The organism is Janthinobacterium sp. GW822-FHT07H10 (assembly GCF_058798675.1).
This window is the reverse complement of sequence record NZ_JBXAKS010000008.1, coordinates 18,627-246,980: the sequence shown is the minus strand read 5'-3', so window position 1 is coordinate 246,980 and position 228,354 is coordinate 18,627. Positions and strand designations below refer to the sequence as shown.

Genomic DNA, 228,354 nt, shown 5'->3' with positions numbered 1-228,354 from the left:
GTGGGGAGCGGCATGCAGGAAATCGGGGCTGGAACGGCGGCCCCGGGGCGACGCCGGTGAAGAACCGGCCGGCGCGCGCCATGCAGGCAGGCGCGGCAAGGCCATGGCGCGCAGGGCGCCCGTCGTGACGGCGGCGGCGCAGGTGCTTGGGGGGCGCCGGCCAGGCCGGCGCCCAGCCGTTAAAACACCCAGAGCTTATCGGCGGGCATATGCAGCCAGTACTTGCCCGCTTCCAGCTTGTGGCGCGAATACGCGCGCAGGCTGATGTTCTCGGCGCCGCCGCGCTCGAAAAGGCATTCCCAGCGGTCGCCCAGGTACATACAGGTCAGCAGCGGCAACTCGATGGCGTTGTCCACCGGGGTGGCGCTGATTTTCACTTCCTCGACGCGGATCATGGTAGTTACTTCGGTACCGACGTTGGCGCCGCGCGCCACGCCCTGCATGGCGGCGCCGTCGACCAGCAGGCGCACGGCGTTGCCGTCGCGCTGCACCACCTTGCCGGGCAAGCGGTTGTTACTGCCCATGAATTCCGCCGTGAACAGGGTATCGGGCGTTTCATACATGCTTTGCGGCGTGCCCTGCTGCTCGATCTTGCCGTTATTGAGCAACAGGATGCGGTCGGAAATGGCCATCGCCTCGCCCTGGTCATGCGTCACCATCAGCGCGGACAGGCCCAGGCGCACGATCAGTTCGCGCAGGAACGCCCGTGCCTCCTCGCGCAGCTTGGCATCGAGGTTCGACAGCGGTTCGTCGAGCAGGATCACGGGCGGGTTGTACACCAGCGCCCGGGCGATCGCCACGCGCTGCTGCTGGCCGCCGGACAGCTGATGCGGATAGCGCTCGCCCAGATGTCCCAGGCCCAGCTGCGTCAGCACTTCCTTCACGCGCCCGGCGATATCGGCCGTGCCCATCTTGCGCAGCTTGAGGCCGTAGGCGACGTTGTCGAAGACGGTCTTGTGCGGCCACAGCGCGTACGACTGGAACACCAGGCCCAGGTTGCGCTGCTCGGCCGGCATCTCGAAATGTTTCGCGCCGTCGTAGACATTGCGCTCGCCGATCTCGATGGTGCCCGCCTTCGGGCTTTCCAGTCCGGCCACGGCGCGCAGCAAGGTGGTCTTGCCGCTGCCCGAAGGCCCCAGCAAGGCGACCACTTCGCCTTTTTTCAGGTGCATCGAGACCCCCTTCAGGATGGGGTTGGCGGAGGCGCCGGTGCCATAGTCCAGATGCAGTTCATTGACGGTCAGTTCATTCATGATCTTGTCTCAGTCTTTAATTAGTTATGTAACTTCACGCCAAAGCGCAGCGCGATGCCCAGGCCGATGGCCACCAGGGTGATGTTGATGAAGGACAGCGCCGCCACCAGGTCGGTCGAGCCGCCCGCCCACAGCGATACCAGCATGGCGCCAATCACTTCCGTGCCCGGCGACAGCAGGTACACGCCGGTCGAATATTCGCGCTCGAAGATCAGGAACACCATCAGCCAGGCGCCCAGCAAACCGTACTTGATCAGCGGCAGGGTGACGTCGCGCGTCACCTGGCCGCGGCTGGCGCCGACGGCGCGCGCCGCCTCTTCCAGTTCCGGCCCCACCTGCAGCAGCGCGGTGGAAATCAGGCGCATGCCGTAGGCCATCCACACCACCGAATATGCGAGCCACAGGGCGAAGATGGTCGAACGCAGTTCGCGCAGCACGGGAATCACGTGACCGCTGAGCCACAGGGCCACGCCGTTGTCCATGCCTTTCAATATGCCGTCGAGCCAGGCCGGCACGAACAGGAACACCCACAGGAAGGACAGGCCGGCCAGCAGGCCCGGCACGGCGCGCGGCACCAGCACGCTGTAGTCGAGCAGGCGCGTGATGCCATCCTGCTTGCGGTGCATGGCCAGCGCGATGAAGCTGTAGCAGCCCACGGCCAGGGCGCCGCCGACGACGCCGATCAGGATGGTGTTGACGATGCCGCGCACCAGCGACGGCTGGTCGAAGATATCACGGAAATGCTGCAGGGTCAGCACGTCGGCCAGGTGCACGCCCTCGCCCCAGTACTGCACGAACGAGCGCAGCACGATGCCCGTCAGCGGCAGGATGATGGTGAAGATCAGCCAGCCGGCCAGCAGCGCGAACGCCAGCCACTTCCAGCGGCCCAGCGGCATGGCCTTGCTGCGCGCGCCCTTGCCCTTGATCGACACATACTTGTTGGCCGACTTGAGCAGCCAGCGCTGTATCATCACCAGCGGCATGGTCACCATCACCAGGCAGACGGCGACGGCGGCCATCAGGTGGTACGACGGCGTGCCCAGCTTGTTCGTCAATTTGTACAGATAGGTCGGCAGCACCAGATGGCCTTCCGGGTCGCCGAGCACCAGCACCAGGCCGAACACCTCGAAGCCGAGGAAGAACACCAGCACGCCCGCATACGCGAGCGCCGGCATGATCATCGGCAGCGACACGTTCATCATCACCTGCACCGGCGAGGCGCCGGCCACGCGGGCCGCTTCTTCCACGTCCGAGCCGAGGCTTTTCAGGGCCGACGAGGCGTACAGGTAGACGTGCGGCACGTGCGTCAGGCCGGCGATGATGACGATGCTGGTGAATGAATAGATATTCCAGGGCACGAAGCCCAGCAGCTCCTTGGCCCAGGTCGAATAAAAGCCCACGGGGCCCATCGAGACGACGTAGCCAAAGCCCATCACCATCGGCGACACAAAGATCGGCACCAGCAGCATGGGCGCTACCCAGCCGCGGCCGGGCAGGTCCGTGCGCACCATCAGGAAGGCCAGCATGCCGCCCAGCGGCACGGCGATGACGGTCAGGCCGAAGGCGAGCATCAGGCCATTCTTGAAGGCCATCGAAAAATCGGGATCATCGAAGATGAAACGGTAGGAGTCAAAGCCGAATTCGCGCACCGGCATGAAGAAGGGCGCGTTCAAAAAGCTTTGGTAAAAAATCAGGAACAGCGGCAGGAAGATGGCGACCAGGGTGATCGCCACGACCACGCCGCGCGGCCAGTTCAGGCGCGACAAGGGAGAACGCGACCGTGCAGGCAGCGGCAAGATAGCAGTTTGCATGATGAATCCAATGAATGAAGGGTGCGGCGTGCGCCCGCAAGCCAGGCTCGCGGGCGGCTAAGACGGCCTGGGAACTCCAGAAACCCGTGGCGAGCGGCGATGAGGCTCGGCGCCCCCGTTGGCCCGAGAAGCGCAGCTGTGCGAATGCACAGTGAGCATCGGAGGCCGCAAATCGCGACGCGCAATGGGTTTTCGGAGGTTCCTACTTCTTGCCGGCTGTTTCTTTCCACTGCTTCAGGAAGGCCATGCGCTTGGCAGGTCCCAAGAATTGCAGGATGATCGGATGCACGGGGATCGGCTTGACGTTGGCCGCGCCGATTTCCTTGATCAGGTCAGCCGACGTGGTCTCGCCCGTGACGTCGGCGCGGATGGCAAACAGCTTGGCGCCGTTCGAGATGATGGTCTGGCCGCGGTGCGACAGGATGTAATCGAGCCACAGCTTGCTGGCGTTGACGTTCTTCGCGTTCTTGTTGATGAACTGCACGCGCGACAGGATCAGGGTGTAATCCTTGGGCAGCACCACGCCGATCGACGGGTCGGTCTTGGCGCGCACCAGGGCATAGGAGCCCAGCACGTTGTAGCCGATCAGGTTTTCACCCGAGGAGATGCGCTCCATCATGGTGCCCGTCGATGACTGCACGCGCACCTTGGCCGTGCCAAACGCATTTTGCAGCGCCAAAAATTGCGGGTACTCCTTGGCATCCTGCGCCATGAACATGAAGCCCACGCCCGATTTTTCAATGTCGTAGGTGGTGACCTTGTCCTTGAATTTCGGCGTGGCGATCAGCTTGGCGAAGTCGTCGTGGTTCTTCGGTACTTCCTTCGGATCGAGCAGTCGCTTGTTGTAGACGATGGCGGCCGGCTCGAACGTGGTGCCGTAAGCCTGGTCGTCCCACATCGCCCAGCCGGGAATCTTGGCCGCTTCCACGGACTTGTACTTCAGCGCATAGCCGTCCGAGGCCAGGCGCATCTGCAAGTCCATCGCCGACGACCACATCACGTCGGCCGTATTGCCGCCGGCCGCCACTTCGGAAATGAAGCGGTTGTACACTTCGGTGGAATTCATGTCGTTGTATTCGACCGAAATGCCTGGATACAGGGCGCTGAAATCCTTGATCAACGGTGCGGCGGCCTTGCTGTCGGTGGCGCTGTAGATCACTACCTTGCCTTCCTTCTTGGCCGCGTCGATGATTTTCTGGTAGTCGGCCGGATAGCCGGGCGGCACTTGCGCGAACGCGGCGCCGGCCAGGCTGGCAAATGCGGTGGCGATGGCGGCTTGAAGCAGGATCTTGGTTTGCATGGGGTTGTCTCCGTCTGTGAAATAGATTTTTTTAAATGGAATGGCGGTCAGCGCATCAGGCCAAGCTCGGTGGCTTGCCTGGCATACTCATCGACCGCTTTCCTGACATACGCCGTCAGCTTCGGCCCCGTCAGGGCGAATGGATACAGGCCGGCCTGCGCGCGCCATTCGGCGAACTGCGGCGTGGCCATGGCGCGGTCGAACGTGGCCACCCAGCGCTGGTAATCCGCCTCGGGCACCTGCGGCCCCATCCACACGCCGCGGATGATGGGCCAGACCACGTCGACGCCCTGCTCGCGCGCCGTCGGCACGCCGGCCAGCACGCCGGGCAGGCGCTTCTCCGACAGCACCGCCAGCACGCGCGCATGGTTGGCGCTGGCGTTCAGGGTGGCTTCCGACGTGTCGCCCGAGACCACCTGCACGTAGTCGGCCTGCATCGCCGTGAAGACTTCGCCGCCGCCTTCGAGCGCGACGAAGCGCAGCACTTTCGGATCGATGCCCGCATGGCGCGCCACCAGCGCCATCTTCAGCCAGTCCTGGCTGCCGATGGTGCCGGAAACGCCGATCAGCACCGTGTCCGGATGCTGGCGCAATGCGGCGATCAGGTCGCCCAGTGTCTTGTACGGCGAATCGCTACGCACGGCGATCATGCCGTAGTCGGCGCCCAGCGCCGCGACCCAGCGCACGTCGCCCGCCTTGGCATTGCCGAACTTGCCCTGCGCCAGATTGAGCAGCGAGCCGCCCGAAAACGCCACCAACGTGTTCGGCTCCGCGCGGCGGCGCTGCGACACCATCGAGTGCCAGGCCACCGCGCCGATGCCGCCGGGCAGGTAGCTGATGCGCATGGGGCTTGCCACTGCCCCGGCCACGCCCGCTGCGCCCTCCTGCGCCAGGCCTTTCTTCGCCAGCTTGCACGTCAAATCCATGGCGCCGCCCGGCTTGGACGGCACCACGCATTCGGCCGGGGCGAGCGCCTGCGCCGCCGCGACGGCGGGCAACAGGCACAGCAACGACAGGAACAGGGAGCGCAGCATGGTCATGCCTTAGAAGCGGTGCTGGATGCCGGCGATCAGGCCGCGCTGCGTGTCGCCGAAACCGGCGTCGTCACGCGACAGGCTGACCAGCTGATTGTGCTTGGCCTTGGCATAGGCGCCAGCGACGTACAGGTCCGTGCGCTTGGACAGCGCATAGCGCACGCGCGCCACGTACATGATCGGATCCGCATCGAGGTTGGCCGCCACGTTCTTCACGTCCTGGTAGTAGATCACGCCGGTCAGGGTGATCACCGGCGTCGTCTTGTAGCTGACGCCGCCCCAGTACAGGGTGCCGCGCACGTCGGCCTTGCCGGCAGCGGCCGGATCGAGCTTGTAGTCGCGCGCCGCCGCCTGCACCTTCCACGGGCCGTCGTCATACATGGCGCCCAGGTGGTACACGGTGGTCTTGTCGCGCGCGCCGCCGGCGATGGCATTGCCGTTGACCTGCTCATACGTGGCCAGCAGGCTGACGGGACCCGTCTTGTAGGTGAGCGCCGTCGACAGCTTGGCGCTGTCCGAGCTGCCCGTCGTCTGTTCGCCGAAGCCGTACGACGCGCCGTAGCTGAAGTCGCCGGTCTTGCCCGAATACTTGACCATGTTGTCGAAGGCGGTGGTCATGCCGTACTTGCTCGGGCCTGTCGCATGGGCCGAGGTGGCCCACGAATAGAACGGCGCATAGGCCATCGGATCGAACGGCAGCACGAAGTCGTACACGGTGGTAAACGAACGGCCCAGCACGACGCGGCCAAACGCGCCTTCCAGGCCCACATTCGCCTGGCGCTTGAACAGCGCGCCGTCGGCGGCGCCCGTGTCGACGAGGATGCCGCCTTCCAGATTGAACACGGCCTTCAGGCCGCCGCCCAGGTCTTCGCTGCCCAGGATGCCCCAGCGCGAGGTATTCATGCCGCCCGAGCTGACTTGCGTCATCGAGCTTTTGTTCGGACCGGCGTTGCTGGTGTTGCTGATGCCGGCATCGAGGCGGCCGTACAGGGTGACGTTCGACTGGGCCTGGGCGCTGCCGGCGGCGGCCAGGACTGCCATGGCGGCCAGCGAGAATGCGGATTTCTTCATGTAACGTGTCTCCCTTAGATATAGTTATTAGTGATATGCCTGATCAATTTCATGAATCAGGATCACACTATATGAGCGCGATCCTTTCAATTCGCTTTCAGACTGACAGGTGTCGCCGGCCAGCCACAAGGGGCACAAACATATTCATCGCCGCCCCTGTCGGCGGCGCGCCGACAGGCTTACACTGCAACCATTCAAACGAATGGCGGAGACCATGCGCATATTATTAGTGGAAGACCATCTGGAGCTGTCGCACTGGCTGGCAAAGGCCCTGCGCGACGCGCACCTGACGGTGGAGACCGCCCACAACGGCGCCGATGCCGACGCCCTGCTGCACACGCAGGAGTACTCGCTGGTGCTGCTCGACCTGACCCTGCCCAAGATGGACGGCCTGGACGTGCTGCGCCGCCTGCGCGCGCGCGGCGGCACGCGCGGCAAGACTCCCGTCATGATACTCACGGCGCGCGGCGGCCTGGACGAAAAAGTGCAGGGACTGAACCTGGGCGCCGACGACTACATGGCCAAGCCGTTCGAGCTGGCCGAACTGGAAGCGCGCGTGAAGGCCCTGCTGCGCCGCAGCCAGGGCAACGAGGCGCTCGTGCATAGCTGCGGCGCGCTCAGTTTCGATACCGTCACGCGCATGTTCAGCTATGGCGGCGCGGCGCTGGCCCTGACGCCGCGCGAACACGCCGTGCTCGAGGCGCTGATCACGCGCTCGGGCCGCGCCGTCTCGAAGGAAAAGCTGTTCGACGAAGTCTTCGCCCTGGCCGACGACGCCAACCTGGACGCCATCGAACTGTACATCCACCGCGTGCGCAAAAAGCTCGAGAGCAATGCGGAAGGCGGCGTGGAAAGCGGCTCGCCCGACGGCGCCGTCATCACCACGCTGCGCGGCATCGGCTACCTGCTGCAGCCGCGCAGCGCCATGGCGCCTGCCGCGCCAAAATGAGCGCCACGGCGCCACGCCTCCCACTGCTCGAGCGCCTGCGCCGGCGCTGGGCGCAAGGCCGGCCGCTGGGCAGCCTGCGCAGCCAGCTGCTGCGCTGGCTGCTCATTCCGCTGGTCATGCTGGTGCTGCTCGATGCCGTTTTTGTTTACCGCAACGCCCTCGACGCGGCCGACATGGCCTACGACCGCTCGCTGCTGGCGTCGACGCGCGCGCTGGCCGAGCGCGTCTCCATCGTCGGCGGCAAGGTGGTGGCCGAAGTGCCCTACGTGGCGCTCGACAGCTTTGAAACCGATACCCTGGGACGCATCTACTACAAGGTAACGGGCATCAACGGCGAGCTGGTCTCCGGCTATGGCGACTTGCCGCCCGTGCCGAAGAACGTGCCCCGTTCGCAGAACTACCCGGCCCTGGTGCGCTTTTACCATGCCGACTACCACGGCAAGCCGATACGCATCGCGGCCTTGCTGCAACCCGTGTACGACGACTCGATGCGCGGCATCGCCCTGATCCAGGTGGCGGAAACCCTCGATGCGCGGCGCGGCCTGTCGAACCAGATCCTGTTCGATACGCTCAGCTGGCAGGCGGCGATGATACTGGTGATGGGCGCCCTCGTGTGGTTTGCCGTGCGCCTGGTGCTGCAGCCGCTGATGCGCCTGAAAACGGAAGTCGAGACGCGCGCCCTGTCCGACCTGTCCGACGTCGATCCCGCACTCGTGCACAAGGAGATGCGCCCGCTGGTGAGCGCCATGAACGGTTCCATGTCGCGCCTGCAGCAGCTGATCGCCAGCCAGCGCCGCTTCATCGCGGACGCCTCGCACCAGCTGCGCACGCCCCTGACGGTGCTGAAAACACAGGCCGAACTGGCCTTGCGCGAGTGCGACCGCCAGGCGGTCGGGCCGCCCGACATGGCGGCCCTGCGCGACATCGTGCGCTCGATTGCCGTCACGACCGATTCGACCGTGCTGCTGGCGAACCGGCTGCTGACCCTGGCGCGCATCGAGCATGGCGGCGACACCCTGGCCATGGACACCGTCCCGCTGCGCGACGTGGCGCAGCAGGTGGGCCTGGAAATGGCCATGACCGCCGTCGGCAAGAATATCGACCTGTCGCTGGAAGCGCCCGACGAAGCGCCCGTGCATGGCCAGGCGCTGCTGCTGCACGAACTGGTGGCCAACCTGGTCGACAATGCCCTGCGCTACACGCCGCAGGACGGCAGCGTGATCCTGCGCGTGCGCGTGGCCGAGCGTGACGGCGATGGCAATGAAACGGTACTGGAAGTGGAAGACAGCGGCGCCGGCATCCCGCCCGCCGAACGCGAACGCGTGTTTACGCCGTTTTACCGGGTCGGTGCGGCACTCGAGAGCAATCCTGGCGGCGCCGGACTGGGCCTGGCCATCGTGCGCGACATCGCCGCCCTGCACGGCGCCCGGCTGGAACTGGCGACGGCCGCCAATGGACACGGGCTGAAAGTCAGCGTGCATTTCAGCTGCGTAACATGACGGCTTGCACAAATGCCTCTTTGGCAGCAATCGTTGCCCAAAAACAACACATGATATATTTTTAATGCTTTTAAAACAGTTGCCTTACATAAACATATTCATCCCTATACAATTCGGCTCCCATTAAGCGGCGAGACAGTCTCTCCGCATTAATTACCTAGGATTAATATGAAAAAGCAATTGTTTGCAGCAGTCGTTGGCGCCGCCCTGGCATTCCCATTGTTCGCCCAAGCCGAGAGCATCTACGCTGGCGCGAATATCGGCCGCGCGGAACTGAAAGTATCTGCAGATCAAGGAAGTTCGCGCAAGGACAACGATACCGGCTACAAAGTCTACGCTGGCTACGACTTCACGCAGAACTTCGGCGCGGAAGCCGGCTACGTCGATTTCGGCAAGCTGTCGCAAAACATTGAAGACATGAAATCGGCAATCAAGAACCATGCATTCTACGTCGCCGCCACCGGTACCCTGCCGCTGAACGAACAGTTCTCGCTGTTCGCCAAGGCTGGCGTTGCGCAAAACCGCGCCAAACTCACCATCAACGCATTGAATTTCAGCAAGAGTGAATCGCACAACAAAACCTCCGCCCTGTTCGGTATCGGCGCGGCTTACCACTTCGACAAAAAACTGTCGCTGGTTGCGGAATACGAAAACTTCGGCAAGGTAGCGAGCGAAGACGGCGCCACGCTGAAAGCGGACCTGCTGTCGATCGGCCTGCGCTACAAGTTCTGATACGCGCTTGCGCGTCTCAGTATCCTGTCGTTGCAAGGGTGGATAAGAAAAGCCGGCTGCAAAGCCGGTTTTTTTATGGGCGCATGGCGCGCCATGGGCACCGATGTTAAGATCGCGCCCTGAGATTTTAATGAAGGCAGACTGCCATGATGACCAAAGAAGACGTAAGCGACCTGTTCGCCAATATCGCCGAGAACGCGCCGTGGGACTTGACCCAGCCGCTGCTGTGGGGCTATTACTTCACCAACCCCACGTCCGAGCCGCTGGAGCAGGCCGCTTCCCTGCTGGCGCTGCAGGGCTATCGTCCCGTGGAACTGTACCAGCCGGAACTCGACGATCCGGCGGCGCCGCCCGTGTGGGTGCTGCACGTGGAAAAAGCCGAAGTGCACGGCGTCGACAGCCTGCACGCGCGCAATGGCGAACTGATGGCGTTTGCCCAGGAAAACCAGCTGGCCAGCTATGACGGCATGGACGTGGGACCCGTCGGCGCGCCGGATGTTGCGCAGCTGTAAGGCTGTTCCAGAATGAAAAAACGGCGCCCGCGGGCGCCGTTTTGCATGGATCGCCGAAGCTGGTTAGCTGAGGTTTTCCAGGCGAATCTTCGTGACGGTACCGACCACGCTGCTCAGCGCTTCCATCTTGCCGATGGCGGCCGTGACGTTCTTTTCCTGCGTCTGGTGCGTCAGCATGATGATGTCCGTATGCGTCTCGCCTTCGGCCGGTTCCTTTTGCAGCATGGCGTCGATCGAGATGCCGCGCTCGGCCAGGATGCGCGTCAGGTCGGCCAGCACGCCAGGCTGGTCGGCCACATGCATGCGCAGGTAGTAGCTGGTGGTGATTTCCGACATCGGCAAAATTTCAATGTTGGTCATCGCGTTCGGCTGGAACGCCAGGTGCGGCACGCGGTGTTCCGGATCGGCCGTGGCCAGGCGGGTGATGTCGACCAGGTCGGCGATCACCGACGAGGCGGTCGGCTCGGCGCCGGCGCCACGGCCCGAGTACAGGCTGGCGCCGACGGCGTCGCCGTGCACCAGCACCGCGTTCATGGCGCCTTCCACGTTGGCGATCAGGCGCTTGGCCGGGATCAGGGTCGGATGCACGCGCAGCTCGATGCCTTCCACGCCGTTGACGGTGGTGCGTTTCGTGATGCCCAGCAGCTTGATGCGGTAGCCCAGCTGCTCGGCATAGCGGATGTCGACGGCATTGAGGTTGCTGATGCCTTCGACGTAGGCCTTGTCGAACTGCACCGGGATGCCGAAGGCGATGGCCGACATGATGGTGGCCTTGTGCGCGGCATCGACGCCTTCGATGTCGAAGGTGGGATCGGCTTCCGCGTAGCCCAGTTCCTGCGCCTGTTTCAGCACGGTGGCGAAATCGAGGCCCTTGTCGCGCATCTCGGACAGGATGAAATTGGTGGTGCCGTTGATGATGCCGGCGATCCATTCGATGCGGTTGGCCGTCAAGCCTTCGCGCAGCGCCTTGATGATGGGGATGCCGCCGGCGACGGCCGCCTCGAAGGCCACCATCACGCCCTTGTCCTGGGCGGCGGCGAAGATTTCATTGCCGTGCACGGCCAGCAGGGCTTTGTTGGCCGTGACCACGTGCTTGCCGTTGGCGATCGCCTGCATCACCAGGGTTTTCGACAGGTCGTAGCCGCCGATCAGTTCGACGACGATGTCGATCTCGGGATCGTTGACGATCAGCATCGGGTCATTGACGACCTTGCAGGCGCCGGCGATCAGCGCCTCGGCGCGCGCCACGTCGCGCACGGCGACGGCGACGACTTCAATGCCGCGGCCAGCGCGGCGCTTGATTTCTTCCTGGTTGCGTTGCAGGACGCTGAACGTGCCGAATCCGACATTGCCCAGGCCCAGCAGGCCGATCTTGATGGATTTCATAGTTATGCTTGACTGCTCATTAAGTGGCGCCGCCGAGTGCGGCGCCAGGTTGATCGAGATTGCTGCTGGCCGGTTCAGCCCCGGCTGTGACGCTTGCGGTAACCTTCGAGGAAGCGCGCGATGCGGCCCATGGCCTCGGTCAGGTCATCGGAGTTAGGCAGGAAGACGACGCGAAAATGGTCGGGCGCGATCCAGTTGAACCCCGTGCCCTGCACGATCAGGACCTTGGCTTCGGCCAGTAATTCATAGGCAAACTGCTGGTCGTCGGCGATCGGGTAAATCTCCGGATCCAGACGCGGGAACATGTACAGCGCGGCCTTCGGCTTGACACAGGTGACGCCCGGAATATCGGTCAGCAGCTTGTGCGCCAGGTCGCGCTGTTTCAACAGGCGCCCGCCAGGCCCCACCAGGTCTTGTATGCTCTGGTAGCCGCCAAGCGCCGTCTGGATGGCAAACTGCCCCGGCGCGTTGGCGCATAGCCGCATCGAGGCCAGCATGTTGAGGCCCTCGATGTAATCCTTGGCGTGCCGCTTTTCGCCCGAGACCACCATCCAGCCGGAGCGGTAGCCGCAGGAGCGGTAATTCTTCGACAAGCCGTTCATGGTGATGAACAGCACATCGTCGGCCAGCGAGGCGATCGACACGTGCTCGGCTTCGTCGTACAGCACCTTGTCGTAGATTTCGTCAGCGAAAATGATCAGCTGGTGCTGGCGCGCCAGTTCGACGATCTGCAGCAGCACGGCCACCGGGTACAGCGCGCCCGTGGGGTTGTTCGGGTTGATGACGACGATGGCCTTGGTCTGCGGCGTGATCTTGCGGCGCATGTCCTCGATGTCGGGATACCATTCGTTCTGCTCGTCGCACACATAATGCACGGGATTGCCGCCCGACAGGCTGACGGCGGCCGTCCACAGCGGGTAATCGGGCGCGGGCACCAGCACTTCGTCGCCGCTGTTGAGCAGCGCGTTCATCGACATCACGATCAGTTCGGAAGCGCCATTGCCCAGGTAAATGTCGTCGATGGTCACGCCGGCGATATTCTTGCCTTGCGTATAGTGCATGACGGCCTTGCGCGGCGCGAACATGCCTTTCGAATCCGTATAGCCGGCCGCGTTCTGCAGGTTGAGCATCATGTCGCGCACGATCTCGTCGGGCGGATCGAAGCCGAATACGGCCAGGTTGCCGATATTGAGCTTGGTGATCTTGTGGCCTTCTTCTTCCATTTGCCTGGATTTTTCCAGGACCGGGCCGCGGATGTCGTAGCAGACGTCCGCCAATTTATTCGATTTCTGAATCGGTCGCAAAATAAATCCCTGTCGTGATGCGGCGCTGCCGGCCTTACGCTTGCGGCGTATGGCCCGCGCCAGAACTATGAACCCATGAGACTGCAATACGAGAGACTGCAAGGCGAAAACAACCATTCTCGCCGAAAGCAGGCCATTTTATCAAATTAAACATGGCGGACTGCAGCATTTAGAGCCAATTCTGCCACGCCGGCCCGCCCGGCGGACATTTCCCGCCCCGCCTCCTTCATCTTCCCTTAATCTTTACCTATTACCATGGCGCCAACGCCCTTGCATGCGGCCACGCCAAACATTGCAAATTGGAAAGGATGTTGCTTTACAGTCGCTCTTTTCTGTCATTTATGGCATGCTAACGCCCTTGGCCGCAGCGCACCTCCGCACGGCGCGCGCACCGATCAACCGACACCCTCAGCCCCATCGCCATGAAACTTCATGCCAGCAGCACCCAACAATACCAAACCGTCACCGGCTACGATGTAAACGGCGTGGAAATCAATGCCCAGCCTTATGACTATAGCCTGATCGTCATGCCGGAAATGCCGCCGCGGGCCTGGGATGTGGGCAGTTTTGAACAGTTGAGCGAAGCGCATTTTGACCAGATCCTGGCCGATGCCCCCGACGTGGTCATTCTCGGCACCGGCGAGCGCCAGCGCTTCGTGCATCCGAAGCTGACGGCCGCGCTGACCATGCGCCGCATCGGCGTCGAATGCATGGATAGCCAGGCCGCCTGCCGCACCTACAACATCCTCATGGGCGAAGGCCGCAAAGTCACGCTGGCCCTGATCCTGACGCCTGGCACAGGCAGCGCCACATGAAAATCAACGTCAATGAGCTGCACAGCTCGCGGGTGCTGATGTGGTCCCTGCTGGGCATTTTCATCGTCGTGACCCTGTATGCGCTGGGCGTCCGCACGCTGGTGCCGCCCGACGAGGGCCGCTACGCCGAGATGGCGCGCGAGATGTTCGTCAGCGGCGACTGGATCACCACGCGCCTGAACGGCATCAAGTACTTTGAAAAACCGCCGCTGCAAACGTGGATGAACGCGCTGACCTTCGCCGCCTTTGGCCTGGGCGAGTGGCAGGCACGCCTGTGGACGGGCCTGTGCGGCATCCTCGGCGTCTGCATGACGGCGTATGCGGGCAAAAAGGTCTTCGGTCCGCGCGTGGGGCTGTATGCCGGCCTGGTGCTGGCATCGAGCCTGTTCTGGCTCGCTTCCGGCCAGATCAATTCGCTGGACATGGGCCTGTCGGGCATGATGACCCTGACCCTGACCAGCCTGTTGATCGCCCAGCGCGACGAAGCCACCCACGCTGAACGGCGCAACTGGATGCTGGTCTGCTGGGCCGGCATGGCGCTGGCCGTGCTGGCCAAGGGCCTGATCGGCATCGTGCTGCCCGGCGCCGTGCTGGTGCTGTACTCGCTGTGCGCGCGCGACTGGCGCATCTGGACGCGCTTGCACCTGGTCAAGGGCTTGCTCGTCTTCTTCGCCATCGCCACGCCATGGTTCGTGCTGGTGGCCCTGCGCAATCCGGAGCAGCCGCATTTCTTCTTCATCCACGAACACTTCCAGCGCTTCCTGATGAAGGGCCACAAGCGCGAAGGCGCCTGGTATTACTTCCTGCTGCTGCTGATTCCCGGCATCCTGCCATGGATAGGCGTGCTGCCGCAAAGCCTGGCGGCCGCCTTCAAGCGCCAGGACGGCGCCTTCCAGCCGCGCCTGATGGTGCTGATCTGGGCTGTCTTCATCTTCTTCTTCTTCAGCTATTCGACCTCGAAGCTGCCCGGCTACATCGTGCCGATCTTCCCGGCGCTGGCGCTGCTGGTGGCGCTGTACCTGGAATCGGCCTCGCGCCGCCAGCGCATGCTGGCCGCCGGCCTGCTGTGCGTGCTGGGCGCGGCCATCCTGATCGGCGGACCGATCGCCTTCGGCAAGGCCAGCGCGCGCGATCCCGCCGCCCTGATCGCCTTGAAGGGCTACCAGCCATGGCTGATGGCGGCCGGCTTCTTTGCCCTCGCCGGCGGCGCACTGGCCCTGCTGCATGCGCGCCAGTTACGCCGCGACATGACCGTGCTGACCATCGCCGGCGCCGGCTTCCTCGCCACGCACTGCATCCTGGCCGGCTCCGAGCTGTATGGCCAGAACCGCGCCGGCACCGATTTGCTGCCGCAGATCCAGGCCGAACTGACGGCCGATACCAAGCTGTATTCGGTGGGCATCTATGAACAGTCGCTGACGTATTACCTGCAGCGCCCCGTGATCCTCGTCGATTACTGGGATGAGTTCACGTTTGGCCTGAAGCAGCAGCCGGAACTGTCCATGCCGACCATCGAGCCTTTCATCGCGCAATGGACGCGCGATGCCGACGCCGGCGTGCACGACATGGCCATCATCAGCCTGGACCGTTACAAACAATTGCAACAACGTGGCGTCCCCATGCGTGTCATTGCCGAGGATGCGCGCCGCATGGTCATTGTGAACAAATAAACATTTTACAGGGGCGCGCGGCAAGGCCGATCGCGCCCCCGGCCAGCTTGCCCCATCCCCGCATCAACGGGATTTTTCCCGCTGAACCGGCTGCGCCGCCAGATTAACGCTTTAGAATAGTCATGCCAGCCAGCGCACGTTGATCGCGTCGGCGGCTTCCGCGACTCCGATACACCGACACACTATTACCCAAGAACAAGACGAGCGACCCATGACCTCTCCCCTGCCCTTTTTGCCTTTTTCCAAACCCACCATCGATGAAGCGACGATCGCCGCCGTCGGCGAGGTGCTGCGCTCCGGCTGGATCACCAGCGGCCCGAAAGTCCAGGCCTTCGAAGCCCAGCTGTCCGAGTATTTCGGCGGGCGTCCCGTGCGCACCTTCAATTCGGGTACCTGCACCATGGAAATCGCGCTGCGCATCGCCGGCATCGGCCCCGGCGACGAAGTCATCACCACGCCCGTGTCGTGGGTAGCGACGGCCAACGTCATCATCGAAGTGGGCGCCACGCCCGTCTTTGCCGACATCGACCCCGTCACCCGGAATATCGACCTCGACAAGCTGGAAGCGGCCATCACGCCCCGCACGAAAGCCATCATCCCCGTCTACCTGTCGGGCCTGCCCGTCGACATGGACCGCCTGTACGCAATCGCCGACAAATACAAGCTGCGCGTCGTGGAAGACGCGGCGCAGGCATTCGGCTCCGAGTGGAAAGGCAAGCGCATCGGCGCATTCGGCGATTTCGTCTCGTTCAGCTTCCAGGCCAACAAGAACATCACCACGGGCGAAGGCGGCGCACTGGTGCTGAACAACCTGGAAGAGGCGCGGCTGGCCGAGAAATACCGGCTGCAGGGCGTCACGCGTAGCGGCGTCGACGGCATCGACGTCGATGTGCTGGGCGGCAAATACAACATGAGCGACATCATGGCCGCCATCGGCCTGGGCCAGTTCGCCAATATCGACGCCATCACGGCCCACCGCCGCGCGCTGGCACGCCATTATTTCGAACAGTTCGGCAGCGACTTCGAAGCGCTCAGCGGCGCCCAGCTGCCCGTGCAAGACTTTGACAACAGCAACTGGCACTTGTTCCAGATCATCTTGCCCGACAATGGCCCCGGCACGCGCGCCACGTTCATGCAGCAAATGGCGCAGCAGAACGTGGGAACGGGCTATCATTACGCACCGATCCACTTGTTTACCATGTACCGCGAACGCGGCTTTACCGAAGGCATGTTCCCTGTCGCGGAAAAAATAGGCCGCCTGACGGTGACCCTGCCGATGTTCTACGCCATGACGCCACAGGACGTGGAACGCGCCGTCGCCACCGTCAAATCCATCCTCATCAAGTGAGCAGTGCGCCGATGAAACCTGAACTGTCCATTATCATTCCTATCTACAACGAGCAGGATGGCCTGGCCGCCCTGTTCGCCCGCCTGTATCCGGCGCTCGACGCCTTGCAGGCGAGCTACGAAATCATCTTCGTCAACGACGGTAGCCGCGACAACTCGGTCAGCATCCTGGCCGAGCAGTTCCGCCAGCGGCCCGACGTCACGCGCGTCGTCTTGTTCAACGGCAATTACGGCCAGCACATGGCCATCCTGGCCGGCTTCGAGGCTTCGCGCGGCCAGATCATGATCACGCTCGACGCCGACCTGCAGAATCCGCCCGAGGAAATCGGCAACCTGGTGGCGAAAATGCGCGAAGGCTACGATTACGTGGGCTCGATCCGGCGCAAGCGGCAAGATTCCGCGTGGCGCACCCTGGCCTCGAAAATGATGAACCGCCTGCGCGAGCGCATCACCAACATCAAGATCACGGACCAGGGCAACATGCTGCGCGCGTATGGCCGCAATGTGATCGACCTGGTCAACCAGTGCGCCGAAGTGAACACCTTCGTGCCGGCGCTGGCCTACACGTTTGCCCGCAAACCAACGGAAATCATCGTCGAACACGAGGAACGGGCCGCCGGCGAGTCGAAATACTCGCTGTACAGCCTGATCCGCCTCAATTTCGACCTGGTCACGGGCTTTTCGCTGATTCCCCTGCAAATCTTTTCCATGCTGGGCATGGCCTTGTCGCTGGGCTCGGCGCTGCTGGTGCTCTTCCTGCTCGTGCGCCGCTTCCTGCTGGGCGCAGAAGCCGAAGGCGTGTTTACCCTGTTTGCCATCGCCTTCTTCTTCATGGGCGTGATCCTGTTCGGCATCGGCCTGGTGGGCGAATACGTGGGACGCATCTTCCAGCAAGTGCGCGCCCGTCCCCGCTATGTGGTGCAAACCATTCTGCAGGACGGCATGACCCAGGCGGAAGCCGAGGCGCCATCGTATGTGCGCCTGGAAAAACGCCAGGTGGGCCGTTGATGGCCGCCCCGCGCGCCGTCGTCTTCGGCTACCACAATGTCGGCGTGCGCTGCATCAAGGTGCTGCTGGCGGGTGGCGTCGATATCGCCCTGGTCGTCACGCACGAAGACAACCCGGCGGAAAACCTGTGGTTCGAATCCGTCGCCAGCCTGTGCCAGGCCGAAGGCATCCCCTACATCACGCCGGGCGACGCCCGGGCGCCGGAACTGCTGGCGCAGGTGCAGGCGGCCAAACCGGACATGCTGTTCAGTTTTTACTACCGTCACATGTTGCCAGCTAGCATCTTGGAAGTCGCTCCCGCCTACAATATGCACGGCTCGCTGCTGCCGCAGTTCCGCGGCCGCGCGCCCGTCAACTGGGCCGTGCTGCATGGCGCCACGCAAACGGGCGCCACCCTGCATGAAATGACGGTCAAGCCGGACGCCGGCGCCATCGTGGCGCAGACGGCCGTGCCCATCCTGCCCGACGACACGGCCTTCGAAGTCTTCGGCAAGGTCACCGTGGCCGCCGAGCAAACCCTGTGGGGCGTGCTGCCTGCCCTGCTCGATGGCACGGCGCCGCGCCAGCCGAACGATTTGCGCCAGGGCGGCTACTTCGGCGGGCGCAAGCCCGACGATGGCCGCATTGACTGGGGCTTGCCGGCGCAACAGGTTTACAACCTGCACCGCGCCGTCGCGCCCCCTTATCCTGGCGCGTTTACCGAAATCAATCATGTCGTTTACACCATCGTCACAGCCCGTTTGAGCAAGCAGACTGCGGGAAGTTTGCCAGCGGGCTTGGCGGTGGTGGATAATTGCATCTTTGGCGTCTGCGGTGACGGCCGCATGCTGGCCATTTCCGCACTGAAGGCCGGTGATGAGACGATTTCGGCCAAGCAATTGCAAGAAAGACTGACCACCAGCGTCAGCACACACTGAACATCACATACGAGAATCTCACATGAAAAAAGTCCTCATCTTAGGCGTCAACGGCTTCATCGGCCACCACCTGTCCAAGCGCATCCTGGAAACCACCGACTGGCATGTCTACGGCATGGACATGAACACGGACCGCATCACGGAATTGCTGGACAATGAAAACTACAAGTCGCGCATGCACTTCTTCGAAGGCGACATCACGATCAACAAGGAATGGGTCGAGTACCACGTCAAGAAATGCGACGTGATCCTGCCGCTGGTGGCCATCGCCACGCCGTCGACCTACGTCAAGCAGCCGCTGCGCGTGTTCGAGCTGGACTTCGAAGCCAACCTGCCGATCGTGCGCTCGGCCGCCAAGTACGGCAAGCACCTGGTCTTCCCGTCGACTTCGGAAGTGTACGGCATGTGCCACGACGAGGAATTCGATCCGGAAAACTCGGAACTGATCTGCGGCCCGATCAACAAGCCGCGCTGGATCTATTCGAACGCCAAGCAGCTGATGGACCGCGTAATCTGGGGCTACGGCATGGAAGGCCTGAACTTCACGCTGTTCCGTCCATTTAACTGGATCGGCGCCGGCCTGGACTCGATCCACACGCCGAAAGAAGGTTCCTCGCGCGTGGTCACGCAATTCTTCGGCCATATCGTGCGCGGCGAAAACATCTCGCTGGTCGACGGCGGTGCGCAAAAACGCGCGTTCACCTACATCGACGACGGCATCGATGCGCTGATCCGTATCATCGCCAACAAGAACGGCATCGCCAGCGGCAAGATTTACAACATTGGCAATCCGGTCAACAATTACTCGATCCGCGACCTGGCCGGCATGATGCTGACCCTGGCTGCCGAATACCCGGAATACGCCGAAGGCGCGAAACACGTGAAAATCGTGGAAACGACCTCGGGCGCCTACTATGGCGCCGGCTACCAGGACGTGCAGAACCGCGTGCCGAAAATCACGAATACCTGCGAAGAGCTGGGCTGGGCGCCGACCACCACCATGGCCGATTCCCTGCGCAATATTTTTGACGCCTACCGCAGCCAGGTAGCCCAAGCCAAAGCCTTGATGGATTAATGTTGAGCAAGCCGTTCCTGACCCTGAAAATCGACGTCGATACCTATCGCGGCACCCGCGAAGGTATGGGCAACCTGGTGCGCATGCTGGGCGCGCACCAGGCCAACGCCACCTTTCTGTTCTCGCTGGGCCCCGACCATACGGGCTGGGCCTTGCGGCGCGCCTTGCGGCCCGGCTTTTTCAGCAAGGTGTCGCGGACTTCCGTGGTCGAGCACTATGGCTTGAAAACATTGATGTATGGCACCTTGCTGCCAGGCCCCGATATCGGCAAGCAATGCGCGGCGCAACTGCGCGCCGTGCGCGACGCCGGTTTCGAGTGCGGCATCCACACGTGGGACCACACCTTGTGGCAAGACAACGTGGCCAAGCGCAACGCCGCCTGGACCATCACCATGATGCGCAAGGCCGCCAACCGCTACGCGCAGGTGTTCGGCGTCAAGCCGCACACGCATGGCGCGGCCGGCTGGCAGATGAATGTCAGCGCCTTTGTCGAGCACGACACGGCCGGCTACCGCTACGCTTCCGATGGCCGCGCCATGCTCGACGCGCGCGGCGCCATGGCGCAGCCGTCGCAAGGTCCGCATCGCGTGCGCAATGGCAACACGGTACTCCAGTGCGTGCAATTGCCAACCACCTTGCCCACCCTGGACGAGCTGCTGGGCTGCGAAATCGACGGCAAGCTGATCACGACCGGCAATGTGGCCGCGCATATCCTGTCGCTGACGGCGGACATGCCGCGCGACCACGTGTATACCTTGCATGCGGAACTTGAAGGACAGAAACTCGCCCCCATTTTCGAACAATTGCTGACTGGCTGGAAAGCCCAGGGCTACCAGTTCGCATCGATGGGCGATTATTATGAAAAGATAAAAAATACCGACCTGCCCGTTTGCCCCATCACCTGGGATGAGCTGCCAGGCCGTTCGGGACGCCTGATTGTGCAGGGCAAAGCGGCCTGAATGCTGTATTGTTGCACCTGGATGCGTTGCCAGTTTAAAAACAGCGCTGATGATCACCGTTCAGGAGAGAACCTGTGGCTGATAGCCAATCCCTCGTTAGCATGCCCGACTTTAGCGCCGCAATGACCAGCGGCAAAACCTTTCAGTTGCTGGGCCGTCCGGCCAAGGCCACGGTCCTGTTTTTCTATCCGAAGGACAATACCCCGGGTTGCACCACCGAAAACATCGCGTTTCGCGACGCCTATCCGCAATTCGTCGCCGCCGGCGTGGAAATCTACGGCATCAGCCGCGATTCCCTGCGCTCGCACGAAAGCTTCAAGGCCAAGCTGGAGCTGCCATTCGAGCTCATTTCCGACCCCGACGAGGCCGTTTGCCTGCTGTTTAACGTCATGAAGATGAAACAGATGTACGGCAAGACCGTGCGCGGCGTCGAACGCAGCACGTTTGTGATTGACGCCCAGGGCCGATTGGTGAAAGAATGGAGAGGCGTGAAGGTCGCAACTCACGTGGAAGAAGTGCTGGAATTCGTAGCGCATCTGAATTGATCGTCTGTTTTGATCCAATGCGCGTTGTCGGCTTCCAGCGAGCCTGGTTCAACCGCAGTTCAGTTCACGGTATCTATCGCCATTTTGAGTCAACGAAGCGCCTCTACCCACTCCGCCAGGCGGGCCTGTAGCCCGCCGATGGCGTCCATGACCGGCCATGCCGCCGGCCTTCCGGCAGTTATTCGTCCTGTAGCATTGTTGTTTCCCCCGCATCCACCCCATGAGAAGTGCCGCCAGAAGCTGGCTGCCCATGGGCGATTCATTCCAGAAATTTTTTGATTGAGATCCTGATGCCACTGCCAAAATTACCGAGCAAGCCAGCCACCATCCTGGCCACCCAAGATTACCCAACCGCAGGCGCAGCGCGCCCGGCCACCAAAACCCCGGCAGCCAAGAAAGTGGCCGCACCAATTATTGAAGCGGCGATCGCCGAAGTAGCCAAGCCGGTCCGCAATGCGGCCACCAAGATCAAGCAAGTGGCGGCCCTGATGGTCGCCAAGCCCGTGCCTGCGCCAGTGCCGGTGGCAGCCGCGCCTGCCGCCGCCCCCAAGGCCAAGCCGGCGGCGAAAGCCAAGGCCGAGGTGCCGAGCGCCAAGGTCACGCCGATCAAGTCCGTCAAGCAAGAGCAGCCGCATCCGGCCAAGCACAAGGCGGTCGAAGTACAGCTCAAGTCGTCCGTCAGCCGCGCCGCCGACCAGCGCGGCCTGTCCAAACTGTTCGTGCTCGACACCAACGTGCTGATGCACGATCCATCGTCGCTGTTCCGCTTCGAGGAACACGATGTGTACCTGCCGATGATGACCCTGGAAGAGCTGGACAACCACAAGAAGGGCATGACGGAAGTGGCGCGCAATGCCCGCCAGGTATCGCGCACCCTGGACGCCCTGATCAGCAACACGGACGACGACGCCATCGAACACGGCATCCCGCTGTCCAAGCTGGGCAACAAGGACGCCAAGGGCCGATTGTTCTTCCAGACGCGCCTGCAAAGCGCCGACCTGCCGGCAGGCTTGCCAGTCGGCAAGGCCGACAACCAGATCCTGGCCGTCGTGCGCTCGCTGGAATCGGAACAGGAAGGCCGCCCCGTGGTGCTGGTGTCGAAAGACATCAACATGCGCATCAAGGCGCGCGCCCTGGGCTTGCCGGCCGAAGACTACTTCAATGACCATGTGCTGGAAGACACGGACTTGCTGTACTCGGGCATCGTGCAGCTGCCGGACGATTTCTGGAACAAGCACGGCAAGGACATGGAATCCTGGCAGGAAAGCAAGAATGGCTACAGTTCCACGTTCTACCGCGTGACGGGCCCGTTCGTGCCGTCGATGCTGGTGAACCAGTTCATCTACCTGGAACCGAAAAACGGCGAAGCACCGTTCTACGGCCAGGTAAAACAGATCAACGGCAAGACGGCCGTGCTGCAGACCCTGCGCGACTTCAGCCACACGAAGAACAATGTGTGGGGCGTGACGGCGCGCAACCGCGAGCAGAATTTCGCGCTGAACCTGCTGATGAATCCGGAATGCGACTTCGTCACCCTGCTGGGCCAGGCCGGCACCGGCAAGACCCTGCTGGCCCTGGCCGCCGGCCTGGCGCAAGTGCTGGAAACCAAGCTCTACAATGAAATCATCGTCACCCGCGTGACGGTGCCTGTCGGCGAAGACATCGGTTTCCTGCCGGGTACGGAAGAAGAAAAGATGTCGCCATGGATGGGCGCCTTCGACGACAACCTGGAAGTGCTGAACAAGTCCGACTCCGATGGCGGCGAATGGGGCCGTGCGGCAACGCAGGACCTGATCCGTTCGCGCATCAAGATCAAGTCGCTCAACTTCATGCGCGGCCGCACCTTCGTCAACAAATTCCTCATCATTGACGAAGCGCAAAACTTGACGCCGAAGCAAGTCAAGACCCTGGTCACGCGCGCCGGTCCCGGCACGAAGATCCTGTGTCTGGGCAACATCGCGCAGATCGACACGCCGTACCTGACGGAAGGCTCGAGCGGCCTGACCTACGTGGTCGACCGCTTCAAGGGCTGGTCGCACAGCGGCCACGTCACCCTGGCCCGCGGCGAGCGTTCGCGCCTGGCCGACCACGCCAGCGAAGTGCTGTAAGTTTTACCCGGCGGCGCCAGCCGCCTCCCTATCAGAAAGCCCCGCCTGCAGTGCTGCAGGCGGGGCTTTTTTCATGTGCGCGCCGTTTCCTTGGCGACATGCTTTAATACCGCTCCCTGTCCTTCACGATACCGTATCCGATGCCTCCCGCTCTGCAGTTGCTGCTCTGCTTCATCATCTTCATGCTCATCCACATTTCCGTCATGGCGGCCTGCGCCAGGCTGTTCGGCATCACGGTGCGCAGCGTCAGCTATGGCGTGGGGCCAACCTTGCTGGCGTTGGGGCAAGTAAAGATCAGGCTGCTGCCCCTGGCCGGCAGCGTGGTGCTGAAAGATACGCGCGAAGAAGAGTTGTATGACGACGATCCCTGTCTCGACGCCTATAACTTCCAGCCCCTGTGGAAGCAGTGGCTGCTGCCGCTGGGCGGCGTGGCCGTGCTGCTGGCACTGGCGCTGGGCATCCTGGGCATGCAGGGCTGGGACAGCTTCATGGCCGCGTTCACTCAAATCGTCGAAGGCGCGCTGGCTCCCATGGGCACGGCGCAAGAACTGCTGGGGAAAGGCGAAACGTTTGCGCGTACGCACAGCTTTGCCACGGTATTCGCCTTGTTCGCCGTCAAACTGTGTGCATTCAACCTGCTGCCGTTTGCCGGCTTGAACGGCGGCCAGGCGCTGCTGGCCCTGCTGCGTGGCGGCAAGCCATATGTGGCGTGGGAAGAGAGCGTGACGAAGTGGCTGCTGCTGCCGGGACTGGCCATCGTGCTGGCGTGGCTGGCGGCGTTCGGCTGGTATGGCTGGAAGGCGGCGGGAGCGTAAGCCCCACCGCCAAGACGATGCCTGCCGCCAGCATGCGCTGGCCGGCAGGCAGGGGAACGACGCTCAGTTCACGCGCCTGGCCGGCATGTCCTGCCCTTCCTGGCGCAATACCAGCTGCTCGGCCTTGCCGCTGGCATCCTTGCTGAAACGCACTTCCGCATCGACTTCATTCGAAAAGAAAGCCGTATCGCTCATCGGCAACATGCTCAGCTTGCGGAAACCCGTCACCTGGGCGAAGAACTTGTCGCCTTCGCGCGTCACTTCCAGGAAAACCTCGGGCGCCAGCGCGTACTTGCCCACGTAGGCATCGAACTGGGCAGGCGTCATGGCGACCACGGCACGCGCCGGCTTGGCGGCGCTGGCGCGCTCGTGCACCGACTTCGATTCGCCGCCGTCATTGAGGATCAGCTGCGCCTCGCCCTTCGGTCCCCGTTCGAATTCGGCTGTGGTGAGCGTATTTTCAATCAGGAAGCCATTCGGCGAGTACGCCAGCAGGCGTTGCGCGGGGCGGCCCGTGCGCTGCAACAGCAGCTGGCCCTCGAAATTGCGGATCGTGTAGCCTGCCTTCTCGTTGATGGCGTACACGCCCGCATAGGCGTCCAGGATGGCGGGCTTGAGCGTGATGACCTTGATCTCGGGATATGGCCGGCCGACGGCGACGGCGGCCGCCTTGCGCGCCACCACGTCAGGGTCGACCAGGCCCGTATCCGAGTTTTCCAGCACGGCCACGTAGACTTTTTCCTTCGGTAAACGCATGGCGAACGTGGCAAAGCCATTGATGCCGCCGCTATGGTAGATGAAAGGCGTGCCTTGCCATGTGCCCACCTTCCAGCCGTAGCCGGAACGGGTCGCCGTGCCGTCGTTCAGCTTGGCCGGCGTGAACGCCTGCTCCCAGGTTGCCGCCTTGAGCAGCTTGCCGTCGGAGATGGCCGCATCCCAGCGCGCCAGGTCGTCCACGGTGGAAACGAGCGCGCCGGCCGCATAGGGCTGCGTCATGCTCAAGGGCAAGTTCGGCGCATAGGCTACGCCCGAGCGGACATGCCCGGCCGCGCGCTTGGCGGGCCGGCGCTCGTGGCCTTCATACGCTGTGTCGTTCATGCCCAGCGGCACAAAGATCTGCTGTTCCATGAAGGTGGCGTACGGCTGGCCCGAGGCCTTTTCGATGATGGCGCCCAACAGAAAATAGCCGGAGCTGCTGTAGCGCCACTGCGTGCCCGGTTCGAAGTCGAGCGGATCGTTCTTGAAGAAATCGATCATCTGCGCCACGCTCAGGTCTTTCGTGCTGTTGGGCACGAATTCCGGCTTGCGTGTGTAGTCGTGGATGCCGGACGTGTGCGCAAGCAACTGCGCGATCGTGATCTGCTTGCCGTGGGTCGGATAGTCGGGCAGGAATTTGCTGATGTCATCGGTAAGGGCCAGCCTGCCCTGGTCGGCCAGCAACAGGATGGCGACGGCCGTGAATTGCTTGGAAATCGACCCCAGGCGCAGCGACATGTCGGGCGTCAGCGGCTGGCCATCCTGCACGCTGGCCAGGCCATACGCCTTGCGCAACAGGGGCTGGCCATCCTTGACGACGATGACGACGGCGCCGGGTTCCGTGGCCTTGTAATACGGCGCGATGCTGGCGTCGATCTGCGCCGCCAGCGCTTGCTGCCGCTGGCTCAGTGGAGCGGGCTGGTCGGCCCAGGCGGACGGTGCTTGCAACAGGATCAGGGTAGCGAGGCAGATGCTGGAAACTTTAAACATGTAGACCGCTTTCCAAAGAAGGATGAACGTGCAGGACCAGGCCCCTGGCGGCAGCTATCGGGCGGGAGGGTTTGCCATAGGAAATATTTCCAAATCGCTCATTCAGCCTAACAGACGCAGACTGGGCAATTCTATCCATTTGTCACATTGATAATTCATGCTGGCCCAGCGCTATGCATTTCGGCATAGCTGTCGTATGCTCGGAGCACTGTCTGACGGCCATCGCAAAGGAGGCATCATTCTCACGCTCGATATCTGTGGCAAGCACCTGGCCCTGTGGGCCATCCGTACCTACCGGCGCCGCTTATCGCCATGGAAAGGGTTTTCCTGCGCCTACCGCGTGCTGACGGGGCGCGACAGCTGTTCCGCCTACGGCTACCGGGTCATCGCCCGCCATGGCTTGCGCACAGGCTTGCCCTTGCTGCAACGGCGCCTGCGCGCCTGCGGAGAACGGCACCGCCAGCACCTGGCGCTGCCGCTACCGGAACGGCGCAGTGCGCGCCGCCAGGCACAGGCGGGGTATTGCGACTGCGACATCCCCTTGCTCGACTGTGCCTGCGACTGCGCCGACGTAGCAAATGTGCTCAACTGCAACTGGCCGGGCCGCAGCAAGACCCCGAAGTGGTTCCGCAACGATTATGCCGCCAGTGCCGCATTGAAGCGGCAGCAGGAAGAACACCGCAAGAGGCTCCGGCAAGGACGGGATGCAGGCCATTGAAATTCACACACTAACTTACAAATGAAATATTCATTCATGAAATGAATAATACCCATTATCACTGTGAATTGGCCGGCAGCGGAACGGCGGCCTATACTCATTCCGTCTCCCCTACACTGCCTCCCATGCACACCCAGCTCAGCCCGCACACACTGCGGGCTTTTTGTCCCCGGTACTTGCCTCTCTGCCATTCCACACCATGGTTTTTCAATAACAAGAACAGGGCGCGGCATGTACCGCCGGCCCGGCCCGCAACGGGGAGCGCATCATGATCGTGCGCGAGCGTCCTTCGGCGCTGCGGCTGTTCCTCGTCGTGCGCGGCTCCGTCCTGCCGCGCATCCGCACCACCCTGATCGTCAATACCCTGATCGCCACCCTGGTCACCTGGTGCCATGGCACGCTGTTCGACCACAAGGTCATCCTGACCACCATCCCGTTTACCCTGATCGGCTTGCCGCTGGCCATCTTCCTCGGCTTTCGCAACACGGCCGCCTACGACCGCTATTGGGAAGCGCGCAAGCTGTGGGGCGAATTGGTCTTGCGCAGCCGTAACTTCTCACGCCAATGCCAGAGCATGATACGCAGCGACACGGTGGCCCACGCCAGGCTGGGCCTCGATGACGTGCGCGTGCGCATGATTTACCGCACCATCGCCTTTTGCCACGCCCTGCGCCACCAGTTGCGCGACACGCGCGGCCCGGCCGACCTGCAACCGCTGTTGCGCCCGGCGGAATGGGCGGCCGCATGCCAGTCGTCGAATCCGTCCGACTATTTGATGCTGCAGATGGGCCACGACCTGGCCGACTGCGTCAAGCAGGGGCGGATCGACAGCATCCTCGCCGCCCAGCTCGACAATACGGTGTCGGCCATGGTGGGCGCCGGCGCCTCGTGCGAGCGCATCCGCAGCACGCCGATTCCGTTTTCATACTCGCTGCTGCTGCACCGCACGGCCTACCTGTACTGTTTCCTGCTGCCATTCGGCCTCGTCGATTCGCTCGGTTTCATGACGCCGTTCGTCGTCGCCATCGTCGCCTACACCTTCTTTGGCCTCGACGCCCTCGGCGACGAGATCGAGGAACCGTTCGGCGAGGATGCCAACGACCTGCCCTTGAGCGCCATGTGCCGCGCCATCGAGATCAGCCTGCGCGAATCGCTGCACGACACGCCGTTGCCGCCGCCCATGCAGCCGGTCGACTACCTGCTGGCCTGATGCGCACGACTGAGTTTTTCCTTGACCTTACCATCGGGGGAAGGCTTACAGTGGGACCACTTAATCATTCAAGGAGTGCTTGTCATGTATCAGTTACAAGTTGAAAACATGAGCTGCGGCCATTGCGTCGGCTCGGTCACGAAAGCGGTGCAAGGCATCGACCCCGCCGCCCAGGTGCAGGTCGACCTGGCCAGCAAGAGCGTCACGGTGGAATCGTCGAGCGAACTGGGCGCCATCAGCGCCGCCATCGTGGACGCGGGCTTCCCCGTCACCCGCGCGCAGTAATCGCCACAGCAGCATCGCGACAGCCGGCCCAGCGCCGGCTGTTGTCGTTTACCCGTCGAGTTCCGGATAATGGCGGAAGATGCCTTCCTCACTGAAAGCAATGCGCCGCTGCGAGCGCAGGTAACGGGCAATGTTGGGCCGCGCCGCCACGGCGTCGTGCAAGTCGGACAAGGCGGGATAGGCGGGCGCCAGGCGCGCCATGGCTTGCGGAAACGCATAGCGCAAACCGGCCAGCATCTGGAACAGCGACAGGTCGCCATACGTGAGTTTCGCCCCCACCAGCCAGCCGCCCCGGCGCGGATTGTTCGCCAGCACCTGCGTAAAGTAGCCGAGGAACTTGGGCAGGCGCGTGGCGCGGAAATCCGCGCTGCGCAGCATGGCCGCCTGCTTTTGCTCCGCATAATATTGATTCATCGACAGCGGGTGGTGCGTGTCGTGCACTTCCGTCAGCCAGTCGGCCATGGTCAGTTGCAACTGGTTCAGCCACAGCCGGCCCTCTTCCGCGCGCGGCGCCAGGCCCAGGCGCCGGCCCAGGTAGTACAGGATATTCGGCGTCTGGCCGATCAGCCGTTCGCCATCGCGCAGCACGGGCGGCGCGTAGGCCGCATGGGGCGTGCTGTCGCCATCGAGGCAGGCCAGCATGGCGGACATGCCCTGCCCCTGGCGTTCAGGCAGGCGGGCGATATCGCGGTAATCGGCGCCCGCCTCTTCCAGGGCCAATCGGATGAATTCGCCGCGCCCCTGTATCGTGGGCCAGTAATACAGTGCGTAAGCCATGCATCCTCCTGATGTTGTTTTACCTCAATGGCAGCACGCCTTGGCGTCGGCGGCTTCCTCGCCCGCCAGCCCCAGGCTTTGCAGGATCGGGCAATCGGGCTTGTCGTCGCCGTGGCACGATTGCGCCAGGTGCGCCAGGGTGTCGCGCATCTCCGTCAGTTCGGCGATGCGTTTATTCAAATCCGCCACGTGCGCCAGCGCGATGCCCTTCACGTCGGCGCTGGCGCGTTGGTCGTTCTGCCATAGCGACAGCAACTCGCGTATCTGTTCCAGCGAAAAGCCCAGCACGCGGCCCCGTTTGATGAAACGCAAGGCGTGCAAGTCGTTCGGCGTGTAGATGCGGTAGCCCGCGTCGCTGCGCGCGCTGGGTTTCAGTAATGCAATGCTTTCGTAGTAGCGTATCATTTTCGCCGATACGCCCGTTTCGCTGGCGGCCTGTCCGATATTCATAGTACTGACTCCTTGGTATGCGCGCTGCGCGCTTTCCAGCGGCGCAGCAACAGGGCATTGCTGATCACGCTGACCGAACTGAAGGCCATCGCCGCGCCCGCCACCATGGGATTGAGCAGGCCGAAGGCGGCCAGCGGAATGCCGATCAGGTTATAAATGAATGCCCAGAACAGATTCTGCCGTATCTTGCTGTAGGTGCGGCGCGAGATATCGATGGCGTCCGCCACCAGGGCCGGATCGCCGCGCATCAGGGTAATGCCGGCCGCGTGCATGGCCACGTCGGTGCCCGTCGACATGGCGATGCCCACGTCGGCGGCCGCCAGCGCGGGCGCATCGTTGATGCCGTCGCCCACCATGGCCACCTTGGCGCCGTCACGCTTGAGCGCTTCGATTTTAGCGGTTTTATCGGCGGGCAGCATTTTCGCCGCCACCGTATCGATGCCCAGTGCCTTGCCGACAGCGTCGGCGCTGCCTTGATTGTCCCCCGTCAACATCACCGTCTGGATGCCCAGTGCATGCAAATGGGCAATGGCCGCCTGCGCATTCGGCTTGACCTGGTCGCTGAAGGCAAACAGTCCCAGCAACTGATCGCCCGACGCCAGCCAGGAAATCGTGTTGCCCGTGTTTTCCAGCGCCAGGGCCTGCTGCGCCAGCGGCGCCATGTCCACCTGCAAATCCTGCATCAGGCGCGTGCTGCCCAGTTTCAAGTCCAGGCCGTCGACCTGCGCCGCCAGGCCGCGGCCCGGCAAGGCCGACAGGGCCGTCGTGGGCAAGGGTTCGATGTGGCGCGCACTGGCCGCATCGAGCACGGCCGTAGCAAGACTGTGTTCGCTACCGCGCTGGATACTGGCCGCCAGCTGCAGCAGCCGTGTTTCCTCGATGCCGTGCGCATGCAGGGCCGCCAGCGCGGGCTTGCCCACCGTCAGGGTCCCCGTCTTGTCGAACACGACGGTGGTGACGGCGTGCGCCACTTCCAGCGCTTCCGCGTCCTTGATCAGGATGCCGTAGCGGGCGGCAACGCCCGTGCCGGCCATGATGGCCGTCGGCGTGGCCAGGCCCAGCGCGCACGGGCAGGCGATGACCAGCACGGCCACGGCGTTGATGATGGCGTTCTCCAGCTCGCCGGTGGCGAACCACCAGCCCAGCATGGTCAGCAGCGCCAGCACCAGCACCACGGGCACGAAAATCGCGCTGACCTTGTCGACCAGGTGCTGGATGGGCGCCTTGGCCGCCTGCGCATCTTCCACCAGGCGGATGATGCGCGACAGCGTCGTCTCGCTGCCCACGGCCTGCGTGCGCACCAGCAGCAAGCCGTCCGCATTGATGGAACCGCCCGTGACCTTGTCGCCCACATGCTTGTCGACGGGCAAGCTCTCGCCCGTGATCAGCGATTCGTTGATCTGGCTGGCGCCCTCCACCACCACGCCATCGACGGCCACCCGTTCGCCTGGGCGTATCACCACCAGGTCGCCCAGTTTCACCTGTTCCACGGCGAGATCGAGTTCGACGCCGTCGCGGCGCACGCGGGCCGAATCCGGACGCAGCACTTGCAAGGCGCGGATGGCCGACGCCGTCTGGCGCTTGGCGCGGCTTTCCAGCCATTTGCCCAGCAACACCAGGGTGATGACGACGGCCGACGCCTCGAAATACAGGTGCGGCAGCATCTCGCCCGCCGTCAGCCACTGGTAGACGGACAGGCCGTAGGCGGCGCTGGTGCCAAGCGCCACCAGCAAGTCCATATTGCCGCTGCCGGCGCGGGCCGCCTTCCAGCCCGCCTTGTAGAAGCGCGCGCCGAAATAGAATTGCACGGGCGTCGCCAGCGCGAATTGCAGCCAGCCGGGCAGCATCAGGTGGATGCCGGCCCACTCGACCAGCATGGGCAGCATCAGCGGAAAGGCGAGGATGGCGGACAGCGCCACTTTCACGCCATCGCGGTTCGGCGCGGCAGCGTGCGCGCCGGCCTTGCTGGCAGCGGGCACCTTCGCCTCGTAGCCGGCCTTGTCGATGGCGGCGACCAGGGTGGCCGCATCGACACCGCCCGTGACCTTGACGCGCGCGCTTTCCGTTGCCAGGTTGACGCTGGCCGCCAGCACGCCGGGTACTTTCAGCAAGGCTTTTTCCACCCTGCCCACGCAAGAGGCGCACGTCATGCCGGCGATAGCCAGGTCGATGTCGCGCTGCGCCACGCTGTAGCCGGCCTTTTCCACGGCGGCCTGCAGGGTCGCCAGGGGGATGGGCGAGTCGGACGTGACCTTGGCAATTTCAGTGGCGAGGTTGACGCTGGCCTGGCTGACGCCGGGCACGGCGGCCAGGGCTTTTTCCACGCGGCCCACGCACGAGGCGCAGCTCATGCCTTCGATGGCCAGCGCCTGCGCGTGCGCGGCGGGAATTGGTGACGGTGATGCGGGAGCAAGTGCGGTCTGATGCATGGCAGATCCTGTACGGTAAATGAACTAATGCGGTCAGGATCTGCTATCCAACGATGGGAAGGTCAAGCCCTATTTCTCGCGTGCGGGGCTTGCCATATCAACACCTCAGCGCACGACGCAATCGATGGCTGCCGGCCTGGCGCCGCCTGCGGATGCGCCGGAAGAAAGCGGCGAGGCCGAGAAGACCGGCGGCGGCGTGAATGGCAGGCCTGGATTGACGGGCAGCATCACGGGCGGCTGCTTGAAGCTGGGGGTAAAGCCGAACTGGCCAGGGGCAAAATTGAGCGCGCCAGACGGATTGCTGACCTGAATCAGGCCATCGAGCACGTGCACATACAGGCCGGGCGCCACTCCCTGTCCTGGCGACGGCGGCAGCGGTGTTGCCGATGGCGCGACGTAGCTGGCAATAAACGTCGTGCCGCGGATGCCGATGGTGGCGGCCGGCGTCTTCATCTCGAAGCGTTCCTTGTTGCGCTTGCCGAGCAATCCCGTCACGGAACGCAAGCCGCCTTTGAGCAGGCTGAAGACGGCATGGTCGCCGTCGGGCTGCTCGGCCGTGTACGTGAATTGCTCGATCACAAAGCTGGTATTCGGCTTCAGCGTGATTTCACTGTTGTCGATCAGCTTGATCAAGGCATAGGTGTCCTTTTCCGTCAGCAAGGTATCGCCCTGCTCGACTTCGGACTTGATGGCCAGCAATTTCACCTTGCCATCGGCCTTCTTGACCATCAGCGGGCCGCTCAATTGCAGCACCGTGCCCGCCACCTGCCCTGCCCAGGCGTGCGCGGCCGTGCAGCTCAGCGCCAGCCACAGCAGTGCATGGCTCAGCCATTTAGTTGCAATAGGTTTTTTTGACTGCATCATCGTATTTGTATCCTGTAGATTTATCTGTGGCGCCGGCAACATCCTTGCTGTCCGCTTTCTTGTCATCGGTCTTCTGCACCGGAGACGCCGAGGCCAGCGGTGCATTTGCGCGGTCCGCCTGCTTGATGATGCGCAAGGCTTCGTCGATGGCGGCACTCACGCTGCTGTCGATGACGGCCGTGGTGGCGGGCAGGAAGATGGCATCGGGCACGTCCACCGTGCCGCCGGGTGCCAGCAAGCTCACGTCGGCGCGCTGGCGCGCGATGCGCACGCCGGAGGCAGCCGTGATGCCGCCCGTTTTTGCCAGCAAGCTCATGCTGGCCGCCGCCGGCACGGCGAAGCTGGCCGTGCCGCCCAGGCGCACGTTGGCGCCGGCTTGGGCGGCAAAACTGCCGCCGCTGGCGATGCGGGAATTGCCCTCGATATTGATGTCGCGCCCTGCCGTCAAACTGATGTCGCGCGCCGCCAGCAACTGCGCGCCATCGCCCAGCACCACGTCCGTGCTGGCATTGAGCGCAATATCATTGCCCTCGATCTTGCCGTTGACGGTGACGGGGCTGTGCGCCGTCAGCGCCACGTTGCCGCCATGCGCATTGATGTTGCCAGCCGAGATGGCACCGGTATTGTCGATGGCGATATTGCCCGCGCCCGTGACGAGCGTGCCCAGCGCCAGGCTGCCGGGAGCGGAAGTATTCTTCAGCGTAATGCCGCCACCCGCGCTATTGCTGGCGCTAAAGCTGCCCACCCGGTTGCCCGCATGGTCCAGCACCACGCCGTTCTGCGCCTGCGTGTCCAGGGTGGCAGCGACGATGGCGCCGTCCTGGCCGATGGCGCCGTTCAGGGCGCTCAGGCGCACATCGCGCGCCGTCACACTGGCAAAGCGCAGGTCGCCGCTGGCCTGGCTGATGGCCAGCTGGCCCGCCAGGTTGATGGCGCCGGCCGCCTGGCTGAAGCGGTTGGCGATGGCCAGGTTGCCGTTGCCGCTCAACAAGCCGCCGCTTTGCGCATAACGGTCGGCCGACAGGCTGCCGTTCAGCAGCAAATTGCCGCCGCTGATTTCCAGGCCGGCCAGGCCGCTCAGCACGGAGCGGTCCAGCACGCTTTCACCGAGGGTCAGGCTGCCGCCCGTCAGCAGCAAGCCTGACGCCGAGTTCAGGTTCTTCAGGACGGTGCTGCCGGCTGCCGCGCTGTAGGTAACGATGCCCTTGCTGTTCGAAAAGTCGACGGCCAGCACGTTCGCGCCTTCCGGCACCACGCCGCCATCCCAGTTGGCCGCATCGCTCCACAAGCCGTTGCCGCTGCCTATCCAGGTCGACAATTGTTTTTGCGCAATCGTCGCCTGCGTCGTGCCGCCCGCCGACGTCAGCACGTAATTGCCCGCATCGGCGCCGTCCAGGCCCAGGTTGGTCACGGACACGCTCTTGCCCACGCCCGCATTCTTGTCGCCGAAGCGGGCCAGGGCCGACACGTTCAGGCTGTCGCCAGCGATGCGGTCATCGCCAAAATTCAGCGTGGCGCCCGTTGTGCCGTCGTAGGTCTTGTTGACGCCGTTGAAATGCACGTTCAGCGCGCGCGGCGTGATATCGGCCGTCGTGCTGCCGCTACCGCTGGCCAGCACGTAATTGCCCGCATCGGCACCCTGCAGGCTGCCGCTGCCGTAGCTGTAACTGACGTTCTTGCCGGCACCCACGTTCTTGTCGCCGAAGCTGGCCAGCGCGCCGGACAGCACCACCTGGTCATTGCCAACCAGGCCTTCCAGCAGGGCGCTGATGCTGGCGCTGGTCGTGCCGTCGTACACCTTGCCGGCCGCGCTGACGTTGCCCACGTTGAGGATGGCGCGGCCGATGTCGGCAAAGCCGCTGGCGCTATCGGCAACGCTGTAATTGCCCAGTTCATTGCCGGCCAGGCTGATGCCGCTGGCGTTGACAAGCTTGCCGCTGCCCGCGTTCTTGTCGGCAAACAGCGCCGTGCCCGTGGCGCTGACGCTGTCGCCGTTGACTACGTTACCCAAGATAAAGGTGGCGCCGCCGAAACCCAGCTGTCCATCGTAGACCTTGCCGCCGCCTATGCTCACCGTCAGCATGCGCGGCGTGATGGCCAGCGTCGTCGTGCCGCCCAGGCTGATGTCGTACTTGGTCGACCACAAGCCCGTCAGGCCATACGTGCCGACGTTGCGCGCGCTGCCGTAGCCGAGGCTGCCGTTGGCGCCCGTATCGCCATCGAGCAAGCCGACATAGCTCAGGCTGCCGAGGAAGCTGGCCAGCTGGCCATCGTAGACCTTGCTCGTAGCATTGCCCGACACGTTCACTTGCAGCGGTTTCAGGAAGGCTTTCAGCATCGGCGTCGTGTAGCCGTCGTAGATGCGCCAGACGCTGCCGAAATTGAAATCGTTGAAACTGCCCTGCTGCTGCATCTGCGCCGTCGTGCGGCCCGTGGCGCCGCCCTGATCCATCTGCGTGCCGGCCGTTTCATAGTTCCAGTAGCCATACGCCACGCCCGCGCCCGCGTCGGCCCGGCCCACCAGGCCGCCCACCGTGCCGCCGGCAAAGCCGCCGCCGGCCACCGCGCCGCTGCTGTAGACGTGGCTGGCGCTGCTGCCTGCCACGCTCCAGCCGATCAGCCCACCCAGGTTTTCCTTCGTCACGATGGGATCGCTATTCACCGACGCACCGACGGCACCCGTGGCGTAGGCATCGCTGATGCTGCCGCCATTGCGCCCCACCAGGCCGCCGATAGCCGCCGCGCCGCGGGCGGCGCCCGTGGCGTAGGCCTGCGAAATCGCGCCGTCGTTGTTGCCCACCAGGCCGCCGACCTTGTCGCGCGCACCCGTGACGTCGCCCGTGGCATAGGCGCCGTCGATGCTGGCGCCGGCCAGGTTGGCGCCGGCCAGGCCGCCGATGCTGCCTGCGTTGTCCGCATTGAGGCCCGTGACATTGCCGCTGGCGCTGGCATTGCGCAGCGTGCCGCCGTTGCTGCCGACCAGGCCGCCGACCGCGTTGGCGCCGTTGACCGTGGCGCCGCTGTGCACATTGTCCAGCGTGCCGCCCACGTTCATGCCAACCAGCGCGCCGACATTGTTGCTTCCCGTCACGCTGCCATCTTGCAGCGTGACGTTGCGCACCGTTCCGCCCTGCACCTTGCCGAACAGGCCCACGCCGGACGTCGTCGTCGCATTGCTGGTGTTGATGTACAAGCCCTGGATGGCGAAACCGGCGCCGTCGAACGTGCCCGCATAGCCGGCGCCGTTACCGCCGGCGATGGCGGCAAAGCCGGCGCCCTGGTTCCAGGCGGTCGTGCCGCTGGCGTCGATATTGCCGGCCAGGCGGTAGCTGTTGCCCAGGCCCAGGCTGCCGATGCCTTGCAAGCCGTAGATATCGGCGATCAGGTAAGGCGATGCGGTACCGCCATCGCCGCCCGTCGCGCGCAGGAAGCTGGCGCCTGGCGCGATGGCGAACTGGCCGGCGGAGAACGCGGCCAGGTTCGGCCCGTTCTGCGTCCAGGCCCCGCCGTCGAGGAAGAAACGGCCGCCGACGGTGACGGCGCCCGTGGCCGTGATGGCGGAAGCTGAATTGACGTGCAGGTCGCCCGCCACGGCGAGCGCATTCGAGATGTGGATGCCGCCCGTATTGCTGCCGTCGCCGATGCTCAGCGATGCCGCCGCAATGCCGGCCAGCTCCGCCGCGTCGAGGCCCAGGGCGCCGCCCGACTTCGTGCCCAGGTCGATGCCGCGCGCACTGCTCAGCGGCTTGAGCGTCACGCTGGCGCCGGCGCCGCTGCCGCCGAAATTCAGGGTGCCGCCGAGCGTGATGCTGTCCGCCTGCAAGGTGACGCTCTGGCCGGCGACGCCGCTGCCGACCAGCCGCGCGCCGCCGCCCGTCAGGTTGATTTCGCCGCCCGCATGGTTGGCGCGCAGGGACAGGTTGCCGTTGCCGACATCGACCACGCCGGTGCCGGCCACGCTGGCGCCGGACAGCGACACGCTGCCGCCATGCGTCGTGATCGCCGCATTCAGGTGGACGTTCGAGCCGGGGCCGTATGCGCCGCCGCTGCTGGCGTCGTTCGCCGACAGGGTCACGCTGCCGCCGTTGGTGCTGATGGCCGCGTACACGTTGATGGTCTCGCCGGCCGTGGCGCTCAGGCCGATGCCGGGATTGACCATGTTGACGGCGCTGCTGAAATTGATGCGGTGCTGGGCCTGCAAGATCACATTGCTGCCGGCGCCCGAGATCACGTCGGCGCCGATGCTGGTGCTGCTGGCAGGCGGGCCTTCGGCAAACTCGTCCACGTCGCCGAGGTTGCCGCCGCCGCCCTGCACCACGTCGATATCGTAGGGGTCGAGCAGCCAGGTACCGCGCTTGCCGCGCCCCGCGCGTGCGCCCGTATCGACGCGGATGCCGTCGACGGCCAGCGCATGGCCCGACGTTTCCACGAAGCCGCCATCGCCGCCCTGCACGCCGCCGCGCGCGGAAATGCTGCCGTGCACCTGGGCCGTGTCATTGCCCCAGGCGATGACACGGCCGCCATTGCCGCTGCCGGTGGCGTCGGCCGCGATGCTGGCGTCCTTGCCGACAAGCACCTGGCGCGCATTCTGCACGGCCGCATTCTTGCCCTGGTAGTCGCCGCCCAGCAAGACCGTGCCGCCGCCCGTGGCGCCGCTGGCATCGATTTTCGCGTTGCCCAGCAAGCCCACCTGGTCGCCCAGCACGCGGATCTCGCCGCCCTTGCCGGCCGCGCCCGTGGCGCTGGTGACGCTGCCCGCCTCGAGCAGCGCCTTGCCGCTGGCCTTGAGCACGATCTTGCCGTTCTCGCCGACGACGGCGCTGTTCGCGTTGAGCACGCCGCGCTGGCTGAGCAGGGCGCCGGCCATGCCGATGCCGCCACCCTGGGCGATGATCTGGCCCAGGTTCAGCGCCCGGTCGTCGGGTGCCGACACCAGCACGCGCAACTCGGGGTTGCCCGGGTCGGCCAGCTGCACGCTGCGCCCGGCCGCCAGGATCACTTCGCCATTCGGCGCCGTGATGAGGCCCGTGTTTTCCACGTTTGGCGCGATCAGCAGCACTTGCCCGCCCTTGCCTGCATTGATCACCCCGGCATTGCCGACGGCGCCGGCCACGCTGCCGGCCGTAAATTGGCGCTTGCCGGCCAGGAAATCCTCGTTCGACATGCCCAGACTGGACGCCACCAGGCCATGCACGTCGACGCGCGCGCCCTGGCCGAAGACGATGCCGTTCGGATTGATCAGGAAGACCTTGCCGTTCGATTCCAGGCTGCCCAGGATCTTGCTGGGGTCTTGTCCCGTGATGCGGTTCAGCACGGCACTATTGCCGTTTTGCTGGATGAAGCGCGTGATCTCGCCCGCATGGATGGAAAAGCTTTGCCAGTTGATGATGGTATTGGGCGTGTTCGTGATCGAGAAGACGTTGCCCTGCTGGTTGAACGTGGCTTGTCCGCTGACCACTTGCGGCAGGGTCGGGTTGGCCTGCGCCGCGCCGAAGCAGCCGGCCAGCAGGAGCGCCAGCGCCGTGCGGCGCAATGGCGGCCCGTACGGCGGCGGGGCGGAAACGGAAGCGGGGTGGACGTGATTGTGCATGGTGTTCATCCTGATACTAGTAAGCCAAGGCGAGTCGGAAATGCAGGCGGTTGGCGCCGCGCTGTCCCGTGTCGCCGCCATTGACGACATGGGCGTAGTCGAGTTGCAGATTGGCGTAGCGGTTCAGCATCAGGCGCAGGCCGAGTCCCGCGCTGCCTATGCCCTGGGAAGCGCTTTCGCCGGGCAGCGCATGGTTGCGGCGCAGCCATGCCGTGTCGTAGAAAGCCAGCGCGCGGCATTGGTAGCCGAGGGCCTGGCCGCACCAGTTCGGCGTGTACAGTTCCAGGTTCAGGCTGGCGCCGGAGTCATTCGACACCTCGCGCTCGGCAAAGCCGCGCACGGACGCTGCGCCGCCGGCGCCGAACTGCTCGCCGGGCACCAGCGCGTCCGGCGTGGCCTGGACGTTGAACAGGGCACGCCACTGCCAGTCGTTGCTCAGCACGCGCGCCGTGCTGGCGCTCAGGCGCAAGGTGTTGTAGCCAGCCTTCGCATGCGCGCGCACGCGGTCGAAATCGGCTTGCGCGCCATGCTTCCCGCCGGGAATATTGTGCGCGAACGTGACGGCCACGCTGGTCTCGCCCGTTGGCAGGGTCCAGTTGCCGATGTAGCTGACGCTGAGCGGATGCACGGTGACGTCGGCGCCCAGTTCCATGCCGAACAATTGCACGCTGTTGCGGTAGGCCTTGTAGTCGATGCCGTACACGAGCTTGGGCTCGAAATCGTCGCGGCGGGCAAAGTTCTGGTTGTAGCGGATGCCGGCCATGCTGCCCTGGCCGCTGACGGCCAGGTCGAAAATGCCGGCCGAGACGCTGCCCGAGTCGACATTCGAATAACTGGCGAAAAAGTCCATCGAGTCGCCCAGCGCATACAGCGGCAAGTGGTAGCCGGCGCCATACACGCCGACCTTGTCCGGCTTTTCCAGGCTGCTCGTGTATTGCAGGCTGGCGACATGGTCGCGCCCCCACAGGTTGGCATGCTGCAACACTACGCCCACGTGCGTCTTGCCCGTCTGCGCGTTGCCCGTGTTATCCACGTTGAGCATGGCCTTCCAGGCCTTCTCGTCGGCCACCGCGACGATGGCGTCGATGGCGCCCGCCTGCTCGTCGGCCTGCAGCCGTACTTCGATCTTGCGCGCCGGGTTTTCATTGGCCAGCCGCAGGCTTTGCGACAGGGCGTTCAAATTCGGTGTCTCGCCTTCGCGCAGGGCCGGCAGCGCGCGCCGCACGTTGGCCTCGTCGACATGCACGTTGCCGCTGATGGCAACCTTGCCCAGCGGCGTTTGCAGCACGCTCAGGCGCACCACGCCGCGTTCCAGTTCCTGTTCCGGCAGCTGCACCTGCACGGCGCCGTAGCCACGCGCCCGGTAGGCGGCTTCCAGCGCCTCGACGGCACGCGCCAGGTGGGAAAAATCGCGCTGCGGTCCCGTAAACGGGGCCAGCAGCGCCTGTACCTGGGCGTCGCCGAGCAGGGTATTGCCCTGCACGTCAAAGCGGCTGATGTCGAAATGCGGCACGCCATTGTCCTGCGCGGCCGGCGTGGCCTCATCCATGGAAACGGCGGCGCCGACGGCGCCGACGGCGAACAGCAGCGCGGAACCCGCAAGCAGGTGCACCAAACGATATGTCATGTGAAGGATTTCTTGTGTAACCGGACAAGCGCTTGGCCCCGCAGGCGCCAGCGGCACTCTATCCGGCAATGGATTGAAGACAAATTTTAGACGGCTTTTAGTTTCCAGTCAGAAATTTCTGACGTTTTCTTGCGAATTTCATGGCGTTGCTGCCTACATCATGCAGACAAACTGGAAAGATGATGGAATTGACAGCAGTTTGCAAGGCAAATCAGATGGTTACTTGCTATTCAAGACCGTCACGCCATCCCAGCCGGCCGGCGGCGGCGCGGCGCGGTAATGCGCCAGGCGCGCCGCATACAGCCGGTACACGCCGTCTTCGGGGAAATCCGCCTGCAGGCTGGCGACCTCGGCCGCCGCCGCTTCCCAGTCGCGCGCGCGCAACAGGGCCAGCGCGGCATGCCAGCGCGCCAGCTGCGCCAGCTCCTGCGCATCGGCGTCGGCCAGCAAGCCGCGCGGCTCGAAGATGGCCACCGCCTGCTGCTTGCCCTGCACGCGCACCAGGTCCAGTTCGCGGTACAGGAAGTCGCCCGCCGCCGCGCGCGTGGCCGCCCCCGCGACGATGCCCACGCCATCCAGCTTGCTGGCGCCTTCCAGGCGCGCGGCCAGGTTCACGCTGTCGCCCATGACGGTATAGGCGCGGCGGATGCGCGAGCCCATGTCGCCCACATGCATGGCGCCCGTATTGATGCCGATGCCGATGCGCAGCGGCGGCCAGCCGCGCGCGGCGAAGTCCGCATTCAGTCGCGCCGCGCTGCGCTGCATCAGCAGCGCGCTGGCCACGGCCCGGCTGGCGTGGTCGGCAAAGGCCACCGGCGCGCCCCAGAAGGCCATCACGGCGTCGCCGATGTACTTGTCGAGCGTGCCGCCATGGCTGTCGCGGATATCCTGCGACATGGCCGTCAGGTAGGTATTGATGTATTCGCGCAGCGCGGCCGGCGCCAGCTGCTCGGAAATGGCCGTGAAGCCGCGCACGTCGGCAAACAGCACCGTCAATTCGCGGTTCTCGCCATCCATGGTGTAGCGCTGCGGATTGTCCGCCATCTCGGCCACCAGTTCGGGCGCCACGTATTCGCCGAAGCGCGCCACCAGCGCGCGCCCCTTGCGCACTTCGAAGAAGTAGCCCCAGGCCAGGTTGACGATGAACAGCGCGACGATCAGCAGCAGCACCACGGCGCCGCCCAGCACCAGGTCGCGCGCCGCATACAGGTACAGGTTGACGGCGATGGCGGCGGCCATCGCCCCCAGGGTCAGCAGTATCACGCCGGCCGGCGGCAGCACGGCCAGCGCGCCGGCCAGCAGCAGGCCCACCGCCAGCACCTGCAGCAGTTCGAGCGCCAGCGCGTAATCGGGCCGCGACTTGAAGCGTCCGTCGAGGATGGACTTGATCAGGTTGGCGTGCACTTCCACGCCCGGATATTCGGCGTTGACAGGCGTGGCGCGGATATCGTTGAGGCCGGGCGCCGTGGTGCCGACCAGCACGATGGCGCCCCGCAGCAGCGCGGGCGGCACGCTGCCGGCCAGCACGTCGGACGCCGAGACATAGCGGAAGGCGCCACCGGCGGGGCCGCCCGTGCCGCGGTACTGCACCGTGGTGGTCAGCGCCTCGCCCACGGGAATGGCCGTCGCGCCGCGCGGCGCGAACAGCACGATGTGTTCGAGCCCGCCGTTGGCCAGTTCGCGCGCCGACAGGGTATCGGCCGTGGCCGTGAAGCGCGGGGCGATGGCGCGCGCCTGCAGGTAGACGGCGGCCGTGGCCAGCGACAGCGAGGGATAGTAGCCGTCGCCGATGCGCTGCAGCAGCGTCGAGGAGCGCACCACGCCGTCGGCGTCCGTCAGCGCCGTGAAGATGCCGGCGCCGCGCGCGGCCGCCTGCAGCGGCGCGATATTGGCTTCGTAGCCGGGCGCCGTGTAGGCCGTCACCGTGCGCCCGTTCAGGTCTGCCACGGTAAATGCGGGGGCCGGCAGCACGCCCTTTTTTTGCCGCTCCGAGACGCTGTAGCCGAGCACCACGGGCTGGCCGCGCATGGCGTCGGCGAACTGGCCGTCGTAATCCATCGCCGGGCGCAGTTTTTCCAGCTGCGCCGGCAAGCCCGCCACGCCGGCCAGTTCGCCGCGCGCCAGCGTTTCGAGCACGGCATAGCCGGAACTGGTGTCCGCTTCGGGAAACGAGATATCGAAACCCAGCGCCGCCACGCCGTAGTGGCCGGTGAGCTGGCGCACCAGCTTTGCCTGGATGTCGCGGCTCCAAGGAAAACGCCCCACCCGGGCCAGGCTCTTTTCATCGATGTCGACGATGACGATGCGGCTGTCGAGCTGCGGCGCCTCGGCGCGCATGCGCCAGTCGCCGAGCATGGCGTCGAGCCGCGCGATATTCGCGTTGCCGGCCAGGCACAGGATGGCGGCGGCCACGGTCAGCGCCACGCCCAGCAGCCAGCGCGCGCCATGCTTGCGCAGGGCCGGCGCCAGCTTCAAGGGGTATAGCCCGGAATGGAGGCCTCGTCGACGGCATCGATCTGGCTCGGATGCATGTGCTTTTCGGCGAAGGTCAGGTAGACCTTGCTGCGGATGAAGACGTCGAACAGTTCCGGGTCGATATGCCCGTTCAGGCTGAAATTGCCGAGGATGCGCAGGGATTCGGACAGCGACTTGCCCTTCTTGTAGGGCCGGTCGCGCGCCGTCAGCGCCTCGAAGATATCGGCGATGGCCATCAGGCGCGCCGGCACCGACATCTGCTCCTTGGTCAGGCCGCGCGGATAGCCCTTGCCATCCATGCGTTCATGGTGGCCGCCCGCGTATTCCGGCACCTTCTGCAGGTGCTTCGGCCATGGCAGCGCTTCGAGCATGCGGATCGAGACGCTGATATGGTTGTTGACGATGGCCCGCTCGGCCGCCGTCAGCGTGCCGAAGCGGATGGTCAGGTTTTCCGTCTCGTCGGCATCGAGGAAGTCGCGCAGCTCGCCGTCGGCCGCGCGCCAGCGCCGGCGCGCGATCTGCCGCACGCGCTCCTGGTCGGCCGGCGCCATGCCTTCGCCGCCCACGTTGGCGCGGCGGATGAAGTCGCGCTCCTCGCGCAGCGCGGCCTGCTCCTGCTCCAGCGCCTGCGCGATGGCGTCCTGCTGCTGCGGCTGCGCCGCCTGCTGGCGCAAGGCCGCGATCTCGGCGTCGCGCAGCAGCACTTCGTAGCGCGTGTCGATCAGGGCGATGCGGTCGAAGATGGTTTCCAGCTTGGTGGCCTTGTCGACCACGTGCACGGGCGTGGTGATCTTGCCGCAGTCGTGCAGCAGGCCGGCCAGCCACAGCTGCTTGCGTTCATTGTCGCTGAGACGAAACTGGGCCAATGGCCCGCTGTCGGTCGCATGCGCGGCGTCGGCCAGCAGCATGGTCAGCTCGGGCACGAACTGGCAATGGCGCCCGGTGTACGGCGACTTTTCATCGATGCCGATATTGATCAGGGTAACCAAGGACTCGAGCAGCTCTTCCAGCTGGGAGATCAGCAGCTGGTTCGTCAGCGCCACGCCCGCCTGCGCCGCCAGCGCCTCGATGAAACGCTGGTCGGTGGAAGAAAACGCGCGCACCTGGCCCGTCTCGGCATCCTTGGCGTTCACCAGCTGCAGCACGCCGATCAGGTCGCCCTCATGGTCGTTCATGGGCACCGTCAGGATCGACTGCGTGTGATAGCCGTGGTGGCGGTCGAAGGCGCGCATGCCGGAGAAATTGAAGGCCTCGTCGCGGTAGACGTCGGCGATATTCACGCTGCGGCGCTGGTTGGCCGCATACGCGGCCACCGAGGCCAGATTCGGCTGCCCGGCGCCATCGAACAGCGGCACGCCTGGCAAGCCGATGTCGTTGCCCTGCCCGATGCCCAGGCTGTCGTTGACGCTGATGTGGAAATCGAGCTGGCGTCCGTCCGCGGCGGGCCGGTACAGGGTGGCGCCATCGGCCCCGCTCATGCTTTTTGCCAGCAGCACGATGCGCTGCAGCAGCGGTCCGATGTCGCGCCCCTGACCGCCCAGGCCATCGCCTAGCGCGACGCTGAGCTCGGTCAATTGCTCCAGTCTGTGGGCGATTTTCTCAGGGTGCAGCTGAGGCATATGGGACGCGATCAGGTAAGGAAAAAGGGAAGTCGGCAAGCGCCAGTGTAACGGCCACCCCGCGCACTGTACATTACTCAATTACATCAAAATGAAATAAATTGCCGTGTTGCAACACACACAAATGTTGCCGCCAATCTCATTAATTAGAATAGAATCAACAATAATTACACAGTAACAAGGTACTGAATGAAATTCACGTTCAGGGGCGTGCGCGGCTCCATCCCCTCCCCCGGTCCGCGCACGGCCCGCTATGGCGGCAACACCACGTGCATCGAAGTGCGCACCGACGACGACAGCCTGATTATCCTCGATGCGGGCAGCGGCATCTTTTCGCTGGCGCAGCAACTGCCTGCAGGCCAGCGCGTCGACGCGCATGTCTTCATCACGCACAGCCACTGGGACCACATCCACGGCCTGCCCATGTTCTCGCCCCTGTTCGTGGCCGGCAACCGCATGCGCCTGCACGGCGCGTTCGACGCGCGCAGCGGGCGCGGCATCGAGCACGTGATGGCGGTGCAGCTGCAGGACAGCTATTTCCCCGTCAGCGAGGCGGCCATGGCGGCCAGCATCGAATACCGCACCCTGGCGCCCGGCGAAGCCGTCGACGTGGGCGGCGCGCGCGTCCGCGGCGCGGAGATGAACCACCCGGTCGTCAACCTCGGCTACCGCATCGACTGCGCTGGCGCCTCGCTGTTTTTCAGCGGCGACCATGAACCGTTCTACAACCCGCATCCGCCCGGCCACGCCGAACACGCGGCCTGCGCGGCGCGCAATGCGCAGCGCCAGGCCAGCATCGACGCGCTGGTCGACGGCGTCGAGGCGCTGATCATGGATTGCTCGTACACGCGCGAGGAATACCCGGGCAAGCAGGGCTGGGGCCATGGCACTTTCGACGCCGCCTTCGAACTGGCCCTGCGCTGCGGCGCGCGGCGCCTGTACTGTACCCACCACGAGCCGACCCGCAGCGACGAACAACTGGAAGCCGTGTTTGCCGACGTGATGGGCCGCCATGCGGGCCGCCTGGCCGGCCTGCAGGTGTTCCTCGCCTACGAGGGGCTGACGGTGGAACTGGCCGGGGCATGAAAAAAGGGAGCCGCAAGGCTCCCTTTTTACTGGCGTTGGCTATCCATTACATGATATGGCGGCCAATCCACCATGCGATGGCGGCGACAAACGCGGAAGCGGGGATCGTGAAGATCCAGGCCCAGACGATGTTGCCCGCCACGCCCCAGCGCACGGCCGACATTTTCTGTGCCGAGCCGACGCCGACGATGGCGCCCGTGATGGTGTGCGTGGTCGACACGGGGATGCCCAGCGCCGTCGAGACGAACAGGGTGATGGCGCCGCCCGTTTCGGCGCAGAAGCCGCCGACCGGTTTGAGCTTGGTGATCTTCTGGCCCATGGTCTTGACGATGCGCCAGCCGCCGAACAGCGTGCCGAAGCTGATCGCCGTGTAGCACGAGATGATGACCCACATCGGTGGCATGGCGTCCGTCGTGCTCGAGTAGCCGGCGGCGATCAGCAGCATCCAGATGATGCCGATGGTCTTTTGCGCATCGTTGCCGCCGTGGCCCAGGCTGTACGCCGCGGCCGACACCAGTTGCAGGCGGCGGAACCATTTGTCGACGCGGCGCGGCGTCGAGCGCACGAAAATCCACGACACCAGCAGCATGATCAGCGAGCCGAACAAAAAGCCCAGGACCGGCGACAGCACGATGAACAGCACGATCTTCCACAGGCCGGCCGAGATCAGCGCGCCCGTGCCCGACTTGGCGACAGCGGCGCCCACCAGGCCGCCGATCAGGGCGTGCGAGGACGACGATGGAATGCCGTAGTACCAGGTGACGAGGTTCCACACGATGGCGCCCATCAGGGCGCCAAATATCACATATTGGTCGATCACCGCGGGGTCGATCGTGCCCTTGCCCACCGTGGCGGCCACGGTCAGCTGGTGGAAGACGAAGATGGCGACGAAGTTGAAGGTGGCAGCCATGGCAACCGCGGTCTGCGGTTTCAATACGCCCGTCGAGACCACCGTGGCGATCGCGTTGGCGGCATCGTGGAAGCCGTTCATGAAGTCAAATAGCAGCGCCAGGATGACAAGCAGGCCTAGCACGTAGATGCTCATTTGGATGGTTTGCATGGATTTTTCTTTTCTGATTCTGTTTCAGGACAGACGCTGTTACGCGTTTTCGACGATGATGCCTTCGATAATGTTGGACACATCTTCGCAACGGTCTGTCACGGTTTCCAGAATTTCATAGATCGCTTTGAGCTTGATCAGGTTGCGCACGTCCGGCTCGTCGCGGAACAGCTTGGACATGGCGGCGCGCATCACGTGGTCGGCATCCGATTCCAGGCGGTCGATCTCTTCGCAGATGGCGACGATCTTGCGCGAGTTATCCATGTTGTGCAGCATGGCGACGGCGTCGCGCACTTTTTCGGTACACGCCAGCACCAGTTCGGCCAGGCGCTTGGCTTCGGGCGTGACGGCTTTCAGGTCGTACAGCGACACGGTCTGCGCCGCGTCTTCCAGCAGGTCGAGGATGTCGTCCTGGCGCGTGATCAGCTGATGGATGTCGTCGCGGTCGATCGGCGTGATGAAGGTCTTGTGCAGCATTTCCACGGTGGCGTAGGTGACTTTGTCCGCCTGTTTCTCGATGCTTTCAATCGCATGCACGCGGTTTTCCAGGTCGTCGAAATTGGTCATCAGGCCGAGCATCTCTTTCGCGCCCTTGACGCACAGTTCCGCGTGCTGGTTAAACAATTCAAAAAACTTGCCCTCAGTGGGCATCAAGCGTCCAAACATGTCATTCTCCGTTAAGCATTGAGTCGTGTTATTTACTACAGAAAGCCGCCCCCTTGTCGGGGGCGGCCGATGGAATTGCCAGTGCTGCTGAGTCTTAGTCGCCTTGGTAAAGCGCCAGGCCACCACTGTAATTGCCAAATTTGGTGTACTGCCCCATGAAGGTGAGGCGGATGCTGCCGATTGGACCGTTACGTTGTTTACCGATGATGATTTCGGCCGTTCCCTTGTCCGGCGAGTCGGGGTTATACACCTCGTCGCGGTAAATGAACAGGATCACGTCGGCATCCTGCTCAATAGCGCCCGATTCGCGCAAGTCGGACATGACAGGACGCTTGTTCGGGCGTTGTTCCAGCGAGCGGTTCAGCTGGGACAGCGCGATCACGGGACAGCCGAGTTCTTTCGCCAGGCCTTTCAAGCCCCGCGAAATCTCGGAAATCTCCGTGGCGCGGTTGTCGCCGGGAGTATTGGCCGACATCAGCTGCAAGTAATCGACGATGATCAGGCCCAGCTTGCCGCATTGACGCGACAGGCGGCGCGAACGGGCGCGCAATTCGATGGAATTGAGCGCCGGCGTTTCATCGATGTACAACTGGGCGTCGTTCATCTTTTGAATCGCATTCGTCAGGCGCGGCCAGTCTTCGTCGTTCAGGCGGCCCGTGCGCAGGCGGTGCTGGTCCAGCTGACCAACCGAGCCCAGCATACGCATGGCCAGCTGGGCGCCGCCCATCTCCATCGAGAACACGGCCACGGGCAAGCCGCTGTCGATGGCCACGTTTTCGCCGATGTTGACGGAAAACGCCGTCTTGCCCATCGAAGGACGTCCCGCCACGATCACCAGGTCGCCCGGCTGCAGACCCGAGGTCATGCGGTCGAGGTCGATGAAACCGGTGGGCACGCCCGTGATTTCACTCTGGTTGTCGCGGCTGTACAGTTCGTCGATGCGTTCGACCACTTGCGTCAGCAGCGGCTGGATGGCGGTCCAGCCCTGGGCGCCGCGCGCGCCCTCTTCGGCGATGGCGAAGATCTTCGACTCGGCCTCGTCAAGCATCTGCTTGACTTCCTTGCCCTGCGGGCTGAAGGCCGTGCCGGAGATATCGTCGGCGACGGTGATGAGTTTGCGCAGCACGCCGCGGTCGCGCACGATCTCGGCGTAGCGCCGGATGTTCGCGGCCGATGGCGTGTTTTGCGCCATGGCGTTCAGGTAAGCGAGTCCGCCCACATCCTCGGCCTTGCCGAGCTGGGTCAGGGTTTCAAAAACAGTAATGACATCGGCTGGCTTGGAAGCGTTAACCATCTTGACGATTTGCTCGAAGATGATGCGATGGTCATAGCGATAGAAATCCTCCGCATGCATGAAGTCGGCAATGCGGTCATAGGCGGCATTGTCGCGCAGCAGACCACCGATGACGGATTGTTCTGCTTCGATCGAATGCGGCGGAATACGGAGGGAATCCAGTTGCGGATCAGAGGGGGCGTTCATGGCGCGAATTATACCCGCTTCGGCGTGTCGGCAAAAATAAAGGGCTGAAATTGAGCGAAAAAAAGGCCACAAAAAAGCCGGGCGAACCCGGCTTTTCATAGTGCGGCAACGCTTGCGGGCCAGGCCCGCAGACGATTACGCGTTCGCGTCTGGTACGACAGCGATAACGACTTCCACGACCACGTCGGTGTGCAGAGCAACCGAAACGTTGTGCTCGCCAACGATCTTCAGCGGGCCGGTAGGCATGCGGATTTGTGCTTTTTCAACAGCAAAACCTTGCTTGGTCAGCGCTTCAGCGATGTCGAAGTTGGTGACGGAACCGAACAGACGGCCATCGACGCCAGCTTTTTGAGCAACTTGAACGGTCAGGCCGCTCAGTTTTTCGCCCTGGGCTTGCGATGCGGCCAGTTTGGCGGCAGCAGCTTTTTCCAGTTCGGCGCGCTTGACTTCGAATTCAGCCACAGCGGTTGCCGTAGCACGACGTGCCAGGCGTTGCGGGATCAGGAAGTTACGTGCGTAACCGTCTTTGACTTTGACGACTTCGCCGAGGTTACCGACGTTAACAACTTTTTCTAACAGAATGATTTGCATAGTTCTTCTCCAGGAATATCTGACCGATTAAGCGTGGTGCAGATCGGTGTATGGCAGCAGCGCGAGGAAGCGGGCGCGCTTGATTGCGGTGTCGACTTGGCGCTGGTAGTGCGCTTTGGTACCGGTCAGGCGTGCTGGCATGATCTTGCCGTTTTCCTGGACGAAGTCTTTCAGCGTGTCGACGTCTTTGTAGTCGACTTGCTCAACGTGAGCTGCCGTGAAGCGGCAGAACTTCTTACGTTTGAACAAAGGGTTTTGCTGTTTGCGTTTTTCTTTAAGCTTGAGCTTATTTTTGTCGAACTTTTTACCGAATGCCATGTCAGGCTCCTGTATCTAAAATGCGCTAGTCGGGGTGACTGCACTAAAATCAATGATGTGAAACACCAAACTCTTGCTGTTGCGGCTTTTCCTGGCCAGGAAACCCGTGAACTGATATACCCCGCCCAAGCTTGCCTGGCTGAACCGGCCTGAGATTTCGCCAGCGGCAAGCGCGGCAACATCAAACTCGGTCAAACGGGCAATTCCTGCTTCCATCTGCTGCGAACTGTGCTGCAATACTGCATTCACAATCGGCAGCCCTGCCGGGGTATAGCGCAATATTTCGCGCTCGGCAATGATGGCGGTTACTTGTAGCTGGTTCAGCGCACGATCCTGGTCAAGAATTAAGCTGCTGCGGCTGGAGCGGCTGCTGGTGCTTCGGTGCGGTGGCTTTTGGCCGCGTCTTCGCGTTGTACCGATTTCATCATCGGCGAAGGAGCTGTTTCAGCTTTCTTCATTTTAACGGTCAGGTGACGCAACACGGCATCATTGAATTTGAATGCTGTTTCCAACTCGACCAGGGTCTCGTTGTCGCATTCGATGTTCAGGCAGATGTAGTGTGCTTTAGGCAGCTTTTGGATCGAGTAAGCCATTTGACGGCGGCCCCAATCTTCCACGCGGTGAACCGAACCGCCGCGGGTGGTTACGCTGGCTTTGTAGCGTTCGATCATCGCGGGCACTTGCTCGCTTTGGTCCGGATGGACGATAAAGACTATTTCATAATGACGCATGCAAACTCCTTCAGGTCGGATTGATAATCGCCCACCCCGGCGTCAAGACAGGTGTGGGAAGGTCAGCCGGAGAGTATAGCCGGTTTTACGCCAACGATCAAGCCCCCGCGCATGCTGGCGCGGGGGCCTGGCCGCTAGTCCAGCAACAACTGCAGCACGGGCACGATCTTGATGCCCTGGCAAGCCTGGTCCGCAGCGCTGTCCGGGAACGGATATCCGCTGCAAGGGCGGTAAGGATAGTCACTTGGCAACAATGTCGGGAAGCCCAGCTCGCCAGCCACGTCGATACCGGACGACAGCGGCCCCTTGAACAAGCCGCGGAACAGCGCGCCGCGCACGGCGGGACGCCATGGCACGAAACCGGCCGCGGCGGCGTAGGACGCCGGCTGCGCATACGGCGCGCCCACGGCGTTCGGACGCGGCGGCGGCACGGCCATCCACTGGTGATTGCCGTCGATGCTGGCGATGGCGTCGGCGATGACGTTATCGGTCTGCGCAAACACGGAGCGCCCCGCTTCCGGCGCCGCCCCAGCGAGTTGCCCCAACGCCACCAAACCCGCCGTATCGAGCAGCGACAGCTTGGCCAGCACGACGGCGTTATAGGCCACCGCATATCGCTGCGGATCGAAGGCGCCGTCCGTCACGCGCATCTCGGCGCGCACGCGCGCGGCAAGGTCGGGAATCATCAGCAGATTCTTGTCATTATGGCGCTCGGGGCGGCTGAAATAGTCGTTCAGGGCGGCATCGTCCATGTCCTTGCTGAACAGCGCCAGGATATCCTGCAATTCGCGCGGCAGCAGGCGGTCGAAGATTTCCGCCACCAGGCGGTCCTTGGCGCTGGCAATCTGCTCGTCGCGCCAGGCGCGGATCTCGGAAGGCGTCGGCAAGCCGAGCAGGTCCCCGGCAAACGCCAGGTCCTCGGCCAGCTTGAGCGCCCGGTCCACCGCCCAGACCACATTCCTGGCGCCGTCGCGCAGCTCGCACCCGGACAGCTCCTGCGCCACACCGAGAATACTCATGTGATAGCAATCGAACCAGCGCGACAACGGCTCGGTCGCGCTGGCCGCCCGGTCCGTGGAATTGAGCAATGACTGGCTCGTCGCCTTCACATATTCGCGCATGGCAACATCGACATCATTGCGCCAGCCCATCAGCGGCCCCTTGATCGGCGACGTGTTCTGCCCCATGCGCTGGCTGAAATCAATGGCGGCATTGCTGACGATCTGCACCAGCTTTTGCGATGCCACCGCAGCATCGCGCACGGCGATGCTGGCCTGCAACAGCTGCTGCCGCTTGGCCGCCAGCTTGCCATTGAGCGAGCCCAGGGCCGCATTGACCGAGCCATTGATGGAGTCGATCACATCGTTTGCCTTTTGACATGCATGATAGCCGAACGGATCCTGCCATTTTTTCGGGCAACTTGCCTTGCGGCGCAACTCGCTTTCCTTGCTGGAAATCTGCAGGTGCAGCTGGAGTATCTCCTGCTCGACACTGAACACGGTCTGCGTGGCCTTCTTCACGCCGCTGAACAGGGCATCGTCAAGATGCTGCGTGGCATTGACCAGATCGTTTGCCAGGGACTGGATGCGGTCCTCGCCCGCCTGTACCTTGGGGATGATGACATTGGCCTTGTCGATGATCTTTTGCGCGTCGTTCGACGACAGCGCCACGCCCCAGTTCGACGCAAACAGCCGCACGACCGCGACGTCGAGCTGGTTCCAAGCAGGATTGACCACCATCGCGTCGATGGATTTGCGGTAGGCATGGTAGGCCGCCAAATGCCGTCCATACTTGCCGCGGCTGTATTGCTCCTGCACCGTATCGTTGAGCACCAGCGTGTCGCGCACAAACGTGCCGAATGCATCGCTGGGCTTGATCAAGGCGCGCACGGCGCCAAGCTGCCTGCCCGTGTGGTCGCGCAACGGCGGCGTCAGCCTCCCGATAAAGCCCTCGAGCGCAATATGCCGCTGCTCCACCAGCGTTTCATCGGCCAGGTCAAAGATGTCTCCCGCATACTGATTGACATACGTATGGGCGAACATGTCGGCCGAGGCATGCCCCAGGTAGCCATAGGCGTATGCCGTGCCCGCGGCGTTGCCCCTGGCGCTGTTGAGCAGGAAGCGCAGCCAGTCGTTGGTCTTCCAGCCGTCTTCGATGCCGGGATGGACGATGGTTTGCCCGACGAGAATGTCCGGCGCCGAGTCGGGACCTATATTCCCCAGCAAGAACTCCGTCTGGTTCGCCAGGATGGCGCTGCGCACATGCGCGGGCACTTCGAGGGTGACGGGCTTTCCCTGCAATACAATAGTGATCTTGCCATCGTCCGCCAGATCGTTGATGACCTGCTGCCCCACCCAGACATGCGTGCCCAGGGTAAAGGCGCACGCATTCCCGGCAAACAAGATGCCCAGCAAGCCAGCCAGCAAGGTGAAACGCTTACCACATCGGTCGATCATGGAATCCTTTTATAGTTTTACGGATGAAGAGAGGCACACATGGCCCGGATGCCACATTGCCAAAAAAATATCATGCGCATACTAGCAGAGAAAATTGCAAATTGGCAATAAATTGAAGTGATCGCGCCAGGAACAAGCCGATCGTTGAATTATTTTGCGAAATGGTGAAATTGGGCTTGCATAGTCGGCGATACTGTACAAAAATACAGACTGTTCATATAGACAGCATTTTAGTATGCACCCACCGCTCATGATCAAGCTGACAGCACGACAAGAACAAATCCTGAACCTGATCAAGGACGCGATTGAAAATACGGGCTTTCCTCCCACCCGCGCCGAGATTGCCAATGAATTGGGTTTTAAATCGGCCAATGCGGCCGAAGAGCATTTGCAGGCCCTGGCCCGCAAGGGCGCGATCGAGATTTCGCCAGGCACGTCGCGCGGCATCCGCCTGATCGGCGCGGCGGCCGAAACGCTGCCATCGAAGGTGCCGGCAGCGCTGCTGATGTCGCTACCGCTGATCGGCCGCGTGGCGGCCGGTTCGCCCATCCTGGCACAGGAAAACCTGGAAGCGAGCTACAACGTCGACCCTGCCCTGTTCTCGGCCAAGCCCGACTTCCTGCTGAAGGTGCGCGGCTGGTCCATGCGCGACGCCGGCATCATGGATGGCGACTTGTTGGCAGTCAAGAAGGTCGACAGCGCCAAGAATGGCCAGATCGTCGTCGCCCGCATCGGCGACGAAGTCACCGTCAAGCGCTACAAGAAGACGGGCTCCGTCATCGAACTGCTGCCGGAAAACCCCGATTTCAAGGTCATTACCGTGTCGCCGGAAGACGAATTCGCCCTGGAAGGGCTGGCAGTTGGCTTGATGCGCAGCTGGCATTGATTTTTCCTGGCAGCTGTCGCACGTAAAACGCAAAAAGGGCCGCAACAGTCATGCTGTTGCGGCCCTTTTTTATCGCCCGGGCGTTTTATGCCTCCAGCGCATTACGGAAATCCTCGAGCAGGTCCGCCTCGTCCTCGATGCCGACGGAGACGCGGATCAGCGATTCGGCGATGCCCATGCTGGCGCGGCGCTCGGCGCCCATCTCGTAAAAGATCGTGTGGGCAACGGGAATGACGAGGGTGCGCGTGTCACCGAGGTTGCTGGCCGGGATAGCCAGGTTCAGGCGATTGAGGAAATCGAAGCAGTCGATGCCGTCTTTCAACTCAAAGCTGAACAGGGAGCCATAGCTGCGGAACAAGTCCGTTGCCAGCGCGTGCTGCGGATGCGAGGCCAAGCCCGGATAATGCACGGCAGCCACGCGTGGATCCGCCTGCAGCATGGTCGCCAGCGCCAGGGCGTTGGAGCAGGTACGGTCCATGCGCAGGGCCATGGTTTCCGCGCCGACGGCGATATGGTGCGCCGCTTCCGGTCCCAGCGAGGCGCCGAAGTCGCGCAAGGCCTTGGCGCGGATTTGCGCGATGCCCCACTGGGCCGGCGCCGCCTTTTTATAATTGTCAAAGATGTTCGGATATTGCGTCCAGTCGAACACGCCCGTGTCCGTCAAGCTGCCGCCCAGTGCATTGCCGTGGCCGCCGATGGACTTGGTCAGCGCATTGACCACCAGGCCCGCGCCCACGGCTTTCGGGCGGAACAAATACGGCGTCGTCATGGTGTTGTCGACGATATACAGGATGCCTTTTTCGCGGCACAACTCGCCGATCTTCGCCAGGTCGGCGATCTGCGTGCGCGGATTGGCGATGGTTTCGACAAACACGATGCGCGTGGCCGGCGTGATGGCGGCCGCCACGTTGGCCACATCGGTGGCGTCGACGAACGACACGGCCATGCCCTGCCCCGTCACCGTCTGCCACAGGCTGTTGGTGTTGCCGAATAGAAAAGCCGACGACACGACGTGGTCGCCCGCGCGCAGCAGCGCCTGCACGACGGCGCCGATGGCGCCCATGCCGGTGGCGAAGCACAGCGTGGCCACGCCGTCTTCCATCTTGTTGACCTTGTCTTCCAGCGCGGAAACGGTCGGATTGCCCTGGCGGCCGTAGCGGAAGCCGGGCTCCTTGCCCTGGAACACGGAAGCGAGCTGGCGCGCATCGCCGTAGCCGAACGCGACGGACGTGTGCACGGGCTTGTGCAGCGAACCGTGTTCGATGCCCTTGCGACGGTCGTTATGCAGGATGGTGGTGGTAAAGCCGTAAGTCTTGTTGTCGCTCATGGTCGGGTGGTGCGCAAGGCAGTGAAAAAGTCAGACAAAAAAAAGCCCGGCGCAGGCCGGGCTGGACGATTATGCTTCCGTCGTCGCCAGGTTCAGGTTCAGCTGGGAACGTGGCGTATCCTCGGGCGCTGCCGCCTTCGGATGGTGGCGCGCGTACTCCAGGCGGTCCAGGTATTCCTGCGACACGTCGCCCGTCACGTACACGCCATCGAAGCACGACGCCTCGAAACTGGTCAGGGCCGGGTTGACGTCGGCAATCGCCTGCTTCAGCGCACCGATATCCTGGTACACCAGGTAATCGGCCGTGATTTCGCGGCACACTTCTTCCGTCGTGCGGCCATAGGCGATCAGCTCGTCGCGCGTCGGCATGTCGATGCCGTACACGTTCGGGTAAATCACCGGAGGCGCGGCCGAGGCGAAGATGACTTTCGTCGCGCCCGCTTCGCGCGCCATCTGCACGATTTCACGGCTGGTGGTGCCGCGCACGATGGAATCGTCGACCAGCAGCACGACCTTGTCCTTGAACTCGGACGGGATCGCGTTGAGCTTCTGGCGCACGGATTTCTTGCGCGCCGCCTGGCCCGGCATGATGAAGGTGCGGCCGATGTAGCGGTTCTTGATGAAGCCTTCGCGGTACTCGATGTTCAGCGCCATGGCCAGCTGGATGGCGGCCGGACGCGAGGAATCGGGGATCGGCATGACCACGTCGATATGCACGCCGGGCAATTCGGTGCGGATCTTTTCGGCCAGGTATTCGCCCATTTTCAGGCGCGTGGCGTACACGGAGGCGCCGTCGATGACGGAATCGGGACGGGCCAGGTAGACGAACTCGAACACGCACGGGTTCAGGCTGGCGTTGTCGGCGCACTGGCGGCTGTGCAATTGCTTGTCGGCATCGATGAAGACGGCTTCGCCGGGGCCGATGTCGCGCACGAAGCGGAAGCCCATGCCTTCCAGGGCCACGGATTCGGACGCGATCAGGTATTCGGCGCCCTGCTCCGTTTCATTGATGCCCAGGCACAGCGGACGGATGCCGTGCGGGTCGCGGAAGGCCAGCAAGCCCACGCCGGCGATCTGCGCCACGGCAGCGTAGCCACCCTTGACGCGACGGTTCAGCACGGTCACGGCCTTGAAGATGGCGTCCGGGTCCAGGTTCAGGCCCGTCGTCGCTTCCTGGATTTCATGCGCGAGCACGTTGAGCAGCACTTCCGAGTCGGAATCGGTATTGATGTGGCGGCGGTCGTTCTTGAACATTTCCTGTTTCAACTGTTCCCAGTTGGTCAGGTTGCCATTGTGCGCCAGCGTGATGCCGAACGGCGCATTCACATAAAACGGCTGTGCTTCCTCTTCGCTCGACGAACCGGCCGTCGGGTAGCGACAGTGGCCGATGCCCGTTGTGCCTTGCAGCGAACGCATGTTGCGCGTACGGAAGACGTCACGTACGAGGCCGTTGGCCTTGTGCATGGAAAACATACTGCTGTGATTGGTCGCAATCCCTGCCGCGTCCTGGCCGCGATGTTGCAAGAGCAACAATGCGTCATAGAGCAATTGATTGACAGGTTGATGGGAAACGACGCCGACGATGCCACACATGGTGTGCTCCTAAACTGTGCTACTGATTTTAAAAAAATTTCAAAATTTCACATGCTGCGCGTAGGCGGCAGGCAGATAAGGCTTGATGGCGCGCGCGCCCTGTTCCGCGACCGGGCTGAGCAGCGCGTTTTTCCAGAATGGCTGCTGCGGGATGGACGTCATGCCACACAAGATGACGGCGGTCAGCACGATCACAAGGCCCCGCGCCAGGCCAAACAGGCTGCCCAGGGTGCGGTCGGCCAGGCTCAGTCCCGTCACCTTGACGAGCGCATCGACCGTCATGGACAGCAATCCCATCAGAATGCGCACGCCGATGAACAGCACCACGAAAGCGAGCAACAGGCGGATGGCTTCGCCCGGCACGGTTTCCGGCAGGAATTTCGCCAGGGTGGCGCCATACGCGTTGGCAATGACGAAAGCCACGATCCAGCTGACCAGCGACAGTATTTCCTTGACCAGGCCACGCATCATGCTGATCAGCACGGACGTCACCAGCACGAACAGCACCAGGTAATCGAAGATCGTCACGCGCGTTCAGCCTTGCATCATCACGCCGGCACCAGGCTACCGCCCAGGCCCAGCTTTTGCAGCTTGGCGCGCGTCTTTTCCGCATCGTCGCGGCTGCCGAACGGCCCCACTCGCACGCGGATGCGCTCGCCTGCAGGGCTGGAGACTTTCTGCGTATACGACTTGATGCCCGCTTCGCGCAGTTTTTCCTGCAATTCGTCCACCTTGTCCTGCGTCGCCAGGGCCGCCACCTGCACCACGAACTTGCCGCTGCCGGCGTCGTGCGCCTTCTCTTGCGGCTTGTCCAGCGGCTTGCCTTCCAGAATCGCCAGGGCGCGCGCCGCATCGTCGGCAGACTGCGCCGGCTTGGCCGGTTTCGCTTCGGGCTTGGCTTCCGGCTTCACTTCATGCTTGGGCTCGGGCTTGGCTTCAGGCTTGGGTTCGTGCTTCGGTTCCGGCTTCGCTTCATGCTTCGGCTCGGGTTTCGGTTCGGGCTTGACGGGTTTCGGTTCCGCTTTCGGCTCCACATAGGCGGGCTTGGCCGGCACGGGCTGGGCCGCGGCCAGCACGGGCGCCGGAGCAGGTTTGGCTGCCGGAGGCAGCGGCGCATCGACGATTTCCTCGGACTGGTCGAGGCCATTGTTCGCTGCCGACGCCTGGGCCGGTACGGCCTGCACGGGGGCGGGCGCGGGCGCGGCGGCAACCTTCTCTTTCGACGGAATGTCGATGGCGATATCGTTGACGGGCGCCTTCGGCTCGGAGTCGAGCAGCATCGGCAAGCCGACGGCCACGCCCAGGGCCAGGGCGATGGCCCCGACCAGGCGGCGGCGCGCGCGTTTCTTTTCAGGCAAGACCGGATCCGGCGCTTCCTTGCCGCCACGGCGCGAACCACCGCCACCGGCAGTGTTGGCGGCGCGCTTGCGGGTCGGCGACTGTGCTTCGCCAGGGACATAAAAGCCGCTGTCTTCGCCAGAGGATTCTTGCTTGTTTTTAAACAGTTTCGAGAACAAGCCCATGCGTGATTTTCAGTCGAGTGCGTTTCAGTGAAGTGAGGATTTTCGGGCCTTCATCACGCCGGCAACGGTGAGGAAAGAACCAAAGACCACAATTCTATCATTCTCACCGGCCCGGCTCATTGCATTTGCAAAAGCTTGTGCCGGATCATCGAAAATAGACACAGTATGCTCGCTGCTGTCGGGCTTATCTTCGAGCATGATTTGCACCTTGGCCGCCAGTTCCGATGCCGTGGCCGCACGCGGCGAAGGCAGGCCTGTCAGGCACCAGTGGTCGACATGTTCGGCCATTGCGGCCAGTACGCCATCGATATCCTTGTCCTGCATGGAACCGAAGACGGCGTAGGTGTACGGGTGAAAACCCATATTGCCCAGGTTCTGGTTCAGCGCCGAGGCCGCGTGGGGGTTGTGCGCCACGTCGAGGATCACGCTGGGGCGGCCAGGCAAGACCTGGAAGCGGCCCGGCAATTCCACCGTCACGAGGCCCGTGCGCACTTCCTGCGCACCCACCGGCAGTTTCAGCTTCAGCACTTCCAGCGCCGCCAGCACGGCCGTCGCGTTGAGGATCTGGTTGGCGCCGCGCAAGCTCGGGTAGGCCAGCGAATTGCGGCGCTGTTCGCGCCCGCCATAGTTCCACTGCTGCTTGTCACCCGAATAATTGAAATCGCGGCCCATCAGCCACAGGTCGGCGCCGATGGCTTCGGCATGGTCGATCAGCGACTGCGGCGGCACGGGGTCGCTGCAGATGGCCGCCTTGCCCGGGCGGAAGATGCCGGCCTTTTCAAAGCCGATGGCTTCGCGCGTGTCGCCCAGGTAATCCGTATGGTCGATATCGACGCTGGTGACGATGGCCACGTCGGCGTCGATCACGTTGACGGCGTCCAGGCGCCCGCCCAGGCCCACCTCCAGGATGGCCACGTCCAGCTTTGCTTGCGACAGCAGCTGCAAAATGGCCAGGGTGGTGAATTCAAAATACGTGAGTGGCGTGTCGCCGCGCACGGCTTCAACAAAGTTGAAGCTGGCGACGAGCTGTTCGTCGCTGGCCATCTCGCCCAGCACGCGCGCGCGCTCGTTGAAATCGAGGAAATGCGGCTTGATGTACAGCCCCACTTTGTAGCCGGCACGCAACAGCACGGATTCCAGCATGGCACAGGTGGAACCCTTGCCATTCGTGCCCGCCACCATGATCACGGGGCAGGTAAAAGCCAGCTGCATGCGCGCCTTGACGGCTTGCACGCGGTCCAGGCCCATGTTGATCTGGGTTTCCGAATGCCGGGTTTCCAGCATGGCGAGCCAGTCTGGCAGGGTGATGGGGAGGTTTTGCATGGGAGACTTCTTGATGAGGATGCGATGCGCCGGGCGCGGAGACGGTAGGACGTGGCAACCGGGCGGGTCCAGGGGACACCGCCCGGCCTGTTACTTTGGCGAATTACGCCAGGACTTCGACGGCCTGGTTTTGCAGCAAGGCCAGCAGGCGGGCGATTTCTTCGCGCATCTTGCGGCGGTCGACGATCATGTCGACGGCGCCCTTGGTGACGAGGAATTCGGCGCGCTGGAAGCCTTCCGGCAATTTTTCGCGCACGGTGTTTTCAATCACGCGCGGGCCGGCAAAGCCGATCAGCGCCTTGGGCTCGGCAATGACGACGTCGCCCATGAAGGCGAACGAGGCCGATACGCCACCCATGGTCGGGTCGGTCAGCACGCTGATGAATGGCAATTTCTTTTCCGACAGCTTGGTCAGCATGGCCGTGGTCTTGGCCATCTGCATCAGGGACAGCAAGCCTTCCTGCATGCGCGCGCCACCGGTGGCGGTGATGCAAATGAACGGCACTTTCTGTTCCAGCGCGATCTGCGCGCCGCGCACGAAACGCTCGCCCACGACGGAGCCCATCGAGCCGCCCATGAATTCGAATTCGAAGCACGCCACGACCACTGGCAGGCTCATGATGGCGCCGCCCATGACGACCATCGCATCCGTCTCGCCCGTCGCTTCCATGGCGGATTTCAGGCGGTCCGGGTATTTCTTGCTGTCCTTGAACTTCAGCGTATCGACGGGCAGGATTTCCTGGCCGATTTCATAGCGGCCACCGGCGTCGAGCAGGCTGTCGAGGCGTTCACGGGCGCGGATGCGCATGTGATGGTCGCATTTCGGGCACACGTGCAGATTCGATTCCAGGTCCGTACGGTACAGCACGGCTTCGCAGGACGGGCACTTGACCCACAGGCCTTCCGGCATGGTCTTGCGTGCGCCAGCATCAGAGCGCTGTATGCGCGGTGGCAGCAGTTTTTCCAACCAACTCATATTTTCTCCTTGGGCCCTTGTAGGGGTGGCGTCGGTGGACGCCCCCGGCAGACGGTAAACGGCAGCGCCCCGCAGGACGCCGCCAAAAATTTTATCTATTGCACAATGACAGGCAAATCAGTGGCCGAAGTGTAGCCGTTTATCGCCGGGCTGTCGAACTTTGCCACCACCTTGATGGCATAAACGACAAGCTTGCTCAGGCATCCAGTGCGGCGCGGATACCGGCCGTAAAGCTGCGCACGGCGTCCACGGCGCCGCCTTCCGGCGCATTTTCAATTTCCTGGATGATGCGGCTGCCGATCACGACCGCATCGGCCACCTTGGCAACGGCCTGGGCCGTGGCGCCATCGCGGATGCCGAAGCCTACGCCGATGGGTAATTTTACATGCTGGCGGATGGCGGCGAGGCGTTCTGCCACCTGTTCCGTATCAATGTTACCGGCGCCCGTGACGCCTTTCAGCGACACGTAATAGCTGAAGCCGCCGCCGACCTTGGCCACTTGCGCGATGCGCTCCTCGGTCGAGGTGGGCGCCAGCAGGAAGATCAGGTCGAGGCCCGCCTCGCGCATGGCGGCGGCGAATTCCTCGCACTCTTCCGGCGGATAGTCGACGACGATGGCGCCGTCGGCGCCGGCCGCTTGCGCCGCTGCAATAAACGCGGCGCTGCCGATGCGCTCGATGGGGTTCGCATAGCCCATCAGCACCACGGGGGTCGTCTGGTTGGTCTCGCGGAACTGGCGCACATAGCCGAACACGTCGTGGATGCCGACGTTGAATTTCAAGGCCCGTTCGCAGGCGCGCTGGATGACGGGGCCTTCGGCCATGGGGTCGGAAAACGGCACGCCCAGCTCCAGCACGTCGGCGCCGCCCTCGACGAGCGCGTGCATCAGCGGCACGGTGGCGTCGGGGCCGGGGTCGCCGGCGGTAATAAACGTGACCAGTGCGGTCTTGTTGTGGGATTTTAAGTTGGCAAAGGTAGTGGCGATACGGGACATGGGATGCTTTCGTGTAGTCAGTGAGAAATGTCGGGTGAGGCGCCTGCGCGCCGACCCGACCTGCCAGGGCTTGTCAGCTGCTTAACTGAAATTCAAACCCATGCGTTCCGCCACCGTATGCATGTCCTTGTCGCCACGGCCCGACAGGTTGGCCAGTACAATTTTGTCTTTAGGCAACGTGGCCGCCAGCTTGGCCGCGTAGGCCAGCGCGTGCGACGATTCCAGGGCCGGGATGATGCCTTCGATATGGCAGCAGTCGTGGAAAGCCTGCAGCGCCTCGTCATCCGTGATGGACACGTATTGCGCGCGGCCCGAATCTTTCAGCCACGCGTGTTCCGGGCCCACGCCCGGGTAGTCGAGGCCGGCCGAGACGGAATGCGTCTCGATGATCTGGCCATTCTCGTCCTGCAACAGATAGGTGCGGTTGCCGTGCAGCACGCCCGGGAAGCCGGCCGTCAGCGAGGCCGAGTGCTTGCCCGTGTCCAGCCCTTCGCCGGCCGCTTCCACGCCGATCAGCTTGACGTCCTTCTGGTCGATATACGGATAAAAGATGCCCATGGCGTTCGAACCGCCGCCGATGCAGGCCAGCACGTAATCGGGCTGGCGGCCCGTCATTTCCGGCATCTGCACCAGGCATTCCTCGCCGATCACGGACTGGAAGTCGCGCACCATCATCGGATACGGATGAGGGCCGGCCACGGTGCCGATGATATAGAAGGTGTTTTCAATATTGGTGACCCAGTCGCGCATGGCTTCGTTCAGCGCATCCTTGAGGGTCTTGGAGCCGGATTCGACGGGTACGACTGTGGCGCCCAGCAATTTCATGCGGTACACGTTCTGCGCCTGGCGCTTGACGTCTTCGCTGCCCATGTAGACCACGCATTCGAGGCCGAAGCGGGCACAGATGGTGGCCGTGGCCACGCCATGCTGGCCGGCGCCCGTCTCGGCGATGATGCGCGGCTTGCCCATGCGCTTGGCCAGCAGGGCCTGGCCGATGACGTTATTGATCTTGTGCGCGCCCGTGTGGTTCAAGTCTTCGCGCTTGAAATAGATTTGCGCGCCACCCGCCATCCCGGACCAGCGCTTGGCGTGGTAAATGGGCGACGGACGGCCGACGAAATGCTTCAGCTCGTATCGGAATTCTTCGAGGAATTCCGGGTCGACGCTGTAGCGCGCGTAAGCGTCTTTCAGCTCGGCCAGCGCGTGGGTCAGGGTTTCGGCGACAAACGAACCGCCATACGGGCCGAAATGGCCGCGCAGGTCAGGAAATGGGTAGTCGGTAGCGTGGAACAGTGCGGCGGCGGCGCCGGGCGCGTTGGTACGGTCATTCATGGTGGTTTCCTCTGGCAATGATGGCATCGGCATCCTGCACCGCGGCGATGAACGCGCGGATGCGGGATGCGTCCTTGATGCCCTTGGACGCTTCGACACCACTGCTGATGTCGACGGCGTAAGGGCGCACGCGCACCACTGCGTCAGTCGCGTTTTGTACGCTCAAGCCACCACTTAAAACGACCCGAGGCGCGAGTTCTTTTGGAATGAGGGACCAATCAAATACCTTTCCTGCACCGCCATACGCATCCACATAGGTATCCAGCAAGAGGCTGGCAAACAAGGGACTGGCGGCGCGATAGCGCTGTTCGTATTCTAGCAAATCTTCAAAGCGGGTGTCGGGTTTGACGCGGAACACTTGCGTAAATGGCATATTCACGACGCTGGCGAGCGCGGCGCTGTGCTCGGGCGTCTCGTCGCCGTGAAATTGCAGCAGGGACAAGGGCGCCACAGCCTTTGTCGCCCGCACCTCTTCCACGCTGGCATTGACGAACAGCCCCACCGTCGTCACGTACGGCGGCACGGCGGCGATCAGGGCGGCAGCCTGCTCCGGCGTCACATGGCGCGGGCTTTTCGGATAAAACACGAAACCGATGGCATCGGCGCCCGCCGCCACAACGGCCTGGATATCTTCAACGCGGGTCAGCCCGCAGATTTTGATGCGTGTGCGTGGCATGTTGTTCCTCTATTCGACTTGATATCAATCAAAACCAGGGCAAGGCGCTGCTGCCATCTTGCGGCAAGTTCCACTTCGGGTCGTAATCGATCTTCGCCAGGTACAGGCCGTCCGGCATGAAGGTGGGCGCCGCCGCATGGCGGTCCTTACGTTCCAGCAACTGCCCCAGCCATTCCGGCTTTTCACGGCCCGAGCCCACATACACGAGCGAGCCCACCAGATTGCGCACCATGTGGTGCAAAAAGGCGTTGGCGGTGATGCTAAAGACGATCAGTTCGCCACGGCGCTCGATCTGGATGTCATGCATGAGCTTGACCGGCGACTTGGCCTGGCATTGCGCGGCGCGAAACGCCGTGAAATCGTGCCAGCCCAGCAAGGGCTGCACGGCCTGGCGCATCAGTTCCACGTCCAGCGGGCGGAAAAAGAAGCCGGCGCGCCCTTCCACCAGCGGCGAACGCGTGGGATTGTTATATAACACATAATGATAGGTGCGGGCGCGCGCGCTGAAACGGGCGTGGAAGAAATCATTGACCGTCGGATCGCCATCGAGTTCCTTGGCCCAGCGCACGGCGATGGACTTGGGCAGGAAGGCGTTGACGCCGCGCACCCAGGAGTGCACGTCGCGATTGAGCTCGGTATCGAAATGCACGACTTGCTCGAGCGCATGCACGCCCGTGTCCGTGCGGCCGGCGCACGTGGTGGCCAGGCGCACGCGGGCAAACTTCTCCAGCGCATTTTCCAGCTGGTCTTGCACCGTTTGCCCATCTTCCTGTTTCTGGTACCCATGCCAGGCCATGCCGTCGTATTGCAGACCCAGGGCGATACGCTTCAATGGTGTTGCTGTCGTAATATTTTGCATCAAAGCATTATACCGGCGCCGCAGCTTGCCGCGCCGGCGGGTATCACTAGCTCAACAGCGCACGCATGGTATTGGCTTTTTTCACCTGCTCTTCGCTGCCGCCCTTGATGACTTCATCGATCAGCTCGCGCGCACCTTCCTTGTCGCCGATTTCCTGGTAGGCGATTGCCAGGTCCAGCTTGGTATCCATTTCCATATGGATGGCCGACAGCGGGTCATCCACGCCGGCGCTGGCCGTCTTGGCGTCGTTCAGGTCCAGGTCGATGCCGGACAGGTCGAACTCCTGTGCGGCCGGGATGGCTTCCGGCGGCGTGGCCGGTGTTTGCGCTGCATCAAACAAGTTGTCGATCGATGGCTCGGCCGCCGCTACCGGCGCCGCCGCCGGCGCCACCGGTTCATCGAGGTCGAAATGGGCCAGGTCCACGTCTTTCAATGGATCGGGCAGCGGCGTCAGGCCCGCGCCCACGCCATTCACGGGGCCGGCTGGCGGCTCCAGGTCCAGGCCGAAATCCATGCTGGCGTCGTACTGCGCATCGTGTGCAGCCGTTGCCGGCTTGGCTTCAGGCCCGGGCATGACGATGGGGTCGCTGGTGGAGACGGGCTCGAAATCGAGGCTGTCGAGGTCAAAGTCGAGCGGATCGCGGGCATCGCGCGCGGGAACGGCCGCCGGCTCGGCTGGCGCCAGGTCGGCCAGGGCCGTATCGTCAGGCAAATCCATGCTCTGGCCGCGCAAATCATCGCCGGCGCCCTTGCTCAGGCTGACGACGGCGTCGCCATCCGTATCGCCATACAGCGGGTTGGATGGATCGAGCGCCAGGCCCAGCGCCGCGGCTTGCGGCCACTCCTCGCCCTGGCCCCGCGTCAGGCTGTACAACTCGCTGGCCTGGTCTTCAAACGCGCGCACGTCATTGCGCGCCGAATAGATTTCCAGCAGTTTCAGGCGCGCCGCATGGCGTTCGGGATGGATGCGCAAGGCTTCCTTGAGGATATCTTCCGCCTGGCCATCACGGCCGTAGGCGATATACACATCGGCTTCGGCGACGGGGTCCACCTCATTGACATCGAGGGCACTGGCGCCCGCCACGGCAGCGGCTCCGGCGGCGGCAGCGCCGGCGCCGAACAAATGATTGCTCGCCTCGGACTGCTGGTCTTCCGGCGCCACGCCCGCCGGCGGCGCTGCTGGCGGTTCAGGTTCCAGCACGGGGGCCACGTCGGCCTCGGCCGGCGGCGTGTCCTTGCGCCGGCGCGCGACGACGAGCGCCGCCACGGCAGCGAGCAAGGCGGCCAGGCCGACGCCGATGGCGCCCAGGTGGTCGTTGATCTTATCTGTAATGGTCGGTTCCAGCGGCGAGGCTTTCTTGACCAGCGGCACCGGCTTGGCCTTCGGCACCGGCGGCTGCGCTTCGACCGGGGCACTGGCGCTGGCCGCGGCACTGGCCTCGGCCGGCTTGGCCGGCGATGGCGCGCTCTTGTCGGCCATGGCCTTGCTCTTCACCGCCATCAGCTTTTCCAGGTCGCTGACGTTCTTTTCCAGTTCCTTGACGCGCGCGGCCGCCTCATCCACCTGCCTGGCCTTGGCGATCTTGTCTTCCTCGCTGGCTACCGCGCTCTTGCCGGGGGCCTTGGCCGCCGGTTCCGCTTTCGACAGCTTCAGCTTGTCTTGCGCTTCGCTCACGGCCGTCGGCTTTTCCTGCACCTTCGTCGCGCCGATCTTGCCGGCCGTGCTTTGCGTCGCCTGCGCCGCCTTGACCGGCTTGCTCTGCGCCACCTGGCCCGCCAGCTTGTTGCGGTACGCCTCGAAATCGATGGCGTGCGCCGTCACCACGCCCTTCGCCTCGGCCGCGTCGGTGGCGCGGATGGCTTCCGCGCCTGGCACGGCCAGGATGCGCCCGGCCTGCATGCGGTTCATGTTCTCGCCCTTGAAGGCATCGGGATTGGCGCGGTACAGGGCGACGAGCATCATGTCGAGCGAAACGCCCGACGGTTTCAGCTCGCTGGCGATGCGGCTCAGGGTATCGCCCGCCTTGACCTTGTATTCGCCGGCCGCCTTCTTCGGCGCCGCTGGCGGAGCAGTATTGGCGGCAGCGGTGGCGGCGGGCTTGCCCTTTCCCGGTTCGGCCGGGGCCATGACCTGCGCGCCGCGCGTCTGGCGCGCCTCGGGCGTATCGAGCACGAACGCATATTCGCGCACCTGGCGCCCATTCTTGCTGCTCAGCTCCAGCAGCAGGTCCACCAGCGGCTCGGCCACCGGTTGCGCCGAACTGATGCGGATGAAGGGCTTGCCGTTGCGGTTTTCCACGGCAAACGTCAGTGCGTTCAGCGCGGGGTTGAATTCCACGTTGGCCTGGCGGTAAGCGTCCGGCGGCGCCAGCTTGGCCAGCAGGGTTGTCGCCTCGTCAGGCTTGACGGCCGACAATTCGACCTCGGCGCGCAGCGGCTGGCCGGCGGCGGACAGCACCGTGATCTTGCCCAGCTCGGCTGCGGATGCCGCCGGTGACAATAACACCGCGCATGCGACAGCGCTGCTGAGTGTTTTGATGGCAAGGGAGGCGACCCGGGGACGAGTGTGTACAGGCATAATTGGCGGCATCTTAGTTGACATGGGAAAACTGTTACTTTTCCAGAGGTATCAACATATCATCATGCCCAGAGCTATGCAAGCTCCGCATGGTTGAGCCTTGACGGGCTCAGGACGAAAAAAAAGCCGGGAAAACAGCCCCGGCTTGATTCTGATCAGCAATTTATTGCCATTACGCGTCCAGCAGGATACGCAGCATGCGGCGCAGCGGCTCGGCCGCGCCCCACAGCAACTGGTCGCCCACGGTGAACGCGGACAGGTACTCGCCGCCCATGCTCATCTTGCGCACGCGGCCGACGGGAATGGTCAGGCTGCCCGTGACGGCGGCCGGCGACAGGTCGCGCACGGACGCTTCGCGCGTGTTCGGCACGAATTTCACCCATTGATTATTGCTGGCGATGATGTCGTTGATTTCATCGAGCGGCACGTCTTTCTTCAGCTTGATGGTCAGCGCCTGCGAATGGCAGCGCATGGCACCGATGCGCACGCACAGGCCGTCCACGGGGATTTCCTTGGTGCCAAAGTCGATGCCGCGGCCGAGGATCTTGTTGGTTTCCGCGCCGGCCTTCCACTCTTCCTTCGACTGGCCGTTGCCCAGGTCCTTGTCGATCCACGGGATCAGGTTGCCGGCCAGCGGCGCGCCGAATTGCTTGATTTCATCCGGGGAATAGCCGTGCTGGGTGGCCAGCACCTGGCGGTCGATTTCCAGGATGGCCGAGGCCGGGTTTTCCAGCAGCGCCTTGACGGAACTGTTGATGGTGCCAAATTGCGTCAGCAGTTCGCGCATGTGCTGCGCGCCGCCGCCCGATGCCGCCTGGTAGGTCATCGACGTCATCCAGTCGATCAAATCGTGCTGGAACAGGCCGCCCAGGCCCATCATCATGCACGAGACGGTGCAATTGCCGCCGATGTAGTTCTTGACGCCCTTGCCCAGCGCATCCTTGATGACGTGCAGGTTGACGGGGTCGAGCACGATGACGGCGTCTTTTTCCATGCGCAGGGTCGATGCGGCATCGATCCAGTAGCCGTTCCAGCCGGCCGCGCGCAGCTGCGGGAAGACGGCGCTCGTGTAGTCGCCGCCCTGGCAGGAAATGATGATGTCGCACTTGGACAGTTCGGCGATGTTGTTGGCATCCTTGAGGATGGTTTCATTCTTCGCCATGGCTGGCGCCGCGCCACCCGTGTTCGAGGTGGTGAAAAACACCGGTTCGATGTGGGCGAAATCGCCCTCTTCCTGCATGCGCTGCATCAGGACCGAACCGACCATACCGCGCCAACCTACCAAGCCAACTAATTTCATTACCATTCCTCAAGATGAGACGGCGACTGCCGTCATTAGACTATTTTATCCCAGTGCTTTTACAACTGCATCACCCATCGCCTCGGTACCGACCAAAGTCGTGCCCGCTTCATGGATGTCGGCCGTGCGCAGCCCCTGCGCCAGCACTTGCTTGACGGCGCCCTCGATGCGATTTGCCTGTTCCTCGCGGTTCAGCGAATAGCGCAGCATCATGGCCGCCGACAGTATCGTCGCCAGCGGATTGGCGATGCCCTTGCCCGCGATGTCGGGCGCCGAGCCGTGCGATGGCTCGTACAGGCCCTTGTTGTTGGCATCCAGCGACGCCGACGGCAGCATGCCGATCGAGCCCGTCAGCATGGCGGCCGCATCCGACAGGATGTCGCCGAACATGTTACCGGTGACCATGACGTCGAATTTCTTCGGCGCCCGCACCAGCTGCATGGCCGCGTTATCGACATACATATGATCGAGCGCAACGTCCGGATATTCCTTGTGCACGTCGATGACGATATCTTTCCAGAACTGGAAGGTTTCCAGCACGTTCGCCTTGTCCACGCTGGTGAGCCTCTTGTCGCGCTTTTGCGCGGCCTGGAAAGCCACATGGGCGATGCGGCGGATTTCGCCTTCCGCATAGCGCATGGTGTCGTAACCTTCGCGCTGGCCCTTGAACGGACCGTCCGGGCACTCGCGCACGCCGCGGGGCTGGCCGAAATAGATGTCGCCCGTCAATTCGCGGATGATCAGGATATCGAGGCCGGACACCACTTCCGGCTTCAGGGTCGAGGCACCGGCCAGTTCCGGATACAGAATGGCTGGACGCAGGTTGGCGAACAGGCCCAGGTTCTTGCGCAGGCCCAAAATCGCCTGCTCCGGACGGAACTGGCGCTCGAGGTTATCGTATTGATAATCGCCGACGGCGCCGAACAGCACGGCATCGGCCGCCTTCGCCAGGGCCAAGGTGCCTTCCGGCAAGGGGTGGCCATGGGCCGCATAGCCGGCGCCGCCCACGGGCGCCGTTTCCAGCTCGAACGCTTCGTCCAGCACATTCAAGACCTTGACGGCTTGCGCGACGATTTCAGGACCGATGCCGTCGCCGGGTAAGATTGCAATTTTCATATTTTTATCAATTAGATGACGTTGGCGAGCCAAGGCTGGTTGGCGAGGTGGCGCTCTTCGAAGGCGCGGATATCGTCCGCATGGCGCAGGGTCAGGCCGATATCGTCGAGGCCATTCATCAGGCAATATTTGCGGAAGGCGTCGATCTCGAATGGGTACGAGACGGAGCCATTGCTGGTGCGCACGCACTGCTGCTCCAGGTCCACCACCAGCTTGTAGCCGGGAAAGGCCTTGACTTCATTGAACAGATGGTCGACCTGGCTTTCCGACAGCACGATGGGCAGCAAGCCATTCTTGTAGCAGTTGTTGAAGAAGATATCGGCAAACGATGGCGCGATGATGGCGCGGAAGCCATACTGGTCCAGCGCCCACGGCGCGTGTTCGCGCGAGGAGCCGCAGCCGAAATTTTTGCGCGTCAGCAAGATCGAAGCGCCCTGGTAGCGCGGCTCGTTGAGCACGAACTCGGGGTTCAGCGGGCGGCGGCTGTTGTCCTGGCCCGGTTCGCCGTGGTCGAGGTAGCGCCATTCGTCGAACAGGTTGGGGCCGAAACCGCTGCGGTGGATCGATTTCAGGAATTGCTTCGGGATAATGGCGTCGGTGTCGACGTTGGCGCGGTCCAGCGGCGCGACCAGGCCTTCGTAAATCGTAAATTTATCCATGCTGTTTCTACTCGGTAGGACGGGCGGCGCAGGGCGCCGGCACGTCGCGGTTTATTTTCCGCCGGCGCCAGTGACAACCTGGCCGACTTTCTGCACATCGCGGCCGATGCCGGAGACGGTGTTGCAGCCAGACAGGATGACGGTGGCGATGAGGAGGGCGAAGAGTTTTTTCATGATGATTTCTCGATAATCAATAAGGGACTGAAGGCGCTAGTGTAAACCAGCGGCGCCAGTCCCTGCCGTCATCGCAGTCCCCGCACGTCGACGAAGTGGCCGGCGATGCCCGCCGCGGCCGCCATCGCCGGCGACACCAGGTGGGTGCGTCCGCCCTGCCCTTGCCGGCCTTCGAAGTTGCGGTTCGACGTCGAGGCGCAGCGTTCGCCCGGTTCCAGGCGGTCCGCATTCATGGCCAGGCACATGGAACAGCCCGGCTCGCGCCACTCGAAACCGGCATCCTTGAAGATGCGGTCCAGTCCTTCGCGCTCGGCCTGGTCCTTGACGAGGCCCGAGCCCGGCACCACCAGCGCCAGGCTGACGTTCGAGGCGCGGTACTTGCCGCGCACCACGGCCGCCGCCGCGCGCAAGTCCTCGATGCGCGAATTGGTGCAGGAACCGATGAAGACCTTGTCGATGCGGATGTCGGCAATCGGCGTGTTCGGCTTCAGGGCCATGTAGACCAGGGCCTTTTCCATGGCGTCGCGCTTGACGCTGTCTTTTTCATTGTCCGGGTCCGGTACGCGGCCATCGATGCCGACCACCATCTCGGGCGAGGTGCCCCAGGTCACCTGCGGCTCGATGTCCTGCGCGTTGAGCGTGACGACGAGGTCGAAACGGGCGCCCGGGTCCGAATGCAGGGTGCGCCAGTAGCTCACGGCGCGTTCCCAGTGCGGGCCGGCCGGCGAAAACGGACGGCCCTTGACGTAATTGATGGTGGTGTCGTCGACGCCGATGATGCCGGCGCGCGCGCCCGCCTCGATGGCCATGTTGCACACCGTCATGCGGCCTTCCATCGACAGCGCGCGGATGGTCGAACCGCCGAACTCGATACAGTAGCCGGTGCCGCCGGCCGTGCCGATCTTGCCGATGACGGCCAGCACGATGTCCTTGGCCGTCACGCCGGCCGGCATGGCGCCGTCGACCTGCACCAGCATGGACTTGGATTTCTTTTGCAGCAAGGTTTGCGTGGCCAGCACGTGTTCGACCTCGGACGTGCCGATGCCGTGCGCCAGCGCGCCGAAGGCGCCGTGCGTGGAGGTGTGCGAATCGCCGCACACCACCGTCATGCCGGGCAGGGTCGCTCCCTGCTCAGGGCCGATCACATGCACGATACCCTGGCGCTTGTCGTTCATGTTGAAGTACGTCAAGCCAAAGTTGCGGGCATTCTTGTCCAGGGTTTCCACCTGCAGGCGCGAAACGGGGTCGGCGATGCCGTCGACGCGACTGGTGGTGGGCACGTTATGGTCGGCCACGGCCAGGTTGGCGGAAATGCGCCATGGCTGGCGGCCCGCCACGCTGAGCCCGTCGAAGGCTTGCGGGCTGGTGACTTCGTGCAGCAAGTGCCGGTCGATGTACAGAATTGTCGTGCCATCATCTTCGGCCCGAACAACGTGGGATTCCCAAAGTTTGTCGTAAAGCGTCTTCATCATGATATATGCAGCGTTGCCACAGCCTGTTTAAGTGATCAAGTGATACCAAGTCATACGGTGATCCACAAGGATTATGCCATATATCGGGGAATACAGAACCGAAACAGGCAAAAGCGTGGGATTGGCGATACAAAGTTCGGCTCATTTGTTGGATATGGGCTAAAAATTGCCGATAACTGCCTATGGGCGGCATGGCGCACCCATCCGCGGGCGGGCCACCGAACGACCGACGGCATCGCCAGAAAATGATATTTTTTCCTCAATCTTTCGTGTATCGTGTTTCGACAATAATGAACGGCGCGCGCACCCGCACGCGTCCACATCCGATGGGGACCTGAATGAAACTGCATTCCTGGGCGCTGGCCGCCCTCACCCTGGCCAACGCGCATGCGGCGGCGGCCACGCCGGGCGAACTGTGCGTGCAGGACTTGCGCGCCATCCCACCTTTCCTGCTGGAAAACGATACGGGCGCACGCGCGCACCTGGCACAAAAAGGGCAGGCGTATTTCGACCTGGCGCTGGCCACGACCAGCAAGGCGGCGGCCAGCACGGCCGACGACAAGGCGTGCAACGCGATCCTGGGCAACTATCTGGGCATGTGGCGCAAGGGCCATTTGTACGTGCAGCCGGCCAGCGCGCAGGACGTCGCCAAGCCGGCGCCGGCCAAGCCAAGCGTGGCGCGCCAGGCCGCCCCGTCGAAAGAGCCGGCGCTGCGAATCTTGTCGGACGCGACCGTGCTCCTGACCCTGCCCAGCTTTCAAGACCGCTACCGCGCCGCCGTCGCCACCCTGCTCGACACGCACCGCGCGGCACTGGTGGCGCGTCCCAACTGGATCCTCGACGTGCGCGGCAACAGCGGCGGCAGCGACGGCACGTATGCGCCGCTGCTGCAATGGATCAGCTCGGACGAAACGGTCAGCTTGGGCGCCGAATGGCTGTCCACGCCGGCCAATATCGCGGGCCAGGAAGCCGTCTGCCCGCTACAGGCGCCAGGCGACCAGGACTGCATCGACTTTGCGGCCCAGGCCGTGAAACAGATGCGCACGGTCAAGCCGGGCGAATACGTGGCGCAGGAAAGCGGCAACCTCATCAGCTATGACCGCGTGAGCGCGCCGGAACCGCGTCAGCCGGCGCGCGTGGCCGTGTTGATCGACAGCGAGTGCGCCAGTTCCTGCGAGGAATTCCTGCTGGCGGCGCGGCAAAGCTTCCATGTCAAATTGATCGGCCGCAACAGCGAAGGCGCGCTCGACTATTCCAACCTGCGCCTGCACGCGCTGCCGTCCGGCGTGCGCCAGCTGCAATACGCCACCTCGCGCTCGGCCCGCTTGCCGCAGCTGCAGGTGGACCTGGGCGGCATCATGCCCGACATCTATTTGCCGCCGCCAAAGGACGAGGCTGCGCGCGCCCAGGAAATCGTGCGCGTGCAGCGCTGGCTGGAAGGCGGCACATTACGTCCGGATAACATCTGACGCCGCTGGCGCCATGAAAAAAGCCCGCTACACGTAGCGGGCTTTCTCATGGGTACAACGATATTGTCAGCTGTCTTCAGGCCGCCAAGCGGACACTGCCCCGGCAACCATCCATCAGGAACGACAGGCCGACGACCAGCACCAGCTCGCCTTCGGCCGAGCGGGCCGTGCCCGTGATGCCTTCCACGGTGATGGCCGTCATCGGCTTGATCACGAGGTCGGCCGTGCCATCGACGGCTTCCACGGCGAGGATGTACGGCTGTGGCGCGGCGACGACAATGCCGACGCGCTCGCTGCACGACTCGTAGCCCAGGGCACCGGCCAGCGAACGCACGGGCAATGGACGCCCCTGGTCCTTCAGCACGGGCGCGCCGCCCACTTCCATGAAGGTTTCCGGCAACTCGACGACGCGCTGCACCACCGCCATCGGCAGCGCCAGCGCGGCGCCCGAGGTGGAGACGAGCATGGTCGGCACGATCGACAGCTCGATCGGCAGGCGGATGGCGAACTTGGTGCCCTTGCCCAGCGCCGACTCGATGTGGATGGCGCCGCGGTTTTTCTCCACGGCCGTCTTCACCACGTCCATGCCGACGCCACGGCCGGAGACGCTGGACGCGACTTCCTTGGTCGAGAAGCCCGGCAGGAACACCAGCTGGAAGCATTCATCGTTGCTCAATTGCGCGTTTTCGCTGATCAGGCCCTTTTGCTGTGCCTTGCTGCGCAGGAAGACCGGATCCATGCCCTTGCCGTCATCCTGCAGCACGATCATCACGCTGTTGGCTTCCTGCCATGCTTTCAGCGAGATATACGACTTGGCGGGCTTGCCGGCGGCCAGGCGCGCTTCCGGCGATTCGACGCCGTGGTCGAGCGAGTTGCGCAGCATGTGCACGAGCGGATCGTACAGGCTGTCGACCACCACGCGGTCGACTTCCGTCTCCGCACCCTCGATGGTCAGCTCGACATCCTTGCCCAGGTCCTTCGCCAGTTCGCGCACCAGGCGCGGGAATTTCTGGAACAGCCGGCCCACGGGCTGCATGCGCGTGGCCAGGGTGGCGCGCTGCAGTTCCGTCGAGTAGCGCGACGCGCGTTCCAGGGTTTCCGCCAGCGTCGCCATCAGGGTGGCGGCCTGGCCTTCGAACTTGAATTGCAGCAGGCGCTCGAGCAGCACGGCAGCCTGGTTGGCGGCCTGCACGGATTCGCCGGCCACTTCCAGCAGCGCGTCGAGCTTGACGGCGTCGACGCGGATGCTGTCTTCCTTGACGGGCGCGGCGTGGCGCACGTCGGGACGCTCTTCGCGGCGGTCCACGCCATCCCAGTTCTTGCCGGCCGGCTTGGCGGCGGCCGTAGCGGCAGGCGCGGCGGCAACAGCGGCAGTAACGGCAGCGGCGACGGGGGCCGGCGCGGCGGCCAGCTGGCTGCCTTCCGGCACGACGGCGTTATACATGCCTTCCCAGTCCAGGCCATCGGCGCTGGCTGTCGCGGCAGCGGCGGCAGGCGCGGCCACGATCACTTCGGCCACGACGGCTTCCACCACCACGGCGGCGGCAGGCGCTGGCGCGTCCATGCCCTTGCCTTCGATGGCGTTGGTGAGGATGTGTTCGAGCTCTTCCGGCATGGCCGGCAGGCTTTCCGGCGCGGCGCCGTTCGCCAGTTCCGTCAGCTGGTCGGCAACGAAGCCGGATGCCTGCAGCGCCGCCTCGATGGCGATGGGGGTCACCGGCGCGGCGCCCGTGCGCAGCGCGTCGAACAGGTTTTCCGTCAGATGGCAAGCCGCCACCAGCGCAGGCAAGCCCATGAAACCGGCGCCGCCCTTGATGGTGTGGAAAGAACGAAACACGGCATTCAGTGTTTCCTTGTTGTCCGGATCGCGCTCGAGACGCAATAAGTGCTCTTCAACATTAACCGCAAGATCCATCGCCTCGACGACGAAATCCTTGAGCATATCGTCCATTAGAATCCCAAATCCGCAAGAAGGTCGTCTACATTATCCTGGTCCAGCGCCACCGACGGCACGGAAGGGCCCTGCATCAGCGGCGCGTCCTGCTTCTGCGCGAGTTTCTCGCGCACTTCGGCCGGCGCGTTGTCGCGCAGCAACTGCGCCAGCTCGTGCTCCACCGTCTTGGTGATGTTCACCACTTTTTTGATCAGCTGGCCCGTGATGTCCTGGAAGTCCTGGGCCATCATGATTTCCAGCAGGCGCGCTTTTTCCGCTTCCGTCGCCTCGGCAACGGCTTGCGCGAACTGGCGCGAGTCGCCGGCCAGGGCCTTGAATTCTTCCAGGCTCAGCTTGCCGTCGAACAGGGCCGTCCAGCGGCTGTCCATGTCCTTGGCCTTCTTCGACAGCACATCCTGCGCCGGCATGCCTTCGTCGAGCGTGTTGAGGACCTTGTTGGCCGCCTGCTCGGTGAGCGTGGCCACGTATTCCAGGCGGTCCTGCGCGTCGACGATCTGCGACGACGCTTCCGTCAGCGCCTTGTCGTAGCCCAGTTCGCGCAACGAATCGTGCAACAGGCGCACGATGCCGCCCAGGCGCTCGAACATCGGCTTGTCGGACTGGTCGACAGGGTCGGCGGCTTCGCCAGCTGCGGCGGGCGCCTCTGGCGCTGCCGGCGCGGCGGCCGCTTCCACGGCAGGCGCGGCGACGGCAGCCGGGGCCGGCACGGCGGCGCTGGCCGAAACGGCGTCGAACAGCGCGTCAAAATCGTCATCCGCGATCACGGCGGGGGCGGGCGCGGCGGCAGGCGCGGGCTGGGCCGCGGCCGCGCTTTGCGCAGATACTTCATCGAATAATGCATCGAAATCATCAGCGGCGTTGGTCATATCCCTGCTTCTCCATAATTTGTCAAAATTCCGCCTGAACTGTGCGTTTTACAGACTGATACCCGCAATTTCTCGATTAAGATGATTTGAGGCAATACCGCTGCGATGGTGCGAGTGTAGCAGGGCGCCGCCCTGTTGGTAAATCTCAAAACGCGCTTCCTGGTGCAAAGCGGGCCTGCAAGAGCTTTTCCACCAGGAAATAAGTGTTCCTGCTGTTGTATTTTGAAATACTACCATTGGCGTGCAGGCAAGACCACGCATCGCGCGAGAAATCCTGGCCCGCGCGCCACGCGCGCCACAGCCTGCGCAGCCAAAAACACGATCTTTCTATCAATGTTGTCTATACTGAAGGTGCAAGAGTATTGACAATTATCAAGTCTTTACATGAAAACAATGCTGTCGCCGCGTCTACAATAAGAGGCGTCGCGCGCGCTGGTCCACCGCCAAAGGAGCTGCCATGTATAAGAAAATTCTGATCGCCACGGACGGTTCCACCGTCTCCAACCTGACCGCCTGCGCCGGTGTCGCCTTTGCCGAACAGATGCACGCCGACATCCTCGCCGTGTACGTGGCGCCGGAATACCAGTATCCCGTGTACATCGAAATCATCCCGCCCAGCTATCCCAGCGAAGAGGAATACCGCATCGCCATGCGCAAGGCGGGCGCCGACCACTGGCAGCCGATCCTCGACGCGGCCGCCAAGCGGGGCCTGGAGGCGACGGGCCTGACGGCCTTTTCCGACAGTCCTGCCCTGAAAATCGTGGAAGTGGCGCAGCTCCAGCACTGCGACCTGATCTTCATGGGCTCGCACGGCCGCAGCGGCTGGGGCCAGTTGCTGCTGGGCAGCGTGACCAACAAGGTGCTGTCGCATTCGAAGCTGCCCGTGCTGGTGCACAGGCTGATCAAGGAACCGCAGCCCAAATGAGGAGTCCCATGACAGGGAGAGGCTGCGCGCCGGCAGCTTGAGAAAAGGACAAGCCCGCGGCCATTTTCAGTTAATATGACAATATTTCTCGTTTCTTAACATTTGACTGTCCGGTAACGGACACAGCAGATTGCACGCTTCCAGATTGCCCGCCTATGATACGCATTGTGATTGCCGACGACCACACCATCATGCGCGAAGGATTGAAGCGCATCCTCGACGGCGCGCCGGACATCGACATCGTGGGCGAAGCCATCGATGGCTTTGAAGTACTCAACCATGTGCGCCAGGGCGGCTTCGACCTGCTGCTGCTCGACCTGTCGATGCCTGGCCGCAGCGGCGTCGACCTGATCCGCCAGATCCGCAGCGAAGCGCCGAAGCTGGCCATCCTCATCCTCACCATGCACGAGGAAGAGCAATATGCGGTGCGCGCCATCCGCGCCGGCGCGCAAGGCTACCTGACCAAGGAAAGCGCGGGCACGCAGCTGGTGGGCGCCATCCACAAGGTGGCATCGGGGCGCCCCTATATCAGCGCCGAGGTGGCCGAGCAGCTGGTGCTCAACATCATGATGCCGAATGAAAGCTTGCTGCACAAACAGCTGTCGGACCGCGAATTCGAAGTGTTTTCCCTGCTGGTGGCAGGCAAGTCGATCACCGAGATCGCCAACAACCTGCACCTGAGCGTGAAGACGGTCAGCACGCACAAGACACGCATCATGCAAAAGATGGGCATGAGTTCCTTGTCGGAAATGGTGCAATACGCGGTAGCCCACCGGCTGCTGTCCCCCTTCAAGACCTGACAGCCTGTCTCGGCCGGCGGCGCACGACCGCCGGCAACTGTAGGAACAATCCTACTTCCCCTACCGCAGCTCCTACCGCCATATTCAGCCACTGCTGATATGAATTCCATACGCTTGTTGGCATACTGAAACCAGTAATCAAGTTGCTGGGAAGTTATTTCATCACACAGCAAGTCTTCAGCGAATTGAGCATTAACTGCCAGGACGCGCGCCGCAGACCCTCGCGCCGTGCCCGCCGCCCTGGCGCACTCCGTCATTCAACTCTGAACTACCTGTCACCAGGAGATGAACATGCTGTCCACGCACACGTCTGAAACCCGCCCTGCCTCGTCACCGCTGGCCCCATCGACCCCGATGGAAGCGGGACGCCAGCGCCAGGGGCGGCTGTGGTCGAACCTGAAGGAGGTATGCGATCTGCTGCATATCTCCAGCGCCTGCACCATCGCCGCCGACGAGCTGCTGTTCCAGCACGTGCAATTCAAGACGGGGCAGCGCGTGCACACGATCGGCCAGCCGTTCGACACCTTGTATATCGTCAACTCGGGCTTCCTGAAAACCGTCCTCATCGATGAGTTCGGCAATGAACAGGTACTGAGCTTTCCCATGAAAGGCGACATGCTGGGCGTCGACGGCATCCACTCGCGCCACTATTCCTCGGAAGCCGTGGCCCTGTCCGACTGCGACCTGATCCTGCTGCCATTCAAGAAGCTCACGGCGCTGGGCCGTGTCCACATGGAACTGGAAAACGTCATGTACGGCGTGATGAGCCGCGAACTGGTGCGCGAACAGGCCATGATCGGCATGCTGGGCGCCCTCAGCGCCGAGGCGCGCGTGGCCCGCTTCCTTGTCTCGCTGGCCGACCGCTTCGCGCAGATGGGTTATTCGAGCAAACTGTTCAACCTGCGGATGACGCGCCATGAAATCGGCAGCTACCTGGGCCTGACCCTGGAAACGGTCAGCCGCACCCTGTCCGCCTTCAACGAGATCGGCCTGATCACCGTCGACCAGCGCACCATCGGCATCAAGGACCCGGAAGCGCTGAAAACCCTGCGCCGCCTGCCGCCCTCGCGTTCGCGCGCCAAGCAGCTGGCCGCCGCCAAGCTCAAGGCCGACACGGCCGCCGCGGCCGACGTCTCGGCGCAATTGCTGGCCACCATTTGAGATAGGACCATCCCTCTTTCTTCAAGCTTGGCACAGGCTTGACCCGGCTGCGGCGCGCAACGCCGTTCCGGGTCTTTTTTGCCGCCCTCCCCGCACGCGCCTTCCGGGCGCCTCCCCTGCAGCGCAGCCGCGCCAGCATTTCTACTGCGCAATGAACTTGCGTGCCATGCCGCACTAAAAAAGCGCGGATTCGCCACAAATAAGCCTTGCTTTTCGGGCCACATTCAACAATAATGCAAATACGAATCATTCTCAACTGAGACAAAGAAAGCCCAACATGCAAAGCTCAAAACCAGCCTTGATCCAGGATGCCGCCAGCGCCCACGTCCGCCCTCCCGTCAGCGTGGCGCAGCCGGCGCGCCGCATCACCAGCGAAGCGCTGCTGCAACAGGGCCGCGAAGTGGAGATTGAACACAGCGGCAAGATTTACCGCCTGCGCGTCACACAATTGAACAAGCTGATCCTGACTGCCTGATCCAGCACCGCAGCCAGCCACCACACTCGCCAGCCAGTCGTGCCCTTCGTGGGCGCCAGCCAGCCAAACCACCGCACAGGAGCGTTTGATGGCGACCGACCGACCTTCTTCGAAGTTTTCTGCCGTGAATGGGCAACAGCCTGAGTTGATGCTGTCGGCCGTGCTGCACCTGATGTCGCATTACCATGCGGGCAGCGCCGGACAGGCGCCGTGTCCGCAACTGGCGTCCGTGATCGAACGCCATCTGCAAGTGCTGTCCGGCCTGCCCGACCTGGGGCCGGTGCTGCAAGCCACTTGCCAGCAACTGTCGCAACAATGGGCCGCGCTCGTCGCGCTGCAGCGGCCCATGCCACCGAAAAGCACGCTCCTCGAACGACTGGCACGCATGCTGAGCGCCAAGCGCCCCGCTTCGCCGCTGCCGCAATAAACACCATCTCCACCGCCCAACAGGATATCGCCATGTGTGACAAAGACAAGTCCCTGCCCGTCATCAGCAATTGTTCCAGCGGCGAGGCCGATACGGCCGCGCTCGCCTCACGCCGCCGCCGGCTGTGGGAACTGTCGCATACCTGCCATTGCCCGCTGGTCGGCGTCGGCTTGCCGCTCGGTTACTTGCGCAAGCTGGTCGGCAAGATGACGGGCGGGCGCGTGCTGGCCGACGATTACGAAGTGCACGTGGGCGCCGTGACGGAATGCGGCGCGCGCAACCGCCTGTCGGAAGCGCTGCAAAAGGAACTCGAACGCCGCTACGCTCCCGTGATCCTGCGCTTTCGCGGCGCCAAGACGACGGAACAGGTGGCCCAGCTGTGGCGCACGGCCGTCGCCAATGGCGACGTGTCGGGCGCCTTCTGGGCCGGCCTGACGCACCCGCGCTGCGACGCCGAGCTGGAGGAGCAGATGTGCCGCGACCTGCACATGATCCAGCACCAGGCCGGCGCCTGCGTGCGCGCCGACATGGGCAAATTTACGGCCTTGCAGGAAGAAAATACACGCCTGACGCACGAACTGGCCAAGCTGCAACAGCGCAGCCAGGCCATGCTGCTGGAAAAGACGGGCGACCTGGAACGCCAGGAAGCCGTGCTGCTGCGCACGCGGGCCGAATCGATCGGCAAGGATAGCGTGATCGACGGCTTGCGCGCCGAACTGGCGCAATTGCAGGCGGCCATCCCGGCGCTGGAATCGCGCACGCGCCTGGTCGAGCGCCTGGCGCAGATGGATGAACGCGAAAAGGAATTGCGCCAGCAAATCACGGAATTGAAGCAGGCCCAGCCGCGCCCCGGCGCCGCCGCGCCGCCGCCGGCACCGAAGCTGGAAGTGCCCACGGGCGGCAAGCTGAAGATGCCGATCCGCCTCGTCGATCAAAGCGTGCTGTGCGTAGGTGGACGCAGCGGCAATGTCGCCACCTACCGCGCCCTGATCGAACGCGTCGGCGCGCAGTTCGCCCACCACGACGGCGGCCTGGAAGACAATGCCAACCTGCTCGATTCGAGCCTGGCGGCGGCCGACCTGGTGATTTGCCAGACCGGCTGCATCAGCCACAGCGCCTACTGGCGCGTGAAGGATTACTGCAAGCGCACGGGCAAGCGCTGCGTCTTCATCGACAACCCCAGCATCTCCAGCCTGGCGCGCGGCTTGCAGGAAGTGAGCGGCGAGATGGAACCGGCCGCGCTGGACGCTGCCGAGTAAGACCAGCCACGGGCGGCGCATGCCGCCCGCAGCGCCGCTATGCCTGCAGCTCGCGCTCGATGGCGTCGCGCAGCAGTGCGTCGTCGACCGTGGTGTCGGGCGCGAAACGCCCCACCACCTTGCCCGCCTTGCTGATCAAGAACTTCTCGAAGTTCCACAGCACGTCGTCCGGCTGCTCCTGCGTGATGCCGTAGCCGGCCAGCTTGGCGCGGAAATCGCTGCCCGGCTTTTCCTGCGCGCGCGGCTGCTCCTGCACCAGGCGCCGGTACAGCGGATGCTGGCCCGGTCCCTTGACGACGATCTTTTCAAACATGGGAAATTGCACGCCGAAGGTGCCACGGCAAAAGTCAGCGATCTCGTCGTTGCCGCCCGGCTCCTGCGCGCCGAATTCATTGGCGGGAAAACCGGCCACCACGAGGCCGTCGGCCTGTTTGTCTTCATACAGTTTTTCCAGCCCCGCATACTGCGGCGTCAGGCCGCAGGCGGAAGCCACGTTGACCACCAGCACGACCTTGCCGCGATACGCGTCCAGGCTGCTGGCTTCGCCATTGATGCGGCGCAAGGGAATGTCGTAGATACTCTCGCTCATGATGGTACTCCCTGGGTGAAACAGCCATCATAGCCGCCTGCGCGCGAACGCGCTGGCGCCGGAAAAAAACTCAGTAGACGTCGCGCCGGTAACGCCCTTCGGCCGCCAGCGCGTCGAGCGCGGGCCGGCCCAGCATTTCCTGCAGCGCCTGGTCGACGCCGCCCGCCATGCCGGCCAGGCTGCCGCAGATGTAGATGGCGGCGCCCTGCTCCAGCCAGAGCTTGACTTCGTCGGCATTGCCGCGCAGGAGGTCCTGCACGTAGGTCCGCTCGGCCTGGTCGCGCGAAAACGCCAGGTCCAGGCGCGGCAGATCGCCGCTGGCATGCCAGCGTTCAATTTCTTCGCGGTAATGGAAATCGTGGGCCGCGTTGCGCTCGCCAAAGATCAGCCAATTGCGCCGCTGGCCCGCCAGCACGCGGCTTTTCAGGTGGCCGCGCAAGCCGGCGATGCCGCTGCCATTGCCGATCAGTATCAGGGGGCGCCGGGCATTGTCTTCCAGGCGGAAACGCCGGTGCTGGCGCAGGCGCAGCTGCACCACGTCGCCGATGGCCGCCTGCGCCGTCAGCCAGCCCGACGCCAGGCCCAGGCTGCCGTCCGGATGCGCATGCTGGCGCACCAGCAGGTGCACGCCGCCATCGCGCGGGACCGAGGCGATCGAATATTCGCGCGGCTGCGACGGCTCGAGCGGCGCGGCCACCTGCACCAGGTCGCCCGACTGCCATTCCGGCAAGCTGCCTGCGGCCGGCGCCAGCTCCACGTGATAGATGGCGCCGCCGGCGCTGCCCGGATTGAGCAAGCGCCTGTGCATCAGGCGCCAGTCGCCGAAGGCCGGGGCGCTCCAGTCCGGCGCATCGCTGGTGCCGGCCAGGTGGCTCAGGTGCTGGAACCATTGCTCGATAGCGGCGCTGGCGCTGCGGTCGACCTCGATGCGTTCGAACAGGCGCGCCGCACCCTGCGCCGCCAGCCAGGCTTCGAGTGCGCGGCCAAAGCCGCAGAAGTGGCCATAGCTGCGGTCGCCCAGGGCCAGCACGGCGTAATGCAATTGCGGCAGCGCCAGCTCGCCCGTCATCAGGCGGCCCATGAAGGCGGCCGCATTGTCGGGGGCATCGCCTTCGCCATAGGTGCTGACCAGGAACAAGGCCCGTTCCGCTTGTTGCAGATCAATGGCCGTCAGTTCGGCCAGCGCGCACAGGCGCACGGGAATGCCGGCCAGTTGCAGGCTGTGCGCCGTTTGCGTGGCCAGTTCCTCGGCATTGCCCGTCTGGCTCGCATACGCCACCAGCCAGGGACGGTTGTTGGCCAGCGCGGCCCTGGCGGCATCGGACGCGCGGCGCCGGGCGCGCGCGCGCAGCCAGGGCGCCAGGCAGACGCCCGCGTAACTGAGGGACAGGGCGGCCAGCAAGGCCAGCCGCGTCGTATCGTGCGTAAAAATCATGGAAATAAACTGTTCATTCGTCGAGCATGGCCCGCATATGGCTGCTCAAAAATTCGCGGTAGCCGCGCCCGTCGCGCTGCAGGAAGCGCGCGGCCAGGCCCTGTTCCTCGGCCAGCGCCATGCCGGCCTCGGCACCCAGCACGGTCAGGGCCGTCGACCAGGCATCGGCCGCCATGCATTGCGCATGCACGACGGTGACGGAAGCGAGTTGATTGGCGATCGGCATGCCGCTGCGCGGGTCGATCGTATGCGAAAAGCGCGCCGTACCGTCCTGGAAGAAACGCCGGTAGTCGCCCGAGGTCGCCACCGACAGGCCATGCAGCGCCAGCATCATTTCCGCCGGCTGCTGCCCCGCCTCGGCGCCATCGACCTGTTCCAGCATGACCCACCACGGCTGGCCGTCGGGCTTGCTGCCGGCGCCGCGCAGCTCGCCGCCCACTTCCACCAGGTAATGGCCGATGCCCTGGCTGTCGAGGTAGCGGGCCAGGCGGTCCACGCCATAGCCCTTGGCGATGGCCGACAAATCCAGCTGCAAGCCGCCGGGCTGGCGCGCGCGGCGGGCCGGCAAGTCCAGCTCCAGGCGGCGCCGCTGGCGCTGCGACAGCAGCAAGGCGACGGTATCGTGCTTGGGGGGAAGAAAACCGGGCTCGTCATACCGGTGGCTGGGGCCGAAGCCCCACAGGTTGACGAGGGCGCCCGCGCACGGATCGTAGGCGCCGCCGGATGCCTGCGCCACCTGCATGGCAAACTCCAGCACCTCGCAAAAGGCGGCGGGCAGGCTGTGCCAGCTGCCCGGCTCGGCCCGGTTGAAGCGGCCCAGGTCCGAGTCTTCGCTCCAGTGGCTCATTTGCGCGACGACCAGGTCCAGCTGCTGCTGCAAGCCCTGCTGCAGGTCGGCGTTGCCGGCACGTCCCGGCATGGCGGCATCGACCAGGCGCACCGACCAGCTGGTGCCCATCGACAGGCCGCGCAGATCCCGGATCGCGGCGCCGGGCGGCGCCAGCTGATCGGAAATATGCTGCGGCAGCAGGACCCGGCGCATCGGCGCTCTCGCTCGCGAAGATACCGCCGCTTACTGCGGCAGCACTTCCACGGTGGCCGCGTACGTCATGCGGCGCTCGGGCATGGCTGGTGCCTGGCCGGCGGCTGCCGGAGCGGCTGCAGGCCAGGTGCTGCTCAGGTAATACATGCCGGCGGCCGGCACGGTGAAGGTGATTTCGCCCTTGGCATCCGTGCTCTGGCGGATTTCGCCGAGCACGCCGCGATAGCGCACGCCGCCTGGCACGAGGCTGAACGCCTGATTCGCCGCCGGCTTGCCGTCGACCAGGAAACGCCATGTGGCTTTCTCGCCCGCGCGCAAGTCGTTCGGATGGGTGACCGGCACGAATTCCAGGCCCACGCCCGTCGGCTTGAATACTTCCGTGCTGGTTTCGCCATTGCTGAAGAAGGTTTCCAGGCGCGCTGCCGTGCGCGTGACTTTCACGTCTTGCGCATCGGCCGGCAAGTCTTTCTTGAAGGTTTCCTCGTTGCCGCGGAAGCGCTTCTGTTCGCCATTTTGCTTGTAGCTGGCCATCACGTTCTGCGACACGATGGCCGCCTTGTAGGTGCCCGGCTTTTCCATCTTGACGTCGAAGACGCTGCGCAGACGGCCCGTGACGGTGTTCGCCGGCGCCACTTTCGCGCCGTCCGGGCCGATGACTTGCAGAGCGTCCAGGCGCAGCGGCTGGTGGTCGATCTCGAACAGGCCGTCGGAGACGGCGGCATCCACCGTCACCCAGGCGTCCTTGCTTTCCACCATCGTGCTCGATGGCACCATCCAGCCACGGTGGGCGTGGGCGTTCATGGCCAGGCCGGCCAGGGCCAGCGCGAGCAATGGCTTGTTCAGTTGTTTCAACATGATGGTGCGCCTTTATGGTTTGAGTTGGACGACGACATTAGCGAGTTCTTCCTTGCCCTTGGCAGGCACGGCCAGGGCTGCCTTCACGGGCCACTGGAACGGCACGCGCACCAGTTCGCGTCCGCCCGCTTCGCGCGCCGCTTCCACCACCAGCTGGTACTCACCGGCCGGCAGCTTGTCGAGCAGGGCTTTCGCGCCGGGGAAGGTCAGGGTATGTTCGCCGGGCGCGCGCGTGGCGCCGCTGACGCCGTCGACAGGCATGGCCAGGTCGCGGCCGCTCTTGCGCCACCATTGACGCATGTCCTTCAGCCACTTTTCACCGGCCTTGTCCTTCTTTTTCACGTCATACAGCACGGCCAGGTTGCCAACCACCTTCTGGTCGGCCGTTTCCAGCCAGGCCGCCACGTAAGGACGATGGTACTCGGCCACGTTCAGTTGTGGGATTTCAATCTTGAGGGCCAGGTCGGCCGCCATCGCCGAAGTGCCGATCAGGGGAAGGCCAAGCGCCAGGGAGTAGCGTAATTTCATGGTGTGCCTGTAAAAAGTAAGGATAAAAACGATCAGTGGATAAACAGCAAGGCGATCGCGCAGGGTATCAGGATACCGAGGCCAACCATCGGCCAGGTAAATGGCCGGTTGGCCGCATGGAACTTCAAAATCAGCAAGCCGGTCAGGCAGAACACGATGCAGGCGGCGGCAAAGATGTCGATGAACCAGCTCCAGGCCACGCCCGTGTTGCGGCCCTTGTGGACATCGTTGAGCCAGGACACCCAGCCCCGGTCCGTCAATTCATATTCGGCGGCGCCATCTTCCAGGCCGATGCGCACCCAGGCGTCGCCGCCCGCCTTGGGCAGCGGCAGATACACTTCGTCGATGCTCCATTCGGCGGGACGGCCGCCCGCGTTGAGCGACCACTGCTGCTTGAGCCAGGTTTCGGCGGCGGCGGGCATCGGGGCGTTGGCGCCATCGTGCTTGGCGGCATACGCTGCCAGTTCCGTGACCAGCGGCGCCGGCAATGCGGCCTTCTGCCGCGTGATCGCCGGCTTGGATTCGATCTGGCCGGCGTGATTGAGGGTGATGCCGGTGATGGCGAACAGAAACATGCCCAGCAGGCACAGCGCCGAGCTGATCCAGTGCCATTGGTGCAAATTCTTCAGCCAGACGGCGCGGCTGGCATTGTTCCTGGCCTTGTCTGCGGCGCCCGCGTTAGCCATGGTCCGCTCCCGGCAAGGAGCGCGCCAGGTGGCGCGACAAGTCATTGTGCTTCATTCCCATCCTTCAATCAGAGTCCATGCGCAAAGTATCCAACAAATGATAATGATTATCATTTATTAAGTCAATACATGGGAGCCGGCGCAAGGGCAGCGTTTTGTAACAGCTTTGAAACAATGCGCGCCCACTACGTAAGCTGCCGTACAGAGCCATTCGCGGGCTCCACCTATGCTGTTGTTCAGGACAACCACGACGGGAGCACACCATGCCACAGTATTCCAGCGAACAACTGGCCAGCATCGCCGACAAGATCAAGAGCGTCAAGTTCGGCATGCTCACCACCAGCGACGACACGCGCACGCTCACCAGCCGGCCACTGACGCAGCAGCAGGTCGACGGCGAGGGCCGGATCTGGTTTTTCGTTTCAGACGAGGCCGCTTATACGCGCGACTTGCTGAACAACCCGCAAGTCAATGTCAGCTTCGTCGACACGGGCGACAGCCTGTACGTGTCGGTCTGCGGCCATGCGGAATTGCTGAAGGACCGCGCCAAGGCGGAAGAGCTGTGGAGCCCGCTGGTGAAAGCGTGGTTCCCGGGCGGACTCGACGATCCGAAGCTGTCGCTGATCAAGGTGACGATACAGTCGGCCGAATACTGGGATAGCAGCGCCAGCAAGATGACGCAATTCTTCGAGATGGCCAAGGCTGCCATCACGGGGGAGACGCCGAAGGATCTGGGCGAACACGGCCGCATCGACCTGTAGCGGAACGCAGTAAAAATATTTTACCCGGGTGTTATTAACTCAATTTAATCCGGGTAAAATTACCTGCATGTTCACCCACTGGAGACCAGACATGCACGCACCCGCCCAACTGACCGCCTTTGCCGGCAAACACAAGGTGGCCGCCGGCCCCTTGCATGCGGTGGCGCGCCTGTTGAAAGAATGGGTCACGCGCGCCCCCGCCGCGCAAATCCTGATTTTCGACGACGCCACGGGCAGCCAGGTGGACTTGAACCTGCATGGCAGCCTGGAACAGGTATTGCAGCGCTTGCCCCAACCGCGCGTCGAGACGCCGGCGCAGGAAGACCAGGCGCCCGTTCCTGCGCGCACGGCGGGCCGGCCGAAGCTGGGCGTGGTGGCGCGCGAAATTACCTTGCTGCCGCGCCACTGGGAATGGCTGGCGACGCAACCGGGCGGCGCTTCCGTGGCCTTGCGCAAGCTGGTGGAACACGCGCAGCGCGACAACAAGGCGGCCGATGAACAGCGCCAGGCACGCGAAGCGGCCTACAAGTTCATGAGCGCGCTGGCCGGCGACGCGGCAGGATTCGAGGAAGCAAGCCGCGCCCTGTTCGCGGGCCGGCAGCCGGCCTTCCTTGTCTGCGTGCAGGATTGGCCAGCCGACGTGCGCGAACACGTCTTGCGGCTGGCCCAGCGGGGATGGTCCGACAGTTAAAAGATGGGCGGAAAGGTCAGACGCCGGTACTGCCCGTCGTGTCGGGCGCATCATCGGCGCTCTGCCGGTTCTGGCCAGCCACGCCGGACTGGTGATGCGGCAAGCGGTCGGCGCGCCGCACCTCGCCGATGGAAAACAGATCGTCGCCGATATCAAGGCCCTGCTCGCTATCGACCAGCACAAAGCTTTCGGCAGCGTCGACCGTCGTGCTTTGCTTGCTGCCCGCCGTGGACGGCGTGCCGCCCTGGCTGTTGCCCGGATACGGCGTGTTGGAATTGCCCATCATTTTCTCCCTGAGAGTTGCCTGCGAGTGGGCTGCGGACCCGGCGATAAACCTGTTGCCAGCGCAGCTATTTCATCATAGTCCATGCCTGCTGCATTGCATCAAAATTTTCCCGCTGCCGAAAAAATGCAGGAAAATGTAGACGCATGCGTAACGGCCGGCGGAAATGCCTGCTTCCCGCCAGCCATGCTCACGACGCCATAAAGCCTGCCTATTTAGCCTGCCTATTTGTTGCGCGAGCCGGAACCGGAACTTGAGCCGGCACCGCCACTTTGCTTGCTGGCGTTGTCGCGGTTACCCTCCTGGTTCATGCTGGCGTTGTCGCGCGAGCCTCCCGAACTGGCGGCGCTTTGCCGGTTCGCGTCATTTTTATGGCTTTGGCTGCCCGCGCGGCGCGCCTCTTCCGACGTGAATTCATGCGCCGTGCCTTTTTCATGCGCGGCCCGTCCGCCTTCGCTGGCGATTTCACGCTGCTGGGCGGGGTCCATGGAAGCGAAGCCGCGTTTGCTGGTATCGCTTTGCTTGTTGCCGCCACTGCTGGCGCTGCCGCTTTTACTACCTTGCTGTTTATTGTCGCTCGATGTGGCCATGATGATCTCCTTGATCGATAGAACCGGAAAACAGTGCAAACCATGCAATTCGTCCCCTCGCATGGCAAGGGAATCCTCATCTTAGTGCGCACATGGGCCGCAAGAAATAGGAGGATGGCAAGCGCTGATGTAGGATGAGTCCCGCCCCCGGTGGCATAGTTACATCAAAATAAATACCATAAGTCCCAGTCCGCATCAGGTCATGGCGGAATGCGGAAAATCGCCGTGTCGGCCGTCACGTAGACGCTCTCGCCGGCGCCCGGCCGCACGGCGTGGCCCCCGGTAAACGCGCCAAACGACGGCAGGATGGCGCGCGATGGCCCCAGCAGGAAACACGGCAGGCGCAGGCCACCTGCTGCCGCACGCAGATGAAATACGGGATGCACGTGGCCGGCCAGCACATAGCCGGGCGCCACGGTGTCCGGATGGTGGCAAAAGGACAGGGCGCCCACGGTATGCGGCTCATCCACCATGCGGATGCGCAGCGCGGAGGCCGGGTCGCCCGCATGCACATCGTGGTTGCCGCGCACCAGGGTCAGGCGCAAGCGCGGATGGCGCGCGCGCCATGCCTGCATGGCCGCCACGGTGGCCGCCGCGTGGGCGGCGCGCGCATGCAGGAAGTCGCCGAGAAAGACAATTTCCTCGCAGGCATGGGCGGCCAGCAAGGCGTCGAGCGCCTGCAGGTTTTGCGTCGTGGTGCCACGCGGCACCGGCACGCCCAGCGCGCGGAAGGCGGCCGCCTTGCCGAAATGGATGTCGGCCACGACCATCATCCTGCGCGCCGGCCAATACACGGCCTTGTGCGCCAGCAGCCAAAGGCTCTCGCCCGCCAGCTCCACCGCGCAATGCGCTTGCCGCTGGCCGTTCATGCGGCCGCCTTTTCCAGCGCGCTCACCAGGCGTGCCACGCGGTCCGACAATTTTTCCGTCGTCAGCTGTTCGCGGAAGCGCTCGACCATCAGGCCGAAGGCAAACGGCGTAGCCCGTTCCAGCGCTTGCAGGCTGATCCGCCTGCCCTGCAGCTCCTGCAGGGTGGCGCGCAGCCGCGTCAGTTCCAGCTCCTGCTCCAGCACTTCGCGCTGCGCCTGGCTCAGCAGCAAATTGGCCGCATCGTGCTTGCGGAACACTTCAAAGAACAGCGACGACGACGCCTGCAGCTGGCGCGCGCTTTTCGGCTGGCCCGGATAGCCCTGGAACACGAGGCCGGCGATGCGCGCGATTTCACGGAAGCGCCGCTGCGACAGTTCCGTCGCGTTCAGGCTGGCCAGCACGTCTTCCAGCAGATGGTCGGTGCTGAACAGGTCCAGCCCGGCGCCCGTGGACGCGTCGAACAGCGGCGCATAATCGGGCTCGCCGGCGCACAGCAACTCCAGGCCGTAATCGTTGACGGCGATGGAAAACGTGGCCGGCTGCACGCGGGCGATGCGGTAGGCCAGCAGCGACGCCAGGCCCAGGTGCACGGAGCGGCCCGCGAACGGATACACGAACAAATGCCGGCCCTCGCGGCTGGCCAGGGTTTCCACCAGCAGGGTGGCGCGCGTGGGCAGGGCGGACCAGCGCGCCTGGATGGCCAGCAGCGGCGCCAGCGCGCGCATTTCCGGCCCGCTGGCACGGCCCTGCTGCGCCAGTTGCAGCTGGTCCAGCACGGCGTGCGCCAGTTCCGACGACAGCGGCATCTTGCCGCCCTGCCAGCGCGGCACGGCGCCGCGGCTGCCCGTGGCGCGCCGCACATAGGCCGTCATCTCGTGCACGCGCACGAATTCCAGGATGCGCCCGCCAAACAAAAAATGATCGCCCTGCTTCAGGCGCGCAATGAACGATTCCTCGATGCTGCCGATCCGCCCGCCGCTCATGAACTTGACCTGGATCGCCGCTTCCGACACGATGGTGCCGATGGCCATGCGGTGGCGCCGCGCCAGCGCCGCATCCGGCACGCGGTACACGCCGTCGTCGTCGGGCAGCACGCGCCGGTATTCCGGGTACGCGGTGAGGCTTTGCCCGCCGCGCGCGACGAAATCGAGCGCCCATTGCCACTCGTCCGGGCTCAAGTGGCGATACGACCAGGCCGCGCGCACTTCCGCATACAGTTCAAGCGCGCGAAAACCGCCGCCCAGCGCCACCGTCACCAGGTGCTGCACCAGCACGTCGAGCGGCTTGTCCGGCACGGGCCGCGCCTCCAGCTGGCCCTGCGCCAGCGCCGCGCGGGCGCCGGCCGCTTCCAGCAATTCCAGGCTGTTGGTGGGCACCAGGGTCACGCGCGAGATGCGCCCCGGCGCATGGCCGCTGCGCCCGGCCCGCTGCACCAGGCGCGCGATGCCCTTCGCGCTGCCCACTTGCAGCACCCGCTCGACGGGCAGGAAATCCACGCCCAGGTCCAGGCTGGACGTGCAGACGACGGCTTTCAGCGCTCCCGTCTTCAGGTGCTGCTCGACCCATTCGCGCACCGTGCGGTCCAGCGAGCCGTGGTGCAGGGCGATCAGGCCCGCCCAGTCGGGCCGCGCATCGAGCAGGTGCTGGTACCACAGTTCCGCCTGCGAACGCGTGTTGGTAAACACCAGGGTGGTGGCGCTGCCTTCGATTTCGGCGATCAGGGGCTGCAGCATCTGGATACCCAGGTGGCCGCCCCAGGGAAAGCGCGTGGGATGGACGGGGATCAAGCTGTCGACGACGATGCGCTTGCGCACCTTGCCTTCGACCAGCACGCCGTCGTTTTCCTCCCCCAGCAGCACGTCCTGCGCCTGGCGCAGATTGCCCAGGGTGGCCGACAATCCCCACGTCATCACGGCTGCGTTCCAGCGGCGCAGACGGGCCAGCGCCAGCTGCACCTGCACGCCGCGCTTGCTGCCCATCAATTCATGCCACTCGTCGACGATCACCGTTTCCAGCAAGCCAAAACGTGCCTGGGCATCCGCCTGGCTCAGCATCAACGACAGGCTTTCCGGCGTCGTCACGAGCACCTCGGGCCAGGCTTTCGCCTGGCGGGCCCGCTGTGCGGCGCTGGTATCGCCCGTGCGCGCCTCGATGCGCCAGCCGGGAGCAAGATCGGCGCCCGACGCCTGCAGCGCGCGCACGGTGTCGGCCGCCAGCGCACGCATGGGCGTGATCCACAGCACGCGCAAGCCCTGCTTGCGGCCCTGTTTTCCGCCCCGGCCTTGCAGCCGCTCGGCGCGCAGCAAGGCGCCGAACCACACGGCGTACGTCTTGCCGGAGCCCGTGCTGGCGTGCAGCAGACCCGAGCTGCCCTGCGCGGCGGTGCGCCAGACGGCGCGCTGGAACGGAAACACCGTCCAGCCGCGTCCGGAAAACCACGCGTCGATGCGCTGCGCCAGCGCGCTCTTGCTCATGTGTCGCCTCTCATGCGGCACTGGCCAGCAGCGCCTGCAGGGTGGCCAGCGTGTCGGCGTCGGCGATGGCCTTGTCTTCGCGGCGGCGCAGGATGCGCGGGAAGCGCACGGCGATGCCCGCCTTGTGCCGGCTCGAGGCGGCGATGCCTTCGAAGCCGATCTCGAAGACCATGGTCGGCTTGACGCTGCGCACGGGGCCGAATTTCTCGATGGTGGTCTTGCGGATGGCCGCGTCGACTTGCGCGATCTGCGCATCGGTCAAGCCCGAGTACGCCTTGGCGAACGGCACCAGCTTGCGCTCGCCCTCCCCTGCTGCATCCCACACGGCAAACGTATAGTCGGTGTACAGCGAGGCGCGCCGGCCGTGGCCTGCCTGGGCGTAGATCAGCACGGCGTCGACGGCATAGGGATCGATCTTCCACTTCCACCAGGTGCCCACGTCCTTCGTGCGCCCCACGCCATATGCGGCCGACATGGCCTTGAGCATCATGCCTTCCACGCCGCGCGCGCGCGATTCCGCGCGGATGGCGGCCAGCGCCTCCCAGCTGTCGGCGGCGATGCGCGGCGACAAACGCAGCGCGGGAGAAGCCACGCCGGCGACCAGCGTTTCCAGCAGCGCCCTGCGTTCGCGCTGCGGCAGGTGGCGGATATCGACGCCATCGAGTTCCAGCACGTCGTAGGCCACCAGCACGGCAGGCAATTCCATCAAGAGCTTGGGCGACACCGTCTTGCGGCCCATGCGCTTTTGCAGGTCGGCAAATGGCGCCGGCACGTCGCCCGGCTGCCAGATGAGGATTTCGCCATCGAGCACGCAGCCCTCCGGCAGGGACAGCTGCGCCAGCTCGGGAAAGCGCTCGGTGATCAGTTCCTCGCCGCGCGACCACAGCCAGCTGGCACCGTCGCGGCGCAGCAGCTGCGCGCGCATGCCGTCGTATTTCCACTCGACCAGCCAGTCGGCCACGTCGCCCAGGCTGGCCGGCGCGGCCTGCAGCGGATGCGCGAGGAAGAACGGGTATGGCTGGCCGCCGCGCAGCGCATGCTCGTCGTCCGATTGCGCGCCGATCAGTTTGAGAAAACCCGCGCCCGTGGGACTGACCTTGCCATCGGTCCAGCCCATCAGGCGCTGCGCGACCAGCTTGCTGTCGATGGCGGCGATGCCGGCCAGCGCGCGCGTCACCAGCAGCTTCGACACGCCGACGCGAAAGCCGCCGCCTATCAGTTTGACGAGCAGGAAGCGTTCGCGCGTTTCCAGCTCGTCCCAGTACGCCAGCAAGGCTGCGCGGATGGCTTCCGGCGCCGCGCCGCGCAACGGCGCGATGCGCCGCTCGACCCACTCGGCCAGGCCGATGTCGCTGCGGCGCGTGGGCACGGGCAGGATCAGGGCGATGGTTTCCGCCAGGTCGCCGACGGCGTGATAGGCCTCGTCGAACAGCCAGGCATCGAGGCCCGCGCATTCGGTCGCATAGTCGCGCAGCAATTTGGTGGGCACGGCCTGGCGCGGCTTGCCGCCGGCGAGGAAATACACGGCCCAGGCCGCATCTTCGGGCGTGGCGCGGCGAAAGTAGGCTTGCAGCGCGGCCAGCTTGCGGCCGGTGGACGTGGTTTCGTCGAGTTCCGCGTACAGCAGGGCAAATTCACGCATGGGGCGCGCCCTCCTGCGCCGTCGCCGGTGCCGCATCGGCGCCATCGTCGGCCTCGTCGTCGCCATACTCCGTGTCGAAGCCGCCCGCCTGCCAGCCGTTCTGCTGCAGCCAGCGCACCATCACGGGAATCGAGCCATGCGTGACGATGATGCGTTCGGCCTGCGTGGCCGTGATGGCTTGCATCAGGCCGGGCCAGTCCGCATGGTCGGACAGCACGAAGCCGCGGTCCACGCCACGCCGCCGGCGCGCGCCGCGCAGCAGCATCCAGCCGCTGGCGAACGCATCGCTGTAATCGCCGAAGCGCTTCATCCACGGCGAGCCGGCCGCCGATGGCGGCGCGATCACCATGGCCGTCTTCAAGGCGGCCTTGTCCGTGACATCGCCCACCATGACGGTAGCGGGCAAGGCCACGCCCGATTCGCGGTAGACCTGCGTCAATACCTGCGCCGCGCCATGGCAGATAATGGGACCGATGGCGGCGTCAAGGCCCGCCAGGATGCGTTGCGCCTTGCCGAAGGCATAGCAGAACAGCACGCTGGTGCGCCCCTCGGCCGCGTTCCTGCGCCACCACTGATTGATCTCGTCGTTGATTTCCTGCGGTGCCTGCCAGCGGTAGATGGGCAAGCCGAATGTCGATTCCGTGATGAACGTGTCGCAGCGCACGGGCTCGAATGGCGCACAGGTGGGATCGGGCTGCAGCTTGTAGTCGCCGGACGCCACCCAGACCTGGCCGCCGTGCTCCATGCGCACCTGGGCCGAACCGAGCACGTGGCCGGCCGGATGCAGCGACACCGTCACGCCGTGATGGTCGACGGTCTCGCCATACGCGAGGCCCTGGATCGATACCGGCCCCAGGCGCGCGCGCAGCACCGCCACGCCACTGGCCGCGCACAGGTAGTGCCGGTGTCCGACGCGCGCATGGTCGGCATGCGCATGCGTGATGATGGCGCGCTCGACGGGTCGCCACGGATCGATGTAGAACTGTCCCGGCACGCAATACAGGCCTTCCTTGCGCACCACCACCATGTCTGCCATGCCTCGCTCCCCACGGTCAAGAACAGCGTTGGAATGGCTTGAGTCTAGCGCGCTGGCGCCAGGTCATCTGTCCGGCAGCGCACACTGGACTCACGCCGGGGCAACGAATTCCGCCATGAAGGTGCGCGTCGTCTCTTCCGGAAAGGCAATGGTGACCTGGTCGCCCGCCACCGACAGCACGGTGCCGATATCGAAGCGCGGCACGCGCACGCGGCTGCCGACGGCGATCGGCGGCACGGGCGGCGGCGACGGCGCGGCATCCGCCCGTATGCATGGCCCCGCAGCCTCGTCCAGGTCGATGGGCGTGGCCAGCGCGGGCGGCGCCTGGCAATTGTCGCAAGTGCAGCAGCGCTCGAAGTCGCCCGCATCGCCAAAGTAATCGAGCAGCAGTTTCCAGCGGCAAAAGCCGCTTTGCGCATACGCCACCATCTGCTCGAGCGCCTGCCTGTCGCGCTCCTGCTTGTCGACATAGATGCGCGCCAGTTGCGCGTACGTGGGCGAGCTGGCCGATGGCGCTTTCAGGCGGTAGCCGAGCCGGCGGTCCTGCCGCAGCAGCTTGCCATCCTTGAGCAGCTTCAGGCACACCTTCAGGTGGCCATCGGACAACTCGGGCAAGGCCGATGCCAATGCGTCAAAAGCGAACGTGGCCGGCAATTCCCGCGCGACGGCCACGATGGCGGCCAGCTCGTCGGCCGTGGGATAGTGTTTCGCCAGGAAAAATTGCTGCACGCGCTTGTCTTCCTGAAAATACAGCAGAGTGCAGTCGGCGGGCAAGCCATCGCGCCCGGCCCGGCCCGATTCCTGGTAATACGCTTCCAGGTTGGCCGGCACTTGCAGGTGGATCACGAAGCGCGTGTCGGGCTTGTCGATGCCCATGCCGAAGGCGTTGGTGGCCACCATGATGCGGCGCTCGCCGCCCATGAACAGCGCCTGGTTCTGCTTGCGCTCGCGCGCCGCCAGCTTGCCGTGGTAGCAGGTGACGCTTTCACCGAGGCCCTCCAGCCGTGCCGCCAGATCGACAACGGCCTTGACGGTCGCCGCGTAGACGATGCCCGTGCCGGCCGTCTCGAGCAGCAGGCGCAAGGCCGTATCCTGTTGCTCGCCCGCATTGGTGACCTGGATCACGCCATAGCGCAGGTTGGCGCGATAGATGCCCGTGTTGACGACGTACAGCCGCGGCGCGTCCAGCTGCGCGCGGATGTCGGCCACGACGTCATCGGTGGCCGTGGCCGTCAGCGCCAGCACGGGCGGACGGCCCAGCGCGCGCAGGGCGGCCGCGATCTCCAGGTAGGCGGGACGGAAATCATGGCCCCACTGGGAGATGCAGTGGGCTTCGTCGATCACCACCAGGGACGGCGGCGCGCCGGCCAGCAGGGCCAGGAAGTCGGCCGTCGCCAGGCGTTCCGGCGTGCAAAAGATGATGAGCTTGCCGCCTGCGGCTATGCGGGCGGTGGCCGCATCTTCCTCGGCGCGCGTCAGGCTGCTGTTGAGCTGCACGGCCGTGATGCCCAGCGCCTGCAGCTTGTCCAGCTGGTCCTGCATCAGCGAGATCAGCGGCGACACCACGAGGGTTGCGCCCGGCAACAGCGCGGCGGGCAGCTGGTAGCACAGCGACTTGCCGCTGCCGGTGGGCATGATGGCCAGGGTATCGCGCCCGGCCAGCACGCTGTCGATGACTTCCTGCTGGCCCGCGCGCAGCCGTTGCACGCCAAATACCGCGCGCAGCAAGCGCGCGATCTGGCGCGCACGCCGGGGAGCAGGGCTGGCGCTGCCCTTGTCTTTCACTATGGAAGCGGTCGTGGCCATCGTGGTGGGGTCCGTCAAATGCCGGCGCCCGTCGCCAGCTTGCCGCCACTTTACGGCCGGGCCTGGCGCGCCGCCATAGGACAGGCGCCACAGCCGCTGTAGGAATTCACGAAGCGAACAGTATGGCCCAATACAGCATCAGCAGGCCGGCGATGGACACGCACCACACGAGCGTGCGCACGACGGGCACGCCGAACGCGTACAGGGGCAGGTAGAGCACGCGCGCGGCCAGGTACAGGGCGGCGCCGTACAAGGTCAGCGCGCTTTCCTGCGCCGTGACGTGGGCGATCAGCACGGCCGCGGCGAACAGGGGCAGGGTTTCAAACAGGTTGGCCTGGGCCCGCTGCAGGCGGCGCGTGACCTTGCCCACGGGCGGGCCGTCGTCGTCGCGCGCGCCCACATTGTAGGCCGTGCCCGTTTCGCGCGTGCGGAACATCGCCGGCAGCAGGATTTGCACGAGGGCCAGCACCAGGGTACAGCCGAGCATAGTCAGTTCAGGGGTCATGCTTGCCTCTGCAGGGTGAGACTGGCGGCCCGGGAAGGCGCGTGCCCGTCAGGATTGGTCGAGTGCCGCTTGCAACTCCGTCAAGTCATACGGTTTGCGCAGGACGCTGGCGGAAAAGCCCAGTTCATCCATCGATTCCTTGCCATAGCCGGTGGAAAAGATGATGCGCATGTCCGGTTTCTCGCGCAGCACCATGCGTGCCAGTGCGATGCCCGACATGCCGGGCAGGCTGACATCGGTAAACAGGATATCGAAGTCTTGCTCACTTAGCAATTGCCACGCGGCTTCGCCATCGGACACGCCGCTCACCGTATGCCCGAGCATGCCCACCAGCTCGCACACCATCAGTTGCGAATCGAGGTTATCTTCCACCACGAGAATTTTCATCGATGTCGGCATGTCCCCCTGCGGTACCAATGCGTGGCCCGTCAAGTCCAGTCCCGGCGTGCCGGCCTGGCGCGCGCTGGCCATCGGGCCGCCGGCCACCGGGGTGCCGGCCAGCTCGAACTGGCGCGCGCGCAATTGCTGCTGGCGGTTGGCCAGCACGTGGCGCAGCTTGCGCGCCAGCTCTTCGCGCCGGTACGGCTTGCTGAGCAATTCCACGCCCGCGTCCAGCCGCCCCTCGTGTACGATGACATCCTGCGCGTAGCCGGACGTAAACAGCACGGCGATATCGGGCTGCAACTCGCGCGCCTGGCGCGCCATCTCCGTGCTGCTGACGGGGCCGGGCATGATCACATCCGTAAACAACAAATCGATTTGCGCGCCGCTGTGCAGCACGGCCAGCGCGCTTTCGCCATCCTCGGCCTTGAGCACCGTATAGCCAAGCGCGCCCAGCATGTCGACCACCGTCGTGCGCACGCCGACATCGTCTTCCACTACCAGCACGGTTTCCGTGCCGCCCGTGACGACGCCGCTCAATTCCAGCTCTTCGTCCGCCTCGGCCATCAGGGAGCGGGGCAAATAGATTTTGACTCCCGTGCCCACGCCAGGTTCACTGTAAATGCGGATATGGCCACGGCTTTGCGTGACGAAACCATAGGCCATCGACAGGCCCAGGCCCGTGCCCGCCCCTTCCGGCTTGGTGGTGAAGAACGGTTCGAACGCGCGCTGCAGCACGGAACCGCTCATGCCATGGCCCGTATCGGTCACCGACAGCATCACATACTGGCCGGCCGGCACGTCGACGAGCTTTTGCACATAGTTTTCATCGAGCACGACATTACCGAGCTCGATGGTCAGCTTGCCCACGCCATCCATGGCGTCGCGCGCATTGATGGCCAGGTTCAGGATGACGTTTTCAATCTGGCTGCGGTCGACCAGGGTATTCCACAGCCCGCCGCCGCCGACGAGCACGATGTCGATGGCTTCGCCCAAGGCGCGCCGCAGCAGCGCATCCATGTTGCGCACGACACGCGCCAGGTCCGCCACCACGGGCTTCAGCGGTTGACGCCGCGCAAACGCCAGCAAGTGCGACGACAGCTTGGCGCCCCGTTCGACGGCGGCAATGGCCGTGTCGAGCCGCTGGCGCATCAGGCCATCGGTGCCGGCCAGGTGCGCCAGCAAATGCAAATTCCCGGAAATGATTTGCAGCACATTATTGAAGTCGTGCGCGATGCCGCCCGTCAGCTGGCCCACGGCTTCCATCTTTTGCGCCTGGCGCAAGGCGTCTTCCGCCTTGGTGCGCTCGCTCACTTCCTGTTCGACCCGGTGTTCGAGCGTTTCGTTCAATTCATGCAGCGCTTTTTCCACGCGGCGCCGGTCCGTGATGTCCGTCTTGACGGCGATCAGGGAACGCGTGTGCCCCTGCTCGTCGACCAGGCGGCTGACATTGCTCGACACCCACACTTGCGAGCCGTCGGGCTTCAGGTAGCGTTTTTCCAGCGAGAACGACTCGCCCGTTTCCACCAGGCGCTGGAACAGCACATTGTTGCCGGGCACGTCATCGGGATGCAGGATGTCGTTCATGTTCAAGCTCAGCAGCTCTTCGGCCGGGCGGCCCAGCATGCGGCACAGGGCGCCGTTGACGCGCTGGAAGCGGCCATCGAGACCCAGTTCCGACAAGCCCACCGAGGCCTGGCCGAAAATGGCCGCCATGCGCTCCTGGCTGGCAGTGAGCTCATCCTCGATGTGGCGCCGTTCCGTCACGTCGAAGGACACGCCCACATAGCGGCGCTGGCCCGGCACGCGGCCGTCGACCACCTCGCCCTGGCGCGCGATCCAGCGCACTTCGCCATCGAGCGGACGGCGGATGCGGTACTCCACATATTCAAGGGGATTTTGCGCCAGCTCAAGCTTGCTGGGGCCCACCTTCGTCAAGTCGCGCGCATCGACGAGGCTGACCAGCAGCTGCTGCGTGATTTCCTGCTCGTCCGGTATGCCCCACTGGCGGCGGAACGTGGGCGACACCACCATCGCGCCCGTGTCGGGGAACCACTCGAAGGTGCCGATGCCGCCCGCCTGCTGGGCCAGGCGCAAGCGTTCCTCGCCTTCCATGCGCTCGGTGACGTCGATGCCCTCGACGAGGATGCCGCTGACCACGCCATCCGCATCCTTGATCGGCTGATACACGAAATCGACATACCTCTGCCCCGTCCGCCCATCGGCCGTCAGCAAGTCCACCCGCACCTGGCGCCCCTCGTAGGCGACGCCGCTGCGGTAGACCTGGTCCAGCAAGTCGATGAAGCCCTGTCCCTTGACTTCCGGCAGGGCGGTCTCGACGGAATTGCCCAGCAGCTCAAGTTCGCCGCGCCCCACGAGGCGCAGATAATGCTCGTTGGCCAATTCAAACACATGCTGCGGCCCGCGCAGCAAGGCCATGAAGCTGGGCGCCTGCTGGAACAGGGCGCGCAGCAGCGCACGCTCTTCGTCGAGGCGGCGGTTCGCCGCGCGCACGGCTTCGCCCTCGGCTTGCAAGGCGCTGTTGCGTTCGCCAAGTTCGGCCGTGACCAGCTTCAGCTGGCGCCCTTCTTCCATGCGCGCCGTCAGTTCCAGCGCCGTGCACAACACGCCGTCGACCTGGCCGTCGGCGCCATGCACGGGCGTGTAGAACAGGTCGAAACAGACTTCCACGGGCTGGCCATCGCGCAGCAGCGGCAAGCAGCATTCGCGGTGCACCTGCGTCTCGCCGCGCAGGCCGGCCTGCAGGATGCGCGCATTCCAGTCCCAGATTTCAGGCCAGATGGCCGGCACCGTGCCGCCCAGCGCTGCAGGATGGCGCGCGCCGGCGATCTTGATGTATTCGTCGTTATAAATCATCACATGCCGCGGGCCCCACATCAGCACCATCGCCATCGGCGAATGCAGCACGATGTCCACGCTGGTGCGCAAGTTGGCGGGCCAATCGTCGAGTGCGCCGAGGCCGCTGGCGGACCAGTCGGACTGGCGCACCAGCTCGCCCATGATGCCGCCGCCGCGCGGCCAGGCAGGCATATTCATGAGGCAACCACTTCAGGCTGCACGCAGACGTGGCAGTGGCGCGGGATGCGCACGGTGGCCACGGTGCCCTGCGTGGCGCTCGAGCTCAGCTCGACCGTGCCGCCATGGGCCTTGACGAACATATTCACGGTGTACAGGCCCAGCCCCAGGCCCTGGCCCGTCTTGCGCTTCTCGCCTGCCTGCTGAAACGGTTCGAACAGGGTCGGCAGCAAGGCGGCGGCGATGACGCCGCGATTGATCACGCGCAATTCGATGCTGTCGGCGGACCGGCCATCGAGCGCCAGCTGCACCGGCGTGCCCGCCTCGCCATGCGTGATGGCATTGCTGAGCAGATTCGAGATAACCTGCGACAGCAGACCCGCATCGCATTGCCCGTGCAGCTCGCCCACGCTGCTGATCTCGACGGGCGACGCCTGGCCGGCCGTGTCGAATTCGTCGACGATGGCGCGCGCCAGCGCCAGGTAATCGTGCATGCTGCTGCGCAATTCCATCGTGCCCGAACGGATGCGCGCCAGGTCCAGCAACTGGTCGACCATGCGCGCCATGCGCTTGGCGCTGCTTTCGATGCGCTGCGCCGTGACGATCACTTTCGGGTGGTCGCTCATCATCGGCAACAGCATGGCGCCATTCATCACCACCGACAGCGGCGTGCGCAAGTCATGGCCGAGCACAGCCGTGAACAGTTCATTCAAGTGCAGCGCATGTTTCAGCTCGTCGAGCTGGGCCGACAGTTCGCGTTTCTGCTGGTACAGCTGGACCAGCACGGCCACCTTGCTCTGCAAGGCCTTGACGTCGATCGGCTTGTACAGGAAATCGACGGCGCCCGCTTCGTAGCCGCGGAAACTGTAGCTGGGCTCGCGCGACGCGGCCGTCAGGAAAATCAGCGGGATGCTGCGCGTGCGCTCGCTGCCGCGTATCAGCTCGGCCAGCTCGAAGCCATCCATCTGCGGCATCTGCACGTCGATCAGGGCCAGCGCCACTTCATGCGTCAGCAACAGCTCCAGCGCTTGCGCGCCCGACGTAGCTTTCAGTACAACAATACCGGGCCGCGCCAGCACGGCTTCGGCGGCGACCAGGTTTTGCGCGATGTCGTCAACGACGAGGATATGGATAGGTGCGGTCACGGATTAGTCTTCAGGCATCGCAACGGCGGAATGCCATCGTGTTTCTGTATAGAAATTAATATTGTTTCAGTCTTTGCATATATTACACGCACTGTCACGCCCCCATTCAGTTGTCCGTCGCCACGTCGAGCAGCGCCAGGCTGGCCGCCATCTGCGGCAGATCCAGCACGCGGTCGGCGCCGGCCCGCTTGAGCGCCGCGGCCGGCATGATGCCACAACTGGCCAGCGCCGGGTCCTGCACCCAGGCGCTGCCGCCCAGCTGCCGCACGCGCGCCAGGCCGGCCGCGCCATCGGCCGAGGCACCCGTCAGGATGATGGCCAGCATGGCGCGCCGGTACGCCTGGGCGGCCGTCTCCAGCAGGACGTCGATGGACGGGCGCGAAAAATGCACGGGCTCTTCCTGCGACAGCGAAAAGCTGCCGCCGGGCTCGACTTGCAGGTGATAGTCGGGCGGCGCAAAGTACACGACACCCCCTTGCAGCGGTTCCTTGTCCTGCGCCTCGCGCAAGGGCAGCTGGCAGCGCTGCGCATACAGCTGCGGCAGCTGGCTGGAACGGCCGGGCGCCAGGTGCAGCACCACCACCACGGCGGCGCGGCAGCGGGCGGGCAAGGCGCGCAGCACGGTGCCGAGCGCCTCCACGCCGCCGGCCGAGGCGCCGATGGCGATCAGGCGCAGGCCGGGCGGCGGTGGCGCCACGTCGCAGGTCGGCAGCATGGCGTCAGGCACGCTGGAAGATTTTCTCGGCCGGGCACAGCTCGCGGAAGCTGGCGGCGTGGCGGCTGAAATGCAGGCTTTCCTTCATGCCCAATCCCAGGAAGCCCCGGTTCACCAGCGCTTCATGGAACAGGCCCAGGGCGCGGTCCTGCAAGTCTTTATTGAAATAAATCATCACGTTACGGCAGGACACCATGTGCACCTCCGAAAAGACGCTGTCCGTCGCCAGGCTGTGGTCGGCGAAGACGAACTGGCGGCGCAGGCGCCGGTCGAAGATGGCGCCCTTGTAGGCCGCCGTGTAATAGTCGGACAGCGAGCGCTTGCCGCCCGCCAGCTGGTAATTCTCGCTGAACTGGGCGATGCGGTCGATCGAATAGATGCCCGCCTCGGCGGCGGCCAGCGCCTCGACATTGATATCGGTCGCATAAATCATGCTGCGCTCCAGCAAGCCTTCCTCTTCCAGCAGGATGGCCAGCGACCACACCTCTTCGCCGCTGCTGCAGCCGGCCACCCAGATCTTGATCGAGGGATAGGTGTGCAGGATGGGCACGACTTTTTCGCGCAGGGCGCGGAAATACGCGGGGTCGCGGAACATCTCGCTGACCTGTACCGTGAAAAACTGCAGCATCTGCGCGAACACCGTCGGCTCATGCAGTATGCGGTCCTGCAATTGCGACAGGCTGGCGCAGCCGAAGCGCTCCATGGCCTGGCGCATGCGCCGGCGCAACGAGGCCACGGAATAATCGCGGAAATCATGCTGATACCTCAGCAATATTCCTTCCAGCAACAACTTCAGTTCGATATCGAAAATATCATCATCTAGCAATTTGACATCCACCCTTCTATCCACGCTGCGTGCCCGGCCCCTGCATCGCCGCGCGGGCGCATGGGGCCAGCCGGAATGCTAGCAGATCACCGTGGATTATCCCGCAGGAAAAGGTGGCGTTTAGTACGCTGGCGTACACTCGGACCACTTTTCTCAGGCATCCACGCCCTTCATGCCTTCGTCCGTGTAGCGCGCGCCCGCCGCCATGCCCTGCGGAAAGGCGGCATGCATGGCCGCCAGTTCCGCCCCGTCGAGGCGCACGGCCAGCGCGCCGAGGTTGTCCTGCAGATACGCGATACGCTTGGTGCCGGGAATGGGAATGACGTCGTCCCCCTGCGCCAGCAGCCAGGCCAGCGCCAGCTGGGCCGGCGTACAGCCTTTTGCGCGCGCCATGTCCTGGACCAGGGCGGCGATGGCCTGGTTGTGCGCCAGGTTGGCGGCGGCGAAGCGGGGATTGAACTGGCGGAAGTCGCCTGCGGCCAGGCTGTCCGCCACCGTGATCGTGCCCGTCAGGAAACCGCGGCCCAGCGGGCTGTAGGCAAAGAAACTGGCGCCCACGTGGCGGCAGGCGGCCAGCACGCCCAGCTCCGGTTCGCGCGTCCACAGCGAATATTCGCTCTGCACGGCGGCCACCGGGCAGATGGCTGCCGCGCGCAGCAGGGTGGCGGCGCTCACTTCGCACAGGCCCACGGCGCGGATCTTGCCCTCTTGCAGCAATTGCGCCAGCGCGCCCATCGACGCCTCCAGCGGCGTCTCCAGGTTCAGCCGGTGCAGATAGAACAGGTCGATGGCGTCCACGCCCAGGCGCGCCAGCGACGCTTCGCACGCCTGGCGGATGTAGGCGGGCGAATTGTCGACGCGGCGCGCGTAGCCGCCCGCCTCGCGCACCAGGCCGCACTTGGTGGCCACCAGGGCTTGCCCGCGCCGGCCCTGCAATAAGCGTCCCAGCAATTGCTCGTTGTGGCCGAAACCGTAGGCGTCGGCCGTGTCGAACAGGGTCACGCCCGCCGCCAGCGCCGCTTCCAGCGTGGCCAGCGATTGCGCCTCGTCCGTGGCGCCATAGAATTCCGACATGCCCATGCAGCCCAGGCCAAGTGCCGAGCTGCTCAAACCGCTATTGCCTATCCGTCGTTGTTGCAGTTGCATCATCATCTCCCTCATGTCAATGCAGCCAGTCTGGGCCGCGCCGGGCCAGGAAGGAATGAGCAATTTCGTGATACCTTTAAGGTATGAGAGCCCTCGATACCCATGCCTTGAACCTGTTTTGCGCCGTCGCCCGCTGCCTGAATTTCCGCCAGGCGGCCGAGCAGCTGCACATGACCCAGCCGCCCCTGTCGCGCGCCATCAAGGCGCTGGAAGACAGGCTGGGCGCGCGCCTGTTCGAGCGCGACACGCAGGGCGTGGCCCTGACGGCAGCGGGACGCACGCTGCTGCCGCAGGCGCTGCGCATCCTCGACATGCTGGATGCGGCGCAAGCGTCGCTGCAGCGCGACGCGGCGCCCGCCCGCCTGCGCCTGGGCCTGACCAGCTCGGTGGAAGCGGGCCTGTTCCGTCCCCTGCTGGCGGCGCTGGAACAAGAATTGGGACATATCCGCCTGGAACTGACGGCGGCGCCGTCGCCGCGCCTGGTGGCCGCCGTGCGCAAGGGCCAGCTCGACGCCGCGCTGCTCGCCCTGCCGAGCGCCACGTTCGACCTGGCCGTGCAGCCGCTGGCGCGCCAGCCCATGATGCTGGCCCTGCCCGCCGGGCACCGCCTGGCGAAGAAACGCAGAATCAGCCTGGCCGACATTGCCCATGCCTCCGTCTACTGGTTCGAACGGGCGCGCCAGCCCGCCTTCTTCGACCATTGCCAGCACGTGTTCCGCCGCCACGGCTTCGCGCCCGCCTTCCTGCGCGAGGCGCCCGACCACCATGTGCTGCTGGGCGACGTGGCCGCCGGCAAGGGCATGGCCCTGCTGGCCGACTCGTTTCGCGCGCTGCGCCTGGCTGGCGTGGTCTACCGGCAATTGGCGGAAGGCGAGGAACTGGCGGCCGGCATCGGGCTGGCCTGGCGCCACGATGGCGGCCACGCCGCCCTGCCCCTGCTGCGCCAACTGGCGGCCAGCCACCTGAAAAGGTGACGGCCCGCACGCGGCGGCTGCAGACGCGCTACCATGGCGGCTTCCCCATTTTTCACTGCCACCATCATGACGTTTACCATCAGCGACGCCGCCTACGCCACCGATACCCCCGCGGCCAAGCAAGCCATGTATGCGGACCTGCGTTCGCAGCTGCAAGGCCTGCTGGCGGGCGAGAGCGATTTCATCGCCAATACGGCCAACTTCAGTGCGCTGGTCTTCCACACCATGCCGGGCTTGAACTGGGCCGGCTTCTATTTCCTGAAGGGCGATGAACTGGTGCTGGGGCCGTTCCAGGGCAAGCCGGCCTGCATCCGCATCAAGAAGGGGCGCGGCGTGTGCGGCACCACCGTGGTCGAAGGCAAGTCCATCGTCGTGCACGATGTGCACGCGTTTCCCGGCCATATCGCCTGCGACGTCCATTCGCGCTCGGAACTGGTGGTGCCCGTGTTTGCGCAAGGACACATCATCGGCGTGTTTGACCTCGACAGCCCTTTGACGGGCCGTTTCGACGAGGTCGATGCGCAGGGCGTGGAATCGCTGGTGCGCGTGCTGGAAGCGGCCATCGTCGCCGCCTGAACCGGCACCCGGCTACGCGCCGGCCTTGACGGCGATGAATTCGCCCTTGCCCACGCTTGCCAGGCAACTCGTGTAGCGGGTATCGGCGCGGATGCCGTCCAGGAAGTCCGCCATGTCCGCATAATGCGAGCTGGCGTTGTCGACCACCAGCACGCCGCCGCCGGCCAGGGCCCGGTCCAGCTGCGGCCACCATTGCTGGTACAGGCTGCGGGCGGAATCGAGGAAGATCAGATCGTAGGCGCCGTCGGCCGCATCGCGCAGCACCTCGCCCGCATCGGCCAGCAGCTGGCCGATCACGCCCTGCAATTGCGCGCGCTCGAAGTTGGCGCGCGCCATGTCGAACTTGTCCTGCGCCTTTTCCACCGTCACGACGCTGCCGCCCAGCGCCTGCGCCGCGCGCGCCAGCCACAGGGTGGAATAGCCGTTCGAGGTGCCGATTTCCAGCACGCGGCGGGCAGCGCGCGCGTGGATCAGCACGGCCAGCAATTCGCCCGTGTCGCGCGTGATATTGAGCATGCGCCGGCTGCGTTCCGTGTGCGCGGCGTCATTCGCATGGCCGAACGCTTCCAGTTCGCTCAGCAGGGTATCGATGGCATCTTTGCTCGGCATGGTCGCTCCTTGGTGAAAACGCCAGCATAGCAAAAAATCACGCCTGCGCGCGGCGCAGCGGACGTTTCAGGTATTGCACCATCACCACGCCCAGCAGGGTCACGCCACCGCCGATCACGTCATAGCTGTGCAAGGTTTCACCGAGGAACAGCATGGCGATGATGACGGTAAACACGGGCAGCAAGTTCATCAGGGTCGTGGCGCGGCTGGGGCCCAGCTTGGCCAGGCCATGCATCCACAGGAACGGCGCGATGACGGAAGCGGGAATGCCGGCGAACAGCACCAGCGGCAAGCCGGCGCCGGTGACGGGCGGCGCCGACTGGCTCAGGTAATACACGAACAGCACGGGCACGGCGCACCACACCTGTATCAGCAAGGAATGCCAGTTATTCAGCGGAATCTTCCAGCGCTTGAGCAGCACGCCGTAGCCGGCATACGACAGGCAGGCCAGCAGCATCAGGCCATCGCCGACGGCCGCGCCATGCGCGACGAGGGCGGCGGGGTCGCCATGGCTGAGCAGGTAGCCGAGCCCCAGCAGCGAGACGAGGCCGCCAAACACGCCGCCCACGGTGGCTGCCTCGCCCAGCAGCAGCACCGACAGTCCCACGGCCAGCAAGGGCATCAGCGAGGCCAGGATGCCCATGTTGGTGGCCGTCGTCGTCTGCGCCGCGATATACGCGAGGCACTGGTACATGACCATGCCCAGCATGCCCAGCACAAACAGTTTCCCCAAATACGGTTTCACCACGGCCCGCTGCTTCCACACGGCTCGGCCGAACACGAGCGCCAGCAGCACGCCGGCCAGCAGCCAGCGGAAGAAGGAGATGGCGGCCGGATCGATCACGCCGACGGCCATCTTGCTGACGATGGTATTGATGGCCCAGATCAGCACGGCGATCACGGGAAACAGGTAATGCTTGGCTTTCATGCGGCGGACTCCAGAATTCAATGAGCGCCATTTTCGCATGGTCCGATTCCATGGATATAATGAATATCGGACAATCCATGCGAAGAACAGGACAATATGGCCACCAATCTGCATTTCCCCGCCGTTTCCGACACCCTGCCCTATCCCGTGTACTTTCGCCTCGACGATTATCACGCGCACCAGCAGTTCGGTTATCAGACCCATCCGTGGGGCCAGCTCACGTATTGCTCCACGGGCGTGATGGAAATGATGGTGGCGGGCCAGCGCTACCTGTCGCCGCCCCAATATGCCGTATGGATACCGCCCGAGACCCTGCACGACGGCTATATCCGCCAGGATGTGAGCTTTCACTCCGCCTACATCGACGCCAGCCTGTGCGCGCAGCTGCCGGCCCGGCCGTGCGCGCTGGTACTCAGCCCTTTGCTGAAAGCCATCCTCGGCGACTTTGCCGAGCGCGGCGTCACCACGCCCGCCAGCGCCGCCGACCAGCGCCTGGCGCAGGTGCTGGTCGACCAGCTGCGGCTGGCGCCGTGCAGCCGCAACTACCTGCCCGGCAGCGACGAGCCCGTCATCGCGGCGCTGCTGGCCGCCCTGCAGGCGGACCCCGGCAGTAACCGCTCACTGGCCGAGTGGGCCGCGCAATTGCACGTGACCGAGCGCACCCTGGCCCGGCGCTGCCAGCGCGAGCTGGGCATGCCGTTCGGCGAATGGCGCCAACGCCAGCGCTTCCTGGCGGCGCTGCCGCTGCTGGAACGGGGCGACACGGTGCAGGCGATCGCGCTGGAACTCGGCTATAGCACGGCCTCGGCCTTCATCGCCATGTTTCGCCGCCAGAGCGGCGGCACGCCCGACCAGTTCCGCCGCGGCATGCGCTGAAAAACGTGGACTAAACAGCATGCTTTCCAGGCCATGGATGCTAAAATCTCCACATCTTTCTCCTGAGCAAAAGGATGCGTGCATGAATCCAACCACCGATACGGACAGCGACACTGGCGGCAGCCTGGACGTGCCCGCAGTGCCAGAGACCGTGACGGCGGCGGCGCCCATCCAGCTGGACAAGGAAGAAGCGCCCACCGTACTGGGCAAGCTGCGCACCCTGGTGCAGGAGAAGACGCGCTTCGAACCGCACGACATCACGCCGCTGGGCGAGGAAGACGCGTTGCAGGAATTCTCGCTGCAGGCGAACTATGCGCTCGAGGCGCGCTTCGAGCAGCGCGTCATCAATGGCTATTTCGCGCCGTCGGGCAGCGACTGCCGCTGCGGCCCGCACGAGGTGGGAGCACTCGCTCACGCGCAGGAGAAGGACAGGCTGCGCCGCGCGGCAGGCAAGCTCGACGCTGCCTTGCGCCAGGCGGGCCAGGCCTACAACGGTGTGGCGGCGGGACTGTATCTGCCGCACGCCGTCAAGCACTGGCACCTGGACACGTGCAGCAACTGCCATGGCAAGGGCCGCATCAGCTGCCACACCTGCCACGGCGCGACCACGGAAACGTGCTGGAGCTGCCACGGCGGGCGCACCGTCAGCTGCGACGCCTACGGCTGCTACGGCAGCGGCAAGGTGTCGTGCTCGTATTGCAGCGGCAGCGGCACCGTCTCCGAGCAAGTCACCGACTACATCACGGTGCAAGTGCCCACTACCACCTACAGCAACGGCAGCTCGCACACCAGCTACCACAGCGAAACGCGGCCGCAGTACCGCACCGAGTACCGCTCCTGCTACCATTGCAGCTATGGCAAGGTCAGTTGCAGCACCTGCCACGGCTCCGGCAACGTCAATTGCGGCACCTGCCGCGCCAGCGGCAGCATCACGTGCCGCACCTGCAGCGGCGTGGGCGACTTGCGCTGCAATCCGTGCGACGGTTCCGGCAAGGTCGGCAACGCGGCCTGGGTCGACGTGCACGTGGCGCCCGGCTACAGCGTCAGCCTGCCGAAGCAGGCGCCCGACGACGCGCGCCGCATCCGCGACAAGGAGAGCGTGCACTCGCTGGCCGCCATCGCCAGCAGCGTGGTCCTGGCAAAGGTGAGCATCTACAATGAAGACCAGCCACAGGAAGTCGACGCCCTGTATGCGGGCAAGCTGCGCATCGTGCGCCTCGATGCCGCGTGCAACGCGGAAAAACACCACCTGGTGGCGTATGGCACGGACCTGCGCTGGCTGACCCTCGACGACATCGTGGAAAAGCTGCTGCGCGGCGACCTCAAGGCGCTCAGCGATGCGCTGGCCGGCAGCGCCGACGACGACCTGTTCTCGGCCCACGTGCAAGGTTTATTGACGCCGCTGCGCGACGTGGCCGCCTCGGAACTGAATGCGGACGTGATCGAATCGGTGCTCGGCGGCGAGACGGAGCACGCGCATGTCGACGTCGTCTCAAGCGAGTATGCGCAGAATGTGCGCACCTGCGTGCTCGGTGCGCTGCGCCAGGTCTACACGCGGCTGGCCAAGCAATTCTGGTGGAAAAGCGCGCTGGCCGCGCTGGCCGTCGCCATCGCCACCTGGTTCTTCGCCGGGCGCGGCATGGCGGCGCTGGCGGGGTTGCTCGTCGCAGGCGCCGGCTACTGGCTGTTCAACCGCAAGGTCAAGGCCGTGCTCAGCGAGGCCCTGGGCGGCGAGCAGCAAGCCGAACGGGCCATGCGCATCGCCGGCAAGGGCCGCCGCAACCAGCTGGCCCAGGTGCTGATACTGGCGCCGGCCGGCCTGGCCGTGCTGGCCGCCAGCTATGGCTTGCCCGTGCGCGTGCCCGCCGCTGCCGCGCCGCAGTCGGCGGCCCTGGCCTCGGCGCCCGTGGCGCCGCACGCGCCGGCCGTCCCGCCGCAGGAAGCCAGCATGCCGAAGGCGCTCAAGCTGTACGACAATGGCGACAAGGTGCAGGCGCTGGCCATGCTCGATAGCCTCGTCGGCAAGGGTGATGCGAATGCGTATGGCCTGTACGGCTGGATGCTGCTGATGGGCGAAGGCCAGAGCGGCCCCGCCACCGCGCCGACGGCGCAGCAGCGCCAGGCGCGTCAGGTGGCCGCCAAGCCCCTGGTCGGCAAGGGACTGGTGAAGGGCGACAGCTATGCGCTGGCGGCGAAAGGCGTGATGCTGGCCGAAGGCTGGCAAGAGCCGCGCAACGTGCAGCGCGGCATCGACCTGCTGAAACAGGCGGCGCACAAGGGCAATCTGCAAGCCATGCATGTGCTGGGCCTGTACCACGTGCGCGGCCAGCCCATCCCCGTCAACCACAAGGAAGCGCGCAAGTGGTTCACGCTGGCCGCCGACAAGGGCAGCGCCGGCGATATCTACAACCTGGGATTGATGGACTGGGAAGGCGCGGGCCTGAAACGCCCGGACCGCGCCAGCGCCATGCAGCGCTGGAAGATCGCCGCCGCCATGGGCGAGGAGCGCGCGATCAAGGCCGTCGCGCAGGGACAGCCATAGTGGTCGCTTCCGCCGATGCTGGGTGGCGCATAGCAAGAGCGTGCCGCTGAAAATACTCGAGGAACTGAGCGGCTGCGATGACCGCGACCGGGAAGTGGCGCGCGCGGCGCGCTGCCACTGGGAACAGAACGGCGGCAGGAGCCGCCGTTCTGACGCTTACGCTGCGGCTGCCGCCAGCGCCTGCAGCGCCATCGGATTCGGCGTCGGCTCGCCGATCTTCGTCAGCAGGTTGCGGTCCGTGTGGTGGAACGGTTCGTCCTTGCCGCGGATCAGCATGACCGTGTCTTCGTCATAGCCCCAGCTGCCGTCGGCGTGGATGTCGACCTTGATGCGGTATTCGACGGTAGTGAACGCGTGTTCGAGGAAGGGGTTCGAGCAGATGCCGTAGGCCGTCGACTCGCGCCTGGCGACCAGCTCGAAACTGGTGGCGTCCGCCGTCGTCGTGCCCGATGCCATGGCGATCTGGCCGCGCGGGATGGCCAGGGTCTGGATCACGGCGCCCGTGGCCGGCTCCCACAGCCAGTAGCCCACCTGCTCATGGTAGGTTTTGACCTGGTCCGGCTTGGTGATGTGGATGTAGTAGCGCAAGCCATAGAACAGCTGCGGGCCGTTGGTGACGGGATCGATCGGCTGCAGCTCGATGCGCTCGACGAAGGCCTGCTTGCGCGGGCCGTCGGCCTTCGGCTTGACGTCCAGGCCGCGCGTACCCGTCCAGATGCCGGCCATGCCGGTCAGGGGACCGAGGTTGTTCAGGGTATGCACGTCGGCGGACGGCTCGGTATAAATATCGTCGGGAAAATCGCTCATGGGGGAAGTCTTCAAAATGGGGCAACAGTGCTGCCGCCATTGTAAGACCTGCCGCGCCGGCGGCAAAGCGCCGGCCCTCAGGGAAACTGCGCGATGTGGCGTTCGATGAACGCGATCAAGGTGGCGGCCAGCGCGGGGCGCCGCGCCTCGAACACGCTTTCGTCACGCGCCTGCAGCAGGTTGGCGGCGACGTCGGGCAGCTGCAGCTCGCCGGCGATCAGCGCCGCCACGGCCTCGATATTCGCGTACAGGGCGCTGTCGAAGCCTTCCCAGTCCACGTAGGCCAGCCACTCGGCCAGGCTCACCACGCAAACGACTTCCGGCGCCAGGGCCGCGATGCGCGCGGCGCGCAGCACGCTGTCCGTGCCGATCTGCGCATGCTGCAGGACGGCCAGCGCCACGTGCTGCAGCGCGTCTTCCGGGTCGCGCCCATATTTAGCCAGCAGGCGCTGCGTCAGCGTGTAGCGCTCGGCATCGATGGCGCGCAGGGCGGCCACCACATCGTAATCGTGCAGCGCCAGGTGGCGCGCCGCGCAGGCCGCGTCCACGCCGGCCCTGGCGGCAACGATCTCGATCAACTGCTGCCGGCGCGCCGCATCCATGTCAGACCAGCGGATCCGGCAAGCCGGTCAAGGTGAAGATTTCAAAACCCGTTTCCGTCACGGCCAGCGAATGTTCGAACTGCGCCGACAGCGAGCGGTCTTTCGTCACCGTCGTCCACTTGTCGGGCAAGACCTTGACCTGGTAGCTGCCCACGTTGAGCATCGGCTCGATGGTGAAGATCATGCCCGGCTCGAGCACGATGCCCGTGCCGGCGCGGCCGTAGTGCAGCACCTGCGGCGCGTCGTGGAAGACCTTGCCCAGGCCGTGGCCGCAGAAGTCGCGCACCGAGGAAAAACCCTGCGCCTTGGCCACCGCCTCGATGGCGGCGCCGACGTCGCCCAGGGTGGCGCCAGGGCGCACGGTATTGATGCCGGCCATCATCGATTCATACGCCGTGTTGACGAGGCGGTTGGCCAGGATGGAAACGGCGCCCACCTTGAAGGTGCGGCTGGTGTCGCCGTGCCACTCGTTGAACTTCGGCGTGACGTCGATGTTGAGGATGTCGCCCACTTTCAGGATCTTCGTCTCGGACGGGATGCCATGCGTGACGACGTGGTTGACGGAAATGCAGCTGGCGTGCTTGTAGCCGTGGTAATCGATGGTGGCGGGAATGGCGCCGGCGGCGCGCATGAATTCCTCGCACAGGGCGTCAAGCTTGGCCGTCGAGATGCCTGGCTTGACGAAGGGCGTGATGTAGTCGAGCGTGTCGGCGGCGATGCGGCCGGCCGCGCGCATGCCGGCGAAGCCTTCTTCGTCGTGCAGGGGGATTTTCTTGCCGTGTTCAAGCTGGGTGGAATAGCGCATGGAGATTTTTCTTTTTCAGTGTGTGGTGGTGTGTAATGCCCAGCCGCGCACGGCATCGTGCGAGGCGCGCAGCATGGCGTCGACGCTGGCCGGTATCGCCCGCTCCTGGGTCAGGTAGGGCTTGACGACGGCCACGGGAGCGTCGATCAGCACGAATTTGAGCAGCATGTGATCGAGATCCAGCTCGGTGCTGCCGGGCATGGCTTCGGCGCAGCGCGCAAAGCAGGCGTCGAGCGCCGCCTGTTCCTCTTCCAGGGCGGCCGCCAGCTCCTCGCTGAGGCCGCCGTTGAAATCGGGGCTGTCCGCGCATTGCAGCAGGAAGCGCGCATACACGGGCTTGCGCCGGCACCAGTCGAGCAAGCCGTGCACGCCGGCCCAGGTGTCGCCGCCGAGCCAGCGGCTGGCCACCTCCTCGCGGAAGTCGCTTTTCACGCGCAGCCAGGCGCGCGCCAGGATGGCATTGCGCGAATCGAAGCGGTGATACACGGAACCGATGGGCGCGCCGGCCTTGACGGCGATGGCGGCCATCGACACGGCGCCCACGCCGCACTGGGCGGCGACGGCGATCGCGCTGTCGATGAAATTGTTTTCGTTGAATTTGGCTAGTCTGACCATACCAAATAGAATACAGATTCTATTTGAATTCGTCAAGCGCTGCCGTCCGGCGAAAAACGGGGCAAACAAGAGTTGCCTTGCTGCCTTACAATGGTATGCACGAACCTCACAGGAGAACTCGCTTGCTTACGCCCCCCTTCATTGCCTCCGCCCGCTTCGACGATCCACGCCAGGCGCTGGCGCAGGTGCAAGCCATTTACCGCAGCAGCATCGAACACTTGCGCGATGCGCTGCAACGCTTCGTCGCCGGCGAGGACATGCACGAGCGCGTGCGCGCCTGCTACCCGTTCGTGCGCATCCAGACGGAAACGGTGGCGCGCGCCGACTCGCCGCTGGCCTACGGTTTCGTCGCCGGCCCCGGCGTGTTTGAAACCACCCTGACGCGCCCCGACCTGTTCGGCGACTACTACCTGGACCAGTTTACCCTGCTGCTGAAAAACCATAACCGCGGCCAGAAAGTGCACCTGGAAGTGGGCGTCAGCGCGCAGCCGATACCCGTGCATTTCTCGTTCGCCGAACATGACCATATCGAAGGCAACATGGATGCGGGCCGCCGCGTGGCCATGCGCGACCTGTTCGACCTGCCCGACCTGTCGGCCATGGACGACGGCATCGCCAACGGCACGCACGAGCCGGCGCACGGCGAAGCGCAGCCGCTGTCGCTGTTTACGGGTCCGCGCGTCGATTATTCGCTGCAGCGCCTGCGCCACTACAGCGGCACCTCGCCGCAGCACTTCCAGAACTTCGTCCTGTTTACCAATTACCAGTTCTACATCGACGAATTCATCCGCCTGGGCCACGCCATGATGGAGCGCGCGCCCGACGATGCCGCGCCATCGGACGACGACGGCTACATCGCCTTCGTCGAACCGGGCAACGTGATCACGCGCCGCGTGGGCCTGGCCATCGAAAGCGACGACCTGCTGGGCGCCGCGCCGCCGCGCCTGCCGCAGATGCCCGCCTACCACCTGCTGCGCGCCGACGGCAGCGGCATCACCATGGTCAATATCGGCGTGGGACCGGCCAACGCCAAGACCATCACCGACCATATCGCCGTGCTGCGTCCGCACGCCTGGCTGATGCTCGGCCACTGCGCGGGCTTGCGCACCACGCAAAGCCTGGGCGACTACGTGCTGGCGCATGCCTATGTGCGCGAAGACCACGTGCTCGACGAAGACTTGCCGCTGTGGGTGCCGATCCCGCCGCTGGCGGAAATCCAGCAGGCGCTGCAAACGGCGGTGGCCGAGATCACGCAGCTGACCGGGCATGACCTGAAGCACATCATGCGCACGGGGACCGTGGCCAGCACCGACAACCGCAACTGGGAACTGCTGCCGCAGCGCACGCCCGAGCGCCGCTTCAGCCAGAGCCGCGCCATCGCGCTGGACATGGAAAGCGCGACGATTGCCGCCAACGGTTTCCGCTTCCGCGTCCCCTACGGCACCCTGCTGTGCGTCAGCGACAAACCGCTGCACGGTGAAATCAAGCTGCCCGGCATGGCCAACCACTTCTACCGCGAACGCGTCGACCAGCATTTGCGCATCGGCATCCGCGCCGTGGAACTGCTGCGCCGCCAGGGCGTGGACCGGCTGCACAGCCGCAAGCTGCGCAGCTTCGCCGAGGTGGCGTTCCAATAAAAAAACGGCGCCTGCATTCCCATGCAGGCGCCGTTTTTCATCCGCAGCCGCTTACAGGAAGCGGTCGAGGATCTTGCGCGTCGTCTTGTCGATATTGAACATGTCGCGTATCAGAAAGTGGATGCCGTGGTTGTCGGCGATCAGCAGCGACGCGGCGCCGATGCGGCGGATGTCTTCCTCCCCCTTCAGCACGAACTGCGTCTCGCCGCGGTCCGTGTCGACGTACCAGGTGCACGGCGTGGCGAAGCTGGAAACGCTTTTCACGCGCGCGATCTCGGGCATGAATTCGCGCCCCTCCAGCTCCTCCTGCAGCAGGCTGCGCGTCGGCTCGGGCAAGGCGTCGAGGCGGTCGATCCACGCCACTTCCTTGCCATTGCCCAGCACCAGCGAAATACCCTCGTCCGGCGACTGGATGGGGAAGGCGCGCACGGGCGCCACGCCCTCGTGTTCCTGGCCGTCCTCGGCCGTCATCACCAGCTTGCCGAAGCTGTCGCGGCGTAATGTAAAGTGTGTACTGGCCATGCTTATTCCTTGTCATCCAGGGCGAGTTCGTTGTTGCGCGCCTGTGCTTCGTAGAGGCGGAAATAGGCGCCCTCTTTCGCCATCAGCTCGTCGTGGCTGCCTACTTCGACGACCTGGCCCCGGTCCAGCACCACCAGGCGGTCGGCGCGGTGCAGGGTCGACAGCCTGTGCGCGATGGCGATCGTCGTGCGGCCCTGCACCAGGTTGTCCAGCGCCTTCTGGATCTCTTTTTCCGTTTCCGAGTCCACCGACGATGTCGCCTCATCCATGATCAGGATGCGCGGGTCGATCAAGAGCGCGCGGGCGATCGAGATGCGCTGGCGTTCGCCGCCGGACAGGCCCTGGCCACGCTCGCCCACCATCGAATCGTAGCCCTGCGGCAGGCGCAGGATGAATTCATGGGCATGCGCGGCGCGCGCGGCGGCGATGATGTCCTGGCGCGTCGCATGCGGCTTGCCGTAGGCGATATTTTCCGCGATGGTGCCGAAGAACAGGAATGGCTCCTGCAGCACCAGGCCGATATTGCGGCGGTAGTCGGAGACGGCGAACGAGCGGATGTCGACGCCGTCGAGCAAAATGGCCCCTTCCGAGACGTCGTAGAAGCGGCAGATCAGGTTGACCAGGGTGCTCTTGCCGGAGCCGCTGTGGCCCACCAGGCCGATCATCTCGCCGGCCTTGATGTTCAGCGTGATGCCGCGGTTGACGGCGCGGTTGCCATAGCGGAAACCGACTTCGCGCAAGTCGATGCGGCCTTCGATCTTCTCCAGCTTGACCGGTTGCGCCGGCTCCGGCACGCTCGACACGTGGTCGAGGATGTCGAAGATGCGCTTGGCGGCGGAGGCCGACTTCTGCGTCACGGAGACGATGCGGCTCATGGAATCAAGGCGGCCATAGAAGCGCGTGCTGTAGGCGATGAAGGCGGTCAGCACGCCGACGGTGATTTCGCCGCGCGACAGCTGCCAGATGCCGAAGCACCAGATGACCAATAAACCCATCTCCGTCAGGAACGAGACGGTCGGCGAGAACAGCGACCAGACCTTGTTCAATTTGTCGTTGACGGCCAGGTTGTGCGCGTTGGCATCGCGGAAGCGGGCCGCTTCGCGTTTTTCCTGCGCAAACGCCTTCACCACGCGGATGCCGGGAATCGTATCGGCCAGCACGTTGGTCACTTCGCTCCACACGCGGTCGATCTTTTCAAAGCCCGTGCGCAGGCGGTCGCGCACCAGGTGGATCATCCAGGCGATGAAGGGCAGCGGCGCCAGGGTCATGATGGCCAGCCAGGGGTTCATTGACCACAGGATCACGCCCGTCATGATGATCATCAGCACGTCGGAAGCGAAATCGAGCAGGTGCAGCGAGAGGAAGACGCAGATGCGGTCGCTGCCGCTGCCGATGCGCGCCATCAGGTCGCCCGTGCGCTTGCCGCCGAAAAATTCCAGCGACAGCTTCATCAGGTGTTCATACGTGGCCGAGCGCAGGTCGGCGCCCATGCGCTCGGACACCAGCGCCAGCACATACGTCTTGCCCCAGCCCAGCAGCCAGGCCAGCAGGGCCGAACCGAGCAAGCCGCTCATGTAATACACCACCAGCCACGGATCGATGTGCTTGCCGTTTTGATACGGAATCAGCACATTGTCCATCAGCGGCGCCGTCAGGTAGGGCGGAATCATGTGCGCGGCGGTGCTCAGCAGCATCAACAGGAAGCCCAGCGCCAGCTGGCCACGGTAGGGATGGGCGAAGCGCCACAGGCGGAACAGGGTCCACGTCGACGGCGGCGTGTGCAGCACCTTGGCGCAGATCGGGCATTCTTCCTGCTCCGGCTCCAGCGGCGCCTTGCAGCTGGGACACACTTCCTGCTCCGCTTCCAGCACGGGCTGGCCCGTCAGGTGGCTGTCGAGGCGCTCGACGAACTGCTCCAGCACGCGGATCGCATGCAGATTCTGGCCCAGGGTGAAACGCCAGGACGCCAGGCGGCCATGGTCGTCGAACAGTTCCAGGTGGCCGACACCGGCGTGGTCGTGGTGCGTCAGGCGCAGTCCGGGGCGGAAAGACCAGCTTTTCCACACGGTTTCCCCGGGGGAACGGGCCAGCAGACGCTTCTCGGTGACAACAATTATGCCTTTTGTGAAACGTAATCGCGCATCGAGGTCAACCTCAACGCTACTTAAAACGTTCTCCCCTGGAGAAAGGTTGCTTTCCACTTCCGCCAGCCAGTGTTCCGGCAGCGCTGTGAGGGGAATAGTTGTTGCAGGAACACTCAGTTCAGTTGTCATCGTAAAGCATACTCCGGCTCGAGGCCAAGCCCTTCGGGGGCGGGATTTGGGGGATGGGGCAGACGCCCGATCAATGTTTGTGTACTGCGCGATGGCGGGGTGGATGCACCAGTGGCAATTTCCTGTATTGTATCGAATGGATGCATGCCGGTAAGGAATGGATAGCAAAACGCATCAAAAAAACGCTAGTCAGTCGCAGGAAGTGCCGGGCAGGCGCGGCGCTTTTGCAACGCGACCCGGGTAATGGGCAAGTATACAACAGCTCGCTGTTGCGCAAATGCTCCAGCTTTGACCAGAGTCGGTATCTTTATAACAAGTATGGCAACAATTAGTAACAATTAGAATGACAACACCAGCAGAATACGAGCAGCAAACGCGACAAGAGGCCGTTAAAAGTGGCACACTGCGCATACCCGGGATAAAGAACCAAGCACGAGCCTGAAAAGTCTCTGTAGAGCCAACATAAAGTATCTGGCGCCCAGACGCCTGGCTTGTTATCAAGAAACCACTTACATGATCAAGAAGAAGAACATCGAATTTGTCCGCGTCACCCACTTGCGCGGCCCCAACATCTGGACTTACCGCCCGGTGATTGAAGCCTGGGTCGACATCGGCGAACTGGAAGACTACCCATCGAACACCCTGCCCGGCCTGTACGAACGGCTGGTGGCATGGCTGCCCGGCATGATCGAGCACCGCTGCGGCGTGGGCGAACGGGGCGGCTTTTTCGAGCGCCTGCGCGAAGGCACGTGGTCGGCCCACATCCTCGAGCACGTGGTGCTGGAGCTGCAAAACCTGGCCGGCATGCGCACGGGCTTCGGCCAGACGCGGTCGACCAGCCAGCGCGGCGTCTACAAGATGGCCTTCCGCACGCGCGAAGAACAGGTCGGCCGCGCCGCCCTGGCTACCGCGCGCACCATGCTGATGGCCGCCATCAACGATGAAGCGTTCGACCTGGAAGCGGCCCTGGTGCCGCTGCGCGACATGGTCGACGCGCGCTGCCTCGGTCCGAGCACGGCCAGCATCGTCGATGCCGCCACCGAGCGCCGCATCCCTTCGCTGCGCCTGAACGACGGCAACCTGGTGCAACTGGGCCACGGCGCCGCGCAGCGCCGCATCTGGACGGCCGAAACGGACCGCACCAGCGCGATTGCCGAAGGCATCGCCAGCGACAAGGACTTGACCAAATTCCTGCTCAAATCGTGCGGCGTGCGCGTGCCCGAAGGCAGCCTGGTGCGCAGCGCCGAGGCGGCCTGGGAAGAAGCGCAGGATATCGGCGTGCCCGTCGTCGTGAAACCGTATGACGGCAACCATGGCCGCGGCGTCTCGCTGAACCTGATGACGGAAGCCGACGTGAAGGCGGCCTACGAACTGGCCGCGCGCAAGGGCGACAGCTCGGCCGTGCTGGTGGAAAGCTTCATCACGGGCGACGAACACCGTTTGCTCGTCGTCGGCAACAAGCTGATCGCCGCCGCCAAGGGCGAATCGCTGTGGGTCGATGGCGATGGCGTCTCCAGCGTGCTCGAACTGGTGAACGCGCAGATCAATATCGATCCGCGCCGCGGCGAGGGCGAAGACTTCCCGCTGGGCACCGTCAAGCCGCATGAATCGGGCGAAATCGTGCTGGAACTGCAGCGCCAGGGCATGACCGCCCTGTCCGTGCCGCAGGCCGGCCAGAAAGTGCTGATCCAGCCGAACGGCAACGTGGCCATCGACGTCACCGACGACGTGCATCCATCCGTCGTGCATGCGGCCCTGCTGGCCGCGCGCGTCGTCGGCCTCGATATCGCCGGCATCGACCTGGTCACCACCGACATCACGCGTCCGCTGGAAGAGCAGCGCGGCGCCATCATCGAAGTCAATGCCAGCCCTGGCCTGCTGGCGCACATCAAGCCGGGCGTGGGCCAGCCGCGCCCTGTCGGCGCGGCCATCGTCGACCACCTGTTCGCGGCCGAGGAAACGGGCCGCATTCCGCTGATCGGCGTGACGGGCACGCGCGGCGCCAGCCTGATCGTGCGCATGCTGTGCAAGCTGCTCAACCTGTCGGGCCTGCACACGGGCGCCGTCTGCAGCGAAGGCATGTACCTGGACCAGCGCCGCGTCGTCAGCAGCGATTGCGTGAACTGGGATGCGGGTCAGCGCCTGCTGCTCAACCGCACAGTGCAGACCGCCCTGTTCGAGAGCAATCCGCGCATGATCCTGGCCGAAGGCCTGGCCTATGACAAGTGCCAGATCGGCATCGTCACGGACATGGGCAGCCTCGATAGCGTGAAGGATTTCGACGTGCTGGACGAAGCCGGCCTGTACAAGGTCGTGCGCAGCCAGGTCGACGTGGTCGTACCGACCGGCGTGGCCGTGCTCAACGCGGCGCACCCGCAAGTGCTGGAACTGGCCGAGCTGTGCGACGGCACCGTGACGCTGTACGCGCAGGATGGCAGCCTGCCCGCGATCGCGGCGCAACTGGCGGCTGGCCAGCGCGCCGCTTTCGTGCGCGGCAACCACATCGTGCTGGCCGAAGGCGCGATCGAAACCGTGCTGCTGTGCCTGGACCTGCTGAAACCGGCCACCGCCGGCAACGTCGACAGCGTGCTGGCCGTGGCCGCCGCCGCCTGGTCCCTGAACCTGCCGGTCGAACTGATTTGCGCCGGCTTGCGCACCTTCGACGCGGCCCCCGGCTGCATCGGGAACTGAAAACCAGAGACGTCAAACCAAACCTACTGCGCGTCGCGATTTGCGGCCGCCGATGCTCACTGTGCATCCGCACAGTTCCGCTTCTCGGCCACAAATCCCATCCGCTCGCTACGGTTTGATTTGACGTAAAAGTCCGGCTTCGGCCGGGCCCACAAGAACACAACAGGATTACGGTTTAATTATGGAAGTATCTCGCGTACGGGCCTTGCGGGGCCCTAACCTCTGGAGCCACGACACCGCCGTGGAAGCCATTGTTTCCTGCACCACGCAGGAACTCGACATCGCCCAGCTGCCCGGCTTCGAAGCCCGCCTGCGCGCGCGCTTTCCGCAACTGAGCCCGCTGCAACCGCTGGGCAATTACAACGCCGCGCCGATGGCGCAGGTGCTGGAACTGGCGGCGCTGGGCCTGCAGGCGCAAGCCGGCTGCCCCGTCACCTTCAGCCGCACCACGCCGACCCTGGAAACGGGCATCTTCCAGGTCGTCGTCGAATACTCGGAAGAAGCCGTGGGCCGTCTGGCCCTGGAGCTGGCGCAGCAGCTGTGCCGCGCCGCGCTGGAGGACGCGCCGTTCGACCTGGCCGGCGCCCTGCACCAGTTGCAGGAACTCGATGAAGACGTGCGCCTCGGTCCATCGACTGGCGCCATCGTCAACGCCGCCGTGGCCCGCAACATCCCGTTCCGCCGCCTGACAGAAGGCAGCCTGGTGACGTTCGGCTGGGGCAGCAAGCAGCGCAAGATCCAGGCCGCCGAAATGGACGGCACCAGCGCCATCGCCGAAGCCATCGCGCAAGACAAGGAACTGACGAAGAAACTGCTCGATTCGGCCGGCGTGCCCGTGCCGCAAGGCCGCGTCGTCGTCGACGCGGACGACGCCTGGGCGGCCGCCTGCGACATCGGCCTGCCCGTCGTCGTGAAACCCAAGGATGGCAACCAGGGCAAGGGCGTCACCGTCAACATCACCACCCGCGAACAGCTGACGGCCGGCTTCATCGCGGCACAGGAATTCCGCGACGACATCCTCGTCGAGCGCTACCTGCCGGGCCACGATTTCCGTTTGCTCGTCATTGGCAACAAGATGGTGGCGGCAGCCCGCCGCGACCCGCCGCAAGTGGTGGGCGACGGCCAGCACACGGTGCGCGAACTGGTCGACCAGGTCAACCTCGATCCGCGCCGCGGCAGCGGCCACGCCACCTCGCTGACGAAGATCCGCTTCGACGATATCGCCCTGGCCAGCCTGGCCAAGCAAGGCTATGTGGCCGACTCGGTGCCGCCGGTGGGCCAGCGCGTGATCCTGCGCAATAACGCCAACCTGTCGACGGGCGGCTCGGCCACCGACGTCACCGTCGACGTGCACCCGGAAGTGGCGGCGCGCGCCGTCGCGGCCGCGCACATGGTAGGCCTCGATATCTGCGGCGTGGACGTGGTTTCCGACAGCGTCTTGAAGCCGCTGGAAGAGCAGAACGGCGGCATCGTGGAAGTCAATGCCGCACCGGGCTTGCGCATGCACCTGGCGCCGTCGTTCGGCAAGCCGCGCCCCGTGGGCGAAGCCATCATCGCCGCCATGTTCGCCGAAGGCGACGATGGCCGCATCCCCGTCGTCGCCGTCACGGGCACGAACGGCAAGACCACCACCGTGCGCCTGATCGCCCACCTGCTGACGACGTCCGGCCTGCGCACCGGCATGACGAATACGGACGGCGTGTACATCGAAGGCCGCCAGATCGACAGCGGCGACTGCAGCGGCCCGCGCAGCGCGCGCAACGTGCTGCTGCACCCGGACGTGGACGCGGCCGTGTTCGAGACGGCGCGCGGCGGCATGCTGCGCGAAGGCCTGGCCTTCGACCGCTGCCAGGTCGCCGTGGTGACCAACATCGGCGCCGGCGACCACCTGGGCCTGAACTACATCACCACCGTGGAAGACCTGGCGGTATTGAAACGCGTGATCGTGCAGAACGTGGCCGACAGCGGTGTCGCCGTGCTGAATGCCACCGACCCTGCCGTCGCGCGCATGGCCAAGAACTGCAGCGGCACGGTGACCTTCTTCGCCGCCGACAAGACGCACCCCGTGATGGCCACGCACCGCGCGCAAGGCAACCGCGTGGTGTACGTGGAAGACGGCAAGCTGGTCGCGGCACAGGGCCAGGAACGCCACGAGATCGCCCTGTCGCAGGTGCCGATCACGCGCAATGGCGCCATCGGCTTCCAGGTCGACAACGTCATGGCCTCGCTGGCCGCCGCCTGGGCCGTGGGCCTGGACTGGAAAACCATCGCGCTGGGCCTGAAAACCTTTGCCAATGAAGCCGACAACGCGCCGGGCCGCTTCAACGTCTTCGATTATCGTGGAGCCACGCTGATCGCCGACTACGGCCACAATCCGGACGCCATCCTGGCGCTGGTGCAGGCCGTCGAAAGCATGCCGGCCAAGCGCCGCCTTGTCGTCATCAGCGGCGCCGGCGACCGCCGCAACGAAGACATCCGCCAGCAGACGGAAATCCTCGGCGCCGCGTTCGACGACGTCCTGCTGTACCAGGACCAGTGCCAGCGCGGCCGCGCCGACGGCGAAGTCGTGGCGCTGCTGCGCCAGGGCCTGAACGGCGCCACGCGCACCAGCCATATCGATGAAATCAACGGCGAGTTCGTCGCCATCGACAAGGCCCTGGCGCGCCTGAACGACGGCGATCTGTGCCTGATCCTGATCGACCAGGTGGAAGAAGCGCTGGCGCACATCGCCAAGCGCGTCGCCGAAGCGTAAGCGCGACTTCGTTGCGCACAAGGGCGGCCTGCGGGCCGCTTTTTTTTCGTCCCGCGCATCCGTCGCCACCAGTCTGCAGCGCCGCTGCAGCGCCACCTCAGCGCGGCATCCCGCGCACGACACCAACTCATTCATCCCGCCTGTGGAGGCTTTGCAACGCGCAGCGGCAGGCAGGCGCCGCCATGACCAAGCCAGGCACCTGACGCCAGGGCGCGCGGATGCGGCAGGGATACCGGAATTGGTATGGGAATCGAAAAAGAAGTGATTTGTGGGGCAAAGTCATTCCCCCTACCATGATTCTCGAGCACGTTTCAGCTCTGGCGGCGGCTGCCGCAGCGTTTTCAACATAACTAAAATACAGGTGGAGACAAGATGGACAGATTGATAGCAGCGGGCATTCCCACGCCCCGGCAAAACACACGCTTGACCCTGAAGGCCACGGTGGCCGCGCTGGCCGGCGCCGGCCTGCTGAGCAGTGCTTCCGTCTGGGCGCAGCAGGCGCCAGCCGCGGCGCCCCCGGCGACAGAAGAGGCGGAGGCGGCAGCGGCGGCACCCGCGCAGGCGGCAGCCGACAATGCCGGCATCGCCGTCGTCGCCGTCACGGGCGTACGCCGCGCCGCCCAAAGCGCGCAGACGATCAAGAAGAACAACGACCAGGTGGTCGACTCCATCGTCGCCGATGAAATCGGCAAGTTCCCCGACAAGAACGTGGCCGAAATCCTCGGCCGCGTGACGGGCGTGCAGATCCGCCGCGAAGGCGGCGAAGCCGGTTCCGTCATCATCCGCGGCCTGCCCGGCGTGGTGACCCTGCTGAATGGCCGCGAGATGTTTACCTCGGTGGGCCGCAGCCTGTACCTGGCCGACATTCCGACGGCCATGCTGCAGCGCGTGGACGTCTACAAGTCGCAGGGCGCCGACATGGTCGAAGGCGGCACGGCCGGCGTCATCGACGTGCGCACCAACCGCCCGTTCGACTTCAAGGGCTTCACGGCATCGGGCAATGTGCGCGCCGAGCACCGCGACAAGTCCGGCTCGACGGACCCCAACGTCAGCGGCATGGTCTCGAACCGCTGGAAAACCCCGTACGGCGAATTCGGCGCCCTGCTCGGCCTGTCCTACCAGCGCAGCAAATACTATGACGAGACGATCTGGAACGCCGAACCGGTCAAGCGCGCGGAAGCGGGCAACATCACGGGCCCCGATTCCGTCGGCATGATCCCCACCGTGGGCGACCGCAAGCGCTACGCGGCGAATGCGGCCTTCCAGTGGCGCCCGAACTCGCAGGTGGAAGTGTATGCGGAAGGCATGTCGACCCTGATCAAGCACGCGTTCGACAGCCAGTTCTTCGTCGGCTCGCTGCCCTGGGGCCAGGACCCGGACATCACGCTGATCCCCGGCACCAACCAGGCAGCCACGGTGGGCAAGATCGACGGCCCATGGTCGCCATTCACGCTCGGCTCGACGCAGGCGCGGCGCGACCGTTCGATCGGTTCGCAGGGCGCCGTCGGCGCGCGCTGGGACATCACGCCGCAGCTGCGCGCCACCACGGAACTGGCGCGCACGGTGAGCAACTTCGAGCGCGAATTCCCCATCCTCGACTTCCTCGCGCATCCGACCAGCGTCATCGGCAGCACGAACGTGAACGGCGGTGCGCAGATCAGCTACCCCGGCTACAACATGGCCGATCCGAAGAACTACACCCTGCTCGGCTTCTACGATAACCACAGCCACGACGAGGGCAGTTCCACCGATTGGCGCGGCGACGTCACCTACGACATGGAGAGCGCCGGCTTCTTCCGCGAATTCTCGGCCGGCGTGCGCGTGGCCAGGCGCAAGGCCGAATCGATCCGCGAAAAGAACGTGCAGGGCGGCCTGACGTCGATCATGACTGCCGACGCCATTCCCGGCCTGGCGTGCACCTCGCACGACAACACGGGCAATTTCGGCCTGCAAAGCTGGATCACGCCGTGCCGCGACTTCATGCTCAATAACACGGCCGCCCTGCGCCAGTTATTCACGGGCAGCAGCGCACGCAGCCCGGACGATCCGCTGACGCACTTCCAGGACGTGGAAAAAACCAGCGCCATCTATGGCAAGGCGCGCATCGGCTTCGACCTGGGCCAGGTACCCGTCGATGGCACGCTCGGCGTGCGCGTGGTGCAGACCAAGCAGGACTTGCAGGGCAATTCCTCGCAAAACGGCGTCATCTCGCCCGTGCGCGTGCAGACTTCCGACACGGATGTCCTGCCCAGCATGACCCTGAAAGCCATGCTGCGCCAGGACCTGATCGGCCGCATCACGGCAGGCAAGGCCATCCAGCGCGCCAACTTCGCCGACTTCAATCCGGGCGTGACCCTGAGCCAGAGCCTGGACATGGTGCGCCCGACCGGCGGCGGCGGCAACCCGGATCTGAAACCGGTGGAAGGCAAGAACCTCGATGCGGCGCTGGAATGGTATTTCGCGCAGACGGGCTCCGTCACGGCCACCGTGTTCCGCCACAACTTCAAGAACTACATCCTGTCCGGTTCGGCCAAGGAAACGTATGGCGGCATCGAATACGACATCACGCGTCCGCGCAACACGTCGAAGGGCCATCTGCAGGGCATGGAGATGGCATACCAGCAGTTCTACGACAAGCTGCCGGGCTGGATGAGCGGCCTGGGCCTGCAGGCGAACGCCACCTACATGACGGGCGAACTGGAAGAGATCGACGGCAGCGCGCATCCGTTCACGGGCATGTCGAAGTGGTCGGCCAACATCGTCGGCCTGTACGAGCAGGGTCCATGGTCGGCGCGCCTGGCCTACAGCTGGCGCGACAAGTATGTCGATGACTACAACTACCGCGGCAAGGGCATCCATCTGACCGTGGCGCCGACGAAGACCCTGGACGCGTCGATCTCGTACAAGATCAACCCGAACACCACGGTGACCCTGGACGCCAACAACCTGCTCGACTCGACCTACCACGACTACCATGACTCGCCGGAATATGTGCGCGATGTGCGCCGCTATGACAAGGTCGTAGGCCTGTCCTTGCGCTGGAGCTACTAGCGGACACCTGAGCTGACCGGCTGCGCGGCGCGCTTTGCGCCCGGCGATGCTCGCGGCCTTAAAATGCCGCCGCGCTTCCCGGCCGCACCTCGCTGCCGCTCGCGATGGTTTTGTCAGGCGTCGAAACGTCGTTGAAAGTCATCATGCTTCTTCCTTGCGAGGGTTTTCAGCGCCAGCCGGCAACGGTTGGCGTTTTTTTGCCTTGTGGAATCTCTTCGCCATAGGAATTGATTTGGCGCAAGATGATGCCGCCGGGGACTTTTATGCTGTCAGTTCGACTATCGAACCCGGCGGGGACAACATGCGCGATGTACGGCACGTCGATGCACAATTATTTCAGCCCGACATACCCGGACGGCTCGACATGCGCACGGCGGCGCTGGTCGAGCATGCGCTGGCCCTGCAGGAAATGGCCGGCACGGGCGCCGCCGCCCTGTTCCTGCATTGCCATGACGTGCCCCTGTCCACCGCCTTGCGCGTGCTGACGACGGGGCCGCGCCGGCGTCCGGCCGGGCCGCACCTGTTCGCCCGCCTGCGCCCCCGCACGGGTGCCCGGCGCAGGGCTTGCCGCTACCGGCGCGCTGACGAATCCTGTACCATCGGCGCACCCTATTGACTTGAGGCACGGCGATGCAGGCAGCGACACCCCACGACCCCTATGCGGCACTGATGGCCCTGATCAAGGCGCGCTTTGCGGAACTGAGTCCGCAATTCCAGGCGGGCGCGCGCTACCTGGCCGACCACCCCGACGAGGTGGCCGTGTCGTCGATGCGCAGCATCGCCACGCGCGCCCAGGTGCAGTCGGCCGCCCTGGTGCGCCTGGCGCAGCAGCTGGGCTTTGCCGGCTGGCCAGAACTGAAAGCCATCTTTGTCGAGCGCCTGCGCGCCGGCTCCGGCGGATATGCGGAAAAGGCAAACGCGCTGGCCGGCAAGGAAGGCGACCTGGTCACCGAGGTATTTGCCGCGCAGCAGCGCAACCTGGCCGCCACGGAAAGCGCCAACCATGCCGCCCTGGATGCGGCCGCCGGCCTGCTGCAGGCGGCGCCGCGCGTGCACGTGGCCGGCTTTCGCGCCGCCCATCCCATCGCCTATACCCTGCATTACCTGTACCGTTTGCTGCGCCCCAGCGTGCAGTTGCTGAGCGGCCAGGGCGGCACGCTGGAAATGGACCTGCGCGCCCTGCAGGCCGGCGAAGCGGTGGTCGTCGTCAGCTTCGCGCCGTATTCGAGCGAAGCGCTGCTGGTGGCGCAGGCGGCGCGCCAGGCCGGCTGCACGGTGGTCGCCATCAGCGACAGCGCCATGTCGCCGCTGGCCATGCGGGCCGACGCCAGCATCGTCATCGCCGTCGACAGCCCCTCATTCTTCCCCTCCATCGTGGCCGGCATCGCCGCCGTGGAAAGCCTGGCCGAGCTGCTGGTGGCGCGCGCGGGTCACGACGCCGTGCACTCCATCGGCGCCGCCGAGGCCCAGCTGCGGGCGCTGGGCGCGTATGCGCAAGCGCATAAAACACCAAATGATGTAAATTAAAGACAGAAACATCAAACGTTGCAATGCGGCGTGGCACATCCTATAATCGCCCTCTCCCCTTTCCGATAAGAAAGCGATGCCATGAGCCATGTCTTCCACCGCAGCCTGTATGCCAGCTATCCCCTCGCCGTGGGCGGCGACGGCCCCTACCTGATCGACGCCGGCGGCAAGCGCTATCTCGACGCCTGCGGCGGCGCGGCCGTCTCCTGCCTCGGCCATTCGGATGCGGCCGTGATCGCGGCCGTGCAACACCAGGTTGCAACCATGGCGTATGCGCACAGCGCGTTTTTCACCACCGAGCCGATGGAACAGCTGGCCGATTTCCTCGTCGCCAGGGCGCCGGCCGGCATCGACAGCGTCTACTTTGTCTCGGGCGGCTCGGAAGCGGTGGAAAGCGCGCTCAAAATGGCGCGCCAGTATTTCGTCGAACAGGGGCAGCCGCAACGGCGCCACGTCATCGCGCGCCGCCAGAGCTATCACGGCAACACGCTGGGCGCGCTGGCCACGGGCGGCAACGCCTGGCGTCGCCAGCAATTCGAACCGTTGCTGATCGGCGTCACCCACGTCTCGCCGTGCTATGCGTACCGCGACCAGCAAGCGCAGGAGACCGATGGCGACTACGTGGCGCGCCTGGGCCGGGAGCTGGAAGACAATATCGCCGCGCTGGGCGCGGAGAACGTCATGGCCTTCATCGCCGAACCCGTGGTCGGCGCCACGGCCGGCGCCCTGCCCGCAGTACGCGGCTACTTCCAGCGCATGCGCGACATTTGCCAGCGCCACGGCATCCTCCTGATCCTCGATGAAGTCATGTGCGGCATGGGCCGCACGGGCAGCCTGTTCGCCTGCGAGCAGGAAGGCGTGACGGCCGACCTGATCTGCGTCGCCAAGGGCCTGGGCGCCGGCTACCAGCCCATCGGCGCCGTGCTGGTGTCGCATGCCATCCGCGACACCCTGCGCGCCGGCACGGGTTTCTTCCAGCACGGCCACACCTACATCGGCCACGCCACCGCCTGCGCCGCCGCGCTGGCCGTGCAGCAACAGATCGAGGACCGCGATTTACTGGACAATGTGCGCGCCATGGGCCAGCTGCTGCAAGAACGCCTGCGCCAGCGCTTCGGCGAGCACCCGCACGTGGGCGACATCCGCGGCCGCGGCCTGTTCCTGGGCCTGGAACTGGTGCAGGAACGGACCGGCAAGCGGCCGTTCGAGCCGGCCCGGCGCCTGCATGCGCGCATCAAGACTCAAGCCATGCAGGCGGGGCTGATGTGCTACCCGATGGGTGGCACCATTGACGGCCTGCACGGCGACCACATCCTGCTGGCGCCGCCCTACATCATCGACGCCCGCCATGTCGATGAAATCGTCGACAGGCTGGGCCTGGCCATCGATGCCTGCCTGATGCCATAGCGGCGGCAAGGCATTTCCAGAAAGGGGCGCAAGACGCCGCAGGCAGTGCCGTCAAGGCAGGGCCAGCGGCGTCTTTTGTTCATTCCTTGTCAATATGAATTGACTTATCCGAAACAATCGTTTTAAATCAGGAAGTTACTCAAAATCAATCTAGTTGCGCATTCACCCCCAGCGATGCTGAATGCCGCGACGCCGCATTCTCACGCCAAGGTATATGGAACTGCTCGACTCCCTGCGTCAGCCCCTGCTGCAAGACGACAATATCAGCGAGCACTACGAAGTGCGCCGCTTGCTGGGCGAAGGTGGTTTTGGCCATGTATTCGAAGCCTGGGATAGCAAGCTGTGCCGCAGCGTGGCCCTGAAGCGCCTGAAGCCGCAAGCCGATGTGCTGCATCCGCAAAAACTGATCAATGAAGCGCGCCTGGCCGCCTCGCTCAAGCATGCCGCCTTCGTGCGCATCTTCGCCATCGAGGGCCAAGGCACGGGCCAGTCCATCATCATGGAGCTGGTCGAAGGCCAGACCCTGGGCCAGTTCATGCATGGCGGCACGGCCAGCCTGGCAGCGGCGCTCGACATCGCCTACCAGATCGCCGACGCGATGGACGAGGCGCATGCCATGGATCTCGTGCATGGCGACCTGAAACCGTCGAACCTGATGCTCGAGGCCGATGGCAAGGTGCGCATCCTCGACTTTGGCCTGGCGCGCCACATCGATCCGCAAGCCACGCAAACGACCACCCTGTGCGACTTGCAGGGCACCATCGCCTACATGGCGCCCGAGCGCCTGATGGGCCGCCTGCCCGACACGCGCGGCGACGTGTATGCGCTGGGCGCCATGCTGTACGAAATGCTGGCGGGCCAGCGCCACTTTGCGCACCTGAACGGCCTGGCACTGGCCGCCGCCCACATGCAGGCGACGGCGCCGTGGCCCGCGCTGCCGGATACGGTGCCGCCCGCCATCGACGCCCTCGTGCGCGCGATGACGGCGCACGACCCTTCCGAACGCCCACGCACCATGCGCGACGTGCGCGAGGCCATCGGCGCGCAGCGCGGCGAACTGGCTGCGCCGGCCGCATCCGCATCCGCGTCCGTGCCTGAGTCCGAGTCCGCACCGGCACAGGAGGATGCGCCGTCCACCATCGCCATCCACCTGCCCGTGCCGCGCAAGCGCACCGTGCAGTGGGGCGCCGGCGTGGCGCTGCTGGCCGTGCTGGCGGGGTGGCAGCTGCCCAAGGCAATTCCCGCCATCAAGTCGTTCATCACGGGAGAGAAAGCGCCCGCGCCGTATTCGGAAATGGCCAGCATGGCGGCCGGGATGGAGGCCATGCGCGCCTTTGACCAGGAAAGTGCGCAGAAGCAGGCGATCGGGCATTTCAGCACCATCCTCAAGCACAATCCGGAGCATGCCGCTGCGAATGCCGGCCTGTCGCTGGCCTACACCTTGCGCTATATCGGTAGCGGCCGCGATGAAACCTGGCTGCAACGCGCGGATATCGCCGCGAAGCAGGCGCTGGCGGCTGACGATCAACTGGCGCTGGCCCATGTGGCGCAAGCCTGGGTCCTCGAACACCAGGGCAAGCAGCCGCAAGCCTTGCAGGAAATCACGGCGGCATTGAACCTGGAACCGAACAATCGGCTGGGCATGTACGGCAAGGCTCGCCTGCTCGCCCATGCACAACAGTTCGACCTGGCGCGCGAATTGCTGGACAGGGCCATCGCGCGCTATCCGCACGACCGTCCTTTCATTTCGATGCTGGGCAGGATTAATTACAACAAGGGCAACTACGCGGAAGCTGAAAGACTGTTTCGGCAAGCCATACAGCTCGACACGCACGTGGCCAATGCGTACGCACAGCTGAGCGCCACCCTGGAGCGCCTGAACCGCAGTGAGGAAGCCCTGCAAGTGCTGCAGCAAGGGTTGCAGGTGCATCCCGACTGGGAACTGTATACCAACCTGGGCAATGCCTTGTTTAACCGGGGCGACTATCTGGGAGCCATGCAGGCATTTAAAAATGCCGTCTCGGAAAACAAAGGCAATCCGGGCAATTACCTGCTCTGGGCCAACCTGGGCGACTCTCAGCGCTGGGTTCCCGGCCAGGTCGAACTATCGCGCGACTCCTACCGTCGTGCAATCGCCCTGATCAAAGTCATTCTGCAGCGCTCTCCGGACGATCCGAAAATCAATTCGCGACTGGCGCTCTACTCTGCCTATGCGGGCTCGCAAGACGATGCGCTCAAGCACGTGGCGCAAGCCGTCCTGCTGGCGCACACCCTGCCAGACATCCATTTCAGGGCAGCGCTGACCTATGAGCTGATAGGCAGGCGCAACGAAGCGCTGGCAGCCTTGAGCCAGGCGATAGAGCGCGGCTACCCCCTCAACCTGATCGAATCCGCACCCGATCTGTTGACATTACGGCGAGATGCTCGCTACCAAAAGCTCCTTATTGACATGGAAAGAAATCAGAAAACATGACGTATGAAAAACCCTGGATGAAGTTATCTGTCCACTTCGATGCAGACCAAATCACCAACCAGCTCGACTATGCGTTTACTTCCTGCGACGGCAGCGCCGACCCGCGCCACGGCCCGTACATGGGCGGCGTGCACTTCCAGCAAGGCCAGCACGTCTACCTGGAAGTCAATTGCTGCGGTACCAAGGCGAGTGGCTTTACCAGCTTCCAGATCGTCGATTGCTGCCTCATCAGCGTGCCCCAGCTGACCCAGATCGGCCCCGATGTTCCCACCCGCTACTCGCTGCCTTCGCCCTTCCTGCAGGCGGTCGGCGCCACCTATCAGGTGCCGCTGGATTTCGAATCCCACTTGCTGCCGCCAGACCCTGCCCTGCCCGACCTGCGCCGCATCCGCCAGGAATGGAAACACAACCTGGACGTCGGTCAGAGCAAGGGCCGCTGGGAACTCTCGTTCGTACTGACCGTGCGCATCATTCGTGGCGAACAGGACTTGCCGGAATTGCGCGTCTTCAGTTTTGACCCGGAAGCATCGGTGGGCGGCTCCGTCGAGATGTAATCGCTGCGCTCGCCGGCGGGCAGCTTGCCCCGGCCGGATCAACTGCAGTTTCCAGGCCGCACCGACCTCTGTCGGCGCGGCTTTTTCACATCCGCACGCAATACGTCGCCCCGGCGGCCGAAAGCGGTAAAATGACGGCCTTGGACTCAAGCCTCGCCCACGGGCCCGGACTTGAGCGCGCACAGCACCACCCACAGCCCGGCAGGCATGCGTTTCCCTGCCGCCGGACCAACGACAAAGAACACATGACCACCGTCCCAAAAGAAATCAACGCCGCCGCGGCAAAGAAAAATACGGCTGAAAAGCTCACGCCCATGATGCAACAATATTTGGGCATCAAGGAAAACCACCCGACGATGCTGGTTTTCTACCGCATGGGGGATTTCTACGAGTTGTTTTTCGAGGATGCGGAAAAAGCCTCGCGCCTGCTGGGCATTACCCTGACGGCGCGCGGCGTGGCCAGCGGCAATCCCATCAAGATGTGCGGCGTGCCGTTTCACTCGCTCGACGGCTACCTGGCCAAGCTGGTCAAGCTGGGCGAGTCGGTGGCCATTTGCGAACAGATCGGCGACCCGGCCACCAGCAAGGGTCCCGTCGAGCGCAAGGTCATGCGCGTGGTCACGCCCGGTACCCTGACGGATGCGGACTTGCTGCCGGAAAAGGCCGAGCGCCCGCTGCTGGCCATGTGCAGCATCACGCAGCGCAAGACGGTCACCACAGGCCTGGCCTGGCTGTCGCTGGCCAGCGGCGCCCTGAAACTGATGGAGTTTTCCGGCGACAGCGCCACCGTGGCCGTGCGATTGCAGCAGGAGCTCGAGCGCATCGTGCCGGCGGAAATCCTGAGCGGCGACAATGGCAACCTGTTCGATGACTACGCGGGCACGCATATCAACCGCGTGCCGGACTGGCATTTCGACGTGGTAGGCGGCCACAAGGCCCTGCTCGACCAGCTGGGCGTGGCGACACTCACGGGTTTTGGCGCCGATGGCCTCGGCGCCGCGTTTGGCGCGGCCGGCGCCCTGCTGCGCTATGCGCAATCGACGCAGGGACGCGGCTTGCAGCACGTGCGCTCGCTGACGACGGAAACGGAAAGCGAATTCATCGGCCTGGACGCGGCCACGCGACGCAACCTGGAATTGACGGAAACCATCCGCGGCCAGGAATCGCCCACCTTGTTTTCCCTGCTCGACCATTGCCGCACGGCCATGGGTTCGCGCATGCTGCGCCACTGGCTGCACCACGCGCGGCGCGACCAGAACGTGGCGCGCGCGCGCCATGAAGCGATCGCCGCGCTGGCGCAGAGCGAAGCGGCGGGGCCATTGGCCGCCACCCTGGCGCAAGTGCCCGATATCGAACGCATCACCACGCGCATCGCGCTGCTGTCGGCGCGTCCGCGCGACCTGGCAGCCCTGCGCGACGGCTTGCTGCAACTGCCGGCCCTGCGCGGCGACGTGGTCCGCTGCTATGGCCCTGGCCAGGGCGGCGAAACCGGCTTGCTGGCCGCCATCCACGCGGCGCTGGCGACGCCTGCCGCCTGCCTGGACTTGCTGGTGCGCGCCGTGGCGCAGGAACCGGCGGCCATGGTGCGCGACGGCGGCGTCTTCGCCACCGGCTTTGATGCCGAGCTCGACGAACTGCGCGCACTGTCGGAAAACGCGGGCCAGTTCCTGCTCGACCTGGAAACGCGCGAACGCGCGCGCACGGGCATCGCCAACCTGCGCGTCGAATACAACAAGGTGCACGGCTTCTATATTGAAGTCACGCACGGCCAGACGGACAAGGTGCCGGACGACTACCGCCGCCGCCAGACCCTGAAGAACGCCGAGCGCTACATCACGCCCGAACTGAAAGTGTTCGAAGACAAGGCCCTGTCGGCGCAGGACAAGGCCCTGGTGCGCGAAAAGCTGCTGTACGACCTGCTGCTGGCCGAGCTGGCGCCGCACATCGGGACTTTGCAGACGATTGCGCAGGGCCTGGCCCAGCTCGACACCCTGAATGCGCTGACGGAGCACGCGCAGCAGCACAACTGGGCCGCGCCGCAACTGGTCGACGAACCGTGCATCAACATCGTCGAAGGCCGCCACCCGGTGGTGGAAAAGCAGATCGAACGCTTCATCGCCAACGACTGCCGCTTCGTCAACGAGCGCCGTTTGCTGCTGATTACCGGTCCGAACATGGGCGGTAAATCGACCTTCATGCGCCAGGTGGCCCTGATCACGCTGCTGGCCTACGTGGGCAGCTATGTGCCGGCCGCTTCCGCCACCATCGGCCCCATCGACCGCATCTTCACGCGTATCGGCGCCACCGACGACCTGGCGGGCGGACGCTCGACCTTCATGGTGGAAATGACGGAATCGGCCGCCATCCTGAATGGCGCCACCGAACACTCGCTGGTGCTGATGGATGAAGTGGGCCGCGGCACCTCGACCTTCGACGGCCTGGCCCTGGCGTGGGCCATCGCGCGCCATTTGATCGACACCAGCCGCAGTTTCACCCTGTTTGCCACGCATTACTTTGAGCTGACACAACTGCCGGACAGTCATCCGAGCGCCGCCAACGTGCATCTGTCCGCCGTCGAGCACAAGGACAGCATCGTCTTCCTGCACGCCGTGCAGGCGGGACCGGCTTCGCAAAGCTACGGCTTGCAGGTGGCGCAGCTGGCCGGCGTGCCGCAACCCGTGATCAAGGCCGCGCGCAAGCACCTGGCGCGCCTGGAAGCGCAGGCGCTCGACGCCACGCCGCAGCGCGACCTGTTCGCCCTGCCGTCAGCCGATCCGTATGCGCAGGAAGAGGAAGAAGAGGCGGCGCCGCTGGCGGCGCTGAACGCGGCGCAGCAAGCCTTGCTCGACGCCATCGCCGACCTCGATCCGGATGCGCTCACGCCGCGCGATGCGCTGGAGCAGCTGTATCAGTTGAAACGGCTGGCTGCCGCATGACCATCCTGCGGCGCCGCATCGTTCGCCTGCCCCTGTTGGCGGCCGGCCTGCTGGCCGCCTGCCTGCAGGGGCAGGTGGCGCTTGCCGCCCCGGGCGACCAGGCCGGCTTCGAATTTGCCGTGCTCGGTCATTCCTTCAAGGCGGGGCCGGACGATGGCCCCCTGAAAAAAGCCATCGCCGACACGAGCGCCTTCAATGCCTCCTTCGTCGTGGCGACGGGCATCAAGGCGGCCAGCGAATCGTGCAGCGACAAGCTGTATGGCCAGCGCAAGGACTTGCTCGACGCCAGCGGACCGCCGCTGATCGTCTCGCTGTCAGCCAGCGACTGGGCCAACTGCCGCAATTCGCGCGGCCGCATCAACGCCATCGAGCGCCTGAACCGCTTGCGCGACGTGTATTTTGCCGACGACCAGAGCCTGGGCCAGCGCAAGCTGACCCTGTCGCGGCTGTCATCGACGGCGAAGTTCCGCAGCTATGCGGAAAATGCCCACTGGGAATACGGCGGCGTGCTGTTTGCCACCGTGAACCTGCCGGCGAATAACAACCATTTCTTGCCGGAAGCGGGCCGCAACAGCGAGTTCGAGGACCGCCTGGTGGCCAACCGCTCGTGGCTGCAACGGCTGTTCGCCATGGCGCAGCGCAAGCAACTGGACGGCATCGTCCTGTTCTCGGACGGCGACGTGGGCGTGCTCGATGAAGACGACAATTCGCTGCTGCCCAGCTTTAGTTCGAAGCAGGATGGCTTTGCCAGCCCGCGCAAACAGATCCGCACCCTGGCCAAAAAATTCAGCGGCAAGGTCTTGCTGGTCGATACACGGACGGAAGGCGAAGCGGACAACAAGGAAGGCAAGGCCAGGAAGGCCGCCGCCAGGGCCGGCGGGCCGAAAATCAGCTGGAAAGGCAACCTCGGCCACGTCAGCATCGACAACGACTGGGCCGCCATCGCCGTACGGCCCGGCAAGACGCCCTTCTTTGAGGTGCGTCAACGTGCTGTCAGGCCATCGGCCCAGGCACGCGCCAGGGCATCGACGCTGCGCCGATAAGATAAAGGCCGGCACGCAGCCAGCCTTCATCTATCCAACAACAGGCGTCACGCCCAACAAACGTCACGACGCCTGACAAAACCGTCGCGAGCAGCTGCGCGGCGTGGCCGAGAAGCGCAACCGTACTGGAGTACGGTGAGCATCGCCGGCCGCAAAGCGCGCCGCGCAGCAGGTCTGGTCAGGTGTTAGTGGATTGGGTGAGTGCGGAAGTGATCGCCGTCTTCGCCTTCATCATCTTCGTCGCCATGATCATGGCCGTGTGCGCCATGCACGTGGCCATGGGCGATTTCTTCGTCGGTGGCTTCGCGTACGTCAGCGACGGTCAGCGAGAAGCGCAGCGCGATGCCGGCCAGTGGATGGTTACCATCGAGCACGACTTTGTCGTCGGCGATATCGGTGACCGTGAAGATCATCGCTTCTTCGTCCGGCGAATCGCTTTCCGGCATGCCTTCGAACTGCATGCCCACTTCCAGCGGCTCAGGCAGGCGATTGCGCGGCTCTACCTTGACCAGGGCTGGATCGTATTCACCGAAAGCATCATCCGGTTCGATCTGGATCGTGTTGGAATAGCCGACTTCCTTGCCGTCGAGCTCTTCTTCGATCTTCGGCAGGGTGTTTTCATAATCACCATGCAGGTAGACCATAGGCTGGCGGCCGTCTTCGATCAGATTGTCTTGCGCGTCTGACAGTTTGTAGTTGACAGTCACGACCGTATTCTTGGCAATCTTCATTATGCTTCCTTTCATTGTATAAGCTGGCAAATTATACCTTTACGCCGCCAACGGCAGGCGCATTCCTGCATTTCCGGTTGTTATAATGGGCGCATGAAAAAATTAACTCTCCTCGGCGATATCACGCCAGCGCAATTCCTGCGCGACTACTGGCATAAAAAACCCCTGCTGATCCGTCAGGCCGTGCCTGGCTTCAAGGCCCTGTTCGATTTCAAGGCCCTGGCCGAGCTGGCCACCCTGGATCACGTCGAATCGCGCCTCGTCAGCCATGCCGACGGCCACTGGAACATGCAGCAAGGTCCGTTGACCAGCCTGCCCTCGCTGAAACAGAAGGAATGGACCCTGCTGGTGCAGGGCGCCAACCTGCACAGCGCCAAGGCCGACGCCCTGCTGCGCCAGTTCCGTTTCCTGCCGGACGTGCGCCTGGACGACCTGATGGTGAGCTTCGCCACCGACGGCGGCGGCGTGGGCCCGCACTTCGATTCCTACGACGTGTTCCTGCTGCAAGGCCAGGGCAAGCGCCACTGGCGCATCGGCGCCCAGAAGGACCTGAGCCTGATCGACGGCTTGCCGCTGAAAATTCTCAGCAATTTCACGCCCGACGAGGAATTCACGCTGGAACCGGGCGACATGCTGTATCTGCCGCCCCACTACGCGCACGACGGCGTCGCCATCGGCGACTGCCAGACCTACTCGATCGGCTTCCGTTCGCCATCGTTCCAGGAACTGGGCGAAGCCTTCCTGCAATTCATGGCCGATTCCATCGACTTGCCGGGCATCTATAGCGACCCGGAACTGAAAGCCTCGGCCAAGCCGGCCGAGATTCCCCGCGAAATGCTCGCCACCATCACGGAAGAGATGAACAAGGTGCGCTTCACGGAAGAAGACGTCACCATCTTCCTGGGCGAACACCTGTCCGAACCGAAGCACAATGTGTTTTTCACGCCACTGTCGAAGCCCCTGACGGTGGGCCGCTTCGCGGACGCCGCACAGAAGAAGGGTGTCGTGTTGTCGCGCAAGACGCTAATGCTGTATCGTGGCAAGAATGTCTTTATCAATGGCGAGTCGTTTGCCATTGGCAAGGCCGACAAAGCGACACTGGAAACCCTGGCCAACGACCGCGCCCTCGACGGCGCCGCCGTGGCCCAGGCTTCCGACGATGTGATGGATGCCTTATATACCTGGTATCAGGATGGCTGGATCGAACTGGCCTGAATGCGTGCAGCATAGGAAAAGTGGTATTACCGCAGCAGGGATAACGGCTTCTGCGCTAGCGCAATAAAACATATTATTTTTATATCGTTTTGTCGCGCTTTCGCAAAACACTTACACTTGCTTGCAATTTGCCGTGGCAATTATTGCGATATCACAAAATAGTTGCGAATTTGCCTCTTGCTCCTATTGCGACGCACCAAAAATCGCTATAATATTCGGTTAGGAAGTTTCCGTTGTCTGGCAGGCACCACCTGGTACGAAAAGCCTTCGAAGACGACCTAACGAGCGATAATTACCGGTAATTATTCATCGCAACAATGTTGATTTATTTTTTGAAATAATTAAGGAAAACAAATGAAAAAATCCCTGCTGATCGCCTCCCTGATGGTTGTTGCTCTGGCTGCTTGCAGCAAAAAAGAAGAAGCTCCTGCACCAGCACCAGTAGTTGAAACCCCAGCACCAGCACCAGCAGTTGAAGCTGCTCCAGCTGCTGCTGCTGACGCTGCTGCTTCGGCCGCTACCGACGCTGCTGCTGCTGCTTCGGCTGCCGCTTCGGCCGCTACCGACGCTGCTTCGGCTGCTTCGGCTGCTGCATCGGCTGCTAAGTAATTTAGCACCCTGCACTAGAGAAAGCCGGCCTTCGGGCCGGCTTTTTTACGTCCGCGATTTTATCCGCAGGATAAAACCGCGGACGAAGCCGCATATTAAAAAAGGCCGGCCCGGTTCCCCGGATCGGCCTTTTTAATATGCGGCAGGTTTTACGCCCTGCCGCCAAGGGACGGCTTATTTCAGCTGATCGTTCAGCAAGCCCAGGATCTTCTCGGCTACTGGCAATGTAGCCGGCTGGCCTTCGTTGCTGAGGATGCTGACCAGGCTGGTCGAACCATTGCCGGCCTTGACCAGGACGCGGTAGCGCTGCGCTTCCTTGTCCTTGTCGGACGACGAGCCCCAGCTGAACAGTTTCGAGAAGAAACCATCTTTCTTGACCGCATCCGGATCGACGTAACGCACGAAATACGTGCCTTGCGTGCGGTCGCGGTCTTCCACGGTGAAGCCGACGCGGTCCAGCGCCAGGCCGACACGGCGCCAGGCGCGGTCGAAACCTTCATCGACTTCGATGGCGCGCGTTGGCGTGGCGGCGTCGCCGACCAGCTTGGCGTGCTGCGGCTGCACGATGGCGGCGTCGACAGCCGTCTTCGCCTGCGCGTCGTCGCTGGCCGCGCCCAGGCGCGTCATCAGCTTGGCGAGGAATTGCGCTTCCAGGCCCGGATCGTTGGGACGCGCGGTCCAGGTGGTGGTTTCCTTGTCGCGGCCCGTGACGACCTCTTCCACGCCACGGTGGCTGATGTAGATCTCGGTCGAGCCATCGGCCAGGCGTTCCACGCGGGTGCGGAACTTGTCTTTTTCACCGGTCGAGTACAGCGAATCGAAAGCCTTGCCGATGGTGCTGCGGATAAAGTCTTGCGGCACCTTGGCGCGGTTCTCGTTCCACTCGGTTTCCATGATGCCAGCCGTCGGCTGGTCGATGGCGACCGTGAAGCCGGAATCTTCCCAGAATTGCTTCAGCTGCGGCCACAGCACTTCAGGCGACTGCTTGACCACCAGCCAGCGCTGGTTGCCCGCGCGCTCGACCTTGACGCCGCCCGCCGTCACCGGCACGACGCCCACCACGCCATCGGCGCCCACGACGACAGGCGTGCCTGCCGCTGCGCTGCGCTGCGCGTTGTAGCCGGACGCCGTGGCAACGCCATTTTTCGAATCCGGCAGGGAATAGCGGTTGTCCTGCTGCAATTGCGTCAGGTCAGGCGGCACGTCCAGGGTGCCGGCCTTCTTGACCGACTTGTAGTCGACTTTGTCGCCGCCGACCACCGAACTGATCATGCCGCAGCCCGCGAGGCTGGCTGCGACGGCGCCGATGACGATGCCGCGGACGGCGAAGGTGGCAGGCGCCGATTGGGTTTTCTTGCAATTAGTCATGTCGTTACTGGATAAGAAGCTAAGTAGCAGCTGAATCAGGGAAGGTCCGGACTATACGAGTCCGGGCTTGAAGTCCGGGCTTAAGACAGGACGCCAGCGTCACGCAAGGCATCGCGCACGGTGGCATGACAATTATCAGCCAGCGGCACCAGCGGCAAACGTATGCCGGCCGGCATCATGCCCATTTCGGCCAGCGCCCATTTGACGGGCACCGGGTTGGGCTCGACAAACAATTTCTGGTGCAGGGGGAAAACTTTGTTATTGATGGCAATGGCCGTGGCACGCTCGCCCGCCATGGCGGCAACGCACAGCTCGTGCATGGCGCGCGGCGCGACGTTGGCCGTGACGGAGATATTGCCGTGGCCGCCGCAGAACATCAGCGCCATGGCCGTCGGATCATCGCCCGAATACACGGCGAAGTCGGCTGGCACCAAACGCAGCAGGTCGATGCCGCGGCCGATATTGCCGGTCGCATCTTTCACGCCGACGATATTCGGGATGGCGGACAGGCGCACGATGGTCTCGTTGCTCATGTCGGCAACGGTGCGGCCCGGCACGTTGTACAGGATGACGGGAATGTCGACGGCTTCGGCGATGGCCTTGAAGTGCTGGTACATGCCTTCCTGGGTAGGACGGTTGTAGTACGGCACTACTTGCAGAACAGCATCTGCGCCCGCTTCTTTCGCATAGCGCGTCAGCTTGATGGCCTCGGCCGTGGAATTGCCACCGGCGCCGGCGATGATAGGAATGCGTCCCTTGGCGTGCTCGACGGTCAACTGGATCAGTTCGCAGTGCTCTTCCACGCTCACTGTTGCCGATTCGCCCGTGGTGCCAACGATGACGATGCCGTCCGTACCCTCGGCGATATGCCAGTCGATCAGCTTGCGCAGACCTGGAAAGTCCAGACTGCCGTCCGCGTGCATCGGGGTGACGATTGCTACAATGCTGCCCTTGATCATAGTAAGTTTATAGCGCCGATAAATAAAACAACGATTGTAGCGGATAGCCCGCGCCTGTGGTGCATTCTGACTTAGAAACGCCGCTCAAAACGTCGGCAGCAGGGCTGCCAACCGTGGAAAATCTGGCCGAACGGCACAAATTCGTTGCACCAGAGCAGCTTTTGGCTGTTCCACGCGCCCATCTTCATAGGCGACCACGCGCAGGCCGTGCTCGAGCGCCCAGGCCAGCATCTCGCCTTCCTTCAGCAGGAATTTCGGATTCGACGGCTTGCCGAACTGCTCATTGCCTTCGGCGAACGTTTCGTACACCAGCACGCCATCGGGCGCCAGGCTGGCGATCATCGCGTCGAGCAAGGGCCGGTGCAAATAATTGGTGACGACGATGCCGGCAAAGCGGTCCGCCGCGAACGGCCACGCGGCGCCCGGCGCCTCCAGGTCCACCAGCGAGGTGGTGATGCCCGTGCCGGCTGCCTTTTCCAGCATTTCCGGATCGTGGTCGAGCGCGATCACCGGGTGGCCCAGGCTGACCAGGTGGCGCGCATGGCGGCCGCTGCCGCAAGCCAGGTCCAGCACTTCGCCACCGGGAATCAGAGGGGCCCAACGGCGCACCCAGCCGGAAATCGCTTCCATATCAACTACTTGTTCAGTTACTTGCATCGGTACTTCCATCAGATTTTGTTACGTTGTGCCCGTGTGGCCTGCCGCTGCAGCGGCGCATCAGCCCAAGAGTGCGGTAAGCGGGGTCACCAGCATGAGGAAAATGCCGATGACAAACTCGATCGCCGCCAGCAGGGCGCGGTTCAGGATGCCCGTGTACATCAGCAATACCAGCGCGCCGAACACATACAGGCCATAGCGCTCGATGCTGGCGTAAGGACGCGCCAGCTGCATCGGCAGCAAGCCGGTGACGATGCGTCCGCCGTCGAGCGGCGGCACGGGAATCAGGTTAAAGACAAACATGGCCGCATTGACGCTGACGCCGGCGCCAGCCATCTTGCGGAAAAACATGCCCAGTTCCGTCGGCGGCAAGACGCTGAGCACGACGAAGGCGATCATCCAGGCCAAGCCCATGACGAAGTTCGCACCGGGACCGGCAAACGCCACCCAGGCCATCTGCTTCTTCGGATTGCGCAGGCGGCTGAAATCGACGGGCACCGGCTTGGCATAGCCGAACGGCACCTGGATCGTGAAATACAGTATCAGCGGCAGCAAGATCGTGCCGAAAGGATCGATATGCCGGATCGGATTCAGGCTCAGCCGGCCCTCGTTCGACGCCGTGGGATCGCCGAAATAACGGGCGGCATAGCCGTGCGCGGCCTCATGCAGGGAAATGGCAAACAGCACCGGCACCAGGTACACCGCAACGGTCTGGACTATCGTATTGAAATCGCTCATGACCGCGATTCTACCAGAGGCGTCCCGGCCCCTTTCTTATGTTGTCATTAAGAACATCTGTCAAAAGCTGCTGCGCGACGCGATTTGCGGCCCGCGATGCCCCCTGTTCGAAGGCACGGCGACGCTTCCTGGCCACCACACGCTGCCGCTCGCGGCGCTCTGGCCAGGCGTTGCAAAAACAGGTAAAGACAGCGCCCGCTGCAGCCGCCTACAAACCCAGCACGGCCGGGTCGCCACGGCCCACGCGCACCACCTCCGGCTCGGGGCCCGTCAAGTCGATCACCGTGCTGGGACCATGCGCGCAGACGCCGCCATCGATGATCAGGTCGACCAGCTTTTCCAGGCGCTCGCGGATGGTGTCGGCATCCGTCAGGCTTTCCTCGTCGCCGGGCAGGGTCAACGTGGCGCCCAGCAGGGGCTGGCCCAGCTCTTCCAGCAGGCATTGCACGATGCGGTGCTGCGGCACGCGCAGGCCGATGGTCTTGCGCGACGGATGGCTGAGGCGGCGCGGCACTTCCTTGGTCGCCTCGAGGATAAACGTGTAGGCGCCCGGCGTGGCCGCCTTGAGCAGGCGGAACTGGCGGTTGTCGACCCTGGCGTACACGCCCAGCTCGCTCAAGTCGCGGCACAGCAAGGTCAGGTGATGCTTTTCATCCACGCCACGGATGCGGCGCAGGCGCTCGACGGCGCCCTTGTCGTCGAGCTGGCACACCAGCGCGTAGCAGGAATCGGTAGGCAAGGCCACCACGCCGCCCGACTGGATGATCTGCGCTGCCTGCTTGATCAGCCGCAATTGCGGATTGTCAGGGTGAATCTGAAAAAATTGACTCATGGTTTAAGCGTTCTTCATTATTGGCATAAGTTATCATTATTGCACGCCGCGCAGGGCGGCGATGCGTTGCTCGATCGGCGGATGGGTGGCGAACAGCGCGCCCCAGCCGCCATTGCCGCCGCTGATGCCCAGCGCCTGCATCGATTGCGGCAGCTCGCCCGGCGGCACGCCGCCGAGGCGGGCCAGCGCATGCATCATCGGCGTCGGGCTGCCCAGCAATTTGGCCGAGCCGGCGTCGGCGCGGAATTCGCGCTGGCGCGAGAACCAGGCCACGATGATGGAAGCGAGCAAGCCGAAGATCACTTCGCACACCATGACGGTGACGAAATAGCCGATGCCGCGCCCGCCGCCTTCGCGGTTATTATTTTTCAGCAAGACGTTATCGACAAAGAAGCCCACCACGCGCGCCATGAAGACGACAAAGGTGTTCACCACGCCCTGGATCAGGGTCAGGGTCACCATGTCGCCATTGGCCACGTGGGCGATTTCATGGCCCAGTACGGCTTCGACTTCATCGCGGTTCATGCTTTGCAGCAAACCGGTCGAGACGGCCACCAGCGCCGAATTCTTGAACGCGCCCGTGGCGAACGCATTCGCGTCGCCCTCGTAGACGGCCACTTCCGGCATGCCGATGCCGGCCCGCTCGGACAGGGCGCGCACGGTATTGACCAGCCACAACTCGGTCGACGAAGTGGGGTTGTCGATGACGCGCGCACCCGTGCTCCACTTGGCCATCGGTTTGCTGATCAGCAAGGAAAAGATCGACCCCGTGAACCCGACCACCAGCGAAAACACGAGCAGGCTGCCCAGGTTCAGGGTACTGCCGCGCGCCGGATTGCCCACGCCCAACAAGCTGAGGACGAGCGACAGCACCAGCATCACGGCCAGGTTGGTAGCAATAAAAAGGACGATACGTTTCATGGGCGATGGCTCCAGGTGACTATATATAACAAGAATAACAAAAAGATATGTACGCCAGCGTAGATTTCAAGCAGCTCTGGCCGCATGCCGGCGCATCGGCAGCCGGGAACATCTCGCGAGCGGCAGTGCTTTGTGGCCGAGCAGCGCAGCTGTGCTACAGCACAGTGAGCATCGCCGGCCGCAAGGCGCGCCGCGCAGCAGATTTGCCTGGCTGCAAACTAAAACCAGTCGTGCCAGATGGGCGTGACATTGGCAGGCAACGGCGGCAGCATGGCAAAGTCCACGCGCGACTCGCCCGGCGCATGGAAGTCCGTGCCGCGCGAGGCGAGGAAGCCGTAATCGTTGGCCAGGCGCGCGTATTCCGGATACTGGTCCGGACTGTGGCTGCCCGTGACGACTTCGATGGCCACGCCGCCCAGTTGCTTGAATTCATCGAACAGCACGCCTTGCGCCATGTAGCTGAAACGGTAGCGGCCCGGATGGGCGATGACGGCCACGCCGCCCGCGCCGCGTATCCAGCCCACCGCTTCGGCCAGGGTGGCCCAGCGGTGCTCGACATAACCGGGCTTGCCTTCCGACAGGTATTTCTTGAACACGTCGGGGATATTCGCGCATTTCCCCGTTTCCACGATGTAGCGGGCAAAGTGCGTGCGCGACATCAGGTCCGGGTTGCCGACGAATTTCAGCGCGCCCTCGTAGGCGTCGGGAATGCCGGCCAGGTCCAGCTGGCGGGCGATCTCGCGGCCGCGCGCATCGCGCCCCGAGCGCGTCTGGTGCAAGCCCTGCACGAGGGCCCGATTGTTTTCATCGACCTGCAAGCCGACGATATGCACGGTTTCGCCGGCCCAGGTGATGGAAATTTCCACGCCGGCCACGAAGCGCATGCCCAGGTCCAGTGCGGCCGTGCGCGCGGCGGCAATGCCGGACACTTCATCGTGGTCGGTCAGCGCCCACACATCGACGCCGGCCTTGCGTGCGTGCGCGGCCACGGCGGCGGGCGCCAGCACGCCGTCGGAGATATTCGAATGACAATGCAGGTCGACTTTAAGCATACGAAAACAATACCCTGCACGGGCTCAACATGAAAGAAGTTTTCATTGTACGCTGCTTGTCAAAAGCAGAAGCAGCGTTCCCGCCACATCAGGCCAGGAACGCCTCCACCAGGCGCGCCAGGGCGGCCGGCTGGTCATGATGCAGCATGTGGCCCGCATCGTTGAGCATTTCACAGCGCACATCCTTGATACAGGCCAAACGACGGTCGATTTCGATGCGCGCCTCCTCCTTGGGGCCCATCCATTGCCACATATTGGTGTCGTCGGCCTCCACCCACAGCACGGGCGCCGTGATGCGGCGCCAGCACGCCATCACCTCTTCCACCTGGTACAGGATGGGATTGACGCGCTTGTGCAGCGGGTCGCCGAGGATGTCCCACTCGCCCGCCTCGTTGCGCGCCGACCAGTGCTCGGCGAGAAAAGCCGCGCGCGCGTCCGGCAGGCGCGGATTGGTCTTTTGCAGGCGCTCGGCCACGGCCTTCTGCGTCGGATAGCTGCGCATCACGGGCGGCTCGCGCAATTCGTCGAGCCACTTGGCGTAGCGTCCCGGCGCCTGCTCCGGCTTCGTCGCCATCATGCCGAAGCCTTCCAGGTTGATGAAACGGCTGATGCGCTCGGGCCGCACGCCCGCGTACAGGCCGGCCACATTGGCGCCCATGCTGTGGCCCAGCAGCTTGACGGGCGCGTCCGGCGAATAATGGAGCAGCATGGCGTCCAGGTCGGCCAGGTAATCGGGGAACCAGTAGGTATCGGACTGCGTGTAGTCGCTGAGGCCGAAGCCGCGCCAGTCGGGCGCGATCACGTGCCAGTCGCCCGCCAGCTCGTCGACGACGAACTGGAATGAGGCGGCCACGTCCATCCAGCCATGCACCATGAAGAGAATGGGCGCGCCTTCGCGGCCCCAGTGGCGCACATGCGTGCGCGCGCCGCGGATGTTGATGAATTCGGAACGGGAAAGTTTCATGGGTTTCATCGGATGCCTGCCTTGAAAGTAGCGCGGATGGCGCCACATGGTGTGTCTGTAGATATTGTACGCATAAAAGTACGACCGTTCGATAATTATAGCGGATCGGCGGAGCCGCGTCGGCCACGGCTTGGACGCGACCAGGGCGCGACCGTGAAGACTTGCCTCGCAACAGCGTAAAATAGCGTACATTCCAGCGTCCGGCCATGCCCGGCGCTTCCACACCGCCACGGGCTAACGATGACACTCTACCAATTGGGCGCCGATGCGCCGCAGATTGATGCTTCCGCTTTTGTCGCCGACACGGCCAACGTGATCGGCAAGGTGACGCTGGAAGCGAATACCTCCGTATGGTTCGGCGCCACCATCCGCGGCGACAATGAACGCATCACCGTGGGCGCCAACAGCAATGTGCAGGAAGGCGCCGTACTGCACACGGACCCCGGTTACCCGCTCGACATCGGATCGAACGTGACCATCGGCCACCAGGCAATGTTGCATGGATGCACGATTGGCGATGGCGCCCTGATCGGCATCCAGGCCGTGATCCTGAACGGCGCGAAGATCGGCAAGGGATGCCTGGTCGGCGCGGGCGCCCTGGTCACGGAAGGCAAGGAATTTCCCGACAATATGCTGATCATCGGCTCACCGGCGAAAGCCGTGCGGCCCCTGACGGCAGACGATATCACCAGACTACAAGGCAACGCCGTGAACTATGTGCAACGCGGCCAGCTATTTAATACGCAACTCAAGAAGATTGGATAAAAGAATGACGACTGAAACCACGGGCGCCGTCAGCGCTATCCCCACCGGCCAGGACACCCTGCAAAAGTTTATTTTCGACAACGCCGCCGTGCGCGGCCAGTTCATCGACGTGTCCGGCACCTGGCAGGAAGTGGTGTCGCGCCACGCCTACCCGACGGCCGTGAAAAAAGTGCTGGGCGAAATGGTGGCCGCCGCCGCCCTGCTGTCGGCCAACCTGAAATTCAACGGCTCCATCATCATGCAGATCCATGGCGATGGTCCCGTGCGCCTGATGGTGGTCGAGTGCGATTCGGACCTGCGCTTGCGCGCCACGGCCAAGCTGGACCCGGACGCCGTCATCGCCGACGTCGCCACCGTGCCGCAATTGCTCAACGCCACGGGCAAGGGCCGCTTCATCATCACCCTGGACCCGGCCGACAAGGTGCCGGGCCAGCAGCCGTACCAGGGCATCGTGCCGCTGGACGGCGACGACATGGCGACCGTGATCGAAAACTACATGTTGCGCTCGGAACAGCTCGACACGCGCCTGTGGCTGGCCACGGACGACAGCGTCTCGCGCGGCCTGCTGCTGCAAAAGCTGCCGCACCATGGCGGCAAGGCCGAAGCGACACCCGTCTCGGAAGAAGACGCGCTCGACACGTGGAACCGCGCCGTGATGCTGGCCTCGACCCTGAAAGAGGCGGAAATTCTCTCGACCGACATCGACACCCTGATGCAGCGTTTGTTCTGGGAAGAAACCATCCGCGTCTTCGATCCCCTGCACCCGAGCTTCCATTGCAGCTGCACGCGCGAAAAAGTCGGCAATATGCTCAAGATGCTGGGCGAGGAAGAAGTCAACAGCACGCTGGAAGAAGTGGGCCAAGTCGGTGTGAACTGCGATTTCTGCGGCCAGCACTATGAGTTCGACAAGGTCGATTGCGCGCAGCTGTTCGTCACGGATGCGCCGGCCGAGGTTCTCATCCCGCCCGCCGCCAGCATCAACTGATCATTACACTTTCGCAATGCATCTGCCGCGCCGCCCCTGAGGCGGCGCAATTGTTTCTGCTGTCATCGTCCCGTCATCAGTTCGTCATCAGCCCGTCACGCGCCGCCGTTACGCTGCGCAGCTTGTATTACTTCCAATACTTTCCACAGGCTGATGATGAATACCCACTTGACGCTGGCCCTGCGCCGCCATTCCTTCCACGTTTTGCTGGGCGCCTGCGCCGCGGGCCTCTCCTTGCCGGCGCTGGCGCAAACGGCCGTGGCCGCCGCTGTGGCCTCGGCCGCCACCGACATGGCTGCTGCTGCCCCGGCTGCCGACGACAATGCGCCTATGGCCACCGTGGAGATTTCCTCGCGCAAGACGCGTTCTTCCGTCGCCCTGAGCAAGAATGAAATCCAGAAAATCCTGCCCGGCACGAATCCCCTGAAAGCCCTGCAAACCCTGCCCGGCGTCAGCTTCCAGACGGCCGATCCATGGGGCAACAACGAGCAAAACCTGTCGCTGTTCGTGCACGGCTTTTCCGGCCAGCAACTGGGCTACACCATGGATGGCGTGCCGCTGGGCGACCAGCAGTACGGCAACTACAACGGCCTGTCGCCGCAACGCGCCGTGATCAGCGAAAACGTGCGCAGCGTCGTGCTGTCCTCGGGCGCGGGCGACCTGGCCACGGCCTCGACCAGCAACCTGGGCGGCACCATCGAAACCTATTCCAGCGACCCGCTGGCCGCGCAGGGCGCCAGCGTGCAGCAAACCGTGGGCAGCCACCGCACCTCGCGCACGTTTGCCCGCTACGACACGGGTGCCTTTGGCGACGGCAGCAGCGCCTATTTTTCCATCCTGCACCATGAAGCGCGCGCCTGGGACTTCGATGCGCGCCAGGGCGGCGACCAGTTCAACGCCAAATACGTCAACCGCAGCGAGGCGGGCAAGCTGACCCTGTTCTTCAATTACTCGGACAAGATCGAGCCGAACGAGGACAGCACCGTGCACGTGAAGGGCGAGACGAGCGCGCCATACACGCGCCCCTTCCTGTATCCCGACTTCAAGGCGGCCCTCAATTACCTGTCGCCGACGGGCGCCACGCCTGCCGCCGATGGCAACAATTACCGCAACTACTACAGCGATGCGCAGCGCACCGATTACCTGGCCTACGCCAAGTTCGACGCCAACCTGTCGGAGGGCACGACCTGGTCGAACCAGGTGTATTACCACAAGGATGACGGCGCCGGCGTGGTGGCCGGCCCCATCGGCGTGGCCGGCTTGCCGGGCCTGTTCAGCGTCTACTACCCGAAGCAGAACCTGAAGGAAGTCTTCGGCAACTCGGGCTACGCCGTGCGCACGACGGAATACGACATCAAGCGCGGCGGCTTCATTTCCACGCTGCGCAAGGAAATCGGCAACCACCAGCTCGAAGCGGGCCTGTGGCTGGAACAGAACCGCTCGTCCGCCTACCGCCGCTGGTATGCGCTGGACGTCAACCACCCGACCTCGCCGTACGACCGCCCCAGCAATCCTTTGATCACGCAGTACGGCAGCGAGATCGACAACAAGGTGGTGCAGCTGCACTTGCAGGATGAATGGCGCATCCGCCCCGATATCGCGCTGCAGGCCGGCTTCAAGTCCAGCTTGCAGTTTGCCGATGGCCAGTTCCCCGTGCAGCCGGCCAAGGGCGCCATTGCCGGCGGTTCGACGGCCCTGCCCGTCGGCTCCATCGCGACGAAAAAATGGTTCCTGCCGCAAGTGGGCGCGCGCTGGGACTTCACGCCGCAAGACCAGCTGTACTTCAATATCCAGAAAAATATGCGCCAGTTCGTCACCTACGGCGGCGGCGGCGCGTCGCCGTGGAGCTTGTCGAACCAGGCCGCCTTCGACCTGTTCAAGCGCGACGCCAAGCCGGAAACGGCCCTCACCTATGAAGTGGGCGTGCGCGGCAGCCACCCCATGAACCTGGGCGCCATCACGGCCATCGATGGGCAAGTCAATGTGTACCACGTCGATTTCAGCAACCGCTTGCTGCAGATCAGCCCGACGCCCGTGATTTCCTCCATCATTGGCGGCAACCCCGTGCTGGCCAACGTGGGCAGCGTGCGCACGGACGGCATCGACATCGCCGGTACTGTGCACTTCGGCAACAATTTTTCGTTCTACAATGCCCTGTCGTACAACCGTTCACAGTACGCGGACAATTACAGCAATGGCGCCGCGTTGGTCTTGACGGCGGGCAAGAACGTGCCGGGCTCGCCCGAGTGGCTGAACAAATTTGTTGCCTCGGCCACGTTTGGCGATATCGAAGTGCAGCTGACGGGAGACTATGTGGGCAAGCGCTATGCGACGTACACGAACGATTTGTCCGTGCCCAGCTATTTCCTGATGGGCCTGGGCGTGTCGGGCAAGCTGCCGGCCATGGCCGGCTGGCTGAAGAACCCGCGCTGGCGCGTCAACGTCAGCAACCTGGCCAACCGCGAAGGCTCGCTGAACGTGGTGGTGGGCGCGGCCGACAAGACCTACAACACCTTCCCCATCGCGCCGCGCCAGGGTTTCCTGACCTTGACGGCGGACTTCTGATGCGCGCGCCGCATCTCGCCCCTGTCTTGGCGCAACGGCATTTCTCGCGCCGCCGCTTCGTGCAGGCGGCCGTCGGCGGCCTGGCACTGGCCAGCGCGCCCGGCTTTGCCGCCGGCCTGCTGGCCACTCCGCCAGCGCGGCCGCTGGTCTTCGCCCACCGCGGCGCCAGCGCCCTGCGCCCCGAACACACGCTGGCCTCGTACGCCAAGGCCATCCTCGACGGCGCCGACTACGTCGAGCCGGACCTGGTGGCCACGCGCGACGGCATCCTCGTGGCGCGCCATGAAAGCAACCTGATCGACACCACCGACGTGGCGCGCCGTCCCGAGTTCGCCAGCCGGCGCGGCAAGAAGCTGGTCGACGGCGAATGGCACGAGGGCTGGTTCGTCGATGATTTCACCTTGGCCGAACTGAAGACCCTGCGCGCCATCGAACGGCTGCCGAAAGTGCGCACAGGCAACACCTTGTACGATGGACAATTCCAGATCCCGACCTGGGAAGAAATCATCGATTTTGTTGCAGCGCAATCTGCCGCCAGCGGTCGCGTCATCGGCCTCGTGCCGGAGCTGAAAAGTTCCACCTACTTCAGCGATGCGGGCCTGGCGCTGGAAGACCGCTTCCTCTCGACCATGCTGGCGCACGAGTACACGCGCCGCGCGCCGATCGAGATCCAGTCCTTCGAAGTGGCCAATCTGAAGTACTTGCGCGAGAAGCTGGGACGGCGCGCCAACGTGCGCCTGATGCAGCTGGTGGTGGGCGGCGATATCCGTCCGATGGACGTGGCCAAGGCCGGCGGAAAATTGACATTCGGGCAAATGACGACGCCGGCCGGCCTGCGCGAGATCGCCGGCTACGCGGACGTGGTGGCGCCGCCCACGCGGGGCGTCATCCCGCTGGGCGCCGACCAGCGCCTGGCACAAGCCACGTCCATCGTCGACGATGCGCACCAGGCGGGCCTGCTGCTGCACACGTGGACCTTCCGTCCGGAAAACCGTTTCCTGGCGGCCGATTTCCGCGATGGCAACGGTGAAAACGCGCGCAACGAAGCCGGTTCCGTGGCGGAAATGCGGCGCTATATCGAGACGGGACTGGACGGCTTTTTCAGCGACGACCCGGGCCTGGGACGCCTGGCCGCCGGATAAACATTTCGTAACAAATTCTTTTTCGGGGCGTGGCCGGCGGCTACGCCCTTATTATGCGTTTCTTGAATTTCTGAAATTGGAATTTGGAATTAGACATATATCGGCAACTCCATTATTGTGCAATGCAACAACAGACCATTCATGGAGGGCATATGTCCACTTTCACCAACACTTACAGCAACGACGACAACTATTTCAGCAACCTGGGCCGCGCCACGCGCGCCTTCCTGGGCGCCCTGCTCGCTTCCAAGCCTTACAGCGAACTGGCACAGAAGGAAGTCATCGCCACCGGCACCCCGGCGGCCAGCACCGACGACGAGCGCTATGTGCGCCCAAGCAAGCGCGATTTCGCCCTGCTGAACTCGGAAGCGGCGCGTCATGAGCGCCTGATGCCGAACCTGGCCGCCGAACTGCGCTTCCTGGCCTCGCGCGGTTAAGAAAACGTTCAGGACGGCATTGCCTGCGCCTTGCCGTAGGTTCGTACTGTCTTCGGCCTGGCGCCTGGCCCCGAACGTTTTTTAAGCTAACTATCTAACAACTTACTGGAATTATTATGATGTTTCTCGAAACCGCACTGATCGCCGTAGCCATCGTTGTTACCGGCATCCATTTTTACCTGATCTCGACCGGCAAAGCCCGTTTCTGATCAGCAAGCAGTATCCACAGCGCCGCGCCATGCGGCCAGTCGTGTGCAGCAGTACAAGGTCGTCATCAAGATGTGACATGTCAGCCTGGCAATCGGTCCAGGCTGGCAAGCGGGAAGTAGTATGTCTTAGTGTGGCGCAGCAGCGTCCACCGGCGTTTCCAGCAGTGGCGGGGTCTGGCCCTTGCGCACGATCTGCACGAAAATCTCATTCTGTTTGACCATGCCCAGCTCATAGCGGGCACGCTCCTCGACCGCGCCCGTGCCGTCCTTCAGGTCGCGCACTTCGGATTCGAGCTTGGCGTTGCGCGCCTTCAATTCCATATTCTTCTTGTTGGCCACCGCCACTTGGGCTTCCATGTCGGCAACACGCAGCCAGCCGCCTTTACCCAGCCAGAGGGGAAATTGGATCAACAGCAGCAAGGCTGCCAGGGCGAGCGTAATCAGGCGCATGGGGCATTCAGTTAAAAAACCGGCCGGAACATCTCCGGCCGGCCAGTGGGTTTTACATCAGCTTACTTCAGATTATAGAACGCATCGCGTCCTGGATAGCTGGCAACGTCGCCCAGGTCTTCTTCGATACGCAGCAGCTGGTTGTACTTGGCCATGCGGTCCGAACGCGACATCGAGCCGGTCTTGATCTGCAAAGCGTTCGTGGCAACGGCGATATCGGCGATGGTCGAGTCTTCCGTTTCGCCCGAGCGGTGCGAAATGACGGCCGTGTAACCGGCGCGCTTGGCCATTTCGATGGCGGCGAACGTTTCCGTCAGGGTACCGATCTGGTTGATCTTGATCAGGATCGAGTTGGCGATGCCTTTCGAGATGCCTTCTTTCAGGATCTTGGTGTTGGTCACATACAGGTCGTCGCCGACCAGTTGCACTTTCTTGCCCAGTTCCGCCGTCAGGATCGCCCAGCCATCCCAGTCGCCTTCATGCATCGCGTCTTCGATCGAGATGATCGGGTACTTGTCGCACCAGGTCGCCAGCAGGTTGGTGAACTCGGTGGCGGTCAGGCTCAGGCCTTCGCCTTCCATTTCGTACTTGCCGTTCTTGTAGAACTCGGACGCGGCGCAATCGAGGCCGATGGCGATCTGCGTGCCTGGCTCGTAGCCGGCTTCTTCGATGGCCTGGATGATCAGCTTGATGGCTTCTTCATGGTTGGCCAAGGATGGCGCGAAACCGCCTTCGTCGCCCACGTTGGTGTTCAAACCCTTCTTGTGCAGGATTTTCTTCAGCGTGTGGAACACTTCCGCGCCGTAGCGGACGGCTTCCTTGAACGACGGTGCGCCCACGGGAATGATCATGAATTCCTGGATGTCCAGGTTGTTGTCGGCGTGCGCGCCGCCGTTGATGACGTTCATCATCGGCACTGGCATCTGCATGGCGCCCGAACCGCCGAAATAGCGGTACAGCGGCAAGCCCGCTTCTTCGGCGGCAGCCTTGGCAACGGCCATGGAAACGGCCAGGATGGCGTTGGCGCCCAGGCGTGATTTGTTTTCCGTGCCGTCCAGGTCGATCAGGGTACGGTCCAGGAAAGCCTGTTCATTGGCGTCCAGGCCCATGATGGCTTCGGAGATTTCGGTATTGATGTTTTCGCATGCTTGCAGCACGCCCTTGCCGAAGTAGCGCTTGGCGTCGCCATCGCGCAATTCCACGGCTTCGCGCGAACCGGTCGAGGCACCCGACGGTACGGCCGCACGGCCCATCACGCCCGATTCCAGCAACACGTCGCATTCGACGGTCGGGTTGCCGCGCGAGTCCAGGATTTCGCGACCGATAATATCAACAATAGCACTCATGTCATTCTCCAAAGTTAAGCGTAACAGGGGCTGCACACTGCGTTCTGATGCGCAATTGCACAAAGGGGGCAAAGAAACTCCCGGCGGGAACGATCTGGCCGGGAGCTGTCTTACGGGTAATACTGTCGCTATCGACCCGCGTTATTCCGCGGCCGCGTTGGCTTCTTTGTGCGCCAGCGCTGCCTTGATGAACGAGGTAAACAACGGATGGCCGGTGCGTGGCGTCGATTTGAACTCAGGGTGGTATTGCACGCCCATATACCATGGGTGGGCATTTTCGCCCGTGCGTGGCAATTCCATGATTTCGCACAAATCTTCGCTCGGCGTGCGGGCCGACACGATCAGGCCAGCCGCTTCGACACGGGCCAGGTAGTGATTATTGGCTTCGTAGCGATGGCGGTGACGCTCGGTCACCACGCTGCCATAGATTTCGGCGGCGAGGGTGCCCGGATTGACGGCGCAGGTCTGCGCGCCCAGGCGCATGGTACCGCCCAGGTCCGAGTTTTCATCGCGCAACTCGACTTTACCATCGTGGTTTTGCCACTCATTGATCAGTGCAACAACAGGTTGATCCGTATCAAGGTCGAACTCGGTCGAATTCGCGTTCGGCATGCCTGCCTTGTTGCGCGCGTATTCGATCAGGGCCACTTGCATGCCCAGGCAGATGCCCAGGTAAGGGATCTTGTTTTCACGGGCGAACTGGGCCGCCTTGATCTTGCCTTCCACGCCGCGCTTGCCGAAGCCGCCCGGCACCAGGATGGCGTCGTACTTGCCCAGGCCGTCGCAACCGGTCGTTTCGATTTCTTCCGAATCGATGTACTCGATGTTGACGCGGCTTTCCGTATGGATGCCGGCGTGGCGCAGCGCTTCGATCAGCGACTTGTACGACTCGGTCAGCTCGACATACTTGCCGACCATGCCGACGGTCACTTCCGCCTTCGGATGCTCCATCGTATAAATCAGCTTGCTCCAGATCGACAGGTCTGCCGGCGCCGGATCGAGGTCCAGCGCGTCGCAGATGATCTTGTCCAGACCCTGGTCGTGCAGCATCTGCGGCACTTTGTAGATGGTGTCGACGTCCCACACGGAAATGACGGCGTCTTCCTCGATGTTCGAGAACAGCGAGATTTTCGCGCGCTCGTCTTCCGGGATGGCGCGGTCGGCGCGGCACAGCAGCGCATTCGGCAAGATGCCGATTTCGCGCAGCTTTTGCACCGAGTGCTGGGTCGGCTTGGTTTTCAGTTCACCGGCCGAGGCGATGTACGGCACCAGGGTCAGGTGGACGAAGGCCGTGTTCTTGCGGCCGGCGCGCAGGCTCAGCTGACGCGCCGCTTCCAGGAAGGGCAGCGATTCGATATCGCCGACGGTGCCGCCGATTTCGCACAGGGCCACGTCGTAGCCTTCGGCGCCACGGCGGATGTAATCCTGGATTTCATTCGTGATATGCGGAATCACCTGCACGGTCTTGCCCAGATATTCGCCCCGGCGTTCCTTGCGGATCACCGATTCATAGATCTGGCCAGTGGTGAAGTTATTCACCTTTTTCATGCGGGTGGAGATGAAGCGCTCGTAGTGACCGAGGTCGAGGTCGGTTTCGGCCCCGTCGTCGGTGACGAATACTTCACCGTGTTGCATAGGGCTCATCGTGCCAGGATCGACGTTGATATACGGGTCGAGCTTGAGCATGGTGACTTTAAGGCCGCGCGATTCGAGGATCGCGGCGAGGGAGGCGGCGGCAATCCCTTTTCCAAGGGAAGACACAACGCCACCAGTGACGAAGACAAATTTGGTCATTGCAGATGGTGCCGAACGGCACGTGCGGGAAATTGAAATTATACACTAAAGCCCGCCTGCGGCGCTCCCCGCGCGCGGAAATTTGCGCCAAATGCCGACTATCCCGCCCCCTCCTGCTGTCTACGCACAACAAAATTACCCAATAGCAATAATTGAAATATTTCCAATTCCATATGTTGTGTGGGCGAGCGAACAGACCCTGCCACGACATGCGCCCAGACTGGAATTTTTCAACGGAGGATCATCATGAGCTACGAAGAACGCGACGCCTACGGCATGTATGTCAACCGCGGCCATAAAGGCCCCGGCCCTGAACTGATGGGTGCAGACACCCTGATCGGCGACCATGTGCACAACGCCAAGGATGAACACCTGGGCGAAATCAAGGAAATCATGATCGACATGCGCAGCGGCAAGATCGCCTATGCCGTCATGTCGCACGGCGGGGTCTTCACCATCGGCGAAAAGCTGTTCGCCGTGCCCTGGGAAGCGCTGCTGCTCGACACCGTCAACAAGCGCTTCACGCTCAACGTCGACAAGGAACGCATCGAAAACGCACCAGGCTTCGACACGGATAACTGGCCGAACATGGCCGATACCACGTGGGTGAACTCCATCCACAGCTATTATGGAACCACCCCGCGCGACTACTAAGCTCGCCGCAACCACCCCGGCGCCAGGCACCGGGGTGGTGTCACGCCCACCTTAAAAGCGGTATTCCAGCCCTGCCACATACGTCCTGCCGCGCGCCGTGCTCATCGGCGTATTCTCGTTCGACTGCGACGGCATCGAGTTCAGCCGGTTCAGCGCTTCCGAGTAATCCTTGTCCATGGCGTTCTGCACGGACAGGCGCAGGAACAGGTTTTTCGTCACCTGGTAACTGGCATACAGGTCGATCACGGCCGGGATCTTCGGATTGTCGACCTTGACGATGTCGCCCGTCACTTCATCCGTATTATTTTCCGGCGACAGGCGGCGGTTGGCGCCCGTGTGCTTGATGATGGCGCCCAGCTCCATCTTGTTGTCGAGCAGGCGCGTGCCCACGTCGAGGTTGTAATACGTGCTGGGCAGCTCGCTGATATCGGCCGCGCCAAACCACGCGCTGGCGATCGAGGTGGGCTGGCTGGTCTTTTCGCGCGTGTACGACAGGCGCGCATAGGCCGGCCCCAGCTGGTATTGCGCTTCCAGCTCCCAGCCGCGCGTGCGCACGGGCGTGGCCGAGTTGATGTAGATATACATATTCGTCACGTACTCATCGACCGTCTGCCAGTCCGTGGCCAGCACTTCCGCCATATTGCACTTGCGGCCGCCATCGCAGACGAGGAAGGACTGGCTGGTGATATAGCCATCGATCTTGCTCTTGAAATACAGGGCCTTGAAGTTCAGCGCGTCGTTGGCAGTCAGCAAGCCATGCAGGCTGGAATTAAAACCCAGCTGGTAGGTGGTCGATTTCTCGCCCTTCAGGAAGGGGTTCATCGACGCCCCGCCGTCATTCGAGAAAAACACTTCCTGCGGATTCGGGCCGCGCATGGTGCGCTCGGCGCTGGCGAACGGCTGGAACCACGGCGCCACCTGCGCGGAAACCAGCAGCGACGGGTTGATGCCATGCTCCTTCAGCGCGATATGCGCCGCCCCCTGCGGGAAGCACTTCACGCGCTCGTCGCAGGCGGGCTTGTAGCCGGTCAGCTCGAAGCGCGTGTAGTTCAATCCCGCATGGACTTGATAGATGCCGCGGTTGTACTGCAGGCCCGCGTACAGGCTGTCGATCTTTTGCTTGCCCGTGGGGCCAAACGTATTGTTTTCAATCGATTGCTGGTTGGCATCGGGATTGTCCGGGTCCTGCACCAGGCTTTCCACGTGCTTGCTGTACTCATTGCGCATCAACTTGCCGCCCACCGTCACCAGCGCGTCGCCACCGGCCAGCCTGAAGCTACTGGTGTTATTGATGTCGACGGCGTCGGCGCGGTTGGCCGCGTTGGTGTTGACGAAATTCATCAAGGCCTCGGGCATGTATTTCTGATTGCCGCGGCTGCTGCTGGCGATCACATTGAGGTCGATCAATTCGGAAAACGGCGTGTAGTGATATTTCACATAGTAATCATTACTCTGGATGTCGCGGCGCGTAAACGTGTTGCGGTAATCGCGCGCCGACAGTTCCAGTGCGTGGAAGTCGCTCAGTTTCAAGTCCAGCTTGAGCAATTGCGACTTTGGCTTCTGCTTGTAAAAACGGTTGTAGCCGAAGCCGAATTCCTCGCTGTCCGTACCCTTGCCATTCTTGTAGTTGTTACCGATGACACTCGCGCTGCTAGCCGCCAGGAAACCCACGCTGCCGCCGTCGAAGGCGGGGTTTTTCATGCCCACAGCCAGCATGGCGCTGCGTCCCACGCCGTTGCTGCCGGCCGACATCTTCGTGCGCGCGCCCGTCTTTTCGCCTGCGAAGACGACGTCATCGACACCGATGGTGCGGAAATTGGCGCTGCCGCCGAGCGCATTGATGCCGTCGCTGCCGACGGCATTGCCCCGTGACACATCCACGCCGATGATGAAGTTCGGGTCGATCAGGGTGCCGAACTGGCTGCCGGGCACGCCGCCATGCGACACATCCGACGGCGCGCTGCCGTAGTAATTCTGCGTCACGCCATCGACCATCATGTTGACGCGGCCCATGCCGGACAAGCCACGGATATTCACGCTGATGGCGCCTTGTCCCGGATCAATCTGCGTGAACGTGCCCGGCATGCCGCGCACGATCTGGTCCACGCTCTGCAGGCGCGTATCGGGGCCGCGCGCGCTGACGGCGCCCGGCTTTTCCAGCGCCTGCTGTTCCACGGACACCATTTCACCCGATACATTCAGCGGTGAAAACTCCACCTTGCCCGCGCTATTTTCCTGCGCCTGCGCCTGCTGCGCCAGCAACGCCATGCAAACGCCCACGGCTTGCGCCATTCTCTTGATATGCATACACCCTCGATTTGTTATGGTCAGATTTTTTTAATGAAAAGCAATCGGCATCCTCATGCCTTGTCTTGTCCCGCTTCCAGCTTGAACGAGACGGGCAAGGTGACGGTCACCGTGCCCTGGTGCAATACGTTGCCGGGCGGCGCAGGCAGCGGTTGCGCGCGCTCGAGCACTTGCAGCGCTTCGCGGTCGAGCAGCACCGTGCCCGATGAGGTGATCAATTCGCTGGACAGCAGCTTGCCGTCGCGGTCCACCTGGAAGCGCACCCAGGCGGCGCCGGCCCGCTTGCGCTGGCGCGCATCGCCCGGATAGCGCTTGAAGCGGGCCAGGTGGCCGAGCACCCGGCTTTGCCAGCTGGCCGGCGCCGCGCTGGACGACGGCGTGTCGCTATTCAACGGCGCCGCCTGCGGGCCGCGCACGGCGGAGGGTGCCGGCGTGGCACTGCTGCTGGCTTGCGCGGGCAATGCCGCTTCCTTGGCGGCATCCTTGCCCGGCTCCGTTGATGGACTGGCCACCGCCTTCTCCTCTTTTTCCGCCGCAACGATCTCCGGCGCGGCGGCGCGCGCCAGCACGGGTAGCGCCTGTTGCCGGACGGTGCTCTTTGGCGGCCGGGCCGCGCTGGACGCCACCGACTGGCGCGCCCCTGCCGCAGCCGCCTGCTGCGTCTCCGGCGACATCGCCTGCGCGGCAAACACCACCATCACGCTGGCCGCCGGATTGGCGGGCGTGACCATCGCAGGCTGCCAGCCGGCCCACAGCAGCAAGGCCAGCGCCGTGGACACCACCAGCGCCGTGGCGATGCCCCAGTTCAGGACGGGACGCGGCGCCAGCATGGACGGCGCACTCACCCGCCCTCCCGGCCCACCAGGCCCACTTTCAGGTAGCCGGCCTGCCGCAAGGCATCCATCACGCCCAGCACGTCTTCATACGCGGCCTGCTTGTCAGCCTGGAAAAACAGCGTGCGCTGGCGGTCGCCGCCCGTCTGCGCGTCGAGCAGGCGGCCCAGTTGCGCGCGCGCGACAGGCGACTCGCCCAGGTACAGGCTGTGGTCGGCCTTCAGTGAAACGAACAGCGGTTTTTCGGGGCGCGGCTCGGGCTTGGCCGTGGCGGCCGGCAAGTCGATCTTCAGGTCGACGGTGGCCAGCGGCGAGACCACCATGAAGATGATCAACAACACCAGCATCACGTCGATGAAGGGCGTGACATTGATCTCGCTCAACTCCGGCATGTCGGCCGTAGCGTCATCCTGGGAAGGGAACAGGCTGGCCATGGCTCAGGCCTGCTTGCGCGTGTCGAGGTCGCGGCTCAGCATCAGCAGCACTTGCGCCGAGGCGGCGCGCAGCTGCGCCTTGTACTGATTGATGCCACGGCTGAGCACGTTATAGATGACGACGGCGGGGATGGCCGCCACCAGGCCCAGCGCTGTCGCCAGCAAGGCTTCCGCGATGCCCGGCGCGACGGTGGCCAGGTTCGTGCTCTGGCTGACGGCAATGCCGATGAAACTGTTCATGATGCCCCACACGGTGCCGAACAGGCCAACGAACGGCGCCACGGCGCCTATGCTGGCCAGGAGACCGATGCCTTGCGTCATGTTGCGTACCTTGTGCGCGATCAACTGTTCCTGGCGAAAACCGGCGCGCTCCTTCAACGCTGGCGCCGGCGCATGGGCGTGCGACAAATTCAGTTCCTGCTGTACATCATCGAGCAAACCTTGGGCCAGCAACGACGCCCCGCTCTTTATTGCCGCATCCGCCAAGCACGTGGCCTGCTTCAGCACGGCGACGGCATGCGCCGCGTCGCGCCGGGCTTTCAGCAAACTGGCGCCCTTCACCAGCAAGACCACCCAGGTGGCCAGCGCGGCGGTCAATAAACCGATGAGGACGCTTTTCACCACCTGGTCGGCGGCGATAAACATGCCCAGCGGCGACATGTCATGCGGCAGCGCGGACGCTTGCGCGCCGGCATGCAACAGGGAAAGAACGACGCCGCAGGTAGCGGCTTGGAGACAGGACGAAGGGGTACGCATGGGAGCTTCAACAATCAACAGGCATGGCTGCGCCAACGGCGCGCACGCGCATGCAAAAAAATCGGACGGACTACCTGGCTGCTATGGAGGAGCTTGCTGGGGGGAGAGTGCCGGGCAGAATGCCCGGCGATATCAAACGACTGACGTCAAACGCCTTACCTGGCGCTGGCGACGGCGGGCGCCGCAACCGGCGTGAACCACACGAAGTCCGCCTGCGGCGCCTTGACCTCGGCGCCCTGGCGGGCCAGCACCAGCACCAGCGGCGCGGGACCGCCCGTCAAGTCCTGCACATGCAGCGGCACGCCCAGGTCCTTGTGCGCATGGTAGGCGCCGGCGATCAGCACGGCCGGCGCCGGCGCGGCCAGCAGGCGCTCGGCCATGCGGCGGTCGCGCTGTTGCTGCACCGACAGCATGGCGGCCAGGCGCGGCTCGTCGATCTGGTTGTCATGCATGACGCGGATGATGTCCTTTAATTTGCCATGCACCTTGCCGTCGTTGGCCAGGTTCGAATGCTTGCCCTGCACGCCAGGCTTGTCGGCAAACATTTGCTTGATTTCACTACGGTCCAGGTTGGCCGACCAGACGGGATACGGCGCGCGCATCACGGTCATCACGAGGTCGCCATACTGCTCCCACTTCCAGTTCGGCTGCCACGCCACCAGCTCGGCCACGTGCTCGGGACGCACGACGGGATCCGTCTGCAGCCACGGCTTGACCTTGTCCACCTTGGCTTGCTGGTCCGGATTCAGCATTTCCAGCAGCACGCTGCCTTGCGGGCGCCGGCCCTGCAGCTGCTGCAACAGCCATTGCTCGATCCGGTGATGACTGAGCTGGTCATGCTGCTCGCCGATGATGACGCGCGGCGCGGCGGCCAGCTGGGCCAGCAGTTGCTCGGCGCTCAGGCGCTGGCCGCTGCGCAGGTCGACGATCTCGCCCAGCTGGCGCACCTCTGGCGCAGCGGCAGGCGTGGCGGCGGCAGTGCCGGTGGCCACGCTGCCTGCCGGCGCGACGCTGCTGCAGGCGCTCAGGGCCAGCACGCAGGCGGGCAGGACAGCGGAGAGGGACAGGGGAAATTTCATGGGCATGGCCTTTCGGGTCAAAGCTGCGGATCAAAGCTGTTGCAAAAACACTCAGGCGGGCATTCTAATAGAAATGATTCTCATTTACAACCAAGACACGGCACTCCCCGCTGATTTTTTTACAATGGGCAAAAATCCAGGATGACGGCTCCGCTGCAATCCGCAGTTGCAGAGTAGAATAAAATAAACGGAGGACACGCGTGAACCATACTGACCAGTTGGCGGCACTGAAAAAACCGCTGCCGGAATCCCTTGCTGCCGTACTTTCCCTGATTTTTGCCGACCGCTTTTCCATGACGCAAGCCATGCGCGAACACCATGGCCGCGACGAGTCGAGCTATCCCCCCATGCTGCCGGACGCCGTCATCTTCGCCCATTCCACCGAGGAAGTGGCGGCCGCCGTCAAGCTGTGCAGCGCGCACGACGTGCCCGTCATCGCCTACGGCAGCGGCACCTCGCTCGAAGGCCACGTGCTGGCCCTGCATGGCGGCGTCACGATTGATCTGTCGCAAATGCACCAGATGGTGGCAGTGCATGGTGAAGACTTGACGGCCACCGTGCAGGCCGGGGTGACGCGCAAGCAACTCAACGAGGAAATCCGCGACACGGGCCTGTTCTTTCCCATCGACCCGGGCGCCAATGCCTCGCTGGGCGGCATGGCGGCCACGCGCGCCTCGGGCACGAACGCCGTGCGCTACGGCACGATGCGCGAAAACGTGCTGGCCCTGACGGTGGTGACGGCCGATGGCCGCATCATCAAAACGGGCACGCGGGCGAAAAAATCGTCGGCCGGCTACGACCTGACGCGCCTGTTCGTCGGCAGCGAGGGGACGCTGGGCATCATCACGGAAGTGACGGTGAAACTGTACCCGCTGCCGGAAGCGATCTCGGCGGCCGTGTGCTCGTTCCCCGGCACGGGCGAAGCCGTCAGTGCCGTGATCCAAACCATCCAGATGGGCGTGCCCGTGGCACGGGTCGAGTTTCTCGATGAAAACGGCGTGAAAGCCATCAACGCCTACGACAAGATGGCGCTGCCGGAAAAACCGCTGCTGCTGTTCGAGTTCCACGGCACGCCGGCCAGCGTCGCCGAACAGGCGCAGCTGGTGCAAGACATCGCGGCAGAACACGGCGCCAGCGATTTCGAGTGGGCCAGCCGCCCCGAAGAACGCTCGCGCCTGTGGGCCGCGCGCCACAACGCGTATTTCGCGCTGCTGCAGATGCGCCCCGGCAGCCGCGCCATTTCCACCGATTGCTGCGTGCCGATTTCGCGCCTGGCCGAGTGCATCCTGGCCACCAAGGCCGATTGCGAAGCGCAGGGCCTCGTCTACGCCATCATCGGCCATGTGGGTGACGGCAATTTCCACGTGCAGATGCTGGTCGACCCCGATGATCCGGCCGACATCGCGCGCGCCGAAAAGGTCAACAGCGACATGGTCACGCGCGCCATCGGCATGGACGGCACCTGCACGGGCGAGCACGGCGTGGGCATGCACAAGATGGCCTTCCTCGTGGAGGAGCACGGTGTAGGCGCCATCGACACCATGCGCGCCGTCAAGCACGCGCTGGATCCGAAGAACATCATGAATCCAGGCAAGATCGTCAGGTGGTAATGCGTCAGGCAGGTCAAACGCATGCAGGGGGCGTAGCCTGGCCGGCGGTCCCTTGCTGTCATCGCTTGGCTCTGCTCGCTTGATGGTGTAATGTGGCGCGCCTGGCATTAAGACCACCCCTTTCAGGATCAACGATGAGCATCTCAAAAGCCATTGCCGCCGCTATCTGGATATGCGGCATGGCCTATTATTGCGTCCATACCTTCCCGGACAAGCTGCAAGTGGACGCACAATGTGGCCCCGGCGCCTATGCGAACTTCATCGCCGATGTGTAGCCATTATTGCTGTTTGGCGTCAGCGGTCTTGTGTGCGGATGCAGCCATTTATTTCGACACTATCAGGAACCGGATGGCCGGACACTGTTCCTTGCGGTTGCCATGTTCAGCTGGGGAATCGCCTTCCTTGTTGGCAGAATCATTCTGCAACAGCGCGGGCTATTGATGGAAGTGCGCACAGATACGCGACGGGCACCAGGTCGCTGAGGTCCCCGCTCCTGGGTGGATAGTCAATCCAGTGCCATGCGCATCGGCACGAAGGCGATGCCATCCATCTCCACCTTCGGTCCGGTGGCGACAAAGCCCAGGCGCGCATACAGAGGCAAGGCATACAGGGAGGCGTTCACCGTAAAGCCCGTCGTATTGCCGGCGGCGATGGAAGCGTCACGCGCCGCCTGCCACAGCCGGCGCGCCATGCCGCGCCGGTGCAGCGCGCGCGGCACGAACATGTGGAACAGATGCGTGTTGTCGCGCATGGCCACCACGCCGGCCAGTTCGCCATCGATATGCGCGAGCTGGTAGGCGTAGCGGCTCTGCGACAGATAGCCTTCGATGGCCGGCTGGCGGCAATGCTCGATGAACTTTTCCGCTCCCGCACCGTCCGGGTGCAGGGTCAAAAAAGGCATCAAGTCGTCGATCAGGGCAACGATGGCGGGCGCGTCCGCCACCAGGGCGGGACGCAGAGTCGGTTCGGGCAAGGGTGTCATGCGTAAATCATGCCATGCCGGCATCCTTTTATACAACACTCAGCAAAAATCGCGGCTGCTGGTACGCAAGCGTCCCAGCAAATGCGACATGTCGACCAGGCGCCTGGCCACCAGGTTGCGTACGATGCCTTCCCTCTGCCACACGCCATACACGCCCAGCAGCGGCGCGCTCAGCACTTCGCGCCGCTGGCTTTCCACCAGGTCTGGCCAGACGATGACGTTCACCGTGCCCGTCTCGTCTTCCAGGGTCATGAAGATGACGCCCTTGGCCGTGCCAGGCCGCTGACGCACGGTGACGATGCCGCAGGCGCGCGCCACCTGCCCGTTCGTGTAAGTCATCAGCGTGGAGGCGGGCAGGAAGCGCTGCGCCAGCAACTGCGTACGCAGCAGCGCCAGCGGGTGGCGCCCCAGGGTCAGCCCCTGCGCGCGGTAATCGCTGACGATGGCCTCGCCTTCCGTCGGTGCGGGCAGCGCGGGCAAGTCCTCCTCATGCGTGGTGGAACGCAGCAGATCCTTGTCCGGCACGGCGCCAGCCGCCTGCCACAGCGCCGCGCGGCGGTGACCGGCCAGCGCGTGCAGCGCGTTGCCAGCGGCCAGCACCTGCAAGTCATGGCGATCCAGGCCGCCACGCCGGGCCAGGTCGGCCACGTCCGCAAAGGCGGCGATGGCGCGCGCATCCTCGATGCGCCGGGCGGCCTCTGCGCGCATGCCGAACAGGCTGTTCAAGCCCAGGCGCACGGCGGGCGCGGCGCCCTGCTCCCCCGCCGCTTCCAGCGTTGCCTCCCAGCCGCTGACAGCCACGTCGACGGGCTGCACTCGCACACCATGCCGGCGCGCATCCTGCACCAGTTGTGAGGGACTGTAAAAGCCCATGGGCTGGCTATTGAGCAAGGCGCACAGGAAAGCGGCCGGTTCGTGGCATTTCAGCCAGGAACTGGCATACGTCAGCAGGGCGAAACTGGCCGCGTGCGACTCGGGAAAACCGTATTCGCCAAAGCCCTCGATCTGGCTGAAGATGGCTTCCGCGAACTTTCGCTCATACTGATTTTTGACCATCGTTTCGACGATGCGTTCCTTGTAATTGTTCATGCCGCCTTTGCGTTTCCAGGCCGCCATGGCGCGCCGCAACTGGTCCGCCTCGCCCGGCGTGAAATCGGCGGCGATGATGGCCACCTGCATCACCTGCTCCTGGAAGATCGGGATGCCCAGGGTGCGCCCCAGGGCCTTTTCCAGGCCCTTCGGATAGTCGACCGGCTCCTTTTTCTGGCGCCGCTGCAGATACGGATGCACCATGCCGCCCTGGATGGGGCCGGGACGCACCAGCGCCACCTCGATGACGAGGTCGTAGAATTCACGGGGCCGCAGGCGGGGCAGCATGCTCATCTGCGCGCGCGACTCGATCTGGAACACGCCGATGGTGTCGGCTAGGCACATCATGTCGTAGGTGGCCGGGTCTTCGCGGGGAATATCCTGCAGGCGGAATTCCTCGCCGCGCCGCGCCCCCACCAGCTCCAGGGCGCGACGCAGGGCCGACAGCATGCCCAGCGCCAGCACATCGACCTTCATCAAGCCCAGTTCCTCGAGGTCATTCTTGTCCCACTCGATGACGCTGCGCTCGGCCATGGTGGCGTTTTCAATCGGCACCAGGCGCGACAATTTTCCATGCGCAATGACGAAGCCGCCCGGATGCTGGGACAAGTGGCGGGGAAATCCCAGCAGTTGCTGCGCCAGGCCGGCCCACTGCTGCGACAATTCCGCCTCCGGGTCGAGTCCGCATTCGGCCAGGCGGTCCAGCAGATCGCGCTTGCCGTCGAACCAGCGATGCGCCTTGGACACTTTTTCCACGATGGCCAGGTCGATCCCCAGCGCCCTGCCGCTGTCGCGCAAGGCGCTCTTCGGCCGGTAGCTGATCACCACGGCCGCCAGCGCGGCCCGCTCGCGGCCATATTTGCCGTAGATATATTGAATGACCTCTTCGCGCCGCTGGTGCTCGAAATCGACGTCGATATCGGGCGGTTCATTACGCTCGCGCGACATGAAGCGCCCGACCAGCGAATTGCCGCGCGCCGGGTCCACTTCCGTGATGTGCAGGCAATAGCAGACGGCCGAATTGGCGGCCGAGCCCCTGCCCTGGCACAGGATGTTTTGCGTGCGCGCAAAGTGCACGATGTCGTACACGGTCAAAAAGTAGGCTTCATACGACAGCTCGGCGATCAGCGCCAGCTCCTGCTCGATCTGCTCCTGCACGTTGGCAGGTATGCCCAGCGGAAAGCGCAGGCGCGCGCCCGCATACGTTTCCTGGCGCAAATAAGTCGCTGGCGTGTGGCCGCGCGGCACCAGTTCGTCGGGATAGTCATAACGCAGGCTGTCGAGCGAAAATGTGCACATGTCGGCGATGCGCACGGTTTCCGCCAGCGCCTGCGGCGGATACACATTGGCCAGGCGCAAGCGCGCACGCAGATGCTGTTCCGCATTCTGCGCCAGCGCATAGCCGCATTCGCCCACGGGCTTGCCCACGCGAATCGCGCACAGCGTATCGAGCAAGGGCTTGCGCGAGCGCACATGCATGCACACGTGGCCCACGGCCGCCACGGGCAAGCCCAGCGCTTGCGCCGCTTCCTGCACGGCAAGACGGTGCGCGTCGTCCTGCGCCCGCTGCAGCAAGTTCAAGCCCACCCAGCTGCGTTCGCGGCCAAAGGTGGACACCATCCACGCCCCCTGCGCGTGCACGGTTTCCAGCGGCGCCGGATAACTGGGCAGCAAGACCATCAGGCAGCCGGGCAAACCCCGCAAATGGGCGAATTCGGCCGATGGCGCGGCAAGATCGTCGGGGGTCAGCAGATAGCGCCCCTTGGCCGCCCGCGTGCGCGCCATGGTGATCAGTTCCGACAGGTTGCCATAGCCTTCGGGGTCCCGCACCAGCGCCAGCAAGGACAGGGCCGGGCTGCCGTCAGCCTGCGTCAGGTGAAAATGCGCGCCTATGATCAGGGGAAAATCGGCCCGCTTGGCCGTCGCATGGGCGCGCACGACGCCGGCCAGCGAACACTCGTCCGTGATGGCCAGCGCGCGGTAGCCGAGCTGCACGGCGCGCGCCACCAGCTCCTGTGCATGCGAGGCGCCATGCAGGAAGCTGAAATTGCTCAGGCAGTACAACTCAGCATACTCGGGTAAGGCTGCGCCCCCCATGATCTACCTCAATAACTGTATATAAACACAGTATATTATACTCATCTTGAGTGGGACTTCTCAGTTATGCTGACGTTTTACCTTGCGCATCGCTCACCATGATCGTTCACCTTTTAAAATGTTTCGGTGCCGAACCCGGCGGCGGCAATGCGGCGCTGGTCGTGGAAAACGACGACAGCGGCGAAACCGGGCGCCAGCGCTTTGCCCGCGAGCGCAATGTGAGCGCCTGCGTCTTCATCGACCGCCAGGCCGATGGCGGCATCGTGCTCGACTATTTCTATCCGCACACGCGCAGCCCCCTGTGCCTGCACGCCACCCTGGCAGCCAGCCACGTCTTGCTGACGGCGCCTGGCGCGCCGGCGACACTGACGGTCACGACCGCCATGCGCGGACAAGCCTTGCACCTGCTGCGCAGCGCGCAGGGATTGTTCATCGGCCTGGCGCCCCAGCCTGCCCCCGCCGTCGCCATCGAGCACTATGTGCCGTCGGAACTGATGGGCCAGCACATGCACCTGGCGTCACCGCCTGTGATCGCTTCCGTGGGCAGTCCGAAGCTGCTGCTGGAAGTGGCCGACCGCACCACCCTGCGCGCCTTGCGGCCGAACCTGGAATTGATCGCCGACTGGAGCGCCCTGCATAAGGTCAGCGGCTGCTATGCGTATTGCCGCACGGGCGAAGGCGAATACGAAGGGCGCAACTTCAACCACCTCGATCCGGCGCTGGAAGACAGCGCCACGGGCGTGGCGGCAGGGGCGCTGGCAGCGTACTTGCAGCAGTCGCTGCGCCTGCATCAGGGCCACCTGACGCAGCAGCCGTGCCTGATCCAGGTGCAATACAGCGCGCATGAAATCCGGGTGGGCGGCATGGTGCAACGCAGCACCTGAATGGGGCATGCCGCACCAGCGCAAGGCAGGCAAAGCATTAAGCAAAAGATAATCAACCAGGAAACAACAGTTACTAGCAATTTGTAATAACAAAACAAAGTATCGCTGGTGAGTCTTGAAATGTTGGCACTAGAATCGAGTGAGCAATAACATCAACCATCGACCTGGAGATACTGCGTGCCGACCCTCACCACCTTGCATAAAGCAGTCCTCATCAGTCTGTACGGCAGCGCCGCACTGGCCGCCTTCAGTCCCGCCGCCATGGCCCAGAACACGGAAGCGGCTGCCACGGATGGCCCCGTGCAAACAGTCAGCGTGGTCGGCTCGCGCCGGGTCGCCAGTTCCGCCACGGACACCATGGTGCCGGTCGATATCATCCCCATTTCCAGGGTGGCGGAGCAAGGCGGACAATTTGATCTGGCGCAATCGCTGCAATACATTTCGCCTTCGTTCAACTCCACGCGCCAGACGGGCGCCGACGGGGCCGACCTCATCGATTCGGCCGCCCTGCGCGGACTCGGCTCCGACCAGACGCTGGTGCTGGTGAACGGCAAGCGGCGCCACACGACGGCCCTCGTCAACCTGTTCGGCGCGCGCAACCGCGGCAACACGGGCACGGACATGAATGCGATTCCCTTGCTGGCGATCAAGAATGTGCAAGTGCTGCGCGACGGCGCCGCCGCCCAGTACGGCTCGGACGCCATTGCCGGCGTGATCGATATCGAACTGAAGAAAAGCCTGGGCTGCGAAGCGGTGGCCGGCTACAGCCAGTACTCGGCCGGCGATGGCAATAACTACATGACGTCAGCCTACTGCGGCATCGCCCTCGGCGACAAGGGCACGATTGCCATCACGGGCGAATACCTGGACCGGGGCCGCTCGAACCGCGCCGATGCGGACAGCATGCGCATCATCGGCGACACCAAGTCCAAGAACAAAACCCTGTACGTGAATGGCGACTATGCCACCAGCACCACGGGAAAACTGTACTTCACGGCGGGCGCGCAGACGCGCGACGCGTCGAGCGCCGCGTTTGGCCGCGGCGGCATCGGCAGCGACGACATCCCGTCGCGCAATTCGGCCGCCATGTATCCGGACGGCTTCGTGCCTTTCATCAATGGCAAGATCGACGACCAGTACGCCACCATCGGCCACCGCAGCCAGATCGGCGAATGGCATGCGGATTTCTCGCAAACCTATGGCTACAACAAGATGCGCTACGACATCAGCCATACGCTCAACGCATCCATCGCCAACCGCGACTTGCTGGCCGGCGGCAAGGGCGTGAGCGCCAGCAACTTTGACGCGGGCGGTTTCTCGTTCCAGCAGCTGACCAGCAACGCCGACTTCAGCCGCTATTACGACACGGTGATGCGCGGCATGAACGTGGCCTTCGGCGCCGAATACCGCAGCGAGGAATACAAGATCATGGCCGGCGAAGAAGCTTCCTACATCGACGCCGACGGCGTGGGCGTGGGCGGCAACGCGGGCAGCCAGGGCTTCCCCGGCTTCCAGCCCGGCGACGCCACCAAGGCCAGGCGCCACAGCATCGCCGCGTATGGCGACGTGGAACTGGACTGGACGGAGCGCCTGAAAACCCAGGCCGCCCTGCGCTACGAGAAATTCAGCGATTTCGGTTCCACCGTGACGGGCAAGCTGGCCGCCAGCTATAAGGTGGCGCCCGAGGTGCTGCTGCGCGGCTCGGCCAGCACGGGCTTCCGCGCGCCGTCCCTGCAGCAAGTGTATTTCTCGTCCACCTTCACCGACTTCATCGGCGGCGTTCCCACCGACGTGGTGCTGGCGCCCAATGGCGGCGCCGTCGCCAACGCGGCCGGCATCCCGAAGCTGAAGGAGGAAAAATCCACCAGCTTCACCTTCGGCGCCACCTGGACGCCGACGCAAGCCATCTCCGTGACGGCCGACCTGTACAACATCAAGATCAAGGACCGCATCGTGCTGTCGGGCCGCTTCAATGCCGACAACTACCCTGACCTGGCGGCGCGCCTGGCCTTGCTGGGCGTGGGCGAGGCGCAATTTTTCGTCAACTCCATCGACACGCGCACGCGGGGACTGGACCTGACGGCCTCGCACAAGGGCGAACTGGCCGGCAACCGCCTGAACAGCTTCCTGGCCCTCAACCTGAGCAAGACGGAAGTGACGAAGGTCAAGACGCCCGACTCGCTGAAAGGCTACGAAGACGTGCTGCTGTCCGAACGCGAGCGCCTGTTCATCGAACAGGGCGGCCCGCGCGCGAAAGCCACCTTGGGCTTCGACTACATCACGGGCAAGCTGGAATCGGACTTGCGCATCATCTACTTCGGCCCGCAAACCCTGGGCACCTTCAGCGGTACGGCCGAAGGCGTGCCGAACGCGCGCTACCAGGCCAAGACCTCGGCCGACCTGAGCTTTACCTACAGCATCAACAAGAACACCAAGCTGACGTTTGGCGGCAACAACATCTTCAACGTCAAGCCGACCACGCAGAACGCCGACGAGACGGACAACGGTTTCAAGTACGACAGCGTGCAGTTCGGCCTGAATGGCGCATCGTACTTCGGGCGGCTGTGGGTGAAGTTCTGATCCCGCGATGCGCGTGACAACAGCGGCTGCGCCAGTGTGGGCAGCCGCTGTTTTTTTGTCGCTGTCATCGATACGAGTGATTAATGGCGGCTTTCGCCTGTGGATGCAATCGTGCGTTGGCGGCCGGCGCGACGCCAGATCAGACCGTGAAGGGTGTCAGCAGCGCTGCCATGCCATTGACGCTATCATTTATGTTCACAGGCAAAACCGCCGACAAGATTGATTATTTATTCAATACTTATTATTAATAATGAAAAAGATCGCCGTTATCGCCATTTTTGCTGCTACGTTCGCGTCGATAGCTCAGGGAGCCGGCCGGCCGGAAGGGCTACCTGGCCAATCCGGCACACCTGCTGTGACCATTGAAAATGCATTTTCTCCTGATAGTGGAGCAGAGGAATTGGTTCTCAAGGTCATCAATACATCCGTTTCCAAAATCAGACTCGCCGCGTACTCCTTCAACTCTCGCCAGATAGCAGAAGCGTTGCTGAACGCTAAGAAACGAGGAGTCGATGTCCAGGTACTTGTTGATGCCCGGCGAAACCAGCGAAAGAACAGCATTGCGGTCCTCGACCTGCTATTCAAGGCTGGCATTCCAACGAAAACTATTTCAGTTTATGCCATGCATCATGATAAATACATCGTTGCTGATGATGTGTCCGTTCAAAATGGGAGTTTCAACTACAGCAGGGATGCCGCCACGTCAAATAGCGAAAATGTCGTTGTCGTATGGAACAGCCCAGAATTGGCGAAATCGTTCCTGCTCCACTGGCAAAATCGATGGGACAAGGGTATCGACTATCGATACGTGGCAGACAAAAGAGACGCCGGCGCCCGTTGAAACCATCGTTTCACCATCCTGCAATCCATCTACGATGAAACCTGAACGGCCACATGGTGAGATGTCATGACTATGCCCACACTGGAATTCTGGTTCGATTTCGGCAGCAACTACAGCTACCTGAGCGCCATGCGCATCGAGGCGCTGGCGCGTGAGCAGAACGTTGACGTCGTCTGGAAGCCTTTCCTGCTGGGCGTCGTCTTCAAGGCCCTGGGATGGGAAACGTCGCCCTTCGTTGTGCAAAAAATCAAGGGCGACTACATGTGGCGCGACATGGCGCGCCTATGCGAGAAATATGGCTTGCCGTGGCGCCAGCCCGGCACCTTCCCCCGCACCGCCCTGCTGCCCATGCGCGTGGCCCTCGTCGGTGCCGACCAGGGCTGGATCGCGCCGTTTGCGCAGCGCATGATGACGATGAATTTTGCCGCGGACCGCGAGATCGACAACGTCGAAGCGGTCAGCGAGGCATTAACGGAACTGGGGCTGGACGCACCGGCCATCCTGGCGCGGGCTTTGACACAGGACAACAAGCTGCGCCTGCGCCGCCAGACTGGTCAGGCGCAGGCGCTGAAGCTGTTTGGCGCGCCCAGCTTCATCAGCGCGGGCGAGCTATTCTGGGGCAATGACCGGCTCGAGGATGCGCTGGCGCACGCGGCGGCCGCCTGCCGTTAAACTCAGCTCGCCGCCAGCGCCGCGATCTCTTTCTGCATGTTTTCAATGGCCCGCTCGTTGTACTGGCTGGCGAAATACGCATCGCCAAACAGCTGCCCCGCCTGCGCCTTGCCGCTTAAATGCTGCAGGGCCAAGCTCCGTTGCTGCTTGAAGCGCACGGGGTCGACGTGCGCGTATTCGCGGCCGATCGCTTGCGTGTAGGCTTGATAGACTTCGTCGTCCTGGCCCAGGATGGCCAGGTCGGCGCTGAGCATGACATCCTTCAACGCATGCGTAATCGAGGAAGCCTGGAAGTGGTCGGTGGCGCGGATCAGTTGCGCTACATCAGCATTGTCGCCCACATCGAGGCCGCTGCCCAGCCACAGCTGGGCGCTCGCCTCTTCGCTTGAATACAGGGCGTCTTCATCGTGGCTGTAGACGGCGTCGTGGAACCAGAATGCCTTCTTCACCAGCGCGCTGTCGCGTTTGGCCGCATAGCTGTTGTCGGCCCAGACACGGATCTCGGACAAGCCGTGCACCAGGTGATCAAGGTTGTGATAATGGCGGTCCACGCCGCCATACGCCTGCGGTCCCGTCAGGTGTGCGAACCAGTGGTCAAACACGGCGATCTCGGCCTCGGCCGCGCTGGAGTAATTCCACAGCGCTTCCCATTCCTTGCGCAGGCAGTCGAGGATCCACGCCTGGTAGGCGGGGCCGGGAACGAATTTCTTCATGGTCCAGTTCCAGCCGACGGGACCTTCCAGCGCCTTGACGAAGCTGGAGCTGACGGAACCGAGGTCGCGCGGCGGCATCACGAAAATGGTCTTGGCCCCCTGCAGCACGTCCACATTCGTTTGCTGGATCAGGTTTTCATAGTCGAAATCGGCTGTCGTGCGGATGCCGCGTATCAGGTAGTCGCAGCCGTGCTTTTTCGCCGCGCGCGCCGTGTAATCCCCTTTGACGATGACCACCTGCACATTCTCCCAGCCGCACTCGCGCGCACTCTGCTCGATGATGCGCTTGCGGTCCTCGGCGGGAAACTGCGGTTTCTTGGCGGGGTTTTGCGACAGGAAGACGATCACCTCGTCGGCAAGCGAACGCGCCTCGCCGATCACCCACATATGGCCGTTGGTAATGGGGTCGAGGGTTCCTGAAAATCCGATCTTCTTCATGCTGCTTGCTCCCTGATATGGCTGCTGTTGTTGCGCAGACAATATAGATATGGCCAGCATACGTCAATGCACACGGCACAAAAAATCAAACCTCGAGCAACTGCCATCACACTGTATCGACCATGAAATGTCTCGCCTTGCAGCAACGGTAAAAATAGCGGCAGATTGCTTGCTCAATATTATCAATACAACTTAGAATCATTTTCTTTAATTAAAATACAAGAAATATCATGTATAAATTTATCAGCATGCTTGCTTTGCTATTCGCCACGCAATCGAATATCGCCTATGCGGGGGAACAAAGCGGAAAAGTCCTGAACCTGATCGTTCGGTCCAGCGATGGCATGATCTATTTTGAGATGGAAAATAAGGCCACGGGAAAACCCGCCTGCGCGACCCATTCCTACTGGATCATTGCCGATGAAAAATCGACCACGGGGAAACAACAAATGGCGATGCTGCTGGCTGCCCGGGTAAGCGGCCAGGTTATCAGCGTGTATGGCACTAATACGTGTACGCGCTGGTCCGATGGCGAAGATGTCTCCGGCATCATATTCTGACGGTACACAGAATATATATATATCCTGAATCCGGCATTGAAATAAAAAAGCCTGGAATATCTCATTCCAGGCTTTTTTATTTCAATGCCGCCAGCTTTGCCAGCACCGTTTTCCGGTAATACGGCCGCCTACGATGAAATCACGTTTTCACTGGCCGAAGCGGAAACTCCACGCGCACGCACAGGCCGCCCAGGCGTTCGGACTTGTCCAGCACCAGGCGCGCGCCGTGGCGTTCGGCGATGGCCTTGATGATGGCCAGCCCCAGGCCGCTGCCATTGGCGTCCGTGCCCGGCACGCGGTAGAAGCGGCTGAAGACGCGCTCGCGCTCCTCGGGCGGGATGCCGGGGCCGCTGTCTTCCACCGACAGCGTCACGCCGACGGGACTGGCGCGCAAGTCGATGTCGACCGTGCCACCCTGGGGCGTGTACTTGATGGCGTTGTCGACCAGGTTGCGCAGCATGATGTTGAGGGCGTCGGCCTGGCCGGCCACCTTGGCCGGGTCCATGTGGTGCAGGCCCAGGTCGATCTTGCGCGCCTGCGCGATGCCCGCCATGTCGCCCAGCGCCCGCTTGACGACGTCGTTCAAGTCCACCGCCTGCAGCTGGTCGCCGCTGGCGGCGCTCGCTTCCTGGCGCGCCAGCACCAGCAGCTGTTCGACCAGGCGCGTGGCCCGCTCGATGCCGGCGCTCACGCGGGAAATCGCCAGGCTGCGCTTGTCCGCCGATTCGGCCCGCTCCAGGCTCAATACCTGCAGTTTCAGGGCCGCCAGCGGGGTGCGCAATTCATGCGCGGCGTCGGCGACGAAATGCTGCTGCGCGTCGAACGCCGTCTTCACGCGCCCGAACAGCAGGTTCAGTTCATGCACGAGCGGCCGCACTTCGTCGGGCAAGCCCGCTTCCGAGACGGGCGACAAGTCGTCCGCCTGGCGCGCCGCCACCTGCTTGCGCACGCGCGAGACGGGAGCCAGCGAACCGCTGACCACCCACCACACGACCAGCATCAAAATCGGCGCCATCAGCGCGATGGGACCCACCGTGCGCAGCGCCAGGCTGCCGGCCATGCGCTTGCGCACGGCCATGTCCTGGGCGATCTGCACGGTCTGGGAACTGGTCTGCACGGAAAAGATGCGGTAGGTGGTGCCGTTGGCCTTCACATTGGAAAAGCCCAGCACGGCGCGCTGCGGCAGTTCCGCGCGCGTGATCGAACGGAACACCTGCACGCCATCCGGCGTCCATACCTGCACCACCATGTCGTTGTTGACGGGATCGGCCGGCAAGGCTTGCGCATGGTTGGCCAGCGGCGCGCCGGAGCGCAGCGACAGGGCCATTTGCTGCATGTGGTAATCGAAGATCTGGTCGGCGTCGTACAGGGCGCTGCGGTAGGCGATCGACGCCTGCGCCAGGGCCGCCATGATGATGGCCGCCAGCAAAAACCACAGCAGACGGCCGCGCAGCGAATGCGTCACCGTGACCTTCATCCTCATGCCTTGGGCACCATGTAGCCGAGGCCGCGCACGTTCTGGATCAGGTCGCTGCCCAGCTTCTTGCGCAAGCCGTGGATATACACTTCCACGGCATTGCTGTTGACTTCATCCTTCCAGCTGTACAGCTTTTCTTCCAGCTGCGCGCGCGACAGCACGATGCCGGGGCGCGCGATCAGCGCTTCGAGCACGGCCCACTCGCGCGCCGACAGGTTGACGGGATGGCCATCGGCGATCACTTCGCGCGTCAGCGGATTGATGGACACGCCCTGGTGCTCGAAGATCGGTTCCGGCCGTCCCGAAGCGCGCCGCAGCAGGGCGCGTATGCGCGCCAACAACTCATCGAGGTCATACGGCTTCAACACGTAATCGTCGGCGCCCGCATCGAGTCCCGCGATGCGCTGCTCGACGGCGTCGCGCGCCGTGGCCACGAGCACCGGCGTGTCGAGTTTGCGCAAACGCATCGAACGCAGCACATCGAGACCATCCTTGCGCGGCAAGCCCAGGTCCAGCAGCACCAGGTCATAGGTTTGCGTTTGCAGGGCCGTATCGGCCATGTCGCCATCCTTGACCCAGTCCACCGCGTAATGCTCGGCGCGCAGCAAGTCGAGCACTACCTCGCCGATCATCGTATCGTCTTCCACCAGCAATAGCCGCATGCCCTACTCCTTCATATTCACTGTTTTATCGACCTTGCATCCTGCGCCGGATCAACCGAGGCGCACGGGAATGAAGATCTTATCGGGGCCGCGCTGTATCAGCAAGGCCACCGACTTGGCGGACTTGTCGACGACGTCGCGCACCTGCTCGACGGTATTGACGGGACGGCCATTGACCGACAATAGCACGTCGCCCGGCTGCACCCCGGCATTGGCCGCAGCGCCGCCCGCATCTTCCACCAGCAGGCCGGCGCTGATGCCCGCCTCGCGTTTTTCATCCGATTGTAACGGACGCAGGGCCAGGCCCAGTTTCACCTTGCCGGCGGCGCTATCGCTCTTCGCCACTTCGGCCACCTTGTCGGCCGCATTGCCCAGCGTGGCCGTCAGGCTGACGATCTTGCCGTCACGCCAGACATCCATGCTGATCTTGTCGCCTGGCAAGGAAGTGCCCACCAGCGCCGGCAAGTCGGCCGAGGCAACGATGCGCTGACCATTTACCTTGCGCACCACGTCGCCCGACTTCAGGCCCGCCTTGTCGGCCGGGCTGCCGCGCTCCACGTTGGCGACCAGCGCGCCTTCCGGCGTGGCCAGCTTGAACGAGTCGGCAAAGCCCTGGTTGACTTCCTGCACCGTCACGCCCAGCTTGGCGTGGCTGGCCTTGCCCGTGGCGACGATCTGGTCCTTGATGCGGCTGGCCAGGTCGATCGGGATGGCGAACGACAGGCCCTGGAAGCCGCCCGTCTGGCTGTAGATCTGCGAATTGATGCCGACCACTTCGCCGCGCGTGTTGAACAGCGGACCGCCCGAGTTGCCGGGGTTCACCGCGACGTCGGTCTGGATGAAGGGCACATTGCTGTCGTCAGGCAGGGAACGGCCCTTGGCGCTGACCACGCCGGCCGTCACCGTGCTGTCGAAACCATACGGCGAACCGATGGCCAGCACCCATTCGCCCACTTTCAGGTCGCTCGAATGGCCGAGCGGCACGATGGGCAGGTTGTTGGCGTCGATCTTCAGCACGGCGATATCGGTCTTCGGATCCGTGCCCAGCACCTTGGCGCGGAATTCGCGGCGGTCGTTGAGCTTGACGGTCACTTCGCGCGCATCGCGCACCACGTGGGCATTCGTCATGATGATGCCGTCCGGACTGACGATGAAGCCGGAACCGAGGCCGTGCGTAGGCACGTCACGGCCGCCGCGCTGTCCCCCTTGCGGGCCCTGGAAGCGACGGAAGAATTCGAAGAAGGGATCGTTGCCGAAGTCGTCGTTGCCAGCCTGGGCCGATGGGTCATACGCGACCTTGGTGCTGCCCGTCACGCTGATGTTCACCACGGCCGGGCTGTTGCGCGCGGCGATCTGGCTAAAGTCGGGCAAGGCCACCAGCGGCGCGGCGGCGACGGGCGCGACAGCGGCAGCCACGGGGGCGGCTGGCGCCGCGGCATTCGCGCCGGCATTGTTCTGATGTACGACCATGGCGCCACCGGCGCCCAGCACACCGATCGCGGCCAGCGCGGCTACGGTGCGTTTGATCTTGAGAGATGCGTTATTCGCTTGCTGTTCCATGAATTGCTCCTCATTCAATGAGATTTTGATGTATGCAATATTGGGCCACGAGTCTTAGGCGGTGCTTAACATTTTTCCATTTGGAAACAGGCATTTGCGCCTTTAAGCATGGCTTAATCCTGCGTTCCGCATGCATGGGCAGCTGCACGGAAAAATGTCACAAAGGGGGAATGCTGTCATGGGTGCAGACGCAACACTGGCCGGATAAACCGGCCAGTATTCTACTGCATGGGAGGGCGGAACCCTCCCGCCCGCTCAAGCGCCCGCAGGGGCGCCTGGGTCAGCCTAGGCCGCCTGGCGCTGTTCCAGCGCGCTGACGGTGGCCGTGCTGCCGGCTTCGATCTCGATCTTGCGCGGTTTCAGCGCTTCGGGCACTTCGCGCACCAGGTCGATGGTCAGCATGCCGTTTTCAAACGTGGCGCCCGTGACCTTCACATGGTTGGCCAACTGGAAGCGCTGTTCGAAATCGCGGGCGGCGATACCGCGGTGCAAGAAGGTACGCTCGACGCCATCTTTCTGCTTGCGGCCCGTGACGTGCAGCGAATCGCGTTCCGTGATGATGTCGATCTCTTCGCGGGAGAAGCCGGCCAATGCCATCACGATCCGGTATTTATCTTCCGACACCAGTTCGATGTTGTACGGTGGATAGCTCGGCTGCGCATCGGCGCGCTGTTCGTTGAGCAGCTGTGCCAGACGGTCGAAGCCAATGGCGGAACGATACAGAGGAGCAAGGTCAAAAGTACGCATGATTAAATATCCTTTCAGTTAAGCGATAAGTATCGCGGACCTCACCATGAGCATCCGCTTGCTACCGATATACGTCCATTCGAGCCCCTTTCAAGGCCTTGAAATCGGCGCAAAACGCCCCAGACGCCCCTGAATTTGTAAGAATTTTTTATACGATGCGCAGTAACCCCCAATACATTACGGTGACTTCTGGCTTCCATAACGGGCGCCCTGCGGTGTTGCCCACCGCTGGCCGTACTCGCACCGCGTCGCGGCGGCCGCCTTGCATGGCGTCCGGCTCTGTTTGTCACAATTTCACAAAATTTTCCCGAGGATTACTTATACTGCCCCTTTGCCACCCCAGCCCGCCGCCACATGTCCCGTTCCCTCCTGTGCTTGTCCTTGATCTTCCTCGCTGCCAGTGCGGCCCAGGCCGCCTCACCCGCGCCCATCGTCCTGCATGTGGACGCCAGCAACGTGGCGCAGCAGATTTTCAGCATCCGCGAGAGCATCCCGGCCACGCCCGGCAAGCTGACCCTGCTCTATCCGCAATGGGTGCCGGGCAACCACGGTCCCAGCGGGCCGCTGAACCAGCTGGCCGGCCTGCGCCTGTCCGCCAACGGCCAGCCCCTGGAATGGCGGCGCGACCCCGTCAACATGTTCGCCTTCCACCTCGACGTGCCACCCGGCGCCACGGCCGTGGAAGCGCAATACCAGTTCCTCTCGCCCGTCGACGCCAGCCAGGGCCGCATCACCATGACGAGCGCCATGCTGGGCGTGCAATGGCATGCGATGACCCTGTATCCGGCCGGACGGGCCGCGCGCGACATCGTCGTGCAGCCCAGCTTGACCCTGCCGGCCGGCTGGGAATTTGCCAGCGCCCTGGAAGTGCGCGCGCGTGCGGCCACGCCGGCCAGCCAGCAAGTCGATTTCGAACCGCTGGACCTCGACACCCTGGTCGACTCACCCGTCTTTGCCGGACGCCATTTCGAGCGCATCGACCTCGATCCGGGCGCCAAAGTCCCCGTGCACCTGAACGTGATGGCCGACAGCGCCGACAGCCTGGAAGCGACACCGCAGCAAGTCGAGAAGCACCGCGCCATGCTGCAGCAAGCCTATAAATTGTTCGCTTCGCGCCATTACCGCCACTATGATTTTTTGCTGGCCTTGAGCGACGAGTTCGGCGGCATCGGCCGCGAGCACCTGCAATCGAGCGAAAACGGCGTCAAGCCCGGCTATTTCAGCGACTGGGACAAGAACGAGGCGGGCCGCGTGCTGCTGCCGCACGAACTCGCGCATTCGTGGAATGGCAAGTTCCGCCGTCCGGGCGGGCAGGACACGCCGGATTTCAACACGCCGCTGCAAAACAGCCTGCTGTGGGTGTATGAAGGCCAGACGCAGTACTGGGGCAATGTGCTGGCGGCCCGCTCCGGCCTGGTGGCGCCGGCCAATATGCGCGACCTGTTCGCGGCGACGGCGGCCCAGTATGACGTGATGCCCGGGCGCAGCTGGCGCGCCATGCAGGACACGACCAACGATCCCATCATCAATGGCCGCCGTCCCATCGGCTGGAGCAGCTGGCAGCGCGATGAAGACTACTATATGGAAGGGGCGCTGGTGTGGCTCGACGTCGACACCACCATCCGCGAACTGTCGGGCGAACGCCGTTCGCTCGACGATTTCGCGCGCGCCTTCTTCGGCGTGCAGGATGGCAGCACCACGCCGCTGCCCTACACCTTCGACGACGTGGTGGCGGCCCTGAACGCCGTGCAGCCGCACGACTGGGCACGTTTTCTGCGCAGCCGCCTGGACGGCCATGGCCCCGGCGCACCGCTCGACGGCCTGGCCCGCGCCGGCTGGAAACTGGTCTACCGCGACACGCCGACACCGTTCATGAAAGCGACGGAAGAGCGCGGCAAGAGCACGGACCTGACGTATTCGCTGGGTTTGAGCGTCGACAAGGAGGGCAAGATCGGCAAGCTGCTGTGGGACGGCCCCGCCTTCCAGGCCGGCCTGTCGGGCAACACCACCTTGCTGGCCGTGAATGGCACGGCGTACACGCCCAAGCTCCTGAAGGCGGCGATCCAGGCGGCCAGGGAGGGCAAGCAGCCGATCAACTTGCTGGTCAGGAAGGGCAAGCAATTCCAGACGGTGGCGCTCGACTACCATGGCGGCCTGAAGTATCCGCAACTGGAGCGCATCGCCGGTACGCGCGACCGCCTGTCGGCCATCCTGCAGGCGCGCTGAGGTGCTCGCGGGCATGGGGATTTTGCGTGGCGCTCCCTCTGCGGGGCCGGCTTTTGGTGTATGCTGGCGGCATGAACAATGACACCGACATCCAGCTCAGCGGCCCCTTCAAGGCCACCGACGGCTCCGGCCGTGCCCACGACATCAAGGCCATCCGCATCTTCGACGAAGGCTACGGCATCATCGACGTCTACGTCGATTTTTCCGCCCCGCTCGAAGCGGGTGCCTACAAGGACAAGACCCTGGTCGGCCACATCCTGGCCCGCTTGCGCAGCCTCGGCTACGTGGGCCCCGACTTCGGCCATGGCGACCTGGGCCTGCAAGACAAGAAACTGATCGTTCTGGAAGCGCCGGAAGAGTTTTCGGCCTTTGCGGCCAGCAAGGGCTGGAAAGATCTTTCTGCCGAGTTCGACGAGGACTGAGCGCCCGCAAAAGGCCCATGGCCTTGTTGCCTTGCCCTGGGCACTTTTCAGGCACCCAGCTTATCCGACCGGTTCCGCCATCTGCGCCGTATCTGCCCTGTGCCGTTACGGCGTTTTTCATGCGAAAGACTTCATGCTCCGTTTCAGCATTGCCGCCATCGCCGTCCTGTCCACCGCCCTCCTGGCCTTTTATGCGGGCGTCTTCCAGACTGCGTTTCACAGCAATATGTGCTATTCCGCCATCATCAGCGAACTGGGGCAACAGGCGCAAGCGGCGGCGGCAACGCAAGATCCCGCCGCCATGGAGCGGTACGCCAGGAGGCTGCAATCCTTGCCCCTGCATGGCTATGAATCGGATTGCCATGCGATCAGCGCCGCACTGGCGCGGCCGGATGCCTGATCACTGCGGCTGCAGGTAGCGCGCGCTCCAGGCAGCGATGACATTGGCGACATACGCCGCATCATTGCGCCCCGTCAATAAATGATCGGCGTCGTCGAGCGAGACGAAGCTTTTCGGGTGTTTCGCTGCCGTAAAAATATCCATCGCGTTCGACAGGCTCACCGTCGTGTCGTTCGGCGCGTGCATCACCAGCAGGGCGCGGCGCAAGCCGGCGATGTGGTCTTTTAAACTGTGGCTGCCCGCGTCGTCGACGAATTGCTGGCGGATGCGAAACGGTCGCCCTTCCAGCTGCACCAGCGCTTCGCCCTCGGCGGCGATTTTCTCCAGGTGATCGCTGAACATGCGCGTCACGTAGGCGGGCGTGCTCGGCGCGGCCAGGGTCACCACGGCCGTTGCTTCCGGCACTTGCGCGGCGGCGGCCAGCACGGCCGCGCCGCCCAGGCTATGGCCGATCAGCAATTGCGGTGCCGCGTGCCTGGCGCGCAGGAAATCGGCAGCCACCACCAGGTCGTCCACATTCGATGAAAAATTGGTGGCGGCGAACTCGCCTTCGCTGGCGCCCAGCCCCGTGAAATCGAAGCGCAGCACGGCGATGCCGTGTTCCGTCAAACCCTGCGCGATGCGCCGCGCGGCCAGCACGTCCTTGCCGCAGGTGAAGCAGTGGGCGAACAGCGCATAGGCGCGGATGGCGCCATCGGGCGCGTCGAGCCGCGCCGCCAGCACATGGCCGTGCGCGCCGGGAAAATCTTGCCGGGTGGATTTCATTGTCTCAGATTAAAGCTGCCGGGCATGCCGGCCGATGGCGCATTGTAGCGCCGCCCGGCCAGCGGCGCAGGCGGCCAGAATTAATCGCGTTTGGGTATATCGAGGCCCCTGGCGACGGCCGGACGGGCAAGGAAGGCGTCGAGCACGCGCTGCACGTTCGGGAAATTGTCGATGCCGACCAGCTCGCCGGCGCCATAGAAGCCCACCAGGCAGCGCACCCACGGGAAGATGGCGATGTCGGCGATCGTGTACTGCCCGCCCATGATCCAGTCGCGGCCCTGCAGGCGCTGCTCGAGCACGCCCAGCAGGCGCTTCGATTCGCCGATGTAGCGCTCCAGCGGGCGCTTGTCTGCGTAATCCTTGCCGGCGAACTTGTGGAAGAAGCCCACCTGGCCGAACATGGGGCCGATGCCGCCCATCTGGAACATCAGCCACTGCATGGTTTCATAGCGCAAGCCCGCGTCCTGCGGCAGGAACTGGCCCGTCTTCTCGGCCAGGTACAACAGGATGGCGCCCGACTCGAACAGCGCCAGCGGCTTGCCATCGGGCCCCTGCGGGTCGAGGATGGCGGGAATCTTGTTGTTCGGATTGAGCGACAGGAAGGCGGGCGACAGCTGGTCGTTCTGCTCGAAACTGACCAGGTGCGGCTCGTACGCCAGGCCTAGCTCTTCCAGCAGGATCGACACCTTGATGCCGTTCGGCGTCGGCAGCGAATACAGCTGCAGGCGCTCGGGATGCTGGGCAGGCCATTTCTTGGTGATGGGAAAGTCGGAAAGCTGTGACATGGAAATCCTTTATTGATATGAAAGACGCGACGCCGGGCAGCCAGTATAGCCAAGCACGGCCATTTCAGCAGGGCAGCGCATGCGGCGGCTTGCCCTGCCTGCGCCGCGCCACCCGCTCAGCCAAACAAGCCATGCAGGAACCAGCGCGGTGCGGCATCTTCGCCGCCGCCGGCGATGCGTTCGCGGTAGACCCAGTAATGGGCGTGGTCGCGTCCTTCCGCAATGAAATAATCGCGCGCCTGCGACTGCCCCCACCAGCCCGCCTCGATGCGTTCGGCCACGGAGACCATTTTCAGCGGTGAACCATAGAATGGCCGGTGCTCGCGCATCAGCAGGGCGATGGGCTGGGCCAGCAGCCAGCCGGGACGGGGCATGCCGGACAAGCCGGGCGGCAAGTCCGGCACCGCGCTTCTTGCAATGGGCTTGGCCGGCAGCGGCAGCCACTGGTTGGCTGCCTCGGGGCGGTAATCGGCGCGCGGTGATGCCTGCAAGACATTTTCTGCGCCCAGGCGCGCCACCAGCAATTCCATCAGGCGCTGGCGCTCCTGCGGCGTGCCGCCCGGCTCGGGAAACAGGGTGGCGCTGGGCGGCGCCATCGGCTGCACTTGCAGCGCCTCCAGGGTCAGGCCGATCACGGGCGCATCCAGTACCAGCTGCGCCAGACGCTCCTTGAGCAAGCGCAACAAATGCTCGTCGCGCCAGACGGCCTCGCCCAGGGCCAGCTCGATGACGGTGGGCGGGCGCGCCACCCGGCCCCGCTCGTGCGCCAGCAGCAGCGCGATGCGTTCGACGGCAAATTGCCGCGCGCATAGCCAGCCCGTCATTTGCTGCAGCAGGCGGCGCGCGCCGAACAACAGCGCGTCAGCGTGTTCCACGCGGTCGAACAACTCCAGGCTGGCGCGAAACGTGGGCGGCGCTTCCAGCCAGACGAACAGTTCCGTGCCGTCTCCATGCGCATCGTCGAGCATGTCGAGCAGGGCCGCGCCGCAGCGGCGCTGCAGGCCGGGCCGGGGCAACTGGCGCAACTGCCCCAGGGTGCGGCAGCCGATGCCGTCCAGCCAGTCGAGCCAGGGGCGCGCGGGCGGCAGCCAGGCGCACGGCAGGCGGTCGAGGCGGCGCACGAGGCTCTCCATGCCCAGCACCCGGCCCCGGCGCGTACCGGCGCGCGCCAGCAGCCAGGCGCCGCGCGCCGTGGGCGCGCACGATAGCTGGGCCGTGTAGCCGAGCGCACGCAAGCTGGCCGCGATCTGCCGGCACAGGGCGCGCACGCCACCAAACAGGCGCAGGCTGGCGCCCGCGTCGACCAGCAGGGTCGCTTCCTCGCCCTGCGCCACCAGCGGCGAATATTGCAGCAGCGCCAACGCCACCTCTTGCAGGGCCAGCGCTTCCCGTTCGGGCGAGCGTTCGTGCAGGCGCGCCTGCGGCGCCAGCATCAGCGCGCCCGCGCGGCGCATGCCGGGCCGGATGCCGGCGGCCCGCGCCAGCGGCGACACGGCCATCACTTGCTCCTGCTCCAGCACCACGCCGAGAATGTCAGCCGACCAGCGCGGGCAAAACACTTCGAGCGGGAGCCGGGGCAGGCAAAGGCCGATCCAGAGTCGCATGGCGTAGCAGTACAGAAGGAGGTTGCAGGGGCAGGAACAGCGGCGCATCGCGCTGCGGTCCCCGGCGCTTGATGAAGCCGATCTCGATGCCGCCGGCGGCCGGCCGCACGGACAGGCGCAACGGCGCCGGCGACGCATCCTGCGCGCCATGCAGCGGGCGCAGCATGCAGAACAGGGTATGGCCGCCTTGCGCCGCCAGGTGCAGCCGGCGCAGGCTGTCGCCGCGCACGTGCGTCTGCCAGAACAACAGGGCGCCGCAACTGCCGCTGCGCAAGATGTTTTCCGCCGCCCACAAGGCATCCTTGCTGCCGGCGCTGCGCAGCCACAGCAATTGCGACGGCGCCAGGCCTTGCGCGGCCAAGGCCAGCGCCTGCGGCGGATGGGGCGGCTGCAACAGCACGATGGGCAGATCACGCAACTGGGCCAGCGCGGGCGCCAGCAGGCGCAATTCGCCGCTGCCCGGCTGCTGCACCAATAAATCGATCAGGCTGCCGCCAGGCCAGCCGCCGCCGGGCAGCTGCGCGGACAGCGCGGCAAAGCCCGTGTCCAGGCAGCGCGTGGCCGCCTGTCCCAGCTGCGAGGCGCGCCACAGGGACGGGTGCAAGGCTTCCGGCGACGCCATCAATTCGGAATGTTGCATGATTTAATATGAAGAAAGAGGAAGATGAATACTGTATGCATATACAGTACTATCCAGTCCCGCTTTTGGCAAGGCTTATCTGCGCATTGCCGCTGCCAGGGCCGCTCCGCCACGTCCGAAAAAACCCGTTCTGGGCATCGATTGCTGTACCATAAGCACTCTCCTTACCGTCTGGCAACGTACCAGTCGGCATCCTCCGTCCATAAGGAAACTCATTTGACCACCATCCAACTCATCAGCGCGATCGTCTTCGGCCTTGCGCTCATCCACACCTTCGCCGCCAAGTCGTTTGAAACCTTGGCAAACCGCCATCCGCGCCATGCGGGCTTGCTGCACCTGCTGGGCGAAGTAGAAGTTGTGTTCGGCTTCTGGGCCTTCATCTTGATCATCATCATGGCCTTTGTCTCGGGCGGCGATGCGGCCATCGAATATGCCGAGTCGCGCCAGTATACGGAGCCACTGTTCGTCTTTGTCGTCATGGTGGTGGCCGCCTCGCGCCCCGTGCTCGACGCCGTGCAGCGCCTGCTGAAAGGCGTGGCGCGCGTGATGCCGCTGCGTACGGAACTGGCCCTCGTCTGGCTGGGCCTGGCCCTCGTGCCCCTGACGGGCTCGATGATCACGGAACCGGCCGCCATGACCCTGGCCGCGCTGATGCTGGCGCCGCAAATCTTTCGCCCGGGCATCCCTGAATGGCTGAAATACGGCGCGCTGGGTGTGCTCTTCGTCAACGTTTCCATCGGCGGCACCTTGACCTCGTACGCGGCGCCGCCCGTGCTGATGGTCGCCACCACCTGGAACTGGGACAGCGCCTTCATGGCCAGCCATTTCGGCTGGAAAGCGGCCATCGCCGTGCTGGTCAACGCCACGGGCGTGAGCATCCTGCTGCGCAAATACCTGCATAGCAACACGTCCGACATCAAGCCGAAATCCGGTGAAGTGGAAGCGCCGAAAGTGCCGCTGGCCATCAGCCTCGTGCACATGATCGTGCTCGCTGGCGTGGTGGCGCTGGCGCACCATCCGGTGCTGTTCATCGGCCTGTTCCTGTTCTTCCTCGGCTTCGTGCAGGCCTATGAGCGCTATCAAAGCCCGCTGATCCTGAAGGAAGGTTTATTGGTCGGCTTCTTCCTCGGCGGCCTGGTGGTGCTGGGCGGCATGCAGCAATGGTGGCTGCAGCCCATCGTTTCCAGCCTGAAACCGCTGGCCCTGTTCTTCGGCGCCCTCGGTTTGACGGCGATCACCGACAATGCCGCCCTGACCTACCTCGGTTCGCTGATCGTCGGCATGACGGACGAAGCGAAATACATGCTGGTGGCGGGCGCCGTGGCCGGCGGCGGCCTGACCGTCATCGCCAATGCGCCGAACCCGGCTGGCGTGGCCCTGCTGCGCCGCGGCTTCAAGGATGAATCGATCGGCGCCGTCGGCCTGCTGGCCGGCGCCCTGCTGCCGACGGCCGTGGCGGCCCTCGCCTTCCTGGCCCTGTAAGTCTCGTCAAGGGGCGGCCGCCAGCCGCCCCTGTTCCCCGCTGTTCCTTCCTCAGTTTCCTTCCTCAGTTTCCCTCCTCAGTTTCCCTCATATACGAGGAAGTGCAGGCGGTCGTAGAACAGGCTGTACGCATAGTCGAACGTGCCCACGCTGCGAAAACCCTTGTGCAGGTACACTTGCAAGGCTTCGCTCTTTTCCCACACCGTCAGGGTGATCCGCGCGCAGCCCTTGCGGCCGGCCAGGTCGCGGATTTCATTGAACATCTGCTTGAACAAGCCCTGCCCCCGGTATTTCTCGTCGATGGCCAGGCTGCTGACGAAGCAATCGTCGGCGCGCGCATGCGCGAGCACGAATTCGTCATAGGCGTCATCGAGCGCCTTCATGTCATCGCGGTAATACGAGACGGCGCCGCAGGCCTGGAACTCGGCCATCGTCGCGGCCGTGAAAAAGCCGATGAAGCGCTCGTCCTCGTCGTGCAAGCCATGGATATGCGCCAGGTAGGGCTCGATATTCTGCCGCCGCTGCAGTTCGACGAATTGCAGATTCAATTTATTGCCGAACGAGCAGTACTCGAGATAGCTGGTGGCGAACAGCAATTTCGCCATGCGGTTCTTCGCCTCGTCACCCAGCAGTTCGCCGGGCACCAGCCTGAGCGGGGCATGCGACAGCAAGCCCGCCTGGCCCTCGTCTTCGGCCATGGTGGCATCGTTGGCTGCCGGCATGCCGCTGCCGTGGCGACCCACGGTGGGACGCCAGAAGGCGCCTGCGGCGATATGCATGGAACGGTGGGCCACCAGGTAGCGGCAAAAGATGGCATTCACGCGGTCCAGCTGCGGATCGTCCGACAGCACGGAGTAATAGTGGAAATGATCGATTTCCGCCCGCAATTGGGCAGCATACGCCATGCGCGGCACTTCCTCGATGTCGAACACATCGACGACATTGACCAGGCTCAAAGGATCATCGAGTTGCCAGTCGATATCGTCCAGTCCGGCGATGCAGCGCACATACGCGCGCCGCTCCTCCGCGCTGAGGGGAATGTGCATGTCCGTGATGATGTCGTCGAGCAAGCGCATGCCGCGGATGCCGCCCACGACGCTTTCGCGCACGCCGTCGTACAGCACGCAATAGCGTTGGTAGAACTCGGCATGACTGAGCAGGGTCCGGCCCAGATGCTGCTTCCATTCGGCATAGAACTGGCCAAACAGCCGCGCTTCGAATTGCGGGCAGGAACGGGGAATCTGCTGGTCGATGCCCGCATAGGCGCGATTCACATTGCGCTGGATCGAGCGCAGTGCCGCATCATTGCGCTTGGCGATCAGCATGCCGGTTTCATCGAGAAACAGATTCATCCAGCTCACATGATGGCGCGCGTCCCCAGCGTCGCCGTTATTGCGCTGGAAATAATCGGGCACTTCCGGCTTCATCAGGAAGATCGTCGCCGGATTGTGCGGGATGGTGTCGACATCCATATAGATGCCGCCGTATTCGCACATGATAAGGATGCGGAAATAATCGGACAGGGTGGCGAAATAGCGCTGCGCATGCAGGATGTCGAGCAAGTCGAAGCGTTCCGGCGCGAAATCCAGCGCCAGCGCGCGCAGCGAGTTGATATGCAGGGTCGTGCCGCCGAAGGCGTAACGGCCGACCGTGTAGCGCCCGGCCCCGCCCGTCGGGCTGAAGCGCTCGTCGTTGCGCAACTGCCCCGCATCCCACACCCACAGGATGGAGACATACGGCGCGCCGCCATTGTGGCGCACCTCGTCGAGCGCCGCGCCCCACTGCTGTATCGCCTCGGCCGCGATGGCCGGCAATTGCCCGCCCATCCAGATGCGGTGCAGGTAGCGCTCGTCGTCGCCGAGCGCGCGCGTGGGGATGCAGCTCAGCGATGAACAGCTTGCCGCATTGAAATGCGTAAAATTGGCGCCGATGAAACTGCGCAGGGCGGCAATGCCGGCCTGGTGTTCCTCGGCCATCTGCGCGCTGCCGGCGCCGGCCGGCCCCGCATCGGCCAGCTTGATGTAATCGAGTTTCAGCTTATTGATGCGAAACTCATATTCCAGGTTGAAAATCTTTGCTTGATCGTGTTTTGAGGCCAGGTCATCTATTTTCATGAACGCACCATCTTCCACAGGAGAGTGTAGGTAAACTTCGTATGAGGTAAAACAAGGTCAACAACACGCGCATCGTTGCGCCATCAACGCTGGGGCAGCAGCACCTCGCTTCCCCGGCGCCCCGCCATGCCCCGCGTAAATATCAGCAGGCAAGCCACGATGATCAGAATGACGGGAAGATTCAGCAGCGCATACGTTTCCAGCGCATAGCCGAAGCGCTGGCACAGCACGTTGTACAGCTGCAGCCAGGCGGACAAATAGACGCAATACAGCAGGCTCATGGCGGCCGTCGTCAGGGTCAGCGATTCCTTGCTGGCCGTAATCGCACTGCGGATCAGGGCGCCGTTGAACAGGCCGAAACCGATGGAATAGACAAACATGCAGGCCGCAAACACATCGACGTGATGGCGGCCCGCGCCGGCGCCCAGCATGCCGGCCGCGGCGACCAGTCCGCCCATGCGCAGCAGGGAGACGAGGGGAAAGTCTTGCCGCAGGCGCTGGATGGCGATGCTGCTGAGGACAAAGCCCGACAGGATCGCGCATTGCAGCGCGATATAGGTGGCGTAGGACGCGCCCATCTCCTGCAGCACGAAGATGGGCGAAAAGCCGATCCAGGCCGTCAGGGGCACGGTGGCCAGCCCTGCCGTAAACATGCCGAACATGAAGCGCCCGTTGCCGAAGATGCGCGCATAGCTGCGCACGATGGCGCCGGCATCGAGCCGCGGCCGCGTCACGGCCATCTGCGGCATGCACTTGAACAAGCCCAGCAGGGACAGCAGCGCCAGCAGGCCGGAGAGGAAAAACACATAGCGCCAGTCCAGCTGGCTGAGGATGGCGCTGCCGAGGATGGGCCCTGCCAGGGGCGCGAGGATGGTGGTGCTGGACAGAATACTGCTGAGTTTGACGGCCGCCATGTCGTCGAACAGCTCATGGATCATGGCGTAACCGACAAAGATGAAGCAGCAGCCCATGCCCTGCACGAAGCGCACGGCGAGAAATTGCTCGATCGAGGTGGCAAACGGCACCGTCAAGGTAGCCAGCAAGAACAGCGTATTGCCCGTCAACACCAGTTTGCGCTTGCCGATATAGTCGGCCAGCGGCCCGAGGAAAATCTGCAGGGAACTGCCGCCGAGCAGATACAGGCTCAAGGACAGGGGAATGAACTTTTGATCCGCCTGAAACTCGTCGACGATGACCAGCATCGCCGGCATGATCATGTCATTCGACAAATAGATATTGAGCTCAAATACGAGGAAAAACGCAAAAAACCACAGCAGCTGTCTGGACTTGATATACATGGCGACTTCCGTAACGTAGGCGGCTGCCGGCGGCGCTTCCCTGTCTCCAGGGAGTGGCGCGGTAAGCCGGGCCCAACACTGATAACGTGTACCAATTGTATACCACTTAGTATTTTTTACCGCTATTTTTGTTATTTTTAAATACCGCAGCAATACCACTTGCGTGGAAATCACGACAGGGCCATATGCGATGCAATGAAGGAAAAAGCGTGCAGGCGGCCTGCCGGCGCGCTTGCGCGGCCGCGCGGCGGCAAGCCCGGCGCCACGCCAGGTAGGAGAAAGCAGGTGTACCAGTGACGGTCGCGCCGCAGCACGGTGCAGTCCGGCACCTTATCGGCAACTTATCGGCAACTCAGGCGCGGCGGTGGCGCGCGAAGAAGTCCAGCAGCATCTTGCTGGCGTCGGGCCTGGCCTTGTCGTTGAACGGCAGGCTGGCGTCGCCGCCGCTCCAGGCGTGCTCGAGGTGCTCGATCTGCGCCACGCGCAGCAGCACATCCTTGCCCACCTGATAATCATGCAGCGCATATGCATGGGCCGGGTTGCGGCTGCCCGCCGCCCCCGCCGGCAGGCGCTGCGCCGTCACCAGCGTGTCGGCCGGCATGCGGTTCACGCGCAGGCTCTGGCGCACCAGCTGCGCCTGGTTCACGGGGCGCACCACCTTGTCTGACAGCCCTTGCAGCAGCAGGGTGGGCAGGCGGGGAAACGCGGGCTGGCGCGCCAGCACTTCGTCGATGGCGGCGTCCATGCGGGCGGCGGCGCCATGCTGCATCACGTTCAGCGCGCCGATCAGGTTATGTCCGGCGCCGAACACGGGCCCCGAATGCAGGCCCAGTGCGGCAAACAGCTGCGGGTGATTCAGGGCCACGATATGCGCCATGCCGGCGCCGGCGGAAATGCCGCAGATATAGATGCGCGCGCGGTCGATCGCATGGCGCGCCGCCACCTGCTCGACGGCGCCGACGATCAGGCGCGCATCGCCGCCGCCCTCCTGCGTCAGCCTGTCGTACCACTTCCAGCAGCGCCGCGCATGCGAGCGCATGGACTGCTGCGGATACAGCACGGCATAGCCCTTGCGCTCGGCCAGGCGGTTCATGCGCGTGCCCTCGGCAAACTGCGTGGCGCTCTGCTCGCAGCCATGCAGCATCACCAGCAGCGGCCGGCCACGCCTGCTCATGACCGCGTTCGGCGGCTTGTCCGGCAAGTACAGGAAATAGCTCAGGCGCCGGCCCGGCAACTGTCCCAGCTCCGGCAACGGCGCATAGTGGGCGGCCAGCCACTTGCCCGGCGCAGGCGCGGGCCGCTTGCGCGCGCGCGGCGGCGACAGCGGCGTGGCGAAGGGCGCCAGCGCCGGTGCGGCGGAACGCGCCAGCGCGTCGCCGGCAGGCTTGGCGCGCGGCTTGGCGGGCTTGGCCACGGTCTTGCCCGCGGTCTTGACGATGCTCTTGCTCACGGCCTTGACCCTGACCTTGCCACGGGGCTTGGGCTTGGCGGACACGGGGCCGAACAGCACCTGCGCCAGCTTGGTCGCCGTGCGCTGCTGCGCCTTGCCGACGCGCAGCAAGCCGCGCAACCACTTGGTTGTGGGCTTCACCATGGCAAGAAATCCGTCTGTCGCTGTGGAGCATGGCGCCGGGTCGTCGAACTGCCTCGTTGCGTAATCAGCATGCGCGCTCTCCTCCGTTGAGCACATAGAGTACCGCAATTGGCTTACGGCACCGTACGTTTGCCCGCATATAAAAGTGCCCCGGACACCATTGAGGCAGATCAAGCGCGACCTTGGCCGTATGCTTAATCTGGGTGTTCGATCAGCACTTCACACAGGAGAGAACACCATGAGCTATCTGGACCGAGACATCTTGGGCATGTACCGCAACCACGACGGCCCCGGGCCAGCCTTGATGGGGGCCGACACCCTGATTGGCGACGATGTCTACAATCACAGCGATGAAGAACTGGGCGACATCAAGGAAATCATGCTCGACATGCGCACGGGCCAGATCGCCTATGCCGTACTGTCCTTCGGCGGCATCCTGGGCATGGGCGACAAGCTGTTTGCCGTGCCCTGGGAGCGCCTGACGCTCGACCCCGTCAACAAGCGCTTCCTGCTGAACGTGGAAAAAGGCCAGCTGAAAGACGCGCCCGGCTTCGACAAGAACAACTGGCCGGACATGGGCAGCGACGCGTGGAACCAGCAGATGGAAGCGTTCTATGGCAGCGGCACGCGCTACGGCAGCATGGTGGGCGGGCGCATGCAGTCCGGCAGCGACCTGCGCGGTGGCGCCAGCCTGCAATCGGACAGCGAAGGCAGCCTGTCCGGCACCTCGATGAGCGGCAGCCGCGCCGGCACGGGCAGCAGCCAGGGCGACCGGGCTGCCCGCTCCTCGCTCGGCGATGATGATGGGCTGGACAAGCGCAATTGATCAGGCAGGCCCCGGGGACGTGTCGGTCGGCGTACGTCGGCGTAGGTCTGATTAGCGGCGCAGCCGCGTAATCCGACACCACCCGTGATGCCACCGACACCCCACCGCCGGCCCACGACATCATCCACCGCTCGCGCCAACGATGTTGTCGGATTACGCGCGCCCTTTGGACGCGCTCATCCGACCTAGCGCTGCATCGATTCCCATACCTTTTGCAGACGTTTGGCAGACACGGGCATCGGCGTGCGCAATTCCTGCGCAAACAGGGATACGCGCAGCTCTTCCAGCATCCAGCGGAAATCGACGAGTTTCGGGTCCGTGTTCTTGCCAGCCTGGCGATCCTTGGCCTGGCGCAAATACGGCGCGGCCGCCGATTGCCACTCGGCCATCAACTTGGTGTCGCGCGCGGGGTCGGCACGCAATTTTTCCAGGCGCACATTGATCGCCTTCAAATAGCGGGGGAAATGCGCCAGTTGCGTGTACTCGTTTTCCGTCAGGAAGCGCTTATGCACGAGGCCCTGCAGCTGCGCCTGGATATCGGTGGCGGCCGCCGCGGGAATGTTTTGCAGGCGTTTCGGCAAACCGTGGAATTCCGTCAGCACTTGCGACAGCAGGCGGGCAATTTCATTGACCAGCAACACCAGGCGCGACTTGCCCTCCGCCTGGCGCTTGGCAAACGAGGCGGCGTCCAGCGGCAGCGGATCTTGCAAACACGCAATATCGAGCGCCTTGTTGATGATCTGCTCGCGCAGCTCCTCTTGCGAACCGAGGGCCATGAATTGCATGCCCATCTGCTGCAAGCCGGGGATGCTTTTCTCGACGTACTTGATCTGCTCCTTCATCTGCAGCGCGAACAGGCGGCGCAAGCCAACCTTGTGCGTGCGCGCGGCCACGGTGGGATCGTCGAACACTTCGAGGTCGCAATGCGTGCCCTTGTCGACCAGGGCCGGGAAGCCGATCAGGGTCAGCTTGCCCTGCACGATTTCCAGCAGTTCCGGCAATTCGCCAAAGGTCCAGCCCGTCAAGCCCATGTGCTGCGACACGGTGGCATTCGCGGATGCCGGCGCTGCCGCGGCAGCGCCCTTGGCGGGTGTGCCGCCCTTGCCCGCCACGGCAGTGGCGCCCTGCGCCTGCGCCTGCAGCCGCGACGCCACTTGCGCGCCCGCCACGCGGGCAGCAGGCGTACCCGCGCCCGATACGCCAGACACCTCCGCCAGCTTCTGGAAACTCTGGCGCGCCTGGCCGCCGAATTCCGCCTGCAAGGTAGCCAGGTTGCGGCCCATGTCCAGCTGGCGGCCATGCTCGTCGATCACCTTGAAATTCATGAAGTGATGGGCAGGCAGGGTTTCCGGCTTGAAGTCCGTCGTCAGCACGTTGATCGTGATCTGCGTGCGGATGTCGGCGATGATGGCGTCGATCAGGTCGCCCCGGCCAAACACGCCCGCCGCGTGCACGCGCTCGCAGAATTTGGCCGCGTAATCGGGCAGCGGCACGCAGTGGCGGCGCAGCTTTTGCGGCAGTGATTTCAACAGCAGGTGCACTTTTTCCTTCAGCATGCCCGGCACCAGCCATTCGCAACGCTCGCGCGGCAACTGGTTCAACGCGTACAACGGCACGCTCAAGGTGACGCCATCGCGCACGCTGCCCGGCTCGAAGTGGTACGTGAGACCCATCTCCAGGCCCGTCACGGACATGGTTTTCGGGAACAGATCCGTCGTCACGCCGGCCGCTTCGTGACGCATCAGCTCGTCACGGTTCAGGTACAGCAGCTTCGGATTCTCGCGCGTGGCATCCTTGTGCCACTTCTCGAAACCGGCGCCATTGCACACGTCGGCCGGCAGCAGCTTGTCGTAGAAGGCGGCGATCAGTTCATCGTCGACCAGCACGTCGAGGCGGCGCGATTTGTGCTCGAGGTTTTCAATGTCCTTGATCAGCTTGTGGTTGTGCGCAAAGAACGGCGCGCGCGTGTCGAAGTCGCCGCCGACGAGGGCGTCGCGGATGAAGATTTCGCGCGCTTCCGGCAAGTTGAAATTGCCGTAATTGATGCGGCGCTGGCTGTACACCACCAGGCCATACAGGGTCGCCCGTTCGGACGCCGTCACCTGCGCCGAGCGTTTTTCCCAGCGCGGTTCGCCCCACGATTTCTTCAGCAGGTGCTCGCCCACTTTTTCCAGCCATTCGGGCTGGATCTGCGCCACGCAGCGCGCGTACAAACGCGTCGTGTCGACCAGTTCGGCCGCCATGATCCACTTGCCCGGTTTTTTCAGCAGCGAGGAACCGGGCCAGATATGGAACTTGATTCCGCGCGCGCCCAGATAGCCGGCGCCCGGCTCGTCCTCGCCCTTGAAGCCGATATTGCCCAGCAAGCCGGTCAACAAGGCCATGTGCAGATTATCATAGGTGGCCGGCGCTTCGTTCAGGCGCCAACCCTGCTCCTTGACGATGGTCAACAACTGCGAATGCACGTCGCGCCATTCGCGCAAGCGCATCTGCGACAGGAAATTCGTGCGGCAATTGTCCTGCAGCTGGCGGTTGGTTTTCTTGTGCTCGATGGCGGACTCGAACCAGCGCCAGATTTTCAGGTAGCTGAGGAATTCCGATTTTTCATCGGCAAACTTCTTGTGCGCCTCGTCGGCCGCCTGCTGGTGCTCCATCGGGCGGTCGCGCGGGTCTTGCACGGACAGGGCCGAAGCGACGATCAGCACTTCCGTCAAACACGCGTTATCGAGCGCGGCGAGGATCATGCGGCCCACGCGCGGGTCCAGCGGCAGCTTGGCCAGCTTGTTGCCCAGCGGCGTGAGCTTGTTGACCTCGTCGACGGCGCCCAGTTCCTGCAGCAATTGATAGCCGTCGGCGATCGCGCGCGCCAGCGGCGGCTCGATGAAGGGGAAGGTTTCCACGTCCGTCAGGTGCAGCGACTTCATGCGCAGAATGACGGCGGCCAGCGAGGAGCGCAGGATTTCCGGCTCCGTGAATTTCGGCCGCAGCAGATAATCCTGTTCTTCGTACAGGCGGATGCAGACGCCGTCGGCCACGCGGCCGCAGCGGCCAGCGCGCTGGTTGGCGGCGGACTGCGCGATCGGCTCGACCTGCAGCTGCTCGACCTTGTTGCGGTAGCTGTAACGCTTCACGCGCGCCAGGCCCGCGTCGACCACGTAGCGGATGCCGGGCACGGTCAGCGACGTTTCCGCCACGTTGGTGGCCAGCACGATGCGGCGCGCATTGCTGGTCTTGAACACGCGCTCCTGCTCCTCGGCCGACAGGCGGGCGAACAGCGGTAAAATTTCCACATGCGGCGGATGGTGCTTGCGCAGCGCTTCGGCGCAGTCGCGGATTTCGCGCTCGCCCGGCAAGAACACCAGCACGTCGCCCGAACCGATGCGGCACAGTTCTTCCACGCCATCGACGACGGCATCCATCAAGTCGCGCTTTTCGCGCGCGGCGGCGGTCCTCTGCCCTGGCTTGTCGGCATTCGCGTTGGCGCCCGGCATGGCCACCTGCTCGCGCTCCACGGGGCGGTAGCGCACTTCCACCTGGTACAGGCGGCCCGACACTTCGATCACGGGCGCGGGTTTCTCCGGCGTGCCGAAATGCCGCGCGAAACGCTCGGCGTCGATGGTGGCCGAGGTGATGATGATCTTCAGGTCGGGCCGGCGCGGCAGCAGCTGCTTCAGATAGCCAAGCAGGAAATCGATGTTCAGGCTGCGCTCATGCGCTTCATCGATGATGATGGTGTCGTAATTTTTCAACAACGGGTCGGTCTGCGTCTCGGCCAGCAAGATACCGTCCGTCATCAGCTTGACGGATGCGCCCTTGGTCAGCGTGTCGGCGAAGCGCACCTTGAAACCCACGGTTTCGCCCAGCGGCGTGCCGAGTTCCTGCGCGATGCGCTTGGCCGTCGACGAGGCGGCGATACGCCGTGGCTGCGTGTGGCCGATCAAGCCCTTCTGGCCACGCCCCAGTTCCAGGCAAATCTTCGGCAGCTGCGTCGTCTTGCCGGACCCCGTCTCGCCCGAGACGATGATCACCTGGTTTTCCGTCAGGGCCTTGGCGATTTCGGCGCGGCGGCCCGAGACGGGCAAGTCTTCCGGATAGGTGATCGGCGGCAGCGAATTGCGGAACGCCTTCTCGGCCTCGCGCGCGGCGCGGGCCGTGTCGCGGCTGTCGCGGTTTTCATGATGCTCGCGGCCGGCCGGCGTATTGCGCGGCGCCTGTCCCTCGCGTGGCGGGCGCGCAGGCTGGGGCTTGCCCTCTCCGGCGCGCTGCTGCTGTTGCTGCCGCTGCTGCTGTTTCTGCTGCTCCGCGCGCGGCGATTGTGGTCTTTGCTGGCTCACGGGAGGGCGCTGGCGGCCGCCATCGCGCGGCTGCGCGGGGGCAGCCGCTGGCGCCGTGGCGGTGTCGCCGGCCCCGGAAACGGGCGCAGGAATAGACACATTCGCAACAGGGGAAGGAGGGGAAGACTTATTGCTGGCTGAAGACATTGTTTTTTACAGGTATTTTAAGCGCGCACATCGCGCAGCGAATTATAATGCGCTTAATGGAAAACCCTACCCAATTCGTCCAATGGCTGCGCTCAGTCGCGCCCTACATCCACGCCTTTCGCGGCAAGACCTTCGTGGTCGCCTTCCCCGGTGAACTCGTCAGCGCCGGGGCGCTGCAGGTGCTGGCCCATGATCTGTCCCTGCTGCATGCGCTGGACATCAACGTCACCGTCGTCTACGGCTCGCGACCGCAGGTAGCCGAGCAGCTGGCCCTGCGTAACGTCGAAGGCCGCTTCCACAATGGCGTGCGCATCACGGACATTGCCGCCCTGGAATGCGCGAAGGAAGCGGCCGGCGAGCTGCGCCTCGATATCGAAGCCGCCTTCAGCCAGGGCTTGCCGAACACGCCGATGTCGCATGCGGCCATCCGTATCATTTCCGGCAACTTCATCACGGCGCGCCCATTGGGCGTGATCGATGGCGTGGACCTGGAACTGACGGGCATCACGCGCAAGGTCGACGCCGAAACCATCCATTCCATCCTCGGTTCGGACGGCCTGGTGCTGCTGTCGCCGCTGGGCTTCTCGCCGACCGGCGAAGCGTTCAACCTGACCATGGAAGACGTGGCCTGCAGCGCCGCCATCGCCCTGCACGCGGACAAGCTGATTTTCATCACGGAAACGCCGATGATGGAAGACGCCACGGGCGTGGAAATCCGCGAACTGTCGTCGCACCAGGCCGAAGCCGTGCTGATGGCCGGCTTCTTGCCGGACGCCACCGCGTTTTACCTAAAACATTGCGTCAAGGCATGCCATAACGGCGTCGAACGCTCGCACATCGTGCCCTTCTCGATGGATGGCTCGGCCCTGCTGGAATTGTTTACCCATGATGGTGTGGGCACCATGATCAGCCATGAAAACCTGGAAAGCCTGCGCCAGGCCACCATCGAAGACGTGGGCGGCATCATTAAACTGATCGAACCGCTGGAAGCGGACGGCACTTTAGTCAAGCGGGGCCGCGAGCTGATCGAACGCGAAATCGATTATTTCTCCGTCATCGAGCATGACGGCGTCATCTTCGGCTGCGCCGCCCTGTACCCGTTCCCCGCGCAAAAGATGGCGGAAATGGCGTGCCTGACGGTGAACCCGGAAGTGCAAGCCCAGGGCGATGGCGAACGCATCCTGAAACACATGGAAAACCGCGCGCGCGCCGCCGGCCTGAACAAGCTGTTCGTCTTGACCACGCGCACCTCGCACTGGTTCAAGAAACGCGGCTTCGTACCGGCCACCGTCGACGATTTGCCGAAGGACCGCCAGCATATGTATAACTGGCAGCGCAAGTCGCAGGTGCTGATCAAGACCCTGTAGCCCACTCGATAGTAGGTCCAGGGCGTTGCGACCTTGCCTCGCCGCATTCGTACTGTCCCCGGCAACGCGCCCGGCCTGGCCATTTTGTTCCATGCCATAAAAAAAGCCCGGCATGCCGGGCTTTTTCTTTACTCAAAGACCATTACTGGATATTCAGCGGCGCAAACGACTTGACCAGGTCGTCGAGCGCCTTCAATTGCGCCAGGAACGGTTCCAGCTGGTCCAGCGGCAGGGCGCTGGGGCCGTCGCAGCGGGCGTTGTCCGGGTCCGGATGGGCTTCCAGGAACAGGCCGGCGATGCCGACGGCCAGGCCGGCGCGCGCCAGGTCCGCCACTTGCTGGCGGCGGCCGCCCGAAGCGGCGCCACCGGGATCGCGCTGCTGCAGCGCGTGCGTGACGTCGAAGATGATGGGCAGGTCGTCGCACGTCTTCTTCATGACGCCAAAGCCCAGCATGTCGACCACCAGGTTGTCATAGCCGAGGCAAGTGCCGCGGTCGCACAGGATCAATTGATCGTTGCCCGCTTCCTTGAATTTCTCGACGATGTTGGCCATCTGGCCAGGGCTGAGGAATTGCGGCTTCTTGATGTTGATCACTTTGCCCGTTTTCGCCAGGGCCACGACGAGGTCCGTCTGGCGCGCCAGGAAGGCGGGCAATTGCAGCACGTCGACCACTTCGGCCACCTGCTGCGCCTGCCATGGCTCATGCACGTCGGTAATCACGGGCACGCCGAAGGCGGCCTTCACGTCCTGGAAGATGCGCATGCCTTCTTCCAGGCCCGGGCCGCGGTAGGAATGGATGGACGAGCGGTTGGCCTTGTCGAAACTGGCCTTGAACACATATGGAATACCCAGTTTTTGCGTGACGCGCACATATTCTTCGCAGGCGCGCATGGCGAGATCGCGCGATTCGAGCACGTTGATGCCGCCAAACAGCACGAAGCTGCCTTCATTGCTGACATCGATGCCATTGACTTTCACTGAGGCCATAGGGGATTCCATATTGGTTAATTGTTACTATTTACTGTGAAGGGGCGCAGCCAGCGACTGGCGCGATAAGGCATCTTACTAGCTAGGACGGCGCAGATCAAATTTGATCCAGCGCAAGGGCGCGGCAGACGGCGTGTCGCCAGGCCGCGACGGCCCCGCGAGGGGACGCGCAAAGTGCCTTATAATCACGCTTTATCTCTACACTGATTCAGGAGCACAGATGGCCCGCACGATCCACTGCATCAAACTCAACAAGGAAGCCGAAGGACTGGACTTCCCGCCGTACCCGGGCGAACTGGGCAAGAAAATTTACGAATCCGTGTCGAAAGAAGCATGGGCCGCCTGGCTCAAGCACCAGACCATGCTGGTCAATGAAAACCGTTTGAACCTGGCCGACGCGCGCGCCCGCAAATACCTGGCCACGCAGATGGAAAAGCATTTCTTCGGCGATGGCGCCGATGCGGCCATGGGTTACGTGCCCCCAACCGAGTAAGCACGGCGCAGCGCCTTCTCGGGCCTCCGTTGCGCGCTGTACCCGATGGTCAGCGCCGCTACGTGGCCCGATATGGCGCTTGCTCGCCACGGTGTCAAGAGGTGCCGATACCGTTCAATCTTTTTAGCCCGTCGTCGCCTCTATCCCCTTCCCGTTTCACGCCGCCTGAATCCCTTTCACGGCAGACCTTCCCCGTTTCGTCGCACACCGCTCGCCGCCCGCGCCGCCGGCAGGCACAGTACGTCCATCGACAACCTCACTTCAAGGCGGACACCATGTTGCAACAAATCTTCAGCCACACTCCCCTCTACGTCTGGGCCATCCTGGGCTTTCTCGTGTACCGGGGCGTGCTGGCCAGCCGCGCGCGCGAAGTGAGCTTGCGCAAGCTGTGCATCATTCCCCTGGTCATGCTGGCCCTGTCCCTGAGCGGCGTGTACGGCAGTTTCAGCTTCGCCGGCCTGGCGCCATTCGCCTGGATGGCAGGAGCCGTGACGGGCGCGGCGCTGGCCTGGACGCTGACCGATACGCGCCATATCGTCGTCATCTGCGAACGCGGCAGCGTGCGGCGCCCCGGCAGCTGGCTGCCGATGGCCTTGATGATGAGCATCTTCTGCATGAAATATGCGGTGGCCGTGACCCTCGCCATCGTACCTGCTTATGCCCACGCGCCGGGCTTCGTGCTGCCCGTCTGCGCCGCGTACGGCTGCTTCAGCGGCATCTTCCTGGGCGGCTTGCTGCGCACCGTGGCCGTGTATCGCCAGGCGCACATGACAAGCGGCCCGCAAGGGGCCGCCGTTTAATACAGATGCGACTGCCGGCAAAGGCCGGCTATCGTCTTAGTAGCTCAGCGTACGCACGCCTTCCGGCATGCCCAGCAGGCAGACATTCGCGCCGCGCGCGGCGAACAGGCCGACGGCGATGACGCCGACGATCTGGTTGATCTGCTGCTCCAGCGCCACCGGGTCGGCGATCTGCAAGCCCAGCACGTCGATGATCTCGCCGCCGTTGTCGGTGATGAAAGCGTCATCGCTGCCCGCCTTCAGGCGCAAACGGGGCGTGCCGCCCAGCGCGGCCAGCTGGCGCGACACGGCGGCGCGCGCCATCGGCACCACTTCCACCGGCAGCGGGAAGGCGCCCAGGGTCTCGACCAGCTTGGAGCCGTCGGCGATGCAGACGAACTGTTTCGACACGGAGGCAACGATCTTTTCGCGCGTCAAGGCCGCGCCGCCGCCCTTGATCATGGCGCCGCTGGCCGTGATCTCGTCGGCGCCATCGATATAGACGGCGATCGACTCGACGTCATTCAGGCTGAAGACGGGGATGCCATGGCCGGCCAGGCGGGCAGCCGTCGCTTCCGACGAGGCGACCGTCCCTTTGATTCGGTCCTTGATCTTGGCCAGCTCATCGATGAAAAAGTTCGCGGTGGAACCGGTACCGACACCGATGATTTCACCGTCCACCACATAATTAATAGCGGCGCGGGCTACGGCTTGTTTCAATTCGTCTTGGGTCATGGCAAAAAAGGCTGAAGTGGGGAATGGCGCTATTTTAACGGATCGTTAGCCCCGCAAGCGGCCCTTGAACACCGGCCGTGGCATTTGTTCCACGATGGCGCCATGAATTTTGCTCAAGGGCAATGGATTGGCCAATTACTCCGTATGCCCGTTAAAATATGCGAAAATGCGACTATTGACACACATGACGTTTCAGGAATAGCAAATGACTCACAGTAAACAGGTACTTGTTGTCGATGACAGCCGGGTTTCACGTTTGATGTCGCACCAGTTCATCCTCAGCAAACATGCCGATTGGCAAGTGATCGAGGCGGCGACGGGTGAAGAAGCCCTGGAGAAAGTCAAGACTGCCAGCCCTGTGCTGATACTACTGGATGTCAACATGCCCGGCATGGGCGGCGTGGCGGCGGCCGAACAATTGCGCGCGCTGTGCCCGCACACGCCCATCATCCTCGTCACGGCCAACGTGCAAAACGCCATCCGCAACCGCGCCAGCGAACTGGGCGTCGGCTTCATGGAAAAACCGATCACGGAAACCCGCATTCATCAGCTGATCGATTCACTGGGACTGTGAGCATGGTCAATCTCTCCGAACTGGAAAACGATGCCCTGGTAGAGATATTCAACATCGGGGTGGGCCACGCCGCCGCCGCGATGAGCGAGATCGTGAATGAAGAAGTCACCATGTCGGTGCCGTCGATCACCTTCCTGAACCGCGCCGATGCGGCTGCCCTACTCGGCAGCAAGAAGGACGGCGAACGCATCTGCGGCGTCAGCCAGCACTACGACGGCGCGTTTGCCACCGAAGCCATCTTGATGTTTCCTGAAGACAAGAGCCTGGAAATCGTGCGCCTGATGGTGGGCGACGCCATGCCGCTGCAGGAACTGACGGAGATGGAACAGGAAGCGATGAGTGAAATCGGCAACATCATCCTCAATTCCTGCGTGGGCACCCTGGCCAACCTGTTCGACAGCGAACTGCATGGCTCGCTGCCGCTGTACCACGTGGGCACCAGCGCGGAAATCCTGTCCTCGTTCGGCGGCCAGGACGACGACGCCGTCGTGCTGATGCTGCATATCGATTTCGTGCTGTCCAAGCACCAGATCCACGGCTACGTCGCGTTTGTACTCGACCTGTCCGCCTTGCACGACCTGAAACAGCAGGTCAGCCGCTATCTGGCCAAGGTCCTGGGACAGGCGTGAAGATCATGCCGGATGCATTACATCGACTCGCCCTGCTCGAAAGCATACTTGGCGCCGTCAACCTGGGCGCCATCGTGCTCGATGAGCAGCACCGCATCGTGCTATGGAACCGCTGGATGGCGCGCCACTCCGCCTGGCAGCCCGAGATGGTGCTGGGCCAGGATTTCTTCACCGTCTTCCCCGAGCTGCGCCACAAGCGCATCGACTCGGCCATCATCCAGGCCCTGCGCGACAATTTCCAGTCGCTGCTGTCGCAAACCTTGCACAAGGCGCCATTTGCGCTGTACACGCATGGCGCGAACACGGGCTGTGCCGAAGGCCAGGAACGCATGCAGCAAGCCATCGCCGTCACACCGATCAATTTACCCGGTTCGCCACGCCATTGCCTGATCCAGATCAATGATGTCACCATTGCCGTCGGCCGCGAAAAGCTGCTGCGCGAACAGACCATGGTCTTGCGCTCGCAAACCTTTTCCGACGGCTTGACGGGCATCGCCAACCGCCGCCACTTCGACGTGGCCATCGAGAAGGAAATGCGGCGCGCCATGCGCACCGACAGTCCACTGTCGCTGCTGATGATCGATATCGACCATTTCAAGGACTACAACGACCACTATGGCCACCAGCAGGGCGATGGCTGCCTGATCCACGTGGCGGCGGAACTGGCCGCCATGCTGCAGCGCCCCACCGATTTGCTGGCGCGCTATGGCGGCGAAGAATTTGCCGCCATCCTGCCCGACACGGATGACGAACAGGCGCTGCGGCTGGCCGAGGCGATCCGCCAGCGCGCGGCCGACTTGCGCATTCCCCATGCCAAGACAGGCAATGACGTCAAGCACATCACGGTCAGCATCGGCATCGCCACGCAGCACGCGCACCAGGCACTGGAAATTTCCGCCCTCATCGGCGCCGCCGACCGCGCCCTGTACCTGGCCAAACGCGCCGGCCGCAACCGCGTGATGGTGCAGCCCCCCTGATCCCGCGGGCCAGCGCAGGGACTGTCGCGCGCGGCCAACGCCGCCACGCATAATTCCTGTAGACATCTTTACGGCGGATGCGTAGACTCGTCCCTGATTGCAGCAAAAACAACAAGAATTTATCTGTGGTATCGATCCATGCGCATGGCCCGTTCCATGCGGGATACCGCCAGGAGTGCTTGTGAACCTCGATCCTCCCCTCAAATCCGGTTTGCCGGGTGCCGGCATGGATACGACCATGGTGAATGGCATGCGCCTGCTGTTGTCGAGCGCCACCTTGCTGACCCTCTTCGTCGATCCTGAAAGCGCCGGCAAGCTGACCCGCATCACCTGGCTGATCTTTTCCGCCTACACCATGCACAGCCTGCTGTTATACGTGCTGGCCGTGGCCGGCATCAGCTTGCCGCAAGACATATTGCTGTACTGGCTGGACGTGGCCTGGTATGCGCTGATCGTGTTTTCCACCAGCAGCCACAACAATCTATTCTTCCTGTTTTTCTTCTTTGCCATCCTGATTTCGTCGTTCCAGCGCGGTTTCGAGGAAGGCGCCCGCGTCACGCTCGCTTCGGCCGGCCTGTTCGCCGCCACGGCGCTGTTCGGCGAAACGGATGCGGAACTGTCGCGCTTGCTGTTGCGCACCACCTTCCTGCTGGCGCTCGGCTACATGATCGCCTACTGGGGCGGCTCGGCCATCACCCAGCGCGGCCACCTGGCCCTGCTGCGCGATGTCAGCCAGCTGTCCAATCCCCGCTTCGGCGTCGACCAGACCATCACCTCGGTGCTGGAAAAAACACGCAGCTACTTCAAGGCCCGCAGCTGCCTGCTGATCATGCAGGACAAGGGCACGCGGGTCTGGTCGCTGCGCAGCGTCATCCATACGGAGGCGGGCGTGATCCACACCAGCTCCCTGCTCAGCGACGACGCGGCCAGTCCCCTGCTCGCCTTCCCTCCCGACAAGATCGTGCTGTACAACCAGCCGCCGGGTCCATGGCTGCCCTGGCTGGGCGGCGCGCGCATGCTCAACATGGACAATGGGCGCTGGCCCCGGCATGACGATGCGGCCGGTGCCAGCCTGGCAGAACTGCTCGAAGCGCATGCCTTCATCAGCGCCCCGCTCCCCTTGCGTAACGGCAAAGGCCGGCTGTACATCGTCTCGGCGACCAGCCTGAGCAAGACTGACGCCCTGTTCCTCAGCCATATTGGCGCGCAAGCGTTTCCCGTGATTGAAAACATCGAGCTGCTGGACCGGCTCGCCTCGCAGGCGGCCTCGCGCGAGCGCGAAAAGATGGCGCGCGACTTGCACGACACGGCCATCCAGCCGTATATCGGCCTGCGCCACGGCCTGGCCGCCCTGCGCAATGAGGCCACCCCGGGCAACCCGCTGCTGCCCGAGCTGGACAAGCTGATCATCATGTCGGGCCAGGTGATCACCGACCTGCGCAGCTATGCGCGCACCTTCAAGAACGGCCAGGTGCAAAGCGAGCCGGAACTGCTGGTGGCCCTGCGGCGCCAGGCGACGCAGATCCGCGAATTCTACGGCATCGACATCGCCGTGCAGATCGAGGGCGACCTGCATATCAATGACCGGCTGGCGGCGGAAGTGTTCCAGATCGTCAACGAGGGCATGAGCAATATCCGCAAGCATACGTCGGCGCGGCACGGCGCCGTCAAGCTGACCTGCGTGCAGGGCGCCCTGCATATCAGCATAGACAACGAATGCGCGGCCGCGCATGTTCCCGATTTCCTGCCCGACTCGCTGGCCGAACGGGCCGCCGCCCTGGGCGGTGCGGCCCGCGTCACCCACAGCACGCTGGGCAACACCTCCGTACAGATCGAGATCCCCATATGAACTCCCTCCAGCACCAGCCAAGCAGCAGCGCGGCCATCCGCGTCCTGCTCGTCGATGACCACAAGACCATGCTGTGGGGCCTGGAACGGCTGATCGGCGGCGAACATTCGGGCATGCGCGTCATCGCCACGGCATCGGACAGCGGCGAAGCGCTGGCGCAGGCGGCGGCGCTGGAACCGGACGTCATCGTGCTGGACCTGGACCTGGGCGGCGTCAGCTCGCTGGCCATCCTGCCGGCGCTGGTGCAGCGGGGCAGCACGCGCATCCTCGTGCTGACGGCCAGCCACGACCAGGCCGTCCTGGACCAGGCCATCCTGAAGGGCGCGCGCGGCATCATCAGCAAGGACGCGCCGGCCGAGATGGTGCTGAAAGCCATCGAAAAGGTCTACCACGGCGAACTGTGGCTGGAACACGCGATGCTGGGCCGCATGCTGACACAGCTGACGCAACCGGGCGGCGGCTCGGCGCAGGCCGCCGCCGTGGCCAGCCTGACCTTAAAGGAAAGAAAAATCATCGCCGCCCTCGTGCACGGCAGCGGCACGCCCGCCAAGCTGCTGGCCGACCAGCTGTTCATTTCAGAGCATACGCTGCGCAACCACCTGACCTCGATCTACCGCAAACTGGGCGTGTACAACCGCCTGGAACTGTACGCCTACGCCACCAAGCACCAGCTGGGCGAACTGCCGTCGCGCGCCTGATGCCGTAAACCGGCCACGCGGCCACGCGGCCACCGCCTGCTCCAGCACGTCCCCTCCCGCCCCTCCCTGCCATCGCGCACGCATGGCCGCCGCCGTGCGCGCCGAACTCGAGCATGACAATTGTCCCGAAAAAACAGGCAAATCCTCCCGGTAGAAAAAGGAGGTTCTTCTGATGTAGATCAAGCTGCCCACTTCTATAGTGGAACTACCGAAGTGCAGATTACACGCCGCGGCCACCACGACACGGAGCACAGCATGCGCTTAGACAAGTTTCTTCCTGCTGCCCTGGTTACGTATTTGCAGAGCAAGCAAAGAGCGGCGTTCTACCGCTACGCCCTGGTGGCAGCACTGATGGCCGTCGTTTGCATCATCGGACTATTGGCACTGGGAGAAAGCCCGTAAGAGTTTCACCGTGACGCAGCCAAGCCATGCAGCAATACCGTTTCATCCACCGCAGTACTTCAACCACTACCAGGAGTTGTCATGAACCTCATCAAGAACTTTATCCGCGAAGAAGATGGCGTGACCGCAATCGAATACGGCCTGATCGCCGCCCTGATTGCCGTCGTGATCATTGCCGCCATCACCATCGTCGGCACGCAGCTGAAAAAGACCTTCAGCACCATCGGCACCAAGCTCACCACCGCCAATGGCTGATGCGGCATCGTCCGGGCTGGCATGGCGCCGGCCCGGACATCCTGACGCTCCCCCCAAGCACGCCAATCCAGAGCACGCATTGCGAGGTCCATCGTGAAATCTCTCCTCTCCCGTTTATCTGACGAGTCGGCAGTCACCGCGATCGAATACGCGCTGCTGGCCGGCCTGCTGGCGGCAGTGCTGGTGATCACCATCGGCCTGCTGGGCGACCAGGTCAGGCTGCTGTTTGTCTTCGTCAAGGACCAAGTGGTCCTGGCCCTGTCATGAACGCCCTGCGCGCCTCGCTGCGCACCCATCGCGCCCTGCTGCTGATCGTGCTGCTGTACGCCGCTGCCGCCGCCATGCTGGCCGGCGGCCTGCCCAGCGCCAGGGACGTCGTCAACGTGCTGGCCGGCTTTCTCGTCGCCACCCTCACCGGTCCCGTCTTCGTGCTGTGCGGCTACACCATTCATGTCATGGTGATGAAACGCCCCGAACGCCTGTGCCACTTCCTGTACCAGGACCTGCGCCGTTACCTGAGCAAGGAGCGCCTGCTGCATGCGCTGCCCGTGATGCTGCTCATCCCCCTGTTCGCCTCCAGCTTTACCGTCTTCAAGGCTGCCATCCCGCGCCTGCACCCCTATACCTGGGATACCACCCTGTCGGCCTGGGATATCGCCGTGCATGGAGGCAAGGCGCCGTGGGAACGGCTGCAGCCGCTGCTGGGCCATCCGCTGGTGACGGGCCTGCTCAACGTCAGCTACCATTTCTGGTTCTTCCTTTTCTATGCCGTCCTGTACTGGCTGATCCTCGATACCCGCCGGCCCGTGCTGCGCATGCAGTTCCTGCTCAGTTTTACGCTGACCTGGATCGCCCTGGGCAGCATCATGGCCATCGTGTTCGCCTCCGTCGGCCCCTGCTACTACGGCCACCTGCACGCCAGCGACCCCTATGCGCCCCTGATGGCCTACCTGCATGACGCCAACCAGCACGTGCCCATCTGGGCCCTGCAGGTGCAGGAAATGCTGTGGCAAGGTTATCAGAGCAAGGGCAGCAATAGCGAACTGGGTATTTCGGCCATGCCCAGCATGCACGTCGCCACCGCCGTCCTGATGGCCATGATGGGCTGGAAAGTCAGCCGCATCGCCGGCATCGCCCTCTCCGCCTTCGCCGTGCTGATCCTGCTCGGCTCCATCCACCTGGGCTGGCACTATGCGCTCGACGGTTATGCTGGTGCGGCAGGCGCGGCGCTGATGTGGCATGCGGTCGGCCGGGCACTGGGTGCCCGCGCCATGCGCTCCGGCATGCCGCTGGCCGGTGCGCCCTGCATCGCCAAGGGAGGGCTGACGTCATGAGCGCCCACCTGCCCATGCTGCTGTGCCTGGCCATGCTGGCCGGACTGCTGGCCATCGCGCTGTGGCACGACCTGCGCACGCGGCGCATCCCCAACCAGCTGGTCCTGTGGGGCACGCTCGCTGGCCTGGTCCTGAACAGCTTCGTGCCGTCCGGCGCCGGCCTGTTCGACGAACCGTTCGGCGGCCTGGGCCTGCTGCAGGCGCTGGCCGGCGCCGCGGCCGGCCTGGCGCTGCTGCTGCCCATGTACCTGCTGCGCGCCCTGGGCGCCGGCGACGTCAAGCTGATGGCCATGTGCGGCGCCTTCCTCGGTCCCGACGCGGTCCTGGAAGCGGCGCTGCTGACCTTCCTGGCCGGCGGCGTGCTGGCCCTGGCCGCGGCGCTGGCAGGCCAGCGCCTGCGCCTGGTGCTGAAGAACACCTACCACATGCTGCTGGGCGCGCTGCTGCACAGCCTGGCGGGCGGCCCCGCCACCATCGCCGAGCCACCGCCGGCCACCGGCAAGCTGGCCTACGCCTTCGCCATCGCCAGCGGCACCCTGCTGCAGCTGTTCCTGCACTACACGCACCTGTGGAGCCTGCGCTGACATGCGCTGCTCCGGCCACCCACCCACCACGGACACGATCATGCACACCCTCGCTCACTTCTTCGGCTCGCGGCGCGCCAGCCTGCTCACCGGCATCGCCATGGCCTGCCTGTGGGGCATGTTCGCCAGCGCCCACGTCTTCGCCTTCCTGCATGACGGCGACTGGAGCTATCTGCTGTTCTGCGCCGCCGAAACGCTGGCCGCCCTCTTCTTTCTCGTGCGCTCGGCCCCCGTCAGCGTCTCCACCGACGCGGGCGACTGGCTGCTGGCCATTGGCGCCACCTTTGCACCTTTTTTCTTCGCGCCGTCCGACATGACCATCTGGCCGGCGGCGCAATACCTGCTCGCCACCGGCAGCCTGCTGCAGATTGCCGGCCTGCTCTCGCTGAACCGCAGCTTCGGCCTGGTGGCAGCGCGGCGCGACATCAAGACGGGCGGCATGTACCGCGTGGTGCGCCACCCGGTCTATGCCAGCTATGTGCTCTCGTCGAGCGCCTACCTGCTGACCAATGCATCGCCCGCGAATGCCGTCGTGTACGCCGCGGCCATGCTGATGCTGGTGGCGCGCCTGCTGCGCGAAGAACGCTTCCTGGCAACCGACGTGCGCTACCGCGTCTACATGCGGCAAGTGAAATACCGGCTGCTGCCTTTCATCTTCTGACATCCGTACCGCGCCACACGAGGAGTACAGACCATGCCTGATACCTATCCAGAACGCAGCGACGGCGGCGGCATCGAGCCGGCCGCGAAGCGCGCGCCGCGCAGCGTCGCCGAGACGGGACTGCCCTTCGTTTTCCTCGTCGAGCTGCTGGTGAAGATCCTGTTCCTGCGCGGCCAGGTCACCTTGCCCGCACTGGCCAGCCACGTCAAACTGAACGCCAGCGTGCTCGAACCCCTGCTGACGTTCATGCGCGCCGAAAAGCTGTGCGAAGCGCGCCGCGACGGCAGCAGCGGCACCGACGCCGACCTGTCCTACCAGCTGGGCGACCAGGGGCGCCTGCGCGCCGCCGACTACCTGCGCCGCAATGCCTACAGCGGCCCGGCTCCCGTCAACCTGGCCGACTACAGCAACCAGGTGCTGGCGCAAAGCGTGGCGCACATGCATGTCACGCGCGACAACGTGATGCGCGAATTTCGCGAAGTGGTGGCCAGCACGGCGGTACTCGACCAGCTGGGCGCGGCCATGAATTCCGGACGGGCCCTGTTCTTTCATGGTCCCGCCGGCAGCGGCAAGAGCTACCTGGCCGAGCGCCTGAATGGACTGCTCAGCGGCACCGTCGCCCTGCCGCATGCGGTGATGGTCGATGGCGAAGTGCTGCCCTTCCTCGACCCCATGCTGCACACCATCTCCAGCACGGCTCCCATGCCGGCAGATCCGCGCTGGGTGCGCGCGCAGCGTCCCGCCGTGCTGACTGGCGGCGAACTGACGCTCGACATGCTGGACCTGCAATTCGATCCGGGCGCCCGCCTGTACCAGGCACCGCTGCACCTGAAGGCCAACAACGGCATCTTCATCATCGACGACCTGGGCCGCCAGCGCTGCTCGCCCGAGGAACTGATGAACCGCTGGATCGTGCCGATGGCGCGCCACATCGATTATCTGTCGCTGCATACGGGCTACAAATTCCCCGTGCCCTTCGACGTGATCGTCGTGTTTTCATCGAACCTGGCGCCGCGGCACCTGGCCGACGACTCCTTCCTGCGCCGCATCGGCTACAAGATCCACGTCGGCCCGCTGAGCGCCTACCACTACCTGGCCGTGTTCCGCAGCACCTGCGCGCAGCTGGGCATCAATTTCGACGAAGCCTCCTACGCCTGCCTGCTGCACCTGCACCAGCTGTACCAGCGGCCGCTGCTGGCCTGCTATCCGCGCGACATCCTGGCGCAGATCTGCGACAAGGCCCGCTATGAAGACTGCGCGGTGCAACTCGATCCCGAAGTGCTGCAGTGGGCATGGAATAACTATTTCGGCAGCGACGACAACCTTGCAAGCACACACACCGGATCCGCAACGGTCCAGCACAAAGGGGAAGCAAAATGAGAAACGCACGCGCTCTGACGATGATGGCCATTGCGGTCATCCTGGCGATCGCCGCGGTCATCGTGGCCGCGCGCTGGATCAATGCCCAAGCTTCGGGCAACATCAACAAGGTGGCGGTGGCCCAGGTCGACATCAGCCTGGGCGCGCGCCTCACGCCCGACATGGTGCGCATGGTGGACTGGCCGTCGAACGCGCTGCCGCCGGGCGCCATCAACGATCCGAAACTGCTGGAAACGCGCGTCACGCGCACGAGCATCCAGCACGGCGAACCGATCATGGAAGGCAAGCTGGCGCCTCCGGGCACGCAGGGCGGCCTGTCCGCCGTCGTCGCCGAAGGCAAGCGCGCCATGACCGTGCGCGTCAACGACGTGGTGGGCGTGGCCGGCTTCGCCCTGCCCGGCAACTTCGTCGACATCCTCGTCAACACACAGGGCGAGGGAGCGCGCAAGACGCCCGACCGCGACCCGAATATTTCCAAGATCGTGCTCGAACGCATCCTCGTGCTGGCCATCGCCCAGGAGTCGAACCGCGACGACACCAAGCCCAAGGTGGTCAACGCCGTGACCCTGGAACTGACGCCGGACCAGGCGGAAAAACTCGACCTGGCGCGCAGCGTGGGCACCCTGTCGCTGGTGCTGCGCAACCAGGTCGAGGACAAGCCCGTCAACACGGAAGGCGCGACCAAGAGCAGCCTGCTGGATGAAAAAGTCGCCGCCGCGGCCCCCGCCGCCATGGTGCAAAGCAAACCGGCGCCACGCCGCCGCGTACCAGCCGCGGCGCCGCAGCAGGGCACGCGCATCGATGTCATCAAGGGGCTGGACCGCAGCACCCAACAATTCTAAACGCACCAGAGGAGCCATGCCATGAGCACATATTGCACAGCAAGCGAAAGCCGGATACTCAGCCTGGCGCTTGCCCTCGCCATGATCGGCGCCCTGGCGCCCCAGGCCCGCGGCGAAACGGTCGCCGCCACCGCCGTTGCCGCCGAAGCGGCCACGCCCAGGACCAGCCGCGCCGCGGCACGCCCCAGGTCCACGCCGCCGCAAGGCGAGATGCGCGCCGGCCGCACGGAAATGGCGCCGCAGATGCACCTGGCCGAAGGCAAGTCCACCCTGATGCGCCTGCCGTTTGCCGCTTCCCGCATGTCCGTCGGCGACCCGCGCATCGCCGATGTCATCCTGCTCAACCCGACCGAGGTGTACCTGCTGGGGCGCTCCGTCGGCACCACCAACCTGATCCTGTGGAACAAGGCCAACGACGCCACCATCGTCGACCTGGCCGTCGGCATCGACAGCAGCAGCCTGCAGGCGCGCCTGGCCGAACTGCTGCCGAATGAAAAGGATATCCATGTCACCGTGGCCGGCGACACCCTGATCCTGTCCGGCGTCGTCAGCGACGTCGTCAAGGCCGACCAGGCCCTGTCGCTGGCGAACGCCTATGTGCAGCGCGGCGCGCGCAGCGGCGGCGCGGCGTCCGCCCCCGCCCCCGCTGCCGGGGCCGCCCCCGCCGCCGCTGCAACTCCGGCAGCGGGCGCCGGCGCCGACGCCAGCTCGCCACGCGTGATCAACCTGCTGTCGATCGCCGCGCCGCAGCAGGTGATGCTGGAAGTGAAGGTGGCCGAGGTGTCGAAGGTCCTGGTCGACCAGCTGGGCGCCAGCATCGGCCTGAATCGCCATATCGGCAGCTGGACCTACTCGCTGCTGTCCAACCTGCTCAGCAACAATCCCAGCGGCGTGGGCGGCTCGAATTCGAACAACTTCTTCAACCTCGATGCACAGAAGCGCGATGGCCTGATCAAGGTGCTGGCCGAGCCGACCATCATGGCCATCAGCGGCCAGGAAGCCAGCTTCCTGGCGGGCGGGAAAATCTTCATTCCCGTCAGCCAGACCAACAATGGCGGCGTGCCCACCATCACGCTGGAAGAGAAGGAATACGGCGTGGCCGTGAAATTCACCCCCACCGTGCTCGATGGCGGCCGCATCAACCTGAAGGTGGCGCCGGAAGTGTCCGACCTGAACAAGGACGGCATCGGCATCACCGCCACCGGCATCTCGACGACCGCCATCCTGCCCTCGTTCACGACGCGGCGCGCCACCACCACGGTGCAGCTGTTCGACGGCCAAAGCTTCGCCATCGGCGGCCTGATCAAGAACAATGTGACCAGCAATATCAAGGCCGTGCCAGGCCTGGGCGAAGTGCCCGTGCTGGGCGCGCTGTTCCGCAGCACGGACTTCCAGACGGACCGCTCGGAACTCGTGTTCATCGTCACGCCGCACCTGGTCAAGCCGCTGCCGGCCGACTACAAGCTGCCCACCGATCCCTACGTGCAGCCGACGCGCGGCGACATGTTCTTGCAAGGAAAAATGGAAGGCACGGCACCCGCCCCGGTGGCACCGGCGCAGCCGCAAGCCACCGCGCCCCAACCCGCCGCCAGCGGTTTCGACCTCAAATAGGAGCACACCATGAACACCGCACATTGCCTGTCCTGCGCCGCCCTGCTCTGCCTGCTGTCCGGCTGCGCCGCCACCACCACGCCCGTCCTCGACAGCCACTTCGGCGAATCGGTGACCCTGCTCAAGTCGCAGCAGGTCCTGTATCCCGATGCCTACCGGAATACCAACCCCGTCAGCGGCATCGACGGCAAGGCCGGCGTCAGCGCCTATCAGCGCTACCAGAAATCGTTCGCCGCGCCGGAACCGCAGCCGAACGTCTTCACCATCGGCGTCGGCGCCCGCTAGTCGGCGCCCGCTAGCCGGCGCCACACCCGAGGCCACCAGGAGAAGCACATGAAAACAGCATACCGCAGGCACGACAGGGAACAGGGTGCGATCGCCATCGTGCTCGGACTGACCCTGGTGATCCTGTTTGCCATGGGCGGCCTGGTGCTGGACCTGGGCCACCTGTACATCGCCAAGGCGGAACTGCAAAATGGCGCCGACAGCGCGGCCCTGGGCGGCGCCGTGGAACTCAATGAAAGCGCGGCAGGCATCGACAATGCGCAGTCCCAGGCCATCGCCCTGGCGCTGAAAAACCGCTACGACTTTTCCACGTCGCTGGTCATCACCGCCGCCAACATCAGTTTCGGCCCCGGACCGGACGGTCCCTGGTTGCCCGCCGCCAGCGCCCGCACCAACCCGCAAGGCCAGACCTTCATTCGCGTCGACACGGGCAGCAAGACCTTCGCCACCTATCTGATGGGCATTGCCGGCATCGCCAGCACCAGCACCTCGGGCGTGGCGGTGGCGGGCCGCTTCGTCAACGACGTCACGCCGATCGGCGTGTGCGCCGTCGATCCCGCCAACAAGACGGCGCAATACACGTATCCGGCGGCGCCCGCCGGCAGCGGCCTGACGGAGTTGCTGGAATTCGGCTTCCGCCGCGGCGTCACCTACAATCTGTTCGGGCTCAATCCGCTGGGCGGCTCATCCGACCCTTACCTGATCAATCCTGTCGACGCCCCGCCCGGCGCCTGCGACGCCTCGCACTCGAGCGCCAACTCGACGGCCCCCTTCATGTGCACGGGCAGCAGCGCCGTCGTCAGCAGCGGCAGCGGCAAGGTCTACACCAATACGGGCCTGAGCGCCACCAAGCTCGCCACCGCCCTCAATTCGCGCTTCGACGTGTACGGCGGCGCGTCCGTATGCGATCCGGTGACGGCGCCACCCGACGTCAACATCAAGGAATATCCGTGCAAGGGCAGCTCGCCCTGCGTCGCCAGCGCCGCCAACTCGCCGCCCACCAACTGGATGGAGCCGGGCGCCAGCAACCTGCCCAGCGTACAGTCGGTGGCGCTGAATGCCGCGAAAAAACCCAATTACCAGCTGCCCTCCGCCGGCCCGGTGCCGGCGCCTTCGGCCACATTCGCCCAGTTCGCCGGCTACGGCGTGCTGTGGTCCTACGGTCCGGCCTACCAGGCCAACGGCGCCACCCCGGCCAAGGCCGGCACGCCCTACACGGTGCAGAACGCCAACGCCAACCCCATGTACAGCACGGCCAAGGCGAATTACTTCGACACCGGCACCTACCCGGCCAGCGCCGATGCATCGTTCCCCGTCGGGACACCGCCATCGCCCTACAACCAGAGCAGCGGCCCCACGTTTCAGGCCCCCTCGGCCAGCCATCCCGGACAGCGCAACCGCCGCATCCTGAACGTGGTGCTGGTCGATTGCCGCACCGCGCCCGTAGGCCCGGCATCGTGCGGCGCCATGGACGCGGTGGGCATCGGCAAATTCTTCATGACGACGAAGGCCGATTTCAGCGGCGGCGCGCGCCTCGACGTCGAGTTCGCGGGCTTGATCGAACCCGTGCCCAATTCCGAAATCAAGCTTTACAAGTGAGGCGGCCATGCGTACCCACTCCTGCTCTTCCAGCCAGCGCGGCGGCGCCGCCGTCGAGTTCGGCATCGTGCTGGCCCTGCTGGTCACCCTGCTGGCCGGCATCTTCGGCTTCGGCCGCGCCTTCTGGTACTACGACGCGCTGACCAAGGCCACGCGCGATGCGGCCCGCACGATGTCCGTCAATGCCAAGGCCAGCATCGCCTCGCAGGGCGTGCCGGCCGCCAGGCAAACGGTGGTCGATGCGGCCACCAGCGCCGGCATCGACAACTTCAGCAGCGCCAACGTGAGCGTAAGCTGCCTCGACAAGAACCTGAACGACAGCAGCTGCACCGATGGCACGGCGCCGGGCGCGATCCGCGTCGAAATCGTCAACTACACGCTGTCGGTGGGCCAGTACCTGCCGTTCGTGATCGGCTCGGCCACCAGCTACAGCACGCCGCTCGCGCCCCGCACCACCATGCGCTACATGCTGTAAGGAGAACGCCATGCGCCCGCCCCTCTCATCGCCAGTGCCGGCCCGCGGACAGCGCGGCGCCGCCGCCGTCGAATTCGCCCTGGTGGCGCTGCTGTTTTTCACCCTGCTGTTCGGCGTACTGGAATTCGGCCGCCTGCTGTACCTGTACAACACGGTGCAGGAAGTGAGCCGCCGCGCGGCGCGCGAGGCGGTCGTGCGCTGGATCGACCAGGCCGATGCCGTCAAGACGCTGGCCCTGTTCGGCGGCACGGCCCTGCCGGCCGCGCCCGAAGTCACGGCCGCCAACATCAGCATCCGCTACCTGAACAAGGCCGGCACCGAAGTGACCGTGCCGCCGCTCGACCCGGGCGACAACCTGTCGGCCTGCGGCGACAACACGCGCACGGCCAGCTGCATCGACAGCGTGCGCGTCTCGATCGACAACGTGACCTATACGCCGATGGTCAGCCTGTTCGGTTTTCTCAATATCGCCTTGCCCTCGTCGGTCGTGGTCATGCATGCCGAAAGCCTGGGTTTCCAGATCAACTGAACGCCATTACCGGGAGCACCACGTGAATATCGTCATCGTCTCGAAGAATGAAGCCCAGCTCAAACGGCTGACGCGCTTGCTGCGCGAACGCAGCGCGGCCGACCGCGTGTCGCTGCTGGCGAGCACGCCGGAGATGTTCGACAACGGCGCCACGCCCCACCTGCTGCTGCTGGAACAGGAGCATCTGGGCGAAGAGGAGCTGGACCTGCTGGAGCGGCTGGGCAGCCGCTACCCGAACCTGGCCATCATCGTCCAATGTCCGCTGCAAAATCCGCAGTTCCTGCTGCGCGCCATGCGCGCCGGCGTGCGCGAGGTGCTGCCGCCCGACGACGACGCGGCGCTCGGCGCGGCGCTGCGCCGCATCGAGGACAAACTGCAGAAACAGGTGACGCGCAAGGGCCAGGTGCTGGCCTTCGTCTCGTGCAAGGGCGGCAGCGGCGCCACCTTCATCGCCGCCAACCTCGGTTATGCGCTGGCGGCCGGCGAACAGCGCAAGGTCGCGCTACTCGACCTGAACCTGCAATTCGGCGACGCCGCCCTGTTCGTCTCGGATCACAAGCCCGCCACCACGCTGTCGCAGCTGGCGCAGCAGATCGTGCGCCTCGACGCCTCACTGCTGACGGCCAGCATGATCCAGATCACGCCCACCTACAGCGTGCTGGCCGCCGCCGACGACCCCGCCCATGCGGCCGACATCGAGGCCGACCACATCGACCGCCTGCTGACCCTGGCGCGCAGCCAGTACGATTACATCGTGCTCGACGTGGGACGCGGCCTCGATGCCGTCAGCGTGCGCGCGCTGGACCGGGCCGACCTGATCTTTCCCGTGCTGCAAGCCACCTTGCCCTATGTCCGCGACGGCAAGCGCCTGCTCGACGTATTCCGCGGCCTCGGCTACCGCGACGACAAGGTGCGCCTGATCCTGAACCGCTATGCCAGCAGCGACAACATCCGCGTGGCCGACCTCGAGGCGGCGTACGGCAAGCACGTCTACAAGTCCATTCCCAACCATTACGAGGCGGTGGCGGCGTCGGTCAGCCAGGGCGTGCCCATCCTCAAGCTGGCATCGCACAATCCCGTCTCGCGCGCCTTGCAGGAACTGGCCGCCAGCCTGGCCGGCGAGACCCCGCCAGCGGCGCCAGGCTGGGTTGCACGCCTGCTGGCGCGCGCCTGATCCCCCATTCACAGGAGACCGACCATGACTGCCGAAAAACTCACCCTGCGGGACCGCCTGGGCTATGCCCAGGATGACGCCAGCTCGAACGACGGCGCCGCGCACCAGGGCGTATCGAACCAGAGCTACCAGCAATTGAAGCACCGCACCCACCAGGCGCTGCTCGACCGGGTCGACCTGGAAGGCATGCAGCGCCTGTCGCGCGAGCAGATACGCGAAGAGCTGAAGATCCTCGTCAGCGACGTGCTCACGGAAGACAATGTGGTGATCAACGAACTGGAACGCCGCTCGCTGATCCGCGACATCCAGGATGAAGTGCTGGGCTTCGGCCCGCTCGAGCCGCTGCTGGCCGATCCCAGCGTGTCCGACATCCTCGTCAACACCTACCGCCAGGTGTACGTCGAGCGCCATGGCCGCCTCGAGCTGAGCGACATCTGCTTCACCGACGATGCGCACCTGATGAAGATCATCGACAAGATCGTCTCGCGCGTGGGCCGGCGCATCGACGAATCGAGTCCCATGGTCGATGCGCGCCTGCCCGACGGTTCGCGCGTCAACGCCATCATCCCGCCGCTGGCCATCGACGGTCCCGTGATGTCGATCCGGCGCTTCTCCGCGCAGCCGCTGCGCCTGGCCGACCTGATGCTGAAGCACAGCCTGACCGAGGAAATGAGCACCACCCTGCAGGCGCTGGGCAAGGCCAAGGTCAACATCCTGATCTCGGGCGGCACGGGCAGCGGCAAGACCACCATGCTCAACGCGATTTCCGGCTTCATCAGCACGGCCGAGCGCGTCGTTACCATCGAGGATGCGGCCGAACTGCAGATGCAGCAGCCGCACGTGGTGCGCCTGGAAACGCGGCCGCCGAACATCGAGGGCAAGGGAGAAGTGACGCAACGGGCCCTGGTGCGCAACGCGCTGCGCATGCGCCCCGACCGCATCATCCTGGGCGAGGTGCGCGGCGCCGAGGCGCTCGACATGCTGCAGGCGATGAACACGGGCCATGAAGGCTCGATGGCCACCATCCACGCGAATACCCCGCGCGACGCGCTGACGCGGCTCGAGAACATGATCAGCATGGCCTCCGCGTCGCTGCCCGTGAAAGCCATGCGCCAGCAAATCAGTTCGGCCATCAGCGTCGTGGTGCAGGTGGCGCGCCTGACGGACGGCAAGCGCAAGATCATCTCGATCCAGGAAATCACCGGCATGGAAGGCGAGATGATCACCATGCAGGAAATCTTCACCTTCCGCCAGACGGGCATCGGCGAGGATGGCAGCGTGCAGGGCCATTTCCATGCCAGCGGCGTGCGCCCGCGTTTCCTGGAACGCCTGCGCGCCTTCGGCATCAGCCTGCCCGAAACCCTGTTCGATCCCGCCCGCCAGTACCATTAAGGGGAGCATCATGGACTATCTCTACTATGTATTCGCGATCCTCACCTTCATCGCCGTGGTGCTGCTGATCGAAGGCCTGTACCTGGCGTGGAATGCCTCGCGCGGTCCGGAAGCGGAAAGGGTGGCGCGCCGCCTGCGCATCATGTCGGCCGGCGCGCACGGAGAGACGGGCAGTTCGATGATCAGGAAACGCCTGCTGAGCGAAACGCCGGCCCTGCAGCGCCTGCTGCTCAGCGTGCCGCGCGTGCATGCGCTCGACCGCCTGCTGGAACAGTCGGGCCTGACCTGGAGCGTGGCCGGCTTCGCCGGCATGATGCTGGCGGTGGGCACGGCAGCGCTGCTGCTGTTCAGTTACTTCAGCGTGCCGTGGGCGCTGCGCTTGCCCCTGGTGGCCGTCGCGGCCCTGCTGCCGCTGCTGCTGGTCCTGCGCGCCAAGGCCAAACGCCTGCAGCGCATCGAGCAGCAATTGCCCGATGCGCTAGACCTGATGGCGCGCGCCCTGCGCGCCGGCCACGCCTTCCCCACCGCCCTGAAAATGGTCGGCGACGAAATGAACGCGCCGCTGGCCACCGAATTTCGCGCCACCTTCGATGAAGTCAATTTCGGCATCGCCATGCAGGACGCCCTGATGAACCTGGCCACGCGCGTGCCCAGCACCGACTTGCGCTATTTCGTGATCGCCGTGCTGATCCAGCGCGAGACGGGCGGCAACCTGTCGGAACTGCTCGACAGCATCAGCCGCATCATCCGCGAACGCATCAAGCTGCTGGGGCAGGTGCGCGTGCTGTCGGCCGAAGGCAAGCTGTCGGCCTGGATCCTGTCGCTGCTGCCGTTCGGCGCGGCGGCCATGATTCAGCTGACCAATCCGCAGTTCCTGGAAATGCTGTTTGTCGATCCGGGCGGCCGCAAGATGCTGGTCGGCGCCCTGCTGCTGATGGTCTGTGGCGTCTTTGTCATGCGCAACATCATCCGCATCCGCGTCTGAGCCGCAAGGAGAACCGCCATGAATCCCGTCCATATCGCCTTCCTCGCCCTGCTCTTCATCGCCGTCTTCGGCACGGCGCTGGTCGCCCTGCGCAGCTTCTCGCCGGATCCGCTGCGCCAGCGCCTCGACAAGGCCGCCGGCAAGAGCGCCGCGCAAGCGGGTGCGCCCGCGCCCAATCCCTGGCTGGCGCGCATGGTGCGCCTGAGCGGACCGCTGGCCAAGCTGTCGATTCCCGACCAGGGCTGGGAAAATTCCGTGATGCGCCGGCGCTTCATGAACGCCGGCCTGCGCCAGGCATCGACGCCCATCCTGTTCTTTTCCGCCAAGACCATGCTGGCCATCGGCCTGCCGCTGCTGCTGTTCCTGTTCCTGAGCGCATCGGGCCACCAGATGGCCGGCAAGGCCATCCTGTTCTGGCTGCTGACGGTGGCAGCCTTCGGCTACTACCTGCCCAACTTCGTGCTGCAGCAGATGATCAAGCGGCGCCAGCGCGAAATCTTCGAAAGCTTTCCCGATGCCCTCGACCTGATGACGGTCTGCGTGGAAGCGGGGCTGGCCATGGATGCGGCCCTGGCCAGGGTGGCTGCGGAAATCGCCCTGAAAAGCCGCGTGCTGGCCGAGGAATTGCACCTGGTGATGCTCGAGCTGCGCGCCGGCAATACCAAGGAGCGGGCCTTGCGCAACCTGGCCCTGCGCACGGGGGTCGAGGATGTCGATGCGCTGGTGGCCATGCTGATCCAGGCCGAGCGCTTCGGCACCAGCATCGCCGCCTCGCTGCGCGTGCAGTCCGACCAGCTGCGCACCAAGCGCCGCCAGCGCGCCGAGGAAGAGGCGGCGAAGATCGCCCTCAAGCTGCTGTTCCCCCTGATCTTTTTCATCTTCCCTTCGCTGCTGGTCGTCCTGATGGGGCCAGCCTTCCTGCAAATCTACCGCGTGCTCCTGCCCAGCATGAGCGGCGGCAGCTGACCGGAGAACCGCCATGTCCCAGCACACCACCCTGATGTTCATGTTCGCCTGCGCCGGCCTGCTGCCCGCCTGCGCCAGCCTGCCCGATACGGCCAGCCAGGCCAGCCACGGCGCGCCGCCGCAGGCGCGCGTCGACGACAGCCCCGCCACGCGGGCCAGCGCCTACTGCAAGCTGGGCAAGCGCATGCAGGAACTGGGCGACCCGCGCGCGGCGCTGGCCGCCTATGGCGAAGCCCTGCTGCTGGCGCCCGCCTCCGCCGACGCGCGCAACGGCGCCGCCGTGCTGCACGCGCAGCTGGGCGAACTGGACACGGCGCGCGCCATGCTGCAGGCGCTGGCGCTGGAGACGCCCACGGCCAGGACCTACAACAACCTCGGCTACGTGCTGTACCTGCAGGAAGATTACGCCCAGGCGGCGGGCGTGCTGCGCCAGTCGCTGCAGCTCGATAACGGCCAGCAGCCGGCGCGCGCCAACCTGGACCTGGCCATCGCGGCGCTGGCGCGCAGCGTGGCCACGGTCGATACCGCCACGGACGTCCAGCCCGACCTGGCACCGACGCCGCCGCTGGTCGCGGCCGCGCCGCCGACGCGCTTGCAGCTGACCCAGTTGCAGCCGAATGTCTTTGCGCTGAGCTGGCGCGACGCGCCCGTGGCGGCGCCAGCCGTGTTTGCGGCCTTGCCCGCTCCGGCTAGGCAGAAGCAGGCGGCGCCGCTGCCGCGGCTGGAAGTGATCAATGGTCATGGCGAAACGGGGCTGGCGGCGCGCATGCGCGGCATGCTGGGCGGCATGGGCATCGGCGTGCTGCGGCTGGGCAACCAGCGGCCGTATGGCGTGCAGGCCAGCAGCATCGTCTACCGGCCCGGCCATGCCGAGGCGGCGGCCACCCTGGCCAGGGCGCTGGGCGGCATGCCGCAGTTGCAGGCCGCCAGCGACGGCGGCATCGGCACGGGCGCCGACCTGCGTCTATTGCTGGGCAAGGATGCGCTCGTCAGCCTGCCCGCACCGGCCGTCCTGCTGGCGTCGAACACGGCGCCGTGACGACGGCTCAGCGCGGCAGCAGGCGGCGGTCGGCGGGGTCGAGCAGGAAGCCTTGCAGGATATCCTGCAGCTGCGGCAGCTTTGCCACGTAGGCGGGGATGCCCAGCTGGCGCGCGCCGAAATAGTGGGCGATGATGTCGCCCTGCTGTTCCATGTTGAAGTCGGACAGGATGCCGCCGGCCTGCGCATCGTAGCGGTAGGCGCGCTGCCGGATGTAGCCGCCGCAAAGCGCCAGCAGCACGCCATGCAGCAGCACGCCGTAGCCGAGCTGGTACTGCCACACGTGCACCATTTCGTGGATGAAGAACAGCTTGCCGCCGTTGCCCTCGCGCGAAAAATCGTCGCGGTACTGGGCCGGCATGAAGTGCAGGCTGCCGCGCGGCGTCATCGCCGTGTTCTGGTCTTGCAGGCCAAACGGTAAAAAGGAGCCGCGCACGACGCGCACGCGCGCGTAGTCGATGGCGTCGCGAAAGACGCTGCGGGCCATGGCGGTTTCGCCGATGGTCAGGGGGCGGCGCAAGACGCGCATGAGAAGAGAAAAAGAAAGCGCGGCAGGCATGCAAGCCTGCCGCGCCGGTACCGATTAGACCGAGCGCAGGCCGCTGGCTGCCTTGGCGATTTCCGTGATGCGGTCCCAGTTGCCGGCCGCGATCGCGTCTTTCGGCGTCAGCCACGAACCGCCCACGCAGGCGACGTTCTTCAAGGCCAGGAACTGCGACGCCGTCTCTTGCGAGATGCCGCCCGTCGGGCAGAACGTCACGTCCGGCAGCGGGCCGTAGATGGCGTTGAGCATGCCGATGCCGCCGGCCGGCACGGCCGGGAACAGCTTCAGTTGCTGGAAGCCGTTTTCACGCGCCGCCATCACTTCACCCGGCGTCATCACGCCCGGCAGCAATGGCAGGCCGCTGCTTTTCGCCGCCGCCACCAGGGCCGACGTCAGGCCTGGCGAGACGCCGAAGACGGCGCCCGCATCGCGCGCCTGGACGAATTCCTCGGGACGGGTCAGCGTACCCACGCCGACGATGGCGCCCGGCACGGCCGACATGGCGCGGATCGCTTCCAGGCCGTGTTTCGTGCGCAGGGTCACTTCCAGCACGCGGATGCCGCCCGCCACCAGCGCGCGCGCCAGCGGTACGGCGTGGTCAGGGTCGTCGATCGCGATCACGGGGATCACGCTCGAGGTGCGCATAATTTCCAGTAGTGTCATGGTCATCTCTTATTTCCTAGCCAAAAAGTCTTCATCGGAACCCGGTACGGTATCGCCGACATTGTCGGCGTCGTGCAAGGCGACGGTGGTGGGAATCGGCGACGGCAGGCCGAAGGTGGTGGCACCTTCTTCCGCCGCGCTGACGGTGGAACGGAACATGGAAAACAGCTCGCGGCCCATGCCGATGTGGTTCGGCGACAGGTCGGCCTGCACCAGCGAACGGGCGTGCCAGACGTCGGCCGGCACCAGCGCTTCGAGTACGCCGGTGAACGCATCGAGGCGGATGATGTCGCCGTCGCGCACCAGGCCCAGCGGGCCGCCGGCGAGGATTTCAGGCGACACGTGGATGGCGGCCGGCACCTTGCCCGACGCGCCCGACATGCGGCCATCGGTGACCAGCGCCACGTGGCGGCCCGCATCCTGCAGGTTGGCCAGCGCCGGGGTCAGCGCATGCAGTTCCGGCATGCCGTTGGCGCGCGGGCCCTGGAAGCGCAGCACGGCGACGAAATCGCGGTCCAGCGATCCCGCCTTGTAGGCGGCCATGAAATCTTCCTGCGAATTGAACACCAGCGCCGGCGCTTCCACCGTGCGGTGCTGCGGCTTGACGGCCGAGACCTTCATCACGGCGCGGCCCAGGTTGCCCGCGACCAGGACCATGCCGCCGTCCGGCGCGAACGGGTTCGATGCCGGGCGCAGCACGTTGTCGTCGGCGCTGGTGGCCGGCGCATCTTTCCAGAAGACCTTGCCGTCTTCGCCGAGGAATGGCTCCATGCAGTGCGCGCGCAGGCCCTTGCCCAGAATGGTCGTGACGTCTTCGTGCAGCAGGCCCGCGTCCAGCAGTTCGCGGATCAGATAACCGGTGCCGCCGGCCGCGTGGAAATGGTTCACGTCGGCGTCGCCGTTCGGGTAGATGCGCGTGAGCATCGGCACGATGGCCGACAGTTCGTTGAAATCGTTCCAGTCGATGACGATGCCGGCCGCCTTGGCGATGGCCACCAGGTGCAGCGTGTGGTTGGTCGAACCGCCCGTGGCCAGCAAGCCGACGACGGCGTTGACGATACATTTCTCGTCAACAATATGGCCGACTGGCAAGTAGTTGGCGCTTTGCGCCGTGATGCCGGCGGCGCGCTGGGCGGCGGCCGTCGTCAGCGCATCGCGCAGCGGTGTGTTCGGCGTGATGAAGGCGGCGCCCGGCAAGTGCAGGCCCATCACTTCCATCAGCATCTGGTTGCTGTTGGCGGTACCGTAGAAGGTACAGGTGCCGGCGCCATGGTAGGCTTTCGATTCGCCTTCGAGCAAGTCTTCGCGCGTGGCCTTGCCTTGCGCGTACAGCTGGCGCACCTTGGCTTTTTCCTGGTTCGACAGGCCCGACGTCATCGGACCGGCCGGCACGAAGACGGCCGGCAAGTGGCCGAAGTGCAGCGCGCCGATCAACAGGCCCGGCACGATCTTGTCGCACACGCCCAGGTACAGGGCCGAGTCGAACATATTGTGCGACAGCGCCACGGCCGTCGACATGGCGATGGTGTCGCGCGAGAACAGCGACAGTTCCATGCCCGGCTGGCCTTGCGTCACGCCATCGCACATGGCGGGCACGCCGCCGGCGAACTGGGCGACGGCGCCCACTTCGCGCACGGCTTGCTTGATGATCTGCGGAAAGCCTTCGAACGGCTGGTGCGCCGACAGCATGTCGTTGTACGAGGACACGATGGCCACGGAGGGCTTCTTGTATTCCTTCAGCGACAGCTTGTCATTGGCGGGAAACGCGGCAAAGCCGTGCGCCAGGTTGGTGCACGACAGGGCACCGCGCTGCACGCCCTGGATGCGGGCCGCATCCAGATGCGCCAGGTAGGCGCCGCGCGATGGCCGGCTGCGCGCGATGATGCGCGCTGTTACGGATTCGACTACTGGATGCAGCGCCATATGGATTTCCTTAAAAATGAGTATTTCGTGAAATTTTACTACAAAATGCTGGCGCAGAAGCACCGTTGCAGGGGCCGGCGACAGAAATAATCCATTTACTGGCGACTTTTCAAGGCAAAACAACAGAATGCCGCATGCCATCGCTTCGCCCCTATCTAGCGACGGCGTGGATAAAGGGCGGACAAAACGCGAAAAATGCGGTTCGCCCATACAAACTGTAGTGAAATTACGTTTTTCTGATGTATTATTCTCACATCAACGCCGGCACGTCCATTCGCCACGACGAACGCGCCGCGCTCCCTTCAACCGAGACAAGCACCGAAGCCGACCGCCATGCGCCAGCCAGCATCCATTCCCGCCATCACCGCCACCGCCAGTTTCCAGTCCCTGCAAGCGCATAGCGCCAGCCTGCGCGACGTGCATCTGCGCCAGCTGTTCGCGGCCGATCCCGCACGTTTCCCGACGATGACGGTCGATGCGGCCGGCCTGCTGCTCGATTACTCGAAGAACCGGGTCGACGCCGCCACCATGGCGCTGCTGATGGACCTGGCCCGCGAACGCGGCGTGGAAGCGCAGCGCGAAGCGATGTTTACGGGCGAGAAAATCAATCTTACCGAACATCGGGCCGTTCTGCATACGGCCTTGCGCGCGCCGCGCGGCACCGCCCTGGTGGTGGATGGCCAGGATATCGATGCCGACGTGCAAGATGTGCTGCAGCGCGTGAAGGCGTTTACGGACAAGGTGCGCAATGGCAGCTGGCTCGGCTACACGGGCAAACCGATCTGCGACATCGTCAACATCGGCATCGGCGGCTCGGACCTGGGCCCGAAAATGGCTTGCCTGGCGCTGCGTTCCTACGCCAACCCGGGCCTGGAAATGCATTTCGTCTCCAACGTCGACGGCCACGACATGGAAGCGACCCTGTCGAAAGTCGATCCGGAAACGACCTTGTTCATCGTCGCCTCGAAAACCTTTGTTACCGCTGAAACCATGCTCAACGCCAACACGGCGCGCGCCTGGTTTTTGCTCGAAGGCGAGGAAAAGGACCTGGCGCAACATTTCGTGGCCGTTTCGACGAACACGCAAGCCATCGTCGACTTCGGCATTTCGCCTGACAACATGTTCCCGTTCTGGGACTGGGTCGGCGGCCGCTATTCCGTCTGGTCCTCGATCGGCCTGGCCGTGGCCCTGTCCGTCGGCTTCGAATACTTCAGCGACTTCCTCGCCGGCGCGCATGCGATGGACCAGCATTTCCGCCAGGCGCCGCTGGAAGACAACATGCCCGTCGTGCTGGCCATGGTGGGCTTCTGGAACCGCCAGTTCCTCGATTGCGGCTCCGTCTCGATCGCGCCGTACCACCAGGACCTGAGCCGCTTTGCCGCCTATCTGCAACAGCTGGACATGGAAAGCAACGGCAAGCGCGTCACCAAGGATGGCCAGCCTGTCGGCGTGCCGACGGGGCCCGTGATCTGGGGCGACTGCGGCACGAATGCGCAGCATGCCTACTTCCAGTTGCTGCACCAGGGCACCGACATCACGCCCATCGACTTCATTGCCGCGCTGCGCGCCACGCATGACTTGCCGGGCCACCACGACGCCCTGCTGGCCAACTGCTTCGCCCAGTCGGAAGCCTTCATGACGGGCAAGACGGGCGATGAAGTGCGTCTGGATTTGCAGGCGCAAGGTTTGCCGGACAGCGAGATCGAAGCACTGGTGCCGCACAAGACCTTCCCAGGCAACCGCCCCAGCAACACCATTTTGATGGACCAGCTGACCCCGACCACCCTGGGCGCCCTGATCGCACTGTACGAACACAAGACCTTCGTGCAGGGCGTCTTGTGGAACGTCAACAGTTTCGACCAGTGGGGCGTGGAACTGGGCAAGGTGCTGGCGAAGAAAATCCAGGCCGAACTGACGGGTGAGGCCCGTCCCGACCATCACGACAGCTCGACCAATGGCTTGATCGCCTTGGCCAAGGCCGCAAAAGCCGCATACTAATTAATAACGCATAAGCAAGCCTGCTGCGCGTCGGCATAGGCAACCTGCGATGCGCACCGTGCTCAGGCACAGCTGCGCTTCTCGGCCGCCCCTCCCTTCCGCTCGCGACGGTTTTGTTAAGCGCTCCCCACATTAAGAATAAATGAATATTTACGAAATCAAGGTAGTGAGCGACACAGCCATGCAAGTGGGCGAATGCCCGCTGTGGCATGGCAAGGAAGCGGCCCTGTACTGGGTCGACATCGATGGACGCGCCGTGCACCGGCTGCACCCGGCCAGCGGCAAGCATGAGCAGTGGAGCATGCCGACGGAACCGTCGGCGCTGGCCATCAATGCCGGCGGCGGCCTGATCGTCGCCCTGCGCAGCGGCTTTGCCCACCTTGACACGAAGACGGGCAGCCTGGTGCACATCGCGCCGGCACCGTTCGACATGAGCACCACGCGCTTCAACGATGGCAAGGTCGACCCGGCCGGACGCTTCTGGGTCGGCACCATTTTCGAGCCGCGCAGCGCTGACGCGGCGGAAATGTTCGTGCTGGAAAAGGGAGAGGTACGCAAAGTCTGGTCGGGCGGCATGACGGTATCGAACGGCCTGGGCTTTTCCCCGGACAAGCGCACCATGTACCACTCGGACACCACCACGCACCGCATCGACCGCTTCGATTTCGACGCGGCCACGGGCGCCATTTCCGCGCCACAGCCATTCCAGCGCTTCTCCACCGATAAAAAGGCGGCGGACTACGGCGGACGCCCGGACGGCGCGGCCGTCGACAGCGAAGGCAATTACTGGTCGGCCATGTTTGAAGGCGGCAAAATCCTGCGCTTCGCGCCCGATGGCCACCTGCTCGGTGAAATCGCCGTGCCCATGCGCTGCCCCACCATGGTCACATTTGGCGGCCCCGACCTGCGCACCCTGTACATCACCAGCGCCAGCCACAACAGATCAAACGCCGAGATCGCCGCCTACCCGCTGACGGGCCACGTGCTGTCCGTGCGCGTGGATGTGGCGGGCCAGCCGGAAACGCCGTACCAGGCCTGAGCGTACCGGGAGCAGACCCGCAATGGCGCCACCCCGCAGGCTTGTGCTGTCATCCCCGGGGATCTGCCCCCAGCCTTGTTATCGTTTCACGCATAAAAAAAGCGCCGGCACCCGCGAGGGTCCGGCGCTTTTCATGTCAACGCGTAGGTCGGATTAGCGGGGCAACGCCCCGCGTAATCCGACAGCGGTGTCGGCCATGAGCATACCGGTGCCGGCCCAGCCGGTGTCGGATTACGCGCAGTTTCGCTGCGCTAATCCGACCTACCGCTGACCCCAGCGCCTCGATCGCTTCACGCATAAAAAAAGCGCCGGCACCCGCGAGGATCCGGCGCTTTTTCATGTCAACGCGTAGGCCGGATTAGCGGGGCTACGCCCTGCGTAATCCGACAGCGGTGTCGGCCATGAGCATCCCGGTGCCAGCCCTGCCGGTGTCGGATTACGCGCAGCTTCGCTGCGCTAATCCGACCTACCACTGACCCCAACGCTTCGATCGTTTCACACATAAAAAAAGCGCCGGCACCCGCGAGGGTCCGGCGCTTTTTCATGTCAACGCGTAGGTCGGATTAGCGGGGCTACGTTAC

Annotated in this window: 198 protein-coding genes; 92 read left to right on the top strand and 106 right to left on the bottom strand. The window is 64.1% G+C overall.

Annotated features, from left to right (window positions below; translation table 11 throughout):
- Positions 1 to 179 precede the first annotated feature (179 nt).
- The 5 genes from AC1RDJ_RS19280 to AC1RDJ_RS19260 form a co-directional block, all read right to left on the bottom strand.
- On the bottom strand, positions 180 to 1,253 hold the full coding sequence (locus AC1RDJ_RS19280) for an ABC transporter ATP-binding protein (protein ID WP_071322587.1): 1,074 nt from the start codon (positions 1,251 to 1,253) through the stop codon (positions 180 to 182).
- A 20-nt stretch (positions 1,254 to 1,273) separates the two neighbouring features.
- On the bottom strand, positions 1,274 to 3,064 hold the full coding sequence (locus tag AC1RDJ_RS19275; protein ID WP_289885573.1) for an ABC transporter permease: 1,791 nt from the start codon (positions 3,062 to 3,064) through the stop codon (positions 1,274 to 1,276).
- A 202-nt stretch (positions 3,065 to 3,266) separates the two neighbouring features.
- Positions 3,267 to 4,364, bottom strand: coding sequence for an ABC transporter substrate-binding protein (locus AC1RDJ_RS19270; protein WP_071322585.1), 1,098 nt, complete (start codon positions 4,362 to 4,364; stop codon positions 3,267 to 3,269).
- A 47-nt stretch (positions 4,365 to 4,411) separates the two neighbouring features.
- Positions 4,412 to 5,404, bottom strand: coding sequence for a Bug family tripartite tricarboxylate transporter substrate binding protein (locus AC1RDJ_RS19265; protein ID WP_493028413.1), 993 nt, complete (start codon positions 5,402 to 5,404; stop codon positions 4,412 to 4,414).
- Positions 5,405 to 5,407: 3 nt separating this feature from the next.
- Positions 5,408 to 6,469 (bottom strand): porin, encoded by a 1,062-nt coding sequence (locus tag AC1RDJ_RS19260; protein WP_071322583.1) that lies wholly within the window; start codon positions 6,467 to 6,469, stop codon positions 5,408 to 5,410.
- A gap of 214 nt (positions 6,470 to 6,683) precedes the next feature.
- On the opposite strand from AC1RDJ_RS19260, the gene AC1RDJ_RS19255 reads away from it, so the two are divergent.
- From AC1RDJ_RS19255 to AC1RDJ_RS19240, 4 genes are all read left to right on the top strand, one after another.
- A complete protein-coding gene (locus tag AC1RDJ_RS19255) occupies positions 6,684 to 7,418 on the top strand; it encodes a response regulator (RefSeq protein WP_071326280.1) in 735 nt (244 codons plus the stop codon).
- On the top strand, positions 7,415 to 8,917 hold the full coding sequence (locus AC1RDJ_RS19250; RefSeq protein WP_493028411.1) for a sensor histidine kinase: 1,503 nt from the start codon (positions 7,415 to 7,417) through the stop codon (positions 8,915 to 8,917). Before AC1RDJ_RS19255 ends, AC1RDJ_RS19250 begins: the two co-directional genes overlap by 4 nt.
- Before the next feature lie 168 nt (positions 8,918 to 9,085).
- Positions 9,086 to 9,649 carry an outer membrane beta-barrel protein gene (locus AC1RDJ_RS19245; RefSeq protein WP_071322581.1) on the top strand — a complete coding sequence of 188 codons (564 nt, stop codon included), beginning with the start codon at positions 9,086 to 9,088 and terminating at the stop codon, positions 9,647 to 9,649.
- Positions 9,650 to 9,795: 146 nt separating this feature from the next.
- Positions 9,796 to 10,161: a ribonuclease E inhibitor RraB gene (locus AC1RDJ_RS19240; protein WP_493028410.1), complete on the top strand. Its 366-nt coding sequence runs from the start codon at positions 9,796 to 9,798 to the stop codon at positions 10,159 to 10,161.
- Between the two features lie 63 nt (positions 10,162 to 10,224).
- Here the strand turns inward: AC1RDJ_RS19240 and AC1RDJ_RS19235 are convergent, their stop codons facing one another.
- Together AC1RDJ_RS19235 and AC1RDJ_RS19230 are read right to left on the bottom strand one after the other, a co-directional pair.
- On the bottom strand, positions 10,225 to 11,547 hold the full coding sequence (locus AC1RDJ_RS19235; protein WP_071322580.1) for a homoserine dehydrogenase: 1,323 nt from the start codon (positions 11,545 to 11,547) through the stop codon (positions 10,225 to 10,227).
- Positions 11,548 to 11,621: 74 nt separating this feature from the next.
- The gene (locus tag AC1RDJ_RS19230; protein ID WP_071322579.1) at positions 11,622 to 12,851 is read right to left on the bottom strand and encodes a pyridoxal phosphate-dependent aminotransferase; all 1,230 of its coding nucleotides are present in this window, start codon (positions 12,849 to 12,851) and stop codon (positions 11,622 to 11,624) included.
- Positions 12,852 to 13,273: 422 nt separating this feature from the next.
- Here AC1RDJ_RS19230 and AC1RDJ_RS19225 point away from each other — a divergent pair, with 422 nt between their 5' ends.
- The 10 genes from AC1RDJ_RS19225 to AC1RDJ_RS19180 all read left to right on the top strand — a co-directional run bounded on the left by AC1RDJ_RS19225 (position 13,274) and on the right by AC1RDJ_RS19180 (position 24,110).
- Positions 13,274 to 13,666 carry an Mth938-like domain-containing protein gene (locus AC1RDJ_RS19225; protein ID WP_493028409.1) on the top strand — a complete coding sequence of 131 codons (393 nt, stop codon included), beginning with the start codon at positions 13,274 to 13,276 and terminating at the stop codon, positions 13,664 to 13,666.
- Positions 13,663 to 15,336 carry a glycosyltransferase family 39 protein gene (locus AC1RDJ_RS19220; RefSeq protein WP_071322577.1) on the top strand — a complete coding sequence of 558 codons (1,674 nt, stop codon included), beginning with the start codon at positions 13,663 to 13,665 and terminating at the stop codon, positions 15,334 to 15,336. Before AC1RDJ_RS19225 ends, AC1RDJ_RS19220 begins: the two co-directional genes overlap by 4 nt.
- Positions 15,337 to 15,547: 211 nt before the next feature.
- Entirely contained in the window at positions 15,548 to 16,684 is a 1,137-nt protein-coding gene (locus tag AC1RDJ_RS19215; RefSeq protein WP_493028408.1) for a DegT/DnrJ/EryC1/StrS family aminotransferase, read from the top strand.
- 11 nt (positions 16,685 to 16,695) lie between these two features.
- A complete protein-coding gene (locus AC1RDJ_RS19210; protein WP_289885566.1) occupies positions 16,696 to 17,691 on the top strand; it encodes a glycosyltransferase in 996 nt (331 codons plus the stop codon).
- On the top strand, positions 17,691 to 18,608 hold the full coding sequence (locus AC1RDJ_RS19205; RefSeq protein WP_493028407.1) for a formyltransferase: 918 nt from the start codon (positions 17,691 to 17,693) through the stop codon (positions 18,606 to 18,608). Before AC1RDJ_RS19210 ends, AC1RDJ_RS19205 begins: the two co-directional genes overlap by 1 nt.
- Before the next feature lie 22 nt (positions 18,609 to 18,630).
- The gene (locus AC1RDJ_RS19200; protein ID WP_071322573.1) at positions 18,631 to 19,683 is read left to right on the top strand and encodes a bifunctional UDP-4-keto-pentose/UDP-xylose synthase; all 1,053 of its coding nucleotides are present in this window, start codon (positions 18,631 to 18,633) and stop codon (positions 19,681 to 19,683) included.
- On the top strand, positions 19,683 to 20,642 hold the full coding sequence (locus AC1RDJ_RS19195; RefSeq protein WP_493028406.1) for a polysaccharide deacetylase family protein: 960 nt from the start codon (positions 19,683 to 19,685) through the stop codon (positions 20,640 to 20,642). Before AC1RDJ_RS19200 ends, AC1RDJ_RS19195 begins: the two co-directional genes overlap by 1 nt.
- A 101-nt stretch (positions 20,643 to 20,743) precedes the next feature.
- Positions 20,744 to 21,187 carry a peroxiredoxin gene (locus tag AC1RDJ_RS19190; protein ID WP_198043953.1) on the top strand — a complete coding sequence of 148 codons (444 nt, stop codon included), beginning with the start codon at positions 20,744 to 20,746 and terminating at the stop codon, positions 21,185 to 21,187.
- A 290-nt stretch (positions 21,188 to 21,477) separates the two neighbouring features.
- Positions 21,478 to 23,295, top strand: coding sequence for a PhoH family protein (locus AC1RDJ_RS19185; RefSeq protein WP_493028405.1), 1,818 nt, complete (start codon positions 21,478 to 21,480; stop codon positions 23,293 to 23,295).
- Between the two features lie 140 nt (positions 23,296 to 23,435).
- Entirely contained in the window at positions 23,436 to 24,110 is a 675-nt protein-coding gene (locus AC1RDJ_RS19180) for a site-2 protease family protein (RefSeq protein ID WP_493028404.1), read from the top strand.
- A 63-nt stretch (positions 24,111 to 24,173) separates the two neighbouring features.
- On the opposite strand, the gene AC1RDJ_RS19175 is transcribed toward AC1RDJ_RS19180, so the two are convergent.
- On the bottom strand, positions 24,174 to 25,856 hold the full coding sequence (locus AC1RDJ_RS19175; RefSeq protein WP_493028403.1) for a serine hydrolase: 1,683 nt from the start codon (positions 25,854 to 25,856) through the stop codon (positions 24,174 to 24,176).
- 196 nt (positions 25,857 to 26,052) lie between these two features.
- Here AC1RDJ_RS19175 and yidD point away from each other — a divergent pair, with 196 nt between their 5' ends.
- From yidD to AC1RDJ_RS19160, 3 genes are all read left to right on the top strand, one after another.
- On the top strand, positions 26,053 to 26,574 hold the full coding sequence (gene yidD, locus AC1RDJ_RS19170) for a membrane protein insertion efficiency factor YidD (RefSeq protein ID WP_071322566.1): 522 nt from the start codon (positions 26,053 to 26,055) through the stop codon (positions 26,572 to 26,574).
- Between the two features lie 268 nt (positions 26,575 to 26,842).
- Positions 26,843 to 27,784, top strand: coding sequence for a bestrophin family protein (locus tag AC1RDJ_RS19165; protein ID WP_071322565.1), 942 nt, complete (start codon positions 26,843 to 26,845; stop codon positions 27,782 to 27,784).
- Positions 27,785 to 27,868: 84 nt separating this feature from the next.
- Positions 27,869 to 28,069, top strand: a complete 201-nt coding sequence (locus AC1RDJ_RS19160; protein WP_071322564.1) for a heavy-metal-associated domain-containing protein — start codon at positions 27,869 to 27,871, stop codon at positions 28,067 to 28,069.
- Positions 28,070 to 28,117: 48 nt separating this feature from the next.
- Here the strand turns inward: AC1RDJ_RS19160 and AC1RDJ_RS19155 are convergent, their stop codons facing one another.
- The 8 genes from AC1RDJ_RS19155 to AC1RDJ_RS19120 all read right to left on the bottom strand — a co-directional run bounded on the left by AC1RDJ_RS19155 (position 28,118) and on the right by AC1RDJ_RS19120 (position 43,900).
- Positions 28,118 to 28,846 (bottom strand): glutathione S-transferase, encoded by a 729-nt coding sequence (locus AC1RDJ_RS19155; RefSeq protein ID WP_071322563.1) that lies wholly within the window; start codon positions 28,844 to 28,846, stop codon positions 28,118 to 28,120.
- A 24-nt stretch (positions 28,847 to 28,870) separates the two neighbouring features.
- Complete coding sequence (gene cueR / locus AC1RDJ_RS19150) at positions 28,871 to 29,296, bottom strand: Cu(I)-responsive transcriptional regulator (RefSeq protein WP_071322562.1); 426 nt, start codon at positions 29,294 to 29,296, stop codon at positions 28,871 to 28,873.
- Positions 29,293 to 31,725 (bottom strand): heavy metal translocating P-type ATPase, encoded by a 2,433-nt coding sequence (locus AC1RDJ_RS19145; RefSeq protein WP_493028401.1) that lies wholly within the window; start codon positions 31,723 to 31,725, stop codon positions 29,293 to 29,295. The genes cueR and AC1RDJ_RS19145 overlap by 4 nt, the downstream gene beginning before the upstream one ends.
- 105 nt (positions 31,726 to 31,830) lie before the next feature.
- Positions 31,831 to 32,589, bottom strand: coding sequence for a FecR family protein (locus tag AC1RDJ_RS19140; RefSeq protein WP_071322560.1), 759 nt, complete (start codon positions 32,587 to 32,589; stop codon positions 31,831 to 31,833).
- Positions 32,558 to 38,179: a YDG domain-containing protein gene (locus tag AC1RDJ_RS19135; protein ID WP_493028400.1), complete on the bottom strand. Its 5,622-nt coding sequence runs from the start codon at positions 38,177 to 38,179 to the stop codon at positions 32,558 to 32,560. The genes AC1RDJ_RS19140 and AC1RDJ_RS19135 overlap by 32 nt, the downstream gene beginning before the upstream one ends.
- 16 nt (positions 38,180 to 38,195) lie before the next feature.
- Positions 38,196 to 39,806: a ShlB/FhaC/HecB family hemolysin secretion/activation protein gene (locus AC1RDJ_RS19130; RefSeq protein WP_493028399.1), complete on the bottom strand. Its 1,611-nt coding sequence runs from the start codon at positions 39,804 to 39,806 to the stop codon at positions 38,196 to 38,198.
- Positions 39,807 to 40,025: 219 nt separating this feature from the next.
- Positions 40,026 to 42,161, bottom strand: coding sequence for a CHASE2 domain-containing protein (locus tag AC1RDJ_RS19125; protein ID WP_493028438.1), 2,136 nt, complete (start codon positions 42,159 to 42,161; stop codon positions 40,026 to 40,028).
- Between the two features lie 116 nt (positions 42,162 to 42,277).
- Complete coding sequence (locus AC1RDJ_RS19120; protein WP_071322556.1) at positions 42,278 to 43,900, bottom strand: GAF and HD-GYP domain-containing protein; 1,623 nt, start codon at positions 43,898 to 43,900, stop codon at positions 42,278 to 42,280.
- A 189-nt stretch (positions 43,901 to 44,089) separates the two neighbouring features.
- Between AC1RDJ_RS19120 and AC1RDJ_RS19115 the strand changes: the two genes are divergently transcribed.
- Positions 44,090 to 44,986, top strand: a complete 897-nt coding sequence (locus AC1RDJ_RS19115) for an MBL fold metallo-hydrolase (protein WP_493028398.1) — start codon at positions 44,090 to 44,092, stop codon at positions 44,984 to 44,986.
- A 46-nt stretch (positions 44,987 to 45,032) separates the two neighbouring features.
- Here AC1RDJ_RS19115 and AC1RDJ_RS19110 read toward each other — a convergent pair whose 3' ends face one another.
- From AC1RDJ_RS19110 to AC1RDJ_RS19075, 8 genes are all read right to left on the bottom strand, one after another.
- Positions 45,033 to 46,046 carry an inorganic phosphate transporter gene (locus AC1RDJ_RS19110; protein ID WP_071322554.1) on the bottom strand — a complete coding sequence of 338 codons (1,014 nt, stop codon included), beginning with the start codon at positions 46,044 to 46,046 and terminating at the stop codon, positions 45,033 to 45,035.
- A 39-nt stretch (positions 46,047 to 46,085) separates the two neighbouring features.
- Positions 46,086 to 46,712 carry a DUF47 domain-containing protein gene (locus AC1RDJ_RS19105; protein ID WP_010400015.1) on the bottom strand — a complete coding sequence of 209 codons (627 nt, stop codon included), beginning with the start codon at positions 46,710 to 46,712 and terminating at the stop codon, positions 46,086 to 46,088.
- 94 nt (positions 46,713 to 46,806) lie between these two features.
- Positions 46,807 to 48,192, bottom strand: a complete 1,386-nt coding sequence (locus tag AC1RDJ_RS19100; protein ID WP_071322553.1) for a replicative DNA helicase — start codon at positions 48,190 to 48,192, stop codon at positions 46,807 to 46,809.
- Positions 48,193 to 48,327: 135 nt separating this feature from the next.
- Positions 48,328 to 48,783 carry a 50S ribosomal protein L9 gene (gene rplI, locus AC1RDJ_RS19095; RefSeq protein ID WP_034783456.1) on the bottom strand — a complete coding sequence of 152 codons (456 nt, stop codon included), beginning with the start codon at positions 48,781 to 48,783 and terminating at the stop codon, positions 48,328 to 48,330.
- A 27-nt stretch (positions 48,784 to 48,810) separates the two neighbouring features.
- Complete coding sequence (gene rpsR / locus AC1RDJ_RS19090) at positions 48,811 to 49,101, bottom strand: 30S ribosomal protein S18 (RefSeq protein ID WP_010400024.1); 291 nt, start codon at positions 49,099 to 49,101, stop codon at positions 48,811 to 48,813.
- Positions 49,102 to 49,116: 15 nt separating this feature from the next.
- Positions 49,117 to 49,425, bottom strand: coding sequence for a primosomal replication protein N (priB, locus tag AC1RDJ_RS19085; RefSeq protein ID WP_071322552.1), 309 nt, complete (start codon positions 49,423 to 49,425; stop codon positions 49,117 to 49,119).
- A 20-nt stretch (positions 49,426 to 49,445) separates the two neighbouring features.
- A complete protein-coding gene (rpsF, locus tag AC1RDJ_RS19080; RefSeq protein WP_010400028.1) occupies positions 49,446 to 49,832 on the bottom strand; it encodes a 30S ribosomal protein S6 in 387 nt (128 codons plus the stop codon).
- A 134-nt stretch (positions 49,833 to 49,966) separates the two neighbouring features.
- Positions 49,967 to 52,288, bottom strand: coding sequence for a zinc dependent phospholipase C family protein (locus tag AC1RDJ_RS19075; RefSeq protein WP_493028397.1), 2,322 nt, complete (start codon positions 52,286 to 52,288; stop codon positions 49,967 to 49,969).
- Between the two features lie 250 nt (positions 52,289 to 52,538).
- Between AC1RDJ_RS19075 and lexA the strand changes: the two genes are divergently transcribed.
- A complete protein-coding gene (lexA, locus tag AC1RDJ_RS19070) occupies positions 52,539 to 53,174 on the top strand; it encodes a transcriptional repressor LexA (RefSeq protein ID WP_071322550.1) in 636 nt (211 codons plus the stop codon).
- 85 nt (positions 53,175 to 53,259) lie between these two features.
- Here the strand turns inward: lexA and AC1RDJ_RS19065 are convergent, their stop codons facing one another.
- From AC1RDJ_RS19065 to leuC, 16 genes are all read right to left on the bottom strand, one after another.
- Positions 53,260 to 54,501 (bottom strand): cystathionine gamma-synthase family protein, encoded by a 1,242-nt coding sequence (locus AC1RDJ_RS19065; protein ID WP_493028396.1) that lies wholly within the window; start codon positions 54,499 to 54,501, stop codon positions 53,260 to 53,262.
- Between the two features lie 69 nt (positions 54,502 to 54,570).
- Positions 54,571 to 56,094 (bottom strand): amidophosphoribosyltransferase, encoded by a 1,524-nt coding sequence (gene purF, locus AC1RDJ_RS19060; protein WP_071322548.1) that lies wholly within the window; start codon positions 56,092 to 56,094, stop codon positions 54,571 to 54,573.
- 39 nt (positions 56,095 to 56,133) lie between these two features.
- Positions 56,134 to 56,622: a CvpA family protein gene (locus AC1RDJ_RS19055; protein ID WP_493028395.1), complete on the bottom strand. Its 489-nt coding sequence runs from the start codon at positions 56,620 to 56,622 to the stop codon at positions 56,134 to 56,136.
- Between the two features lie 20 nt (positions 56,623 to 56,642).
- A complete protein-coding gene (locus AC1RDJ_RS19050) occupies positions 56,643 to 57,617 on the bottom strand; it encodes an SPOR domain-containing protein (RefSeq protein ID WP_493028394.1) in 975 nt (324 codons plus the stop codon).
- A gap of 24 nt (positions 57,618 to 57,641) precedes the next feature.
- Positions 57,642 to 58,940 (bottom strand): bifunctional tetrahydrofolate synthase/dihydrofolate synthase, encoded by a 1,299-nt coding sequence (gene folC / locus AC1RDJ_RS19045; RefSeq protein ID WP_071322545.1) that lies wholly within the window; start codon positions 58,938 to 58,940, stop codon positions 57,642 to 57,644.
- Positions 58,941 to 59,043: 103 nt separating this feature from the next.
- Entirely contained in the window at positions 59,044 to 59,916 is an 873-nt protein-coding gene (gene accD, locus AC1RDJ_RS19040; protein WP_071322544.1) for an acetyl-CoA carboxylase, carboxyltransferase subunit beta, read from the bottom strand.
- Between the two features lie 196 nt (positions 59,917 to 60,112).
- On the bottom strand, positions 60,113 to 60,910 hold the full coding sequence (trpA, locus tag AC1RDJ_RS19035) for a tryptophan synthase subunit alpha (RefSeq protein WP_071322543.1): 798 nt from the start codon (positions 60,908 to 60,910) through the stop codon (positions 60,113 to 60,115).
- 81 nt (positions 60,911 to 60,991) lie between these two features.
- Positions 60,992 to 62,242 carry a tryptophan synthase subunit beta gene (trpB, locus tag AC1RDJ_RS19030; protein ID WP_493028393.1) on the bottom strand — a complete coding sequence of 417 codons (1,251 nt, stop codon included), beginning with the start codon at positions 62,240 to 62,242 and terminating at the stop codon, positions 60,992 to 60,994.
- Complete coding sequence (locus AC1RDJ_RS19025) at positions 62,235 to 62,918, bottom strand: phosphoribosylanthranilate isomerase (RefSeq protein WP_493028392.1); 684 nt, start codon at positions 62,916 to 62,918, stop codon at positions 62,235 to 62,237. The genes trpB and AC1RDJ_RS19025 overlap by 8 nt, the downstream gene beginning before the upstream one ends.
- A 28-nt stretch (positions 62,919 to 62,946) precedes the next feature.
- A complete protein-coding gene (gene truA, locus AC1RDJ_RS19020) occupies positions 62,947 to 63,777 on the bottom strand; it encodes a tRNA pseudouridine(38-40) synthase TruA (protein ID WP_198043876.1) in 831 nt (276 codons plus the stop codon).
- A 46-nt stretch (positions 63,778 to 63,823) separates the two neighbouring features.
- Positions 63,824 to 66,283, bottom strand: a complete 2,460-nt coding sequence (locus AC1RDJ_RS19015; protein ID WP_493028391.1) for a motility hub landmark protein FimV — start codon at positions 66,281 to 66,283, stop codon at positions 63,824 to 63,826.
- A gap of 244 nt (positions 66,284 to 66,527) precedes the next feature.
- Positions 66,528 to 67,655: an aspartate-semialdehyde dehydrogenase gene (gene asd, locus AC1RDJ_RS19010; protein ID WP_071650193.1), complete on the bottom strand. Its 1,128-nt coding sequence runs from the start codon at positions 67,653 to 67,655 to the stop codon at positions 66,528 to 66,530.
- Positions 67,656 to 67,700: 45 nt separating this feature from the next.
- On the bottom strand, positions 67,701 to 68,771 hold the full coding sequence (leuB, locus tag AC1RDJ_RS19005) for a 3-isopropylmalate dehydrogenase (protein ID WP_493028390.1): 1,071 nt from the start codon (positions 68,769 to 68,771) through the stop codon (positions 67,701 to 67,703).
- A gap of 11 nt (positions 68,772 to 68,782) precedes the next feature.
- Complete coding sequence (leuD, locus tag AC1RDJ_RS19000) at positions 68,783 to 69,430, bottom strand: 3-isopropylmalate dehydratase small subunit (protein ID WP_071322538.1); 648 nt, start codon at positions 69,428 to 69,430, stop codon at positions 68,783 to 68,785.
- 51 nt (positions 69,431 to 69,481) lie between these two features.
- The gene (locus tag AC1RDJ_RS18995; RefSeq protein WP_010400408.1) at positions 69,482 to 69,604 is read right to left on the bottom strand and encodes an entericidin A/B family lipoprotein; all 123 of its coding nucleotides are present in this window, start codon (positions 69,602 to 69,604) and stop codon (positions 69,482 to 69,484) included.
- 68 nt (positions 69,605 to 69,672) lie between these two features.
- Positions 69,673 to 71,076 (bottom strand): 3-isopropylmalate dehydratase large subunit, encoded by a 1,404-nt coding sequence (leuC, locus tag AC1RDJ_RS18990; RefSeq protein ID WP_071322537.1) that lies wholly within the window; start codon positions 71,074 to 71,076, stop codon positions 69,673 to 69,675.
- A gap of 338 nt (positions 71,077 to 71,414) precedes the next feature.
- On the opposite strand from leuC, the gene AC1RDJ_RS18985 reads away from it, so the two are divergent.
- Complete coding sequence (locus AC1RDJ_RS18985; RefSeq protein ID WP_493028389.1) at positions 71,415 to 72,545, top strand: S41 family peptidase; 1,131 nt, start codon at positions 71,415 to 71,417, stop codon at positions 72,543 to 72,545.
- Between the two features lie 76 nt (positions 72,546 to 72,621).
- Here AC1RDJ_RS18985 and AC1RDJ_RS18980 read toward each other — a convergent pair whose 3' ends face one another.
- Both AC1RDJ_RS18980 and AC1RDJ_RS18975 read right to left on the bottom strand, forming a co-directional pair.
- Positions 72,622 to 74,496, bottom strand: coding sequence for a chemotaxis protein CheA (locus AC1RDJ_RS18980; protein ID WP_493028388.1), 1,875 nt, complete (start codon positions 74,494 to 74,496; stop codon positions 72,622 to 72,624).
- Complete coding sequence (locus AC1RDJ_RS18975; RefSeq protein WP_071322534.1) at positions 74,496 to 75,365, bottom strand: protein phosphatase CheZ; 870 nt, start codon at positions 75,363 to 75,365, stop codon at positions 74,496 to 74,498. The genes AC1RDJ_RS18980 and AC1RDJ_RS18975 overlap by 1 nt, the downstream gene beginning before the upstream one ends.
- Positions 75,366 to 75,822: 457 nt before the next feature.
- Between AC1RDJ_RS18975 and AC1RDJ_RS18970 the strand changes: the two genes are divergently transcribed.
- The 6 genes from AC1RDJ_RS18970 (at position 75,823) to AC1RDJ_RS18945 (ending at position 80,412) form a co-directional block, all read left to right on the top strand.
- Positions 75,823 to 76,290 carry a universal stress protein gene (locus tag AC1RDJ_RS18970; protein WP_289885525.1) on the top strand — a complete coding sequence of 156 codons (468 nt, stop codon included), beginning with the start codon at positions 75,823 to 75,825 and terminating at the stop codon, positions 76,288 to 76,290.
- 155 nt (positions 76,291 to 76,445) lie between these two features.
- Positions 76,446 to 77,090, top strand: coding sequence for a response regulator (locus AC1RDJ_RS18965; RefSeq protein ID WP_034750556.1), 645 nt, complete (start codon positions 76,446 to 76,448; stop codon positions 77,088 to 77,090).
- 354 nt (positions 77,091 to 77,444) lie between these two features.
- Positions 77,445 to 78,251: a Crp/Fnr family transcriptional regulator gene (locus AC1RDJ_RS18960; RefSeq protein WP_071326277.1), complete on the top strand. Its 807-nt coding sequence runs from the start codon at positions 77,445 to 77,447 to the stop codon at positions 78,249 to 78,251.
- 277 nt (positions 78,252 to 78,528) lie between these two features.
- On the top strand, positions 78,529 to 78,726 hold the full coding sequence (gene hemP, locus AC1RDJ_RS18955; protein WP_071322532.1) for a hemin uptake protein HemP: 198 nt from the start codon (positions 78,529 to 78,531) through the stop codon (positions 78,724 to 78,726).
- A gap of 88 nt (positions 78,727 to 78,814) precedes the next feature.
- The gene (locus AC1RDJ_RS18950) at positions 78,815 to 79,153 is read left to right on the top strand and encodes a hypothetical protein (protein WP_289885524.1); all 339 of its coding nucleotides are present in this window, start codon (positions 78,815 to 78,817) and stop codon (positions 79,151 to 79,153) included.
- A gap of 32 nt (positions 79,154 to 79,185) precedes the next feature.
- The gene (locus tag AC1RDJ_RS18945; protein WP_083411660.1) at positions 79,186 to 80,412 is read left to right on the top strand and encodes a DUF2325 domain-containing protein; all 1,227 of its coding nucleotides are present in this window, start codon (positions 79,186 to 79,188) and stop codon (positions 80,410 to 80,412) included.
- 37 nt (positions 80,413 to 80,449) lie between these two features.
- On the opposite strand, the gene AC1RDJ_RS18940 is transcribed toward AC1RDJ_RS18945, so the two are convergent.
- From AC1RDJ_RS18940 to AC1RDJ_RS18915, 6 genes are all read right to left on the bottom strand, one after another.
- Positions 80,450 to 81,001 carry a glutathione peroxidase gene (locus AC1RDJ_RS18940; protein WP_493028387.1) on the bottom strand — a complete coding sequence of 184 codons (552 nt, stop codon included), beginning with the start codon at positions 80,999 to 81,001 and terminating at the stop codon, positions 80,450 to 80,452.
- Between the two features lie 70 nt (positions 81,002 to 81,071).
- Positions 81,072 to 82,436: a sulfite reductase subunit alpha gene (locus tag AC1RDJ_RS18935; protein ID WP_493028385.1), complete on the bottom strand. Its 1,365-nt coding sequence runs from the start codon at positions 82,434 to 82,436 to the stop codon at positions 81,072 to 81,074.
- A gap of 13 nt (positions 82,437 to 82,449) precedes the next feature.
- Positions 82,450 to 83,478 (bottom strand): FAD:protein FMN transferase, encoded by a 1,029-nt coding sequence (locus AC1RDJ_RS18930; RefSeq protein ID WP_493028384.1) that lies wholly within the window; start codon positions 83,476 to 83,478, stop codon positions 82,450 to 82,452.
- A gap of 30 nt (positions 83,479 to 83,508) precedes the next feature.
- Positions 83,509 to 84,333: a DUF4198 domain-containing protein gene (locus tag AC1RDJ_RS18925; protein WP_071322527.1), complete on the bottom strand. Its 825-nt coding sequence runs from the start codon at positions 84,331 to 84,333 to the stop codon at positions 83,509 to 83,511.
- 12 nt (positions 84,334 to 84,345) lie between these two features.
- The gene (locus AC1RDJ_RS18920; RefSeq protein ID WP_071322526.1) at positions 84,346 to 84,861 is read right to left on the bottom strand and encodes a DUF2271 domain-containing protein; all 516 of its coding nucleotides are present in this window, start codon (positions 84,859 to 84,861) and stop codon (positions 84,346 to 84,348) included.
- A 32-nt stretch (positions 84,862 to 84,893) separates the two neighbouring features.
- A complete protein-coding gene (locus AC1RDJ_RS18915; RefSeq protein ID WP_071322525.1) occupies positions 84,894 to 85,547 on the bottom strand; it encodes a PepSY-associated TM helix domain-containing protein in 654 nt (217 codons plus the stop codon).
- A 263-nt stretch (positions 85,548 to 85,810) separates the two neighbouring features.
- On the opposite strand from AC1RDJ_RS18915, the gene AC1RDJ_RS18910 reads away from it, so the two are divergent.
- The gene (locus tag AC1RDJ_RS18910; RefSeq protein ID WP_289885519.1) at positions 85,811 to 86,308 is read left to right on the top strand and encodes a pyridoxamine 5'-phosphate oxidase family protein; all 498 of its coding nucleotides are present in this window, start codon (positions 85,811 to 85,813) and stop codon (positions 86,306 to 86,308) included.
- Positions 86,309 to 86,399: 91 nt separating this feature from the next.
- Entirely contained in the window at positions 86,400 to 86,999 is a 600-nt protein-coding gene (locus AC1RDJ_RS18905) for a DUF2239 family protein (protein WP_493028383.1), read from the top strand.
- A 16-nt stretch (positions 87,000 to 87,015) separates the two neighbouring features.
- On the opposite strand, the gene AC1RDJ_RS18900 is transcribed toward AC1RDJ_RS18905, so the two are convergent.
- From AC1RDJ_RS18900 to AC1RDJ_RS18840, 13 genes are all read right to left on the bottom strand, one after another.
- On the bottom strand, positions 87,016 to 87,285 hold the full coding sequence (locus AC1RDJ_RS18900; protein WP_071322522.1) for a hypothetical protein: 270 nt from the start codon (positions 87,283 to 87,285) through the stop codon (positions 87,016 to 87,018).
- A 221-nt stretch (positions 87,286 to 87,506) separates the two neighbouring features.
- Positions 87,507 to 87,872, bottom strand: a complete 366-nt coding sequence (locus AC1RDJ_RS18895; protein ID WP_289885513.1) for a KGG domain-containing protein — start codon at positions 87,870 to 87,872, stop codon at positions 87,507 to 87,509.
- Between the two features lie 200 nt (positions 87,873 to 88,072).
- The gene (gene pdeM / locus AC1RDJ_RS18890) at positions 88,073 to 88,741 is read right to left on the bottom strand and encodes a ligase-associated DNA damage response endonuclease PdeM (RefSeq protein WP_071322520.1); all 669 of its coding nucleotides are present in this window, start codon (positions 88,739 to 88,741) and stop codon (positions 88,073 to 88,075) included.
- Positions 88,738 to 91,215: a ligase-associated DNA damage response DEXH box helicase gene (locus AC1RDJ_RS18885; RefSeq protein WP_493028382.1), complete on the bottom strand. Its 2,478-nt coding sequence runs from the start codon at positions 91,213 to 91,215 to the stop codon at positions 88,738 to 88,740. Before AC1RDJ_RS18885 ends, pdeM begins: the two co-directional genes overlap by 4 nt.
- A 10-nt stretch (positions 91,216 to 91,225) precedes the next feature.
- Positions 91,226 to 92,857: an ATP-dependent DNA ligase gene (locus AC1RDJ_RS18880; RefSeq protein ID WP_493028381.1), complete on the bottom strand. Its 1,632-nt coding sequence runs from the start codon at positions 92,855 to 92,857 to the stop codon at positions 91,226 to 91,228.
- Complete coding sequence (locus AC1RDJ_RS18875; RefSeq protein ID WP_493028380.1) at positions 92,850 to 93,893, bottom strand: ligase-associated DNA damage response exonuclease; 1,044 nt, start codon at positions 93,891 to 93,893, stop codon at positions 92,850 to 92,852. The genes AC1RDJ_RS18880 and AC1RDJ_RS18875 overlap by 8 nt, the downstream gene beginning before the upstream one ends.
- A gap of 90 nt (positions 93,894 to 93,983) precedes the next feature.
- A complete protein-coding gene (locus AC1RDJ_RS18870) occupies positions 93,984 to 95,699 on the bottom strand; it encodes a RecQ family ATP-dependent DNA helicase (RefSeq protein WP_493028437.1) in 1,716 nt (571 codons plus the stop codon).
- 106 nt (positions 95,700 to 95,805) lie between these two features.
- On the bottom strand, positions 95,806 to 96,204 hold the full coding sequence (locus AC1RDJ_RS18865; RefSeq protein ID WP_493028379.1) for an MAPEG family protein: 399 nt from the start codon (positions 96,202 to 96,204) through the stop codon (positions 95,806 to 95,808).
- A gap of 48 nt (positions 96,205 to 96,252) precedes the next feature.
- Positions 96,253 to 99,642: a hybrid sensor histidine kinase/response regulator gene (locus AC1RDJ_RS18860; RefSeq protein ID WP_071322514.1), complete on the bottom strand. Its 3,390-nt coding sequence runs from the start codon at positions 99,640 to 99,642 to the stop codon at positions 96,253 to 96,255.
- On the bottom strand, positions 99,639 to 100,766 hold the full coding sequence (locus AC1RDJ_RS18855; RefSeq protein WP_071322513.1) for a hybrid sensor histidine kinase/response regulator: 1,128 nt from the start codon (positions 100,764 to 100,766) through the stop codon (positions 99,639 to 99,641). The genes AC1RDJ_RS18860 and AC1RDJ_RS18855 overlap by 4 nt, the downstream gene beginning before the upstream one ends.
- A gap of 106 nt (positions 100,767 to 100,872) precedes the next feature.
- Entirely contained in the window at positions 100,873 to 101,493 is a 621-nt protein-coding gene (locus AC1RDJ_RS18850; protein WP_232251058.1) for a chemotaxis protein CheB, read from the bottom strand.
- Positions 101,486 to 102,331, bottom strand: a complete 846-nt coding sequence (locus AC1RDJ_RS18845) for a CheR family methyltransferase (RefSeq protein WP_198043875.1) — start codon at positions 102,329 to 102,331, stop codon at positions 101,486 to 101,488. Before AC1RDJ_RS18845 ends, AC1RDJ_RS18850 begins: the two co-directional genes overlap by 8 nt.
- A 129-nt stretch (positions 102,332 to 102,460) precedes the next feature.
- Entirely contained in the window at positions 102,461 to 103,453 is a 993-nt protein-coding gene (locus AC1RDJ_RS18840) for an aldo/keto reductase (protein ID WP_493028436.1), read from the bottom strand.
- An 83-nt stretch (positions 103,454 to 103,536) separates the two neighbouring features.
- On the opposite strand from AC1RDJ_RS18840, the gene AC1RDJ_RS18835 reads away from it, so the two are divergent.
- Both AC1RDJ_RS18835 and AC1RDJ_RS18830 read left to right on the top strand, forming a co-directional pair.
- The gene (locus AC1RDJ_RS18835) at positions 103,537 to 104,427 is read left to right on the top strand and encodes a LysR family transcriptional regulator (RefSeq protein ID WP_493028378.1); all 891 of its coding nucleotides are present in this window, start codon (positions 103,537 to 103,539) and stop codon (positions 104,425 to 104,427) included.
- 66 nt (positions 104,428 to 104,493) lie between these two features.
- On the top strand, positions 104,494 to 105,003 hold the full coding sequence (locus AC1RDJ_RS18830) for a GAF domain-containing protein (protein ID WP_493028435.1): 510 nt from the start codon (positions 104,494 to 104,496) through the stop codon (positions 105,001 to 105,003).
- A gap of 12 nt (positions 105,004 to 105,015) precedes the next feature.
- On the opposite strand, the gene AC1RDJ_RS18825 is transcribed toward AC1RDJ_RS18830, so the two are convergent.
- Positions 105,016 to 105,612, bottom strand: a complete 597-nt coding sequence (locus AC1RDJ_RS18825; RefSeq protein ID WP_493028377.1) for an O-methyltransferase — start codon at positions 105,610 to 105,612, stop codon at positions 105,016 to 105,018.
- Positions 105,613 to 105,649: 37 nt separating this feature from the next.
- Complete coding sequence (locus tag AC1RDJ_RS18820) at positions 105,650 to 106,540, bottom strand: DMT family transporter (RefSeq protein WP_289885499.1); 891 nt, start codon at positions 106,538 to 106,540, stop codon at positions 105,650 to 105,652.
- 96 nt (positions 106,541 to 106,636) lie between these two features.
- Between AC1RDJ_RS18820 and AC1RDJ_RS18815 the strand changes: the two genes are divergently transcribed.
- Together AC1RDJ_RS18815 and AC1RDJ_RS18810 are read left to right on the top strand one after the other, a co-directional pair.
- Positions 106,637 to 107,416 (top strand): AraC family transcriptional regulator, encoded by a 780-nt coding sequence (locus AC1RDJ_RS18815; protein ID WP_493028376.1) that lies wholly within the window; start codon positions 106,637 to 106,639, stop codon positions 107,414 to 107,416.
- A gap of 82 nt (positions 107,417 to 107,498) precedes the next feature.
- The gene (locus AC1RDJ_RS18810) at positions 107,499 to 109,958 is read left to right on the top strand and encodes a tetratricopeptide repeat protein (protein WP_493028375.1); all 2,460 of its coding nucleotides are present in this window, start codon (positions 107,499 to 107,501) and stop codon (positions 109,956 to 109,958) included.
- 156 nt (positions 109,959 to 110,114) lie between these two features.
- Here AC1RDJ_RS18810 and AC1RDJ_RS18805 read toward each other — a convergent pair whose 3' ends face one another.
- The 4 genes from AC1RDJ_RS18805 to AC1RDJ_RS18790 form a co-directional block, all read right to left on the bottom strand.
- Positions 110,115 to 110,765 carry an FABP family protein gene (locus AC1RDJ_RS18805; RefSeq protein WP_071322506.1) on the bottom strand — a complete coding sequence of 217 codons (651 nt, stop codon included), beginning with the start codon at positions 110,763 to 110,765 and terminating at the stop codon, positions 110,115 to 110,117.
- A gap of 77 nt (positions 110,766 to 110,842) precedes the next feature.
- Complete coding sequence (locus AC1RDJ_RS18800; protein WP_493028374.1) at positions 110,843 to 111,367, bottom strand: hypothetical protein; 525 nt, start codon at positions 111,365 to 111,367, stop codon at positions 110,843 to 110,845.
- 1 nt (position 111,368) lies between these two features.
- Positions 111,369 to 112,172 (bottom strand): type I methionyl aminopeptidase, encoded by an 804-nt coding sequence (gene map, locus AC1RDJ_RS18795; protein WP_289885493.1) that lies wholly within the window; start codon positions 112,170 to 112,172, stop codon positions 111,369 to 111,371.
- Between the two features lie 15 nt (positions 112,173 to 112,187).
- The gene (locus AC1RDJ_RS18790; RefSeq protein ID WP_493028373.1) at positions 112,188 to 112,787 is read right to left on the bottom strand and encodes a TetR/AcrR family transcriptional regulator; all 600 of its coding nucleotides are present in this window, start codon (positions 112,785 to 112,787) and stop codon (positions 112,188 to 112,190) included.
- A 122-nt stretch (positions 112,788 to 112,909) separates the two neighbouring features.
- Here AC1RDJ_RS18790 and AC1RDJ_RS18785 point away from each other — a divergent pair, with 122 nt between their 5' ends.
- A complete protein-coding gene (locus AC1RDJ_RS18785) occupies positions 112,910 to 114,424 on the top strand; it encodes an AMP nucleosidase (protein WP_232251057.1) in 1,515 nt (504 codons plus the stop codon).
- A gap of 51 nt (positions 114,425 to 114,475) precedes the next feature.
- On the opposite strand, the gene AC1RDJ_RS18780 is transcribed toward AC1RDJ_RS18785, so the two are convergent.
- Both AC1RDJ_RS18780 and AC1RDJ_RS18775 read right to left on the bottom strand, forming a co-directional pair.
- Positions 114,476 to 114,946, bottom strand: a complete 471-nt coding sequence (locus tag AC1RDJ_RS18780; protein ID WP_493028372.1) for a cyanophycin metabolism-associated DUF1854 family protein — start codon at positions 114,944 to 114,946, stop codon at positions 114,476 to 114,478.
- A 2-nt stretch (positions 114,947 to 114,948) separates the two neighbouring features.
- Entirely contained in the window at positions 114,949 to 117,219 is a 2,271-nt protein-coding gene (locus AC1RDJ_RS18775) for a cyanophycin metabolism-associated ABC transporter (RefSeq protein ID WP_493028371.1), read from the bottom strand.
- Between the two features lie 513 nt (positions 117,220 to 117,732).
- Between AC1RDJ_RS18775 and AC1RDJ_RS18770 the strand changes: the two genes are divergently transcribed.
- The 10 genes from AC1RDJ_RS18770 (at position 117,733) to AC1RDJ_RS18725 (ending at position 135,653) form a co-directional block, all read left to right on the top strand.
- On the top strand, positions 117,733 to 119,910 hold the full coding sequence (locus tag AC1RDJ_RS18770) for a cyanophycin synthetase (protein WP_493028370.1): 2,178 nt from the start codon (positions 117,733 to 117,735) through the stop codon (positions 119,908 to 119,910).
- A gap of 181 nt (positions 119,911 to 120,091) precedes the next feature.
- Positions 120,092 to 122,662, top strand: a complete 2,571-nt coding sequence (cphA, locus tag AC1RDJ_RS18765) for a cyanophycin synthetase (RefSeq protein ID WP_493028369.1) — start codon at positions 120,092 to 120,094, stop codon at positions 122,660 to 122,662.
- A 372-nt stretch (positions 122,663 to 123,034) separates the two neighbouring features.
- Positions 123,035 to 125,713, top strand: coding sequence for a TonB-dependent receptor (locus tag AC1RDJ_RS18760; RefSeq protein ID WP_493028368.1), 2,679 nt, complete (start codon positions 123,035 to 123,037; stop codon positions 125,711 to 125,713).
- A gap of 301 nt (positions 125,714 to 126,014) precedes the next feature.
- Positions 126,015 to 126,329, top strand: a complete 315-nt coding sequence (locus AC1RDJ_RS18755; RefSeq protein ID WP_493028367.1) for a hypothetical protein — start codon at positions 126,015 to 126,017, stop codon at positions 126,327 to 126,329.
- Between the two features lie 14 nt (positions 126,330 to 126,343).
- Entirely contained in the window at positions 126,344 to 127,240 is an 897-nt protein-coding gene (locus tag AC1RDJ_RS18750; protein WP_493028366.1) for a MurR/RpiR family transcriptional regulator, read from the top strand.
- Between the two features lie 81 nt (positions 127,241 to 127,321).
- Positions 127,322 to 128,647 carry an aspartate aminotransferase family protein gene (locus AC1RDJ_RS18745; protein WP_493028365.1) on the top strand — a complete coding sequence of 442 codons (1,326 nt, stop codon included), beginning with the start codon at positions 127,322 to 127,324 and terminating at the stop codon, positions 128,645 to 128,647.
- 214 nt (positions 128,648 to 128,861) lie between these two features.
- Entirely contained in the window at positions 128,862 to 131,120 is a 2,259-nt protein-coding gene (locus AC1RDJ_RS18740; protein ID WP_493028364.1) for a protein kinase domain-containing protein, read from the top strand.
- Between the two features lie 17 nt (positions 131,121 to 131,137).
- Positions 131,138 to 131,674 carry a hypothetical protein gene (locus tag AC1RDJ_RS18735; RefSeq protein WP_156894696.1) on the top strand — a complete coding sequence of 179 codons (537 nt, stop codon included), beginning with the start codon at positions 131,138 to 131,140 and terminating at the stop codon, positions 131,672 to 131,674.
- Positions 131,675 to 131,919: 245 nt separating this feature from the next.
- On the top strand, positions 131,920 to 134,610 hold the full coding sequence (gene mutS / locus AC1RDJ_RS18730; RefSeq protein ID WP_493028363.1) for a DNA mismatch repair protein MutS: 2,691 nt from the start codon (positions 131,920 to 131,922) through the stop codon (positions 134,608 to 134,610).
- Positions 134,607 to 135,653: a hypothetical protein gene (locus tag AC1RDJ_RS18725; protein ID WP_493028362.1), complete on the top strand. Its 1,047-nt coding sequence runs from the start codon at positions 134,607 to 134,609 to the stop codon at positions 135,651 to 135,653. Before mutS ends, AC1RDJ_RS18725 begins: the two co-directional genes overlap by 4 nt.
- A 185-nt stretch (positions 135,654 to 135,838) precedes the next feature.
- Here AC1RDJ_RS18725 and AC1RDJ_RS18720 read toward each other — a convergent pair whose 3' ends face one another.
- Entirely contained in the window at positions 135,839 to 136,384 is a 546-nt protein-coding gene (locus AC1RDJ_RS18720) for an FKBP-type peptidyl-prolyl cis-trans isomerase (protein ID WP_071322490.1), read from the bottom strand.
- 93 nt (positions 136,385 to 136,477) lie between these two features.
- Here AC1RDJ_RS18720 and AC1RDJ_RS18715 point away from each other — a divergent pair, with 93 nt between their 5' ends.
- Together AC1RDJ_RS18715 and AC1RDJ_RS18710 are read left to right on the top strand one after the other, a co-directional pair.
- Complete coding sequence (locus AC1RDJ_RS18715; RefSeq protein ID WP_493028361.1) at positions 136,478 to 137,599, top strand: JmjC domain-containing protein; 1,122 nt, start codon at positions 136,478 to 136,480, stop codon at positions 137,597 to 137,599.
- 354 nt (positions 137,600 to 137,953) lie between these two features.
- Positions 137,954 to 138,208 (top strand): hypothetical protein, encoded by a 255-nt coding sequence (locus AC1RDJ_RS18710; protein ID WP_034783358.1) that lies wholly within the window; start codon positions 137,954 to 137,956, stop codon positions 138,206 to 138,208.
- Positions 138,209 to 138,382: 174 nt separating this feature from the next.
- Here the strand turns inward: AC1RDJ_RS18710 and bamC are convergent, their stop codons facing one another.
- From bamC to AC1RDJ_RS18670, 8 genes are all read right to left on the bottom strand, one after another.
- Positions 138,383 to 139,576, bottom strand: coding sequence for an NlpB/DapX family lipoprotein (gene bamC / locus AC1RDJ_RS18705; protein WP_071322488.1), 1,194 nt, complete (start codon positions 139,574 to 139,576; stop codon positions 138,383 to 138,385).
- 80 nt (positions 139,577 to 139,656) lie between these two features.
- The gene (dapA, locus tag AC1RDJ_RS18700; protein WP_071322487.1) at positions 139,657 to 140,535 is read right to left on the bottom strand and encodes a 4-hydroxy-tetrahydrodipicolinate synthase; all 879 of its coding nucleotides are present in this window, start codon (positions 140,533 to 140,535) and stop codon (positions 139,657 to 139,659) included.
- A gap of 84 nt (positions 140,536 to 140,619) precedes the next feature.
- On the bottom strand, positions 140,620 to 141,165 hold the full coding sequence (locus AC1RDJ_RS18695; RefSeq protein WP_493028360.1) for a class I SAM-dependent methyltransferase: 546 nt from the start codon (positions 141,163 to 141,165) through the stop codon (positions 140,620 to 140,622).
- A gap of 87 nt (positions 141,166 to 141,252) precedes the next feature.
- Positions 141,253 to 141,930, bottom strand: coding sequence for a site-2 protease family protein (locus AC1RDJ_RS18690; protein ID WP_071322485.1), 678 nt, complete (start codon positions 141,928 to 141,930; stop codon positions 141,253 to 141,255).
- A 208-nt stretch (positions 141,931 to 142,138) separates the two neighbouring features.
- Positions 142,139 to 142,762, bottom strand: coding sequence for an L-threonylcarbamoyladenylate synthase (locus tag AC1RDJ_RS18685; RefSeq protein WP_046685844.1), 624 nt, complete (start codon positions 142,760 to 142,762; stop codon positions 142,139 to 142,141).
- A 36-nt stretch (positions 142,763 to 142,798) separates the two neighbouring features.
- Positions 142,799 to 143,683 carry a protease HtpX gene (gene htpX / locus AC1RDJ_RS18680; protein WP_070303511.1) on the bottom strand — a complete coding sequence of 295 codons (885 nt, stop codon included), beginning with the start codon at positions 143,681 to 143,683 and terminating at the stop codon, positions 142,799 to 142,801.
- A 218-nt stretch (positions 143,684 to 143,901) separates the two neighbouring features.
- A complete protein-coding gene (locus tag AC1RDJ_RS18675) occupies positions 143,902 to 144,735 on the bottom strand; it encodes a 3',5'-nucleoside bisphosphate phosphatase (protein ID WP_071322484.1) in 834 nt (277 codons plus the stop codon).
- Positions 144,736 to 144,823: 88 nt separating this feature from the next.
- The gene (locus AC1RDJ_RS18670; protein ID WP_071322483.1) at positions 144,824 to 145,699 is read right to left on the bottom strand and encodes an alpha/beta fold hydrolase; all 876 of its coding nucleotides are present in this window, start codon (positions 145,697 to 145,699) and stop codon (positions 144,824 to 144,826) included.
- A 240-nt stretch (positions 145,700 to 145,939) separates the two neighbouring features.
- Between AC1RDJ_RS18670 and AC1RDJ_RS18665 the strand changes: the two genes are divergently transcribed.
- The 5 genes from AC1RDJ_RS18665 to AC1RDJ_RS18645 all read left to right on the top strand — a co-directional run bounded on the left by AC1RDJ_RS18665 (position 145,940) and on the right by AC1RDJ_RS18645 (position 151,593).
- Entirely contained in the window at positions 145,940 to 146,464 is a 525-nt protein-coding gene (locus AC1RDJ_RS18665) for a gamma carbonic anhydrase family protein (RefSeq protein ID WP_289885453.1), read from the top strand.
- Positions 146,465 to 146,468: 4 nt separating this feature from the next.
- The gene (hslO, locus tag AC1RDJ_RS18660; protein WP_071322481.1) at positions 146,469 to 147,449 is read left to right on the top strand and encodes an Hsp33 family molecular chaperone HslO; all 981 of its coding nucleotides are present in this window, start codon (positions 146,469 to 146,471) and stop codon (positions 147,447 to 147,449) included.
- Between the two features lie 153 nt (positions 147,450 to 147,602).
- A complete protein-coding gene (locus AC1RDJ_RS18655; protein ID WP_493028359.1) occupies positions 147,603 to 150,014 on the top strand; it encodes a TonB-dependent receptor in 2,412 nt (803 codons plus the stop codon).
- Positions 150,014 to 151,156, top strand: a complete 1,143-nt coding sequence (locus AC1RDJ_RS18650; RefSeq protein WP_493028358.1) for a glycerophosphodiester phosphodiesterase — start codon at positions 150,014 to 150,016, stop codon at positions 151,154 to 151,156. The genes AC1RDJ_RS18655 and AC1RDJ_RS18650 overlap by 1 nt, the downstream gene beginning before the upstream one ends.
- Before the next feature lie 152 nt (positions 151,157 to 151,308).
- Entirely contained in the window at positions 151,309 to 151,593 is a 285-nt protein-coding gene (locus tag AC1RDJ_RS18645) for a hypothetical protein (protein WP_071322479.1), read from the top strand.
- 335 nt (positions 151,594 to 151,928) lie between these two features.
- Here AC1RDJ_RS18645 and ftsB read toward each other — a convergent pair whose 3' ends face one another.
- The 3 genes from ftsB to pyrG all read right to left on the bottom strand — a co-directional run bounded on the left by ftsB (position 151,929) and on the right by pyrG (position 155,392).
- A complete protein-coding gene (ftsB, locus tag AC1RDJ_RS18640; RefSeq protein ID WP_035821182.1) occupies positions 151,929 to 152,252 on the bottom strand; it encodes a cell division protein FtsB in 324 nt (107 codons plus the stop codon).
- A gap of 62 nt (positions 152,253 to 152,314) precedes the next feature.
- The gene (eno, locus tag AC1RDJ_RS18635) at positions 152,315 to 153,598 is read right to left on the bottom strand and encodes a phosphopyruvate hydratase (protein WP_071322478.1); all 1,284 of its coding nucleotides are present in this window, start codon (positions 153,596 to 153,598) and stop codon (positions 152,315 to 152,317) included.
- A gap of 141 nt (positions 153,599 to 153,739) precedes the next feature.
- On the bottom strand, positions 153,740 to 155,392 hold the full coding sequence (gene pyrG / locus AC1RDJ_RS18630) for a CTP synthase (RefSeq protein ID WP_071322477.1): 1,653 nt from the start codon (positions 155,390 to 155,392) through the stop codon (positions 153,740 to 153,742).
- A gap of 246 nt (positions 155,393 to 155,638) precedes the next feature.
- Between pyrG and AC1RDJ_RS18625 the strand changes: the two genes are divergently transcribed.
- Positions 155,639 to 156,046, top strand: coding sequence for a PRC-barrel domain-containing protein (locus tag AC1RDJ_RS18625; protein ID WP_071322476.1), 408 nt, complete (start codon positions 155,639 to 155,641; stop codon positions 156,044 to 156,046).
- Positions 156,047 to 156,097: 51 nt separating this feature from the next.
- On the opposite strand, the gene AC1RDJ_RS18620 is transcribed toward AC1RDJ_RS18625, so the two are convergent.
- The 5 genes from AC1RDJ_RS18620 to AC1RDJ_RS18600 form a co-directional block, all read right to left on the bottom strand.
- A complete protein-coding gene (locus AC1RDJ_RS18620; RefSeq protein WP_493028357.1) occupies positions 156,098 to 158,353 on the bottom strand; it encodes a TonB-dependent receptor domain-containing protein in 2,256 nt (751 codons plus the stop codon).
- A gap of 53 nt (positions 158,354 to 158,406) precedes the next feature.
- Positions 158,407 to 159,198 (bottom strand): energy transducer TonB, encoded by a 792-nt coding sequence (locus AC1RDJ_RS18615; protein ID WP_493028356.1) that lies wholly within the window; start codon positions 159,196 to 159,198, stop codon positions 158,407 to 158,409.
- Positions 159,195 to 159,620 carry a TonB system transport protein ExbD gene (exbD, locus tag AC1RDJ_RS18610; RefSeq protein WP_071322474.1) on the bottom strand — a complete coding sequence of 142 codons (426 nt, stop codon included), beginning with the start codon at positions 159,618 to 159,620 and terminating at the stop codon, positions 159,195 to 159,197. The genes AC1RDJ_RS18615 and exbD overlap by 4 nt, the downstream gene beginning before the upstream one ends.
- Before the next feature lie 3 nt (positions 159,621 to 159,623).
- Positions 159,624 to 160,376, bottom strand: coding sequence for a tonB-system energizer ExbB (exbB, locus tag AC1RDJ_RS18605; RefSeq protein WP_493028355.1), 753 nt, complete (start codon positions 160,374 to 160,376; stop codon positions 159,624 to 159,626).
- Between the two features lie 155 nt (positions 160,377 to 160,531).
- Complete coding sequence (locus tag AC1RDJ_RS18600; protein ID WP_493028354.1) at positions 160,532 to 161,455, bottom strand: ChaN family lipoprotein; 924 nt, start codon at positions 161,453 to 161,455, stop codon at positions 160,532 to 160,534.
- Between the two features lie 200 nt (positions 161,456 to 161,655).
- Here AC1RDJ_RS18600 and AC1RDJ_RS18595 point away from each other — a divergent pair, with 200 nt between their 5' ends.
- Complete coding sequence (locus tag AC1RDJ_RS18595) at positions 161,656 to 163,065, top strand: FAD-binding oxidoreductase (protein WP_493028353.1); 1,410 nt, start codon at positions 161,656 to 161,658, stop codon at positions 163,063 to 163,065.
- A 134-nt stretch (positions 163,066 to 163,199) separates the two neighbouring features.
- Positions 163,200 to 163,340: a hypothetical protein gene (locus AC1RDJ_RS18590; protein WP_493028352.1), complete on the top strand. Its 141-nt coding sequence runs from the start codon at positions 163,200 to 163,202 to the stop codon at positions 163,338 to 163,340.
- Between the two features lie 230 nt (positions 163,341 to 163,570).
- Here the strand turns inward: AC1RDJ_RS18590 and AC1RDJ_RS18585 are convergent, their stop codons facing one another.
- Together AC1RDJ_RS18585 and AC1RDJ_RS18580 are read right to left on the bottom strand one after the other, a co-directional pair.
- Complete coding sequence (locus AC1RDJ_RS18585; protein ID WP_493028351.1) at positions 163,571 to 164,047, bottom strand: GNAT family N-acetyltransferase; 477 nt, start codon at positions 164,045 to 164,047, stop codon at positions 163,571 to 163,573.
- 39 nt (positions 164,048 to 164,086) lie between these two features.
- Positions 164,087 to 167,233 carry an error-prone DNA polymerase gene (locus tag AC1RDJ_RS18580; RefSeq protein ID WP_493028350.1) on the bottom strand — a complete coding sequence of 1,049 codons (3,147 nt, stop codon included), beginning with the start codon at positions 167,231 to 167,233 and terminating at the stop codon, positions 164,087 to 164,089.
- 98 nt (positions 167,234 to 167,331) lie between these two features.
- On the opposite strand from AC1RDJ_RS18580, the gene AC1RDJ_RS18575 reads away from it, so the two are divergent.
- The 5 genes from AC1RDJ_RS18575 (at position 167,332) to AC1RDJ_RS18555 (ending at position 172,210) form a co-directional block, all read left to right on the top strand.
- Positions 167,332 to 168,117 (top strand): PhzF family phenazine biosynthesis protein, encoded by a 786-nt coding sequence (locus AC1RDJ_RS18575; protein ID WP_493028349.1) that lies wholly within the window; start codon positions 167,332 to 167,334, stop codon positions 168,115 to 168,117.
- Positions 168,118 to 168,294: 177 nt separating this feature from the next.
- Positions 168,295 to 170,697: a TonB-dependent receptor plug domain-containing protein gene (locus AC1RDJ_RS18570; RefSeq protein WP_493028348.1), complete on the top strand. Its 2,403-nt coding sequence runs from the start codon at positions 168,295 to 168,297 to the stop codon at positions 170,695 to 170,697.
- An 83-nt stretch (positions 170,698 to 170,780) separates the two neighbouring features.
- On the top strand, positions 170,781 to 170,945 hold the full coding sequence (locus AC1RDJ_RS18565; RefSeq protein WP_493028347.1) for a hypothetical protein: 165 nt from the start codon (positions 170,781 to 170,783) through the stop codon (positions 170,943 to 170,945).
- A 2-nt stretch (positions 170,946 to 170,947) separates the two neighbouring features.
- Entirely contained in the window at positions 170,948 to 171,538 is a 591-nt protein-coding gene (locus AC1RDJ_RS18560) for a phospholipase D family nuclease (protein ID WP_493028346.1), read from the top strand.
- A gap of 66 nt (positions 171,539 to 171,604) precedes the next feature.
- Entirely contained in the window at positions 171,605 to 172,210 is a 606-nt protein-coding gene (locus tag AC1RDJ_RS18555) for a 2-hydroxychromene-2-carboxylate isomerase (protein WP_071322468.1), read from the top strand.
- Between the two features lie 2 nt (positions 172,211 to 172,212).
- On the opposite strand, the gene coaD is transcribed toward AC1RDJ_RS18555, so the two are convergent.
- A complete protein-coding gene (coaD, locus tag AC1RDJ_RS18550; protein ID WP_493028345.1) occupies positions 172,213 to 173,361 on the bottom strand; it encodes a pantetheine-phosphate adenylyltransferase in 1,149 nt (382 codons plus the stop codon).
- 230 nt (positions 173,362 to 173,591) lie between these two features.
- On the opposite strand from coaD, the gene AC1RDJ_RS18545 reads away from it, so the two are divergent.
- Positions 173,592 to 173,921 carry a hypothetical protein gene (locus AC1RDJ_RS18545; protein ID WP_071322466.1) on the top strand — a complete coding sequence of 110 codons (330 nt, stop codon included), beginning with the start codon at positions 173,592 to 173,594 and terminating at the stop codon, positions 173,919 to 173,921.
- A 139-nt stretch (positions 173,922 to 174,060) separates the two neighbouring features.
- Here AC1RDJ_RS18545 and AC1RDJ_RS18540 read toward each other — a convergent pair whose 3' ends face one another.
- The 4 genes from AC1RDJ_RS18540 to AC1RDJ_RS18525 form a co-directional block, all read right to left on the bottom strand.
- Positions 174,061 to 175,398 (bottom strand): ATP-binding protein, encoded by a 1,338-nt coding sequence (locus tag AC1RDJ_RS18540; RefSeq protein ID WP_071322465.1) that lies wholly within the window; start codon positions 175,396 to 175,398, stop codon positions 174,061 to 174,063.
- A gap of 2 nt (positions 175,399 to 175,400) precedes the next feature.
- Positions 175,401 to 176,060, bottom strand: coding sequence for a response regulator (locus tag AC1RDJ_RS18535; RefSeq protein WP_071322464.1), 660 nt, complete (start codon positions 176,058 to 176,060; stop codon positions 175,401 to 175,403).
- 51 nt (positions 176,061 to 176,111) lie between these two features.
- Entirely contained in the window at positions 176,112 to 177,620 is a 1,509-nt protein-coding gene (locus AC1RDJ_RS18530; protein ID WP_493028344.1) for a Do family serine endopeptidase, read from the bottom strand.
- 285 nt (positions 177,621 to 177,905) lie between these two features.
- Complete coding sequence (locus AC1RDJ_RS18525) at positions 177,906 to 178,367, bottom strand: Hsp20 family protein (protein ID WP_071322463.1); 462 nt, start codon at positions 178,365 to 178,367, stop codon at positions 177,906 to 177,908.
- Between the two features lie 354 nt (positions 178,368 to 178,721).
- On the opposite strand from AC1RDJ_RS18525, the gene AC1RDJ_RS18520 reads away from it, so the two are divergent.
- The 3 genes from AC1RDJ_RS18520 (at position 178,722) to AC1RDJ_RS18510 (ending at position 181,415) form a co-directional block, all read left to right on the top strand.
- On the top strand, positions 178,722 to 180,593 hold the full coding sequence (locus tag AC1RDJ_RS18520) for a M61 family metallopeptidase (RefSeq protein ID WP_493028343.1): 1,872 nt from the start codon (positions 178,722 to 178,724) through the stop codon (positions 180,591 to 180,593).
- A 71-nt stretch (positions 180,594 to 180,664) separates the two neighbouring features.
- Entirely contained in the window at positions 180,665 to 181,015 is a 351-nt protein-coding gene (locus tag AC1RDJ_RS18515; RefSeq protein ID WP_071326266.1) for a hypothetical protein, read from the top strand.
- A gap of 133 nt (positions 181,016 to 181,148) precedes the next feature.
- Positions 181,149 to 181,415 carry a hypothetical protein gene (locus AC1RDJ_RS18510; protein ID WP_493028342.1) on the top strand — a complete coding sequence of 89 codons (267 nt, stop codon included), beginning with the start codon at positions 181,149 to 181,151 and terminating at the stop codon, positions 181,413 to 181,415.
- On the opposite strand, the gene AC1RDJ_RS18505 is transcribed toward AC1RDJ_RS18510, so the two are convergent.
- The 4 genes from AC1RDJ_RS18505 to imuA form a co-directional block, all read right to left on the bottom strand.
- Positions 181,416 to 182,180, bottom strand: a complete 765-nt coding sequence (locus AC1RDJ_RS18505) for an alpha/beta hydrolase family protein (RefSeq protein WP_071322460.1) — start codon at positions 182,178 to 182,180, stop codon at positions 181,416 to 181,418. It lies immediately after the preceding gene.
- Positions 182,181 to 182,260: 80 nt separating this feature from the next.
- Complete coding sequence (locus AC1RDJ_RS18500) at positions 182,261 to 182,965, bottom strand: glutathione S-transferase N-terminal domain-containing protein (protein ID WP_071322459.1); 705 nt, start codon at positions 182,963 to 182,965, stop codon at positions 182,261 to 182,263.
- Positions 182,966 to 183,081: 116 nt separating this feature from the next.
- Complete coding sequence (locus tag AC1RDJ_RS18495) at positions 183,082 to 184,569, bottom strand: Y-family DNA polymerase (RefSeq protein ID WP_493028341.1); 1,488 nt, start codon at positions 184,567 to 184,569, stop codon at positions 183,082 to 183,084.
- Positions 184,499 to 185,209 (bottom strand): translesion DNA synthesis-associated protein ImuA, encoded by a 711-nt coding sequence (imuA, locus tag AC1RDJ_RS18490; protein ID WP_493028340.1) that lies wholly within the window; start codon positions 185,207 to 185,209, stop codon positions 184,499 to 184,501. Before imuA ends, AC1RDJ_RS18495 begins: the two co-directional genes overlap by 71 nt.
- A gap of 216 nt (positions 185,210 to 185,425) precedes the next feature.
- On the opposite strand from imuA, the gene AC1RDJ_RS18485 reads away from it, so the two are divergent.
- Positions 185,426 to 186,691, top strand: coding sequence for a putative Na+/H+ antiporter (locus AC1RDJ_RS18485; protein WP_071322457.1), 1,266 nt, complete (start codon positions 185,426 to 185,428; stop codon positions 186,689 to 186,691).
- A 77-nt stretch (positions 186,692 to 186,768) separates the two neighbouring features.
- Here the strand turns inward: AC1RDJ_RS18485 and AC1RDJ_RS18480 are convergent, their stop codons facing one another.
- The 3 genes from AC1RDJ_RS18480 to AC1RDJ_RS18470 form a co-directional block, all read right to left on the bottom strand.
- Positions 186,769 to 188,805 (bottom strand): GNAT family N-acetyltransferase, encoded by a 2,037-nt coding sequence (locus tag AC1RDJ_RS18480; protein WP_493028339.1) that lies wholly within the window; start codon positions 188,803 to 188,805, stop codon positions 186,769 to 186,771.
- Between the two features lie 83 nt (positions 188,806 to 188,888).
- Positions 188,889 to 190,103, bottom strand: a complete 1,215-nt coding sequence (locus AC1RDJ_RS18475) for an MFS transporter (RefSeq protein ID WP_071322455.1) — start codon at positions 190,101 to 190,103, stop codon at positions 188,889 to 188,891.
- A gap of 352 nt (positions 190,104 to 190,455) precedes the next feature.
- Positions 190,456 to 191,697: an extracellular catalytic domain type 1 short-chain-length polyhydroxyalkanoate depolymerase gene (locus tag AC1RDJ_RS18470; RefSeq protein WP_493028338.1), complete on the bottom strand. Its 1,242-nt coding sequence runs from the start codon at positions 191,695 to 191,697 to the stop codon at positions 190,456 to 190,458.
- 238 nt (positions 191,698 to 191,935) lie between these two features.
- Here AC1RDJ_RS18470 and AC1RDJ_RS18465 point away from each other — a divergent pair, with 238 nt between their 5' ends.
- Positions 191,936 to 192,523, top strand: coding sequence for a PRC-barrel domain-containing protein (locus tag AC1RDJ_RS18465; protein ID WP_493028337.1), 588 nt, complete (start codon positions 191,936 to 191,938; stop codon positions 192,521 to 192,523).
- A gap of 185 nt (positions 192,524 to 192,708) precedes the next feature.
- Here AC1RDJ_RS18465 and hrpA read toward each other — a convergent pair whose 3' ends face one another.
- Positions 192,709 to 197,004: an ATP-dependent RNA helicase HrpA gene (hrpA, locus tag AC1RDJ_RS18460; protein ID WP_493028336.1), complete on the bottom strand. Its 4,296-nt coding sequence runs from the start codon at positions 197,002 to 197,004 to the stop codon at positions 192,709 to 192,711.
- A gap of 56 nt (positions 197,005 to 197,060) precedes the next feature.
- Between hrpA and argA the strand changes: the two genes are divergently transcribed.
- The gene (argA, locus tag AC1RDJ_RS18455; RefSeq protein WP_046685875.1) at positions 197,061 to 198,371 is read left to right on the top strand and encodes an amino-acid N-acetyltransferase; all 1,311 of its coding nucleotides are present in this window, start codon (positions 197,061 to 197,063) and stop codon (positions 198,369 to 198,371) included.
- Positions 198,372 to 198,513: 142 nt separating this feature from the next.
- Here the strand turns inward: argA and kdsA are convergent, their stop codons facing one another.
- Positions 198,514 to 199,359, bottom strand: coding sequence for a 3-deoxy-8-phosphooctulonate synthase (gene kdsA / locus AC1RDJ_RS18450; protein ID WP_493028335.1), 846 nt, complete (start codon positions 199,357 to 199,359; stop codon positions 198,514 to 198,516).
- Between the two features lie 220 nt (positions 199,360 to 199,579).
- Between kdsA and AC1RDJ_RS18445 the strand changes: the two genes are divergently transcribed.
- Both AC1RDJ_RS18445 and AC1RDJ_RS18440 read left to right on the top strand, forming a co-directional pair.
- Positions 199,580 to 199,852 carry an oxidative damage protection protein gene (locus tag AC1RDJ_RS18445; protein ID WP_034750797.1) on the top strand — a complete coding sequence of 91 codons (273 nt, stop codon included), beginning with the start codon at positions 199,580 to 199,582 and terminating at the stop codon, positions 199,850 to 199,852.
- A gap of 275 nt (positions 199,853 to 200,127) precedes the next feature.
- Positions 200,128 to 200,652: a DUF6622 family protein gene (locus tag AC1RDJ_RS18440; protein ID WP_493028334.1), complete on the top strand. Its 525-nt coding sequence runs from the start codon at positions 200,128 to 200,130 to the stop codon at positions 200,650 to 200,652.
- 36 nt (positions 200,653 to 200,688) lie between these two features.
- Here AC1RDJ_RS18440 and rpiA read toward each other — a convergent pair whose 3' ends face one another.
- The gene (gene rpiA / locus AC1RDJ_RS18435) at positions 200,689 to 201,366 is read right to left on the bottom strand and encodes a ribose-5-phosphate isomerase RpiA (protein WP_071322450.1); all 678 of its coding nucleotides are present in this window, start codon (positions 201,364 to 201,366) and stop codon (positions 200,689 to 200,691) included.
- A gap of 205 nt (positions 201,367 to 201,571) precedes the next feature.
- On the opposite strand from rpiA, the gene AC1RDJ_RS18430 reads away from it, so the two are divergent.
- From AC1RDJ_RS18430 to AC1RDJ_RS18320, 23 genes are all read left to right on the top strand, one after another.
- A complete protein-coding gene (locus tag AC1RDJ_RS18430) occupies positions 201,572 to 201,940 on the top strand; it encodes a response regulator (RefSeq protein ID WP_071322449.1) in 369 nt (122 codons plus the stop codon).
- A gap of 2 nt (positions 201,941 to 201,942) precedes the next feature.
- Entirely contained in the window at positions 201,943 to 202,569 is a 627-nt protein-coding gene (locus tag AC1RDJ_RS18425; RefSeq protein WP_071322448.1) for a chemotaxis protein CheC, read from the top strand.
- 5 nt (positions 202,570 to 202,574) lie between these two features.
- Positions 202,575 to 203,546, top strand: a complete 972-nt coding sequence (locus tag AC1RDJ_RS18420) for a diguanylate cyclase domain-containing protein (protein ID WP_493028333.1) — start codon at positions 202,575 to 202,577, stop codon at positions 203,544 to 203,546.
- Between the two features lie 181 nt (positions 203,547 to 203,727).
- On the top strand, positions 203,728 to 205,395 hold the full coding sequence (locus AC1RDJ_RS18415; RefSeq protein WP_493028332.1) for a sensor histidine kinase: 1,668 nt from the start codon (positions 203,728 to 203,730) through the stop codon (positions 205,393 to 205,395).
- On the top strand, positions 205,392 to 206,093 hold the full coding sequence (locus AC1RDJ_RS18410) for a response regulator (protein WP_071322447.1): 702 nt from the start codon (positions 205,392 to 205,394) through the stop codon (positions 206,091 to 206,093). Before AC1RDJ_RS18415 ends, AC1RDJ_RS18410 begins: the two co-directional genes overlap by 4 nt.
- A 255-nt stretch (positions 206,094 to 206,348) precedes the next feature.
- Positions 206,349 to 206,495: a hypothetical protein gene (locus AC1RDJ_RS18405; protein WP_156894692.1), complete on the top strand. Its 147-nt coding sequence runs from the start codon at positions 206,349 to 206,351 to the stop codon at positions 206,493 to 206,495.
- An 81-nt stretch (positions 206,496 to 206,576) separates the two neighbouring features.
- The gene (locus AC1RDJ_RS18400; RefSeq protein WP_071322445.1) at positions 206,577 to 206,750 is read left to right on the top strand and encodes a Flp family type IVb pilin; all 174 of its coding nucleotides are present in this window, start codon (positions 206,577 to 206,579) and stop codon (positions 206,748 to 206,750) included.
- A 93-nt stretch (positions 206,751 to 206,843) separates the two neighbouring features.
- Complete coding sequence (locus AC1RDJ_RS18395) at positions 206,844 to 207,017, top strand: Flp family type IVb pilin (protein WP_232251052.1); 174 nt, start codon at positions 206,844 to 206,846, stop codon at positions 207,015 to 207,017.
- A complete protein-coding gene (locus tag AC1RDJ_RS18390; protein ID WP_493028331.1) occupies positions 207,014 to 208,084 on the top strand; it encodes a phosphatase PAP2 family protein in 1,071 nt (356 codons plus the stop codon). The genes AC1RDJ_RS18395 and AC1RDJ_RS18390 overlap by 4 nt, the downstream gene beginning before the upstream one ends.
- Entirely contained in the window at positions 208,081 to 208,668 is a 588-nt protein-coding gene (locus AC1RDJ_RS18385; protein WP_083411651.1) for a prepilin peptidase, read from the top strand. The genes AC1RDJ_RS18390 and AC1RDJ_RS18385 overlap by 4 nt, the downstream gene beginning before the upstream one ends.
- Before the next feature lie 40 nt (positions 208,669 to 208,708).
- Complete coding sequence (locus tag AC1RDJ_RS18380) at positions 208,709 to 209,329, top strand: methyltransferase family protein (protein WP_071326260.1); 621 nt, start codon at positions 208,709 to 208,711, stop codon at positions 209,327 to 209,329.
- 33 nt (positions 209,330 to 209,362) lie between these two features.
- On the top strand, positions 209,363 to 210,709 hold the full coding sequence (locus tag AC1RDJ_RS18375; RefSeq protein WP_493028330.1) for a DUF8689 domain-containing protein: 1,347 nt from the start codon (positions 209,363 to 209,365) through the stop codon (positions 210,707 to 210,709).
- Positions 210,706 to 211,551 (top strand): Flp pilus assembly protein CpaB, encoded by an 846-nt coding sequence (gene cpaB, locus AC1RDJ_RS18370; protein WP_071322442.1) that lies wholly within the window; start codon positions 210,706 to 210,708, stop codon positions 211,549 to 211,551. Before AC1RDJ_RS18375 ends, cpaB begins: the two co-directional genes overlap by 4 nt.
- A gap of 21 nt (positions 211,552 to 211,572) precedes the next feature.
- Positions 211,573 to 213,162, top strand: coding sequence for a type II and III secretion system protein family protein (locus AC1RDJ_RS18365; protein ID WP_071322441.1), 1,590 nt, complete (start codon positions 211,573 to 211,575; stop codon positions 213,160 to 213,162).
- Positions 213,163 to 213,171: 9 nt separating this feature from the next.
- Positions 213,172 to 213,447 (top strand): hypothetical protein, encoded by a 276-nt coding sequence (locus AC1RDJ_RS18360; protein WP_071322440.1) that lies wholly within the window; start codon positions 213,172 to 213,174, stop codon positions 213,445 to 213,447.
- 48 nt (positions 213,448 to 213,495) lie between these two features.
- Positions 213,496 to 215,046: a pilus assembly protein TadG-related protein gene (locus tag AC1RDJ_RS18355; RefSeq protein WP_071322439.1), complete on the top strand. Its 1,551-nt coding sequence runs from the start codon at positions 213,496 to 213,498 to the stop codon at positions 215,044 to 215,046.
- A gap of 7 nt (positions 215,047 to 215,053) precedes the next feature.
- Positions 215,054 to 215,521: a TadE/TadG family type IV pilus assembly protein gene (locus tag AC1RDJ_RS18350; protein WP_071322438.1), complete on the top strand. Its 468-nt coding sequence runs from the start codon at positions 215,054 to 215,056 to the stop codon at positions 215,519 to 215,521.
- A 10-nt stretch (positions 215,522 to 215,531) separates the two neighbouring features.
- Positions 215,532 to 216,050: a TadE/TadG family type IV pilus assembly protein gene (locus tag AC1RDJ_RS18345; protein ID WP_071322437.1), complete on the top strand. Its 519-nt coding sequence runs from the start codon at positions 215,532 to 215,534 to the stop codon at positions 216,048 to 216,050.
- A 22-nt stretch (positions 216,051 to 216,072) separates the two neighbouring features.
- Positions 216,073 to 217,224 carry a CpaE/TadZ family protein gene (locus tag AC1RDJ_RS18340; protein ID WP_493028329.1) on the top strand — a complete coding sequence of 384 codons (1,152 nt, stop codon included), beginning with the start codon at positions 216,073 to 216,075 and terminating at the stop codon, positions 217,222 to 217,224.
- A gap of 24 nt (positions 217,225 to 217,248) precedes the next feature.
- Positions 217,249 to 218,616, top strand: coding sequence for a TadA family conjugal transfer-associated ATPase (locus AC1RDJ_RS18335; protein WP_071322435.1), 1,368 nt, complete (start codon positions 217,249 to 217,251; stop codon positions 218,614 to 218,616).
- Positions 218,617 to 218,626: 10 nt separating this feature from the next.
- The gene (locus AC1RDJ_RS18330) at positions 218,627 to 219,601 is read left to right on the top strand and encodes a type II secretion system F family protein (RefSeq protein WP_493028328.1); all 975 of its coding nucleotides are present in this window, start codon (positions 218,627 to 218,629) and stop codon (positions 219,599 to 219,601) included.
- Between the two features lie 18 nt (positions 219,602 to 219,619).
- On the top strand, positions 219,620 to 220,567 hold the full coding sequence (locus tag AC1RDJ_RS18325) for a type II secretion system F family protein (RefSeq protein WP_071322433.1): 948 nt from the start codon (positions 219,620 to 219,622) through the stop codon (positions 220,565 to 220,567).
- A 13-nt stretch (positions 220,568 to 220,580) separates the two neighbouring features.
- Positions 220,581 to 221,606, top strand: coding sequence for a LytR C-terminal domain-containing protein (locus tag AC1RDJ_RS18320; protein WP_493028327.1), 1,026 nt, complete (start codon positions 220,581 to 220,583; stop codon positions 221,604 to 221,606).
- 7 nt (positions 221,607 to 221,613) lie between these two features.
- Here the strand turns inward: AC1RDJ_RS18320 and AC1RDJ_RS18315 are convergent, their stop codons facing one another.
- The 3 genes from AC1RDJ_RS18315 to edd all read right to left on the bottom strand — a co-directional run bounded on the left by AC1RDJ_RS18315 (position 221,614) and on the right by edd (position 224,736).
- Positions 221,614 to 222,126, bottom strand: coding sequence for a Rhs element Vgr protein (locus AC1RDJ_RS18315; RefSeq protein ID WP_493028326.1), 513 nt, complete (start codon positions 222,124 to 222,126; stop codon positions 221,614 to 221,616).
- A gap of 63 nt (positions 222,127 to 222,189) precedes the next feature.
- Entirely contained in the window at positions 222,190 to 222,819 is a 630-nt protein-coding gene (gene eda / locus AC1RDJ_RS18310) for a bifunctional 4-hydroxy-2-oxoglutarate aldolase/2-dehydro-3-deoxy-phosphogluconate aldolase (RefSeq protein ID WP_289885343.1), read from the bottom strand.
- A gap of 3 nt (positions 222,820 to 222,822) precedes the next feature.
- Entirely contained in the window at positions 222,823 to 224,736 is a 1,914-nt protein-coding gene (gene edd / locus AC1RDJ_RS18305; protein WP_071322429.1) for a phosphogluconate dehydratase, read from the bottom strand.
- Between the two features lie 333 nt (positions 224,737 to 225,069).
- Between edd and pgi the strand changes: the two genes are divergently transcribed.
- Both pgi and AC1RDJ_RS18295 read left to right on the top strand, forming a co-directional pair.
- Entirely contained in the window at positions 225,070 to 226,734 is a 1,665-nt protein-coding gene (gene pgi, locus AC1RDJ_RS18300; protein ID WP_493028325.1) for a glucose-6-phosphate isomerase, read from the top strand.
- 142 nt (positions 226,735 to 226,876) lie between these two features.
- Complete coding sequence (locus tag AC1RDJ_RS18295) at positions 226,877 to 227,773, top strand: SMP-30/gluconolactonase/LRE family protein (protein ID WP_493028324.1); 897 nt, start codon at positions 226,877 to 226,879, stop codon at positions 227,771 to 227,773.
- The last annotated feature ends 581 nt before the right edge of the window (positions 227,774 to 228,354 follow it).

Excerpts from the sequence above, each read along its gene's own strand:
- AC1RDJ_RS19280 (WP_071322587.1), bottom strand. The coding sequence starts at position 1,253 with ATGAATGAACTGACCGTCAATGAACTGCATCTGGACTATGGCACCGGC.
- AC1RDJ_RS19275 (WP_289885573.1), bottom strand. The coding sequence starts at position 3,064 with ATGCAAACTGCTATCTTGCCGCTGCCTGCACGGTCGCGTTCTCCCTTG.
- AC1RDJ_RS19270 (WP_071322585.1), bottom strand. The coding sequence starts at position 4,364 with ATGCAAACCAAGATCCTGCTTCAAGCCGCCATCGCCACCGCATTTGCC.
- AC1RDJ_RS19265 (WP_493028413.1), bottom strand. The coding sequence starts at position 5,404 with ATGACCATGCTGCGCTCCCTGTTCCTGTCGTTGCTGTGCCTGTTGCCC.
- AC1RDJ_RS19260 (WP_071322583.1), bottom strand. The coding sequence starts at position 6,469 with ATGAAGAAATCCGCATTCTCGCTGGCCGCCATGGCAGTCCTGGCCGCC.
- AC1RDJ_RS19255 (WP_071326280.1), top strand. The coding sequence starts at position 6,684 with ATGCGCATATTATTAGTGGAAGACCATCTGGAGCTGTCGCACTGGCTG.
- AC1RDJ_RS19250 (WP_493028411.1), top strand. The coding sequence starts at position 7,415 with ATGAGCGCCACGGCGCCACGCCTCCCACTGCTCGAGCGCCTGCGCCGG.
- AC1RDJ_RS19245 (WP_071322581.1), top strand. The coding sequence starts at position 9,086 with ATGAAAAAGCAATTGTTTGCAGCAGTCGTTGGCGCCGCCCTGGCATTC.
- AC1RDJ_RS19240 (WP_493028410.1), top strand. The coding sequence starts at position 9,796 with ATGATGACCAAAGAAGACGTAAGCGACCTGTTCGCCAATATCGCCGAG.
- AC1RDJ_RS19235 (WP_071322580.1), bottom strand. The coding sequence starts at position 11,547 with ATGAAATCCATCAAGATCGGCCTGCTGGGCCTGGGCAATGTCGGATTC.
- AC1RDJ_RS19225 (WP_493028409.1), top strand. The coding sequence starts at position 13,274 with ATGAAACTTCATGCCAGCAGCACCCAACAATACCAAACCGTCACCGGC.
- AC1RDJ_RS19220 (WP_071322577.1), top strand. The coding sequence starts at position 13,663 with ATGAAAATCAACGTCAATGAGCTGCACAGCTCGCGGGTGCTGATGTGG.
- AC1RDJ_RS19215 (WP_493028408.1), top strand. The coding sequence starts at position 15,548 with ATGACCTCTCCCCTGCCCTTTTTGCCTTTTTCCAAACCCACCATCGAT.
- AC1RDJ_RS19210 (WP_289885566.1), top strand. The coding sequence starts at position 16,696 with ATGAAACCTGAACTGTCCATTATCATTCCTATCTACAACGAGCAGGAT.
- AC1RDJ_RS19205 (WP_493028407.1), top strand. The coding sequence starts at position 17,691 with ATGGCCGCCCCGCGCGCCGTCGTCTTCGGCTACCACAATGTCGGCGTG.
- AC1RDJ_RS19200 (WP_071322573.1), top strand. The coding sequence starts at position 18,631 with ATGAAAAAAGTCCTCATCTTAGGCGTCAACGGCTTCATCGGCCACCAC.
- AC1RDJ_RS19195 (WP_493028406.1), top strand. The coding sequence starts at position 19,683 with ATGTTGAGCAAGCCGTTCCTGACCCTGAAAATCGACGTCGATACCTAT.
- AC1RDJ_RS19190 (WP_198043953.1), top strand. The coding sequence starts at position 20,744 with ATGCCCGACTTTAGCGCCGCAATGACCAGCGGCAAAACCTTTCAGTTG.
- AC1RDJ_RS19185 (WP_493028405.1), top strand. The coding sequence starts at position 21,478 with ATGCCACTGCCAAAATTACCGAGCAAGCCAGCCACCATCCTGGCCACC.
- AC1RDJ_RS19180 (WP_493028404.1), top strand. The coding sequence starts at position 23,436 with ATGCCTCCCGCTCTGCAGTTGCTGCTCTGCTTCATCATCTTCATGCTC.
- AC1RDJ_RS19175 (WP_493028403.1), bottom strand. The coding sequence starts at position 25,856 with ATGTTTAAAGTTTCCAGCATCTGCCTCGCTACCCTGATCCTGTTGCAA.
- yidD (WP_071322566.1), top strand. The coding sequence starts at position 26,053 with ATGCTCGGAGCACTGTCTGACGGCCATCGCAAAGGAGGCATCATTCTC.
- AC1RDJ_RS19165 (WP_071322565.1), top strand. The coding sequence starts at position 26,843 with ATGATCGTGCGCGAGCGTCCTTCGGCGCTGCGGCTGTTCCTCGTCGTG.
- AC1RDJ_RS19160 (WP_071322564.1), top strand. The coding sequence starts at position 27,869 with ATGTATCAGTTACAAGTTGAAAACATGAGCTGCGGCCATTGCGTCGGC.
- AC1RDJ_RS19155 (WP_071322563.1), bottom strand. The coding sequence starts at position 28,846 with ATGGCTTACGCACTGTATTACTGGCCCACGATACAGGGGCGCGGCGAA.
- cueR (WP_071322562.1), bottom strand. The coding sequence starts at position 29,296 with ATGAATATCGGACAGGCCGCCAGCGAAACGGGCGTATCGGCGAAAATG.
- AC1RDJ_RS19145 (WP_493028401.1), bottom strand. The coding sequence starts at position 31,725 with ATGCATCAGACCGCACTTGCTCCCGCATCACCGTCACCAATTCCCGCC.
- AC1RDJ_RS19140 (WP_071322560.1), bottom strand. The coding sequence starts at position 32,589 with ATGATGCAGTCAAAAAAACCTATTGCAACTAAATGGCTGAGCCATGCA.
- AC1RDJ_RS19135 (WP_493028400.1), bottom strand. The coding sequence starts at position 38,179 with ATGCACAATCACGTCCACCCCGCTTCCGTTTCCGCCCCGCCGCCGTAC.
- AC1RDJ_RS19130 (WP_493028399.1), bottom strand. The coding sequence starts at position 39,806 with ATGACATATCGTTTGGTGCACCTGCTTGCGGGTTCCGCGCTGCTGTTC.
- AC1RDJ_RS19125 (WP_493028438.1), bottom strand. The coding sequence starts at position 42,161 with ATGCTCGGCGACTGGCGCATGCGCGCCGAGGCGCCGCAGCTCGACAGC.
- AC1RDJ_RS19120 (WP_071322556.1), bottom strand. The coding sequence starts at position 43,900 with ATGCCTCAGCTGCACCCTGAGAAAATCGCCCACAGACTGGAGCAATTG.
- AC1RDJ_RS19115 (WP_493028398.1), top strand. The coding sequence starts at position 44,090 with ATGAAATTCACGTTCAGGGGCGTGCGCGGCTCCATCCCCTCCCCCGGT.
- AC1RDJ_RS19110 (WP_071322554.1), bottom strand. The coding sequence starts at position 46,046 with ATGCAAACCATCCAAATGAGCATCTACGTGCTAGGCCTGCTTGTCATC.
- AC1RDJ_RS19105 (WP_010400015.1), bottom strand. The coding sequence starts at position 46,712 with ATGTTTGGACGCTTGATGCCCACTGAGGGCAAGTTTTTTGAATTGTTT.
- AC1RDJ_RS19100 (WP_071322553.1), bottom strand. The coding sequence starts at position 48,192 with ATGAACGCCCCCTCTGATCCGCAACTGGATTCCCTCCGTATTCCGCCG.
- rplI (WP_034783456.1), bottom strand. The coding sequence starts at position 48,783 with ATGCAAATCATTCTGTTAGAAAAAGTTGTTAACGTCGGTAACCTCGGC.
- rpsR (WP_010400024.1), bottom strand. The coding sequence starts at position 49,101 with ATGGCATTCGGTAAAAAGTTCGACAAAAATAAGCTCAAGCTTAAAGAA.
- rpsF (WP_010400028.1), bottom strand. The coding sequence starts at position 49,832 with ATGCGTCATTATGAAATAGTCTTTATCGTCCATCCGGACCAAAGCGAG.
- AC1RDJ_RS19075 (WP_493028397.1), bottom strand. The coding sequence starts at position 52,288 with ATGATCGACCGATGTGGTAAGCGTTTCACCTTGCTGGCTGGCTTGCTG.
- lexA (WP_071322550.1), top strand. The coding sequence starts at position 52,539 with ATGATCAAGCTGACAGCACGACAAGAACAAATCCTGAACCTGATCAAG.
- AC1RDJ_RS19065 (WP_493028396.1), bottom strand. The coding sequence starts at position 54,501 with ATGAGCGACAACAAGACTTACGGCTTTACCACCACCATCCTGCATAAC.
- purF (WP_071322548.1), bottom strand. The coding sequence starts at position 56,094 with ATGTGTGGCATCGTCGGCGTCGTTTCCCATCAACCTGTCAATCAATTG.
- AC1RDJ_RS19050 (WP_493028394.1), bottom strand. The coding sequence starts at position 57,617 with ATGGGCTTGTTCTCGAAACTGTTTAAAAACAAGCAAGAATCCTCTGGC.
- folC (WP_071322545.1), bottom strand. The coding sequence starts at position 58,940 with ATGCAAAACCTCCCCATCACCCTGCCAGACTGGCTCGCCATGCTGGAA.
- accD (WP_071322544.1), bottom strand. The coding sequence starts at position 59,916 with ATGAGTTGGTTGGAAAAACTGCTGCCACCGCGCATACAGCGCTCTGAT.
- trpA (WP_071322543.1), bottom strand. The coding sequence starts at position 60,910 with ATGTCCCGTATCGCCACTACCTTTGCCAACTTAAAATCCCACAACAAG.
- trpB (WP_493028393.1), bottom strand. The coding sequence starts at position 62,242 with ATGAATGACCGTACCAACGCGCCCGGCGCCGCCGCCGCACTGTTCCAC.
- AC1RDJ_RS19025 (WP_493028392.1), bottom strand. The coding sequence starts at position 62,918 with ATGCCACGCACACGCATCAAAATCTGCGGGCTGACCCGCGTTGAAGAT.
- truA (WP_198043876.1), bottom strand. The coding sequence starts at position 63,777 with ATGCAAAATATTACGACAGCAACACCATTGAAGCGTATCGCCCTGGGT.
- asd (WP_071650193.1), bottom strand. The coding sequence starts at position 67,655 with ATGAAATTAGTTGGCTTGGTAGGTTGGCGCGGTATGGTCGGTTCGGTC.
- leuB (WP_493028390.1), bottom strand. The coding sequence starts at position 68,771 with ATGAAAATTGCAATCTTACCCGGCGACGGCATCGGTCCTGAAATCGTC.
- leuD (WP_071322538.1), bottom strand. The coding sequence starts at position 69,430 with ATGGATAAATTTACGATTTACGAAGGCCTGGTCGCGCCGCTGGACCGC.
- AC1RDJ_RS18995 (WP_010400408.1), bottom strand. The coding sequence starts at position 69,604 with ATGAAAAAACTCTTCGCCCTCCTCATCGCCACCGTCATCCTGTCTGGC.
- leuC (WP_071322537.1), bottom strand. The coding sequence starts at position 71,076 with ATGATGAAGACGCTTTACGACAAACTTTGGGAATCCCACGTTGTTCGG.
- AC1RDJ_RS18985 (WP_493028389.1), top strand. The coding sequence starts at position 71,415 with ATGAAACTGCATTCCTGGGCGCTGGCCGCCCTCACCCTGGCCAACGCG.
- AC1RDJ_RS18980 (WP_493028388.1), bottom strand. The coding sequence starts at position 74,496 with ATGGACGATATGCTCAAGGATTTCGTCGTCGAGGCGATGGATCTTGCG.
- AC1RDJ_RS18975 (WP_071322534.1), bottom strand. The coding sequence starts at position 75,365 with ATGACCAACGCCGCTGATGATTTCGATGCATTATTCGATGAAGTATCT.
- AC1RDJ_RS18970 (WP_289885525.1), top strand. The coding sequence starts at position 75,823 with ATGTATAAGAAAATTCTGATCGCCACGGACGGTTCCACCGTCTCCAAC.
- AC1RDJ_RS18965 (WP_034750556.1), top strand. The coding sequence starts at position 76,446 with ATGATACGCATTGTGATTGCCGACGACCACACCATCATGCGCGAAGGA.
- AC1RDJ_RS18960 (WP_071326277.1), top strand. The coding sequence starts at position 77,445 with ATGGAAGCGGGACGCCAGCGCCAGGGGCGGCTGTGGTCGAACCTGAAG.
- hemP (WP_071322532.1), top strand. The coding sequence starts at position 78,529 with ATGCAAAGCTCAAAACCAGCCTTGATCCAGGATGCCGCCAGCGCCCAC.
- AC1RDJ_RS18950 (WP_289885524.1), top strand. The coding sequence starts at position 78,815 with ATGGCGACCGACCGACCTTCTTCGAAGTTTTCTGCCGTGAATGGGCAA.
- AC1RDJ_RS18945 (WP_083411660.1), top strand. The coding sequence starts at position 79,186 with ATGTGTGACAAAGACAAGTCCCTGCCCGTCATCAGCAATTGTTCCAGC.
- AC1RDJ_RS18940 (WP_493028387.1), bottom strand. The coding sequence starts at position 81,001 with ATGAGCGAGAGTATCTACGACATTCCCTTGCGCCGCATCAATGGCGAA.
- AC1RDJ_RS18935 (WP_493028385.1), bottom strand. The coding sequence starts at position 82,436 with ATGATTTTTACGCACGATACGACGCGGCTGGCCTTGCTGGCCGCCCTG.
- AC1RDJ_RS18930 (WP_493028384.1), bottom strand. The coding sequence starts at position 83,478 with ATGCGCCGGGTCCTGCTGCCGCAGCATATTTCCGATCAGCTGGCGCCG.
- AC1RDJ_RS18925 (WP_071322527.1), bottom strand. The coding sequence starts at position 84,333 with ATGTTGAAACAACTGAACAAGCCATTGCTCGCGCTGGCCCTGGCCGGC.
- AC1RDJ_RS18920 (WP_071322526.1), bottom strand. The coding sequence starts at position 84,861 with ATGAAATTACGCTACTCCCTGGCGCTTGGCCTTCCCCTGATCGGCACT.
- AC1RDJ_RS18915 (WP_071322525.1), bottom strand. The coding sequence starts at position 85,547 with ATGGCTAACGCGGGCGCCGCAGACAAGGCCAGGAACAATGCCAGCCGC.
- AC1RDJ_RS18910 (WP_289885519.1), top strand. The coding sequence starts at position 85,811 with ATGCCACAGTATTCCAGCGAACAACTGGCCAGCATCGCCGACAAGATC.
- AC1RDJ_RS18905 (WP_493028383.1), top strand. The coding sequence starts at position 86,400 with ATGCACGCACCCGCCCAACTGACCGCCTTTGCCGGCAAACACAAGGTG.
- AC1RDJ_RS18900 (WP_071322522.1), bottom strand. The coding sequence starts at position 87,285 with ATGATGGGCAATTCCAACACGCCGTATCCGGGCAACAGCCAGGGCGGC.
- AC1RDJ_RS18895 (WP_289885513.1), bottom strand. The coding sequence starts at position 87,872 with ATGGCCACATCGAGCGACAATAAACAGCAAGGTAGTAAAAGCGGCAGC.
- pdeM (WP_071322520.1), bottom strand. The coding sequence starts at position 88,741 with ATGAACGGCCAGCGGCAAGCGCATTGCGCGGTGGAGCTGGCGGGCGAG.
- AC1RDJ_RS18885 (WP_493028382.1), bottom strand. The coding sequence starts at position 91,215 with ATGAGCAAGAGCGCGCTGGCGCAGCGCATCGACGCGTGGTTTTCCGGA.
- AC1RDJ_RS18880 (WP_493028381.1), bottom strand. The coding sequence starts at position 92,857 with ATGCGTGAATTTGCCCTGCTGTACGCGGAACTCGACGAAACCACGTCC.
- AC1RDJ_RS18875 (WP_493028380.1), bottom strand. The coding sequence starts at position 93,893 with ATGGCAGACATGGTGGTGGTGCGCAAGGAAGGCCTGTATTGCGTGCCG.
- AC1RDJ_RS18870 (WP_493028437.1), bottom strand. The coding sequence starts at position 95,699 with ATGGCCACGACCGCTTCCATAGTGAAAGACAAGGGCAGCGCCAGCCCT.
- AC1RDJ_RS18865 (WP_493028379.1), bottom strand. The coding sequence starts at position 96,204 with ATGACCCCTGAACTGACTATGCTCGGCTGTACCCTGGTGCTGGCCCTC.
- AC1RDJ_RS18860 (WP_071322514.1), bottom strand. The coding sequence starts at position 99,642 with ATGAATATGCCTGCCTGGCCGCGCGGCGGCGGCATCATGGGCGAGCTG.
- AC1RDJ_RS18840 (WP_493028436.1), bottom strand. The coding sequence starts at position 103,453 with ATGCAACTGCAACAACGACGGATAGGCAATAGCGGTTTGAGCAGCTCG.
- AC1RDJ_RS18835 (WP_493028378.1), top strand. The coding sequence starts at position 103,537 with ATGAGAGCCCTCGATACCCATGCCTTGAACCTGTTTTGCGCCGTCGCC.
- AC1RDJ_RS18830 (WP_493028435.1), top strand. The coding sequence starts at position 104,494 with ATGACGTTTACCATCAGCGACGCCGCCTACGCCACCGATACCCCCGCG.
- AC1RDJ_RS18825 (WP_493028377.1), bottom strand. The coding sequence starts at position 105,612 with ATGCCGAGCAAAGATGCCATCGATACCCTGCTGAGCGAACTGGAAGCG.
- AC1RDJ_RS18820 (WP_289885499.1), bottom strand. The coding sequence starts at position 106,540 with ATGAAAGCCAAGCATTACCTGTTTCCCGTGATCGCCGTGCTGATCTGG.
- AC1RDJ_RS18815 (WP_493028376.1), top strand. The coding sequence starts at position 106,637 with ATGGCCACCAATCTGCATTTCCCCGCCGTTTCCGACACCCTGCCCTAT.
- AC1RDJ_RS18810 (WP_493028375.1), top strand. The coding sequence starts at position 107,499 with ATGAATCCAACCACCGATACGGACAGCGACACTGGCGGCAGCCTGGAC.
- AC1RDJ_RS18805 (WP_071322506.1), bottom strand. The coding sequence starts at position 110,765 with ATGAGCGATTTTCCCGACGATATTTATACCGAGCCGTCCGCCGACGTG.
- AC1RDJ_RS18800 (WP_493028374.1), bottom strand. The coding sequence starts at position 111,367 with ATGGATGCGGCGCGCCGGCAGCAGTTGATCGAGATCGTTGCCGCCAGG.
- map (WP_289885493.1), bottom strand. The coding sequence starts at position 112,172 with ATGCGCTATTCCACCCAGCTTGAACACGGCAAGAAAATCCCCCTGCAC.
- AC1RDJ_RS18790 (WP_493028373.1), bottom strand. The coding sequence starts at position 112,787 with ATGGTCAGACTAGCCAAATTCAACGAAAACAATTTCATCGACAGCGCG.
- AC1RDJ_RS18780 (WP_493028372.1), bottom strand. The coding sequence starts at position 114,946 with ATGGCCAGTACACACTTTACATTACGCCGCGACAGCTTCGGCAAGCTG.
- AC1RDJ_RS18775 (WP_493028371.1), bottom strand. The coding sequence starts at position 117,219 with ATGACAACTGAACTGAGTGTTCCTGCAACAACTATTCCCCTCACAGCG.
- AC1RDJ_RS18770 (WP_493028370.1), top strand. The coding sequence starts at position 117,733 with ATGATCAAGAAGAAGAACATCGAATTTGTCCGCGTCACCCACTTGCGC.
- cphA (WP_493028369.1), top strand. The coding sequence starts at position 120,092 with ATGGAAGTATCTCGCGTACGGGCCTTGCGGGGCCCTAACCTCTGGAGC.
- AC1RDJ_RS18760 (WP_493028368.1), top strand. The coding sequence starts at position 123,035 with ATGGACAGATTGATAGCAGCGGGCATTCCCACGCCCCGGCAAAACACA.
- AC1RDJ_RS18755 (WP_493028367.1), top strand. The coding sequence starts at position 126,015 with ATGCGCGATGTACGGCACGTCGATGCACAATTATTTCAGCCCGACATA.
- AC1RDJ_RS18750 (WP_493028366.1), top strand. The coding sequence starts at position 126,344 with ATGCAGGCAGCGACACCCCACGACCCCTATGCGGCACTGATGGCCCTG.
- AC1RDJ_RS18745 (WP_493028365.1), top strand. The coding sequence starts at position 127,322 with ATGAGCCATGTCTTCCACCGCAGCCTGTATGCCAGCTATCCCCTCGCC.
- AC1RDJ_RS18740 (WP_493028364.1), top strand. The coding sequence starts at position 128,862 with ATGGAACTGCTCGACTCCCTGCGTCAGCCCCTGCTGCAAGACGACAAT.
- AC1RDJ_RS18735 (WP_156894696.1), top strand. The coding sequence starts at position 131,138 with ATGAAGTTATCTGTCCACTTCGATGCAGACCAAATCACCAACCAGCTC.
- mutS (WP_493028363.1), top strand. The coding sequence starts at position 131,920 with ATGACCACCGTCCCAAAAGAAATCAACGCCGCCGCGGCAAAGAAAAAT.
- AC1RDJ_RS18725 (WP_493028362.1), top strand. The coding sequence starts at position 134,607 with ATGACCATCCTGCGGCGCCGCATCGTTCGCCTGCCCCTGTTGGCGGCC.
- AC1RDJ_RS18720 (WP_071322490.1), bottom strand. The coding sequence starts at position 136,384 with ATGAAGATTGCCAAGAATACGGTCGTGACTGTCAACTACAAACTGTCA.
- AC1RDJ_RS18715 (WP_493028361.1), top strand. The coding sequence starts at position 136,478 with ATGAAAAAATTAACTCTCCTCGGCGATATCACGCCAGCGCAATTCCTG.
- AC1RDJ_RS18710 (WP_034783358.1), top strand. The coding sequence starts at position 137,954 with ATGAAAAAATCCCTGCTGATCGCCTCCCTGATGGTTGTTGCTCTGGCT.
- bamC (WP_071322488.1), bottom strand. The coding sequence starts at position 139,576 with ATGACTAATTGCAAGAAAACCCAATCGGCGCCTGCCACCTTCGCCGTC.
- dapA (WP_071322487.1), bottom strand. The coding sequence starts at position 140,535 with ATGATCAAGGGCAGCATTGTAGCAATCGTCACCCCGATGCACGCGGAC.
- AC1RDJ_RS18695 (WP_493028360.1), bottom strand. The coding sequence starts at position 141,165 with ATGGAAGCGATTTCCGGCTGGGTGCGCCGTTGGGCCCCTCTGATTCCC.
- AC1RDJ_RS18690 (WP_071322485.1), bottom strand. The coding sequence starts at position 141,930 with ATGAGCGATTTCAATACGATAGTCCAGACCGTTGCGGTGTACCTGGTG.
- AC1RDJ_RS18685 (WP_046685844.1), bottom strand. The coding sequence starts at position 142,762 with ATGAGTCAATTTTTTCAGATTCACCCTGACAATCCGCAATTGCGGCTG.
- htpX (WP_070303511.1), bottom strand. The coding sequence starts at position 143,683 with ATGAAACGTATCGTCCTTTTTATTGCTACCAACCTGGCCGTGATGCTG.
- AC1RDJ_RS18675 (WP_071322484.1), bottom strand. The coding sequence starts at position 144,735 with ATGCTTAAAGTCGACCTGCATTGTCATTCGAATATCTCCGACGGCGTG.
- AC1RDJ_RS18670 (WP_071322483.1), bottom strand. The coding sequence starts at position 145,699 with ATGAAACTTTCCCGTTCCGAATTCATCAACATCCGCGGCGCGCGCACG.
- AC1RDJ_RS18665 (WP_289885453.1), top strand. The coding sequence starts at position 145,940 with ATGACACTCTACCAATTGGGCGCCGATGCGCCGCAGATTGATGCTTCC.
- hslO (WP_071322481.1), top strand. The coding sequence starts at position 146,469 with ATGACGACTGAAACCACGGGCGCCGTCAGCGCTATCCCCACCGGCCAG.
- AC1RDJ_RS18655 (WP_493028359.1), top strand. The coding sequence starts at position 147,603 with ATGATGAATACCCACTTGACGCTGGCCCTGCGCCGCCATTCCTTCCAC.
- AC1RDJ_RS18650 (WP_493028358.1), top strand. The coding sequence starts at position 150,014 with ATGCGCGCGCCGCATCTCGCCCCTGTCTTGGCGCAACGGCATTTCTCG.
- AC1RDJ_RS18645 (WP_071322479.1), top strand. The coding sequence starts at position 151,309 with ATGTCCACTTTCACCAACACTTACAGCAACGACGACAACTATTTCAGC.
- ftsB (WP_035821182.1), bottom strand. The coding sequence starts at position 152,252 with ATGCGCCTGATTACGCTCGCCCTGGCAGCCTTGCTGCTGTTGATCCAA.
- eno (WP_071322478.1), bottom strand. The coding sequence starts at position 153,598 with ATGAGTGCTATTGTTGATATTATCGGTCGCGAAATCCTGGACTCGCGC.
- pyrG (WP_071322477.1), bottom strand. The coding sequence starts at position 155,392 with ATGACCAAATTTGTCTTCGTCACTGGTGGCGTTGTGTCTTCCCTTGGA.
- AC1RDJ_RS18625 (WP_071322476.1), top strand. The coding sequence starts at position 155,639 with ATGAGCTACGAAGAACGCGACGCCTACGGCATGTATGTCAACCGCGGC.
- AC1RDJ_RS18620 (WP_493028357.1), bottom strand. The coding sequence starts at position 158,353 with ATGCATATCAAGAGAATGGCGCAAGCCGTGGGCGTTTGCATGGCGTTG.
- exbD (WP_071322474.1), bottom strand. The coding sequence starts at position 159,620 with ATGGCCAGCCTGTTCCCTTCCCAGGATGACGCTACGGCCGACATGCCG.
- exbB (WP_493028355.1), bottom strand. The coding sequence starts at position 160,376 with ATGCGTACCCCTTCGTCCTGTCTCCAAGCCGCTACCTGCGGCGTCGTT.
- AC1RDJ_RS18600 (WP_493028354.1), bottom strand. The coding sequence starts at position 161,455 with ATGAAATTTCCCCTGTCCCTCTCCGCTGTCCTGCCCGCCTGCGTGCTG.
- AC1RDJ_RS18590 (WP_493028352.1), top strand. The coding sequence starts at position 163,200 with ATGAGCATCTCAAAAGCCATTGCCGCCGCTATCTGGATATGCGGCATG.
- AC1RDJ_RS18585 (WP_493028351.1), bottom strand. The coding sequence starts at position 164,047 with ATGACACCCTTGCCCGAACCGACTCTGCGTCCCGCCCTGGTGGCGGAC.
- AC1RDJ_RS18580 (WP_493028350.1), bottom strand. The coding sequence starts at position 167,233 with ATGGGGGGCGCAGCCTTACCCGAGTATGCTGAGTTGTACTGCCTGAGC.
- AC1RDJ_RS18575 (WP_493028349.1), top strand. The coding sequence starts at position 167,332 with ATGATCGTTCACCTTTTAAAATGTTTCGGTGCCGAACCCGGCGGCGGC.
- AC1RDJ_RS18565 (WP_493028347.1), top strand. The coding sequence starts at position 170,781 with ATGGCGGCTTTCGCCTGTGGATGCAATCGTGCGTTGGCGGCCGGCGCG.
- AC1RDJ_RS18560 (WP_493028346.1), top strand. The coding sequence starts at position 170,948 with ATGAAAAAGATCGCCGTTATCGCCATTTTTGCTGCTACGTTCGCGTCG.
- AC1RDJ_RS18555 (WP_071322468.1), top strand. The coding sequence starts at position 171,605 with ATGACTATGCCCACACTGGAATTCTGGTTCGATTTCGGCAGCAACTAC.
- coaD (WP_493028345.1), bottom strand. The coding sequence starts at position 173,361 with ATGAAGAAGATCGGATTTTCAGGAACCCTCGACCCCATTACCAACGGC.
- AC1RDJ_RS18545 (WP_071322466.1), top strand. The coding sequence starts at position 173,592 with ATGTATAAATTTATCAGCATGCTTGCTTTGCTATTCGCCACGCAATCG.
- AC1RDJ_RS18540 (WP_071322465.1), bottom strand. The coding sequence starts at position 175,398 with ATGAAGGTCACGGTGACGCATTCGCTGCGCGGCCGTCTGCTGTGGTTT.
- AC1RDJ_RS18535 (WP_071322464.1), bottom strand. The coding sequence starts at position 176,060 with ATGCGGCTATTGCTGGTGGAAGACGATACGATGATCGGCGAGGTAGTG.
- AC1RDJ_RS18530 (WP_493028344.1), bottom strand. The coding sequence starts at position 177,620 with ATGGAACAGCAAGCGAATAACGCATCTCTCAAGATCAAACGCACCGTA.
- AC1RDJ_RS18525 (WP_071322463.1), bottom strand. The coding sequence starts at position 178,367 with ATGCGTACTTTTGACCTTGCTCCTCTGTATCGTTCCGCCATTGGCTTC.
- AC1RDJ_RS18520 (WP_493028343.1), top strand. The coding sequence starts at position 178,722 with ATGTCCCGTTCCCTCCTGTGCTTGTCCTTGATCTTCCTCGCTGCCAGT.
- AC1RDJ_RS18515 (WP_071326266.1), top strand. The coding sequence starts at position 180,665 with ATGAACAATGACACCGACATCCAGCTCAGCGGCCCCTTCAAGGCCACC.
- AC1RDJ_RS18510 (WP_493028342.1), top strand. The coding sequence starts at position 181,149 with ATGCTCCGTTTCAGCATTGCCGCCATCGCCGTCCTGTCCACCGCCCTC.
- AC1RDJ_RS18505 (WP_071322460.1), bottom strand. The coding sequence starts at position 182,180 with ATGAAATCCACCCGGCAAGATTTTCCCGGCGCGCACGGCCATGTGCTG.
- AC1RDJ_RS18500 (WP_071322459.1), bottom strand. The coding sequence starts at position 182,965 with ATGTCACAGCTTTCCGACTTTCCCATCACCAAGAAATGGCCTGCCCAG.
- AC1RDJ_RS18495 (WP_493028341.1), bottom strand. The coding sequence starts at position 184,569 with ATGCGACTCTGGATCGGCCTTTGCCTGCCCCGGCTCCCGCTCGAAGTG.
- imuA (WP_493028340.1), bottom strand. The coding sequence starts at position 185,209 with ATGCAACATTCCGAATTGATGGCGTCGCCGGAAGCCTTGCACCCGTCC.
- AC1RDJ_RS18480 (WP_493028339.1), bottom strand. The coding sequence starts at position 188,805 with ATGAAAATAGATGACCTGGCCTCAAAACACGATCAAGCAAAGATTTTC.
- AC1RDJ_RS18475 (WP_071322455.1), bottom strand. The coding sequence starts at position 190,103 with ATGTATATCAAGTCCAGACAGCTGCTGTGGTTTTTTGCGTTTTTCCTC.
- AC1RDJ_RS18470 (WP_493028338.1), bottom strand. The coding sequence starts at position 191,697 with ATGGTGAAGCCCACAACCAAGTGGTTGCGCGGCTTGCTGCGCGTCGGC.
- AC1RDJ_RS18465 (WP_493028337.1), top strand. The coding sequence starts at position 191,936 with ATGAGCTATCTGGACCGAGACATCTTGGGCATGTACCGCAACCACGAC.
- hrpA (WP_493028336.1), bottom strand. The coding sequence starts at position 197,004 with ATGTCTTCAGCCAGCAATAAGTCTTCCCCTCCTTCCCCTGTTGCGAAT.
- argA (WP_046685875.1), top strand. The coding sequence starts at position 197,061 with ATGGAAAACCCTACCCAATTCGTCCAATGGCTGCGCTCAGTCGCGCCC.
- kdsA (WP_493028335.1), bottom strand. The coding sequence starts at position 199,359 with ATGGCCTCAGTGAAAGTCAATGGCATCGATGTCAGCAATGAAGGCAGC.
- AC1RDJ_RS18445 (WP_034750797.1), top strand. The coding sequence starts at position 199,580 with ATGGCCCGCACGATCCACTGCATCAAACTCAACAAGGAAGCCGAAGGA.
- AC1RDJ_RS18440 (WP_493028334.1), top strand. The coding sequence starts at position 200,128 with ATGTTGCAACAAATCTTCAGCCACACTCCCCTCTACGTCTGGGCCATC.
- rpiA (WP_071322450.1), bottom strand. The coding sequence starts at position 201,366 with ATGACCCAAGACGAATTGAAACAAGCCGTAGCCCGCGCCGCTATTAAT.
- AC1RDJ_RS18430 (WP_071322449.1), top strand. The coding sequence starts at position 201,572 with ATGACTCACAGTAAACAGGTACTTGTTGTCGATGACAGCCGGGTTTCA.
- AC1RDJ_RS18425 (WP_071322448.1), top strand. The coding sequence starts at position 201,943 with ATGGTCAATCTCTCCGAACTGGAAAACGATGCCCTGGTAGAGATATTC.
- AC1RDJ_RS18420 (WP_493028333.1), top strand. The coding sequence starts at position 202,575 with ATGCCGGATGCATTACATCGACTCGCCCTGCTCGAAAGCATACTTGGC.
- AC1RDJ_RS18410 (WP_071322447.1), top strand. The coding sequence starts at position 205,392 with ATGAACTCCCTCCAGCACCAGCCAAGCAGCAGCGCGGCCATCCGCGTC.
- AC1RDJ_RS18405 (WP_156894692.1), top strand. The coding sequence starts at position 206,349 with ATGCGCTTAGACAAGTTTCTTCCTGCTGCCCTGGTTACGTATTTGCAG.
- AC1RDJ_RS18400 (WP_071322445.1), top strand. The coding sequence starts at position 206,577 with ATGAACCTCATCAAGAACTTTATCCGCGAAGAAGATGGCGTGACCGCA.
- AC1RDJ_RS18390 (WP_493028331.1), top strand. The coding sequence starts at position 207,014 with ATGAACGCCCTGCGCGCCTCGCTGCGCACCCATCGCGCCCTGCTGCTG.
- AC1RDJ_RS18385 (WP_083411651.1), top strand. The coding sequence starts at position 208,081 with ATGAGCGCCCACCTGCCCATGCTGCTGTGCCTGGCCATGCTGGCCGGA.
- AC1RDJ_RS18380 (WP_071326260.1), top strand. The coding sequence starts at position 208,709 with ATGCACACCCTCGCTCACTTCTTCGGCTCGCGGCGCGCCAGCCTGCTC.
- AC1RDJ_RS18375 (WP_493028330.1), top strand. The coding sequence starts at position 209,363 with ATGCCTGATACCTATCCAGAACGCAGCGACGGCGGCGGCATCGAGCCG.
- cpaB (WP_071322442.1), top strand. The coding sequence starts at position 210,706 with ATGAGAAACGCACGCGCTCTGACGATGATGGCCATTGCGGTCATCCTG.
- AC1RDJ_RS18365 (WP_071322441.1), top strand. The coding sequence starts at position 211,573 with ATGAGCACATATTGCACAGCAAGCGAAAGCCGGATACTCAGCCTGGCG.
- AC1RDJ_RS18360 (WP_071322440.1), top strand. The coding sequence starts at position 213,172 with ATGAACACCGCACATTGCCTGTCCTGCGCCGCCCTGCTCTGCCTGCTG.
- AC1RDJ_RS18355 (WP_071322439.1), top strand. The coding sequence starts at position 213,496 with ATGAAAACAGCATACCGCAGGCACGACAGGGAACAGGGTGCGATCGCC.
- AC1RDJ_RS18350 (WP_071322438.1), top strand. The coding sequence starts at position 215,054 with ATGCGTACCCACTCCTGCTCTTCCAGCCAGCGCGGCGGCGCCGCCGTC.
- AC1RDJ_RS18345 (WP_071322437.1), top strand. The coding sequence starts at position 215,532 with ATGCGCCCGCCCCTCTCATCGCCAGTGCCGGCCCGCGGACAGCGCGGC.
- AC1RDJ_RS18335 (WP_071322435.1), top strand. The coding sequence starts at position 217,249 with ATGACTGCCGAAAAACTCACCCTGCGGGACCGCCTGGGCTATGCCCAG.
- AC1RDJ_RS18330 (WP_493028328.1), top strand. The coding sequence starts at position 218,627 with ATGGACTATCTCTACTATGTATTCGCGATCCTCACCTTCATCGCCGTG.
- AC1RDJ_RS18325 (WP_071322433.1), top strand. The coding sequence starts at position 219,620 with ATGAATCCCGTCCATATCGCCTTCCTCGCCCTGCTCTTCATCGCCGTC.
- AC1RDJ_RS18320 (WP_493028327.1), top strand. The coding sequence starts at position 220,581 with ATGTCCCAGCACACCACCCTGATGTTCATGTTCGCCTGCGCCGGCCTG.
- eda (WP_289885343.1), bottom strand. The coding sequence starts at position 222,819 with ATGACCATGACACTACTGGAAATTATGCGCACCTCGAGCGTGATCCCC.
- edd (WP_071322429.1), bottom strand. The coding sequence starts at position 224,736 with ATGGCGCTGCATCCAGTAGTCGAATCCGTAACAGCGCGCATCATCGCG.
- pgi (WP_493028325.1), top strand. The coding sequence starts at position 225,070 with ATGCGCCAGCCAGCATCCATTCCCGCCATCACCGCCACCGCCAGTTTC.
- AC1RDJ_RS18295 (WP_493028324.1), top strand. The coding sequence starts at position 226,877 with ATGAATATTTACGAAATCAAGGTAGTGAGCGACACAGCCATGCAAGTG.